This is a genomic window from Psychrobacillus sp. INOP01 (assembly GCF_018140925.1).
Taxonomy (GTDB): domain Bacteria; phylum Bacillota; class Bacilli; order Bacillales_A; family Planococcaceae; genus Psychrobacillus.
This window is the reverse complement of sequence record NZ_CP073315.1, coordinates 2,363,761-2,594,446: the sequence shown is the minus strand read 5'-3', so window position 1 is coordinate 2,594,446 and position 230,686 is coordinate 2,363,761. Positions and strand designations below refer to the sequence as shown.

The following is a 230,686-nucleotide window of genomic DNA, read 5'->3' as shown; positions in this document are numbered from 1 at the left end:
CTTGTTGGTACGTAATAATGTAAATTACTAAAATCCATTATTAAACCTCCATTTGCTACCTATGCTTCGCTAGTCTTTGCTTTCCCACTCTTTAGAATAAATTTTGTTTATCAACCGAAGATAATAAATATAAAATAGAGTCATTTCTCTCGGGGTAAAAGTAGAATAATTATCCTTTGTTTGAATGGCTACTAATGGTTCTATCTCTGACAGTTCAATAGTAGATAAATAAGAATCCGTTGCTTTTAATTCAGTTGAAATTTGCAAAGATGACGCTAATAGATCCAACTTTTCAGGATCTACAACTCTTGCTGGAAATAGAGGAACATTCCATTTTGAATATGGAGAAATTAATTTTTCTAAATCTAAAAGCATTTTTTGGAAAATATCTTTTTCTTCTTTAAACACAGAGAAGTATTCTTCCAACACCTCTTCATATTTTTCACCCCATGCTAAACGGGAGTAAATATAATTATTTAAATGATGAATCCATTTCCAAGGATAATTAGCACTAACTTCATGATTTATTTGTTTTCGATGCAATGGGACGATTAAATTTAATACGCCTTGTATATGCAATTGACTGTAATCATGTAAATCACTTGCTATTCTAGTAAGAAGCGGTGGAAATAGTTCACTTAACATGAAATGGTCACTGTAATATTCTAAGACTGTTAGACAACGACCATTCCTACTTGTTTGCGTATTCCAATCCTCTAAAGTTCGTAATGCTCTTTCCTGGCTAGGTTCATTCGAGTAAATAGGCTTGGAATAATCTCTTCCCCAGTAAGCATATAAAACATCTACTTCAGTTGATATTTCTGTTTGCTTTCTTTCGAGCATATCCCACGAAAGTCCAGCATTATAAACTATATACTCTACTTCCACAGCTAAATTAGAGGCGCTTAAAGAAGATTTTAGCTTTTCTGTAAATCGAATATAATTAATCAAAAATCCATCGGCATTTTTTTCTTTTATCCCTACATCTTCTGGCCAAAGTGAGATTCTCGTAATTACTTCATTCTCTTGACAAATAGTTATAATTTTATCGATTAATTCATCTTGAAGTGCTATATTTTCTCCAAAAAACTGGAGGTTTTCATAGTTTTCTAAACTATTTTTCTTATTTTCTTTTTGAATAAGGGCCAATAGATACCTTAGACTGTGACCACCTAAAGTTACTTGAACACTACGTTTTTTTAACCCGGAGGTTATATATGATTTAATCTCATCCCACAAGAAAAATGTGAAAAAAAACTCATTTTGACCATTTTTTACTCCCCAATCAATCAGGGAATTTATGTATCCAGGTTCATTTATCGTCTCGAAAATATTTCCACGTCTTACAAACATCGGCTCATGAATAAATAAATCTAAGTTTTCACCTTGTTTATGCTCTATTATTTCCTCCCTATCCAGGTGTGTCCATTGATAGCCGAAATACTTTCTACAATACATATATACACCATATAAGATAGATCTTGGTTCATTTCCAATAATCCATAAATCCTTACCCGAAGAGACTAATGCAAAACCATCCAAATTAATATTTACTATTTTTTCTTTCGAAACCATTGCTCGGTATTGAATAGTGGTTATTAATAGAACCCTAAAATCATTTTCATTTGCTTCTGCAAGACCACTTTTATTTTCATAAACAGAACTTTTATAGCCGGCCTTTTCTATTAATCTTCTTAACTCTTCCACAGCAAATAGAATAGTCTCGTGACTATGAAAGTAAATAATTTTATGCACAATTATTTACACCTTTCTAAACAGATGGTTGCCTTTTTATACATCCTTTAATATTACCGCCTTTTTTAACTTACTTGACTCATACGCTGCTAAAGCAACTTCTAATGACTTTAGGCCATCAAATCCCGTTATCGATGGTTCTTTTCCTTCTTTAATGCAATTTACAAAATCCAAAATCAAACCGAAGTCCATATCTTTACCAAAGAAATGGTGTTCCAGTGATTTCTTCCCATTAGAAAAAATTCTAAAATGTTCTTTAAAAGCATCGACCTTCACCGTTTCTTTCGTACCAATCACTTCAATTGTGACGTCTCCCCAAGTTGGATATTCCTCAAAGCGTGACCAGCTTGCATCATGAGAAGCAATTACACCGTTTTCAAACTCTAAGGTAAGCAAACCTGCGTCGTCTATGTCAATATTATGGAAGTAAGAATCGACAATAGATTTGACCTCTACGACTTCCTCGTTTAAAAACCAACGCATAATATCGACCATATGCACAGTATGATCGAGCACTGCTCCCCCACCTGATTGCTGTTTATCAATGAACCAGCCACCGGGATTCTGCCCACGATTTGTTGTTCGAAAAGCTAGTATTTCTCCTAACTCCCCTCGATCAATCATTTCTTTTAACTCTTGAATCGGTGAACTAAATCGAACCGGATAGGCTATCTGTAAGGTAACATTATGCTCTTTACAAACTTCAATCATCTCTATTGCATCTTTCACATTCGTTGCAATCGGCTTTTCACATAAAATATGCTTCTGCGCTTTGGCAGCATTTACTACCATTTCTTTATGGCGACTGTTTTCACTACAAATAATAACTGCATCCATACTTACCTTTAGAAAATCTGATTGGCTAGGATAATGCGGGACATTATATTTTTCAGAAGCTTCTCTGCCCCTTTTGATATCTTCATCAAAAATTGCTGCTATCTCTACATTAGGTATTTTCTTTAGACAATCCGCGTAGCTATATGCATGCATATGCGCAAAGCTCATTATTCCAATTTTCATAACTGTCCCCCCCCGTCCATTAGTTTTTGGAAACGATCTAATCGGGCTATTACTTTTTCATCTATTACTTTTGCGGTGGATACTATAGCATCTACCGTATAGGTTAGCGGTAATAACGTTCTATCATTTGGAAATACAGGTTTCATTTGATCACTGTCAAATTCAATGATATGTTTTATACCACTCCATTCGAGCTCTATTTTCTCTTGATCATCCGCTGTATATTCGATATGTGCCATTGTTCCTCCACCAAAATTAACCATAATAATGGAATGTCTTGGCATCAAGGATAGATTGGAATGTTTAATATGAATATCTTCTGGCTCGCCTAGTAAAGAAGTAATCACATACAAATCTCCAACAATCGTTGATAGAAAACTATCTTCATGAATTGTCCGTCTGTACCTAAATACACCACGAGGATTAACTTCTTTTTTGAATATTTCTGTAAAAGTTCTAAAGAAAGGTAGAACTTCTAACTCAAAATAACCATAAGTTTCATTATTCAGACAATCTAGGTTAAATAAATTGTGGGGTAAATATATATTTCCTTTTTTATTTATAACTGCATTTACATTCTCATAATTTGCAGCTACTACATAGGTAACCCCCTCATTAACATCTTCTTGAATTTCGTTTAACGAATTTGTGATGGATACTTTTTCTAGAGGGAGGCGTATGTCTATTTTATTTAGATCACCTAAAATAATATTAGCGATGATTTTCACCACCTTCATTTAATAACTTTCTTAATCGATTGACAGCTTCTTCATTAGCTAACTTTGCATCTTCCAAGCCTTCATACTCTATCGATAACCATCCATCGTACTTTACTTCTTTTAACCCATTCACAATATATTCAAGATTCACTTTACCATCTCCTGGAATCACTCCGAATAATTCTTTTCCCTCTGTTGAAAGGAATCCCTTCAATTCTTCGCCCTGTTCTTTTTCACGAAAATCTTTGAAGTGAACGTGAACTATTTCATTTTTCAGTTGATCAAAAGCTTCTTCTGGACTTTCATGAACGAGTAAAAAATTCCCAGTATCAAACGTCGATTTGACAAATGGGCTATTAACTTCCTGGATAATATTATTAATCTGAGAGCTTTTTCCAGCTAGTAATCCATGGTTTTCAATAGCTAGATACACTCTTTCTTTTTCTGCCATTTCAGCACATCGTTTTAACCCACTGACTATTAACTCGGCACCATTTTCAAATGTTAAATTTTCATGGAGATCACCACAAAACACACGGACTATGTTAGTACCAAGCTTTTTGGCAACTTGAATACCGTCTAAAACCTTGCGTACTTCCTTATCCTGTTCTTCTTTAGAATCCTTCACAAAATTATTTGAAATATCATAAGCAGATACTTGTAAATTACTTTCCTTCAAAGCTTCTTTTACTAATTCAATCTCTTGTTCCATATTTTCAGCATTTTCCCAGTAAAAACTTAGTAACTCTACACCATCCAGAGTAATTCTCTTCGCATAATCAATAAAATCAAGCACAGACCAATTTTCCTTCTTTATGGTAGATGCTAAACTATACATACTTACACTTATCTTCATCATAATTCCACCTTTATAAAGTATTCACCAAATATTTCATGATAAATGACAATTTGTTTTCTTCGTGAAACGGGTTATTCTCATGTGTGAATTGTGGATATACTTCTATTCTTTTTTCAATTGATGCCAAATGGTTGTACGCAGCAAAAACTGTAGAAGGTGGGGTTACCGCATCCTCTAACCCAATCGTCATTAATGTAGGACAAGTAATCGCATCACAAAAATGAACCGAATCTATATAACCTAAAGTACGCATTACGCTTTCATATGATTTATACTGAGGATCAGAAAATTTAAAGTAGTTAACAATCTCCATATATGGGCCTAGATTTGCCACCTCTAATGCCCGTTCAAAATTCGCGATAAATGGGTAATCCGCAATAACTAGATCAATATCACCAACTAAAGCTGCTAAACTTAGCGATAATCCACCTCCCTGTGACGAACCTGTTAATCCTAACTTCGTCAAGGTTATCGGAGCATTCTCAGATTTTATCCAATTTACTTGCATGATAAGATCTTTATAGACATTTGTATAATAATAGCTTGCTGGATCATGAATACCTTGTAGCATCCAACCAGGAATTCTACTACCGTTTACATATTGAGCAAAATCAGGAGAATTACCTTGACCACGTACATCGAAAGAGTATATGGCAACACCTAAGGATGTCCATTTCAAGAAATCAATCGGCAACCCGCAACTTCCTGTATAACCGTGGTGGTTTATAATAACTGGGCATTTTTCTAGAGATTTTGGCTTTATTAATTGCCCTTTTAAAGGAGTACCATCCCAGCTTTTAAAAGTGATATCAGCTACGTCAACCGTCGGCACTGGATAATCTCTCCATTTAACACTTACCTTCGGGGAAATAGTACTTAAATCAGTCATTTGTTTTTCCCAAAACTCCTTAAAGTCTGCAGGCTTATAAACAAGTTTAGGTTTATATCCTTTCAATTCTTCCAGTGGAAAATCTCCTACCTGTCTTCCCATTACTTATCACACGCCTATCATTTAATATCTAGATTTTTGGATAAAACGATTCTGGCCACTCTAATTCAACCCCGTCGATTCTTAGTCTACTTTGGAATTCAGCTAACAATCGTTTGTTTTCTCTAACTTCTCTCGGAGTTTCATCTTTTTCTAAACAAAATGCTACTAATGCTCCACACGCCTCTCCGATATTCCATTCAGTTGGGTGCAAACGATAGCAGCCATTGGTTACATGCGTAGTACCAATATTTTTACATCCTGCTAAAAGATTGTCTGTACCTTTTGGAATAATAGCTCCCAGTGGTATATGGTAAGGCAATGCTTTTATATCAATATATGATCGTCCGGTCATACTTGGGTGCAAATCGATACTATATGATCCTATTCCAATTCGATCTTCGTATAACTTTCCTGTTCTTCCTTCATTAAATTCCGGAGAAACATCTTGTTCGATAATTGTATATTCAGCTTTTATACGTCTAGATTCTCTAATATAAGGTGCTTTTGCTAAACCATCTTCAGTTTCAAAAACATCTTTACGCAACTTTAATCCCGGATACCCTTTACCTCCATCAGGTCTAGGTGCTTCTGTTTGCAACCAATATAAAAGCGACAGGCTTAATTGTTTAGATTTATATATATTTTTTCTCTTTCTTCTATTGAAACGTCATAAATATTACCTAAAAAGTAATCATTTTGAGGCCAATTCATCAAACTAACATCTTTTGAGTCATCAAGAGTGAAAAAGAGATTTTTATCATAAATTCGTCGATACTCCCAAAGTGGAAATCCATTTTCTTCACGGAAGAGAGTATATTTTCTTTTCTCTTTTGTTATAGGATGTGGTGCAAAGAAACTTAAATATTTGTCTGGCCAAATACTTGGATGATACTCCTTCCAAAATGAATACATTTCTGGTTCCTCGATAACGTGATTTTCTCCATCCCGATTTTCCATTGCAAGCACATATGTAAAAGCTTGAACATCATAAGGATTCGCTTCATCTAAAGCATGCGGTTCATTGAAATCACACTTTCCTTCTGCTCCAGTTACATAGTCAAGATTAGCAAGTGGAAGTAATTCACCTGTTTCTGTTGCATCTATAAAATATGATGCAGTAAACGTATCTTTTTTACCTGTTGTTATGTTCTCAGCAGAGATATCAACTAGTTTTCTACCCTTTCTATTTACAGACTTCACTATCGTATTTAACTCAATTGTCAGCAGATTTGTTAATACATAGGGAAGAAGCATTTCATTTAAAACCTGCACACTCACTCGCGGATCATGACAAAGATTGCTCACTAATCCATTTCCAGGATTGAACTTATCATTTTGCTCTTTCGTATCCATCGTTTGAGTATAAAAATCTCTTATTTTTTTTCGATATGCTTGATATCTTTTTGTTGAGCCAAACTCTTCTATCCATGGGTGTTCATCCGGAGGCACTCCTTGTGAAGAAACTTGCCCCCCAATCCAATCTGTCTCCTCTGTTAAAAGAACACGCAATCCTTTCGCACATGCCGATAAAGCTGCTGCACAGCCTCCTAGGCCTCCGCCTACAATGACAATATCTATCTGATTCATTTTCATTTATAAATATATTTCTTTGCCTGAATTAGCTGATTCATATACTGCATTTAACATTTTCATCACTTGGACGCCATCTTCAACAGGTGCAAGTGTTTCTTTCCCTTCTAAACAACATTCAACGAAGTGATTTATTTCGTTTTTAAATGCACTTAAAAAATCAAAACTTAAACTATCAATTTGAGGAGTAACATTTAATATAGTATTATTTTTCTCCGTCACCATTATTAACTTAGGTTCAATTTCAGCACCACCCTTGTCACCAAACAACTTCACATAGAGCTCATCCTTTTTGGCGTGCAGCGTGAAGCTGACATCTACATATAAGGAAGCTCCGTTTTCAAATCGGATGAGCGCATTTGCTAAATCCTCTACATTATTTAACGTAGAATCATAGTCAGCAGCCTTATAAAAAGATAGATTTTCTATATTGCTTCTGTTGCCCAACTTAGAATATGCATTACCACTTACTGACACTGGTCGTGGTTTCCCCATCAAATACCAGCAGATATCTATCATATGCACGCCTAAATCTAAAAGCGGTCCCCCTCCTGACTTAGTACGATCGCTGAACCAACCTCCCGGATTCCCTAACCTTCTAATACAAGAGGCTTTTGCGTAATATATTTCTCCAAGCTCATTTTGATCGATAAATTGTTTAAGGATCTTTGTATTACTACCATGTCGTCTTACAAATCCAACCTGTAATCGCTTTCCAGATTTCTTTACAGCCACTTCCACAGCCAAAGCCTCTTCTACTGTCAAACTTAGTGGTTTTTCAACGAGCACATGCTTCCCTGCTTCTAATGCCGCGATAGCTATTTCTGCATGAGTGTTGTTCCAAGTACAAATACTCACAGCATCCACATCTTTGTTTCGCAGTAAATCTATATAATTGTTGTACAGATTTGTGACTCCATATTTTTCACCAGCAAGAGCTAGGCGTTGTTCGTTGCTATCACATAATGCCATTAATTCTGCATCCTCATTTGCAATATATGGATTAATATGAAACTCTGATATAGAGCCTCCCCCAATTACCCCAACCTTTAACATATTATTTTCCTCCTTCTCCTATTTGTTATAAGCAATGATGCTCGTTAATATCTGTGATTGTTTATTTATCAAATCCTCATACGCAAGCGGCGCACTATCAAAGTCTACTATTTCTGTAATAAAGGGCTGAACATTTATCCGGTTTTCGTTTACTAAGCGAAGATATTCTGCCACATTCCTCCCCTCCGTCCAGCGCACATACCCATATGGATAATCCATAGCTTGCAACTCATACCTCTGGTCATAACGGCCTGGTCCACCTGCTCGTGAAATAAGAATTTGGGCTTCTTTAGCAAACATTATTTCACGTGGGAAATCTGGCTCTATGTCTCCTACAATCACTACTTTCCCCTGATTTTTAATCCAACTTAAGCTTTGATGAGTAAGCGTTGAACGTTTTCCACCTGCACATAATAAGACAGCATCCGCACCTTGTTTTTGAGTAGATTTTATTATCTCCGCTTCCATTTCACTTATAGAAGTGAAAGAACGGATTCCCTCTTGTTGTAACATACTTACTCGCTCTTCTTGAATATCCAATGCAACTACATTAAAAGCAGCTGCATTGGCGATTTTAGCAATCATTTGTCCTAGTAATCCTAAGCCCACCACAACTACTGTTTCTCCGAATTCAAGTTTTGCCACCCTTAGCGCATGAATCGCAATTGCACCAATACCGGCTAAAGAAGCCTGTTTAGGTTCTACATTCGGTGGTACCTTAGCACATAACGTAGTTGGCACTAAGAGATATTCAGAATGCCCTACGTATGGTGCCCCGTAACAAGCTACTAAATCTCCCACCCGATAGTTTGATACATTTTCTCCACATTCTTCTACAATACCAACAGCGCTATATCCTAAAGTGATGTCCCTATCCTTACTATTTCCCACTAATCCAATTTCAGTTCCTGGAGAGACTGCGGAAAATAAAGTTTTTATTAGTAAAAATGAAGGTTTGATTACGGGACTTTCGCTTTCTAAAATATGAACTGCACCATTACTTGCAACAATTGATTTCATTTTGCTCACTCCCTACTTGGAGAACCCTTTTGTTAGGTTTCCTACTCATTAAAGGATAGGTCTTATAAGTGTCTTTAAATAAGAGAACTTCAAAGCACGCTCTACACTAGTATTTACAATGTTTTTGACAACTTCAGATGAAAAACATAAGATAGATAAAACATTACATTTATAGACACTACTCTCCACAATTAGATTTCGAATAGGAGGAATAGCTGTGCCAAGTAAAAATGTACTAAATGATACTTCCGATATTAAAATCGGGATTATTGGACCAAAAGATTTAGTGAATCAAACAAGAGAAACTTTAAAGTCTTTCCCTAATTTCAAACCAGTTTTTCGTACGGTTGAACAGGATAGCCAAATTCATGAAATTACCAAAGAATTAATAAATGACGCCGAAGTTTTAATGTTCACTGAATATCATGCGTATAATATCGCCAAACAACTTGTAGAATTTAAAATCCCAGTACATCATATGCCCTTAATGGGCACCGGACTTTATAGATCTCTATTTCTTATTAAAATTGCATATCCTTTAACTTGCTTATCTATTGATACTTTTGATAAGAATTATATTGAACAAATTTTGTTAGAACTTGAAGAAGTCAATTATGATCTACTTGTCAATAAAAATAATACTTCTAGCTTTGAAATTTACGAGATTGTTAAATTCCACATAGAAAACTACCGAACACACAACTCTATTGCTTTGACTGGAATACAAGACGTCGCTAAACAGCTAGAGAATCTTCAAATACCGTATCAATGGGTAACTCCCACACAACAGGATATGATTGTATCTTTTGAACGAGCTTTGTTAGCAACAAATACAAGAAGAAATAAAGAGTCCCAAATCGTTTTTGGTTTAATCAATATCGATAACTTTAAAAATGTCACCGTAAAATATTCATCAGAACATGATGTGCAATTATTAAAATTGAGGCTGCAACAAATGCTACTTGACTATATTAAGATGTTGGATGGACATCTCATCATCCTAGGGGGCAATGAGTATTCTTTTATCACTACTCGTGGTATTTTCGAGCGTGAGACAAGAGGATATAAGTTTATCCCCCTTCTACAAGATGTAAAAAATGAGCTTGGTGTTACGATAAGCCTTGGTGTAGGCTTCGGTCGAACCGCTGCTGAGTCAGGAAATCATGCAAGATTGGCACTTCGGCAATCGCTCGATTTAGGTGGAAACGTTTGTTACATCGTACGAGAAGACCAAAGTGTATTGGGACCAGTAGATATAACAACCTATAAACAATATGAACGATATAACTTGGCAATTACCGATCCCCAATTACTCGACAAAGCTGAAAAAGCCGGAATGTCTGCTTCCTATATGACAAAGCTTATGGCTCGTGTTTCTAGGCATAAAAAAATTGAGTATACCGCTCAAGAGTTAGCTACTACACTTAACGTAACTATCAGAAGTGCAAACCGCATTCTCTTAAAGTGGACTGATGCAGAATTAGTCGATATTGTTGGAGAGGAAAAAATAACTCATAAAGGTAGACCCCGCCGAATTTATCGCTTAAGTTTTATTGAAGAAGAACAACGATAAGCCCTCAATTCTCCACCGATGGGGTGTTTCATGACCCCTCATCGGTTTAATATAAATTTTAAATAATAACTTCCTCATAATTATTATTTCTCTAGTTGTTGCACCTCCTTAAGTTCCTACATTCATTAGTTAGGGTTTATTTCAAGCCTGACATTTGAATTCCTTCCGTAAAAAATCTTTGGAAGAACAGGAATATAAGAAATGTTGGTATGAAAGATACCGCCGAACCAGCCATTTCAATACCAAAGTTACCTTCTTTCCCTAGAATTGATGCCAACCCTAGTGTTACAGGAAACATTGTTTCTTGGGTCAAATATATCAATGGCTGGAAGAGATCATTCCAGTTAGAAATAAACGAGAATGTGCCAACTGTTGCAACAACAGGTACGGATAACGGTAAAATTATTTTAAAGAATACTTTAAGATCATTAGCCCCGTCTATATAGGCCGCTTCCTCTAAATCATTTGGAATCCCTTGTAAAAATTGTCTTACTAGAAATACCCCCATAATGCCCCAAATTTCTGGTACAATTAGTGCCCAATATGTATTTATCCAACCAAAATCGGAGAACATAATGTACTTAGGTATGATTAGTAGTTGCTGTGGAATCATAATAACTCCCATGAATATCCAAAATATCACTTCTCTCCCAAAGAACTGCTTCTTAGAGAAAATATATCCCAATATTGCACAGAATAGCATTTGACTAAATACAGGAATAATCGTGATAACTATGGAATTCCATATCCAGCGTAAGAACAGCCCATCACTCAAGATATATTTATAGTTTTTTAATGTTGGTTCATCAGGTATCCAAAATAACGGATCTAATTGCGCATATTCAACTTCTTTTAAAGAACCTAAAACCATAATGATAAAAGGCATTAAAAAACAAAACCCTAAAACAAATAAAGCTATATATGAAATTACTTTTTTCATTATTTTTCATCCTCCTTCCTCAGAAAATCAATAATGATTCGACTCCTTGCCAATATACCTTCTCTGTATGAGTGAAATTATTAAAATAATAAAGAATAAAACATATGACAACACAGCCGCATAGCTTAAGTTAAGACTTGTGAACCCTTGAGAGTATAAATAATACACAATGGTTGTAGTTGCATAATTAGGTCCCCCACCTGTTAACAAGTACGCAGAATCGAATATTTGAAATGAGCCTATTGTAGTAGTAATTGCTACATAAAAATGAATTGGCTTTAATAATGGGAAAGTAACATTCCAAAAGATCTTAAATGGTGATGCTCCATCAATTCTCGCGGCTTCATACAATTGTCGGTCAATGGATTGTAAGCCAGCAAAATAGTAAATCATAGTACTACCTGCTACTTTAAATACACTTAAGCCCGCTAATACAGCAAGGGCCTGGCTTGAATCAGAAAGAAACAATTGTGGTTCAATACCAACAAATCCAATAATGTAGTTAATCATACCTTCTTCTGAACCTCTAAATAACCAACCCCAAATACCTGCAATGATTACAAATGAAGTGACGACCGGAAGGAAAAATACGCCTTTAAAAAATTTAGCACCTCTTACCCCCGAGTTTATAATTAGGGCCAATATTAAGCCTAATGCCATCGTCGGCACTATATAATAGATAGAAAATTTGACTGTGTTCCAAATAGCCTTCCACGCTAAAGTATCACTAAATAAATATTTCCAATGCTTTAATCCTACAAATTCTGCATCCCCGATTACTTTCCAATCCATAAACGTAAGATAGAAGCTCAACAAAAATGGATATACTTGAAAAATAACAAAATGAATTAAAATAGGGATTAACACAATATAAACAATCGCATTTTTCTTCCACTCTTTCTTCATCCTTACGAGAAGCGGCATCTTTTCTTTTTTAGAAGTCAGTGCATTACCCAGTGTAATCACCCTTTCCTATGTAAGTTAATAAGAGAGAGCTCGATCTCTCTTAGACCAAACTCTCTATTAACTGTTATTAATTTACTTTGGCTTTAATTGCCTCCGCAGCAGCATCTGCTGCTTCTTTAGGAGTTTTCTTGCCCTCCATCATTGTTTGCAACTCCGCTTGGATTAAAGGCATGATTGTACGACCTTCTGGATGAATTACTCCTGGTAATGCATATTCTGTATACGTTGCAAGCTGCGCCATATACTCTTGATCTCCAAAAATATCTTTTGCAGACTCTCTCGAAGGAATGTACTGTGTTAAGGTATTAAATTTTCTTTGGTTTTCAGTATTTGTCATAACTTTTATAAATTCAGCAGCTGCTTCTGGATTATCTGTGTTAATAGGAGCTACAAACATCCCAGTAGTTCCATAAGTTACTTGTTCCTTATTTTTCAAAGGTGCTGCAATAACGAATTCAAAAGTATCTTGATCTAACATACGGCTGATCGATATACCTGAACCTTGTACAGAAAGCATTTTGCCGCCATCCCATAATGCATTATGTTCCATAGCTGTAATTGAATCTTTTGGAGTCCATTCCTCTTGGTACATTTTGTTAATAAATTCAAATGCTTCTACTCCAGCTTCGTTGTTAATCAATACTTCATTGTCTGCTGTTAATACTTCTCCACCGGCTTGCCATAAGAAAGGATATAATGTTCCATTCATAGATCCCCCCCCTTGGAAACTTGTAGCATAGTAACCTTTTTCTTTTGCCTTTACTGCCCATGCTTCAAATTCTTCCCAAGTTGTCGGTAAGTTTTCCGGGTCTTCTCCAATTGCTTTTACAACGTCAACATTGTATAAGTAAGTATATGCTTCTTGAAGAATCGGAAGTCCATATACTTTATCTTTCCAAGTCGTTGAAACTAAAGCTGAGTCTACAAAATCATCCATTTCATTATCTTCAAGATATGGGTCTAATTCTAATAGCATTCCAGCATCTGCATACTGTGGCATCTGGTCTGGAATAGCGTAAAATACATCTGGTCCATTATTAGCAGCAAGAGCCGTTAGAACCTTTTGATCTCTATTCGCCCAAGGAATCTGTTCAAAGTTAACCTTAACGCCTGTTTCTTCTTCATAAGAAGAAATTATTTCATCCCACATCACACCTTCTGTTTCTTGATCACCTGTAAAAGGATGTGCCCATACTGTAATTTCTCCAGAAAGTCCTTCCCCATCAGAATCCTCAGACGATGGTTTCCCCTCAGTTCCTTCATCGCTACAACCAGTAATTAAAGCACCAAATAATAATAGTAATGGAACAAAGTTAAATTTCTTCATCTCATTGACCCCTCTCAGATTAGTTAATACAACATCCCCAAAGTTCGTTACACTATCACTATATTATTTTGGCCTCCCTTCAATTTGAAATTGTTTCTAGTAACTTACAATGATTAAAATGAAATAAGAGTATCGGAAAGGCATATAGCGTGATTTCCTTCTTAATCATCTAGTTCACTAAACAAACCATTTGTTTCATGCTTGCATCTTCAATATACTGAAATTACCAAATTATCTGTAAACTTTTGTTAAGCTTATATTATTTTTTATAATGAAACAAGTCTCTTAAGTGTCTTTAATAGACGCATTCATATTTACTTTTTTTGCTTTCTTATTGGCTTTTTGAACATTATTAAATATAGTAAAGTTTAAGAAGGGGTTGATCTAATGAATTGGGAGAATTTTAATACAATAGCATACAAGGTCCTTAGGCTAGCTTACATAAATATTTTATGGCTACTTTTTTGTATTTTAGGGTTGGGAGTTTTCGGTATATTTCCAGCAACTACTGCAATGTTTGCCATTACTAGAAAATTAATTATTGGGGAAAAGAATTTCAAGATATTTCCTGCATTTTGGAAATACTTTAAACAAGATTTCATGAAGGCTAACGGGTTCGGTATCATTATTTTATTAACTATTTATTTACTTTATTTCGACTTTAAATTTGTTCAACAAAACAATAATTTTCAGTTTCTATTACCCATTTTAATATTTATTTTTATATCGTTTATAATCACTTTAATATTCTTCTTTCCTGTTTATTCACACTTTAAGCTACGCTTCTTCCAATATATTAAACAGTCCTTCTTCATCGCAATCACTTCACCCATTGAATTAATTTCAATTGGCGCTTCAGCAGTAGTAATCTATTTTGTAATGACCCTATTCCCTGGGGCTATTCCATTGTTTTCCGGTAGTGTTTTCGCATATATCTCCACCATTCTAAGCTTTAGAGCATTTAATAGAATAGAGAAGAAAAAAAATACACTTTCTGAGGTCCATTAACATAAATTAATCCATACTAAAAAGCACTCAAGTTTACAGCAATACCTCACTCAGGGATTGCTGTAGCCAGGGTGTTTTTTTAGATCGGCTTAATTTTAGAAATTCATAGTTATTTTGTAATGCATTCAACTTTACAACAACTTGTGAGAACCTAAAATTTGTTGTAGGATTAATTGTTTGCTTTTAATAACAGTAATTTAGAAAGTTTGGTGGAAGAAAATGAATACAAAAGCATTAACACTTGCATTATTCACTGTCGCTATTTGGGGTTCCTCTTTTGCAGCAATTAGCGCTAGCTTACAGGGTGGCTATTCTGCGGGACATTTAATATTAGTTCGGTTTTTGATTGCTTCTATTATATTTCTTGTTATCGCACTTTGGCCTGGAGTCAAATTTCAGTTACCACAAAAGGAAGATATAATTAAAATAGTCATTCTCGGTTTTATTGGGATTAATATATACCACCTTTGCGTTACATTTGGACAACTATCGATTTCTGCGGGAACAGCTGGTATGCTGATTGGTTCCGCCCCTATCTTCACGACTATTATTGCCATTATTGTATTGAAGGAACGCCTAGGTAGAATAGGTTGGCTGGGATTAGCATTTGGATTTGTCGGTATCCTTTTGATAGCTTTAGGTACAGGTGGAAGCTCATTGGGTATTTCACCAGGTGTATTTTTAGTTCTTATTGCAGCCTTTTCAACCGCTATCTTTTTTGTTTACCAAAAGCCTTTATTTATAAAGTATAGTGCCATTGAATTGACAGCTTATTTTACTTGGGTAGGTACTATTCCTTTTTTGTTCTTTGCACCTGGACTTTTCGAGGGAATTCAGCACGCGACGTTAGAAGCAAATTTATCTGCCATTTATATAGGAATATTTCCAACTGCAATTGCGTATTTAACATGGGCTATGGCGCTGTCCTATAGTGAAGCTAGCTCTGTGTCGAATACATTGTATTTAGAGCCGGTCGTTGCGATTATCGTGACGTGGATTTGGTTACAGGAGCTTCCTTCAACCCTTTCTATTGTAGGAGGATTGGTAGCTATTTCTAGTGTCATTATTGTCAATTTCTACGGGAAGAAAAATCAGCTAAAGCTTTCACAACAAGCTCCTATTTCTACTTATGATAAAATAGACATACTATAATTGAAGGGAAGTACGATACATGAAATCTCCTTTTACATTTAACTATACAGCACCCAACAACACTGACAAAAAACAACCTGCCTTATTTCTACTACATGGTATGGGGAGTAACGAAGCAGATTTACCGCAGCTAGTGAAGGATTTCGAGAACACGCATCATATTTTTAGCTTACGCGGTCCTATTGTCCAAAAACCTGGCTACTCATTTTTCGAAATTGAGGAAATCGGTAAACCAATTAGAGATATATTCGATAAAATTGTAACGCATATTCAAGCTTTCATTCGAGAAGCAATTGCCGAGTACGACTTAAATGCTGATGACATTACGATACTTGGATTTAGTCAAGGAGCCATTCTTGCACAAACAATTGCGCTGACAATGGGCAGCGAAATTAGCAAAGTAGTAGCACTAAGCGGATACATTCCTGAGTTTGTAAAGACAGAATATAGTAAGCGTTCCGTGGATAATTTATCCATCTTTATCTCTCATGGCGATTATGACTACGTGATTCCTTCGCAATGGGGTATCGAAAGTAAAGATTATTTTGAAAGCATGAAAGCTCGCGTAACTTTTAAAACATACAATGAAGGTCATGGCGTTACGCCCGATAATCATCGAGATTTAATAGCATTTTTAAAAGAGAGCTAACTATTGCAAGGCTGAAAATATGTTAACCATACATTTTTCAACCTTGTTTTTTAATACTCACCTACAAGAGGATTTTCTCTACGTGTTTGCTATTCAACTTAATAGCAAAAGCTGAAAAATTCTGATAAAATTAAACTATCCTTTGCAAAAGATGCTTTGGTTTTTGAAACTTATTACGTCGTTTCCTCGTATATATGGTATGACTAAAATTTGGAGGTACAAGAATGGGCATTAATTTAGTTAAAGGTCAAAAAATTGATTTAACAAAGGGTAGATCTTCCCTATCCAGTGTTATGGTAGGACTAGGCTGGGACCCTGTGGAAAAGAAAAAAAGCGGTGGGTTTTTAGGTGGACTATTAGGCGGAGGAAGTGGTGGCGGAGCGGCTGTTGATTGCGACGCATCTGTACTTCTTTTAGATGAAAAAGGCAAATTAGTGTCTAAGCAACATGTTATTTATTTTGGAAATAAAACAAGTCAAGATGGTAGTGTTGTCCACTCTGGAGATAATTTAACTGGAGACGGCGATGGAGACGACGAAGTGATCAACGTGAATCTAAGTGCTATTTCGCCATCTGTACATAGATTGGTGTTTGTAGTAAACATTTATCAAGCAAAACAAAGAAAACAAGACTTCGGACTAATTCAAAACGCATTTATCCGTCTAGTGGATAATGGCACAAAAGAAGAATTAGTTCATTATAATTTAAGTGAAAGCTATGCCGGTAAAACATCTCTTATTCCTGGAGAGCTATACCGTAACGGATCAGATTGGAAGTTCTCAGCAGTTGGAGAAGGCACATTAGATTTAGATATCGGCTCAATAGCTAACAAATACTTATAAGGAGTGGTTAAAAATGGGCATTAACTTATCAAAAGGACAAAAGGTAGATTTAACAAAAACAAACCCTGGTTTAGTAAACGTAACTGTAGGTCTAGGCTGGGATACAAATAAATACGACGGTGGAAAAGACTTTGACTTAGATTCCTCTGTATTTCTATTAGGTAGTAACAGTAAATGTTCTTCAGAAGCTGACTTCGTATTCTACAACAACACTACTGGGGGGAACGGTTCTGTTGTTCATACAGGTGATAATCGTACGGGTGATGGAGACGGAGACGACGAGGCAGTAAACGTGAATCTATCTACTGTTCCTTCATCTATTGAAAAAATTGCTTTTTGTATCACTATTCATGATGCGGAAGACAGAGGTCAAAACTTTGGTCAAGTAAGCAATTCATATGTACGTATTTTAAATGCAGATACACAAGAGGAATTGATTCGCTATGATCTTGGTGAAGATTTCTCCATTGAAACTGCAGTCGTTGTTGGTGAACTATATCGACATAATAACGAATGGAAATTCAATGCAATCGGAAGTGGATACCAAGGCGGTCTTGGAGCATTAGTTTCAGACTTCGGCTTGAATTAATAACTTCTCTCAAAAAGCAAGGGGATGCTTCCTTGCTTTTTGTTTTAGTATCTGAAGAACGTAGAGGTATTTGGGTATACCTAATAACTCCCTTCTTCATTCTTAGGAGTGGAAAATATGAGACAATTTAGAGGGGTTAGTGAGAAAGAGATACGTGAATTCTTTCATATACCACCTAGCGACTTTTCCAAAAACTTGGAAAGAAAAAAATTAGGGATGGCTATGGGAGCAGCTTTATACTTACCAGGTTCAATGCCCAATTTCTCCGTTAAATTAAATAACAAGAATTTAAAAAATCTAACGAGCACTATTATTTGTTTAGAAGATGCCGTTTCCGATTCAGAACTTTTAGAAGCAGAACTTAACGTTGTAAATGAATTTAAATTAATTGAACGAAATGATCAAAATAGCTTATTAGATACCAATGAAATCCCTCTCCTATTTGTCCGAATTAGAAACGTTCAACAATTAGAAAAGATTGCTAACTTATTAGGAAGCGCTATTCGATATATTACTGGTTTCGTTTTTCCAAAATGCACCTCTAATAATGCAAGAAACTTTTTTTTATGTTTACAAAACCTAAACCTTCAACACTCTATTCACTTGTATGCATTGCCCATTTTGGAAACGAAAGAAATTATTTATACAGAAACTAGAGAGCAAGAACTTTCCAACCTATATACAGTTTTCAAGCAGTTTGAAGACCTTGTACTCACTATACGAGTTGGTGCTACGGATTTCACCAGCCTCTTCAGTCAAAGACGTCCTGGAAATAGAACAATCTACGACTTACTGCTAATCACCAACTGTTTAACTGATATATTAAACAAATTCAATCGTAAAGAGGATAACTTTGTCGTTTCTGGTCCCGTTTACGAGTATTTTGAATCTCAAGATTCTTTTCGTCTATTTACAGATGCAAATAGTATAGAGGCCATTCTGTGGAATGAAGTTCAACTAGACGTTTTAAATGGATTTTACGGGAAAACGTGTATTCACCCTTCTCAAATCGATATTGTAAATAGTGTATACATAGTGCCCAAGGAGTTATTTGAAGATGCTTGTTTAATCGTAGAAAATAACGCTGAAACAAATGGAGTTTTGCGAAGTCCAGCTAGAAACAAAATGAATGAGGTAAAACCTCACTACAGCTGGGCTATGAAGATTATTGCTCAAGCAGAAATATATGGGGTGTTAAAAGACAATGTTACATCATTCGCCTTCCTTCAATACATCAAAAACCTATAATTTACATGGAGATTTAAAGCTAGTAATCGACATTAAAGATAATCCGTATAATTTCTCTCCGGAAGCACTTTTCCAAATGGCCGTGAGAATTAATAAAAAACGCCAATTTTTATTTGTAAGTCGACTTTTAGGCAAGCATTTAGCAGTAGACCCTGCAATTTCACTTGGAACAGGCACTATTTTAGCTTCAATGCTAATGGAGAATGAACACTTAGATAGTCATCCATTAGTAAATGAACTCGTTCAAATGATCAATTCAGGAATTCCCAATCGAAAACTAAGTGTGGACTCTTTAGCCTTTAAGTCCAACTTACCAAACAAGACCGTATTCATTGGATTTGCTGAAACGGCAACTGGTCTTGGCCATGCAGTATTTCATCACTTTCAAAACGCTCATTACATCCATACAACTAGAGAAGAAATCCTACATATGGAACCTTCCTTTTATTTTGAAGAAGAGCATTCCCACGCAACTTCTCACAGAGTCTATGCAGCGGAACAAACATTAACAGACGCTGACACTATTGTATTAATAGATGATGAAATAACGACAGGCCTTACACTCTCCAATTTAATCGTTGCATTAAATAATTCTTTTCCCGGTAAACGATATAAAATACTATCTATATTGGACTGGAGGACCGAGGCACATCAACATGATTTTATCCAACTTATGGATAAACACAATATTTCCGCAGAAATTATTACTATTATGGGTGGACAATTCACACTATTAAACCAAGCTTTAATTGAGGAAAAAGAAACTCCCTTACTAAATAGAATGCAACCTTTTGATGTATTCGCTGACGAACAATTATCCCTAGAAATTACATCGAAGCATCGAAGTGAGCATGCGACATATTGCCACTTCACAGGTAGATTCGGTTTAACAAGTGATCTTCACGAAGAAATGGATGATTGGTTAGAAAGATTTATCAGCAAGCTTCCTAAGCAGCTAAAAAGAGATAAACCCACTTTAATAATAGGCATCGGAGAAAACATCTATTTCCCGCAGAGATTCGCACTTACCTTTGGTAATGACACAAAAGTCCAAACTACCACAAGAAGTCCTATCTTAGCAAAAATAGATGAATCATATCCTATACAGCATAAATGTAAATTTGAGCTACCTGATTCCAATGGGATTAACCAATATTTATATAACCTCTCGGAAATAGAGGCCGAACAAGTCATCGTTATTTCTGAGTCAGTTCAAGATCGTGCTACTTGGTTCCCACTTCTATCTTATTTAGAAACGTTAGCACCAGTTTCATGGGTGTCTCTTACTCTACCAGATAGGGGTGAAAAAAATGGGCATTAATACATCGGGATTGGTTAAATCTAGCTACCCTCCGGAAGATATCACTTTTTTACTAAAGGATTTATCTGATGTTCAGATTGAGTCCTCTGTAGAATCTAGAGAACAGCTATTTCAATCAGGCAGTCACTACTCCGAATCTTTGCCAATTGAAAATCGGCCAACCTCTGAATATACGGAGTTATATAAGCAGGCTATGTATGATTCGGCAGATCATATAGCACAATTAGTTGGGGTATTATGTAGGAGGGTTAGACGATTCGCAGGTACAGATGATGTCGTCCTCGTTTCCCTTGCACGAGCAGGAAGTCCAATCGGGATATTAATGAAACGATACGCAAAAAAATATTTGAAACTTAATTGGCCACACTTTAGTATATCTATACTAAGAGGAAAAGGAATCGACGAGAAGGCTGTTCGCACCATTAGAGAGCTGCATCCAACAAGCCACATTCAATTCGTTGATGGTTGGACAGGAAAAGGTGCTATACAAAACGAGCTTACTAAGTCTATTCAAAAGTTAAATGCAGCTTATGAGCTTAACTTAAATGATGACCTGGCCGTTTTAACCGATCCAGGCGAATGCGCCACATTATTTGCAACGAGAGAAGACTTTCTTATTCCAAACGCTTGCTTGAACTCAACGGTGTCGGGATTAGTTAGTCGAACTGTACTAAATAACGCCTTTCAAGGTGCTGATGATTACCACGGGGCTAAGTATTACGCTGATCTTGAGGAAGTGGATGTATCCAACGAATTTATCGAAAATATATCCAGTCGATTCCAAGAGCAGGAACCAGTTATAAAAGAACTTATAGAAAAGTTTCCAATCACAAACGAACGGACTTGGAGAGGCATGCAGGAAGTGGAATTCATTGCCCGTAAGTTTTATAGAACTGCTGATATAAGTAAAGTTAAGCCAAGTGTTGGAGAAACGACTAGAGTGCTATTGAGAAGAAAGCCTTTTAAAATATTACTTAGTGATGATAAACACCCATCCCTACGTCATATCCTCCTCTTATGTAAAGAAAAAAATATTCCTACTGAAATTGTTCCTGGGCTCTTTTACCTTGCCATTGGACTGATAGAATCGGAGGATCGATTATGACAATCCTATTCGCTAGTGATTTAGATCGAACACTTATATACAGTAAAAATTCAAGAGGCAAGGAAGTTAGTGAACAGGATTTTGCAGAAGTAGAATGGATAGACGAAAAACCAACTGCATTTATGACCAATAAAGGTCTTCAACTGTTTCAACATATCACCTCCTCTATAACCTTTTTGCCCGTAACAACAAGAACAGCTGAACAATACAATCGAATTACAGGGTTATTTCATACAGCAGAAAAACCAAAATATGCAATCGTATCAAACGGCGCAGTGATTTTGGAGGACGGCAAAGCCCTTACAGAATGGTCAGATAAAGTAATCGCACAAATGCAGCAAGATTGCACCTCTATAGAGCATGTCCTACCTCAACTGGATGCATATAAAAAAAACAAATTTGTCCTTAAAGTTATGCAAGCAGAATCATGGTTTGTATACTTAATTATTGATGAACACGCATTTTCAGTAGAGGATTTTGAAAATCTTTCTCAAATCTTTTATCAGCAAGGGTTCACTCTTTCCCACCAGGGAAGAAAAGTGTATATCATGCCTACCTGCATAAACAAATCGACTGCTCTTCAATTTATTAAAGAGCGTATTGCGGCAACTACAGTCATTGCCGCTGGTGATTCCATGCTCGACTTTGAGATGGTTTTAAATGCGGATCACGGCTTTATTCCTTCCCATGGCGAAGCGATTTATAAAGGTGGACGTCTCCCCTCTCACGTTTCTATTACAGATCAAGCAGGAGTATTAGCAGGAGAAGAAATATTAAAAAAGGTGAGCGATTATTTGTTATAATATGTATGAATAGGAGGGAAAGCCCATGGTTAATTTAAATCCCATTAGGATGAGGTCGTGGGATTCATCTAATACAGGTATATGGTTGAAAGATTCTTTAGGAGACCCTTCGCAAGTAACAATTGACGGAGAGAACTTAACGTATCCTCAATTAGTTTGTCAATATATCGGTATGTCCTTAGATGAAGATGAATATTTCTCGATTCTACATACGCAAGTCAATGATTCCTTAGGAAAGCTAAGCATCCTGACTGGTGTACTTAACAAAGAAATCTCTGCTGAGAAATTACGATCCATCAACCAACTCTTTGATTTGCATAGGAAAGAAAAAGGACTTTCTCCAAATCGAATGGTTGCCTTTCTTGATGGATATTCTTTACTGCCAAATATGAAAGATCTTGGTTTAAATAGACGAATTAGAACAGTCCTAATAGATTTACTAAAGAAACTACAAAATAGCTACACAGAAGGCACACTTCACCATGAATTTCGTCGAATTACCACTGATCTTGTTAAGTGGATTTTCAATCATGTAGAACCCGCACTAGAAAAAATAGATTTTGAACAAGGTCTTCCTGCATTTCTTTGGTACGGTAGTGCAACACCCAGCGAAAAATGGTTTCTTACATATCTAGCCGACTTCGGACTCCATGTAGTTATTTTCAATCCAAGTGATGAACCATGGCCAAAAAGCCTACTGGCAATTACGGATGATCTTAGTTACCGTTTCCCAAAGGTATCGCAAGATATAAAACCATTGCCAGACGAGATGCCAAAAATTGCAGGGACTGTTGCTTTTAAAGCAACCCAAGAAATTAACGAGCTTTTACATCATGAGGATTCAGGACTTTACAAGCCATTTCAATTTAAATCTTATTCGATTAACTCTATCCGCTTGAAAACTACAGAGGATGAGGCGTTCTTAATTTCCAAAGAAAGAGCAATGATTCGTCCTCACTTCCAGGTCAGTAACCAACAGGTAACAATCCCTGTTGTGTATGCTAAGCTACTAGGCATTGACCGTAATAGAAAGCGCTTCTGGAATAATGTCCATTCATTAACAGAACGTGATGATACGCATGTAATTCGCCAGTTCCCTTTCACAAAGGAACAAAAAACGAATCAGTTGTTTCATTATAGAGATGCTTTAAAAGCGGACGGAATGCTGGACCCCGAAAAAATGAAAGCTTCCAATTGGTGGACGTATGATAAGCTCCCACTTGGGACGCAAACTGTAATTGGCGAGACAATTGCCAAACACGTAAGTGAACCAATACTCATTCGACAGTCCAATGAAACAATGGAAGATTTACAATTATACGCATTTGCGCAATCCATGGTTTTACCTGATTTTGTTATTCGTCTTTTACAAACATTTGATTATCCTCAATTTGTTCCAACTATATTTATTTATAACGAGGAGAATGGTCCTGAACTATCAAGATCTGACGCCAACGCCTTATGTATGATGCATCATTTAGGTCTAGATATTATTATTGTGAATCCTAAAGGACATCTGGATATAGAAAAATGGGTACTAGAAGGCACCTTTGATATACACTGGATGGACGACCGAAGTTTCAATGATCCTTTTAAAGAACCAAGTGTAGTTCAGAAAATTTTCAAGAAATTTCTTTAGAAATAGGGGGAGAAAACATGGAATTACAAAAATTAGAAATTGAGCAACAAGAACAAATGATGGAAGAAAGTAACGATTTAAAAGCACAGTTGAAACGTGACCCACAAGTATTACAGCTAGTTGCAAAAATTGACCCCAAAAATCAGGTTGGGCTATTAGAATTTGGTCGTGAACCAGCAGATGAAATTTCCAAATTTACTGGACAAATTTTAAGCACGATCAAATCTAGTAGTATGGAAGAATCGAGCGAACTTTTAAAACAGCTCGGCAAGATTATGGATAAATTCGATAAAAAAGACTTTGTTCAAAAGCCCTCTCTCTTCGGTAAAATTTTTAAACAAGGCGAGAAAATAATCGAAAAGCTATTCAATAAGTATCAAACAATGGGTGGCGAAATCGATAAGGTATTTGTTGAGATAACGAAGTATGAGACAGAAATGAAAAAATCTACTGTTACGTTAGAAGATTTGTACGACAAAAATTTCAACTACTTTATGGAATTAGAAAAGTATATTGTAGCTGGTGAGTTAAAGGTCAATCAGTTAAGGCAACTTGTGCCTACCCTACAGCAAAAAGCTGAAAATGGTGATCAATTAGTACTAATGGAACTGAATTCTTTGCAAAATGCGATTGAGCTACTTGATCAACGTATTTATGATCTTGAAATGGCAAAACAGGTATCCTATCAATCAGCACCACAAATTAGAATGCTTCAACGAGGTAATACAAAGTTAATCGGTAAGATAAATTCAGCATTCGTAACAACTATTCCTATTTTTAAAACTGGACTTATCAATGCAATTTCTGCAAAAAGACAAAATCTTGTTGCACAATCGATGAGCGAGCTAGATCGTAGAACGAACGAAATGCTACTTCGTAATGCTAATGATATATCGAAGCAAAGTGTAGATATCGCCAGAATGTCAGGGCAACCTAGCATTAAAATTGAAACAATTGAGCAAACATGGGATACGATAATGCGCGGGATGAACGAAACAAAAGCTATTGAAGAAGAAAATCGTAAAATGAGAGAACAAGGTCGCCTGCGTTTAGAAGAATTACAAAAGAAATATGAGGATGGTCAAAGAAAATAATCTTAAAAATGGATGAGGGGGAAACAAAATGTCAGTTATTAACCTATCAAAAGGGCAAAAAATTGATTTAACGAAAACGAATCCTGGATTAAAGAATGTCTTAGTTGGACTGGGCTGGGATACGAATAGATATAGCGGCGGAGAAGACTTTGATCTAGACGCTTCAGCTTTTATCGTAGATGGGAACGGAAAAGCCTTCAACGAAAAAAGCTTTATCTTTTATAATAACCTACAAAGCGAGGAAGGCTCAGTTATCCACACTGGGGATAACCGTACTGGAGATGGTGATGGTGATGATGAACAACTGCTTGTTAAGTTACCACTTGTTCCAAGCGTTGTTCAAAAAGTTGTTTTTACTGTAACCATTCACGATGCAGACCAAAGAAAACAAAATTTCGGTCAAGTTTCAAACGCTTTTATACGAATAGTGAACGAAGATACAAATGAAGAAATTGTACGATACGACTTAGGGGAAGACTTTTCAATAGAAACAGCACTTGTGGTAGGAGAAATTTACAGACACAATAACGAGTGGAAGTTTAATGCAATCGGTAGTGGATTCCAAGGAGGCTTAGCATCACTAATTACTGAATTCGGGCTGAGCTAACCAGATCTAAACTAAGGGGATATGAAAAATTAATGGAAATAATTAATGGTTTTATCGATACGTACGCAATGTTTTTTGATTGGGACATGTGGGCTCAAGTTTTATCCGACCCTGTAAGTTGGGGGTTAATCGGCACGCTAGTTATCTTAGAAGGGCTTCTTTCAGCTGACAACGCACTTGTTTTAGCAGTTATGGTAAAACATTTACCTGATAAGCAACGTAAAAAGGCTTTATTCTACGGATTACTTGGTGCATACATTTTTAGATTTATTGCAATTGGAATTGGTGTTTTCCTCATCAAACTTTGGTGGGTAAAAGTAATTGGAGCCCTTTATCTTGCATATTTAGCAGTCAAATACTTCATGGATAAACGCGCTGGAACAGAGGAAGAACTCGTTGAAGGTGTGAATAAGACAGGATTACTTATTCGTCTTTTCGGTACTTTCTGGGGTACCGTAGTGGCAGTTGAAATGATGGACATTGCATTCTCCGTTGATAGTGTACTAGCAGCTTTTGGTATTAGTGATCAGGTATGGGTATTATTACTTGGTGGGATGCTTGGTGTTTTGATGATGCGCGGTATTGCGGGGGTATTCATTAAACTAATTGACCGTATTCCTGAATTGGAAACTAGTGCGTACGTGTTAATATTAATCATTGCAGCGAAAATGATGTTAGGTGTATTCGGCGTTCATATTAGCCACTATGTATTCTTTACGATACTGGTTGTTACGTTTGCAGCGACTTTCGTGATCCACTACATGCGTAAAAGCCAAACAGTAAAATAATTTCTTTTAATTAGTTCCCGAGTGTATAGTAACACTCGGGATTTTGTAATTAATTTAAAATCCTCTGTAAAGATTAAATGCCCTCATACTTCGATTGTTGAATTAATCGTACTTGCCTTCCCATTCATCTCTTCATAATTTTTCACCATAATCATATTCAAATGAATTTCCTCTCTTCAACAAAATTGGAGGAGTGACAATCATCTCTTTTAAGATGGTTTTGCCTTTCCATCGGCATTAACAGAAGAACCTAATATATAGTATTCGAACTCTCTATTACAATAATTGCTCATTAGTACTTCTTTAGTTATGCTCATATGTATTCCCCCTGCATAATAAGTTTGGGATGCACCAGATTTCCTTTGGAACACCCCAAACAATATAAACATTATTTACTTAAGACTAATTCAAGCATACGAATGAGCTCCGCTGCGTCATCTTTATCGATATGCTTACCTGCGTGCTGCTCAATTATTCCCATAATTTTCTCAAGCTTTTTGTTCCCATTTTCTTGATGCTTTACTGCTTGCTCTTCTTCCCCTCTATCCATATATTCAGCTGCTTTCTTAAAGTCTCTAGCAGCATTATCTAACTGAGCAAGAATAGCATTTTTGATGCCATTTGGATTTATATCAGCGACTTCTATAGCTTCTCTGACTACATCAAGTGTCACTTCTTCTGCAAAAACTTCCACTACTTTATAGTGGGTTTTATGCCCATCAACATGGACAACTACTTCAATTTCATTTGTGCCCGGCTGTAGTTCAACATTACTTGAAAAATCACCATTTTCATCTAAAACTGCATCTGTCCCATTTACCGTTACTTCTGCTTCTCCAGTACCAACTACTTGAACACTTCCGTTGAAATCAACACTGAGATTATTAAAAGTTTGTCCTTCGTAGTCTAAAAATCCACTTAATAACGCTGCCCTTACTTCGTCACCAATATCATAAGCGAATGCAACGGTTTGTCTTTTCTCTCTAGAACCAGATGGATCTTGCGCCGAAATAACAAAGCCACCTTCAGGAATCAGACTATTATTATCCTCCTGAGAACCCCAGCTCCATTCCATTGCCTGTCGTTTATTAACCATTTTCACGACTTGACCTGACTCGTCCACGACCGCTTCCACCCCCCATTTATTAGTGGCTGTTGATGGTCCAAAAGTATTAGAGTAGATATTAATATTTCCATCGTTTCGGTTTATATTAAGGAAATCGCCTTCAATAAAACTTGAACTATCTTTTGGATTACTAACTCCTAACTGATAATCTTTAAGGTATAACTCATTATTTATTGAGGCTTTAATAACTGGGAAGTTAGCTTGCGAATAATCGAAAAGCATAAGACCATCCGTATTCGCTAACCCAGCTTGGAAGACTTCTCTTTGAACTGCAGGCTCTTGAACATTCACCAATGCCATTCCTGCATATAATGGTAATTTCCCATCCGTCAGAATATTTCCTTGTGTAATATACTTTTTCACTTCATTTGCTGTTGTTTGATATGTTCCAATCATTAGGAAATCCAAATTTTCTGTATAGCCTGTATTAGCATATTCCTCTGTATATAGACTTTCGTGTGGAAATTTCATTCTTTCATTATATTCGAAGGTAGGACTTGCCCAGTTTACTCCGTTTAAATAATATGATTCATACCAGGAACCAACATAAGATGATAGTAATACGTCTCTATCTTCTGTTACATTATACGAATCTACTAATTCCCTTACTTCACTTGTAAAGCTTTTAATCACACTAGATCGATAGGTAAACCATTCATCGATTAACGGACCATCGATACGATCGCTACCGTTATAAGTGAAAACGTCCTCAGGCCAATTTGTTAGCTCTTTACCCTTTCCTTTTAAATATGCCTCAAATTGTACTTTAGACTCATCACTAAAATCCGCAAAATAATTGTCATATCTTCCACGATCTAAAAGCACTCCATCAACATCATAGTTCTTAATAACCTCTTCAAATGTATCTAATTGATATTCTCGCGCTTCTGAGTTTGCAGGGTTGACAAAAGCAACAAGAGCACCGCTTTTTCCATAATCACTTTCACGTAACCTTAAAATTTCCCCGCTATCCTCATAGCGATATACTTCCTCTTCCCAATCCAAATGATCGTTAAGTACCGCATACTCATTATGAGCAATTGAACCTTCAGCAAATACGTTTATAGCTGCATGCACTTCTAATCCCAGGCTATGGGAATGAGTGATGAACTCTTCCAATATATCGAGATTTGGATTTGATCCTGCTCTAGCAGGTGAAGTCATTTCACTAACGTACGGTCTACCAGTTAAGTCGTTTTCCTTGTAAGCTGCAAATCCTTCTACACCTTTAACATCCAATGCAATTGCAGTTACACCAGCATCCTTCGCTTCGACTAGCATATTATAGACATCCTCTGATGATTGAAAACGACGTACATTTGGTCCTTGTTCTATCCATAAAAAAACTTTCTTTTCTTCTGTTTGCGTTTCTTTATAGTAAACAATTAAAGACTGAGTCTCATGCAATCTATCATTTTTATAAATTTCTAAATCTATATAATTTGTACCTATATCAACTATTTGTGTGAAACTAAACGTTCCATCTGCTGCTAAACCTATTTCTTTTCCATTAGCTTTTAACTGATACGTTTGATCAACTTCAAAGTTCTTAATTGATCCAGATATGTCAGTTTGCTGTTCTGTGACGGTATACATCAACTCATTATTTAACTGAATTCCTGCAAGTAAGCCATCACCTTTCATGAATTCCGAAATTGGAACGACTTCTCCATTCTTTCTTAGCTTAATAATGTCATTGGCTTTAAAATTTGTTGCCAAATACTTTCTAAAGTTCTTTGTTCCCCAGGAATCATCATGAGCTAATAGAATATATCCACCCTCAGGAACCGCAAGAAATTGTTCATCTTCCCAGATTGGTGCCGATCCACTATTGGATTGACTTACAACTCTTAACACTTGATTGTTCTGGTCTACTTGGACGGCAACCCAAAACTTTTTTACAAGTATCTCACTAGCAAACTCCTCGGTATAAAGTGCAATAAAATCAGATTTCCCTTCGATACTCTCATCAATGAAATCTATCTCATGCCTAGGTCCTTCTACGCTAATCGTTGGGTCTACTGGTGCAGCTTCCACTTCAATAAAATCATCACCTGAAACCTCTGCTGAGATTGAAATAGGTAGCAAACCAATTATAAGTAACAAAGAAACTAGTAAACTTATTTGCCGATAATACTTCATACAATCATCCATCCCCTCTCCATTATTAATATAGCTAGTTACCTTTTAACTCTTACCCCGCCAGTTTTTTGGCCCTGTTGTAATTTACATAATTAATTAAGGAGGATAATATCGCCTAAATATCATTAACTATTGGATAAATCCTTCACAATTAAAATACACCACCTCCATTCCGGAGTCAATATAATAATGAGAAATTTCTAAAAATTCGGTTACTATATACTAGATTCAAAATTCACTTAGGTTAAAAGTCACGCATCAAATATATGTACAGTTTGTGCTCATAAAAAAAGGCTTCGGTACTAGGCATCGACAAATAGGAGACTTTTTCTCTAAGATAGGCACCCTTCTTATAAAATCACCACAAAAAAAGAGGCAGATCGTGACATCAGTCATGAACTGTCTCTCCAAAAAACAATAATTAATATAACGACATTTTGTCTAAAGCCCTGCGGAAAAAATTTAAACAGACCTTGTTACTTAAAGGGCACAAACGCCTTTCTTAACAGATATTTGCCGGGTTTTTCTTATTTACATATAATATTTTCCAAGATAATCCCACTCTTCGGGATACTCGGCATACTAACCAAGCTATAACTTAAGTCTTGCTCAGGGAGCTTGTAAATAAGGTGATTTACTAAATAATTGAGGGATACTTCCATTATTTCTATGGTCACAAATTCCCCTGCACAGCGGTGACCCATCATATAATCCCCTCCACCCTGTGGAATGAAATCGAACTGACTTTTATTCCATCCAGAAAACCTATATGGGTTAAATAAATCTGGGTTATCCCACAATTCCGCATCATGATTTGTTCCATACAAATCAAGTAGAGTCAACGTTCCTTCCTTAAACGAATAGCCCTCCCAAGTAAAATCTTTTCTTACTTTAGCTGCAGCCATTGGAAAGAATGGATAAAAACGTCGTACTTCTTGAACAAACATTTGAAAATATTTCGCATCTGCAGTCTCGAGCTTTTCTTTCTGCTCAGGGTAATGGTGAATTGCAAGTGCAGTAAAATTAATATATATAGCAATCGCCACAATAGGTCTTATAATATTTACCACTTCTACTGCGGCTATTTTTCCCTCTAACCACTTACCTTCCAAGTCTTTGTGCAAAGAGATTTCACGTAACGCAGTCCCTTCAGGTGGAGTCAGATTCCCTTCTCGAACCTGATTAACCAAACCTCCTATCCAATGCTCTACCTGCTTACGTGCATGTCTCCCTTTCCAATGCTGAGGACCAAGAGCGGTTGGAGATTCAAACAAAGCAGCTAGCTGCTCAGCTCGTTCTTTTACTTCCTCTTCCTTAATCGGAACTCCTCCCCATTCACATGCAATTCTACACATGATTTCTTTTGCCTCATCATACAAAATGATCTGGTCCATCTGCTCCCACTTCTGTGCAGCAAATCGCCATTGCATTTCCGTAATTTCATGTAGAGCTTCTAGGCGATTCTTTGTCATCAATGACATAAACATCGACTTGCGATGGCGATGTGCCTCATCGTCTAATGTTTGGATCCCTTCCTCACCAAACAACGTCTTTTGCAAACGTTTAGGTGCTACCTCATGTCGCATGAATTTTTCTTCATTATAAAACAGTTCTGCCGCTTTTTCTCCACTCATACAAATTGCACTTTGTCCTAATAAACGAGTTTCGAATACGTTGGAGGCAAAGCTTTTCTTTCTATTCGGAATGTACATATAACCTTCTCTTAACAAACTCAGACTATGGTCCAGCCCTTCTTCACGAGGAATACTTTTAGTCATGTTCATACACCCTTTCCCTCTAAAACTCTCCTCATCATCTTTTCCCTATTGCATCTTATTAAAACTTAGTAATATAAATAGTAAAAAAACAAGAAATTCAGGAAGTGCTTATATATATAAAAACCCCATCCACTCGAAATGGATGGGGTTTACTAACTATATATTATATCTATGCAATCATTTGACGACAGGCTTCAGCACATTTACGGCAAGCCTCTGCACACCGCTTACAATGTTCATGGTCATGTTTTGCGCATTCTTCTGCACAATCCTCACAAATTCTAGCACATAAATCACAAATTTCTTTAACGAATGGACTATTGCGAGTCATCGCTTGTACAGCATAACTACAAATATCTGCACATTCTCTGTCTAGCCTAATACAACCTGCCATCATTTTCACGTGTTCTTCATTTAGGCAGGCTTGGAAACAATTATTACATACCTCCAAGCACTCTTGACATGCTTTAATACATTCTTCATAGGACATTTGCAAAATAGATCTCCTCACTTTCCATAAACTCACTTAGTTATGGATTCCCTAAAACTAAGCAACTAAACGAATTTATCAAAAAGAAAAGGAAAAATTATATATAAACATCCCAGCTATAGATGCACTTAATAGTGAAGCAAGTGTTTCAGCTGCTACTGCACGAAGTACTAGACGAGCAATATCTGAACGACGATTTGGTGCCATTACTCCAAGACCACCAAGTAAAATAGCCATAGAACTTAATTGGCAAATCCACATAATGCAAAGCTAAAGGCTATTCAAACTTTTCAAGCTTAAATGATTACTGTAGCTTTTCCCTATTTCACCTAAAATAACATTGTTTTTTTGAACCCTATATAAAGTCCAAATCATCACTTACTCCTAGATTATTAATTATTGATATAATGGAGCCATATTAAGGTTCGAAAGGTGGGATTAATTTGTCTAAAGAATCTATTTTAATCGTAGAAGATGAAGCAAAAATTGTTAGGCTACTCGAAATCGAATTAGAATATGAAGGTTATGAAACCGGCAAGGCATTGGATGGAATTGATGCCTTTGAAATGTTTCTTACACAAAAATGGGATTTGATCTTACTAGATATAATGCTTCCAGGTATGAGTGGAATTGAATTACTTCGACGCATTCGAGGAAAAAATTCTTCAGTTCCAATTATTTTATTGACCGCCAAGGATTCTATTGAAAACAAAGTTTCCGGTCTTGACCTTGGTGCAAGTGACTACATAACAAAGCCCTTTAGAACAGAAGAATTGCTTGCTAGAATTCGTGCAGTGCTTAGGATGAGCCAAGCAACTATCCCTCCAAGTCCCATAGATGACGAATGGCTTCAGTTCAGTGATTTACGAGTGAATGACAAAACAAGAGAAGTTGTTAGAAGTGATTTAGAAGTCAGTTTGACTCCGAAGGAATATGATTTACTTTTATATTTATTGAAAAACAAACGACAAGTTCTAGACCGCGGACAAATTCTTGAAGCCGTTTGGGGCTACGACTACTACGGAGATACTAAAATCGTTGATGTATATATCAGATATTTGCGAAAAAAAATTGACGCAGATTTTGATACTCCACTTATTCATACAGTGAGAGGCGTAGGATATGTCCTGAAGGATGCCACATGAAGCTTCGCAGTAAAATAAATTTATATACGTCTGTATTATTTATCGTGCTTCTCATATGCATGAACGTCTCCATCTATTTTGTATTCAGTCATCTGATGAAAGAAAATGAGTTGGAGCGTGCACAGGCAGAGGCCGAAAAGGTTGCCACAGAAATAGGAAATGCCGTAGATGGTATTGCCCCTAGTGATTTAATACTTGCTTTCGTCCCTGTGGACGGCATGATCCAAATTTTGAAAGAGGATTTGACAAGTGATGGGAAAACCACTTCTACTTCTGCAGAAAAACTACGAGCAAGGAAGAGTAATTTTTATCCGGGTGAGTTTAGTGAATTGATATCGTATGATGGAACTCCTTATGTATTTGTATCCTCTCCTATTGTATGGAGTGATGGAACTGTCGTGAATTTACAGTTGACTACTAGCATTGAATCTACAAACGATATGATCCATTTATTAGCAATCGTCTTAATATTTGTAACGGTGATTGCTATGATACCGACTTTTGTTTCTAGTAGAATTCTAAGTAATTTAATCATCCAACCAATTCGTACAATGATTAATACGATGAAGGATATTCAAAAAAGCGGTCAATTTAAACAATTGAAGTTAGAGGATACTACCGAAGGAGAGCTAGTCGAGATGGGCGAAACGTTCAATCATATGATGGCGTTGCTTAAAACGAACTATGAAAAGCAGGAGCAATTTGTCTCTAATGCATCACACGAGCTTCGAACTCCTTTAACTATTATTGAAAATTATGCAGATTTACTGAAGCGGCGAGGTCTTGAACGACCCGACTTATTTGAGGAATCCATTGATGCAATCCACTCCGAAGCTATACGAATGCGAGAAATGACAGAGCAGTTATTGTCCATTGCAAGGCATGAGCAATGGAATATTCACACGGAGCAGATTAATATTACCCGGCTTGTACAAGAAACAGTAAACGCTTTTCAAACTACTTACCAACGAGATATAAATATCGAAGGTAGCTACCAAATAATTGGCTATACAGACATTCAAAAGCTAAAGCAATTACTTTTTATCTTTTTAGATAATGCGCGTAAGTATAGTGAAGGTCCGATTACCGTTCATGTTGACCAGACAGAAAAAGAATCGATTATCCAAATCGAGGATAAAGGAATTGGCATTCCTAAAGAGGATTTACCAAAAGTATTTGATCGATTTTATCGAGTGGATCAGGCAAGAAGTCGTAAGCAAGGTGGATCAGGTCTCGGTTTAACTATGGCAAAAGATATTGCTGATGCACTCGGTGCACGAATTGAAATAAATAGTAAAGAAAGCCAAGGAACAATTGTGACGCTTTTCATGCCAATAGAAGAATAGTCGCTCTCCCCAAATTCTTACTTTCGAGTTATATACTATAGCCAACAAACTGAACCATGAGGTGACACACGATGAAGAAAAATAAACCCCTTTGGATAACCGGAGGAATTATACTAGTGGTTTTGTTAGTATTAGGTGTGCTATGGCTATCTCCTTTTTCAACAAAGACTCTTACAGAGGAGGAATTGAAGGCAACTGCACTTACAAAATACCCTGGTGAAATTATACGTACAGCTAAATCCGATAACGAGTATGAGATTGAAGTACAAATGGCGAATGGAGTTTACGCTATTAAGATGGATACCAACAACGGAAATATTCTTTCCCTAAAGCAAATAGCGACTGAGGAATTGTCCCCTTCTGTTGACAAACTAACTGAAGCTCAAATAAAAAAAGAAATCGCTACACAAGGAGACCTTCAATCCATTCGTTTTATAAATGCAGACACCTCTTACTATAAAGCAGTTGTTCGTAAAGAAAATGTAGAAATCACTTTAAAAGTAGACCCGTATGATGGTTCCATAATAGACTCGTCTCAAGCTCCAATAGAAGCTCATGTATCAACGGAGAGCATTCTCCTTACAGAAAAAGAGGCACTCACTATTGCAGCAGACCATTTAAAAGGAATTGCTGATGATGATGCAGAACTTCATCAACCTTCTGGCCAAACACCATACTACTTGGTGGAGGTTGAGATTGAAAATGGAGATGAGGATCGTGAAGCGGTTGTCCAAGTTGATGCATATACTGGTACGGTGAAATCGATAAATTGGGAGAACTAAGAAGAAGTCCGAAATAAGGTTGGTCGTGGCTAAAGCCGCTACCAACCTTTCTTTTTTGGTAATTGCTGAAGACGATATTATTGTGACGAGCGTATATGGTATTATTTCGGAGGTTACTTGCGCTTTAGCTTCATTTGCTTGCTCAAAAGTCGCTATTACTTGCGAATTAGAAATTCCCCCCAATCTTTCTATGAGTCTTTTTTTATTTTCTATCCAAATTTTAACCTTTCCCTCCCCGTCTTTTCTTTTTAGCTGTATATAGTAATACATGTAAAGCAAACAAAACTTAGGAGGAGAAAAAATGAAAAAATTAGTAATTGGTTCATTAGCAGCTGCACTTGTGATTAGCGGAGGAATTGGGATTAATGCTTTAGCAGATGACGACAACATAAATTTAAGTAAAACTCAAAGTGAAAAATTAATTGGTATCGAAAAAGCTAAAGAAGTAGCACTGAAGGAAGCAACAGGTACGATTGAAAGTGTAGACCTCGAAAAAAATAATGGAAAAACATTTTATGAGGTAGATATAGACGGAGAAAAGTCAAAGGATTACGAAGTGCGAGTAGATGCCTATAATTCAAAAGTATTGAATGTAAGAGAAGATAACGATGACCGAGATGATGACGATGATCAAGATAAAGTAACTACAAGCACAAAACTTATTACAGAAGCTAAAGCAATTGAAATTGCACAAAAACAAATTCAAGGAACACTATCAGACATCAAATTAGATTCGGATGACGGTCGATATGAATATGAAATAGAGCTTCGCACAGCTAAAGGTAAAGCAGAGTTCACAATCGACGCAAGTACAGGAGAAATTCTTGAGCATGAACTTGATAATGATGACGACGATCGTTATGACGATTAATAAAATAACAGCAACTTACCGCTTGATGGGGAACCATCAAGCGGTTTTCTATTAAACAGATAGATGTTGCACAGAATATCTTAAATTATACTACTTTCTCTTTTAACAGACGTCTTAACACTTTACCGGAACTTGTTTTAGGAAGTTCATCTAGGAACTCAATTTCACGGGGATATTTATAAGCAGACATTTTATCTCTTGCCCATTCAATAATTTCCAATTCTGATACTTTCATACCCTCTTCCAAGACAACAAAAGCCTTTACAGATTCTCCTCTTACTGGATCCGGTACGCCTATTACAGCTACTTGGTTAATTTTTTCATGCTTTGATAGCATTTTTTCTACTTCTTCTGGATAAACACTGTATCCCGAGCATTTAATCATTTCTTTAACCCTACCTAAGAAATATAAAAAACCATCTTCATCAAACATTCCTATATCACCAGTAATGAAATAATCACGATGGAATGATTCCTTTGTCTCTTCTACTCTTCCTTTGTAACCTTTAAATACACTCGGCCCTTTTACAAGAATCATTCCTTGCTCACCAACTGGCATTTCTTCATCATAATTATCAAATTGAACTATTTTGACCTCTGTATCAAAGGTTGGTTTACCAACACTGCCATATTTTATTTCCTTAGGTGGAGTCATAGCGTTTCCTGTATGGGTTTCACTCATCCCATAGGCAAACTCCATTAAAGGCTTCCCAGTTATTCGTTCCCAATCATCTGAAATCTCTTGTGATATTTGAATGCCAAAACTTGTTACAATATTAATCTTCAAATGACTAAAGTCAATTTGATGAATCAACTCTTCTCTCATCATTTGTATATTCATTGGCGTGGTCGTGTATAAAACAGTTGCTTTGTAACGTTCAAATGCTTGGAGCATACCTTTTGACTCAAATCGAGTAAGTAACACTATATCGGCTCCAACAACCATTGCACTAAGTAAACTTACAAGTTTTCCAGCAATATGAAAGATTGGCATGGCTGCAATGTATGTATCATCCTTTGTAAAACCAAAATTCTTTGCAACACAAGTTGCTTGAAACTCAGAGTTTGTAAAAGTGAGCATCGCCCCTTTTGGAGAACCAGTCGTACCAGAAGTATAAATAATTAAGCTTACATCTTCATTCATATTAATATCTACGTTACTTTCATAATCATACTTATCATCTTTTAAAATTGAAGACCATTCCAGCACGTTATCAAATTGTTTTTCTATTATCTTCTCTGGAAAATCTGGATAAGGAGATTCAGGCAAATAATCACGATAACTAGTTGTTATTTTACTTTGTACATTCGTTTCATCTTGGATTTTTTCATAAACTTCAAATAGATCAGGAGTTGTAATAAGGACTTTTGCATTTAAGTCATTTAATTGGTATTTTAGTTCCCATTCTTTGAACATCGGATTACATGGTCCAACAATTGCCCCTATTTTCTGTGTTGCAAAAAAGGCTATCACATATTGAGGACAGTTTTGAAGGAAAAGTGCCACTGTATCACCTTTTTTCACCCCATGATCAACAAGAAAATTAGACATTCGATTTATCGAATCCCATAACTCTCCATACGAAATCTCTTGCCCATAGAAATTAATAGCTGTTTTCTCGGAACTTAATTTTGCATGTTCTTCAATGTAAGAATGGATTGGTTGATTTTGTAATGTTAGTTGCATTCTGAATTCCTCACTTCCCTTTAAAATTAGACTCTCTTTTGTCGATAAAAGCTTGCTTCCCTTCTGCGTAATCCTCTGTATAGAAGGAAGCTAAGGTCGAATACGTCTGTACTTGGAAGGCTTCTTCTATAGCCATACTCTCACTAGTATGCATTGCTTTCTTCATTAAGCCTATGGCGCGGGTAGCACTCATTGATAAATGCCCTGCTAACTTTTCTACTTCCTGATCTAATGCTTCCAGCTCTACTTGTTTATAAAGTAAGCCCCAATTAAACGCCTCTTCTGTTCCGAACATTTCTCCTAAGAACAGGTATCTTACTGCACGGTGATATCCAATTCGTTTTTGTAGAAGATATGTACCTGCAGAAATTCCTCTTAGAACAAACGGGAGACCGAATTTAGTATCTGTTGATGCAATTATGAAATCAGCTGCCAAGGCAATTTCAAAACCTGCTCCTAAAGCATACTTTTGCGCCTTTATAATAATTGGTTTTTCTAAACTTTTCATCGTTAGGACAACTGCAGGATATCCATCTGAATACTCCGTTAACTTATCTGTGGGATTAGGATTATTCTCTGTACCCATGTCAACGAGATCATCACCCGCACAAAATGCCTTTCCATTTCCTTCTATTATGACAACTCGAATTTCGTCGTTTTTCTTACTTTCTATTAGATAGTCTATCAAATCTGCAATCATGTCATTATCTAATGCATTCAAGGCATTCGGACGATTTAACGTAATTCTAGCTATATGATTTTCTACTTGAAAAATTACTTTATTACTCATTTAACCCCTCCTCGTACAAATGTTTTTCTAATTCTTTTCGAATATCATCTGGTATGTTCTCGCTTTTGTTTTCATGCACATTATAGTTAACGTAAATAGTGTTTGCTTGAACAGTCATTCTATCTTGCTGCCAAATCTCCTCATACAGTTCTAAACTAGAGTTTCCAATTCGTTTCACCCAGCATTTAACAACTACATCTGTTCCAAAATATATTTGTTGTTTATATTCAACGGTTGTTTTTAAAATAATCATTTTCCAGTTTTCAAAACTTAAATCCGGATTGAACAAGGAGAAGAGCTTATTTCTACCACCTTCTAACCATATCGGCACCGTTGTGTTATTTATATGTCCTACCCCATCAGTTTCAGAAACACGTGGTTCAATTATTGTTTGATACATCGTATTCTCTCCTTTCCTTTATAATTTACTGTTCAACATAATCTCCCAGATTCCTGCTGCGATCACTTCTTCACCTACAAATAGTTCCATCTTTATATCATATAAAAATCTTTTATTACTAAAGCTTTTATTATCTAGAATTTGGTATGCTACTGAAAGGGACTCTCCAATCTTTACATGCCTGTTAAATCTCCACTTTTGGCCTACAACTGCTACTAAAAACGTATCCAAGTCGAGTGTTCTATTTAGGATTCCAATAGCAACCATTACCACCTGACGATTATCTATCCAATCATTTTTTTGCGGAGTTTCATCATTTAAAAGTTTTTGAAAAAGAAATCTGTCGGTTTCATATAACGTTCTGCTGATTGGTGTATTTGGTTGCTTGATAAAGTTCAAATCTTTAGCACCTCATTGCCATAAGAGAACTGTAAAGAACCATCCATTACAAGCTCACTACCATTTTTATAAACGGAGAAATGTAGATTATTCACATCTGTTCGTGTAATCTTGTATTCAACAAAAATTTCATCTCCAATAGTGACGCTTCTTTTATAGGAAGTCTCAAACTCATATATATACGTATATCTTGATTCCTGCTTCTCTACTAACCCAGTTGCTAAGGAAAACACTGTGTCCCCGTGCATAATGACATCTCCAAAACGAGACTGTTTCATCAATGGGCTGTTAGAGTGGATGTTTAAATCTCCTTCCCAAATAATGGGCAACAGCAAATGGCTTTCTGTAATCAACAAATGATCTGTTTTGATAACCATAGCTAGTTATAATCATAAAAACCTTTGCCAGATTTTCTTCCCAATTTCCCTGCCTCAACCATTCTTTTCAGCAAGGGACAGGGACGGTACTTGGAGTCTCCAAAACCTTCATATAAGCTTTCGAGTGCATAGAGGGTTGTGTCAAGGCCACATTCATCAGCAAGGCGTAGAGGACCGATTGGATGGTTTGCTCCAAGCTTTACTCCTCTGTCTACTTCTTCAGGGTCCGTGCCTTCCATGACTAAAAATGCCGCCTCGTTCATCATTGGAAGCAGAATACGGTTTACGATAAAGCCAGGATAATCCTGTGCAGTAACCGTTTCTTTGTTAATTGCTTTTGCATATTCCTTCACTCGAGAAAGTGTTTCCACAGAGGTCTCAATCGAAGTAATTATTTCCAATAGCTTCATAATTGGTACTGGACTAAAGAAATGCATTCCGATCACCTTATCTGGTCGCTTTGTTACTGAACCAATAGCTGCGATAGATAATGAAGAAGTGTTGCTCGCTAATATAGCATTTGATTGAACGAGTTCATCGAGTTGTTTAAACACCTGTTGCTTTAAGTCTAATCTTTCAGGAACGGCTTCAATGACTAAATCTACATCTTTTCCATCCTGAATGTTTGTCGAATAATGTATAGAACTATGAATTCTCTGTTCATCATCAACTGTATATTTCTCTCTCTTTAACATCGATTGAATACTTTTAGTTATAAAATTTTTTCCTCTTGTTAAATCTTCCTCTGAACGATCTGTTAAAATTACTGGAATTCCTGCTAAAGCAAATACCTGTGCTATTCCACTTCCCATAAGTCCTGCGCCAACTATCATTACTTTCTTTCCCATTTCATAACCTCATTTCTATATACTAATCCTTGATTTAAACTTTTCTTACAATTACAGTAGCTCCCTGTCCCCCACCAATACATAGGGTTGCAAGTCCATATTCTTTATTTCTTCGAATCAATTCATGTACTAAAGAAACAATGATTCTGGAACCAGAACTTCCCACAGGGTGTCCAAGAGCGATAGCTCCCCCATTAACATTAACGATTTCTTCATTTAGATTTAGCTCTTTTATTACTGCTAACGCTTGGGAAGCAAACGCCTCGTTTAGTTCTATCAAATCTATATCCTCTAAGCGTAGATTTGCTTTTTTTAGTGCGAGCTTGGTTGCTGGGACTGGTCCTATTCCCATTACACTTGGATCCACACCAGCAGAGGCAACGGAAATAATTTCGGCTAGAGGGGTTAAATTATATTCTTTGACCATACTTTCGGAAGCAATAAGTAAAACCGAAGCTCCATCATTTAACCCTGAAGCACTTCCTGCTGAAACACTTCCATTCTCTTTAAAGGCAGCAGGTAACTTTTCTAATGCCTCTAATGATGTAGCACGTGGATGTTCATCGGTGAGGAATACTTCTTTTATGGTTTCAATTGGCACAATTTCTTTTTCAAACACACCATTTTGAATAGCTTCAGCGGCTTTTACTTGGCTATTTAAAGCAAATATATCTTGTTCTTTACGAGAAATATTATACTGTTCAGCAACATTCTCAGCTGTTACTCCCATATGATAATTTTCTTTCGAGCATATTAACCCATCATGAAGTATACTATCCTCCAATTGGATGGCGCCTAGCTTTTTCCCCCAGCGACTATCCTTTGAAATATAAGGAACATTACTCATACTTTCTGTTCCACCAGCTACAATTAGGTTTGCTTCTCCTGCCTTTATTTGCTGATAAGCTAATGAAACAGACCGCATACCAGAGGCACATTGTTTATTAATCGTCATAGCCGGTACGGAGTTGGGTATCCCCCCCATTAAGGCAGCTTGCCTCGCTGGGTTGGCTTTCCCTCCTGCTTGATAGACGTTCCCAATAATGACTTCATCTATTTTTTCAAGTGAAACTTTCAAATCTTTGACAGTTGCTTTTATAACTTCTGCACATAATTCAGCGGAGCTGAATTGCTTCAAGCTTCCTCCAAATCTTCCTACTGCTGTCCTTAGAGCAGATACAATATATACTTTTTCCATAATTTCACCTCATCTTGTTGTCTATCAAACTACTAATTATGTGAAAATCGTAAATAAAACTACGGCCAAGGCAGTTGCACACATCGTGAGTACTACGGCCATCAAGGCAACAGCAGGATAAGCCCGCTTAAAGGTTTCATGACTGATGTTGCGAATCGTTGTAACGATGTAGCCATTGTGCGGCAAGGATGCCAAACCATCAGAAGACATTACAGATACACGGTGTAATGCACCAGGATCTACCCCCATGTTCAAATAAATTGGAGACAGGATTGGAAGAGAGATTCCTAATCCACCTGAAGCAGAACCAGTTAAACCTGCAATTAAGTTAATACAAATTGCCATACTTAACAGTGGTGGTCCTGGAATTTCTAAGACTGTTTCAACGATTTGCGTAAAGCCAGTCGTTAAAGCAGCAACTTTACCAAAGGCAATAACAGCACTTGTATTACAAATTGCAACAATTGCATCGTTTGACCCTTTGCCTAATACATCCCAGAATCCATTGATAAACTTAAACATTGTCAGACACGCTATCACAATAGCTCCCAATAGAGCTAAGATTGCTGCCGTATTGGCATTAAATAATTGTGAATACGTAACCATTCCTGCAACCACAACGATTACAGGGAGAAGTGCAAGATAGATGTTTGGTAGTTTTCTTTTGTTTTCTTCATCAGTCTCTATGTCTGAATCATATTTTTCAAATTTTTCTCCTCTTTTTACCGCATTTCTAATAAGTAAATGAAGGAAGAAAGTACCCAGTATAAAGTTGAATAGAGAAGCAATCATACCGATCCAAAACCCTGAATAAGGTGTGGTACCAAAAAACTCTGTCGGCATGATATTTTGTATTTCAGGAGATCCAGGTAAAAACATTGTAAAAGTAACAGATCCAAAAACTAATGCTGCCGGTATAAATCGACGTGGTAGATTTGCATTTCTAAATAAAGATACTGCAAGTGGATAAACAGCAAAACCTACAACGAATAATGAAACTCCACCATAAGTCATAATTGCACACGCTAATACAACCGCCATTACCGCTCCTTTAGGACCAATGATTTTCATAACCCACACTGCAATTGCTTCAGCAGCTCCAGTTTCAGCCATTACCTTACCGAAAATTGCTCCGAGCAAGAATAACAAGAAATACGTGGCAAAGTAACCGGTAAAACCTTGCATATACGTTCCCGTCATTGCTTCAATGATGTCTTGACCAGAAGTTAATGCGACAAACGTACTTGCTACTACAGCACTGATAATAATATTAATACCTTTAACTGTCATATATATTAATATTGCCAACCCAATTAACAACATAATAACACTCATCTTACATCCCCCTAACAAAGTTTATATTTATTCATTCAATTCAATTTCATAATTACTTATGTCTATAAAAAACACGAACGTTAATGTGATTCTACACTCGGTTATTCGCTGATACAAAATGGATTTTGTTGATTGGAGCAAAAATCAATTTTGTTCGAATTTCATTACAAAATACTCATTGTGAAATTGATTTCAATTTATTTATTACCTGTATTAAAATTCGGACTTCTCTTCTCAATAAACGCTTTAATCCCTTCAAATGCGTCTTCATGTTGAAATGTTTTACAGAATAGTTCTGTTTCCTTAGCTATACCTTCATCGAAGGAATGCTCAAATCCATATTCCATTGCTTCTTTTATATTTCTAATTGAGTTCAAAGATTTTTCAGAGAGATTTGTTGCCCACTCTTTAGCTGCATATAATCCTTCTCCTGTTTTTGTCACTTTGTTTACTAATCCAATATTAAGTGCTTCTTTGGCATTGATACTTCCCCCAAAAAACATCAATTCCTTTGCCTTAGGTATGCCAATTAGCTTTGGCAATCTTTGAGTTCCTCCTCCCCCTGGAAAAATGCCAAGATTAATCTCAGGCAAACCAATTTGCGTATGCTCTTCTGCAATCCTTAAATCACAACTAAGGGCAAGCTCACATCCACCACCAAGTGTAAGTCCATTCAACATAGCAATAGTGGGTTTTCTCAATCTCTCAATATAGTTAAAAAGTAGGTGATTTAGCTTCACGTGTTGCACCATATCCTCACGACCAAGCCAAGTGGGGAATTCCTTAATATCTGCACCTGCCATAAACGCCTTCTCTCCGGCGCCAGTTAAAACTACTGCTTTTACAAGTGAATCTGCTTCTACTTTTTTAAACGCCTTCATTAAACCTTGAACAACGTTTCCACTCAGTACATTTACTGGAGGATTATGAATTGTTATAATTGCCACCCTATCCTCAATTTCAACTCGAATCAATTCGTTCATTTTAAACACCTTCTTTTCTAGTTTGAATATCCTTAACCAATTTTTCTAACTGATCAATAAAATGTACTTAATGTTTTTTTAAAAATTCAATAAGTCACTTTATGAATACGTATACATTAATATGATTGCGCTTTCAAAAACTAATATACTTTTACATTAATAGGTTGTCAATGTTTTCCGAATATTTATTTTTCAATATATATTTGGCTTGTATTGATAATATCAAATATATATACTTTAATCGTGTGGAAATACTGGTCAAAGAAATAAAAGTAAATTTTGGAGGTTGCTAAATTTGGTATCATCAAAAGATGTTGCAAAACTTGCAGGGGTTTCACAAGCCACTGTTTCACGTGTATTAAATACTCCTGAACTGGTAAAAAAACTTACTACAGAAAAAGTAATGAATGCAATTAACGATTTAAACTACATACCAAATGCCAATGCCCGCTCCCTTGTCCAAAATAAAACCGGAACAATTGCTCTTTTATCTGGTCCTCTCCACAATCCATTTTTCGTAGATACAACTACTGCTATTGTTAACTATGCAAGTGAAATGGATTACAGAATTCAGGTACAATTTGTAAACGATAAAAAATTGAGCGAAGCTTATACTACTGCATTCGAGCAGAAAGTTGATGGAATTATTTTATCTTGTATTCTAAATGACGATCCCATTTTCGAAAAACTCACCAGAATGAATATCCCATTTATTACATATAATAGAAAACATCAAAATAATAAATACTTTGTTGAAATTGATAACTTTGAAGCTGGTTACCTATCAGCGAAACATATGATTGAACAGGGTCATAAATACATTGCTTGGGTTGGGGGACCTTTAAACGTTAGTACATTTAATAATAGATACCAGGGTTTTATGCAAGCAATTCAAGATTTTCAAATTCATTTGCCAATAGAATATATAAACATCACTGATACAACTAAAGAAGATATTTCTAAATCTTTTGATAAAATTATACATTTAAAACAACGACCAACTGCTATTTGCGCAGGATCTGATTCGCTTGCTTTAAATTTAATTGATGATGCAACACGTAAAAATTTATCAGTACCTAATGATTTAAGCATTATAGGTATCGATAATGTGAATCTTAGTCAACACAGCTCGATAAACTTAACTACTATTGGTAGCATCTCTGGGGAAAATTTAGGCCATCTCGCGATTGAAAAATTAATTGAAATGATAAAAGGAAAAAATAATAGTTGCGTAAAAATTACAGAACCTGTTAGACTATTCGATAGAAGTACGACTCGAAAACTTTAAACCCAAACTAAATTTAGTTTGGGTTTAAATTAAAATCAAAATGAATACGTATACATTAAGGTGAATTCAGTATTTTTTTTATCTTTACTGAACAATTTATCTAGTATGGGTATATATATTATTATTACGAAAGGATGATTCGATGAAAAAAAATTATTACGTGAATGGTGAATGGAAATCTGCAAGCAAATATTCAGAGCTCTTTTCTCCTCATACAAAAGAGGTCATAGCACAAATTCCACAAGCATCTCATGAGGAAGTAGAAGCAACAATTAATGTCGCATATGAGGCTAGAAAACAGATGGAAGCACTAACTGCTTATGAACGAGCTGCTATTTTAGAGCATATTACTCAGCTATTTATTGATAATCGTCAAAAGGCAGCTGAAATTATTTCTTTAGAGGCAGCAAAACCGATTAAATATGCGTTGGGTGAAATAGATAGGACGATTGAAACATATAAATTTGCTGCAGAGGAAGCCAAGCGTTTAACGGGTGAAATGATACCAATGGATGCTGCAAAAAATGGAGCAAATCGTTTTGGATATACAATCGAGCAGCCAATCGGTGTTATTGGTGCCATTACACCTTTTAATTTCCCACAAAACTTAGTAGCACATAAAGTGGGACCTGCAATCGCTGCTGGTAACACAATTGTTTTGAAACCGGCATCACAGACTCCTCTTTCTGCACTATTTTTAGCAGAGTTAATCGACCAAACCGCTTTGCCTAAAGGGGTATTCAATGTCGTTACAGGTAGTGGTAAAACGGTTGGAGATGCACTTGTTGAAAGTGATAAAGTGAAAATGATTACCTTTACTGGAAGTCCAGTTGTCGGAAAAGGTATCCGGGATAAGGCTGGATTGAAAAAAGTAGCACTTGAATTAGGCTCCAATGCCGGATTGATAATCGACAAAAACGTAAATCTTTCTCAAATAATACCTAAATGTGTAATGGGTGCATTCTCCAACCAAGGACAGGTATGTATCTCTTTGCAACGCACTTATGTAATGAATGAAGTATATGATGAATTTCTTGAGCAATTTTCTACTTTAACAAAACAGCTCGTTATTGGTAGTCCAACGGATGAGACAACAGATATCTCCGCTATGATTAATCCTGGCGAACAAGATCGTGCGTTAAATTGGGTTCAGGAAGCAGTAGAACAAGGTTCAGAAATTATTTCTGGTGGAACAATAGAAAATGGCGTTTTCTTGCCTACGATTTTAACAAATGTATCTGCTACTTCGAAAGTTTCATGTCAGGAAGTTTTTGCACCGATTGTTGTAGTCAACCGTATCTCTTCTATTGAAGAAGGTATTGATGCTATCAACAATTCCGATTTCGGTTTACAGGCAGGTATTTTCACGAACGATATACAAACTGCATTTAAAGCTTCCAAGGAATTAGAGGTAGGTGGGGTCATGATTAACGACATCCCTACCTATCGCATTGATCAAATGCCTTACGGCGGAGTAAAAGAGAGCGGTACTGGAAAAGAAGGATTAAAATATGCGATTCATGAAATGACCGAGACTAAGCTTGTCGTTTGGAACCAGCAATAATAAGGAGTGTCACATATGTCTGAAAAAATTACATTACCACCGATTAGCTATACTGGTTGGGGTTCCCTTTCCCACTTATTAGAAGAAGTTGAACGCTTTAACGCGAAAAAAATTCTAGTTATTACGGATCCATTCTTAAAGGATATAGGTATAACCAATAAAGTAGTCGATCCACTGGAAGAAGCAGGTTATTCAACAGAGATTTATACAGATGTTGTTCCAGAACCACCTTTAGCAATCGGCGAAAAATTAGTCGCTTATACCCGTGAAAATGCATTCGATTTGGTTATTGGTGTAGGCGGTGGTAGCGCACTAGACCTATCTAAACTTGCTGGAGTCATCGCTTCTCATGAAGGAAAAGTTGCAGATTACTTAAATTTGACCGGCACAAAGAAAGTTACAAAAAAGGGTATTCCCACCATATTAATCCCGACAACTTCTGGAACTGGTTCGGAAGTGACAAATATCTCGGTTCTTTCACTTGAAACTACTAAAGACGTTATAACACATGATTATTTATTGGCAGACGTCGCAATAGTAGATCCTGCCTTAACCATTTCATTACCACCAAAAGTAACTGCTGCAACTGGAGTAGATGCACTTACTCATGCGGTAGAATCATATATATCTAAAAATGCTAGCCTCGTGTCTGATGCATTGGCGTTACAAGCAATTCGATTAATTAGTAATTCTATCCGTACTGCGGTTACCAATGGAGAAGATAAACAAGCGCGTACAGATATGAGTTATGGTAGCTATTTAGCAGGTTTAGCCTTCTTCAATGCAGGCGTTGCTGGAGTTCATGCGTTAGCTTATCCAATTGGTGGACAATTCCATATTGCGCATGGTGATTCCAATGCTGTTTTACTTCCATATGTAATGGGATATATTCGTCCAAGTTGCGAAAAACGAATGAAAGATATTTACGATGCGATGGGCTTTAGCTCTGCGAATCTTTCACAAGAAGAAGCATCATACAAATGCGTCGCTGAACTGAAACGTTTGGTAGAAGACGTAAATATCCCTTCGACGTTAAAAGGATTCAACATAACTGAGGATGCACTGGATAGCTTAACAATGGATGCTCTTGAGCAGAAACGAATTCTCGCTCGTAGTCCGATGCCATTATTAAAAGAGGATATATATATCATCTACAAAGCCGCATTTGATGGAGTTATTATAGAAAAATAAGTGCGGGAGCCCATTAGAGGCTCCTTTTTCTTTGCACATACATAGTTTGTGACAGTTCATCTTCTGTTGCTGCTTCTGAAGAACAGATAGCATCCGATTTTTTAGTTATGGGCTATTTGCTTTTATGACCTAATGCCTGGTTTAAGGACTCATCAGCTATCTTAATACTGATATTTTACAGTCACAGTAGCACTTACAGAAATTTCCCCTTGCTCAATCGGTGTTGCCATCTGTGAACGAGCCACCGATAACGTTTTATAAAGTTCTGGTCCATTTTGTTGCTCCTCCACGATGGAAATTGGTTGTGAATATAGTGCGAGCTTCATCGTCTGAGCAATTGTTTGTGCTTTCGTTTGGGCATTATGGAGAGCTCGCTGAAGTGCCTGTTGATAAACAAGCTCTGGATTATCTAGCCCAAATCGAATTGACGAGACACTATTGGCCCCACTCGCCACCGCAGTATCAATTACTATGCCGGCTTTTTCAACATCGGGTATTTTTACCGTAAGAGCATTCGTTACCTCATATCCTCTAAATAACTGTTTTCCCTCTATATAATCATATTGAGGAAAAATATTAAAAGCTGCCGTTTGTATATTTTCCCTCGGAATATTCAAAGCCAACAAGGATTGAATAACACGATTCATAATTTCCGCATTTTCCCGTTGAGTTTGTTGTACCTCTTCCCCTTCCGTCCTTACTTCTACTTGGAGTTGAACATAGTTAGGCATGGTCTCTACCACCCCACTACCAGTTACTGTTATGACTCGCACCATAGGAACTGAAAGTGACGGAATACCTGAATACAACATGGACTTACCACCTTTTTTATATGTTTATTTTCTCAACAACCTAATTCATCACAAATAACAATAACGTTCATAAAATAAGGCATAATGACTTTCCGTGTAAAAGGAGTATGGAGAATTGAAAGAATCGAAGGTCCATTTAGTTTCTGCTGCCCTGGCTAAGAATAAAAACCAAGATCATTTCTATACCAATCACCATTTAGAATTTCTAGAAGAACAAACGTCAGTAAATCACCATTTAATGAACTCTATTTCTCAGCTGGACCAATCGTGTAAAACCATTTTAAGTGAAATACGTATCCAAAACCAAGCACTGAACAAATTAAACAATAATCATAAATACGATTATGTGAATTTAAAAAAGATATTGTTCAATCTTGCACAGACCACGAGAGGCTACGGATCACATTTACAGAAACAAGAATATACACTGCAAAACATCAACGAACATCTTGATAAGCAATCTAAAGTTAACGAGTTAAATAGTAAACGAGCAATAAATCACGAAAAAGGGTTAAACCAGTTACAAGGAAGTTTAAATAGACAAAGGAATTTCCTTAATAACTTTGCTTTCAAGCAAGACAGTTCTTTTGACAACATTAAACACCAACTCGGTTATCAAAAAGAGGCAAATGTAGAGCTACAAAATCGATTAGATATACAACAGAACTCCATACAAAATATTTTAGAAGAACAAAAGCAATTTTCTACTATAGTATCGAACTATTCGGAAGAACAGAACCGTTTTCATGAAATTCAGGAAAATAAAGAAATATTTAATAACCTACAATCCCAACTAGTTCACCAGGAAGAAGCATTTAATCTGTTTCAAGAACAATTTTATCGACAGAAAGAAGTAATTAATGATTTATCAGAAAATCAAAACAGTCAATTAAAAGCACAAAACCACTTCCATAAACAATTGAGCGAGAAACAACAACTATCCGAGGTAATGGGAGAATTAATATTAGAGGAAATCAAACTTCAAATAACTCAACAGGATGATATATACAATTATTTACAAGATAGCTTAAATAGACAACAGGGTTTTCTTCTACAGCTCTCCGACAATCAAAATCGACAACTTGAAAAAATAACAAATAATTTAAAAAGTCACCAGGAACTGAATAAAAAATCAATGGTTAAACAAGACTCACTAATTCAATTAAATGAACACGTGCTAGACAATATAGTTAAACAATGTACTCAACAGGAAGAATCACTAAAGGAAATTAAAGAGTTAATAGAAAAAACTTTATATTCAAAAGGAAATATAGGAACATTTCTTTCCAAACTTCCTCCAAACTAACCTATTACAGAAATAACTGTAGATGGATTAGCAATTGTTGTAGAAAAAATAACTCTAGTCAATCAAAAAACAGGAATCGCCTTCTTTTCAAATGGTATACAAACTATATCTGTTGATATAGATAAAATAGAAGCTATTCATTGGGAATAAAAAGCTACTTCATTTTTAAAATTATTATAAATGGTTGGTCGTGACTTCCATCATGATTCGTAGGTTGTAACTTCATTAGTAAAATATTAGGATAGACCTTAGACCTTAATATTTTTCTAATGGAGTTTTTTACATATTAACAAGTGTAAGATTCTCTGGATTATCCCATACACTAATGGAAGGATGCTATCGATAGAATCCGTTATACCTGATTCTTACAAAGTAAGAGAGACCCAGCGAATTTAACTTCGCCGAGTCTCTCTTTATTCACACCGATTAATTTAAAATTTTAACCTTCACTGTTTTGCGTCCCCAATTGATTGCTGCTTGTTTTGTTGGGATGAAAATATCTATTTTATTTCCTTTTATGGCACCGCCAGTATCACCAGCAATCGCTTCTCCATAACCCTCTACCCATACTCGAGATCCTAATGGAATTACATTTGGATCAACAGAAATAACTTTTTGGTTTGGATTCGCCTTTAGATTAATGCCAGTCGCTGTGATTCCAGAGCATCCTTCGCATGACGCTGTATATGCTGTGGAAGTCATTGTTAACTCTTTCGCTGTAGTAGCCGGTTTAGTCTCTGATGGAGCATTAGATGTAACAGAAGTCTTCGTAGCTCCTTTTACCTCGGGTTGTGCAACCTTCGATCCTTTCAACACTAATTTATCACCGGGTATGATTAAATCACTTGTTAGCTGATTGTTCGACATTAATTGTTCTACAGTCATATCATATTTTTCTGCAATATCAGATAATGTATCTCCTGAAACAACTATATACGTTTCTAGAGCTCCCTCCACTCTTAATTGTTGAGATGGGTATATAACGGTTGAATTAAGATCGTTCCATTGTTGTAAGTCTTGCACACTAACATTCTCTGCTTGAGAAATTGACCAAAGTGTATCTCCTTTTTCTACCGTATGAACGCTTGACGCAGACGCTTGTCCTGCCGCCCCTACTGATAGTGTTACAATTGCGGTTAGTGCAATAATGTGTTTTTTCATAAAATGAATTTCCTCCTTTTCACTAACGAGATTCATCATACCACCTACATATGACAGAACCATTGCATTATCATTAGGTGAAAATATCATTTATATGACAAGATTCGACAGAATGCAACATTTGTAATATTACTGCTTCAGTATGTTATGTATGCCATTTCGATAAAATAAGCAATGCGATCACACCACCAACGAACACCCACCTCTTCATCCTTTAATGTTCCAAATAACTTCGTAAAACGTTTCAGCCCCTTAGAAACGGGAAAACGAATGCTAAGGAGGCGTTAAAAATGCCATGGGATAAAAATGATTATCCAGATTCTATGAAAAACTTAGATGCAGATGTACGAGAGAAAGCCATTGAAATTGCCAATGCCCTATTACGAGATAATTACGAGGAGGATAGAGCCATTTCCATTGCTACTTCTCAGGCACGAAAAGCAATACACGGGGATGAAGAGGATCGTGTCACCTACGAAGTTATTTCTCGTGAAACTGACTGGGTGCTCAGGAAGGTAGACGGCAAACGAGCTATTTTTGTAGAGGATACGAAAGCGGAATTACTTCAAAAAGCAAAACCATACGTGAATGAACAAAACGGAATATTAACGATTTATGAGGAAGATGGCTCAATACAGGATACTTTATACGATTAAAAAAAGCATAGATACTTTTCTGTGCTTTTTTTTATGATAAGAAATTATATAGAAATGTACCTTGACATTCGGTTCATGGTACTTTAAAAAAATAAATGATGCCGATGATTTCCGTTTCTGACATACATTTTCCGTTGAAGCACCATAATGTTGCGTTCTTAGACTGATTCCTTATTAAACTAAAGGTAATTGATTAATTATTTTGGTACAATAAACTTATTTAAATAAGGTGGGAATTTTATGAAAGAGTACACTCAGATTTTTCTAGGGACAGCTTTTACGAGTAAATCTCCAACAGAAGTACAAATATTGAAAGATAATCTTTTCTTTGTGAATGCAGATGGAATGATTGATAAAATTATTGCTCCGGAACATTCAGAATATCAAGATTTAGTCAATTCCTATAAAGGAAAAGAAAATTTTCATCAATTAGAGGATCATCAATATTTCTTGCCTGGGTTTGTCGATTTACACGTCCATGCTCCACAATGGGCGCAGGCAGGAACAGCGCTGGATATCCCACTTAATGATTGGTTAAATACATATACATTTCCAATTGAATCTAAGTTCTCCGATTTAGATTTTGCAAAAAAAGTGTATCACGATGTTGTCAGTACCCTTCTAGCAAATGGAACGACGACTGTTCTTTATTTCGCAACAGTGCATAAAGAGGCAAGTATATTACTCGCACAAATATGCGCGGACAAAGGACAACGTGGACTCGTTGGAAAAGTAGTCATGGATAATCCCGAACAAAACCCAGACTTCTATCGTGACGCAGATACAAGTACTGCTTTAGCCGATACAGAAGAATTTATACTAGCCGTCAAAGCATTAGGTGGGAGTTCTAAGCAAGGAGTATATCCAGTTGTAACTCCACGATTTATACCAAGTTGTACTGATGAGGCATTACAAGGATTGGGAGATCTTGCTGCTAAGTATAATACGCATATACAGTCTCACTGTAGTGAGAGTGATTGGGAGCATAAATACGTTCAGGATCGGTTCCAGAAAAACGATGCGTTCGCTTTATATGATTTTGGTCTGTTAAGTGATAAATCCGTAATGGCACACTGTAATTTCCTAAGTGACGAGGATGCTGATTTATTTGTTGAAACAGGAACTGCAATAGCTCATTGCCCTATTTCCAATGCCTACTTTGCCAATAGTGTCATCCCTATCGCACATTTCCATTCAAAGGGTGTAGAAATCGGGTTAGGGACAGATATTTCTGGCGGTTTTTCTCCTAGCCTTTACGACAATATAAAACAATCGGTAATCTCCTCTAGAATGCTAGAGGACGGGGTGAATACAAAACTACCGGCAGATGAACGCGGAGTTCCTAGGTCACGCGTCACGGTCAACGAAGCGTTCTACCTGGCAACTGCAGGTGGAGGTAACAGTCTCAGCCTGCCTATTGGTCGTTTAGCTGAAAATTATATTTGGGATGTACAAGTAATCGACACAACTAACCTCCCTCTTTATGATTCTAATGAAGACTTACAGGATGCCTTTCAAAAAATGATGTATCTTATACGACCTGAAAATATACGAGAAGTTTGGGTTCAAGGCGAAAAAGTCCACTCTCGCGGTTAATAAAATAATAGGAAAGCTTTCGAAGTTTTTGCTTCGAAAGCCTTTTTGTACTGATTTTAAAAAGTTTTACATATGTACCTCGCAAGCCAGTCACTGATACACCGTTGATAGGCAACAGGCTCTAAACAGATGATCAGTATTAAAAGCGTCTACTTCGTACGAAAATATCTTGTTTTTCCCAGATTAGTTGATAACCTACCCGTGAAGTGTAAGCAAATAACATGAAACCCATCTTGAGTAAAGACTCAAGATGGGTTTTTAGAGAGGTCTATTTTAAGTAAAATAGACCTCCATTTATAATTTCTATCTTTATTCTTGCTTCGTATTGTTGCTGTAATGCAGTTTTCTCCATCTCGTAGCATTCTGGCCTTTCTTCTACTCCCTCATAAAAGAATTCTAACACCCGTATATCTCTCTGCCATCTTTTTTTTGCTTGTTCGGCCCATGAATGATCATCCTGCTGAATGACGTTTTCAACCACTCCATCTAAGCGCTCTAAACCCCGAACTGGTTTTATAACGTAAGGCAATAAAAAAGCATTTTTTGGCATTGTAGATGCAATATTCATCTCGCTTAAAGAAGCATGAAAATCCGTTATTATATTGCCATTCATTAGATTAATGCCTAGTGAATGGAGCATTTCTTTCGTTTGGTTACTGTAATAGGAAATTTTATAGTTCACCCCTAGCCAAGGAGTTAGTATTGGACGGTTTATCGTCTCCTCCATTTGCTCAAACATTTGGATAAAAGCACCCATTTCATACGTTGCTTGAAAGAGTTGGCCAAGTCTTGGTGATCCGAAATGTACCAATTCCCCCTTAATATTATCTTTCAGCTTTGTTTGGTCCGTTATTAATGTAAGTTGTGACGGACAAGGTACCGCCCCTACGCTTTCTACGTATTGCCAATAATAAGGTCTATTCATAATTCGTTTATCCATATCAATCGTCAGCTGAACAGTAAGATAGTGATCTGTGTCATTCACGAACTGACAATTATTTTCAGAGAAAAAAGTTCGTAAGTACTGTTGAACTTGTTGCGGATACATTTATATCCTCCTTTACATGTCCCAATTTATATCGTTTTTTGGAAAGCGGACAATATATCATCTAAATCACCTACAACCTTTTCAAATACATCAATTTTTTTGTAGAGTAGTCGCAATATATCTATCTCAATCGTGTTATCAATTGCCAAATTATAAATATGAACGTCATGTTCTTGCCCCAGCCGGTGTACACGTCCTATACGCTGTTCCAACTTCATCGGATTCCATGGCAAATCATAATTGATCACATGATGACAGAATTGAAGGTTAATCCCTTCCCCACCTGATTCAGTGGCTATCAATACTTGAGCATGCTCTTTAAATAAATGCTTCATATAGTCCCGCTTGTTTTTATTGAATTTCCCATTAAAAAGCACACTCGTAATACCTTTTGTGTGTAAATACCACTGTAAGTATGCTTGGCTTGCTTTATATTCTGTAAAAATAATTACTTTATCCTTCGCTTGTGATATTATTTCGTATGCTTTCTCTGCTTTTGAATTTATTTCTAACGCCATTAATCTTTGCATAACATTTTCTACAGAAGCGTTTTCCTCTGGATTTCCACAATTTTGCCGCATTTTATTTAATGTAAGAAATGTAGCCTCCTTGCTACTACACATTTCCTTCTGCAGTGTAATCATCGAAAAGGCACCTGAAAATACAGGTGAGATGTTTTTTAAATCCACTATCATTTCGTACACTTCTTTTTCTTCGTTCGTAAACTGTATTGGAATAATATTTACTTGGCGATTCGTCCACTCTATTCCCGTGTCCTGTCTACGATTTCGAACCATCACCTGGTTTACTAACTCCTTCAAGTAATCATCATGCTCTAAATCATGTTTGCTAGCAGAGAATGCCGATTGAAACGCCTCATAATTTCCAAGATGTCCAGGTTTTAGTAACGAAATAAGGTTAAATAATTCAAATACATCATTTTGAACAGGGGTAGCAGTTAATAGTAAGCAAAACTTCTTCTTTAAACTTTGTACAAACTCGTAGATTTTGGTTTTGTGGTTTTTTAACTTATGCGCTTCATCAATAATAATCATGTCATAATCCTGCGCAAAGATAAGTTCTCTGTGAGGACTTTTTTTCGCTGTATCCATACTCAGAACGACAACATCACAATGCTCTAATGGAGTATTTTTCTTATAAGGCACAGCTGGTATATAAAATTTATAATGCAGCTCCTCCACCCATTGATTGATAAGTGAAGCGGGGGCCAATATTAAAGCCTTCTTTACCAGTCCACGAACAAGATATTCCTTCAATATCAAACCAGCTTCAATTGTTTTACCAAGCCCCACCTCATCAGCCAATATTGCTTTTCCATTCATTCTTTCAATAACTGTTTCCGCAACCTTTAATTGATGTTCAAGTGGCTTTAAATTAGTCAAATACTTAGGAGATTGAAGACCTGTAAACTCTGTGATTAAATTATTTTTTGCAATATCATAGCTCATATTATAAAGAGTCCAATTATCCCATGGCTCAACATTTTCCAATCGTTTAATAAAACCCTCTGCCCATTCCGATGACCTTTCGATAATCATTTACATCACCTCATATTACTTTTCCTTATGATGTCCCAAAAATAGAAGTGTATGTTTAAGGTTGTGAAATAAAGAGATAATGAATTTACATAACTTTAACTTTGCAAGATTTTCGGAAACCAAAACACAAAGAATTTACCAATATCAACCGTTTTAGAAACTAATTTAAATTTTTCTCAAAAAAACATTGCCTTTCTGTTCGATAATGTTATATAATATAAAAGTCGCAAATGATGATTTGGAAAATATCCAATCTATTATTTTCTTTGGAGGAATACCCAAGTTCGGCTGAAGGGATCGGTCTTGAAAACCGACAGGCGGGTCATACCGCGCGGGGGTTCGAATCCCTCTTCCTCCTCCATTTTTATTTTATTGTTAATAGTTGTAAATTTATTATTGTCGCGGGTGGAGCAAATGGCTTCACGAAGAAAGCGATTAACACCGAAGCAGGTGTCTTACTTTCTTTGAGCGTAGTATGATAATATTTGTACGTATTTTATTGTCGCGGGGTGGAGCAGTGGTAGCTCGTCGGGCTCATAACCCGAAGGTCGCAGGTTCAAATCCTGTCCCCGCAACCAAATGGTCCCGTGGTGTAGCGGTTAACATGCCTGCCTGTCACGCAGGAGATCGCCGGTTCGATCCCGGTCGGGACCGCCATTTATTATTTTAATTTGAGATTTAGGATAAGCAAGCAGGTCGAGGAAGCAATCGAGCGAAAGAAGGAGCGTACTCAAGTACGTGACTGATAGAGCAAGTGAAGCTGACGAAGAGATGCTCAGCTTAGCGTAAATCGATGAGGCTCAGTAGCTCAGTCGGTAGAGCAAAGGACTGAAAATCCTTGTGTCGGCGGTTCGATTCCGTCCTGAGCCACCATATTGTGCGGGTGTAGTTTAGTGGTAAAACCTCAGCCTTCCAAGCTGATGATGAGAGTTCGATTCTCTTCACCCGCTTCATAATGTAAGAAAACCTATTGATGCAATGATCAATAGGTTTTCTTTTTTTGTTATTTTTTGCGAGCTTCTGCCTCGTCTAATATTTCTCTTCGAAAACCTTCAATACTTTCTTTTCGACGTTCATTTTTCTCTCGGACGGCTTCTCGATCATTTCCAGTAGTGTGTTCCATCGTTTCTTCCGCAGCTTCCATGTTCTCGGTCGTGTTTTTCACCATTTTTTTCAACTTTTTTACGTTATCTGATCGGTCATCTGGTTTTGGTTTATTGTTATTAGTCATTTCAGTTCCTCCTTGTTTTTTGTCATACGCATTTTATCGTCCCCTATCTCTTTAAAAATATTCGGATTTTCTAAATTTCTTTTATTCGCTGGAATAATAATTTCCAATTGGGACAAGATAGTAGGAGAAAATGATGAGGGGCGGTAATGACTATTACTACGGAATGGTTTGACAGAGTATCAGAGGAGCTACAGGATCATTTGAACTCGATTTGTGAGGAGTACGACCAAGTCGGCCATATGAATATTAATCGCGCTTCTAAACATCCAAGAATTGAATTTTTTGTTAGTACCGAAGAGGAAGAGCGAGACTATTTTTGTACCATTCTGTTTGATCCATATAACGAAGAGTTCTATGTAGAAAGCTTCGATGTCGAACTTCTCCAACCTACTAGAATAATATTGGATGATATTACTGATATTATAGAAGTTGTCCATGAAAGCTTTCACGAGTTTCTTATGGACGATACTGATAGTGAATTGGTTTATATGGAAGATGACGAAGACGACGAAATTACAGTCGAGGAAATTGATGTGGAATGGGAAACTCCTGAAGTCACTGCATTTCTAATAGAAGATGAAATTGAAGTAACTTATCAGTTCGGTGTAGACAGTTCAAATGGCGATGGTGTTCTCCGTAGGGTGAATCGTATTTGGACAGATGACGAGGAGCTCGAAGATGAAAGCACCTTTACCTTCAAAAAAGATGAAGCCAGTACTATTATAGCAATGATCGCTAGTCATATGGATAGAATGGTCGGATACGATGAAATTATAGATCTTTAATTTTAATAACATCTCCAATTGGACAAGTTGCCATTTGGAGGTGTTTTATTATGTTCAAAACTAGTCAACTTAAGGTGATATTCTGATAAAATGAGAGTAATAAGAAATGGAATGGAGTACATACCTTGAAAACCTTTAAAAAAATGTATATTGAAATTACTAGCGTTTGTAATCTTGCTTGTAGCTTCTGTCCACCGACAAGTAGAGCAAAGAATATTCTCAAACTAGATGCATTTAACAAAACATTAGATCAAATTCGACCACATACAAAATATATTTACCTCCATGTAAAAGGTGAGCCACTTTTACATCCACGAGTCGATCAATTATTAGATGCCAGTCATGCCAAGGGTTTTAAAGTTAATATAACGACAAATGGCACCCTTATCAATAAAAATAGACATAAACTTTTAGGAAAACCAGCACTGCGCCAAATTAATTTCTCTTTACATAGCTTCGATGGTCATGAAGGGTCCGAAAATCGCGAGAAATATCTAGGAGATATTCTGGATTTTGTTCGAGAAGCCAAGGAACACAATATTATCATCTCCTATCGATTATGGAACTTACAGAGGGATCAGGTTTCAGAAGTTGCTCAACGTAGAAATCGAGAAACACTGGAAATACTTGAAAAAGAATATAATCTAGATTTTAAAATTGAAGAAAAAGTACAACCGGGTAAAGGGATTAAAATTGCACATAATGTATATTTAAACCAAGATCATGAGTTTCAATGGCCTAGCTTATTTGCACCAGAGGATGATGGAAAAGGATTTTGTCACGCCCTCCGAAACCAAGCGGCTATACTTGTCGATGGAACTGTCGTACCATGTTGTCTAGATGGAGAAGGTGTGATTAACTTAGGTAATATTAATAATAGTTCTTTTTCAGACATTATTGAGAGTGAACGAGCGAATAATTTGTATGATGGATTTACAAGAAGAGAAGCAGTGGAAGAAATGTGCAGAAAATGTGGATATAGACAGAGGTTTGGAGTTTAATGCACTTACTTATAGAAACGAAGTGGTGCAAGTGGTAATATTAGACTTTCGAGAGGAGAGATATATACATGGAATTTCTAACACTTAGTAATGGATTGAAAATCCCTCAAATTGGTTTTGGTGTTTGGCAAGTTGATAACGAAACAGAAGCTCCAGCTGCTGTAGAAGAGGCTCTTCGCGTCGGCTATCGTCATATTGATACTGCAGCTACTTACGGTAACGAAGAAGGAGTGGCAAAAGGAATTGCTGCTTCTGGTGTTGCTCGTGAAGATATCTTCCTAACTTCAAAAATTTGGAACGATGACGTTCGTGCAGGCCGTACAAAAGAAGCATTTCAAGAGTCCCTTAACCGTTTAAACACGGACTATCTAGATTTATGCTTAATCCATTGGCCAGTTGACGGTATTGTAGAAGCTTGGCGTGCACTTGTTGAGCTGTACAATGAAGGAAAAATAAAGTCAATTGGTGTGTCTAACTTCAAAGAACACCACTTGGAGCAATTAGAGGCAGCTGGATTGATGACGCCTATGATCAATCAAATCGAGCTACACCCCCAATTACCACAGCAGAACTATGTGAATTATTTATCCGACAAAGGTATTCATGTAGAAGCTTGGAGTCCCCTTATGCAAGGGAAATTCTTGGATTTTGATTTATTCCACCAGTTGGCTGAAAAATATGGGAAGTCTCCATCACAAATTGTGCTTCGCTGGCACTTACAATTAGGACGAGTTGCTTTACCAAAATCAATTACTCCTAGTCGTATTCAAGAAAACTTTAATGTCTTTGACTTCAAATTATCGTCTGAAGATATGGACGCAATTGCTAAACTAGCTACAAATGTTCGCATGGGTCCTGACCCAGACGAAATTCAATTCTAATAAAAAAAGCCGGAAGAAGTGTCTTAAACTTCTCTCGGCTTTTTTATGTATTATTCTTCTGCTATAACTCCGAAAGAATAAATTGTTGTGGTCTTGTACTCATCCCCTGCTCGTAGAATAGACGAAAGGAAATGAGGATGATGAATTGAATCAGGTGGCCCTTGCGTTTCCAGGCATAAACCTAAATAATCTCTTAGCTCTTCGCCTCTCATAATTTCCGTATTGCCCATGTTATTTCCTGTATAGAAAACGACTGCAGACTCTGTCGTTTCTACTACTAGTTTACGACCACTTTCTGCTTCTGTTAATAACATTGCATTAAGTTCGTTTTCAGTAAATAAAAATGGATGGTCGTAACCGTTTCCGACTAATACATTTTGTGGATGAACAGAGGCCACTCCATCCATTATTTTACGACCTTCTCTAAAATCAAATACAGAGTTCTCAACCGGCACTATATTTCCGGTCGGAAGAAACTCCTCATTTAACTCTAAATACAAAGGACTATCCATCGTTAGTGCATGGCCTAATACATCCCTTTTCAAATTCCCACTAAGATTAAAATATGAGTGATTCGTTACATTTACTAATGTGTCTTTATCAGAAATACCAGTGTATGTAATTAATAGCGTGTCTTCCTCGTGTAAAATGGTGTAATTTACTTTCATTTCTAGATTACCAGGGTATCCTTCTTCCCCATCTGCGCTTAAATAGGTAAACTCAATTGTAGTATCTTGGTCTCCTTCCAACACAGTAGCATTCCATATTGTATGACTAAATCCATTGAGACCTCCATGTATATGATTATTTTTATCATTTTTTTGGAGATTGTAGATATCCTCTCCTATACAAAAAGAGTCTCCACTGATGCGACCAGCAACTCGACCTACAACTGCTCCTAAGTACTTTGGATTATGATCGTATTCCTCTAACGTATCATATCCGAGAACAACATTTTCGTATTGTTGAGCTCGATCAGATGCTAAAATCTCAGTAATTACGCATCCATAATTCATGCAGGATACTTCAAAACCGTTTTTATTTCTTACGGTAAATAATGTAACCGGCAGACCATCTATAAATCCAAATATTTTCTCTTCCACTAACACTAAGCAATTCAATCCTCTCCTATATTACTTCTTTACTTCATCTCTACGAGTTCACCGGTTTGTATAGATTGATAACAAGCTTCTATTACTCGCATATTATTAATAGTAGAATTTCCTGTAATTTCTGGATCACTATTCATTTGTATTACATTAGAAAAATGCTCCACCTCTAGTCGATATAGATCCCCATATACATTTTCTTCACGGACCATGTCTGCGACTTGAGTAATAACTTTCCCTACTCCTCCGTTATTATCTGGTCGGAAGGCAAAAGGTACTTTGATCGTGCCTTTTGTACCTATTACTTCATATTCATTTCTTCCAGTCATATCAAAACTGCAGTCAAACATGGCACGTACTCCACCGCCCATGTTCAAATATCCAAATGTGCTTATATCTACACCAGTTTCAGGATCAAGTTCCGCAAAGCATTGCACAGAAACTGGTTCGGAATCTAACAAGTAGCGAATCGCATGAATGCTATAGCAACCAACATCATAAAGAGAGCCTCCACCCATCGCTTTGTCCATTCTAAATTTATCGACACGGGATTGTAAATGAAAAGAATGACTCGATTTAATAAGCTTTATGTCCCCAATTTCGCCGGATGATAAAATTTCTTTAACGCGCTGATGCTGTGGATGCAGCTGATACATGAAGGCTTCCATGAATTTCACGTTATTTTCGCGACATATTTCCACCATTTCTTCTGCCTCGACAGCTGTTAACGCAACTGGCTTTTCGCATAGTATATGCTTTCCTTGCTTAGCAGCTTTAATTACCCATTCTTTATGCAAATGATTAGGAAGCGGAATGTAGACAGCTTCAATATCTGAATCATTAAGAAGCTCTTCATAGCTTTCATAGGCTTTAGCAATACCTAATTTGGAAGCTACTGGATGCACTTGGCTTCCTCGACTCGCAATAGCTATTAGCTCAGCATTACTTGCTCTATCAATTGCGGGTATTAGTTGTTTCTGTGCGATATTCGCCGTACTTAATACTCCCCACCGAATATTCTCCATCTAATCACCCACCTTTACTTTTAAACTCTTTTTCCAGAACTGTATTCAAATAAGTCCCATTTTTTATCGCAAACAGCACTACTTTAAGATCTAATAGCTGTTATTGCAAAAATGTTTGCCCCTAAAAACTCACCTCTTCAATATTCGCTACATTACTAGCGAAATCCTTCAATCGCTCTTATAGCTCTTAAGCGCTTTGATCAATCCAGTGCTCTGAAAGAAATCCTTAACCACTAAATTTATTCAGCATATTTCTATCTGATTACTTTCCATATATACAAATAGAGACCCTTTACTTCCTAGTACAATCGCAGCCTGAAGTAACTAGTTTTTGTGGTTTATTGTTACTTTTTCATTTTACATTTCAGCAAAAAATAAATTGCATTTTTTCAGTTTTTCAAACCATATTAAGTAAGCATCAAAAATCGTCGAGAGGGGTTTTCTTATGAAAAATGGTACTCATCTAGGAGCTAATAAAAGAGGTTCTATGGCGAAACGACCAAATAGTAAGAAAGAAGAGATTTCTCTAGAGTTAGCCGAGCTTGGTTATTTAACACCTAAGCAAGGGTCAATGTCTCCAAATCGACGTGATATGAGTGAGAGGGATAGATCTTACTAAATCTAAGATGTCAAAAACGGACACAACAAAGCGTTGTGCCCGTTTTTTGTATTTTTTACTTTCCACTTATTCGTTCACTTTTTCATTTTCAAATACCCATTGTTTCAGTTTTTTTTGATAGTGCGATATCATCCAGCCTAAAATTTTCCCTATAAAATAAGCCGCTACTAGTGTTCCGATGCCTATTGATCCAAAGGACTGTATAAAAACTAAACAAAGCGTCGCTGCGACAAAAACATTTAGTAAGTCACCCATAATTTTTGCTTTACTAAACTTTATTTTGAACCGTTCGCTAATAACATAAGTTAATGCATCATAGGGCATTAGTGGTAGTTTTGCAGTGAAATAACCGATTAATCCTGCTGACACGACAAATAAACTAATAATTAGATATACACAGCGTAATACTATAGATTCAGGTGGTGGTAGTAACTGTACGAGGAACAATGTAGCATCCATAAAGAATCCAAATACAAACGAAATAATTAGTTGAAGTATAAAATCTTTTATATCAATACGTTTGTTTAACATGATTTGAACAAGGATAAATAATATATTTGCAAGGACTGTAGTAATACCAATGGATAATCCTGACGTTAAAACAAGTGCATATGCCAAAGAAGAAACGGGCGATACACCAAGTCCCGCTTGAATTGACAAACTAACTCCAAGCGTCAAAAAAAATAAGCCACCCACATACAAGACAAGGCGCTTCATTGTAACATTTTTATGATTCATAAATAACTTCGCTTCCTTTTTTAATCTCCTAATTATCATAACATCGCATTTAACATATGAAAAATATATATATGATAAACTATTCATATGCAAATGCATATGACAGGGGTGCATATATGGATATTCGACAATTACATTACTTTAGAGAAATTGTAAAACATTCTAGTATTTCTAAAGCTGCAGAAGCACTTCATATCGCGCAGCCACCACTCAGTCAGCTCTTAAAGAAACTAGAAACCGAGCTTGGCACAACTTTAATCCATCGTTATCGTAAAAAATGGGAACTGACTGAAACAGGTGAAATATTATATCAATACGCGGAGCAAATGCTTTTGCAAATGCAGGATGTGAAGCAAAAAATTCAAGAAGTAGAACAAGGTATAGCTGGAACTGTACGTATTGGTGTTTCTTCCGCATGCTCGAACATGCTGATCGACTATATTAGCATGTATAGAACACAATTCCCAAACGTCAAAATCAGTATTATTAACGGTAACTCAGAGGAATTATTAAAACGACTCGAACAAAGAGAAATAGATTTGGCCTTCCTTTTACGCTTAAGCAATAGCGAACACTATGAGATTAAAATATTGAAGAAACAACCGTATGTCATAATTGTCCCAACTAGTTGGTTAACATCATTTTCACACCCACATGTGACATTTAAACAAATTGCCAAATTACCTTTTATTATGCTGGGTGCAATGGAAGGACATTCTTTTCATGGGGATATACGTAGAGCGTTTGAAGAACATGACATAGAACCAAATATTATAATTGAATGCAAGGATATATCCATGGTAGCATCACTTGTCAGTAAAGCTTTGGGAGTATCCATTATTCCAAGCATGGATTATGCAGCTACCTTTTTAGAAAATCTAACACTATTTGAATTGGAAGAATATAGTAATAGCGTGGAGCCAGTCATCTTAAGACTAAAAGATGCACCTACCTCAAAAGTAGCCGCACAGTTTTGGGATATAGTAGATTAAATCGACTAATTGAAGGAAAAAGTGAGCCTGGACATGTTTCTCCAAGCTCACTTTTCTATAAAACTAAATATTATCTTCAACATAGCTCAATCTTATAGTACTCTCTTTGCCTGATTTTCCTCGTATGAATTTTTCCATCCGTATAATTCATTCCTTTTAATGTAGTTATAGCAATTTGTAGGTAAAAGGTATTTCGCTTCTCCCCCTACAGCAAATTCATCCCGAATATAGGTAGAACTGATTTCCATGGCAATGCCCTTATCGATTAAGTGAAAAGTACTTCCATCGTCGTTATTGCGCAGCAAAGGCGAACCACTTATCGCTTTCAACATATCAATGCCATCTCTGGCCATGACAATAAATTTATTTTCTCTTACTAATTTGTCTGCGTTACCCCATTTGCCTTCCCCGATATCCACTAATAAGTCTGCTCCCATAATGAAATATAAATCATCCTCTGGATATACTTTCTTTAAATGATCCATTGTCTCATAGGTAGAGATTTTCCAGGCATCTTGCTTCATTTCAAAATCATCTAGGGTGAATTTTTCGTCAGATTTAATCGCCATTTCTAACATGTTCCAGCGATGTTCGTCCTCTGTTTTCATCGCTTTGTCTTTTCTTTTGTTGGAGCAAGGTAAAAAGATGACCTTATCTAACTTGCATCGATTCGCTATTGTGCTCGCCGTAAAAAGATGTACATTGGTTATGGGATCAAAGGATGACCCGTAAATTCCTATCTTAGCCATGAGGTTTCCTCCAGGTAATCAAAATTAGTTTTACCGACTAAACAGTTTAATAGGTACTGAAAAGCTTTCTCTAATGTGATGCCATAATAATGAGCTATTATAAACAAGGGACCACATGTAATTTCATCGTGTTCTCAATTGTTCTACTTTTTCTTTCACCTGCTCAATATTAGCGATTTTGTTATCCCAACATTTCTGACTTAAGTCAACTGGGTATTCTTCGGGATTTAGAAGTCGTTTATATTCATCCCATAGGAACAACAAGTTTTCTTTTACATCCTGTTGAATCCCTAAGATTCCTGGCAATTCGTACACCTGTTTTCCGTCCACAAATATGTCATGATGAAGTTCTTTTGCTTCGTAATTTGTCACGAACTTACTGATATACGTATGAACCGGATGGAACATTTTCAATTTTTCTTCTTGCTCTGGTTTTTCATCATCCATGGCAATGTAATCACCTTCTGACTTATTACTCGTCAGATTAATAATGCGGTAGACTTTTTTAAGTCCAGGTGTGGTAACTTTCTCTGGATTCCCTGAAATCTTAATAGTATCTACCATATTTCCATTATCATCTTCAATGGAGACCAATTTGTAAACTGCTCCGAGTGCCGCTTGGTCATAAGCAGTAATTAGTTTGGTACCAATTCCCCACGCATCAATTTTTGCTCCTTGATGTTTTAATTGAGAGATTGTATATTCATCCAAATCATTGGATGCTACAATTTTCGTATGTTTGAAACCGGCTTTGTCTAACATCTTTCTAGCTTCTTTTGATAAATAAGCCAAGTCACCACTATCAAGTCGAATTGCTTTGAAGTTGATTTTATCTCCTAGTTCTTTTGCTACTTTGATAGCAGTAGGAACCCCAGATTTTAAAGTATCGTAGGTATCAACTAAGAAGGTGCAATCTTTATGTCTTTTTGCATACTTGTGAAATGCTGTATATTCATCTCGATACGCTTGAACCATGGAATGGGCATGCGTACCGGATACAGGAATTCCAAATAATTTTCCAGCTCTCACGTTGCTTGTTGCCTCAAACCCTCCGATAAAGGCAGCTCTTGTTCCCCAAATTGCTGCATCCATCTCTTGAGCACGTCTGGTCCCGAATTCCATAGCGGTCTGATCACCAATCACTTGTTTCATTCGAGAAGCCTTTGTCGCGATTAACGTTTGATAATTGACTATGTTCAGTATAGCCGTTTCTATCAATTGCCCTTCTGCTAAAGGAGCTTCGATACGTAACATAGGTTCGTTATGGAAGACCAATTCTCCTTCTTTCATCGAACGAATCGTGCCAGTGAATCTCAGCTTTTGAAGGTATGCTAAAAAGTCTTCTTTGTAACCTAGTTCATTTTGAAGGTATTCTATATCACTCTTTGTGAACTGGAAGTTAGAGATGTATTCGACAATTCTTTCTAGTCCGGCATACACCGCGTACCCGTTACCGAATGGCAGCTTTCTAAAATACACTTCAAAAACAGCTTTTCTGTTGTGTATATTATCTTCCCAGTACGTTTCTGCCATATTGATTTGGTAAAGGTCGGTGTGTAAGGCAAAACCATCATCTTTATAAATTTTTGTCATATTAAATCCTCCATTTCTTTTAACCTGGTTGCAACTATTTGGGTCTATCTGATCTCTGCACCGATGCTATTTTTGAAATGACCTAAAGCCCATTCGTGACCTAGTTGGTTGAAACTTGCAACAGCATCTTTATAAACGACTACTTTAAAGCCTTTGTTAAAAGCATCCACTGCTGTATGAAGTACACAAATGTCGGTACATACGCCAACGAGGTGAACTTCTGTAATCTGTCTTTCACGAAGTTTTAGTTCTAAGTCTGTTCCGGCGAACGCAGAATACCTTGTTTTGTTCATCCAATAAACCTTTTCATTGGTTCTGTTGTTTTCATATACATCTTTGAGTCTTCCAAACAAATCTCTGCCTTTGGTTCCCTCTATGTTGTGAGGAGGAAATAACTTGGATTCAGGATGGTAAATGTCATCTTCTTGGTGCGTATCAATAGCAAACACCACGAAGTCCCCATTCGCTATAAAATCTTCAGTTAGTTGTACGATAGATCCCTCAATGTCCTGCCCTGGTTTACCACAAGTTAACTTTCCATTATCTGCTACAAAATCCACTGTGTAATCAATGTTTAATAATGCCTTTTTCATCATTTATTCGCCCCTTTATATTAATTTAATTATTAATTGTTTAACTGTTAATAAATAAATTGAATAAAATTAATAGTTTGCATTATAGATGGAAACAAAAGGCTCGAAGTCGGTGAATTTATATAACTGCGCTTTGTTTTTTGACCATCTATTAGATTTTTTCAACTCCCCTTTGACCATTACTTTTTCTATGAATGGTAGGGAAGGTGCTTTTCTGAAAAACTGAGAATCCAGTTTAATCCATGAATCATCCAATACGGTTAGTAGTACGCCTTGTAATTCCGACAACACGAATTCTTTTGGTAAAAAGTTCTTTGCTAATGTAGTGAGTGCCATGTCTTTTTTTATATTCCAAATGGCATCCTCGATTATTTGTTCGTGGTCGAAAGCGAGTTCTAACTGATTGATTTCTTCTAAGGTGAATAATTGAACATCCGATGCATCATCAGCTGCTTTGCGTTTGACTAATTGGTTTTCAGGTACGATTGCATAGTGGGCATTCGAGATAATCCAAGCACGTTTATCACGTCCAGGTTTGTCGTAGGTACCGAAGTGTTTAATCTTGAGATTGGTTACCCCTGTCTCCTCTTCTAACTCTCTCGAGGCTGCTTCAAATGCTGTTTCATCTGGTTGAACAAAACCACCTGGTAATGCCCATTTACTACCTTCTACATTTGGTTCCCCATCTGCATCCTTCTCTGCTCGTTGTATCAACATCAACTTCAACTCTTTTACTGGCGGTTTGTGCTTTTCTACTTCGGTTGAAATGATTGTAAATACGGCAATGTCGCTGGTGTATCCATCTGGCGTATTATATATGTTTGAGTCGTAGTTCTCGAGCATTTCTTCTTCTGACTTGTATTTCCCCATTACTTTACCCACCTCACTACTTTAATTAACAGTTTGTTATTTGTTAATTATATTTTACGCTTGAATTTTTTTAATTGCAAGGCATTTGTCCAATTTATATTTTTTTAAATCGAAAAATAATGGTCAGGGTCTCGTGGACTACCTTCAGGGCCATTCAACCTCATCTACTTAATGTAAGCATTGAAGGGTATCTTAGTCATTAAAAAAACATTTCAACAAAAAAGACCCATACCTAAAAAGGTTAATGGGTCTGATTGTTTAAAAATCACATTTAGAAAGGATTTGTCGCTAATAGACTAGCTGTTTTCACGTAGACTCTTGGATTTAATTTTAATTGGGACACGATGAACTCCGCTATGTCTTCTGGTTGCATAAATTGTTCAATTTTATCTTTATCCACTAAGGATGAATTAGTAGCAAGCTCTGTTACTACTGTACTTGGAGTCAATGCTGTTACGCGTATATTATTTCGACGAACTTCTTGAGCTAATGATTCTGTTAGTCCAATAACCCCAAATTTAGATGCACTATAAGCACTTGAACCAGGTGCTCCATTTAATCCATTCGTAGAAGAAATATTAATAATATCTCCTCCATTTTTTCCGATTAGCTGTGGAAGTACTGTACGTGTCACATAATAAGTACCCATTAAGTTAACATCGATAATCTTCTTCCACTCCACAGGATCCGTATCTACTAGTTTAACAAAGCCACCGATTCCTGCATTGTTGATCAATATATCAGCCGGTCCTAATTCATTCGTTAATTTCTCTATTGCTTGTTCCACTTCTTCTAAAGAAGAAACATCTGCAGGTGCATATGCCACTTTAACATTTAAGCCATCTATTTCCTTGGCTACATCCTTTAACGCTTCCTCTGTTCTTGCAAGTAATCCAACGTTTACTCCTTCTTTTGCCAAAGCAATTGCTATAGCTTCGCCAATACCTCTTCCTGCTCCCGTTACAAACGCCACTTTACCTTTTAATGATTGTCCCATGTTTAGCAACTCCTTTATGTTAGTAATCTATTCCTATCATAGACCTGTAAAATGGAAAATTCCAATCAATCAACTTCTCGTGAAAATCGAAGCACCTTTTGCATTATTTGTCTGCCATATTTTTATTAATAAATGTCGAGGTACCGGTTATCATTAACAATAGAATTTGTTTAGACATTTCCATAGGTGATTCCACACAGCCATTTTCTAACCATCTTATCATCACAGCTGCAACGCCATGTGCCCTATATACATATAACCAGGAGCTATCTAGATGAAGCTGTTCTGGAATTTCAAACTGGTATTCTTTGATAAATAATTCTTCAATTGTTTTTGCTAATTGATGACGAAAATCTACACGAATATGCGTACTCAATAATATCGAATATAACTGTTGTTCCTTTATAAAATAATGAAATACACTTATATCCTCTGGTTTCATCTCCAATAAATTAACATTTAATGTTCGATTGTACGGCTTTCTAATTTCACTTTTTAACTCATCTAAGGTTTCATGTATAATTTCATCTAATAAATATTCTTTTGTCCCAAAGTTATTATAAAATGTTCCTCGATTATAATTTGCCATTTTAACAATTTCCGTAACACTAATATCATTGAAATCCTTATGTTCTAGCAGAGCTATAAATGTTGATTTTAAAATTTCTTTAGACCTTTGAATTCTCTTATCTGCAAATTCGTTCATATGTACCTCCGTGAATAGTTATTTTATTGCACAAAGTGAGGATGTTTGTTTATTAGTGAACATTCAAAGACATTCTGTTTCTTGTAATGTTATTATCCCACACTAGAATAGAAGTGTAGACAAAATAATTTGGAGGTTTTATATCATGACATTTCCGGTCTTAGAAGGTAAAGTAGCAATCGTTACTGGCGCTGCAATGGGTATGGGAAAAGAAACAGCTATATTATTTGCAGAAGCAAAAGCAAAAGTCGTTATTGCTGATTTCAATGAAGAAAAAGGACAAGCTGTAGCAGAAGAAATTAAAGCTGCTGGCGGTGAGGCGTCATTCGTTAAAGTGGACATATCTAATTCAGAGGCTGTTCAAGCAATGGTTAAATTTGCTGTCGATACGTATGGTAAATTGGATGTTGCAGTTAATAACGCTGCACTTACTCCAGATGATAAGCCTGCACATGATTTCGATGAAGACTATTGGAACCGTCTAATCGGTGTTGACTTAACAGGAACTGCATTATGCCTAAAATATGAATTAAAACAAATGCGCGAACAAGGTCATGGCGGATCTATTATTAATATCTCTTCTGTAAGTGGTTTCCGTCCACAATCAGATAACATTGCCTATGTTGCTGCTAAACACGGTGTAGTAGGAATAACAAAAGTCGCAGCCTTAGAAAATGGCCCATTGAACATTCGTGTAAACTCTGTTGCACCAGGTGCAATTGATACACCTATGCTACGCGGAGCATTAGAGCAATTCGGATATACAGAGGAGGAATATGCTCCTCAATTAAGTTTGTTAAATCGTTTTGGTCAACCACGCGAAATTGCACAAGCTTCGTTATGGTTAGCATCTGATGCGTCATCTTACGTGACGGGTACAACTATTCATGCAGATGCAGGATATACTTCACGTTAATATGCTTAAATTCTCTACTTATAAAATGAATAAACTGTTGTCCCAAACAAAGGAGCCAAGAAAAGTGCTTATCACTTTTCTCGGCTCCTTTCCGTTCCAAAAACCCCGTGTTTTAGGTATTTTGAAGAATAGGATCTATCCAATATTACTGCTGATTTCTGTTTCAGTCGAACGCTTTCCGCGGGTGGTCCGTAAGCCTCCTGTGGATTCTCACTTGGACGCACTTTTTCCGTTGAAAAGGGGGCTTGCGCATTTTAATCTTCTACTGGCAACCAGCCTTTTACATTCATCAGCCTGTCCCATAATGGGTCAGGAATAACTAATTCTTCCTGAGCATGTCTAGAAAGGGTTTTACGTATTTGATCTTCCTCACCTGCTTGGACTTTCTCAATCCACTTCGGTTCCATTAGTAATTCGCGACCCAGTGCAATGAGCGGGACACCTGTTCCAAGTGCTTCTACTACTTCATCAGGTGTATGCAATGAACCTACCCCAACTACTGGAACACGATCTCCTATCTTTTCATGTATCTTAATAATTCTCGACTGTGTTTCATCTTTTTCGCGGAAAGAACCATTCCAGAAATGATTAACTGACACATGTAAATAATCTAATCCTTGATCTGCTAGCTTATCTACAAATTGAAGTGTATCTTCCAATTGAATCCCTGGATTACTCCCTTCTTCTGGCGATATTCGATAGCCGACGATAAATGGTGTCTTCGCGTATTTCTTCACTGCTTTTTTGATAGAACCTACGATTGCTAAAGGAAACTTCATTCGATTTTCAAGTGATCGGCCCCAGTTATCTTCTCTTCTATTTGAATGTGGCGAGAAAAATTGTTGCAGTAAATAAGTGTTCGCACCATGGATTTCTACTCCATCAAAACCTGCTTCAATAGCTCTCCTAGTAGCATCACCAAAAGCTTGGATTGTATGATTTATTTCATCCTCCGTCATCTCTCTCGGTACGATTGCCCCTTCACGTTCTGCGGCGATTGCACTAGCCGAAACTGGTTGCTGGTCTGGAAGTAATTCTGGAGGTGACTGTCTGCCCCCATGATAAATTTGGATAATCGCTTTTGTCCCATTCGACTGAATAACTTTTGCTAGTTCTTTCAATCCCGGAAGAAATTTGTCATCATCTATACCGAATTGCCCCGGAAATCCTTTTCCATCTTTACTTACATACGCACAAGCGGTAATGAATGTCCCGACTCCACCAGTACGCTTTTTATAATAAGCTAGCTCTCTTTGAGAAACCTCCCCATTTTCTTCAGAGGAATAGTTAGTCATCGGTGCTACCATAATTCGATTTTTTACTTCTACTCCTGATGGAAACGTAAATTCTTGAAAAATCTTTTCGTATTTTTTCTTCATTGTTTTAACTCCTTTACTCGTCCTTCTTTTGCGGATAATTTATTTTCTATTTAAATACTACAGAAGTTAGTCGTAATCTTCCAACAATCTGCAATCTAAAAATCCCTATGAACAAACTATTCAATGATAGTATGCTGCATAGGGATTTATTTATTGCTCTGATCTAATTTTTTCTATTTCCTTTACCCATGCGTCGATATTTTGATGTATGCGTTCATATTCGTCATCTCCCTCTTTTTCTTTGGTGGACTTTAGTTCTTTATTGATGGCAAGTAATTGGTCAATGACAGTAAGGTCAACTCCCTTTCCTTCTGAGTCTGTTTCCTCTACCGATTGTTTTTCTTCTACCTCTACATCCTCTACCTGCCCTGTGACCTCTGCTTCTTCTCTATCACTACAACCCGAGACAAGCAATGTGAGCAAGGCAACAGGAATATTTTTCTTAAACATCGAATTATAAACCTTTAGTTTCTAACAAGCCTGTATAAAACTCACCGTATAAAGTAAAGAAATAGGAATTTACTTTAAGTAGCATTTGGGCTGCTTCTGATTTCTAAAATCACATTCACTTTTAGTGAAACAAATACTAGGTACATACGTATTACTAAATTATTAGAGAATGATTTTTATAGAGGATGTCTTGATGACGTTTGGATGTCCGTCCCTCTCCTACAATTTTCGAAAAAAGTTTAGAAGCTCCCGAAGATACATTACTTTTATAATGTCTATTTTTCTTGTTGTTATCCCTAATAATCCAAGGTCCTGCTCATAGCAGGCAAATGAGGAATAGCGAGGTGACAGCCCTTGCCCTAGACGTTATTTTGTAGGAAGGCTATATACTTTTTATTCTATAAAAAAACTCCTGACCGCGAATTAAATACGGGTCAAGAGCTCTTTTATAGAATAACTAGTTGTCATTTATGCTTTAACTAGTAATCCGCCTTCTTTTAAATATTTCTGAATACCCTCTGCAGCACGATAAGAAAGTGCACCCAGTGTACCAGTTGGATTAAAGCAACTATTATGTGGGAATGCAGATGCACCTAAAACAAATACGTTTTCAGCTTCCCACATTTGTAGGTAGGTGTTTAGAGCAGATTTCTCAGGGTCTGTTCCCATTATTACTCCACCTGTGTTATGAGTGTTTCCATCTTTGTTTACGTTAAACGGAGCTTGCACTTCATTTGTATCAATAATATCTGCGCCAATTTCTTCAGCAAATTTACGCGTGATAGCAGACATGTATTTACCCATCGCACGGTCATTATCTGTATATTCATATGTCATGCGTAATAGTGGATATCCAAATTCGTCTTTAAATTCTGGGTCAAGATCTAGGTAATTTTCTTTATGTGGTAAAGAAGCACCTTGCGTTTTAACTGGGAAGTTTGAATTCGCATATTTAATAGATTTCTCTTTGAACTCAGCACCCCAGGCTGGTGTTCCTGCAGGTACACGGTTTACTGCAATCGGACGGTCGCCGTATTGTGTTGAACGAATACCAGCACCATGTAAGAAGTCTACTTCAGCATGGTCAAAGTTATCACCCATATATTCAGCGATTTCAATACCTAATGCACCTGCGCCACCGTATAGGTTAAACTCTCTATCCTCGAAGAATAATTGTGAACCACCAGCAGTTACTTGGTAACAATAGTTTTTACCGATTGTCCCTTTACCTGTTTTTGGATCATATGGAGTACCAATACCAGAGTTTAGAAGTAAACGAGAATTGTTGAATACATAACTTGCCACTACAACTACATCTGCAGGTTGTTCAAACTTTTCTCCAGTTAGCATATCTACATAAATAACTCCGTCTGCTTTACCACCACTTTTAGTTAATTCTAAAACATTAGAATGTGTACGAAGGTCTAGCTTACCTGTTTGTTTTGCAACCGGAATAACTGTTACAGCAGGGTCACCTTTCGCTCCATATTCACATCCAAAGTTTTCACAGTATGCACAGTATTGACATGCTCCTCGAGAGATGCCGTCTGGATTTGTATATGATTCAGAAAGGTTAGCTGCAGGAATAACGAAAGGCTTGTATCCAAAGCTTGTAGCTGCTTTTTCGAATTCTTTCATTAATTGTGTTTTGACTAGAGGTGGCGTTGGATATGGATTAGTACGTTTCCCCCAAAGTTCTACTGTTTCACCTGAGATCCCAGCCATTTTTTCGAATGTATCATAGTAAGGTTCCATCTCATCATAAGTTATCCCCCAGTCGTTAAGACCTTCCATCCAAGCAGGAATTTTTTCGATTCCGTAACGCTCAATTGTTTTTGTACGAATTTCAAAGTCATAAGGTAAGAAACGATAAGTTTGTCCATTCCAGTGACTTCCTGCTCCACCAACTCCGTCTCCTACGATGAATGTACCGTAGTGACGCATCGGTAAAGCTTTACCTGATACTGTATTTCTATAAGTAATAGTTTCCTTAGAAAGATCTTGCATTAATTCTTGACGATGTTGATAACGAAGTTCATCATGTCCCATTGCATAATCAGCTGTTGTCCGGTCTTTACCACGTTCTAATCCAACAACACTTATTCCTGCTTTTGTTAGTTCAGCTGAGACGATTCCACCAGCCCAACCCATCCCTACTACTACGACAGGTACTTTAGGTAATTTTGTAACCATTTATATGTCAGTCCTTTCTATTATTAATGTCCCATATGAGAATTTAAACTTTGTGGTTCAAGTTCGATAAACTTTTCATCTTGTATTTCAGCCACGTATTGCATACGAGATCCTGGATACTTACGCATACTCCAGCCAACCATTTCATTATTACCACCATACATTGGGTCTGCATATACACCCTCAATAGTTAAGGTGCGTAATAAACTGAAAAATTGAGAAGAGGAAACTTTTCCGTATAATTCAACTTTATCTTCACTAAAAGCAAGTAGAACTTCATCTTGTTGAGTAGCTTCTAACTCTTTAAAGTCAGCTTTATATTGATCGTTACTATATTTGTTTAAGCTGTCTAAACCAGCTAGGAATAAATCTTTACGAAGAAGTTTAGTTTGTGGACCTTGGTTTTCTTCCGCTTTATAAAATGCACCTAAACGGTAATCTTTTACGTTAGAACCCCATGGACCAGCCAATTGGTGATCTATATAAACAGCAGCATTAAGTTCTTTAGCACCAGGGCCATTTGCATCTTCAGGGAAAATACGTTCCACTGCTGCTTGAGTAATTTGATATTGATTTGGTGTGAAGAACATTAGAGCTATATTTGGATTAGCAATAGGCGTTTTTGCATGATTCTGAGTATCAGTATTGTGTGTTGTTGATTTATCATCTTTTATTAGAAGACTTCCTAAAGCTCCACCTAAAACAACTCCACCTACTGTCAAACCAGAGTTTTTAATGAACGTACGTCTAGACGAACGTTTATCTAAAACGGACTCTTTCTTTTCTTGTTCTGACATTATTAAACCTCCCATAAATTTAGTAATTTTCTATTTAACTAGTTAAATAGAAAATGTGCAAAATTTTTTCTGCTTTTAATGCACAATAGAGCTCCAATTATAAATAATTGTATGAAAAACTGAAAAAACAAGTAATGAAGCTATAAAAATAGCGTGTTTTCTTCCTGTCCAACAAAGAACAATGATGGATAAACCAATTCCAGAACCTAATAGGGCAAACCAAGGGAATGGACTATTATTAAAAAAGAGTAAAAGTGCAAAATCAGCTACGATAAAAAGGGCCAGTAGCACCTGATTGAGCATCCTCAATTCTTCTATATTGTATTGGGTCATACTTATTCTCCTTTTTTTATGCAATTAAAAGATTTTAAATAATTTTTGTATACAAAAAGATGATTTTTGCATACAAAAATAACATCTATTATTCTACTACATTCCTTTGTTGTTTGTACATATTAAAAACTTAGCATATGAGGATATATAATCATTGCCTATTTCCTATCCACCAACTTGATTGTTATAAGAAATGTCTAATATTATTAGCGGAAAAAGATTTAGTTTTTCTTAATGATGGAGAGAGACTATATATTAGTTATTCTATTAAAAGCAGCATTTGCAAAATATGGTTCTGCATTTTTTTTATTGAATTGGCCATTTTCTTGAACAAAACTTTAAAAGGAAATTGGATATTATATTAAGGTTTAAAAGAGGTTGTAAAGGATGCTCGAAAAAACACTTCAGGGGTACTATAAAGAAGAAACACCTCCTAATGGAAAATACATGTATAAGAGATGCAAAAACATTTTATGCCGTTCGCGGAGAGTTAAGCTTTACTGAAAGAAATATTTATTGGAATTATCGTGAAAGTACTGCAAATATTAGTTACAATGATAGATTTTAAGGCATAACTTCTCTTTAAAATCCTAAATTTGCATTTGCTGACCACTCGATTGATTAATTATTAGATGTAAATAATTTCGAAGATTTTGCAAGTAAATATATACAAAAGATAAGTTATTTTAGCACTAATTCAATTGCTTATTGGATGAATTAGTGCTTTATATATGTTAAGGAAATTATAAATTTTCGAATTGCGGATAAATTCGTTTTTGGAAATGTAATTTGATCATCTTGGTGTACCTAACAGAATTTAAAGAATTATTTATAATCTAAAACTGTCCATTCCTGCCGATAATCTCCAGAGTAAAATTCATGTCTTTATATAAATGTTTAGACATTAGTTCGCCGGCAAGTTGTTCATTTTTATTCTTAATGGCTTTGTAAATTTCTTCATGCTCATCTATTATATGTGGACGACTATATATATCGAGCCTTAGGCTAAATAAATAGAAAATTGTCTGAGCTTGTTCTAATCTCTCAATCATTATTGGGTTTTGGCATTCATTTATAATTAATTCATGAAAGCGTTGGTTTGCATTGTATATATTTTTTGACTGTCCTTCCAAAAGCGAATTACGAGATTTCTCTATGGTATTCTCAAGTTCTTTAACCTTTTCTGCTGTCATATTTTTCGCTGCTCTATTTGCTGCAAAACTTTCTAGTACTATGCGTATCTCATATATGTATATCAAATCCTGTGCTGTAGGATTATAAATATGCTTATTCTTAATTAAACCTTCTTGCTCTAGTCTTTTAATCGCTTCACGAATTGGTGTACGACTAACACCAATCTCATCAGCAAGACGTTCTTCTACGAGCTTCATTCCTCCTTTATAAGTTCCATTAAGCATAGATTCTCGAATGTATTCATAAGCCAATTTTTGTGCATTCATTTTGTTTGAAACCATATCTTAACCCCCTGAAGCTATTTTAAAATTAAATACTCACTTATTATACTTTACAAATTATTTTTTTAAAGAATACTACATCCTTTGATGAAAGAAGACAAAATGATATTGCGAAATATTTCATCAAAAATGAAATATTCATTACAAAATTTATTAGACAAAACTCCTTGAAGCGGGAGCTTTGCTTTAAGTAGTAGGAAAGCTTTTTTCTGGGTAATTTAAAACCTTGATATAGTGTAAGAAGAACTTTTTTTAATGAAATGAGGAAGCTCAGACAACGACCTTAGAAATCTCCAACGGTTTCTGCATCGCTACGCTAGCTCCAAACCTGGAAGTACGCTGCAAAGGAGAATTGCGTTCACCGCATGAAACCTTATTACTTTTATATAAAAAAACACCAGCTTCTAATACAAATCGAAATTTGTATAGAAACCGGCGCCCCATAATTATTATTTACTTGCATTATAAGCTTCTAAGAATTCTTTTACTTTCGCTTGATCTGCAACTAACTCATTTCCAGTATCAACAAGTGGACTTACTGTAGAAACTGCTTTATTTTTGTTTCCTTGATAGTAATTCAAAATTTCATCTTGGTTAATCGAATACAGAATAGCTTTTCTTAAATCTTCGCTATCAGCTACTTCACGATTTTGAGTATTGAACAATAGATATGATACAGCGTTACTGTCACTTTCTTGAAGGGTTAATTTACTATCGCCCTCTACTAAGTCATATTTTGTTTCTGGCACTCCGTTGAATATATGGATTTCTCCATTACGTAATGCTGAAAGTGCGCTATCCGGATCTTGTATGAAACGTACAGTTACATTAGAGATTTTAGCTTCATTTTCCGTTCCTGTCATATACGCTGGATTTTTTAAGAATATGGCTTCGTAATCATTTTTATGTGACAAGATGTAAGGTCCGCTTGCATATAACGTATTGTTATATTTGTCACCTTCTGTAACTGTGTTTTGATCTCCATAAGGAATATCTGTATTTACATCGAATGTTTCCACATCGTACGTATTAATGCTCTCTACTTGTTTCTTAGATACTATTCCTGCTGATTGGTGAGCTAAATAATTTAGTACTTGTGGGAATGGATTTACTGTTGTAATTTTAACAACTTGATATTTACCCGCTGCATTATCTGCTACATTTTTGTCTTCTACCAATTCTGTGATTTTAGCATCTAAGCCATCCTCAAGTGCTTCTTTTACAGTAACATCGCTACCAGATTGTTTTACATCAAGCTCAGTTAGGTCCGTTACTACTTCGATTTCTTCCATACTTTCGTGTAAGCTATATGTGCGGTGATCTGGCACAGATTTTTCGTCCTTAGCACGGTTTAATGAGAATACAACATCATCTGCACCCACGCGTTCCCCAGTATCAACTGCCTTTTGATCTTTAACTGCAGCAAAGTTGATATCATCACGAAGAAGGAAGTAATAAGATTGATTTCCTTCGGCAATTGCATGGTTAAGTGATAATGAGCCATCTGAAACCACTTTATCGTCATCTGTTAAATTTACAAGTCTTACATACATATTTGTATTTAACGTATTAATAGAACCGTCATTTCCTTTAATTGGATCTAAAGATGTTAGTGCACCGATTGCTTGTTGCATTATTAATGGTTGTGTCGCTCTTTTTGAAGTGTCTGCAAAGTCAATAGATTCCCATGCAATTGCACGTGACTTTGCAAGTCTAACAGTATCTGCATTTAAAATTTCTTTGTTTACACCTTGTGCTTTAAACGAATTATAAAGAGGTGCAATATAAGCCTTATCAAGAACAAGACGCTGTTCTAATTTTTTATATGTCTCGGTAAAATCTTCTTCCGTTTCTTTACTTGCTTGCTCTATTAACTTATCCACTTCTTCATCAGACATAATACTGTTATCACCATCTGATTTGAATAGTGAACGTACAGCATAATCTGGATTTCCTGTAACTGTTGTCCAGCTAGATAATGCTAAATCATAGTTACCAGCATCTTTTTGAGCTGTAAAGCTACCGTAATCTGGTTGGATATTCAACTTCACATCAAAACCATTTTTAATCAGTTGGTCTCGTACAATATTCATATCCGCTTCCCCAGTACTCATACCCAACAGTTCAATGGTGACTGCACTATCATCTGTTTTTACATCCTTGTTATCATTTCCTTTATCCGCAACATCCGATTTCGTATTTACACATCCAGCTAATATCAAAACAAAAGTAAACAGGATTGCCAACAAACTTTTCTTCATATTCATTTCCTCCTCAATATTTTTACTTAATCCATCCTTGGATCAAAAGCATCTCGTAACCCATCTCCTAAAAAGTTAAAAGATAACACAAGACCTATAATTGCTAGCCCCGGTATAATCGCTAGATAGGAATGCGATTCAAGATAAGTACTCCCTATTTTTAAAATATTTCCCCATTCTGGAATATGTGGTTCTACTCCAAGTCCAAGGAAACTTAAGCTACTCGTTGCAATTACAGCGCCACCAATAGTTAAAGTCGCTTTAACAATCATCGGCGCAAGTGAATTCGGTACAATCTGCTTAAAAATAATAGATGAGTCAGAAGCTCCTAACGCTCGTGCAGAATCGACAAACTCATAGTTCGATACCATGAGTACGTTTGCTCTCATCGTCCGTGCATAGCTTGGAATTGCGCCAACACTAAGTGCTAATATTAGATTCATCGTGTTAGCTCCGAATGCAGCTATAATAGCTATAGCAAGCAAAATTCCTGGGATTGCATACAAAATATCTAGTAATCGCATAATAATATTGTCCGCACGTTTCGTATAATAGCCCGCTATTGCTCCAAGGAACCCTCCTATAATTAAGGGAATGATTGTAGAAGCAAATCCTACCAGAAGAGATATTCTTGCTCCAAAGATAATTCTAGAAAATAGGTCCCTTCCAAAATCATCAGTTCCAAAGGGATGTTCTAAATTCGGTTTTTGTAACAAACTTCCATAGTCATTTTCAACCGCCATATCATAATCGAATGTATACTTGCTACAAACTGATAGAGAAAGCATAAGTATGATGAAGAACATTCCTAATATCGCAGTAGAATTCCGAGTAATTTTATTCCACATCGTGTTCCACTTCATAATTCTAGAACGATCGTGGCTGCGAGCCTTAACAACTAAACTAATACCCAGTAACAGATTAAACAAATTACCAGTTAGTGATGAAATAATTAATAATACTGCAATGATAAGGAACCAAGATGGTGCAGATTCATCCTGTACATATTTCGATACAAGAATTAAAGTTACTATTTGAAAAATCAGGATTCCCACCAGAGTACCCATTGCAGGCAAAAAAGTATCTGTAACATACGGTTTAAATAGGTTGAGAGCCGAGACTGCAATTACGAAAAGCTGTGTAAATAACATATATACTGCAAATGTGTACTCTGGTGTTTTTTTCTTTTTAATCAAGTTAAAAGCAAATGATGCTGTAAAAACATTCGCACTCAATATACTTAAAAGTTGAATATATCCGAGCTTTCTTGTAATAGGTTGTATTGCACCGTATTTCAAAAGATCTTTTTTAATTTTCCAGGTTAGGAATAATTGATATATAGTGAATACGGCATAAACTATACATATAGTAAAAACAAGAGAATTAATCGTTCCTTCTTTATAGTTGAAACTATTGATGAGGAAAACAAGGCTTACTACGAAAGAAAGAACCCATGCAAAGTTTGCTTGTGTATACTCCTGAGACAATTTCAAAGCATGTTTTTTAAATGAATTCACCTCTACACCTACTTTTAAATTACAGTTGCTTCATCTTAGATCGAATGCGAGGGTCAAAAAACGCATACAAAATATCGATGAGCACGTTTACTAACGAAATTGTTATAGCAATATAAATTACCCCACCCATAATGGCAGGAATGTCAGGGATAAATTGCTTATCGACAATATAGCTTCCTATACCACTAATATTGAAAACTTTCTCAGTAACAGCTGCTCCCCCGAGCATATCCCCAAACAACAAGCCAATTACTGTAATAATAGGAATCATTGCGTTACCAATAGCATGTTTCCATAATACTTGACTTTCATTAAGTCCTTTAGCCTTTGCCGTAATAATATAATCTTCATTTATTATTTCTAGCATAGAGGAGCGAGTCATTCTTGCAACAGAAGCCGTAAGCCCCGTCCCTAAAACTATTACAGGCATAATAATCGACAACATATTCTGCGGATTATATGTCGCAGGTAACCATTGCATTTTAATAGAGAAATTCAATATAAATATTAAGCCCTGCCAAAAATTAGGAATAGATAATCCAATTAATGCAATAAACATAAAGGAATAATCTAAAAATGTATTTTGTCTAGTAGCTGAAATGATTCCAACTGGAATTGCAATAACAATTGCCATTAAAAGTGAAAAAATTGCAATTGTTAAAGTTATTGGAAACTTATTAGCAATGCTTGCTGCTACTTCTTCATTTCCAGTAAAGGAAGCACCTAAGTCGAATGTAAAAATCCCTTTTACAGCATTCCATAATTGCGCCAAGTAAGGCAGATCCAAACCATAAGTATGATTAAAAGAGGCTATTTGCTCTTTCGTTGCAGCTTCACCCAAAAGATTCGCAGCAGGATCAAAAGGTGACAAATACAAAATGGTAAATACTAAAACTGAGACACCTACAATAACAAAAACACTCATAACTAGGCGCTCGAAAATAAATTTAATAAAGAAATTACTAAACAAAAACAGCAGTATATACATCAGTACTCCAGGGATAAATGAAACAATCAAAAACACTGGTTTTTTTAGTAAACTTCGAAAATATGAAATATAATTGAGTTTTACTAAGCCCTGCTGTTCATACTCATCCTCAATTTTTTCCACAAGTATTTTCGAGTATCGTTCTTGTGCAAGCCTATCTACTTCAATGTTCATTTGCTTTTCATCCACTTTTTCATGAAAGAAATCAAGTTTACAAACATACTGTTCCTTGTATTCACTTAATAATTTTTCTCTCAGCCCTGCTGTTTTTAAAGAGTCATTTATTTTTTTATGGATAGTAAAATATGTATCATTTTTTCTTTTTAATCGGTAAAAGAAAAAAATAATAAGGTGTAAGGGGAATCCTAATACTAACAGCAAGTATTTGTATGACGTCCTCTTCATCATTTTTTCAAAAACATATGAAAGATGATCAGAAAAACCAAACTTGACCGATGGTTCTTTATGCAATCCCATCGACTATTTACCTCCTTTCTGATATATTATAATTCCTAGTGGTTTAGTAAAGTATAGATAGGAAATTTTAGTTAGTCAATGATATTTGTTTAAATTACACATAAATAATTAGGTAGGTGTTTTACGTTGGAGACGGTTCTAAAGGTAAAAGATTTACATATCTCGTTTCTAACCAGCGACAAGGAATTTGAAGCTGTGCGAGGTGTCAGTTTTGAAGTGAAAAAAGGAGAAACTATTGGGATTGTTGGAGAATCCGGTAGTGGAAAGAGTGTTACTGCTCGTTCCATCATGAGACTTCTCCCTTCCCCTCCTTCATTGTTGAAAAACGGCGAGATTGAATTTCTCGGTGAAAATCTTATAAACAAGTCAGAAAAAGAGATGGAAAGTATCCGAGGTCAAGATATTAGTATGATCTTCCAAGACCCAATGACCTCTCTAAATCCTACTATTCGAATTGGAAAACAAATAGCTGAAAGTTTAATCAAACACCAAAAGTTATCCAAAAAGGAAGCAAAAAAACAAGCGCTTGAACTACTTAAGCTAGTAGGGATTAAAAATAGTAAAGAACGGTTCAATCAGTATCCCCATGAATTTTCTGGAGGAATGCGTCAAAGGGTCATGATAGCGATAGCATTGGCATGTCGCCCTACTCTACTGATTGCGGATGAGCCTACAACTGCACTTGATGTCACGATTCAAGCACAAATATTAAACCTGATGAAAGACATGCAGACCCGTTTTGGAACATCTATTATTTTAATCACACATGATTTAGGTGTAGTTGCAGGGATGTGTGACCGAGTAGCAGTCATGAAAGATGGGGAAATTGTCGAAACTGGGACAACGGAAGAAATCTTTGAAAACCCTCAACATGAATATACAAAAAAGCTACTCAAAGCTCTCCCACGTTTAGATCAGAAAAAAAAACCTAAACGCCCTTCTCTCCGTTCAATTGGAGCAGAAGACGGAAAGCCTCTACTGGATGTACGCTCTCTTAAGCAGCATTTCGATTCAGGAAAAGGAAATGTACTAAAAGCTGTCGATGATATTAGCTTTTTCATAAAACCTGGTGAAACGTTAGGGCTAGTAGGAGAATCCGGTTCAGGTAAGTCTACAACTGGCAGAGCAATATTGCGGCTTCATGAACCAACAGACGGCGACGTATTATATCAAGGTTTAGCGATAAATAGACTTAGTAAAAATGAAATGAAAACAATGCGCCGGCATATGCAAATGATTTTTCAGGATCCCTATTCTTCATTAAATCCACGATTTAAAGTGCTGGATATAATCGGGCAAGCTCTAGATATACATCGTTTAAGTAAAAGCAATGAGGAAAGAAAAAAGCGTGTGGAAGAATTACTCATTATGGTAGGTCTAAAACCTGAACATGCAATGCGTTATCCACATGAATTTTCTGGTGGACAACGTCAAAGAATTGGAATTGCTCGTGCACTTGCTGTAGAACCTGATTTTATCGTTTGCGATGAACCATTGTCTGCTTTAGATGTCTCTATACAATCACAAATCGTCGAGTTGCTAGAGGACCTCCAACATCGTTTGGGACTTACTTATTTATTTATTGCGCATGACTTATCAATGGTCAAGCATATTAGTGATAGAGTAGCAGTTATGTACTCAGGAAAAATTGTAGAGCTTGCAGAAAGTGAGGAGTTATATTCTAATCCTCAGCACCCTTATACAAAGTCATTACTAGCTGCAATTCCAATTCCAGACCCTAAAATTGAAGCAAAGAAAAAACGGTCCCTTATGGAAGAAAATTTAGAAATAGACAAATACCAATTAAGTCAATCCGAGTTAGTGGAGGTATACCCAGAGCATTGGGTAGCTATTCCGAAAAATTAGGGTTGGTAAATAGAGGTAACGCATCTAATACATTTCAGAACTAATTTTGAATCTGCCACCGTATATGATCATAAATAAAAAAGCCAACTATTATAAAATAGTTGGCTTTTTATATTAAATTTTCTTTTTATCGTCTGTTTCTTTATCATCTAATCTAAATTCATCTGCTACTTCGTCAACAATATCTTTTGTTGAGTTTTTAAATTCTTTTAATGTTTGTCCAACTGCTTTACCTAGTTGAGGTAATTTAGATGGTCCGAATACGATTAATGCAATGATTAAAATAATTATTAAACCGGGTACGCCGATATTTGGCATAGTGTTTCCTCCTCATAACTGAGTATATATAATGATCATGTGGCTTTTACTTAATAGTTGTTTCCTTACAAAAAGTATTGGTTGTTTTGTAACAATTACACATTATACTCCTTCGTTCCAATTTGTAAATACATAGTTATATAAAATTATTATAGTTCTTTGCTGGACAGGAACAACAAATATGTACTTTCTCGCTTCTTTAAAAAAATTTGTAAACCCAGTACGCCGATATTTGGCATGCTGTCTCCTCCTCTAAGATAACTTTGTTTGTACCTAGTCCTTTAGCAAGTCTATAGAGAGATGAAATTAGTTTTTTTGTACCACTAACACGCTATATCCTTCCCATTTATTTGTAGAAAAAAGTAATTTAATGTTATTTTCAGAATAAAATTATATTTTATTTTCATTACAAATGTGTAGAAAATGTGAAAAAAAAGGAGTAAACTGGGTAACGGTTGTTTTGTATAGTAACATTTTAAATAGTTTATTAGTAAAAGGAGAACAAAAGTGACTCAATATAATTTAGAAGAATTAAAACTCTTGAATCAAGTTCTTTTTGCATTATTTATAGCAGCTGACTTATCACTAGGTCTTTTTTTCTATAACAATGAATTTCCTTGGTTTGCATTATTAGGTTCAGGTATTGGACTAGCTATCATCGTTCTTTGCTGGACAGGAACAAAACATATATATTTTATTGCTTCTTTATTGGTTTATACCATTTTATTCTCATTAGTTTACAACTGGCATACCATTGTTCATTAATGAGCATATTTTTCGTTTATTATTTACCTAAATAAACAACTACATCCATTTTTTACTAATTTACACTGGAGGTTATATTATGTCAGAACAGGAAAAAAATGCTCCATACTTAGACAAACGTTCATCAAGACGTACCTTTATCAAGAATTCTGGGTTAACAGTAGGTGGGGTTGTCCTAGGTGGAGCTCTTGGTTCTTTACTAGGTAAAGACTCAACAACTCAAACTCATGAAACAGGTGTTCACTCTACAGCAACTGCAGTAAATTTCAACCAAGCACTAATGTATTTCGACAAGGCACAATTCGATACGATTGATGCAGCAGCAGAACAAATTTTCCCCAAATCAGAGGTTGGACCAGGGGCTAAAGAATTACTCGTTACATATTATATCGATCATCAGCTTGCTGGAAGTTGGGGGCTGAATTCAAAAGAATATATGTCTGCACCTTTTTATCCAGCAGAAGCTTCATCACTGTTTGGACATCAAACACATCTAAACAGACAACAAATTTTCAATTTAGGTATTGAAGCGTTAAATTCAGAAGCAGCAAAACAATATAAAGCAAAATTCTCTGAAATTACAGAGGAAGAGCAAGTGTCTATTTTACAAGCGTTTGAAGAAGGCGAAGTCACTTTAAACGGTGCTGTAACTTCTACTTACTTTTTTGCCTTACTAAAAAGTGCAACTATTGAAGGTGCTTATGCAGATCCTTTATACGGCGGAAATAAAGATATGGCAGGATGGAAGATGAAAAACTTCCCAGGTCATCAAATGAGCTACGCAAATATTATTGAAAAAGATGAATTTGTAAAAATTGAACCAACAAGCTTGAATTCACAACATAAACATTAATCGAAGGGAGCTTATGAGACATGGCAAAAAAATTACCAAAAACAGACATAGTATTAGCAGGTGTGGGCTGGACCGGTGGAATCATTGCTGCAGAACTTACTAAAAAAGGATATAAAGTGGTAGGTTTAGAACGCGGCAAAGAAAGAAAGACGGAAGATTACTTAATGGTTCACGATGAACTAAGATATCAACAAAGAAATGAAATGATGCAAGACCTTTCCAAAGAGACGTTGACAGTACGTCATGATCGTTCAAAGAGAGCTCTACCTTATCGTCAACATGGATCATTCTTAATCGGAGATGGTGTTGGTGGTTCGGGAGAACACTGGAACGGCTTAACATACCGATTTTTCCCTTATGATTTTGAAATTTACTCAAAAACTGTAGAACGTTATGGAAAAGATAAAATTCCAGCGGATATGCCCCTTCAGGACTGGGGTATTACTTACAACGAATTAGTACCATATTTTGAAAAGTTTGAGGCAATGGCTGGTATCTCTGGTGAAACTAATCCTCATCCAGAAGTCCCTGAAGTTAAATACCCTACAGTTCCGCTAAAAGAGACACCTTCTATGAAAATGTTTAAGGAAGCCTCAAAAAAATTAGGATATCATCCTTATATTGCACCGGCAGCTACTCTTTCTGAAAGCTACACAAATCCAGATGGAATTTCAAGAGCAGCATGTCAATATTGCGGTTTCTGTGAGCGTTTTGGCTGTGAATATGGAGCAAAAGCGTCTCCAGTCGTAACTGTTTTACCAGTGGCAAAAGAAACGGGTAATTTCGAAGTAAGAACTCACTGCGTTGTCCGTAAAGTTCTCCATACAAACGGAAAAGCTACTGGAGTTTTATATGTTGATACACGCACAGGGGAAGAATATATCCAAGAAGCAGACGTTGTTGTTGTATCAGCATATGCACTTAATAACATTAGAATTCTATTAAACTCTCAACTTGGAAGTCCTTATAATCCAGAGTCGGGAACTGGCGTAATCGGAAAGAACTATGCTTACCAAATGACGTCAGCTGCTTCAACAGGTTTCTTTAAGGAGAAAGAATTTAATTTATATGCAGGTACAGGTTCACTAGCTGGAGTAATAGACGATTTTAATGGAGACAATTTTGATCATACCGATCTGAATTTTATTCACGGTGGTAACATTGCACTTGGCCATTACGGGAAACGCCCTATTTCCAATAATTCTGTTCCTAAAGGTACACCAACTTGGGGTAAAGAGTTTAAAGATGAATCTATTTATTGGACGAACCGCAGCTTATCAGTAGGTTCTCAAGGCTCAGTTATGCCAAACAAAGAAAACTATATTGACCTAGACCCTACGTACAAAGATCAATTCGGCGATCCATTATTACGTATGACATTTAACTATAAAGACAATGAAAGAAATCAACAGAAATATATTAGAGATATCACAACGAAGATTCTTGAAGAAATGGGAGCAGACATCATTAATTCCCCAGGAGATCAAGAGGATTGGGATACAACAAAATATCAAACAACGCATAACACCGGCGGAGTTATCATGGGTGCTGATTCAAAAACAAGCGCATTAAACAACTACCTTCAAATGTGGGATTGTGAAAATGTATTTGTTCCTGGTGCATCAGCTTTCCCGCATAATTCTGGTATGAATCCTACAGGCACAGTTGGAGCTCTTGCGTATCGTGCAGCTGAAGGTATTGAAAAATACTTAAAAAATGGTGGATCTTTAGTTTAAAAACGAGACACTTATGAAAGTAAAGTATGTAATTAATATTTGCTTAACTATTAAAAAATGATTTCTATTTATAGAATTAGCCAACAACTTGAAAAGCTACTAACTTCTTTCGAAAAGAAGTTAGTAGCTTTTTCAATTATATTTACAAGTTCTTCTCTTTGCACTCTTGAGAGCTATCCACTCCTTACTTTTAGCACTAAAACAAAAACAATAGCCTTCCAATCATAATTGATTGGAAGGCTATTGTTATTTTAAATACCCATAAAAAAATCTGGTTTATATTAAATAGTTCCTTTTGCCGCACGCTCTACGAGAACATCTTGCGGTAGTTTCCAAAGTTCCATCCACTTACGTATAGAAGTAACAAGAATAATGAGACCTAGAATTAGCATGATAACGGAAAGCGATCCATTTAAAAGATTGTAACCAGGACTTGCTGAATTCCAGTAAACATTTTTCACCATCCAGTATCCCGCTACATTTACAGTTACATATAGATAAGATAGTGGAATCAGACATGTGAGTATATACCATCGTTTTTCAGCAATCTTCAGTACAATTGTAGCCCCGATAATCAAGCCAATAGAAGCCATTAACTGATTAGATACCCCGAATAATGCCCATACAGAGCTTATATCACCAGAATACAGTAAGTATCCCCACATAAAGCAGGCTAACGAACTCGCAAAAATAGTTGCGCCTAATGAATTTCGTTTTAACGGTTTAAAGAATGTCCCACCGAAGTCTTGTATGAGATACCGAGCAACTCGTGTGCCAGAGTCAATGGCTGTCAGGATAAAGACCGCTTCAAACAGAATAACAAACTGATAGAAATACGAAGCCATTTTTTCGAAAATTGGAATCTCCGTAAAGATATACGTCATTCCTACAGCGAGTGTAACAGCTCCCCCCGTTCTTCCTTCGAGATCCATCCCAATTTCTTCACTAAGCTTATCTAGGTGTACTGTTTCCATTCCTAATGTTGCAAATTTCTCTGGCGTGGAGTTTATAGCAAAATAATCTCCTGGCATTAAAGACACAGCAGCGATTAAAGCCATAATTGCAACTAAACACTCCACAAGCATTGCACCAAAAGCGACTCCTTTAATATCACTCCAACGATTGATCATTTTCGGAGTTGTCCCTGAACCAACGAATGCATGGAACCCTGAGATTGCTCCACACGCAATGGTAATAGAAATAAATGGCCAAACTGGACCAGCGATTACTGGACCACCTCCATTAATGAATTCAGTAAATGCAGGAAATTGAACTGCAGGATTTACATAGAATACCCCAATGATTAAGGCTAAGAATACTCCGATTTTCATAAAAGTACTCAAATAATCGCGAGGTGCGAGCAATAACCAAACTGGTAATGCCGCAGCAAAGAATGCATAAATAGGTAACGCTATAGCAATTGTACTTTTTTCTAATGTTAAGAAATCACCTAATGCCGTACCTTGGATATTTGGCCCCCAAAGGATAGCTGCCATAATAAGTCCAAAACCAACGATTGTAGCACCTTTTAAATTTCCAGTTTTTTTATGATACAAACCAACACCCATTGCAATTGGAATTGTAATTCCTACAGCAAAGGTTCCCCATGGGTTCCTTTCTAAAGCACCTAGTACTACCAATGAAAGACCAGCCATAGTGATTGTAATAATAAATAACATTGCAAGACCAGCACAGAAGCCCGCGACAGGACCGAGCTCTTTTTTTGCTATTTCTGATAGAGATTTACCATCTTGACGCATGGAAGCAAAGAGCACAACCATGTCGTGAACTGCTCCACCAATTACTGCCCCAATTAGAAGCCAAAGCAGTCCTGGTAAATAACCAAATTGTGCTGCTAATATCGGTCCAACTAACGGACCCGCCGCAGCAATCGCCGCAAAATGATGACCAAACGTAACCCATTTGTTCGTGGGTACATAATCTTTACCATCTTCCAGTTCATGAGCCGGAGTGGGTTTTGAATCATCTAACTTCAAGACCTTTGCAGCCATGAACGTACCATATAAACGATAAGCTATTAATAATATACAAATAGAGCCAATAACAATTGTAACCGCATTCATTTCTCTTTACCCCCATCTTCTTTTGTATAGTAATCATACTAAATTTGAGATTGATAAATTCATATTCTAGTTGAATTACAAATTTTCAAGTATGAACTACAAAAATGGGGAAATGAAATACATTTTTTTAAAAATTAACGTACAATTTAAAATCTTTTACATATGTTCGACTAACCGGAACCTTTGAGTGATCTTTCAGTAAAACATTATAGGTAGAATTAAACCAAGGATGAATTTCAACAATGTGATCCATGTTCACAATAAAGCTTCGATGAACTCTCATAAATTGTGTGTTGCTCAATTTTTTCTCTAATATAACGAGTGAATCACTAACAACGTATTCATCATTCATTGTTTTGACCTTACACTTCCCTTCAAATGCTTCCAAATAAATGATGGAATCATTCTCTAGTAAGACTATTCTTTCATCCACAAGGACTGCTGTTTTTCCTGAGTTAACTTTGTTGACCAAAGAAGTGAAAGTACTTTTTTCATTTCCAATTTTACCAACTTGAATAATCTTCTCCAGTGTTTTTCGGATACGCTCCTCGTCAAATGGTTTTAAAATGTAGTCGATTGCATTCAGTTCAAAGGCTTGTAAGGCATATTCATCGTATGCAGTAGCAAATACAATTGCAGGAGTTGGTTTGAGCTGAAGTAATCTTTTAGCTAAGTCTAAACCGTTATCTCCATCTAAATCAATGTCCAAGAAAACAAGATCCGGTCGATTTTTGGATATATCCTTTATAGCATCTTTAAGACAATCCGCTTCACCAACAATATCAACTTGTTTACTTTCTGTGAGAAGATATTTTAATTCCTCCCTTGCCAATGGTTCATCTTCCACTATATATGCTTTCAACATTTTGATGTAAAACTCCTTTACTATCAAGTGGGATAGAGATTGCTATAGATGTCCCTCTATTCAATTCACTCGTTATTTCTAACTTTGCTTGACCATTATAAATTCCAGCTAAACGCTTACTTATATTAAATATTGCAGTACCCGTTCCTTTTTTTGAAACCATGATTTGTTTACCCAATAAATCCATTTTTTTAGTAGGAATCCCTACCCCATTATCTGAGACAACAATACGCAAATTGTTATTCAATGAGTAAATATTAATTTTTATCTTTCCTATACCAGCTAAACTCTTGAACGCATAGTTAATGGCATTCTCGACAAGCGGTTGTAGTGTAAATGGAGGAATGGAAATCTTTTCTAATCCATTTTCAATTTCAAACTCGATGTGATACTTGTCCGGAAATCGTGTTTGTTCTAGCGATAAATATGCCTGCACGTTTTCTATTTCCTTTTCTAATGGAATAAGCATTTGCCTAGCCCCTTGAATATTCCCTCGAAGAAATGAACTTAGCTCCAACAATAATTTTCTAGCTTTTTGTGCATCTGTTCGACATAAGATAGAAATAGAATGAAGACTATTAAATAGAAAATGTGGATGAATTTGCGCATGCAATGCTTTTATCTCTGCATCTTTTAATAACTTTGTTTGTTTTTCTGCCTCCGCTAGCTGAAGCTGTGTAGAAAAAAGGTTTGCAAGTCCTTCCGCTAGTTGCTGCTGAACATTATTTAGTTTACTCGGCTTTATAAAATACATTTTTAAAGTGCCTGCAGTTTTGTTTTGTATCTTCAATGGTAATACGATTGCCGCTTCTAACGTGCAATTACTGTGTGAACAGAAAATTTCTTCCTTAGTTTTCGCTACTGCAATTCTACCCGTTTCTAGTACTTTTTTAGTTAATCCTGTTGTTAGTTCTCCCTCGGGAATATGGTGGTCTGATTCAGCCCCTACGTGTGCTAATACTTTATCTTCATCTGTTATTGCAACTGCATCAGCAGTTGTTAACTTTAACATGATTTCTGCAATTTCTTTACACGAATCAGTATTTAATCCTTGCCGGAAAAAAGGTAGGGTTTGATCAGCAATATAAAAAGCTTGGCTTGTTTGATTTGCTCGTGCACGTTCTTCATCACGAACAATGGATTGAATAATATACATGAATAGGAACATTCCTAATCCATTCACTAAAATCATCGGAATTCCAATGACTTGCACAAGTGCCCAAGCCTCTTCAAATGGTTTTGCAAATGCTAATATAGTTATCATTTGTATAGCCTCTAATGTCATCCCTAACTTGGCAGCGTAAACTGGTGTTATTTTCTTATCACGCTTTAATTGCTTTCTCGAGAAATATCCAGAAAAAATACCAGCTAAAACAACAGCCAGTGAACAGGCTAATGCTGTAAAGCCGCCAAGAGAATACCTATGGATACCAGCAATTAGACCTGCGCCTAACCCAACAACTGGACCTCCTAATATCCCACCAATCACAATTCCCATTACTCGTGTGTTGGCAATCGCATTATCAGGGTCAATCCCTGCAAGCCAACCACTATTTTCAATCGTCCCTCGCTGAATTTCAATTCCTGTATAATTACTAATCAATCCAAAAGCTCCAAAAATCAAAATGAGAATAACTTTCTCGCTCCAATTATGTTCGTTGTGAATAACCTGACGAAATGACTTTATTTGAGAAAGTAAGAATGCAACAATAACGATAATGCCTACTTTTTCTATCATTAGCGTAGCTAAAACAAAAATCATCGTTACACTCACCTTTTCCTTTTTCTAAATTTTCTAATACTCATCATACTTGAAATATCTAAAGAAAAAAACCTCTAAAAGCTTCCCTTTGAATCTGAAAAATAAAAAAATCAACCGTGATATTAATCGGCTGATTTTTTGTATGCGCTCTTAAAAAGTATATCAACATATGTAAGACATTATTATGTTTCGTAAATAGTGCAATTTAAAGACCCTATATTTTAAAAAACTACAGGCTCAACATCACCTGTGATGCTTGAATGTAAATTCATTTAGCCACCACTTATAGATGCTCCTGTTTGTTTAGAAATCTAACAACTCTTGCATTCTCTTTTATTTCTAATAGATGAATCCCCGTATCGCCAGTCGCAAATATATTTTCACTTGTATTTGGTTGCTGTAGAAAAGCCTTGATGAACTGAGAAATAAGTCCTCCATGAGAGACAATCGCCACCCGATTGTAACTTTGATAATCTAGCAAGATTTTATGAAAAACTTTTTCTGCTCGGAAACGAAGCTCTAATTCTGATTCACCTTGTTCAATAGGAATATGAATAGGTCTCCCTTTTGGGGGTAATGGGTATTTTACCAAGGCTTCCTCTTTAGAAAGTCCTGCTAGCACACCATTGTTAAGCTCCATTAGATCATCTTTTAAAAGCAATTCGCAGTCTATGAATTTTTGTAAGGTTTCAGCAGTACTCTTAGCTCTTAATAAAGGACTAGCTAGGATAATATCGGGTGGAAGATGCTCTGATACGTACGCCGCCATATTTCTCGCTTGTTGTTCTCCCAGTTTGGTTAAAGGAAAGTCTGCCCTTCCTTCATGAACACCTAACAAATCTGCTTCTGATTGTCCGTGTCTAACGATAAGTAACTCCACCTGCATACCTCCTCTTACTTCATTACATATTCGGCTAATACACTTTGAACTTTATATATGTTTAAGGATTTGTTGAATTTCTTCTGAATTGGGGCTACACTTCCCGATAACCAAATCTTTAACTCAGCATCCAAGTCGAAAGTGCCTGCTGTTTCAATTGAAAAATGAACGACACTTTTATATGGAATCGAATGATACTCTACTTTTTTTCCAGTCATACCTTGTTTATCGATTAATAATAATCGTTTATCCGTGAAAACTATCAAATCCCGTATAAGTTTATACGCATGCTCCACCTTCTCAGAAGGAGCAAGTAAATCCTTCAATTCACTTTCAACTTTATCATTTTCTATCTCAGATGCATTTCCCATTAACCCATCTAAAATCCCCATCCATATTCCTCCTAAATATACATTTTTATATTAGTTCAAGAACTGTACTCAGATCTCCTGCTAGTATGTGAATAAAGTTTTATAACTATTTTATAATTATCGAATGTATAGTTTATATTATGTATAAATTCAAAGTAGATTACCTATATTGGCAATAGAATAAGAGACTTTAGGAGGAATAGATATGAAAAATCTATTCAGTTTACTGGATCAACTGCCAGAAAAAACGAAGAATTTTTGAAGTTAATATTAATAAATCATATTAGGATAAGGATGATTTTATAAAACGAGATCAATTTGAAGCAATAAGGAAAAGGTATTTTGAATGGATATACTCTACCCTAAGTAAAAAATAGAAATAGCCCATCTAAGGAGTATCTCAAAGATGGGCTGTTTTTATGTTAGAATAGACCAGAAAGAAGAAAGAATCTACCTTTCTTTCCGAATTATATCCAGCTGAAAGGAAGATATATTAATATTTATGAACAAACAGTGGTTTATTTATTTTATTCTTATTCTTTGCGTTATTGCTTGGGGAAGCAATTTCGTATTCGGATCTATTTTAGTCGATGTATTTGATCCAAGCATTATTGCGTTTTTTCGTTTAATATTTATACTTATATTCCTATTTTTTTTGACGTATAGAAATATAAAAAACCAAAAGTTAACTATCCACAATTACATATGGCTAGCTATTGCTGGTTTTGTAGGAATATCGTTGAACCAGTGGAGTTTTTACGCAAGTCTTCAATATACAGAGCCTGTCACAGCGGCATTAATCCTCGCTTTATCACCTATAGTCACCGCTTTACTCTCCTCTTATTACTTTAATGAGAGAAAAAAACTTCAATTTTGGATTGGCTCCTTTGTTGCTTTAATTGGGGTTTGGTTAGTTATTACAAAGGGATCTTTCCTTGTTCCAAGCTTTGGTAAAGGTGAGTTATTAATCAGTTTAACTATGCTTTCTTTTTCAGTGTTTTTAGTCTTTGTACAACATTTATCGAAATCGATTTCTCCTTCTACTATCACTTGGTATAGCAATGTCTTCGGTTTAATAGGTCTCCTTCCTTTCGTGCCTTGGCATAAAACCTATGTTGTATTGTCCGTACCACTTTCCTATTGGTTGTTACTAATAATTACTGCAATTATCATGCATGGTTTATGTACGTATTTATGGAATAATTCTATTCACAAAGTCGGTGCTACCAAAGCTGCACTTTTGTTAAACCTTGAACCATTCGTGGCAATGGTATTTGGTTTCTTCCTGTTAGGTATTAGCATTCAACTCCTACAACTGATTGGCGCTTTTATAATTGTCATAGGTGTTTCCATATCTCTTCAAACTAAAAACAAATAGTAAAAAAATAGATACTCTACATATGTAGAAGTATCTATTTTGTATAGCAAGCCACATAACAATGAAAAAGCAAATTTACTTTAGTGGAATTTCCACAATGGCCGTTGTTTCTGATTCCGCTGTTGATTCAATTGAAATTTTCCCATTATATTTATTTACAACTTCCTTCACTATAAATAATCCTTGTCCTCTTATTTTTCCTTTTTCTTCATTCTTTGTTGAATACCCTTGTTTAAAAATTTGTTCTTTCTCGCGAATCTGTGGACCAGTATTTGTAATCTTAAATAGATAATGAGTATTATTTGCCGTACATTCTATCGTTATTTTTCGTTCTCCCTCTGGTAACGCTATCGATGCATCCATAGCATTATCGATTAAATTCGATAAAATAATGATTAAATCAGTCGTTTTTATTCTCTCGAACGAAACATGAGAGATTGCTATATCCATATCAATGCGATGATTTTGTGCCGCTATCTTCTTTGTTTGCAACAATATCGAAAGACCTGGATGATCTATACTTACTTTAATGGATTCAATCGTTTTTACTTCATTAAAAAGAGAGGTTGCATATTGTAATGCCTTATCAGATTCTCCTATTTTTAGGAGTCCATGTAAAACTAGAATATGATTGCTAAAATCGTGTCGCACTGAAGACACAGAGGTTATTAATGTTTTTATTTCTGTTTGATATGTCTCCTCTGTATGTCCCACTTCCTTTGCGACCTCTCTTTGGTACCATCTCTGCATAAACAAAAAGGAGCCTATCACGATGAAAATGAATACACCGTTGAATACAAGCATTACAGTATTCCTTTCTAACGCTTCTCCTTTAATCTGATTGATTGTATCTGCACTCGTATCGATACCTAAATAACCTAAGATTTTTCCTTCATCGTTCTTTATCGGTGCTCCAACAGATAAGTAATCTCCATAACTTGGATCCTTCAGTACTTTGGTTACATATGTCTTTCCCTCATAGGCTTTTTTTACCTGCTCTTCTGGTACTGTACATGCATCACCTATCCGATAATTATCTAAACTCTCTAACTTGCCAGAGTGCCCTAAAATCATCTGTTTAGATACTTTAGGATTATCGACCTTTAGTGTATAAACATATAGGGAGCCCAACTTTTCGCGCGCATCACTTAAATAGATTTCAATTTCTCGAAAATATTCATTTTTCTCCGGGTTATCCAAAAATTTCTGATACGTTTCTACATCTATAGAGGAAGCTATGGACTTAGCCGCCTCTAAACTTTGGTTTGCAACTGATTCTTCGACTGTATTTTTCATTCTCACGTATGAGGTATACACATTTAAAGCCGAAAAAAAGAGTAGTAATACAGTAGATAAGACAAAAATTATTTTTACTTTATGACTTTTCATATACATATGTACTTCCTTAGCTTATTTCTATTCAAAAGTAGATTATTCGACAAATATCTTGCAAATAATGTAATTATACTATAATACATTACTAATAACCTTGTTTGTCTTGCATATCTTATTTTTGCAGAACAATAAGTAAGAGGAAAAAGGGGATTAGCAGACATCACTCACTGATTACTTTGCATTTTATAGTACTTTTCCCCTTCACTTAAATAGTCCTTTCTTATCATTTTGATATTTACTAAAGATTACAAAGTTATAGTCGATAATAAAATGTAGTTAATAATATATAATTTAGATATTTATTTGATATTAAAATGTTTTAAGAAAAATAACTACATCCAATCAAGTTAATAGCTATAGAGAATCGGAGGATTTAACAGTGAAAATACGTACAAAGCTATTCATTATTTCTATTTGTTTATTACTAATTCCAAGTGTCACAATTGGTGTTAGCAGTTATTTTTCTGCTAAAAACAATTTGGATGAGTTGGGAGAAAAAACACTCAAAAACGGCGTAGAGATGGCACTCCAATTAATTGATTCAATGAATTACGCAGTTGAAAACGGAGATATATCCCTAGAGGATGCACAGGAAAAAGTAAAACAATATTTAATCGGGGATTTACAAAGTGATGGTAAACGTACGATATCGTCTAAGGTAGACTTAGGTGCGAACGGATATTTTGCAGCTTACTTGGAAGATGGATTAGAAGTAGCGCATCCTACTATAGAAGGAACTAGTGGTTGGGACATGCAAGATGTTGATGGTAATTATGTTGTACAGGATATCATAAAGGTGGCGCAGGATGGTGGTGGATTTACGTATTATAAATGGGACTTACCAAATCAGCCAGATACTGCAGCTAGAAAAGTTACTTATAATGCGCTAGATCCAAACTGGGGATGGGTGATAAGTGCTGGAACCTATATGGAAGCCTTTAATGAAGGGACTAACTCAATCCTTAAAACACTTATCATTACGCTAGCAGTGAGTATCTTGTTGGGTACTATTGTTATTGTTCTGTTTTCAAGACATTTAGCAATTCCGATTCAATTAATCGTTGAAAATGTGAAAAAAATTGCTCATCAAGACTTATCCAGTAAAAATATTCAGATAAAAAATAAAGATGAGCTTGGTGATTTGGCTACTGGCATAAACACAATGGCGTCTAATTTAAAAGATGTTATCGATTCTGTTTCTAGCTCAGCACAACAAGTAGCGGCAACGTCTGAGGAACTTACCGCAAGTAGTGAAGAAACTAGTAGAGCTTCAGAGGAAATTACGGATTCCATTCAGCAAATTTCTTCTGGTCAAGAAAAACAGTTATTTGGTATGGAGGAAGCAAAAAACTCTGTTAGTCAAATTTCATCTAGTATTACTGAAATAACGTCGAATATTAAGGAAGTAAATGACCTTTCTATTGAAACATCTAAAGTTTCCCTATCAGGGAATGAAGTTATTACGCAAACGGTAGAACAAATGAAGCAAATCAATAATCAGAGTACGATAACAACAGAATCAATGGTAATCCTTGAACGTAAATCACAAGAAATTGGAGAAATTATTAATGTGATTACAGGTATTGCGGAACAAACAAATTTACTTGCCTTAAACGCTGCAATTGAAGCAGCAAGAGCAGGGGAACACGGCAAAGGATTTGCGGTTGTAGCAGACGAAGTACGCAAACTAGCAGAAGAATCTGGAAATGCTGCTAAAAATATTTCTACTTTAATAGGCGAAATCCAAGTCAATACAAAACATACCGTTCAAACCGTGAACGAAGGAAAAACAGCAATTGAGACTGGTATGAGTTTCGTTTCCAACGCTGGAAGTACCTTTGAAAAAATAGCAACTGATGTTAGTTTAATAAATAATAAACTATCAATAATTTCAGCAGAAATTCAAGAAATAAATAATAATACAGATGTTCTTGTAAATGAAGTAGACAATACGAAAGATGTCACAGAAAAATCAACCGATTATACTCAAAATGTAGTAGCTGCTGCACAAGAGCAGTACGCTTCCATGGTTGAGATGACTGCGGCTTCCCGATCTTTAGCAGAAATGTCCGAGAAACTTCAAGATGTTGTCTCTGATTTTAAATTGGTTTAAGTATTGTATCAGGGGCTCAAATATAATAGAAGTTCCCTTCAAGGAATTGAATAGCAAATAAGATTAACCCATCCGAGCTATCTACTCAAGGATGGGTTATTTTTTATGATTAAATGACAGGATTATTAAAACTTTGAGTATTGCCACCGGTGCAAACTACCATGTTGTTTCTTTACAATGTTCCTCCCCTCTATTAAACTTTTATCGATAACACAATTTGTATATTTTTTTAACGTAACTATCAAGGGGGAATTATTGATGCACAACATCGAAGATATTTTAGAAACTAGAGATTTCATTATGAGTAAGACAGACCACCGTCCTGTGATCGGAATGATTCTAGGCTCAGGCTTAGGTACGCTTGCTGATGAAATTAAGAACCCAGTCAAAATTCCATATAGCGAAATTCCTCACTTTGCAAAATCTGAAGCAATTGGTCATGCGAACGAACTTGTGATTGGAGAATTAAATGGAAAGACAGTGGCGGCGATGAAAGGTCGCTTTCATTATTATGAAGGTTTTACTTTGGATGAAGTAACATTCCCAGTACGTGTAATGAAAGCACTTGGTATAGAAAATGTTATTATTACAAATGCTTGTGGTGCCGTGAATACAAGTTTTAATCCAGGAGATTTAATGTTAATTACGGACCATATTAATCTTGTCGGGACCAATCCGTTAATGGGACCTAATAATGACGAATTAGGTACTCGTTTCCCTGATTTATCAGAAGTATATAACAAGGAGCTACGTAGTATTGCAACCAAAGTAGCGAACGAACAAAACATACAATTGCAACAGGGAGTGTATGCTTGGTGGAGCGGACCTACTTACGAAACTCCAGCAGAAATCCGTATGATTCGTACATTAGGAGCTGACGCAGTAGGTATGTCAACAGTGCCAGAAGCGATTGTAGCTACTCATGGTGGTATGAAAGTACTTGGTATTTCTTGCTTAACGAATATGGCATGTGGGATATTAGATCAACCATTAAACCATGATGAGGTAATTGATGTTGCCGGGAAAGTTAGAGTCAAATTTGTTGAATTAGTCAAAGGGATTTTGAAAGAGATTTGAATTAAATAGTTCCGACCCTGACGGCAAAAAAGTAATGTTTCCTGAATGAAAAAACTAATTGCAAACAAAAAGAGTGATCCCAAGGGACCACTCTTTTTGTGTTGCCATAGCTGCTCGCAGGAACATTGAAAAAAGTTTTTCAGAAACTCTTTTTATTATTTGACTTCTATCTCCACATCTTCTTCTATCCAAGAAGGGTAAAAATCGAGATCCAACCGTATCGGATTTGCAAAAGGAGTAACCGACTTGTCTGGTAGTTCAAATTCGATTTTCACCTCTCCAAGAAAGTTAATCTTTGAACCTTTTACATAGTTAGAATAGAGTGGTGTACGTCCCCCATAGTGTATATAAAATTCTTTTTCATCGGCATCTGTAAATTTTATAAATCCTACCATATTCATATCGTAATCTTTATCGATATTAATAGTAAAACTGACACGATTATCCTTCACTTGCAAATTTGAGAATATTGATTGAGCAGGCTTTTCTATAAACTTTTTGGATCCCGTATCAATTAAAATATAGGCTTCCTCTTTATCCATCGCCGCGATTTTTCCAAATGTTAACGTTAAATTTTTGGGCTCATGAAAGTAAAAACTTTCTTTTAGTGGTACTTCCCAAAAATTACCTTCCTCTAGTGTTTTATATGCATTTCCAGGGATAGCAGACCATTTCCTTCCCTTTTCATCTATCAGTTCTAATTCATCAAATGGTCGAGCAAGAAGTTTCTTTGTGTTATTAGGGTTTTCTTCTATCTTAACAACTGTGCGTATTGGATCGACTATTAACTCCTTTACTTTAAAGTTTTGCCCCTCAATTTGAACATCCTTGTTTACAAGGATATTCTTACTCTCTACATTCATCTTTTTATACGTAAATGGAATTTTGAAATGCTCAATTTTTTCTCCATTTTTTAGTCCTATCTTCCAAGAAAGGTCCTTACTATACGGAACCGTCTGGATATGTTCAGAACCACTGAAAACTTTGGAGTCTGACTTTGGAGTCAAGGGAAAGACATAATTCATTAACTCAAGACCATACCGAGTATTCATACCTGACCATAGTTGGAGATATTTGAGTTCAAGTGAGCTTACGTCTATATCTTCTGTACGGACAGAGTAAAAAATAACCATTCCCTTTTTGTCTGCAATTACCCCATCAAGGGTCACCTTAATACCGTTTTTTTCTTGAGAGAGATTCAATGGCTGATAAAAGTCGTTTTCAACTGCAGCGGTTAAGCCCCTATCTTGCTGTATAAGTGCAACAATACGTTCCATCCCTGGTATAGATGCAATTTTGTTAGCGAACACAGTAGATACAGAGATGGATGTGACAAACGAGATGAGAAGGATCGCCGCAATTACAATCGACCATGAGCTCCGTTTTATTATCTTGGTTCTTTTTAACGTTTGTTCCTTTTTTGCCTTCTCAAATCCACTTCGTACGGCCGAATGTAGCTTGTCCTTTGATATTTCGACCTGACCAATTGATTTCTTTCTCTGCTCCAATTTTCTTTTTTCATCCTCAAACACGTTTAACCTCTCCTTTCTCTTCAAATCTCGCCCTAAGTGCTCGTAAAGCTTTATGTAGCCGTGTTTTAATCGTTCCTTCTGGGGTATTCCACATAACGGCGATGTCCTTTATCTTGACATCTTCAAAGTATTTTAAATGCAGTAACTCTCTATCGTAATCGGATAAACTTAAAAGCGCCTCCTCGACCTCTAAAAAGGTAAAATCTTCGGTTATTCCCTGTAAGTTAAGTATTCTTTCCTCCAGCACTTCTCTCTTACTTTTCTTTATAACATCCTGGCAATAATTCATCATAATCCGAATGAGCCATGTTTTAAAATAGGCAGGCTCCTTAACTGTTTTTAAACTTCGATAAGCCCTATATGTCACTTCTTGGACAGCCTCCAGTGCATCTCCTTCATTTTTCAAATACGAGATAGCTGTTCGATATAATGCTTCTTCATATGAGTGGATTAATGCTAAAAATGCCTCTTCGTCACCTTTAATCGCTTTCTTCACTAATATCTTTTCGCTCAAGATTTCACCCCAATTCATTTGTCCCTATCTATTAGACATACAACTTTGAAAAAAGTTTTTAGAAAGTAGATTAAATGACCCTGTGTAAGACACAAACGTGAAAGTTTAAACATTCATGTTTGTTTCTTACACAGGGTCGATTATAAACAAAAAAGTGACTCCATATATAGTTCTGGAGTCACCTTACCTATTAATATAAGCTTTTCAATAATGTTTCTAGCATTACGGGCATTTCGACGAATGCACTGTCTACATGCAATCTTTCGGTCTTTTGATGCGCGTCTTTACCGAAAGGACCGACATTTAATACTGGACCTTTCAATTGTGCCATGTCTTCGAATGGGATACTGTATGTGTCTCCCCAAATCGGTGTATTATTTTCGAAAGCTGTCCATCCATTGCCAACATTTTCGTAATTTACGTAGCTTAAATCACATATTCCGTTAAAGTAGTGGATTTGGTCGATTTTATTATTGAATGATTGCGCTGATTTCTTCATTAGCTCTACCGCTTCTATAATAATCAGATCATTGGATGTATTGACCGCTGGATAGTAAGGTGGGGCGAATAGAATTATTGTCGCAGGAGCTAATTCTTGGCACTCGATCATCAAATTATCAACGATACGCAATGATTTTTCACGATCGTCCCAATCTTCCTGCACAAGTGCTTCCTGTTTTAATCGTTCTACTTCTTCTGCTCCTAGTTTTTGATTTGCATAGGCAAGCAGTTGTTCATAACGAAGTACTTTGACTTCCCCTACGCCTTTTACTTCCTCACGTTGGCATATCTTCTGATAGTCGGTATTTAAAGCATCCATCGCCTCTGTTGCCACTTGTTCAAAAAGATCCATCACTTCTGATGCAGTACGTTTAAATACAAATACATTATACAATGATACTGCACGATATGGTGTTTGTGTAGAATAAGACAGCTTTAAATCCTTTTGCTGCAAGGAAACTGGAAGCGGAGTACTTTCCCCAAGATTCGTCTCACGGAATAATGAATTCCATTCCATACGTTGTGTCAAATAGGATGCGATATAGTTCGCTGTCATCCCTTTCATCGGTTCTCCAACATGCGTTTCTTTCCCATAAAATAAAGCAGCGGGCATAATTTTACCGATCGTTCCTGAATAAATATACTCCGCGATATCCGTTGGGTTTTGAGAAAACGATGGTTCACTATTCAAAAATAATTTATAAGTCAATCCAAATTCCTCACGAAGACGTACTAACTGAGTTACCGCTGCACGCATTCCTGCAGAATTCACTTCCTCATCCGGAACGGTCGTCAATACAAGATTGATCGGCCACTCCTCGACACTTGCTTTTTCTATCAATTGCATATGGAGCGCAAGCCCCATTTTCATGTCCATCGTGCCTCGACCAAATAAATACTTTCCAGTTTCTAAATCGATACGAGCTGATTCTGGTAAATCACTCGGATCTTCCATTAACTTCTGCGTCAACTCCTCTGGAAAATAAGCGAGTGGCTGCAAAATACCATACTCCTCTGTTTGAACCGTATCAAAATGACTGATCAAAACGACCGTTTCAACAGCATCTGGGTGTTTATACAATGCAGTAACAGCATGTCTGCCCAGTCCAGCATCATGCAACTGCAAATGACTCGGGTGTTCTTGAAAATACTTCAACTCTCTTAATTTATCCAATACTTTCGGAGCAAAAGTAGTTTCACCTTCTGTTAAAGTAATACTATCCCAACTAACTAATTCGCATAACAACGCCCGAAGCGTTTCTGATGTACTCCATAATAATTGACTCATTAAAATTCCCCTTTATTACTAATACCAAATATAACAACGATTACCAATATTCAGAAAAAATATTTTAATTTTCTTGAACAATATTACTATTTGTTACTTCTGCTTTATTATTCTTTTCTAATCTCAATTTATAGAAGAGCATACAAGCGATGAAAAATCCTACTCCATAATAAAGGCCAACCCGCTGTGTCGGATCAAACGCTAAAAATACTAATATCAGTAAACAAAACGCAATACAAATTATCGGAACTAATGGATAGAAGCGAACTTTATAGCCTAAATCATCCAGGTTCCCACCATTCTTCATATACTGACGACGGAACATTAATTGAGATGCCGCAATTCCCATCCATGAAATAGTAACAGAAATCCCTGCGATCGACATCAATAAAACGAATACTGTATCTGCCTGCATTACACTTGTTAATAATGATAGTAAAGAAAAAGCCATTGTGAATATTAAAGCAGTAAGTGGAACTTTTCGTTTAGATAAACGACCGAACACTTTTGGTGCCATACCTTCTTTTGCCATCGACCACAATAGACGGGTGGAAGCATATAAACATGAATTCCCTACTGACAAAATAGCAGTTAAAATAACAAAATTCATAATACTACCAGCATACGGTATTCCCGCTAAATTCATTAAAGTAACAAATGGACTTTCAAGCAGTCCAAGTTCGGATGCTGGGAAAATAGCAGATAATACAATAATAGAAGCAATATAAAACACGACGATTCTAAAAAGAATTGTTCGAATAGCTTTTGGGATATTCTTTTCTGGATTTTCCGTTTCTCCTGCTGCAATACCTACTAACTCAGATCCTTGGTAGGAAAAGATAACATTCATCATTGTCACAAAAACAATAGCAATCCCGGCTGGAAACAATCCTGTAGGAGCTAAATTAGTAGCAAATGGTGTTGCTCTTTCTTCCAATGGAATAAGGCCGAAAATTGCTGCAGCCCCAATGATTATAAACAGAACTACCGCCACGACCTTAATACCTGCAAACCAAAATTCCGCCTCAGCAAAAGCTCTCGTTGTAAGCGCATTCAAAGCAAATAATAAAACCATGAAAATTGCACACCAAATCCAGATTGGAACATCTGGGAACCAATGCTGCATTAGTATTCCAGCAGCCGTAAACTCGACACCAGCTGTAGCAGCCGAACCTACAAAATACATCCATCCAAGTGAAAATCCTGCAGATGGACTAATAAATCGCGTCGCATAAGTTTGAAAAGAACCCGTTACCGGCATATGAACAGCAAGCTCGCCAAGACATACCATCACCATATACAATATTAACCCACCAAATAGGTAACCAAGTATTGCCCCTCCTGGACCTGCCTGATTAATCGTATAACCTGCATTTAAAAATAACCCCGTCCCAATTACCCCGCCAAGTGACAACATAAGTAAATGACGGCTTTTCATCGAGCGATTTAATACATTTTGTTGTGTTGAATCCCCATTATTGGACATATTTTTCCCTCCCCCATGTAATCTATTTAACTTAACCAAATGCGCTTCTTTTTTTGATTATTACAGGATTATAAGGGATGCCTGGCACCCCTTATAATTCGTTAGAATCTCAGTGATAGGCAACTAAGACCGCCGTCTTGCTTGCGAACTTCAGACATATCAAGTTCAATTGTTTCATAGCCAGCTTCGTTGATTTTGCGTTTTGTTTCGCTGTACCCTTCTGGAATAATTACATAATCGTTTACACGAATACAGTTTGCTGAGTATTCATCTTCATTAGTAATAATGATTTTGTCGTATGAATTAAAAACTGGATGATCGACAAATTCACCTGCAACGACCATTTTGTTATTCCCTAAATAAGCGATACCAGTTTTCAAATGGAAGAATTTTTGTAACGGGATGATTGTTGCTTCAAAACCTTCGCCTTCTAGAATTTCTTTTAACTGGCGGGCACCTTCTTCATTGGTACGTTCAGAAATTCCGATGTAGAATTTATTGTCCGCTTGAAGAATATCTCCACCATCAAGTGTTCCAGGTGATTTTATATAATGAAACTTCTTATAAAATTTTTTTAAAGCGCTTTCAATTTCAACGATTTCTCCATTTCTAGATTCCGCTCCCGGATTTGTAACAACAGCAAATTCAGATGTCAACACTGCAGCATCTTCTACAAACGTCGAATCTGGAAATTCTTCACTTGCTGAAAGCAGCGTTACCTCCACTCCACATTTTTTTAATGCTTCCACATAAGCCTCATGCTGTACTAATAGTTTTTCATAATCCGGTTTCCCAAGATCTGAAGTTGTTAATCCTTCTACATAGCTTTTACCTGGCGTTTTAGCGATTACATGTTGAAATTTACTCATTTTGTGTTCCCCCTTAATTTCTAATGACTGGACTTGTTAGACATGTTGGACCACCAGTACCTAATACACTGATTTCTCGTCCTTTGTATTCATAAACTGTTGCTCCTGCATCAAGCAATTGCTGTTTGGTCGATTCATTGCCTTCGACTATTACACAAACACGAGGTGCAAGCGCTAGTACATTACATCCAAGATTATCGTATTCTGCTTTTGGTACTTCCACTAATTGAATACCACGCTTAATTAGTAACTGACGGAAAAATACCGGCATTAATGGTGAATGCACCGCTGCTAAATCTTTATCAACCATGCTAATGAAAGACATCAAATGTAAACATTCTTCTTCTCCTTGATCATGTGGAAGCTGTACAACGATGAACTCATCTACGTATGGAGCTGTTATTTCTTTTAGTTGGCGAATTGCTTCGTCGTTTGTACGATATCCGCGACCCACTGCAAGAGTTTTATCATCTAACCAGACGATATCTCCACCGTCTGATACTGCTTCACCAGTTAACTCTCCAATAATCGGAATCTCTTTTTCTTGTAAAAAATCTTTATAAATGGCTGCTTCAGGCTGTCTTAATTTCTTACCTGACCTTAAAATAATGGCACCAGCTGGCGTAAATTTCACTGGGTCATGCGCGTAAATAGAATCTAAACCTACTTTGTCCGATTTTGGCAAATAGTCGATTTCTGAGACATGCTTTTCTAAAATCTCGATGAATGATTTATACTCACGAACAGCTTCCTCAAAATTTGGTTCTTGGAGATAATTGAATGTTTTCCATTGATCTGATAAGTGTTCTTGACTAATAAAAGCTTCGTTCGGATGTTTTACAATTACTCGCTCTAGCTTTTTATACATAGATGAGTTATAAGACATTTCTTCGCCTCCTTTTCCGCATATCGGAAAACGTTTCTGAATATCGGAAATATTATATTTAAAATATATGCGTTTCATGATATGATGTCAATGTATTTTGAATATTTAAATGCTAATTTTTAGAATAATATAAAATAGGCGGTGATTTACATGCAATCCATTACTCGAGCGATGTCTGTTGCAAAGGTTTTAGCAGCGCATGCAAATGATAAAGGAATAAGTATTTCTGAGCTTTCCAAACAATGTGAGCTCCCACTAAGCACGATGCATAGATTATTACAAGCGATGATTAAACAAAGCATGGTAGAGCAAGATGAACACTCCAAGTTGTACCGTCTTGGCATGGTTTGGTTAGAATATGGTCTACAAGTGTACGATACGATAGACTACGTCAGTAAAGTCAGACCCGAGCTGGAACGCTTGTCTAAAGAAGTAGAAGAGAGTGTCTATTTAAGCAAACCTGTTGGCATAGAAGCAATGATTGTAGAAAGAATTGATAGCGAGAATAATCCGATTCGAATATACGACCAACTAGGATTGCGTATTCCAATGCACATCGGTGCTGCCAACAAATCAATGCTTGCAGCCATGCCTAGTTCCCAATCAGAAAGTATATTGTCGCAGCTTTTACCAGTTGGAGAAATCCCTAACTTTTTACAAACACTCAGTCATATTACGAAGCAGGGATATGCAATAAGCCACTCAGAACGAACGGAAGGCACATCTTCAATCGCAGTTTCTATCAAGGACAGTCTTGGACAAATCATAGGTGCCATAAGCGTTGGTGTCGTCAGCTTCAACCTAACGGAAGAACGTCTCGCATTCTTAACAAGTAAAGTAATCGAAACCGGTAATAATATTTCCGCAAAACTAAAATCAAGTAACTCTGCCCCTTCGTAAGAAACAAACGTGAAAATTTAAATATTCATGTTTGTTTGAACTGACGTGATTGTTTCTTACACGAGGTCGATTTAATTGCAAATAAAAAGAGTGACCCCAAGGGACCACTCTTTTTTGTGCTGTCATAGCTGCTCGGAGGAGAAGAAAGGAAGTTTCAAATCCTTTTAAACCTGCTATCCGAGATTTTATAGATTGTTTATCGCTGAAGATTGAACGTTAGAATGTAAGAGCGTTGATGGTTAACCTTTTAACTTTAAAGGTTGAACTTTAAGCTTTTTAGCTTTCGTAAATGCTATAGTTGGGAGCAGGGATTTACCCAGACCCTGCAAACGGGGAAACTTTCTTCTTTTTCGCTATAACAGCAATAAGTTCTTAAGATACTTATTGCTTAATAGTGATTAATGTACTCGCATTAATTTCACTTAGCGCTACATCTACATCATCTTCAAATGACTCAATATCTAGAGCCATTTTTGTCGCAATTTCTTTTACATGAATAGGATCAATTAGTTTCGTTTCCTCTGATTCCCAAAATAGCTTTTTGTATCCTTCTACCGCAGTTAAGTCTGTTTTACCATCTTTAGAAATCATGTTATTTAACTGAGTATCTAATCTATCTTGGGCAATTTCGTTATTAACCTCTACTTTTTCTTGAGACTGAGCATAATCGGTATTCATTTTACGAAGGAGTGTTTTTTCGATTTCAATAAAGTTTTTACGCTCAATTGCATCAGCCACCGTCATTTTCACACCAGAAACCTCTACTAAAGTTGTTGCGTTAGACTCTACAATCGATTTTTTGATTTGTTTTCTGCGATCCATCAAATCTTTTATAGATTGGAGGTTTTCTTTCGCTTCCTTTTCAAACTCATTAACTGTCTTAAAACCACGAATATTCTCTTTTGGTTTTTTGGAAGCTGCGAAAGTCGTTTCGTTAATCTTCTTTAAAATGCGTGCATCCAATGTCTTTAATTCGCGTAAAGCTTTTGTAATAGAAATTTCCATCGGCAAATCACTCCTCAGTTGTCTCTTTATGGTAATTATTAGTCTACTTTAGATTACTAGGCTATTCAAGTAATTACTAAATACAGTAGTATTAGTACTTCAGCATTATTCCATTAAATCATTATCAAAAATTAAAGGTATCCAGGCGGACTCCTTCCGCTTCTATCAACAAGGTCGAATTTTTAAAAAACGAACAAAAAATTTGATATCACGTAAACATTTAGTTTTTAATTGAAACAGTAATATACAGTTGATTCTTAAAAGTAAATATTTTGAGAAAACCTAACAAATAGCCTTCCAAATCTATTGGAAGGCTAAATTATAATATTACGCTTTATATATAATCATTCAGAAAGAAGACGTTTTTCCTTAACTATCAACACTTGGTTTAAAATAAGTGCTCCAAACATCTGAATAACGGTTTTCACGACAATTTGCCCTACAATAGCAGCTGGTACTGCTTCCCATGGAAGAAAATTCGCTCCAAGCGGACTTAAACCAATCACAACAAAAATGACTGAATCCAAGAATCCTCCAACAATCCCACTATAAAATACACGCCAAGCCATTGGTAGTTTCAATCTTGTGTAAATCTCTGTATCTGCTGTTTCAGCGACAACAAATGAAATTGCTGAAGCGAGTACTATTAATAGAGTATCCCCCAACATAAATGAGGCTAATGCAGAAAATGCTAAAGCTACAAAAATAAATATGTATGTCTTTGCTCTACCGTATTTGTTTTGCACAAGATCTCGGAAAATGAAGGTAGCTCCTATTAATAGTGTTCCCATAGGGACGATAAACATACCAAACTGTAATGGTGCGAAAGCTGCCGTTACGACATTAGCAGTCACAATAGATATTAAATAAAATAAGATTCTCATGATGTTACTCCTTCATTAGATTTAGAGCTTATATACTCATCCAGCCCTTTATTTCTCAGCTTACATGCTGGACACTCCCCACAACCGTCCGCTATTACTCCGTTATAGCAGGTCAACGTTTTTTCTCGGACAAACTCTAGTGCTCCAAGCTGATCTGCAAGCTCCCATGTTTGCTCTTTGTTTAACCACATGAGTGGTGTATCAATCACAAAGGTTGTATCCATAGAAAGATTTAACGTTACGTTTAAGGATTTCACAAAAATATCACGACAATCCGGATAGCCACTAAAATCAGTTTCACACACACCAGTTACGATATGCTTGGCACCTACCTGGCTTGCTAAAACACCAGCAAATGATAGAAAGAGCAGATTTCGACCAGGCACAAAAGTCGAAGGCAACTCACCTTCTTCTCCGTCCTCTACTTTTATGTCATCTCGCGTCAATGCATTCGGTGCGAGCTGATTTAAAAGCGACATATCCAGTATGTGATGCTTTACACCAAGCTCTTTAGCTATCTCCCTAGCACACTCAATTTCAAGACTATGTCTTTGCCCATAGTCAAACGTCACCGCCTCGATTTCTTTAAAACGTTCCTTCGCCCAAAACAGACAGGTCGTGCTATCCTGACCACCACTAAACACAATAATTGCCTTTTCCTGCTTCATCCGTAAAACTCCCTTATAACGAAAAAACAGCATTCTAAGAAAGAATGCTGTAATCTTCTTAGTTTTTTAAAGAGGGTAGCTAAAACCTCTTCCTTCAAAAAGGATTATTCAATTAACGATTATCAATTTTCTCTGGATATAAATCATGGTTCATTAAACGGAAATCCGCCATTTCTACATATTTCGACCCTGGTCTTCCATAGTTACACCAAGGGTCAATAGAAATACCTCCACGTGGAGTGAATTTCCCCCAAACCTCAATATATCTTGGGTCTAGTAATTCAATTAAATCGTTCATGATGATATTCACACAGTCCTCATGGAAATCACCGTGATTTCTAAAGCTGAACAAATACAACTTTAACGATTTACTTTCTACAATTTTTTTATCCGGAATATACGAAATATACATCGTCGCAAAATCCGGCTGATTTGTAATTGGGCATAAGCTTGTAAATTCTGGGCAGTTAAACTTAACAAAATAATCCCGAGTAGAATGAAGATTATCTACCGACTCCAATACCTCAGGTGCATAATCAAATGAATATTTTGTGCCTTGGTTACCTAACAATGTTAAATCCTTCAAACCTTCATCATGACTTCTTCCAGACATAATAAAAAACCTCCTATAAAAAATGTTTCCCAACACTTTCAAAAGAGGCTTCACAAACCAATCTATGCAAACAAAAGGATAAAAACAAAAAAGCCACGTCCAAATTATATGGACATGGCGAAAAGTCATGTATCCATAGTTTTTTATAGAGGGTATAAGCTATGAACCTCTCCCGGTCAAGTACGGGTACTAAATCATAATATAGAATATTGACCAAAACGTCAAATAGGCATTCTAGTCAAAAGAACAACCAAATCTCCTTTTAAAAGATTCAAAAACTTTTTTATAATATCATGCATAAATTCTAACTAGATTGCCTATATTGTTAATAGAATACGAGATTAAAGGAGGAACAGAAATGAAACATCCATTAAGCTTACCAGAACAATTACCAGAAACAACAGAAGAATTATTAAAGTTAATATTACAAACTATTTTAGCCTAGGAGAGATTTAGATTATTAAAGAGATTTGGAAACATAGAAAAGTAGATACCTCTACTTATGTGGAGATATCTACTTTTTGCTATATTCATGCCTTGAATTAGTTGTTAGTCATTCAAGGTCAATCTTAGCATTAATATATTTAGGTAAGTTATAGTACAATATCTTGATAACCTACTTCTTCTACAATTTCATCTTCAATTTTTATTCCTAATCCATTTTCAATATCCCAAGAGACATCACAAAGCAAACCTAGTCTTCTTTTTCCATTCTTTCTTACTCTTCTTACAATTAATTCAGTTGGCTTCACTAGACTTTTTAAATCTGAGGTAGATTCAATTTTTGGAGCAGAATTATCTGCTTCTGATTTATTCCCTAACATCTCTCTATACTCTTCATAATTCTCACTATAGTAGTCATATACTTGCTCTTCTGCCTCATTTATTATATTTTTCATATTTTGAATAAAATTAAAAAATGCTTCTCTTTGTACATTTGAAAAATCAGCACTTTCATGTGCATCAATACTTAAAAATATTTCTTTCTCCAAGTCAAACATTCTAATAGTTGTTTTTCCTCTCCAGAAATTATTTTTATATTCAAGTTTTCCAAATAAATCATCATTAATCATTGTCATTCTTAATTACTCTCCTATCTTAACTTTTATATTATATTCGCCAACTCCACCCAAATGTTTAAAAACACTATTAATTTTACTAGGTACCAATTGTATTGTTTCCAAGTCATTAAGTTCATGCCAAGTATATTTATTATCTTCTCGCCAATCAGCTACATCTTCTGCTGTCCACTTTTTATCTGGTGTACTCCACTTTTTAGCCAATTCTTCATCAGCAGTTGAAAAATTTGATTTTCTATCATTAGTCATGTTTTCTAATTTTATTTCACCTTTGGAAAATGGTGAAAAGTCAGGCATTCCGTTTTTGTAATCAACTCCGTCTACACCGGCTTCATCAAGATATTTTTTAACTTCTCCAGTCTTATCCGAGATAAATAACGACTCTGCTCGTTCGCTACTCCATTCGCCTTTATTAACAGGTGTGGTTTTTACCCTTTGCTCATAAGAGCTATATTTAGGCTCTACGTCAAAACCTCTAGTATAGTATATCTGCCTATCTTTAACCGTACCCTTAACTCCACTTTCAGCCCTCACTATAGAAGTCACCTGATCCCTCAAGCCCGTTGCATTCACTGTGTTATAAGGAACTTCACCTGCGATCGCAAACTGTGGACGGGGTCCGTAAGGTAATAGATTAGCTAATGATGCCGAGGCATTATTTACTGCTCCGGCTACTTTTGGAACAACTGCCTTTGTGACCTTAACCCCTGATTTGGTAAGTGCACCGACACTCTTTGTTCCAACTACTGAAGTGGCAACAGTGCCTAATGCATAGGTTACCCAATGAGCACGGGAATTGGCATCACCATTGACCATATCGCGTTCATAGGAAGTGGTGATGGCCGATTTTATCGTGTTATATGTCTCTACGGGATTAGTAACTGCCTCCACCGTAGCTTCCAGTGTGGCTTTCGGGTCTTGGAATATATCTACAATACCTGTAACCAAATCTTTCCCTACATCAAATAGACCACTTAAAATTCCATCTACTACTTCTAAACCAGTATCTACAACCGACTTTTCTTCCTCTTCTTCACGTAGGCACATTTCTCCTTCAATCGTTGGCGTGGAAATGGTTAATGGGCGACTACATGCAACTAACTCCGCCCAACGATCTGTTTGAAAGTGGATATCCGTGAGATTACTTGCGAACATCTCTTCCATGTTATTGATCCACGTATCCATTGCCTGCATGTCTTGCTCGAAAGGTAGTAAAGCGGCTGTCTGGGTTGCATCAAATTCTTGAAGTCTACTTACTGTATCGTCTCGCTTTCTTTTTGCATCTAGAACGCCTTCCTGTACTCCACTATCGTCTAGATGCGGAAGGGCCACGATATCGCTGACCTGGTCCATAATACTGTTTGACTCATTCGTTAGATTTTCAGTCAGTTGTGCGATTGTAGTAAGTCCCTGCTCTACTTCACCCTCTAGAAATTGCTCCACAATATGACCCGTCGTATCTGGTTCGAGGGTATCTAGAGCGCTTTCCATTTGTTGAAGCACTTGCTTATAACCAGCAGCAGAAACGAGAAATTGTTGGAGTAATGGCAGATGACATTCCGCATAGAAAGCACGAAGGGCACTCCCTCCTTCCCCTTTAAGTTTGTCTTCCATCGCTACTAATCCTTCTACTGCACGATGGATTGCCTCTACTTCACTTCCAAGCCTGTCCAACATTGCTATATTTCGTCTTAAACCATCTTGAAATAAATCTACGTCCAGTATTTTCATAGATACACCTTGGATTCTTTTCTTCTATTGAAAGAATGTAAGGGGCAACTGTTGACTCTAAAAAATGATATCTTCCTTTCCTGAAACATTAAACTCCTCCTCAACCCTATTAGTTATAATATTCCTTTTTTTAGATGGATGGTAAAGGTAGAGTTAGATAATATCGGAAAAATGATTCATAGGGATGGTAAACAACACATTCATAATCCAACTAAGGGTTTAATGAAATTTCCCCAAAGGTTTATAAATACCTATAAAAAAATTTATAGGTTAAAAATCTCAGCGTTATTTTTAATTTGAGTAAAAAGAGTAAATAAAGCGTTAATAAATCGCCAAAAACCACTTAGAACGAACAAAGTGATAAACGGGAGCCCCTAAAACAAGTAGAACTCTTTCCGATTTTTAATAGAGGTGATTTCCATGTAATTCAGGACAACTATTCCAAGGTATTTAATTTCAGCATCCATAACTTGGCCTGCCTTTTTAGCAATTGAAATGTGTTTACAAAGCACATTCTTTCCATGATATGTAATTAGCCTATTTATCGTGCAATAAGTAGACAGAAAAAATAGGAACGAATAGAGCTCTTTATGAAAAAACAAAATAACTTTAGTGGCAGGCACCATGATTTAATTCAATCATTTTCAAATGCATCGGTAAATTCATTAACATATTTACTCATTTCCTTGTATTGAGTCCAGTGCAGATAATGATGTCCTTCTAGAGGAACAATTTTATGTAAAGACACATTACGTAATTCCGATTGATAAAAAGTAATATTCGATTTTCCTTCCTCATTCACTTTTTTATCGTTTGTCGTAAAAATCATAACAGGCATATCTGAAGGAAATGTTAAATTACGCGTTTTTTTAATGTTATTATTTATTTCATTTGCTTCATTTACTACATTTTTGTTATACCCTTTCTGCGCGGAAAGGATTTTGGTCATTTTTAAATTTTTTTCTGAATAAGTTCCTTCGTCTGCTAAAGGAAGGAAGTCTTCTGGACTTAAATTTAATGCCAATCTCGCAATTCCCGTGGGGGCGATGTAACTCATATACTTGGGCATTGTTGGAACAGATTCATCAAAATACTCTAAGGCATTAGGTAAGGTGGGATCGATTCCTATAATAGCTTTAATTTCCTCTGGATATTTATTTGCATAATACATACTATAGACCCCGGAAATAGAATGGGGCATCAATATATATGGCCCTTCGATATTCGATTTTATTAAAGCTGTCCTTAGTTCCTGTACTAAACTCTCCACTGTTCGATCCTTATCTGTTAGGTCGCTCCAACCATAACCAAAAGGCTCTACCACAACAACCTTATTTCTTTTTGACATCTCATCAATTAATGGCTCAAAATCCAACACAGGTGCTACCGTACCTAAACCACTTAACAAAACAATTGTATTTGGCCCCTCTCCTTTTGTATACACGTGCATATTCTTTCCATCCACCTCAACTAATTTATCTAATGCTGGGTAACTCTTTTGTTCATATGCGACCATAACTTGATGGAAAGCAACCCAAATAAGGAATAATGTAGCTATTGCTAATACAATGTTTCTAATAATAATTCGAAATCTAAACCTCTTCTTGGTTTTCACTTTAACCACTGCTTTCTTATATAAATTTGCCACTAGATTCAAGACCAAAATCTTTCTATCATTATATTACGATAAATATTTTTTTTAGTTTCAATCCTCCATTTTTTTGACCAATAAAAAAGCGAGGGGATTTCCCTCGCTTACCTCATTTATACAATTGCTAGCTCGATTAAGAAAGAAGAGTTTTGTATATTTCTCGTCTGCAATTTCTTAGGTTGACTGAATTTGTTTAGCTTTTTGATAAGTTTTAATAATCATTTTTATATTTAATTTATTGTTTCATCGTCACGAGCTTTGACATTCTCGTTAGTTTAGCCACGCTTCCATGCGTACCTAATTCTTAATATCATCCCGCCCATTTCTCATCCTTTTTTATTATCCCTGTATATAATCAAACTCCATGATGGTACTACCTTCATGAGCTATTGATTTCACAAAACATTATTAATGTAATTTCCTTTTCTTAAAATCTCAACAAAAAAGCACTTGTTGCCTATTAAACAATCAAGTGCTTTATAACTAGCTGTATAATGTTATTCATTGTTAATACTTCTTTTTATTCTTCAGTGTCCTCATATAAGTTATCCAAGAATTCATCAAATAATTAAGCTTCGTACAAACTATTGAGGAATAATGTGAAGTTTTCTGAAATTAAATTAACGTAATCATTTTTTAACTCATTATCCTCTTCAAAGTAATCCATATCACAAAAATACACTTTATCCTGCTCACTAATTGTTAAACAAATCAAGCTGTCAGCAGGATCTACACCAATAGGAATTAAATTAGAAGGGACTATCTTGTTTGTACAATATTTCTCATAAAAGCTCTCTAGATTTGAATCTGTTTCTTTCGATAAAGGTAGAAACAACATTACTGAGGACGTAATAGTTCCATCTGCTGTCTTAAATCTTCTTTTTACTGGTTTACCACCGTTATTGAGAAGCAAAAACCTCTTATAATTTTCTGGCAGATTTATACCATATTCATTCTCGAATGCCTCAATATCTTGACTAACTAATGGTTTAAATGAAAATTCGAAATTTAATTCCAATTATATCACTTCCTACTCCATTAAATATTTTCTAACGCATATAATCTCTCTAATAAGTCAGTAAATGAATCACACACTGAAGTTTTTGTTGTTTCTTCACAGTCATAAAAAACAATTTTTGGTGATTTTTCATTGTACCGATAGTCAAAACATAATAAATTACCAAAAGGATCTTTACCGAAAGGAATTAATTTCTGAGATGAGAACTCATAAAACATTTTAATGTTTAAGTCTTTATTAGTAAAACTTATTAGATTATTGAAGACAGCTTCAATCCTACCATCATCACAATCAAAAACATTAGGTTCTGGGAAACCACCATTATTTTCTATTATGCACTGTTTATAGTCATCAGGTAGAATAAACCCAAATGAATTTTCAACTTCACCAATTTTCATTTCATCTAGTGGTTCTTCTGTAAAAACCCATTTAATTAGTCCCATGAAATCATCTCCAAAATCTGCTTTTTAATTTCCCCTTTTCTACCAGCTTCACCTCCACCCCATATTGCTCTTCCACCAGTATGACTAGCTGATTGATGTTCAAAATAATCAACTATTTGCATTTCTCCTGGCTGTTGGTTGTGATGCCATGTTAAAGTTTGAGGTATAATTCCGATTGACAAAAAGTAATATTGATTTTCCTTCCTCATTCACTTTTTTATCGTTTGTCGTAAAAAATACCATTTAAAACCCACGTTCCATTTGTTCCAGTCATATAGCCAGAGTCGTCGCTACTCTCTACATGCCCTCGATTATCGATTGCTAAAACGGCAATTCCCTGTATGACCCATTTCATATAATCTGAAATAGACCCTTTATCCATGCCATAGCCATAGTACATTACTATACAAGGCAGGCTTTCCTTTGTTTCTTTCGGTAAAATATAATACCCTCTAATGGGTGTTCCATCAATTCCTTGGTAGGTAACACGATATACGTCGACCTGTTTAATCGGATATTCCGCTCTTTCCACTGTGCCTTGTAAAGGAAGTTGATCAGACTCATCTAATGTATTTTCCCAAAAGGTGTGCAAGTCCTCAGTCTTTGTTAAAGGGGTTTATATGTTTCATATTCTTTAATTTGATTTTCAAAATATAACAAAATAATCCTCCCAAGTAGTTATCACTTTTAAAAGCTGTCCCCGTGGCCCGCTGACCAAAAGTAGTCTCTATCCAAAAAACTGCTTATATTTGAAAGTTACTTTCTTCTCTTCGTGGAAAGGCTTGTGTTCATGGACGTAATGTGGGTAGGCATGAATGGTTTTGTTTTCACTTGGTCTATGATTAAATACGGCATATGCGGTCGAGGGAGGAGTTACTGGATCGTCTAACCCGATTCCCATCAATATAGGGATATGAGTATTTGTACAAAAATGTAGCGCATCTATATAAGCAAATGTTTATAAAATTGCCGGTTTCATATCATTCTCTGCGTTATGTAACTTTAAGTAATTTGCTTGTAAATATTTAATGAAAAAAAGAGAGTCAGTTGCTATTTCAGTTTATCCTATCCTACTATCCATCAACCTTCGACAAATTTTGAGGCGCCACTGCGGTCCTAGTCAATGTTTATTTGAGTTGTTTTTTACAATTTTGAACCTCAAAAGAGAACCTACTAATGCTTAGAGCTCGTTGTGCCTTAAAAACACAAATGCACTCTCCATACGATTCGCCATTTCCATAAATCCTAAGTCATTCGGATGGATACCATCGACTGTGCATTCATGCCATAATTCTCCTAACAAAGTAGAACCATCTATAAATGAAATATTCTTTTCGCCTTGTTGCTTCAATTTTTCCACAGTTAATTTTGAATATTCTCTCCGGTTTTGATAATCCTCGTACTCGCCTATTGCTTTATCCTGTACAAACGGAATTCTTGATATGATGGTAATAGAGACATGCGGATGATATTCCCGATAGGTTTCGATAAAGGGAATTAGTGTATTTTGATATTCCTTGTATGAAACATTTGCCTCATAATCTAGAACAAAGCAGGCTGGCCGTTCGATTTCTCTGATGGTTAATGCCACTCCATGTTCACCTTTCCCACTTCCGGAGAATCCTAAATTAATAAATTCTAAATTAAATCTTCGGCTGAGGATATTTGTGTACGACATACCTGGCCTACTTGCACAGGCACCCTGCGTTATGGAAGTACCATAGAAGATCACTCGTTTATCTGAAAAATACGGAGTAGGCTGTTCAATGATTGCATCTGTATTTGTTCCTATCTGTACCTCCTCTACCCCCTGATACAGAGGAAAATTCAACGTCACTTCTCTTAGTTGTTCCGTAATGTGTTGACTACTACTTTTAAAATCCCAAATCGTTTTCTCATACGATTGATCAAGAAGAGATGGAAAGACAGTTGCATAATACATTTGCTGTCCAGGTTCCCCCACGTATACATCAAATCCACATTGACCTGAAGCAGCCATATGCCCCAAACTTGCAGCACCAGTTAACTTTACTTTTAATTCTAGCTTGGAAGCATTTGTCCGAAAACTAATTTGTCCACCGGAAGTATTAGTCGCTAATTCATCCACGCGTGCGGGTATGTCATAATCAGATTGAGCCGGAAGTCGCCGATACCGTTCCTCCTTCTCAAACCACGCAAAGCCACTTATACGAAATGGCTTTTCCTTTGGGTCGTACCATCGTATCTCTTCTTTCACTTTTAATACCTCTTTCTGGATCAAGGGGACAGGTTCGCCGACCCACCATATTTTTACAGAGCCAAGAAACCTGTCCCTCCGTCCCACTAAATGCTCCCCGCTGTTACGATCCGATTGTATGTTTCGCCTCTACCCAATGTTACGTTATCAGGGAATTGTTCAGGGCCATCATAACGGAGGCGCTCTTCTTCTAGTTCCTCTAGTTTCGATACATTGCCGTCTATCCAAGCATGTAGTCGGTACTCTGCCGTTTCTATTCTTGTCAATAAGCCACCATATCGAATATCTAGAACTTCCCATCCGAACGCTTTATTAACCGAAAACCAGACATCTCTATGTGCCTTTCGTAAAGAATCAACCTCTACTTTAAGAATTTCAAGCTTTTCAAGACAAACCTTAACTCCTACTTTATTCCGCTTATCATAGGCTGACTTCAAATCAATACCAAGCTCCGCCTTCACGCTTAATACCCTTGCTAGCTGCTCATAAAAACTAAACAACGAATCCACGCCCTGATTACGTACTTTAGCCGCCCCTAACTGCTCCACTAAGCCACTGTAATGCTCAGCAATCGGAAGTCCTTTTATATTTTCATCAAACAGCCCCACTAACACATCCTGCCAAAGTAAAAATTTAGACGGGTTTGAGGAATATAAGTTATCCTCCATGACTCCAGGGATTTCATCAAATTGATTTAATAAAAGAAAATCATCTAGCTTGTAGCCTGTACAGTAGGTAAACCGTTCTTCCAAATGCTCTCTACTCACTTCTTGATGATACGTATGTTCAGCAAATAGTTGTAATCCAGGAAGAGCAGTTTGGATTGGTGTTTCAGCTCCGTTATCCCCCCACATTGTTGCAAAGACCTCTTTAACTCCTGTTTTTCTGCAGGCATTTAAAGCCGCCTCCGAGTTCCTAAATGCCCTCGCGTAATTTGGAGAGATTCCATTCCAGGTCCACAGCCCTCCAGCAAAAAGTGGATCTGATACGATCTGTTTATGAGTATTCAGCATTCCCTCATAAAAGCTTTCATCGGAATGATAGTAATCCCAGTACACCATTTTTACGTTTGGAATGGATTGTTTAACTTGGTCCAACACCGATGAATCAAAATCATAATAGTTTCCATTCTGAGAAGCCAATCTGAAATACATGTCACTCCAAATCATTGGCTGCAACCCGTATTCCTCTGTGATTGATACTACTTCCTGAAGATGCTGATTCATTATTTCAAATCGATTCTGATACCCGTTTTTTTCAATGTACTTTCCACGGCCTAACTGCAAAGCTTCATCCATTCCAATATGAATCCTTTTCGTACGATACGGCCTCGACGCTGCCTCTATCAATCTCTTTAACAATTCATAGGTTTTCGGTTCACCGACGAGTAAAATATCTTCCGTATCCTTTATATCATTCGCATAGCCCCATTTTAAGGCTTCCTTTAAATGAGCCAATGTTTGAATACATGGAATCATTTCAATACCTAATCGGAAGGCATAGTCGTCACATTCTCGAATTTCATCCTCGGTGTATCTTCCACGCATATATCCAAAATAAGGTATCCCTGGAACCTCATACGTTTCCTCCGTATAAACCATTACCATGTTTAAGCCCATCACGGCCATTTTACGCAATAGCATTTTTATACCATCGACCGTTAATACTGCGTTTCTCGAAACATCAATCATCGCACCACTTGTTTCAAATTGAGGTTCTTCAGTTAGATGGAATTCTTCGCTTTTTTCAATGTGTTGAAGCCATAGTCCTAACCCTCTAAAAAAATGAATCTTGTTTTCAAAGACGATCTGCCCTTTACCATCTTTATTTTGTACAACTAAAGGTCCTTGACAATTTATCACTTCAATCGGATATCCGCCCTCAGCACTTTGTATTCCCAAATCATCACTAAGGATCGAAATCCCTTCTATGACCTCTGTTAGATTACCTGTAAAATGTATTTTCATGTTAAACCTCCTTCACGGGTCTTGAGGACAGGTACTATATCCCACCATATTTTACAGGGATAAGGGGCCTGCCCCACTGTCCCCCTACTTATTCACAAAAAATTGCAATGCGGCTGGTAAATCCCTTTCCCAAACCTTCCATAGATGATCGTCCTCAGATTCTACATAATTTACATTTACATTTTTTAAAAGAAAGCTTTTATACAATTGACGATTCCTTGTCAAAATATATAATTTTTCCTTAGATATCGCGGATACAAACTCATCCTCATAGATTCCCACGGTTTGATAGACATTCCATGTAGATAAATCCAAAGCCTCCAACTGTTTAATATCTCCATCAGAAATAGCCGGAGACTGAAGCAATACATGCGTCCATATTTCCGGCTTTTCTAATGCGATATTTAAGCTAATATTACCTGCTAAAGAATCCCCCAGAAGGCCTCTTTTACTAATTTTTGCAACTCCTAGATTACTTTCAATTTCAGGAATAAATTCATCATTTATAAAACGCAGGTAATCGTGAAAGGAAGCTCCTTTTCTACTAAACGATTCCCATCTTTCAATCGAATCGCCAGGATGAATCAGAACGAATACGAGATGGTTAGCCAGTTCAGGATATAGATGCACTACATCCTGAATGGCTTTCTCTAGCCCTCCCAACTCTAAATAGTCCTTGCCATCCTGGATATATAAGAGATAAGCATCCTCAATATTCTCACTAGTCGTTACAACCATGTAATCTAGCGTTTTCTTTAAATGAGAACTATAAAATGTACGATTACATTTATTCAATGTATTTAGCCCCCCTTTTTTAGCTAAATTTATGCAAAGAAATTGCCCCATACAGTCCAGCTTTATTACCAAATTGTGATCTCAAAATTTTCACATCTGAATAGCTATCCATTATGTGTTGTTGAACTTTTTCAGAAACGAGTTTGATAGACATATCTTGTTCCATAATTCCCCCACCTAAAATGACACAAGGAGGGTTGAAGATATGAATTAAACTGGCAATACCAAGTGCCACTTCATTTGTCCAAGTATCAAATACCTCAAACAACCTCTTGTCGCCAGCCTGTATCATTTCAAACAGCTGTCTACCATTTGTGCAGTTTGGATTTACTTTTTTTACTTCTCTAAGCAAGGCTGTTGTGGAACCATATTGCTCATAGCATCCTCGTTTTCCACAACCACAATGGATACCGTTAGGGTAGTGGTTCATATGACCAAATTCTCCCGCACTCCCAGTAACACCTCGGTGCAGCTTTGAGTCGATCATAATAGCGCCGCCGATGCCTGTTCCGAAAGTTAAAAAGAGAAAATCGCGATACTCCTTACCAGCTCCATAAAATTTTTCACCAAGAGCCGCTGCATTCACATCGTTTTCTACCTTAACAGGCACTTTAAATTTTGATTCTAAGAGATCCTTTATTCTTGTACCAGTGTAGTTTGGTAGATTGTCATTTGCATAGATAATATAACCTTCCTCACTGTTTACCTGTCCAGCAGTACTAATACTGATTGCATCTATACCAGGGTACTCGGAGATTATATCCTCCAATTTTTGAATGAGAGAAGGCCCACCCTTTTTACTTTCCGTTTCAACTTCGTTAAAGAACATTATATTTCCATTCTCATCGGTTACGCACATTTTTATCGATGTCCCACCGATATCCGCAGCAAATATTTTCATTTCACTCTCACCTCAATGGAACTTAGTCCTCTATGACTTGTAAAAATCGTTTTGTAATTTCTTGCGGACGTGTAATGGCAGACCCTACTACAGCTGAGTGAACCCCAGTTGCAAAGACTTCCTTTAATTCCTCTGGTGACGAGATTCCGCCCTCGGCAATTACCGGTATCGTTAAATGGTTAATAAATTGCTTAATCAAATCTATGTTAGGTAATTTTACGCCCTTTGTATAATCTGTATAGCCGCATAATGTTGTTCCTGCAGCATCAAATCCCAACTTTTCTGATTGAATGCCTTCTTCTAGTGTCGAGCAGTCCGCCATAAATAGTTGATGTGGATATTTCCTTCTGATTTCTGGAAAAATCTCAGTAATTGTATAACCATCTGGTCGCACTCGAATGGTGGCATCCAATGCAATCATATCTACCCCTTCTCTTACAAGAAGATCAATCTCCCTCATTGTTGGTGTGATAAAAACATCAGAATTGTCATAGTCCTGTTTAATAATCCCGATAATTGGTAAGTCAGTTACTTTTTTAATTTCATGAATATCTTCTACACTGTTAGCCCGTATGCCACTTGCACCCGCCTGGGTTGCAGCCAACGCCATTTTGCTCATGATGTACGAGCTATGAAGGGGCTCATGAGGCAATGCTTGACAAGACACGACTAACTTTTTATAAATTTTGTCAAAAAACGCTTGTTTGTTATCCATTTCATACACTCCAGTTACCTACTACTCCCTAGGATTATTATTTAAAGGTCTAGTTCGTTCCACCAATTGTAACTCTCTAAATACACCGTATCGAAAAGCATTACTCCGTTGGACCGTTCTTTACATAGCTGAACAGCCTTCTTAAATTGTTCAACATTGTTGGTATAATCCTTCAAATATAAACTAGCAATAACCGGAATTTTCCCATTAATAGCTTCCTTGCTCATATCAATCGCACCTTCGACACTATACCAACTAGCAGGTCTCCCGTTGCTCTCTGCTTCTTCAATCGTAACCTCTTTGTAGTAGCAGCCTGTCATGATAAAATCAAATTCCTCTGCATAGCCAGATGTATGATACGTGTCAGAAGCCCATTCTAAAGAAGGGTGATAGGTTTCACTCCCCCAGTTGACCCCTTCGTTATAATATAGCGGATACCATGAACCCACATATATCGTAAAAATTAAATCTGAATTCTTTGTTTTAACCACACTTTTTGCTTTTTGAACAAAATTTTTAATGTTTTTAGCACGGAACTCTGCCCATTTTGGAAAAAGTGGACCAAATACAGGTTTCTTTTCCTCAACAGTCATAATATCCTCTGGCCAGTTTTTCAGTTCTTGGCCGATATAAGCTTCAAATTTCGCTCTACTTAAATTGCTAAAATCTCCATAGATGTTTGGATATCGACATCTATCTAAGACAACACCATCTATTTCATAAGTACGTACAATTTCTTGAATAATATTTAGTTCATATGCTTCAACCTCTGGGTGAATCGGGTTAACAAAAACAGTTGGATCATTGTGATTTTCCGCAGCTGTTGGCATATTAGAAAGTGCCTGGTTATAATGAACAACTTGCCACTCGGGCTTGTCATATACCATTCCTTCTTTCTCTATTCCATTTCCTTCAGCAAATATATCGATATTTGCGATAATCTTCAGACCAGAATCTTTTGCATGATGGATCATTTCTTGAAGAAAATCTCGACCTTTCCAAGCATGATACTGTTCGTCCTTCATTTCACTAACATGATAGGCAAATTCACTTGGAAATGTTGTAAATCCATATGGGATTTTTGCATCAATTACAAGATGCGTAATCTTACTTTTAAGGGCATGTTGAATTAGCTCTTTCATTTTTTCCGGCTCTAACAATCGAGTACCGTTTGCTAAAAAATCCACCCATAATATGTTTGATTGGTCCATTTTTCTCCCCCTTTCTTATAGGTCAATATCTTCTGGCCAATGAAGCTGAACGCCATTATTCACTAAAAGTTTTTGATAATCTTTTAGATGCTCCTCCTCTTGTCTTACCTGATGAGGAATAACTTTGTTTAATAACGAATACGCCACTAAGTAACCTGCAGATTCTCCAATATTCCATTCCGTTGGGTGAAGTCTGTAGCATCCATTTGTGATTTGAGTAGTCCCGATATTTTTACATGCAGGGAGTAGATTCTTTACACGGATTGGTAATAAAGCACCTAGTGGAATTTCATAAGGATAATTTGGGATATAGAAGCTTCGTTTTGAAACCGTTGTATGATGTAAATCCAAATGATAGCTTCCAACACCTACACTATCAAAATACTCACATATCCCTTGGTCTCCTCTTATTTCTTTACTGACATCTTTTTCTGTGATGGTGTATACAGCCTTAATTCTCCTTGATTCACGAATATACGGATATTTGGCAAGGCCATCCTCCGTATCCAATACATCCTTACGGAGCCTTAAGCCAGGGTAGCCTTTTCCACCGTCAAGTCTTGGTGCTTCTGTTTGTAGCCAGTACAAGAGAGATAAGCTTTGTTGTTTCGCATTGAATAAGTTCTTTTCGACTTCCTCTTCTGGTACTCCATAGATTGGACCAAGAAAATAGTCATTCTGCGCCCAATTTATGAGAGAAATATCGCCTTCATATAAATCCCCGTCTATATTCTCTGTATCTAGTATTCTTCGATACGTAAATAAGGAAGGAATTCCTTCATTATTTGGGAATAACGTAAATTGTTTTAACTTTGATGTATCATCGGCATCTGTTGCATACCAGCTAAAAAGAGGAAGATGTGAGAAGCTTGGCATATACTCGCGCCAAAAATCATACTGCTCGGGTTTATCAATGGTAAACTTGCCACCTTCAACAAAATCAACCGCAAACACATACGTAAAAGATTGCATATCGATTAGATTTGCTTCCTCTAGTGCATGTGGTTCCCCAGTTTGGTTTCTGGACTCGGCACCTGACACATATTCAACCCCGGCAATTGGTAGAACATCCCCACATTCAGTGGCATCTAAAAAGTATTGACCGATCAATTCAATTGTTTGAGGTTCTTGGGTGTGAGTCACCGTGACAGATTTTACGACATCATCTTCTGTCTTCGCATCTAAGGGCTTATAGTTGTATAGAACTTTTATTTTCCCGCTGTTTAGGTATGGGGCAAGCATATCTTCAATTACCTTTAAGGCAACCTTTGGTTCATGTGCTAACCGACTTACCCAGCCATTTCCGGGGTTTAGTATTTCATTTTCTCTTGCTTCCTTCGTAAGTGGGTAGTTATCTCGATAATATTGACGTACTCTATTTCTAAATTCTCGATACGTGTCGGTACTACCGTATTTTTCAATCCATTTATGTTCATCTGGAGGTACCGCCTGACTTGTAAGCTGTCCACCCAGCCAATCTGTTTCTTCCGTCATAATGACCTTTAAACCCATTTTGGCAACAGCTAATGCGGCCATACAACCACCTAAACCTCCGCCTATCACCACAACATCTGTAGATTCTTGCTTCCCCATTACCAGCAACTCCTTTGTGGGTCACAGGGACAAGCCCGTCGTCCCACCATATTTTTACAGGGACAAGGAACCTGCCCCATTTTGTTTACCTCTAGGTATATGCTCAACTTCCAGACCAACTTCAAACATACGACTCCAAGGCATGTAACATTCTTTGATCAGTATCTCGTTATCTTCATCGATGAGATTTTCCTTAATAAACACATTCAATTGCTCCTGAACAATTTCAGAAACCCTTCCATTCTTTCCGTCAACTAGGAAATAGTCATAACCTAATTCATGCAAGATGGTATTCGTGACATTTTTTCTGACATAACTGCAATATCCTGCATCTTCTACATAACGCAATGCTAGAAAATTAGTATGGGTTTGCGTGCTACCATATATATTGTGAAGCATTCCTTGTGCAATGCATGTTCCTAATGTATTTGAGCTCGTATTCCAGCCGGCGTAACCAGCTAATTTAAAAAGAAGATTTTTTCTTTTCATTAGTTTCAGCAACGCCAAATCTGAACCATTCGCAAACGCAACATCGCCTACTACACATGGGATGCCTCTTTCATTCATTGTAAAATCAAGCTGTTCCACAAAATCAATTAGATTTCGATTCACCTGATATTTTGTACTAAGATTGTCTTGGTAGGCTGCTTCCATCATCGGCTCTACCGGGGAATTCACGAATAATGCAAAGTCAGCTTCTGCACGATTTGAGGTGATAAGTCCACCTGCGGCTAAAATTTGATATTTAAGCGTTTCCATTAAAGGACGATCCTCATATAACGGTGTGACAGACGGACCTTGTGTACTTGAGAAAACTGGATATACCAACGGCCTCTTACCTTTAAAGCTGTTGATCATTCTCGCCAACAACGTACAGCCGACTTCATCCGCCCCGGGATACATATACACATCTAACTCAAGATTATGGGAGGCAATCGCTCCTCTAACCTCCTGTTGATCAATCGCAGTCCATCCGTAAGGTGCAGAATCATCCTGAGGAATAATCAAGAAATCAATCAACCCGTTATTCACATACTCTAGGACGATCTTATTGACCTCCACATTGATTTTCCGGCGAGATAAATAATCATCTACTATTTCTTGTGGCAGTTGTTGCTTTAGGTTTTCGTACTGCTTATGATCTTCTTCAGATGCTAGATTGGATGAAATCAGATGATGCAATTTCCCGTATTGAAAAATCTCACTTCCCCAATCTGCATAATAATCCGGTTCTTCGTCACTACTTGAATACTTGGGACATCTCATGATTAAGTTGAATGCGTATATTTTTACGTCTGGATTTATTTCCTTAATCCGGGAAAGCCTCGCTAGTGCACTCCTGCAATCATCCAATGTTAGATGGTGCAATCGGGAAGGAATGATTCCTCCATATAACAATGTATCTAAAGACAGAATTAGACCGTCTGAATCAACTGATTCCTCATACAGCCATTCCCATATCTTTTCCGTGTTTCCTTGAACTTTTTTATTCCCCATCAGGCTCAAATCTGGTCTTACGAGATTCACTTCTCCGTGAGACGAGGAACCTGTCCCTTTGTCCCAAAGAAGGTTTGGGAAGGAGTAGTTACATGGGCGTTCGTCTAATGGGATATAAGCAATTTTGTACATTTGAAATCTCCCTTTTTCTTTGCAGTTTTCATTTCAGATGCATTATCCTTTAACTGCTCCTGAAATTCCTTCCATATAGTATTTTTGCGTAAATAAGAATACGAAGATGATTGGCAATACAGAGATTACCGTACCAGCAGCAATCCACCCAAAGTTATATGAAAACTGTCCATTTAAGAAGCTTAATGCAGAAGCTAATGGGTATTTTTCGGTATTTAATACAATAATTGGCCACAGGAAGCTATTCCAGTTCGCCATAAATTCAAATAGTCCAACAACCGCAACTGCTGGTTTAATCATCGGCATCATTAATTGACCCCAAATTCGAAATTCGGATGCGCCATCCATTTTTCCAGAGTCTCTGATATCGGTTGGGATTCCCATGAATGCTTGTCTGAATAGGAAGACATTAAATACAGAAACAAGTGTTGGAAGGACAACCCCAGTAAAGGTATTAATTAATCCCATCGAGTTAATTGTTAAATAGTTAACGACAAGTGCTGCAGCTGCTGGAATAATCATCGTTGAGACGAGCAACAGGAAAATAAAGTTTCTACCTTTAAACTTGAAAATAGCTAACGGATATGCCGTTAAAGCACTGAATAAAAGACTAAGGGTTACACCTAAGAATGTGATAATAACCGTATTCCAAATATATTTAAGAAAGTCCATATACTCCCATACTTCCAAATAGTTTTTGAAATCAATAAAGGTTGGAAGTATTGCAGGTGGAAATGCAAAAATATTTTTTCCAGGCATGAGAGATACACTGATCAACCAAAGGAATGGTCCCATCATAAAGATGGCAAATATGATTAACAACACATAAACAAAAAATTTACTGATAATTCTTTTTAGTTGATTTGTATTTTTCATAGGCTTATCCATATTAATATGGATTTACACCACCCTTCCTGTTAAACACGAAGATGAAAATACTAAAGAACATAATAATGAAACTAACAATTAAGCCTAGTGCGGATGAATATCCAAATTCAAATTGTTCAAATCCTTGCTGGTAGATATACACACTACTTGTTAATGTAGAATTACCAGGTCCACCAGACGTTAAGACGAAGACTTCATCGAATACTCGAATAGCTGCCATTAAGGAAATTAAGGTACAGAAGAATACATATGGCTTTAACAAAGGAAGGATAATCTTTCTAATAATTTGGAAGTTACTTGCACCATCGATTTTTGCAGCCTCGATACAATCCGTTGGAACAGCTTGTAGGCCAGCAAGATAGATCATCATATAATAACCTAAGCCTTTCCATAAGGTGATAAACATTAATGCCCAAAGGGCTGTATCTTTATCAGACAACCAGTTAATCTTTTCATCTAATAAACCAACAGACATTAATAGATAGTTAAGTACTCCATTCGAACTCATTAACCAACCCCAGATAATCGCAACAGCAACCATAGATGTAACAACTGGAATATAATAGGCAGTCCTAAAAAACTTAATACCTGCTATTTTTTGATTCACTAGTATAGCCATTAAAATGGATATAATTTGAATAAAAGGAACAATAATCATATATAGTAGAGAATTTTTAATAGAAGCAATAAAATCAACATCAGAAAATGCACGTTTAAAGTTGTCTAGTCCTACGAATGATGTTTCACCTATTACTGAATAGTTCGTAAATGCCAAAGGTAGACTGAAAATAATCGGCCAAAAGGTAAATAGAGCAAGTAATAGTAACCCTGGCGCCATAAAAAGCCACGCAGTTTGAACCTCGGAAAATCTGCTAAAACCGACAGTTCTTTTCTTTCCCATAGGGTTTTTCCTCCTAATCGAAAATGGGCAGAAATTCATCTGCCCATTCTGTTTTCATATATTAACGAGCTAGGATATCATTAACTTCTTTCTCAGCTGCTTCAAGCTCAGCATCAAGATCTTGATCATTGATGTAGATGTTTTGTAAATGTTTATTTATTGCACTATCCACGTCACCAGCATTTTCAATACCAAGGTAAAAGTCTGTTGCTTTGTCTAAGCTTTCAACAGAGGCAGTTAAAGCTTGACCTTCTAATGTTCCATCATTTTTATAGAAGTGCTCATCCTTCGCAGCTTCTTTAGTAGAAGGAAGTGTATTTGCTGCTTTCGAGAATGCTAATTGATTCGCATCATTTGTTACATAATGTGCAAATGCAGTTGCAGCATCTACATTCTTAGATTGCTTAGGAACAACTAGATTCATAGTGTTTGTATAACGAATGCCTGCTTTTCCAACTGGCGCTGGAACAGCGATTGTATTTTCATATACATCTGGTGAAGCTGTTTTTAATTGGTTAATAAACGAAGAACTTGAGATAATCATACCTACTTGTTCACTACCAAATAATTGAACTTGTTTATCAAATGCTGGAATATCCTTTGGAATAACACCAGCTTCGATTAAATCAATATTGCCTTGGATATATTCTTTTACTTCATCGTTATTGAATATCGCTTTATCGCCTTCTACAATTTTGAAACCCTCTTCAAGGATAGAGCGAGTTTCCATAGTGAATACGTATCCAAAAGAATCTGTTTTGTCTGCAATTTGTTTACCCCAGTTTGCTAGATCTTCTTTTGTTTGTGGAGGATTATTTACATCAATACCAGCTTTTTCTGCTAATGACTTATTGATATAAAGAACCGGGATACCTGTATACCATGGAAGTGCATATGCTCCTTCACCCTGCAAAGTCGAATTATAGATTCCTTCAAAATAAATCCCTTTTTGCTCGTCCGTTAATTCTTGGTTGAAATCAACTAAAGCACCTTTTGAAGCCATTTGGTTTGCCATGACAGTATTTAAGTTAACTACGTCAGGAGCTTTTTTACTTGCAATACTTGTCATTAATTTGTTCTGAACCGCATCATACGGGAAGTCTTTCCAGTCAATTTTTACACCCGGATTCTCTTCTTCGTATTTTGCAATAAGGTCATTGAAATAATCATTAAATGTTGGTTGAAGCGAAATTGTCCAAAATTCAACTGTTGTTTTTTCGTCTTTACCCGTATCCGAGCCTGAATCCTTTGTTCCAGAACCTTCAGAGCTACATGCAGCTAGGACACCTAAAACAAGTAAGAACACCATAGCAAAAGATAGTACTTTTTTGAAACCTTTACTCATTGCAATTCCCCCCACTAATGTTTTTTTGTTTTTGTTTAATCTAGATACTTTTTTACGTTCTTCGAAACAGAAAAAGAAAAAGAAAACGTTTTCATAAAGCGCTTTCATTAGAGAATTAACTCTCTATTAGAAATGTATCATTTATTGGAGATTAAATCCACCTTTTTATTTTATTTTAAAAAAAATCTCCATTTTTCATTCTAGTCTAACTATTATCTAGTTCATGATCCCTAGCGAACATAAGATAATAATAGGTAAATGCAAGAAGACTGAGAGTAATAATAAACGGAACAAACCTAAGATAGACTGAGAGTATGACAATAATTGCATTGATAAAAATGATAAGCAAGGGCTTTAGAGGTTGTCTAATGAATAGAAAAAAACTACGAATAAATAATGTTTTAATACGATGTTCACCCAAAATAAATAGTTTTGTAAGATTGCTAAATACCCCAAAGAATAAAATAGTCGCAATTATATTAAAGGGTAGAAGAAAACTCTGTAATGTATTTGGCAAATAATTAGCAGCCATAATGTCCCCTATTATGACGACTGAAACAAATAGAAGAACCAGCCAAATTTTAATTCCTTTTTTAAGATAATCATAAAAAAGCTTAAAAAATTGTTTCCAAGCTGGTATTGGTTTATCTTCAGACATATCTTTAATAGTTCCTACCAATGCTACAAAGGCAGGGTAAGCAGTTACCAATGGAAGTGAGCATATTATGAATAAAAAGTTTAATAGAACCAAATCCACTATATATTCAAGAACTTCAAATAGTTTATTATTTGAAGAAATCATGATTTTCACCTTTTTTCTATTAGTTTGTTAGTACAATTTATCAAGAACTGATTCTGCTGTACTTTTTATTGCTTTGGACGCTTGTTCTTTATTGCAAAGAGCAGCATTCGTTGCCAGAACATCTAATAGTAAAAGCTGAGCAATCTTGGAAGAAAAAATTCCACCTTCAAATGGCGATTCCTTATTTGCAGCCAGAAGAATTAAATCTGCATACTTTGTAATAGGTGATCTAGCTTGATTTGTTATACAAATAATACAAGCATTGTTTTCCTTCGCAATTTCAATTGCATCCACAACGTCCTTTGTACTCCCTGATGAAGAGATTGCAATAATTAAATCCTCTTCGCCTAATAACGAAGCAGTCATTGACATGATATGTGAATCAGAAACATGTTCTGTATTATAGCCCAGTCTCATTAATCTATGTTTGCCATCCAATGCCGTAATTCCAGATGAGCCCACACCAAAGAAATAGATCTTGTTTGCACTGTTAATCTTGTCTACCGCAGCCTGCAAAGTACTCTCTCGGAGTAATGCCACAGTATCATTTAAAGCACTTACATTTTGAGTAGCTATCTTTTTCGCGACTATATCAACTGAATCTTGTTCATCAATTTTCCCATAAACTTGTTCGTCAACTTCCATTAGATTTTGTGCAATTGCTAATTTAAATTCTTGAAATCCTCTATATCCTAATTTTCTACAAAAACGCAATACGGTTGTTTCACCAACCCCCACCACTTCCGCTAAATCAGTTACAGAGGAATACACAGCTTCCGCATGATTGACCATAATATAATCAGCTACCTTTTGCTCTGTTTTCGTAAGCGAATTATAAACTGATTTAATAATTAAAAGAGGGTTCACTTTCTCAGTCTTCGGCATAAAAATTCTCCTTTATATTGGTTCTGAAATCTATTTGAAGAAATATTCCTCCATTTACATAAAAAGAGGATTTATCCTCCAAGTACAGAATACAAAATCCCTCTCGATTCGTCAATGCTCTGAGCAAGTTTTTGGTGTTCACAAGGAAAGCTTATCGACTCACCATTTCTCTACATTTACAAGTGCCTTTTCCATCACTCACTAAAAAAGAAAATCTATCCCCCTTTTTTTAATAAAAAGGAGGAAAAATTCAATAAGTATAGAATATTACAAATATTGAATTCCCATCTCAACCTCTTAAGAAAATTTGACAGTCATTATTGGGATTTCAATAAAATTGAGAGGAGGAAAAGGAATGAAAATGAAGTCTGCTTTAGTTTTAGGTACTGTTCTATTGGCATTTCTTCTGCCAAACCAGTCATTTGCCAATGAAAATTATGTACCAATAGAAACCCTTAAGCCTGCGGTTCATCTAGAAAAACCAGAATTAAAACAAACAGGAGGAAAACTGATACTAAGTGATTCACCAGAAACATACTCCGACAATGGTGCGTTTTATCGCGACACAGCTACAGGTGAATTCCGTGTATTTTGGCATCATCAAAATGTTAGTGGAGAGAATCGAAACGTCAGCCTAGCCCTAACGAATACTTCGGATGAACCAGTGATGCTGTATTCTAAAGGAGTTGGAGCTTCAGTTAGTATTTATCCTGATGTAGCTGGCAAAGAAGCGTTAGTACAATTCCTAGAAGAAAAGGCTAAAAAAAAATACATTAAAACCTTGCAGCCTGGTGAAAGCTATTACCTGGAAACAAATGCAGACGATGGAGAAACAGTAAGTGGGATTGCCCAATATGTTGTCTATACGAAACACAGTCACCAGCAGGCCACGGTCACCGCAACCACACTTAACTATGTAGAACGGCCAACCGACCCACTTTCTGTTGAAATCTTACCGCCTGACTCACATGTTCGCGGAAGTTTTCCACATTTTGATCGTGAGGGTATACTTACGTATGATACCGCATTAGGAAATGCCTATGTTCGACTTTCATCTGCTGCCTCTGGTCAATGGAGCGATAAATTACCGGGAGAATACGAAGAAGGTATTAGTGTAGTCGATGGAAACAAACCAGTGATCAACAATGGGAACTACGGTGTTTTATATAATTTAGACGTTAAAGTGGAAAATAGTTTACAAAGTCCACAGCAACTCTCCATCTATGATAACCCTGCAGGTGGATTTGGTCATTTTGCTATGCAATGGAACGGTAAACTTAAAACTACCGGGTTCCTAAGCTATGTAAATGCATGGAAGTTTGCGTCTGAAAAAATCGGAGCCAACGGGAATCAATACGATTTTGTCACGAGTCTTCCAGGCGGTGCATCTGGTCCTTCTGTAATATACTTCGTTCCAGAAAATTAAGTTACACCAATAGTAACGTGGATCGCAGGGACAGGTTCTTCCTCGTCCCACAATAATTTTACAGCCCCTAAAAAAGTGGGGTGGAGCTACCCTCCATCCCACACTTTTATGTTTTTTATGCTACTTTATCCCTCCGTTCTACTGGGGTTATTTCCCCTCTCCGGCTTCAGTAAATATTTCAATATACGAGACTAGCTCTTCGGCCACTGCAACCGGGATATGCTTGCCTGCATGTTTTATACCTCTACTAATCTGACAAGTACAGCTTGTTGGATACCCTTATTAGTGAAAGAAGCCTTTTCCCCACCTTTCAACAAATCGTGACCAGTATCTGCAACCTTTAATGGTTTAACAAAGGTAAACGCAGCTGCCCGCTAATCGTTCGTTTACTGTTGATACAGGACTAAGGAATGTTCATCGTCAGTCCTACTCCTATTTGAGAGCTCTTGTATTAATCTCACTCCCTTTCTACCACCTTTATACAAATTTCTGGATGAATCTTCTGAATATTCATTAAAGAAGTATTGTGTATTCCACATTCTTTCGTTACTATTAATTTATATAAATTATTAGAAGAGGTATATATTGGGAATTATCACAATGCATTTTCTATTTAATCTTTCCTTATTAATGATTTTATTTTTTACTTTTTTTCTATTAGATAAGAGAGTCGGTAGTATCCATTTACACAAACGAGCAGGCTTATTTTATTTTGTTTTCTCGATAATACTTTGTTTTCTTTTTTCCTATCCCATACAAGGTGAGTATGTTTTAGATTTGAGGATAATTCCTTTTTTATTGGGCGGCCTCTATTTGAGGTTCAGTCCTATACTAGGATTTTTGGTTATTTTCTTTCGTGCATTTCATGGAATAGACGTTGGATTCTTTATAGCAGTTGCATTTTATACCGTGTTTAGTTATTTAATATGGTATATTTCTCCTTGGTTTTTAAAACTCACTTCTAATATACGAATACTTTTTTCCACCGGTATTACTTTACTGATAAGTGTTGGCATCTTATTCACCATAGCATTAAACACAGTATCTCCTGACCAATTGCTAGACATAATAATAGCCTATGTAATAGTCCCACCACTTGGGGTTGCCATGATTTCTTCCCTTATTGAAATAAGAGAAAAGAATCAACAGTTGCAACAACAGTTAATAGTCGAAGAAAAGTTGGCTGCAGTCGAACAAATGGGGGCTGCAATATCTCATGAAATTAGAAATCCATTAACTACAGCAATTGGATTTATTGAGCTCCTCGCCCAAGTTTCTCTTGATAATAATAAAAGAACAAAATATCTCTCCATTATAAAAGATGAATTAGATTCTGCTGAAGGTATCATACAAGATTACTTAACCTTTTCTAAACCAATTATTGAATCAATAGAAGAACTAGATATTCAGAAAGAATTAACGCATATTTTAAAATTACTACATCCTCTGGCTAATTATCATTCAGTAAAGGTTTCTACTGAGTTTTCTACCTATGGAACGATCCAAGGAGACAAATCGAAATTCCACCAATGCTTTATTAATATTATGAGAAATTCGATCGAATCCATGCCTTATGGCGGTGCATTATTGATCAAGACGATTGCTACTCAGAACAAGATAATTATTTCAATACAAGATACGGGAACAGGATTGAGTAAAGAACAAATTAAACATCTAGGAGAACCACATTATTCTACGAAGGGACCCAAGGGAACTGGTCTCAGTATGATGGTTGCTTACAGTATATTACGTGCTATGAGAGGAACAATTGAAGTTCAAAGTGAGGTTGGCAAAGGAACCATCTCCCAATTTCATTTTAAGCTCCATAAAACTAAGGTAAAGAGAAAATGAATCTTTTTTGCATAAAATAGTATTGGAGGGATAATATCTTGGAACTAACAGTATATTTCTTTTTCAACTTATCCTTGTTAATCGTATTACTATTTTCAGGAGTTTTATGGGCAGAAAAATCGAAAGGGTTTTGGTCTTACCAAGCTATCTTCAACATCTATTTAATAATTAGTTTAATACTCTGTTTTATTTTTACTTATCAAATAGAAGGCATTAATGTCGTTTTTGATTTACGAAAAGTTCCGTTCATTGTCGGCAGTTTGTATATGGGTTTAGGTCCTTTTTTGGCTGCATTCATTACGCTTGTAAGAGGTTTTTTGGCAATTGATTATGGATTTTGGATGACTGGCCTTTATTATGGAGGGCTTGCTATTCTTTTTTGGCGAATCTCTCCATGGTTTTTAAAACGCTCTCCCAAGCAGCGAATTCTTTTTTCCGTAGGCGTAACATTTCTGTTCAGTTTTGCCCAAACTTTTACGATGGGAATTTGGCACTTACCTCACAGTATTACCGAAGTTTGGTTTGCTTATTTAGTCATTCAACCAATTGGAGTCGGAATTATTTCTTATATTATTGAAGAAATTATTATGACTTTTCAATTGCGCAAACGCACTATGAAATCCAAACGGTTAGAGGCTGTTGAACGAATGGGTGCAGCTATTAGTCATGAAATTCGTAACCCGTTGACAGCTGCAATTGGTTTTGTTCAACTTTTGCAAAATGATGCTATTTCAAAAGAAAACCATACTCAATACCTCTCCATTATTAAAAACGAGCTGAAATCTGCTGAAAGAGTCATTCAAGATTATTTGAATTTCTCTAATCCTGAAATTAAATCGATGGAACCCCTACTTCTTCAGGAAGAACTAGAACAAGTAGTTCAATTGCTACAACCATTGGCAAAGCGAAATTCGGTCAAAATAGTTTCTATTTTTTCACCGGGAGAGGGGATTGAAGGAGACAAACAAAAAATTCATCAATGCTTTGTAAATATCATGAAAAATGCAATAGAAGCAATGCCAAAGGGAGGAATATTAACGGTTGAAACGGAGAGCACACCAACAACTGTAAGCATTCTCATTAAAGATACTGGTTCAGGTATGACACTTGAACAAGTGACCCGTTTAGGTGAGCCTTATTATTCAACAAAAGGAAGCAAGGGGACAGGCCTCGGCATTATGGTAGTGTATAGTATCGTACGTGCTATGAATGGCACAATTCATGTAGAAAGTGAAATTGGAGAAGGAACGACATTTAAATTTACATTTCCTTCCTTATCACCTACTTTTCTAGAATCGGTAGAAACAAAGGAAACTGAAAAGGAACTTGTTATGAGTTGATAAGTACTAAGAACTTATACTATGGTTAGTGCTAGTATTTACTAATCAGAACTGTTTAGGTTCCCTATGTACAAAACAAATATTAACGCCGAGCACCATATTCTTTTTTAATCCTTGATATTTTATAAATTTGATTGCTTACTGGCATCGCTTTAAAACGATTATAAAACATCGGGAGAACGAGACCCACATAATCATCTAAAAACTTGTTTTCCATTCTTTCTTCTATGAGCACTCTATACTTCACCAAAGCACTTACGATCAGTTTTTCATTTGGTTCAGACATACTAATCGTCTCTATATGTTGAATCGACCGGGTCTTGGACCGCAAAATCTTTTCTACTTTTTTTTCGTAATCTTTCGTATTTTTTACTTCCACTAACATATTTACTACCGTTATTACTTCAATCATTTGAAATCCTCCATGCGTGAATAGATGATACTCTTTACTAATGTAGCATATTATATCATCAGTAAAACGTATAGAGAAAACTCCACAGCTTTAGCATTACTTAATAATTAATGACTGAAGTTTTCACAAGTAATTAGCTATAGTAACGTCCTTTCGATTTCACAACACCCCTATCTCCCTTATTCACACGAAACTCCATAAAGTATTCCATGCCTATTACTTCTTCTACTAGTGAAAGAATATAACTAGACTAAATCTTTTTCACCCAATCTAATTGAAAGCTGTTTTGGAAAATAATACATATATGTTGTTTTTTTAAATGCACAGCCTTTGTTCCCTTTAGCCATGTCAAAAAAAAGCACCAGTTTCTAATACAACACAGAATTGTTTTAGAAACTGGTGCCCTGCTCATAATTGCGTATTAATAAGCTAAGTTACCTTTATACAAGATTCCATCATCTTGATTTAGTAAAAAGTTCGTCCTATTTCTTCCAAACTTATCTTCCCGTAGTTTATCCCCATCACAAACAACAGCAACATTATCTGGAAATTCTTCGAAATACATCATTTTGTATCCTACAGGTGCTTCTATTTCATACAAGTAATCCCCTGCTAAATTTAACCCTTTGACCTCTCGCTTATCTTCATTGAATAAAACAAGAATAACTTCTTTTTTAGGGAAATATCCTATTTCTATTAAATCTTTAATAACAAGCGTTAGTTTCTCCTTTTCGTAATCCCACTCTATACTGCCAGTAAACAAATCATAGAACATTTTTAGAGTTCCATCGAAATTAAAATAGTAAACTTTATCTTTAATGTAATTTTCACCAACGTTTACATACACATATTCATTTTTTTCATCAACTGAAGCAAAAAATATATTTTCTATATTAATTGCAATTTCTTTTCCATCAAAAATCCAGCTCACAAGTTGAGAATTGTATAATAAATTGTTAACCATTTTTGTTAACACTCCTTTCTATTTAATTGGCCAAACAGAGAGAATATCAAAGTAATCCATTAAGTTAACTTCTCTTCCTAACAATATATTGACTTGATCTGCTCCTCCTGGTAGGTAATTATTAGTTGCAAGATCTACTTGTGGACCAACTGGACCTTTTAAAGTAGGAACTCTTACTCCTTCTTTAACTTCGTACACGACAACTTTATCTATCTCTGGTTTCCAATCTATTTTTACAGCAAGTTCTTCTCTGACATAATTTACATCAGTAATAGTTTCTGTGGTCGTGGCAAATCTGCCCGGGTATATAGGGTCTTGCCCCTTAGATAATGCCATTTCTATTCTGTCTCCAGTTTGAAGAATAGATTTTTGGGGAACTAATCCATCTGGCCATGGAGATTGTTCTTTTACTACTTAAAGTAATCATCGACTGTACCATTTACATTTTGTTTTGCAAAACCTCCCCACGTTTTATTAGAGCCAATCCCCATGGAAATCAGCTCATCACTCAAGCCCGTTGCATTCACTGTGTTATAAGGAACTTCACCTGCGTTCGCAAACTGTGGACGGGGTCCGTAAGGTAATAGATTAGCTAATGATGCCGAGGCATTATTAGCTAATCCGGCTACTTTTGGAACAACTGCCTTTGTGACTGTAACCCCTGATTTGGTAAGTGCACCGACACCCTTTGTTCCAACTACTGAAGTGGCAACAGTGCCTAATGCATAGGTTACCCAGTGAGCACGGGAATTGGCATCTCCATTGACCATATCGTTCTTAGGAAGTGGTGATGGCCGATTTTATCGTGTTATATGTCTCTACGGGATTAGTAACTGCCTCTACTGTAGCTTCCAGTGTGGCTTTCGGGTCTTGGAATATATCTACAATACCTGTAACCAAATCTTTCCCTACATCAAATAGACCACTTAAAATTCCATCTACTACTTCTAAACCAGTAACTAATAAAATATAGAATCTTTTTAGAACCTGGTACACTATATTAACTCATCCTAAAAATAAAACATCTTATTTTAAGTTCGTTTCTAATTTTATATAGCAAGAAGTACTTTAAAGCTTTTTCTTACCATCAAAGCGGAAGGTCTACACTATCACTCACTACCGTCATGAGCTATGAATTTCAGGTAAACATAATCATGTCGTCCAAAACTTAATATCTCATAAAAAAACACCTAATGCCTTAAGTGGCAATCAAGTGCTATATTTGTTATCTATTAAACTATATTCAATCAGAATTTAAATTCTCCGAAATAGCCTGAATTAACCATTTTAGTTTCTCTTCATTCATCTTTCTCATACCATATTTTTTAACGAATCTCTGAACAATATCCCAATCCTCTAGTTGTAAAATTAGTTCTAACTCTGCCTGAAGTTTTTTGCGATATTTAATATTTTCGAATGAATTAAAATCACTAATAATTCCCCCTAATTCATCATAGTTGGCACTTACGTTAAAATAACATTCAAGAAAATATTTAAACGTTTCAAATTTCAATTCTTCATTCAAAATAACCCCACCTATTAACATTATTTAATAACTGGAAAACCAGTTAAAATTCTAAACCCAAGTTCATTGGTCGTATCTCTAATTAAGATCACTCTAGAATTAGTTAGGTCGTAAATAACCTGTTTTTTATCTTCCAGCGCTCCTTTGCCTATTGGATTTTTATGTGAAACGTCAAACATCTTTCTTCCTGTATCAGATTCATTTAACCATTCTGCAATATCATCTGCATTTTTACGCAAATTTTCTTGAATAACTTTAATTGCTGTACTTTTATCAGTAAATGAAGTAGCCGCTTCAACATTCTCTTGTATCGCTCTCTTAATCAGCTCATCGTTGGACTTACCAACATGCCTTTCTAATGTATGTCCTCCAACAGATTCCATCCTATCAAGAATATTGTTGTCTACTTTACGTATTACATCAGGGCTAGCTTTACCAGTACCCTTATCAAGATTCTTAGCCTTTTCTCCACCTTTCAACAAATCGTGACCAGTATCTGCAACCTTTAGTGGTTTAACAAAGGTAAACGCAGCTGCCGCTAATCGTTCGTTTACTGTTGATTCAGAGCTAACCATAGTAGCCAAGTCTTCTGTAAAGAAGTCGTAGGCAAACATACCAACTGGTGCTAGACCGTCTGGTGTTCCTGATCCATTCCCCCCCACCACTTTTCTCATACCTTCGAACGTGTGTAGATAATCCTCTGTTAATGGATCGATTAGGATATCTGAACGGTGATTGCTTAGGTTAGGTTGTTTCGCCAACTCGGCATAAATCATCTTCAGTTCATCATCCATTGAACTTGTATCATTTAATCTATTCTGCCTGTCGCTTTGAACGGTTAAACTGGAAAAAGCTAATGCTTCAGGACCAAAAAGAATACTTGGTCGATTGATTAGTCCACCGTAGCCAAAAAGGATTGGTCTCGCACTAGATATAAATGTATTAAACATCATATTTAACTGATTTTCTTTATTTGGTTTGTTTGAAAATCCAGCAAACGATACTGAATGATATATCAGTTCAGTCTGAAATTTATTCCGTGAAGCCAGCTCCGCCCAACGATCTGTTTGAAAGTGGATATCCGTGAGATTACTTGCGAACATCTCTTCCATGTTATTGATCCACATATCCATTGCCTGCATGTCTTGCTCGAAAGGTAGTAAGGCTGCTGTCTGTGTTGCATCAAATTCTTGAAGCCGATTTACTGTATCGTCTCGTTTTCTTTTTGCATTTAGAACGCCTTCTTGTACTCCACTATCATCCAGATGCGGAAGTGCCACTATATCGCTGACCTGGTCCATAATACTGTTTGACTCATTCGTTAGGTTTTCAGTCAGTTGTGCGATTGTAGTAAGTCCCTGCTCTACTTCACCCTCTAGAAATTGCTCCACAATATGACCGGACGTATCTGGTTCGAGGGAATCTAGAGCGCCTTCCATCTGTTGAAGCACTAGCTTATAACCAGCAGCAGAAACGAGAAATTGTTGAAGTAATGGCAGATGACATTCCGCATAGAAAGCACGAATGGCACTTCCTCCTTCTCCTTTAAGTTCGTCTTCCATCCCTACTAATCCTTCTACTGAACGATGGATTGCTTCTACTTCACTTCCAAGCCTGTCCAACATTGTAATATTTCTCTTTAGCCCACCTTGAAGTAAATCTACATCTAGTATTTTCATAGGCACACCTTTGACTCTTTTGTTCTATTAAAAAAGTATAAATCACACCTGTTTACTTTATTATATGATATCTTCCTTTCTCGAAACATTAAACTCCTCCTCATACCCTATTAGTTATAATATTCCATTTTTTACATGGAAGGTAAAGGTAGATTCCAGTAAATTCGGAAAATGATTCTTAAGGAGTGTAAACACATCACACCAATCACCACTAATGTATTAATTTAGTTTTTCTAAATGGTTTCTAAATACCTGCCATCGCTTTCATATTCTCTGAACCTTTATTATGTCACTTCAATACTATTAATCCTCATCACACAAAAAGCCCCCCAAAAACCAGTTGATACTGCTTTCAAGAGGATTTTAATCTCTGCAATAGATTAAGAGGAATTGTAACAAATCCTTCACCTATTATTTATTCATTTTCGAAAGAAAATCTGCAAGTTAATAACCTAATCTTTCTTTTTACGACATTATCCTCTAAGTTGGCTTCAGAAGCTCCGCACTCTTGTTTAGACCTTTCTAGTCAAAATTCATCAGCCCCTGGTAATCTTTTTTCTATTACTCAACTATCGACAAGAACTGCCTTTTTCTCTCGATTCTTTTTTGGGCTTGAGGAAGATTTCTTCTGATGTGCCTAGTTCCACTATTTCTCCTTTAAAAATGGCTCTATCTGCGACATCTTATGTAAAGTTCATTTCATGTGTAGCTATAATCATCGTCATTCCTTCCCGCGTCAATACTTTTATTACCTGAAGAACTTCTTTCACAAGATCGGGATCTTACACATCGAACAAAAAAACGCCCAATGGGCGTTTTTTTCTAACATTCTTTAAGTAAAAGAGTTGCACAATTCTATGTTAACGATTCTTTTTTGAGTTACCTGTTAAATTCTTTGCAGCGTTCTTAGTTGCATCAACAGTGTTCATTGCAACATTTTCTGTAGCCTCTAAAGCATTATGCGCTGTTTCAAATGCAGAGCCTGCTGTATTTTTGATGCTATTTGCGACACTTTTGTTATTTCTTTGATTTTGATTATTCCCTTGATTAGTCATAAGTTCACCTCCTAAACACAGGAATAGGATGTGTATTATATGGTTAATTATTCGGACTACTTCTCACTTTATATAGGTTTTAATACTTCATCTACAGAATTACCAAACATATTTGGATCTTCACTTTTTATGTCTCTTAATAAGTTTATTATTATCTCTTTTGTCTTGATATCTAGTTTAGATAGTACATTAACGTATATTCTTCTTACTTGTTCATGATTTAAAATTCTGTAATGTAAAACTTCCATCCATTCTCTCGCTCTATCAATAACACTTGGGACAGCTAAAGCTATTAGGTATAAACCTTCTTCAATACTTTCTTTATAGAGATGCTCTATTCCATGTACTAGTCCAAACATTATTTCATATTGCTCAGTATCATCGTCAAATCCCATGCATAATTCAGTAATAACTGACTTATCCCCTAAACTAACGAGATTACTTAACGCTTCTTCAAATTCAGATATTTTTTTTTGAGATTGTAAAAGTCTATTGATGTAGACTTTTTTTAATTCCGATTTCACATCCATACATTCCACCCCACTTACATATTAAATAACTCAGGATATAAATCTCTATTGTTTTTATATCTTAGAATGTTTACTCGCGAAGTGCCGAAGAAAGTGAAGATTAATTTTTTCTGATACAATGGTTATTACCTCATTACGCTTGTTACAAAAATGAGGTGCATACTATGGTACCAACAATAATACATACAATGAGGTGAAATATATGAATTACATTCGTAACCAACTTTTAAAATTTGATATGGATATTACTTTAGCTTGGTATCTTTCCATTATTATCATGCTTCTTTTAATAATGCTTATCTGTATTGTAGCTAATTTTATCACTAAAAAAGTAGTAATTAGGGTAATCTCTAAAATCGTGAAAAACACTAAATTCCGCTGGGATGATATGCTTTTGGAAAGGAAGGTTTTTCATAAGCTATCGCATATTGTTCCAGCGATTATTATTTACTTCTTTGCTTCCACATTACCAGAATCCTTTCGATATTTGATTGAAAAGGTTGCAATAGCATATTTAATAATTATGGGGTTAGTAATTATCAGCAGCGCTTTAAATGCAATGAATGATATTTATCAAAACTATGAAGTATCTAGGACCAAGCCTATTAAAGGGTATATTCAAGTGGTAAAAATTATTATCATAACGCTTGGGGTCATTATGGTGATCGCGAACCTGATAGGGAAGAGCCCCCTGCTTCTTCTAAGTGGAATTGGTGCTCTCTCCGCCGTGTTCATGTTGGTTTTTAAAGATTCATTATTAGGTCTTGTTGCGGGGATTCAGTTGTCGACCAATGATATGGTTCAGGTTGGTGACTGGATTGAAATGCCGAAATACGGTGCAGACGGAGACATTATTGATATCTCCCTAAATACTGTAAAAGTACAAAACTTTGATAAAACGATTACGATGATTCCAAGCTATGCTCTAATATCCGATTCTTTTATAAATTGGCGAGGGATGCAAAACTCTGGAGGACGACGGATCAAGCGTTCATTATTTATTGATACAAACAGTATTTCGTTTTGTACTGAGGAGATGATCAATAACTTTAAAAATATTCACTACCTTTCGGACTATGTAACCCATAGAGAACGCGAAATTGCAGAATATAATACGAGAAATAAAGTTAATCAAAGCAATCCAGTGAATGGAAGGGCTCTTACGAATATTGGTGTATTTAGAGCGTATATTAGCAACTATCTTAAACACCATCCTGGAATTAATCAGGAAATGACCTTAATGGTTAGACAGTTAGCACCAACCGAAAGCGGGCTACCAATAGAAATATATGCATTTACCAATGATATACAATGGGCTTTGTATGAAACAGTTCAAGCCGATATCTTTGACCATCTTTTCGCCGTAGCACCGGAGTTTGGAATTCAATTATTCCAGAATCCAACCGGGAATGATTTTAAAAAAATTGCAGATTTATGAAGCACCGAAGTGCCAAATAAGCCCTTAAATTTAAACAGGTGTAGAAAAATATATCTTTTTCTACACCTGTTTTTGTATACTTTTTTAGTCAACTAAAAAACCCTGTGTAAGAAACAAACATGATAATTTAAACATTCATGATTGTTTTTTACACAGGGTCGATTTCCGACGCTGGGACAACTATGCCTAGTAATTCATATTATAAGAATACTTCATTGCTTTCTAGTTACTAAGAAACGACTCTTCGAAAAATTCCAGAAGATAATCTAGAGTGATTGGATCACTGTAGGTAGATGCTTTGGTATTTATTTCATATACCTGATTATTTTTAACTGCAGGTATGTTTTTCCATAACTCAGTCTCCATAAAGGAATTATCAACCTCAGGGTTTTTACTTAAGATTACGTAATCCCCAGCAAATTCGGGCAGCATTTCCGAAGAAAAAGTATAGATACCTGATTCAAGTGCTAGTTCCTGTACTTTATCTGGCATTTTCAAATTCATTGCTTGATACAATACTTCTGTTCCGCGTGCATAATTATTTCCGAATACATAAAACTCTTTATCTCCACTTTCTATTACAGAAACGGTAGCATCTTCACCGATTTTTGCTTGAATGGCTTCGCCTGCAGATTTAGCACGCTCTTGGAAATCTTTGACCCATTCTTTTGCTTCCGTTTCTTTATTTAAGAGTTTTCCGATTTCAGTTTGCTGTGTTAAATAATCCAGTTTCCCCCACGTGTAAACTACAGTAGGAGCAATCTCATTTAGTTTATCAATATTTTTCATATACGATCCAGCTATGATTAGATCTGGTTCCAGTTCAATGATTTTCTCCAAGTTATCCTCTGATACGACTTCTACTCCCTTAAGCTTTTCTTCAAAAAGTGGATTCGTATTCGTCCATTCATCAATGCCGACGATGTTCGCATCTAAGGCCAATGCATTAGGACCGTTAGTAAGGGCAATTACTCTTTGGGGATCTTTAGGAACTTCAATAGGTCCAGTTTCTGATTGGTAAGTAAATGTCTCTTTCTCCTTCTCGGTTGCAGTATCTTTCTTCGCTGATTCATTATTTCCACAAGCCCCTAGGATGAGTACAAACAAAAATAGGCATGATATGTATAGCTTTTTCAAAGTGTTTTCTCCTTTGTTAGATAGTATTAAGATAATCCCTTAAATAATAATGATAATCATTTTCAATTAATTTTATTAGTATAAATAAAAATTGTCAATAGTATTATTTTTATTTATTCAGTTGGTGGTCTTCTATTTGATTCAAAACTGTTTAGAACGTTAATCTAATATGGTTAAACTCCCTCGTTACAGACAAAACAGTCATGGACTACTATCGTCCATGACTGTTTTACTTTAAATTTATACTATAGGTTAATTCTTTGCGTAATTGTAAGGATTCCTGTTATTAACTAAAAAGATTAATAATATAGCCAATGATAATACCTATTACACCAAAATCAGAGTCTCCAAACGTGGTGCCTTCAAATCCTAGGGAACCTAGAACTGGCAACAGCATCGCAGGGAGAAAACTAATTAAGATCCCTTGTACAAAAGCACCTATTATAGCACCTCTACGTCCACCTACTGCATTACCAAATACTCCAGCGGCTGCTCCACAGAAAAAGTGTGGAACAAGTCCTGGTACGATTACTGCCAATCCTGCGAGTGGAAGTAAAAACATACTTAGTAATCCCGCTACGAAACTTGATAAGAATCCAATAATAACTGCATTTGGTGCAAATGGGAATACAATTGGTACGTCTAGTGCAGGCTTTGCATTTGGAACAATTTTGTCTGCAATCCCTTTAAATGCGGGAACAATTTCAGCGATCAACATGCGAACACCAGCTAAGATGATGAAAACACCGGCAGCAAACGTAATTGCCTGTAGTAATGAGAATACTAAGAAGTTTGTACCATCACTAAGGTTTTCCTCTATGTAAGTAGGACCAACAAATAAAGAAACCACAAGGAACATAATGGTCATTGTTAACGCTAATGCCACAGATGAATCACGTAAGAAACCAAGTGATTTTGGTACTTTGACCTCTTCCGTTGATTTCGTTTTGTCTCCTGTCAATTTCGCAACTTTAGCAGCAACGAAATAACCGAATGAACCGAAGTGACCTACAGCAATGTCATCTGAACCCGTAATTTCTCTTACCGTAGGTTGTAGCATTGCAGGTAGTAGAACCATCAATGCACCTAAAATTAGAGAGCCAAGGATGACAAGAGGAACACTCCCCATCCCTGATGTGGAAAGTACAGCAGCGAGTAAACAAGCCATGAACATAGTGTGATGTCCTGTTAAAAAGATATATTTAAACTTCGTGTATCGTGCTAAGACGATATTCACTATCATACCTATTAACATAATCATAGCTGTCTCAGTACCAAAAGCATTTTGTGATAACGCCACAATTGCTTCATTGTTTGGAATAACGCCTTCAATATTAAATGCTTTTTCAAACATCTCTCCGAAGATAGTTAGTGAACCCGTTAATACTGTCGCACCTGCATTAAGAATAAGGAAGCCCATTATCGTTTTTAATGTTCCAGAAACAACATCAGTAATTGCCTTCTTCTGCAAAAGCAAGCCAAATAAAGCGAACAACCCTACCAAAATAGCAGGAGTCCCTAAAATATCCTTCATGATAAAATCAAACATTCTATTTTTCCTCCAAGATATGAGAAGTTAACGCTTTCTGGATTTCATCTGCACTGACCATATTGATAATACTAATAGTTTTTTTGTTACCATCTTGCAATTGTTCCATAATTTCAGGAGTACCAATATAGTAATCAGCTACTTCTGTCTTTGCACTCGCTAAGTCCATATTCTTGCATTCACCGTCAATATTCAACTCTTTCAACGCCTTATTAACATTTATTGACAAAATAAAACTAGTACCTAAACCATTTCCACATACTGCTAAAATTTTCATTTTTATTTCCTCCTATTAATAGTTAGTTTCAATCGTATGTCCATTCCACACAAACTTATAGTTCAGAGAACTCTACAACTAAATCTAGAATATCCTGTTTTGTCTGTGCCTTCTTTAAAAGTTCTAATTTTATAGGATCACTCAATAATGTAGTCAATTGAGCCAAAGCTTTTAAATGGGTTTGGTTATCAATAGCAGCTAAACAAATGAATATTTCCACTTTGTTTTGCTCCTCACCTAACAAGTAAGTGGGTTCTGATAATTTCAACAAGCTCATTCCTAATTTTTTCACGCCGAATTCTGGGCGTGCATGAGGAATCGCAACCTGTTCGCCAATGATAATATATGGCCCCATTGTTTCTACGTTCTCAATCATGACATCTACATACTGATTTGTAATGGAATCATTTGATAATAAAGGTTCCGCTACCGTCTTGATAGCATTTTTCCAATCACTTATATCATGCATAAACTGAATATTTTCTTCGATTAATAAATCCTTTAACACTGGTTGTTTCCTCCCTATATTCAAGTGATCATTTTTAAACAATGCCTGTTGCAATGCACTTTTTAGCAGCTCAGGCTGTTTAATATCCGCATACTGACGGATAATTCTTATTAATTCATCTGAAGTTGGATTATGGTATGACTGTTGGAGCGTAAGCCCTTCTACTGTTTGTACTAGTTCCTTCTTTTCCATTTCACTCATAATCGGCCTAATTATATATAATGGTTTTCTTGTTTTAACTACAACAGTGGAAAACACAAGATCATACTCTGTATCTTCAAGATGTTGAAAATCGTAGGATGAAAACGATGAAGTCCACTTAAATTGTGGAAAAAGTGATCTTAATTGATTTTCCAACATTAAACTTGAACTAATCCCATTTGGACATACGATTAAAGCTCTAAATACTTTTTCCGAGCTTTCACTATCCAGTTTTAGTAACCCACCAAAATGAAGGGTAAGGAAGCCAATCTCATCTTCCGGTATCTTAATATTTAACATTTCCTCAATCGGTTTGAGTACTTCCTTTACAACAATAAATAAGTCACGATGCTCTTCCTTAATATCATCGAGCAATACATTTGTAATTGGTATTTTAAAGAGCATACGGTAGTAAGCGGGCTTAAAGTGTAAATATAATGTTTCCATTGCTTTGTTTCTATCTAATAATTGAATACATGCATAACGTTCAAAGTTAACAATGATTTGTTCCGTAATAGCAAACAGCGCATCAGTCCTAGCAGGACTAACCTCCCCTTGGCATATGCCAAGTAGTTGAATTGTCAAAAAGGCAACTTCTTCCCGATTAGTTGTATATCCCAAGCGTTGTTGTATCAATGTAGATACCAAAAAAGCTTGTTGATTTTCCAAAAAACTCACTGTATCCGGATAAATCTGTACCCGTTTTTGTTGTTGTTGACGAATATGGATCATTTGAAGCAAGTAGATAAATTCATCCAATCTGTCTTCAGTAAACGAGAAAGAATATTGCTGTTCAAAATCCTTCAAAACTTGTTGGTAGTTATCGTACTGATTCTGCAACTGTTGCTGCTGAAATATAAATGTGAATTTCTCATGAGCATATGATTTAATCTTTAACATGGAAATTGCCTTAAGCATTAAGTTTCGCTTATCTTCTTCCGTCCCTTTTAAATGGTATCCATCTTCTCGCGAATAGCGGACTTCAACACGGAAATCAACACAAAACTTATTGACTCGTTTCACATCTGAACTGACGGTATTTTTACTAACACCAAACAAATGTTGAAAGTGAAAATTTGAAAGAGGTTCATGTCTGATGAAGGTATATAAAAGGAATATGATTACACGCTCTACCTGCTCAAAAGAAAATAGATTTGCTACAAAACCTGATCCATTTTCTTTCCAATAATCGACAACCTCTTGTTCTATAAAGATTCGGTCACCCGAAATTCTAATGGGTGGTACCCCCAAGTCGAATAAGAAACTATTAACTTTTTCTACATCATATTGAAACTGACGTTCAGATAAGTTTATCTTGTCAATAAAAGAAGATTGTTGCGTTGGCTGCAATTTCATCAATTGATAAAAAGTATTCAGGCTTCGTTTCTCCAACATCACTAGCTCCCCCTCTCATAAATTATAACGGAAATCGCTTACACTTCAGATGACATTTGGTCACAAAAGTTGCTTTCATTTTCTTACAACATTGGTATGTACATTTTATATCATTGAACACATATAAAATCTTGCCAAAAGCTTCAGACCGCTTAATATTATATTAAGATCCTGTTAAAGTATAAAATTCCAATGTTAAAAAAGATATAAAGTTGATCCGCCACTACAAGTGATTTCACATAGAAATACCTCCCTATTACCCTGTGTAAGAAACAAACACGAAAATATAAACATTCACGTTTGTTTGAATTAACGTGAACGTTTCTTACACAAGGACAAAATAAAAAACCCCCAGAACAAGTTTTACTCGTTCTGAGGGGTTCCTTTTATATTTAGTTATTCTTTCAAATCTTCAATCGATGTGATGTCCATATATGCTGGAACAACCAATCCAATTTTCACACCTGTCATACTTGTACCAAGGTCTTCAAATTTGCCATCGAATTTTTCAGCATACGTAGCATGTGTTAATGGTAACCAACCAGCTAGAGATGCGTCAGCACTACCGTCGGCAATGGCTGTCCACATTGGACCTGCTTCAACTTGAAACATCGTTACGTCATAGCCAAGGCTTGATAATACGATGCTCATAACGTTCGTGCTGGCAATTTCACTATCCCATGCAACATATGCAAGTTTGATTTTTTCGCCGTCTACTTTTTCAACACCGTCTGTCCATGCTGCAACTTTCTCAGGATTTGCATCAATCCAAGCTTGCGCAGCTACTTCTGGTTTTTCACCATCTTTGATAGCGATCATAACTTCACCCATATCATCCTCTGACCAGTTGAAATTAGAAAGGACTTGATGAGCTTCTGGCATATCTTCTTGTAATCCAGTACGGCCAATTGTGTGAATTTCTTCTTCCCCACCATATGAACCTTTTGGATCTTCAAGATATTTCAAATCATATTCAGCAAATTTCCAGTGAGGAGTCCAACCAGTTACGACAATTGGCTCTTCCGCATCATATGCTTTTTTTAGAGAGGCAGTCATTGCAGCACTTGAACCACTTACAAGGTCCCACTCATCTAATTCATAGTCTGTAATAGCTCGTTCTGTTGCTTCCATAATTCCAGCTCCAGGATCGATGCCAGTAATTTTGTAGTTAAGTGACTCGCCTACTGAACTCGCATTTGAGTCTGTAGATGTTGAATCATTTGTCTCTTCTGTATCTCCACATGCCGCTAACCCAAGTGAAAGTAATGCAACTGCTCCAAGACCTGTTATTTTTTTGGCTAATGTCATAATGTATTTCCCCCTAGTTTATTCTTTCTATTTCCAGCGTACTGCGTGATTCTATCCAAAATAATCGCTACAATTACTATTGATAGTCCAGTTTCTACGCCAACTCCTGTTTTCAATTGTGTTACGGACCGGTAAACCTCTTCCCCAAGTCCTGGTGCACCTACCATCGAAGCAATTACTACCATCGATAGAGATAACATGATACTTTGGTTCACTCCAGCCATAATAGTAGGTTTAGCTAGTGGAATCTGTATTTTAAACAAACGCTGCCACGTAGTTGAACCAAATGCTTCTGTTGCTTCTATTAAATCCTTTGGTACTTGCTGAATTCCTAACATCGTTAAACGAATTGTTGGAGGCATTGCGAAAATTACGGAGGCTACAACTCCCGGTACGACCCCAATGTTGAAAAAGAAAATCGCCGGTATTAAATATACAAATGCAGGCATTGTTTGCATTAAATCCAATATAGGATTTACTACCTTTCGAACACCCGCTTTTTGTGAACTAAGAATCCCTATAGGAATACCAATCACTAGCGCGAAGATGACTGAAGTCAATACTAGCGTTAACATTTGAAGCATCGGGTACCAATACCCTAAATAATCAATGAATAATAGCCCAATCAATGAAAAGAAGGCAATCTTTCTCGTAGAAATTATCCCAGCTATTAAAGCGAAGATGAAAGCAAGTAATATAGAAGGAACTAAATCCAATATATCAACTGAGCCTTCTACTACTCCTTCTAGTACATCAGCAAACCCGTCTAGGCCTGTCCCAAACGTATCTACTAACCAATCAACTCCAGTGTCAATCCAATCGGCAAAAGGAAGGCGAGGTAATAGTTCATCCATCTTAAACCACCTCCGTTATATGCTGTTCTGCGGAATCCATCGTTCCATCTTTATTTATAAACTCATTATCACCAGATAATGCTCCAATAAGGGCACCACGAATAATAATCCCTTGTAGCTTTTGCTCTTCATTTATAACTGCAACAGGAATGCTTGCTGTTGATACTACATCAAATATTTCTGTGAGGACCGTATCTGGTGAGATCATCGGAAGGTCGGAAATAATGACATCATTCAATGACTTTTCTGATTCGATTGCTTCCACAGTATCCTGTGCTGTTACAGCTCCTAATAAGCGATTCGCATTATCTACTACATATATAGAAGAAATACCTAAATGTTTCATCAGTCGAAGTGCTACGCGAGGACCACGATCAACTTTTACCGTATCGGCTTTTTTCATGATATGACCGGCGGTTAGTACTTTGGATAAGTCGACGTCTTCTACGAATCGTTCGACATATTCGTTGGATGGACTCATCAGAATTTCTTCAGGTGATCCAATTTGAACAATTTCTCCGTCTTTCATCAGCGCTATACGGTCACCAATACGAAGAGCTTCATCTAAATCATGTGTGATGAAAATTATTGTTTTTTGCATATCGTGATGAAGCTGAAGCAACTCATTTTGCATATCTTTTCGAATAAGGGGATCTAATGCACTAAACGCTTCATCCATAAGCAATATATCTGGATTATTTGCCAAAGCTCTAGCAAGTCCAACGCGTTGCTGCATACCTCCACTTAGCTGTTTCGGATACTGATCCTCATATCCCGCAAGACCAACAAGTTTTAAAGATTCTATTGCTTTTTCGTTACGTTCTTTTTTAGATACCCCTTGGATTTCTAAGCCATACTCTGTATTTTCAACGATTGTTTTATGTGGGAAGAGGGCAAAATTTTGAAAAACCATACCAATTTTCTTCCGCCTTACATCACGAAGCTGTTCCTTATTCATCTGAACGATATCCTTGCCATCTAGTAATATTTGCCCCATCGTTGGATCTATTAATCTATTAAGCAGTCTAACTAATGTAGATTTACCACTTCCAGATAAACCCATTATGACAAAAATTTCACCTTCATTGACATCAAAGGATACTTGTTTTACACCCACCGTTGCACCAGTTGCTTTCAAAATTTCACTTTTTGATTTGCCATCTTTCAGCATTTGGATAGCACGGCCACTACTTTTACCAAAAATCTTCGTAGTGTCTTTTACTACTATTTTTTTATTTATATTTTCCTCAATCATGTCTTCACTCCTTACCGTCCGAAACACACGAACCCTATTCATTATAGAGGTAACTACACAAAATTTCAACAGTTTAAACTTTATTAATTGTTTATACGGTAAAAACTGTACGAATTTATTTTAAAAAAATTGCTTTTTGGGTAAGGATATAATACATTTAAATTTAGTTAGCTGGATTATGTGAAGAAAGCTAATTTCAGTGGAGGGAACGTAAATGAATGACCAAGAAAAGATAGATAAAGCACGGGAAAGAATTATTGAAACAATTGCCCAAAATATACATTTATACGGCTTAGTACCTTCTGCAGGTAGACAATTCGGAACAATGTTTTTTCAAAATGAACCACTAACATTAGATGATATGACAGAAAAATTAGGCATGAGTAAAACAAGCATGAGCACTTCTGTCCGAGCTCTGTCCGAACTAAAATTAGTTGAACGTGCCTGGAAAAAAGGAGTTCGAAAAGATTTATATAAAGTAACGGATGATTGGCACCAAAGCTTTATCGATTTGTTTTCTATTAAATGGCAGAGATCAGTTACACTGCATTCAGTAGCGATTAAAAAATCACTCACAGAACTTGAAGAACTGTTGCAAGACCCAGCCCTTAGTGAGGAATTACGTGAAGTGGTTCAAATAGATATCGATAAGCTTAAGTATATGAAAGACTATTACAACTGGCTTGAACGTGTCATAGATGCATTTGAAGACCAACGAATATTTGATTTGGTTCCTAAGTTTGAGGATTCTAAAAACTAATATAGTTCATAACAAAACCCCAAGTAGCAGCACTTTTTAAGGTGCCCACTATTTGGGGTTTTTGGTGTCCCTCTGTAAGAAACAAACATGATAACATAAACATTCACAATTGTTTGAATTAACCTGTTATTTTGTAGAAGTAGCTGGGAAATAACGACTTTTTAATTTAGTAGATGTAAATTCTAAGATTATTGCTAGGATCAAGATCATATAAGTAATTAACCCGACCTCTCGCATGTCAAAGTAGAATCCAGAAGCCATGAACAATTCGAATCCGATACCACCTGCACCTGCCGCCGCTCCCATTGCGACAGCTACAGAGAAATTAATTTCAAACCGTAAAAATGTCCAAGATAGTAAATAGGTGAACGTCGTAGGTAAGACAGCATGGGTTACGATATGCCACCAGTTAGCACCAGTTGCATTAAGTGCCTCTAATATCCCCTTATCTACTTCTTCAAAAGCCTCTGAAAATGCTTTTACTAAATAAGCAATAGAGTGAAACAACATTCCAAGAACAGCTGCTTCACTTCCTAGCCCTGCTGCGATTGCAAAGATTAGTACCCATAGTACAGTTGGTACTGCTCGTACAAAGGCTACTAAAATTCGTACTGTTTTCGATATCCATTTGTTCGATAAATTAGTTGCTGCCATCAACGCTAAGAAGAAGGCAATCACTGCTCCAAGAATTGTCGAAAGGAAAGCTAATCCGAGCGTAATGCCGACTTGATAAAAAGCCTCTCCCCATGTGAAGTGGTTCAAAGCAGGTTGGAAGAACATCACTTTCAAATTATATGCTGTATCTGGAATTGCTTTTGTTAAATCCAACCCCGAATAGTTAAACGATATAAACGCTACAATTGTTAGTGCAAACAGAACAAGCACTGTCCCTTTCATCACGCTTTCCACTTTGTTGCCCGATTTAATCGAAATTCGACCGTTCGATTTTTTTCTGACGTGTATCGATGTAGTTGTTGCGTCCATTATAGAATCACCTTCCGTATACTGTTTGAAATTAGTTCTAGCATAATAACGGAAATGACGATACTAAGTGTAACAAGCGCCACTGCATGATAGTTAAGGGTTTTATAATAGAGGTCAAATGAATACCCAATTCCCGTACCTGTTAAAATACCAACAAGTGTGGCACTTCGAATATTTGTCTCGATCATAAACAAAATCCAACTGATCATTTGAGGCAAGCACTGGGGAATAACTGCTTTATAGACAATTTGAAAGTAGGTAGCTCCAGTAGCTCTCAAGGCTTCCACTGCACTTAGGCTGGCTTCATCGATAGATTCAATAAACGCTCTTGTTAAGAAGCCAAGCGAGCCAACAAACAAAGCTAAGTACCCTGTCATCGAATTCTGACCAAAGGAAAGTAACAATATTAATGCCCAAGCAACGACTGGAATATTTCTTGCCACTGATGCGATAAAGCGAGCAATTGCACCGAGCACATTACTAGTTCCAGTTGTTTTTGAACCCATTAATCCTAAAAAGAGAGAAAAGACTGTTGCAGTTGTGGTAGCTGCTATAGACATAAGAATAGTTTCCGCTAATTTTTCAAGTATTTTTGGCAGTCTTTCTAGCGTTTCTTGAGTTATAAATAGATTGGAGACTATCCAAGTTATCGCATTTGGTAACGTAGCAATTCCATGAATGATATTAAAGTTCGTTATGTCCGATGATAAGTATGTCAGGACGATTATAATCGCAGCAAAAATAATCGTCTGCCATTTCCGCTGGTTTCTCATTACTTTTTCATTCACTTTGGTTGCTCCTTACACAGTAACTAACTGTCTTTTTTCTACCGTTTTTGTGCCATAAATTAGATCCGTACTATCTGTAGATAATCTAAAGCTTGGGCCATCAAAGACGACGCCACCTTTACTTAGACCAATAATACGATCAGAATAGCTTCGAGCAATTTCCACTTGATGCAAATTCACGATGCATGTAATGTTCAGCTCCATCGTAATCGACTTTAAATAATCCATGATTACTTTTGAGGCATTAGGGTCAAGAGAGGCAATTGGTTCATCACAAAGAACAATTTTCGGCTCTTGGATTAGTGCGCGAGCAATCCCTACGCGTTGTTGCTGACCACCACTGAGCTGATCACATCGTTTGTAAGCGTGCTCCTCAATTCCTAATTTTTTTAGAAGGTAAAAGGCTTGTTCCTTTTCATCTTCTGTATATTTCCCTAATATTCCTTGAACGGTTGTTTTATATCCGAATCTACCATGTAGCACGTTCTCGATAACAGATAAGCGTGGCACAAGATTATAATGTTGAAAAATCATGCCAATGTTTGTGCGCATCTTACGTAGTTCCTTTTTGTTCAAACTACCTACGTCATTACCATCAAAAATTACTTTGCCTTCGTCGATTTCCACCATTCGATTCATACAGCGTAAAAGTGTTGATTTTCCAGCTCCAGATGGTCCAATAATTGAAACAAATTCTCCTGCTTCTACTCCAAAGCTAACATCGTTAAGAACTTTCGTTTCCCCATTATATGACTTTCCTAATTTCTCCACTTTAAGTAAGGTCATTTATTCAAACTCCTTTAGCTAATTTAATGAATAAGAGCATGCATCTATTCGTATGCATACTCTTATTTTGAACGTCTGCTCTACTATTTGGAAAGTTCACGAATTGGGTTAAACCAAGCATCTTCCACTTCAGCAAATCTTTCATTTCCTGACTTAGAGAATAATCCACCCTCTTCTGAATCCTCTGGAACAAAGATCTTTTCATTGTTTGCAATTTCATCAGAAGTAAATAATTCTATTAATTTGTCAAAATCCTCTTGGCCTAAAGCTTCTAAATTCGCTGCAAATGGTGCGTTTAATACTGGTGTTACAGACATCAACACAAATTCTTTTCCTGTTACTGTGTTAAAAGGCTCTGCTGCATCGTCTTTAACTTTATAAACAGATCCTACTTTGTTCGCATCACCTTCAGCTACATCTACGTAGTTTTCTACACAAGTATCACAGAAAGCTGCAACCTCTGAATTGTTACTTAAGAGGTTTACTGCAGATCCTTGATGGGAGTTACCGAATAATACTTGAGAGAATAGTGGACCGCCTTCCATCAAGTCTTCTGCTACCAAACCTTCAAATCCTGATTTTTCTACATAGTGAGAAATAATGGATGATGTTGGAACCACAAATCCTGAGGTTGAACTATTTGATACGAATGAAATACTTTTTTGTTCTAATGTATCTAATGAAAATTCTCCGTCTACTTTGAAATCTTCTTGTGCATCTACATTTACAGCTAACCAGCTGTGATACAATGCATCATCTAATGTACCTGATTCACCTGTTGGTACAACTAATGGTTGAATAGCATCGTTTCCATTTTTAGCTTCGATATAGCCCTGTGCTCCCATGAAAGCAAGATCAGCGTTGTTATTTATTAATGTTTCAATGGCAATTGCATAATCAGTAGTTAACTGATGTTCCACTGTTTTACCAGTAGCTTCTTCAATTACTCGTCCAATTTCATCACGTGAAGACTTCATATCTGAACCAGATTCATTTGGATACCAAGCGATTTTAATCACGTCATCCACTTCTGCATCCTTCGCTCCAGCAGTTCCTTCTGAACATGCAGATAACAATACAGCAACTACTAAAACCAGACTGATGATAGACCATTTTTTCTTCATTAATAATTCTCCTTTTCGCTAAATAAAATGGTAATGCATGTAAAAACCTGATTGTACATTTATATTGAAACATAAATTATTTTCCAATTGTGTAAATTTACAGTAATTTCGTACATTATTAAACTTCTTTACAACTTTACAATTGGTTCAGTTGTTATTCGTCATTTAAGAGTCTTTCAAACAAGGGACTTACAATATCTCCAACTTCAATAGTGACCCCATATGAGCCGTGAAAATCCGTGCCACCGGTCATGATCAATCCATATTTTTCGGCCAAAAATTCTACCTTTTGATGATCCTCGGCTGTGTGATCTAGATGGTTTCTTTCAATTCCACCTAAGCCAACCTCTATTAGCTCGGGTATCAATTCATAGGTATCCAGCTGACCAGGGTGTGCGATGACCGCTATTCCCCCATCTGCGACAATTGCTTGTACTGCCTTAAATACATCAATGTATTCGATATCGCCTGATGCAACTCCATTACCTTTAAATAAGTTTTTATATAACTCTTTATACAATGGAGATGTGTAGGTAGCATCCGTTAAACTATGCATTATATGTTGTTTATAAATTGTCTCGGATGGTTTGGCAGATTCCTTAATCGCGGAAATATCTAGTTTATATCCCGCTGCTCTTATTTGTTCTATTTGCCAAAGCGAATGTTCTTGTCTTCGTTTTAACAAAGGATTACAAATAGCTTGGATATGATTCGCTTGAGGATGATAGTTATATCCGAGCACATGTACTTTTCGGTTTCTTTTAAAGTCAAAGGCGGATATTTCAATACCAGGTATGACTTTAATTCTGTATTTTTCACCTAGTTCAAGAACTTCAGGAAGTCCCTTGACGGTATCGTGGTCAACAAAACTAATATGTGTGACACCTCGCTGGCTCGCTAGTTTCATCACAGTTTCCGCATGTTCTGAACCGTCTGAGTAGCGGCTATGGACATGTAAATCAGCTTTCATTGCCAATTGTCTCTTTCATAACGGTTAGCTGTCTTGATTGCATATCGTAGACCTTGTCACAAAGCCCTTCCATGAATTCAATATCATGAAATATTCCAACCAAGGTTGTGCCTCTAATTTTTAGCTTCTCAATCATTTCACGGACTTTTACTTTAGATTGTTGGTCTAGACTTGCAGTAGGCTCATCTAGCAATAGTAATCGCGGATTTTTCACAGTTGCCATCGCGATGTTTAATCGCAACTTCTCTCCACCGGAAAATGTATTAGGATAGCTATCCCATAATTTCGGATCCATCTCGAAATGTGTTAATGCCTGCTCTGCCTCCTTAAGAGCCACTTCTTCGGTTTCACCCATTTCTAATAATGCATTAATAACGAGCTGGCGGCAGGTTGTTCTAGGCATAACGTTTAAAAATTGGGATACATAGCCTATCTCGTATTGGCGTAAATATAGCATTTGTCTTTCCGGAATTGTTGCCAAATCAATTTGTCCAAAACGTGCTGAATTATAAAAAATATTGCCGGTATCCGGTAAATACGAGCGGTAAATACTCTTCAATATCGTCGATTTACCACTCCCACTTTTCCCAACAATTCCAATGAACTCTCCTGCATCTAAATAGAAATTGATATTTTCAATTGCTGGCATTGTTTTCCCTAGGTGATGAATCGTGAATCGTTTGCCAAAACCCTTGATTTCTAACATCGCCATTTCACTACCTCCTTGATTTACTATTTAATACGGTAATGCGTCGTCGTTATTAATGCCCCGTTTACCATTGTTGTAGTCAGCATCGGATAGCCATCTTCCATTCGTTCAATTACTAAAATGTCCGCCTTCTTCCCAGCCTTTATCGAGCCTAACTCATCGTCCATTTTTACTGCTTTAGCAGGATTTAACGAGACCATCATGAACATTTTGTGTAAATCATTACCGTGCTTCTCATGCAAATCAAAGATAGCGTGTAGTAATGCCGCTGGATAATAATCACTACAAAGAATATCTACACAGTCATTTGCAATGGCTTCAGCTGCCGAAAGATTCCCGGAGTGCGATCCGCCGAGAAGCACATTAGGAGCACCAGCAATTGTATATAACCCGATTTCCTTTGCTTTCTTTGCCACTTCCAGGGTAATAGGAAACTCACTAATTGTTGTTCCAAAGGATTTTACTAACTCTAATTTTTGGATTTCGTCATCATCATGTGACGCGACCGCAATACCTTTTGAAATAGCTATATCTGCTACTTCTTTTATTTTTTCAATTGTTAAAAACTCTGTACTTTGTCGTTCTGCAATTAACACATTGACATCATCATCTGAAATATCGCGGTATCCTTTTAATGTTTCGCGATAGACTTCTAGATTTCGATATTGACCTTGCCCTGGTGTATGGTCCATAAATGACAACAAATGAACCTTGCCATCTTCTATATTTTTTACAAGTGTGTCTATTTCATCTACATTGTCTATTTCAAAACGAGCATGCATGCGGTGACGGATCAAATGCAATTCATTATGCGTTGCGTCAATTGCATCTACCATACGTTGAATATTATTCGGATTTCGCATCGGTTTATGGGTAAAAACATCTTCTTTGTAAAACGATAGGGAATGGAACATCGTAGTAATTCCATGACTGATCAATATTTTCTCTGCTTCACGTAAACTAATATTGAAATCCATCATACTAGTGGGTCTGGGCGATGCTATTGTCTCAATATAATCCGAATGGATATCTATAAATCCAGGAGATATGTATCCCCCTCTTGCATCGACAAACTGTGCTTCGGTATATGTGGACACCGCATCTTGTGGAATAATCGCTTGAATTATTTCACCTTCAACTACAACCGCATGCCCCTCTAATATTGCTTCCTCTGTTATGATTTTCCCATTATGAATAATATACAAAGTCACCGCTCCTCTATAATAATGAGTAAACTAATTGCTGCGTGTACTCATGCTGTGGGTCTTCTAAAACTTGATCGGTTAAACCTTCTTCAATTACTTTTCCGTTCAACAGCACAATGGTGCGATCTGCAAGCATACGTATTACGCCTAAATCATGCGAGACAACAATCATACTAATTCCTAAATCTCTTTGAATTTTTTTGATTAAATCCAATACGTTTGCTTGTACGGATAGATCCAATCCTGTAGTTACTTCATCTAAAAATAGAATAGGAGGATTATTCGACAATGCCTTTGCTATTTGAACCCTCTGCTGCATCCCACCGGAGAAGTTTCGCGGTTCTTCTTTCATGCGATGTAAAGGAATATGTACACTTTTCAACAGTTTTTTACTCGTAGCTTCCATATCAGCAACATTGCGATTCCCCGCCGCAATTAATTTCTCTGCGATGTTGCCTACAGAAGAGAAATTCATTTTTAAACCATGGACCGGGTTTTGATAAACCATGCCATATACATGATTTCGGATAGAGCGTTTTTGCTGGGAGGATAATTCAAAAACATTTTGCCCCGCTATTAAAGAGTCGTTAATATACGCTTCTCCTGAAGAGACATCTGTATCGAAGTATAAGCATTGCATCATCGTAGATTTGCCACTTCCACTTTCCCCAACGATCCCTAAAATTTCCCCTGGATACAAATCGAATGAAATATCTTGGCACGCATAAACTGTCCCACAACTCTTACAAAAGTTTTTCTCCAGATTTCCATCATTAAGTTCCGAGCATTCTTTGCATCCTGTTCCAAATTGCTTTCGTAGGTTCCTTACTTGTAGTATTGGCTCCTCATGCATAGCTAGTTTGCACCTCAGCTTTCTCTTTCTTATTCAACTGATCCATGCAGAAACTTGTGTCGTTGCATTGATGAATGGTTATTCCTGTTTGTTGATCCATTAATTCATCCAAAAAGATATCTGTTGAACCACATAAGTGACAATGAAGACCCTCAAAGGATTCTACAGTGAATGGATAGTCCTCAAAAGCTAGAGACTCCACATTTGTATAAGGTGGTACTGCATATATTTTCTTTTCTCGCCCTGCTCCAAGTAAGATTAAAGATTCCGATTGATGCATTTTATTGTTGTCAAATCTAGGAATTGGGCTTGGTGCCATCACATATCGTCCATTTACATAAACCGGATGATCCGCAAATGTAGCGGTCTTCCCGTATTTCATGATTTGTTCGAATAACATTAGCCACACACCGCTATAATCATCTTCCGAATGCATTCTTTTCGTCATAAACTCTCTTGCTTCTACTCCGCGAAGTGGTTCTGGCGTCGGTACTTGTAAGACGATAATTTGATCTTTTGTTAAGGGAACCTCTGGTATACGGTGCCTTGATTGAATAATAGTTGCTTCTGAGGTTTGCTCTGTTAGCTCAACATTAGTCGTTTCATGAACTAATTTTTTTATACTGACTGCATTTACAGATTCGTCTGCACCTTGGTCGATTACTTTCAGCACATCCGGCTTACCAATGATGGAGAGGGTGATTTGTAATCCACCTGTACCCCACCCACGTGCAATGGGCATTTCTCTTGAAGCAAATGGCACTTGATATCCCGGAATTGCTACAGCTTTCATGATTGCACGACGAATTTCTTTTTTAGATCCCTCATCAAAAAATGCAAAATGTGTATTAGCTTTCAACTGTTGGCACCCCTTTCTTCACTTGACGGATACTATCCAGCTTTGATTGGAACGTCACATAATGTGGTAGCTTTAAATGGGATATAAATCCCGTTGATTCTACAGAATCTATATGCAATAGCACAAACTCTTCATCATGTGTTGGAAAATCAGATTCTGGGTGCTCCAGACATTGGTCTAAAATGCTCATAGCAATGGCCTTTGTTTCATTTTGCCCATAGCAAATGCCATAGCCAATTTCAAATTCCAGTTCATATTCGTTGTTTTCATTTTTCACGGTTGTTGGAACAAATGATTCTACTTCGGTCACTTTGATTTCACCGATATAAAATTCATCTTCGTCGCTATGCTCCATCTCATTTGGATGCTGCACATAAATAGGAACAGATCCTACTCGCACTTCTCCCACAGTTGGATGAACTTGCCCGTAGCCTCTTAGTGACGCATAGCCTAGAGAAGTAACTGCGCCCGTTTGTCCTCTTGTTAGAACTTGAAGTCTCTCACTACGCGTTGTTGGAAATTGTAGACTTTGCTTTGTAACATCAATAGGAGAAGTGTTGTCTGCCTCATATGTTTCAAAAAGTCCTTCTTCCCGCAAGTAATCTACTACTTTAGGAAAATACTTTACTTCGTCGAAAGCTTCAATTTGTTTTAATTGATCTTGATAGTTTTGCAGCCACTGTAGGTTATCATCTAGATTTTCTTGTATTAATTCAAAATCGAGTAAACGATGTGTGTAATCATACGTTGCTCCTAATAATTGTCCACCTGGGATATCTTTAAAACTTGCTGAAATACGACGCTCTACAAACATTTTTTCAGGTTCAACCGTTTGACTGTAATAAGGACGTGGCAGAGTAGAACGATGAGCTCTCATGAGAAATACCGCTTCTTCCATACTTCCTTCTGCTTGTTTGATCGCAAGTGCTGCCAAGTATGGAGAATACAAGCTACTTTCCGACATAACCTGATCAACCATTCCGCGCATAGTCGACATAATTGTCTCTATATCAACTATTTCTTCACCTCTTAAGCGTTCGTACTTTATTCGTTGAATAGACGCGTCAATTGCCTGCGTCCCTCCTTTTACCGGAACGTACCCCATTAGCTCACCTCCATGATGCTGATCGACGTTGTTCGAGGAATGCATACTACTTGTGCATTCTCGTCAGTGAAGATTAAATCAATGCCCAGTGGATATTCCTTTGTTTTTTCATTTCTTGCCTGCCATATCGATTGATCAAAGCTTGTATGCAATTGGGCTGTGTGCTGAATTCCAGGTCCAGTTAAAGTCAGTTCACCTTCATTAGATAATGGAGCACTTTCTATAATCCATGTTGCAGACAGCTGAGGATCAATGAGCGTACCATTTTTACAACTTTGAATAGCACTTTTTATAGCAGTTTCTGTATCTTCACTCAGAACAATGACAAAGTCTGCTAAGTTTATTGGTGCATATTTTGCAGATGTATATTCTGAAATTTTCTCAATTAAATCCTGTTGATCCTCTGAAAGAATGTGAAATGTAGTTTCTGCATCTAAAAATGTCATGGCACTTAAAATAGTTGCGTCGTAACAAGGAAGATTCATATTTACCCGCTTTGCTATTTCATTTAGTGACGAAATGGTGCCGGGTCTAGACATACTGTGCAATATTTTTCTGTAAACTTGCTGCAAGTCATGTACTTGATCAATCGTCATGCTATCTCTCCTATTTGCTTCCGCTTCACTTTGTTCAGCTCCGCAGAAAAAACATTGCTGAATAAAGTTAAACTTCCATCGTTTCAAAATTAACTTTTGTTTCAAAAAGCTCTGCTTGTTTTTTCGCTCGTTCTTTTGTAATTTGATTTTCTGCTTCTATTAAATAGGTTTTCCATGTGTTAGTTTCAGGTAAATCTGCCTTATACGCAGCATCGATAATCGCTAAATGTTGTGCAAGCTCATCTTTCATGCCGATAACTATTCCTATACCAATACGATTATTAATCTCTACTTTTGCTTCTGTTATAAGGACTTCTCCTATATAAAATAGTGAGTTTTTTGCCGTTTCTCGCATTTTAATCATGGTCATTCCGTATTGAGGGGCCATAATTTCTCTACATTCATAAGTATCCACAATGGATTCCGCAAGCCTTTGCGCCAAGTGGACATCACCTTGAATGAGAATCTCTGTTCTTCTTCTTCTTTTCATATGTATGAATCCTCCTTTGCAAGTTCATCTTAACTTGTCGCCAAGTGCATGTGTTTTAAGGTATCGTAAATGTTTGTAAATGTTCTTAATAATTAATGAACAGAAGCGATTTCTTGTATGGAAGAAAAACCGGGCAAAAGACATGCTCAGTCCTTTAAGTCCAAAACCTGTTTCTATCGTTTTCGAAGGTCTTTGTACATACGTTTTGCTATATTATTGCCGAGTGAATTTTTAGGGATGCTGGTTGGTTGTCTATCCGTCGCCGTCCTATAACTCTCAGAAACAGGTAAGTGCGTTTTTGGATAACTAGAGAAAAGATACCTTCTTATTCATAGAGGAAGCTCTCGAAGATGCAATTTCGTTCGCTAGTTCGCTACTTTATTTAGTAACTACTTACTATTTCTCTTTATGTCCCCTAGATAAAAGAAAATCTACTTTCTTCATCCTTCATTAGAGAATAGTATCCTTGATTCGACAGACGGTTTATCACTATATCTACTTTGACTACTCTTATCATCTGAGCCAGAGCCATACACTATTCTATATTTTATTGTTGAGGACTAATCACTTAATTGATTGGAGTGAAAGGTGGCTACTCCAGCAGGAAAGCGTTAGGCGAAGACCCCGCAGCGAGGACATTGGCAGAACTTTGTTTGGCCAATGTCTTTGCGACGAGTAACCGCAGGAGCATATGTTTTCAAGCGAGGAGGCTGTGGCAACGCTTAGCTAGAAAGCGGCCACCTGAAGGGGAAATCAGTAGTATTATTCAATCCTTAAAGTGTCATGAACCCCTTGTTCACGTGCATTTTTATATACATTCCTACTTCGAACAAAAAACAGGTAGAGGACAATATCGTCCTTTACCTGTTTTCATTCAATCCATTGATATATCATATTTGAACTTATCACTTCGATAGAGTATTTTTGTATGTTCTAATACTTTATTGGAGGCGACATCTATGCAATCATTTTCAACCACAATGAGTGGAACCATACTTTTACAAGATAACAATTGTTGTTCATCTGAAGTTGGAAATGTAATACTTAGCAAGCTTTTTTTACTTGTAAACTTTTTATAGCCTAGTTCTCTAAAATAAGCAAACATGGACTCGATCTTTGGTCCATCTTCCATAATTTTCGGAAACATCTTTTTACTAACAAAGGAATAATGAATTGCGATTGGTTCCCCATTTATATAGCGTATTCTTCCCACTTTATAGACATCTACATCTTCTTCCATATTTAAACTATTATAAATTTGTTCATTATAAGCGATTTTTTCACAAACGATATTCTCTGTTTTTAATTTATACCCTGCTTGCTTCATCTTATCCGTGAAACTTGTTTTTCCGGTTAAGTGTAATTGAATTTGTATTGATTCTTCTTTTAGATATCGTCCTTTTCCTTGCTTGGAATATATGTATCCTCTTTCTTCTAATTTCGTAAGTGCATTTCTTACGGTTATTCTAGGTACTTTATATTTTTTTGCGAGCTCATTTTCAGAAGGAAGTTTCTTCCCATGTTCAATTGACCTCGATACTATTCGATGCATAATGTCATCTATAATTTGCGCTTCCATATCTATTGATATAAGAATCATCTCCCGATTACTTAATTACTTATCATTATACTTAAAATCGTATTTATGTGTCAGAAGGAAGGTTAACTTGAATGTTCTTAACACAAGCGCTACTTTATCCAATTACTGGAATATCCTCATTTTATGAAAGCTTGTATTAATCCTTTAAATTCGCAGTCTAAAAGAATGAACTAGTCTTTTTTTGTTTGTAATTTATACCTAAACACAGCCGAGAATGAAGTTGCTTTTGTTTAATTAAAAAAACGAGTGGGTATCTATTAAAACATGCACGATATTACTAATTAATATTTTAGGAGGAGATTATTAATGGCAGACAAAAAATATATTGGATCTTTTAGAACAGAGCAGGAAGTACTGGACAAGATTAATGAGTTGAAGCTAGAAGGTTATGTAGAAAATGATATCTATGTAGTGACTAATGACAAAGATTCCCTATCGATGGTTCGCGGCCAAACAGACGTGGATCTATCTACAGTGGAGGGAAATTGGTTAGACAAATTCATGGCTTTCATGAGTGGGGATGAACCAGTTCGGGCAGCGTTTCTGAATATGGGCTTCTCAGATGAAGAGTCAGATCGATACTATGGTGAAGTGAAAAGTGGTAGCATCCTCCTCTATGTTGATAAAGAGTATGGAACTATTTACGATGGGAATGATAGAGATCTAGGAGCAAATCAGACACTTACAAATTTCTCTACAACAGATACATTTAATGATGGTCAAACGCAAGAAGAACGCATGCGACTTCATGAGGAACGACTGTCTATCGACAAAGAACAGCAACAAGCTGGTGAAGTGAACGTCGAGAAACATATTGTAGATTCGCAAGAAAGAGTTGAAGTCCCTGTGGAGCGTGAGGAAGTGTATATCGAAAGACGTGCAGTTGATGAGACTGCCGCAGGAGATATAGTAGACGATGGTGAAAAAATTCATATTCCTGTCATGGAAGAACGAGTAGAAGTGACAAAACGACCTGTAGTTAGTGAAGAAATCGTCGTAGGTAAGAAAAAAGTAACGGACACGGAACTTATAAACGAGACAGTTCGTCGTGAAGAAGCAGATATCCAACGTACAGATAATGTTGTAGATTCAGCTGACCCTACTCTAGCTAACTACAATAAGAACAAGGCACTAGATAATGACCCACTTGAAGAAAAACGATTGGACAATACTCCTTTAAATAAACGTGGTAGATTATAATTTCTAAACTCCAATAAACTAATAACCCCAACCATTAATTGATGGTTGGGGTTATTAGTTTCCTTTTGCAAGAAACAAACATGAAAATGGTTCTTTAATAGATTGGAAGTGTTAATACACATACTACAACTACTATTTATTCATCCTTGAAAGAAAATCTCCAAGTAAATCATCTAAACTCTCAGTTTCGACATTCTCCTCTAAATCTTCTGCTGTTGCTGCATGCTCATGTTTTACTTGATCCCAGTCAAAGTTCATCAAATCATCTTCAAGTTCATCGGTTGGAAATTCTGGTTGAAGCGCCTCTGGTTCAGTGGAAATGTTAGTATTAGTAAACTCATCTTCTACTTTTTCAGTGGGCTCAACTTGTAAATGTAGGGCTTGGTCAATATCTAAGGCATTACTGTTAAGAGAGGCAAGAATAGACATTGCACGAACAGGGTCTGATAACAATTGATAGACAATATTCCCTAGCATAGCTTCTGAGTGTGCATGTTTGAGCCAGTTACGCTGTTCCTTGCTTAACTGTTTCGGCATAGGAATAGTTACAGTTTCTCTATCCTTAGATAAGGAGGTACTTACCCCCTCCAAAACAAACTCCGCTATTTTACTTGAAAAGTTTCTTCTCTCAGTCTCTTTTAACTTTTGCATTTGCTTTATAATGTGATCAGGAGTGTCAGAAGGGAGACGAAAAGTAATTGCTTGCCCCCTTTGAATACCAGAATTCCTTGATTTTTCCATGAAATCACCCTATTTTTCTACTTTTTGTTTCGTTGCTTCATTGCTTTTTATATCTTTCTTATTCTTTCTAACAAAATCAGAGATTAACTTGTGATAAGCATTTGCCATCATCCAAATGCTCTCTTTTTCATCTTCAAAGAATTCGATATTATAGCCATTTAAGTTGTTATTTAGTGTTTTAATATATTCTTTTAATACGATTGCTCCACCGCCTACAAAATAGCAGATTTCTGTTTGCGAATTTTTTTGCCAAACATTGCGTAAGTGACGATATTCTTTCTTCGCTAAGTCTAAAAGAATTCGATCAGTAATATCATGAACGCTTGTACGACTACCATTCACCATAATATGATTTCGATCATTTTTTCTAGTGATGATATCTACAACATCTCTACGGCTATCTAATTCTACACCATGCTTTAATCTAATTTCTTCTCTAATGGACTCTAGTGCTTCAGAAACACCTAAATTGAATCCCTGTGCTTTATCGTCGTCTACATTACGATTCTTAATAACCGCAACATCAGTTGAAAGGCCACCAATATCTTGAATCAGGATACTTTTGTCTACTAAATCTCTATTAATAATGTTTAAATCATTATCCATTACTAGGTTAATATATGCTGCAAAACCTTCAGGATATATCTTAACTTCATCGAACTTAATATTTACTTTTAACCCTTGGTATTTAGGGGTTACTAAAAATTCAACTTGGTGAACCGATCCTAATAGCTGCGAACGATAGCCTACATCTTTTCCTTCTTTTACTTCACGAAGCGGCAGACCAGTTCCTAGCGTATAGTTTGCATCAATTACATTATTGTTCTTTTTAAAAACTTCTGCGTTTTCTCCTCTAACTGCATCTAAAGCTAAAGTTGCAAATAACATAACTAATGTTTGATCTTCCTCTGATTTGTTGCTACCAGGGTCTAATTCAGTTGCATTATCACTTTTTGTTGCTAAGCTACCAACACGGTAAATTACATTGTTTTCGTTTAGGGCAGGGGAGTGTACTTTAATATGAATTCCTTCAATTGGATCCTTATCGTTTAATTCCTCTATACCTATAACCGGTCTGTCTTCTGTTGATACCGCAATTACATTGGGAATGTTTAGTTCATAATCTAATTTTCCAAATAAAGCTTTAACTGAGTCATTTCCTACATCGATTGCACAAATTCTTGAAGTGTTCATCAAATCATCCTTTCATCTATATGTTCTACCATTTAAAGGTTATCTTACTGGCAAAGCTCGGTCAATCCACCAAAAGTTGTACTCAAATTGTAAACATTCTATTTAATTTTGTGTACATTTCATGTAATTACGTATACATGTAAACACTTTTGTGTACATCCTTTTATATCAACTTGTACACTAGTTTGTATACAAGTTTACTATAATGCATACATCATGTTTTCTTATTGTGCACTTGTATACATTTTCGAATACATCGTTTTTTATTAGAAAAATAAAGCTTATTTATATTTTTCGAGGTGCTTTTACAACAATATAACTATTCAAAACAACAGTAACTATAACCCATTTAGAGGATATCAAATTGAAATAAGTTACTTATTTCTTACTATAAGCATTTAAAGGGTCTTTCTAGGCGTTGATGCCGACTCTGACCTTCTTGTACTAAGATTTAAAAACAAACAACTTAGAATGGCGTATTTAAAGTGAAATTAATGGGTTCATAGAAACTTATGACTATATTCTTTTCAAAAAAGTTAGCTACTTCATAAATTTACGTATTCTATATTCAAAACTTATATTTCGAACAAATAGAAATGGATTAACAAAAAAAGTCCAAGATAAACGATGTACGCTTAACTTGGACCATTCTTCTATTTCAGCTCACTATTCAATCATCAATATTTCTTTAATATCCTCTTCTGTCATAGTAGACAATGTGTCCTGCCCCGAGTGAATAACTTCATCAATAATGCTTTTCTTTTTATGTTGCAGCTGAGTAATTTTTTCTTCGATGGTGCCCTTTGCTATTAAACGAATAACGTGTACTTCGTTTTCTTGACCCATCCTATGAGCCCGATCAGCAGCTTGCTGCTCCACTGCTGGATTCCACCAAAGGTCGTATAGAATAACTGTATCTGCTCCAGTCAGATTCAACCCAGTCCCCCCTGCTTTTAACGAAATTAGAAATAGATTCCCTTCTCCATTGTTAAAGCGATCACATAATTCTACTCGTTCTTCAGATGAGGTTTGACCGTCAAGATAGAAATAAGGGGTCCCCTCTCGTATAAGTCTCCCTCTAATAATACCTAGCATCTGTGTAAACTGTGAAAAAATGAGCACTCTTCTCCCCGATATTCGACTTTCTTCTATGAGTTCCATCAACTGTTCAAACTTAGCTGAACTTCCTTTATACCCTTCTACGAAAAGGGCTGGATGACAACATAGCTGGCGAAGTCTTGTTAATCCGGCCAATATTCTTATGCGGTTTCTTTGAAGATTACCTTTTTTCAAATGCTTCAGTGCGTCCTGTTTAAGTTCAGCCAAGTAAGCAGCATATAACGTTTTTTGCTCCAGTTGTAATTCTGAATAGAGCATCGTTTCTGTCTTCTCTGGTAATTCTTTAAGCACTTCCTGTTTCATCCGGCGCAATATAAACGGTCTTACCCGTTTCGCAATATTTTCACGGCTTAATTCACTAAATGCTCTTCTACCAGGCAATAGTTCTGGAAACACAACATGGAATATTGACCAAAGCTCGTCTAATGCATTCTCGATTGGCGTCCCCGTTAAGGCAAATCGGTAGTCTGCTTTAATCATCTTTACCGCTTTTGCTGTTTTAGTTCCTGGGTTTTTGAATGCCTGCGCTTCGTCTACGAACAAGGTATGAAAGAGGCGGTTTCGGTATAGCTCTGTATCCATTCGAAGCGTTGGATACGAAGTAATTATTACATCAGCATGTGAAGTCTGTTTCCACAAATCACTTCTTTTTGCTTTATTGCCATCTATCACTTTTGCCTGAGTATGTGGCGTGAATTTTTTTAGCTCATTCCTCCAATTGTATAGGAGAGAGGCAGGGCATACGATCAACACCGGTAAATTTCGTGTACGAACATCTGGAAGTACAGATTCAATGAATGCGATACTTTGAAGCGTTTTACCAAGTCCCATGTCATCGGCTAGGATGCCACCAAATTTATATTTTGCTAGTAGTTGGAACCATCGAAATCCTACTTTTTGATAGTCTCTAAGTACCCCTTCTAGAGGGATTGGACCATCCAATTCTAAGTTCACAGGGTCGTGTAAGTTTTTCATGAGCTTGGCAAATTTTTCACCAGGCTCCACTAGGTCGCTTTGATCCAAAGATTCAATCATTTGCATTCCTTTTATTAACGGAATACGAATTTCATCCTCAATTGTATCAGTCGTAATTCCCATATCGATGATAAAACTAGATAACGCTTGGTATTCAGGTGTTTCAAGTGAAACTAAGTTACCACCCGGAATACGGTAAAATTTTCGTTTTTCTTCAATGGAAGCCATCAATCGCTGGATTTCCTTCTCTGGAATCTCTTTTAGATCAAACTTAAACTCTAACCAATCTGTTCGCTCTTTTACCTCCACTCGTATCCTCGGGCCAATATATCCCCTTTGTACACGCATTTTAACTGCTGTCGAGGCATATATTTGAACCCACTTTTCCATGCTGGATAGCACATGATATAAAAAGTGATACTCTGCCTCTTCGTCGAATAAGTAGAATCCTCCCGGAGTTTGAGTAAATCCACTCTCCAATAGTACATCGATAATCTGCTGTTCCTTATCGAGCTGGCGTCTAATACCTGGATAATGCATAACATCTGACTCTATCTCCTCACAAGGATTTAGAACAAGATGTCCATAATGGAATTCAAGCCCTGCAAGTATTCGGTGCTTGACTCGGTCTAAAAACAACTTAACGCGAAGTGGAGTTTCTCCCATCCTCCTTGAAATAGAATCCGCAATATGTACATAGCCAAGCTTCATAAGACCAGGTATAGTTTTCTCCATAAAATAATCTATTTGACTCTCTGATATGACCAATTCATGTTTTCCAGACTGATCGAGCATCTCTTTTAGTTCTGCTAGTCGAAAGCACTCAGCAGTAGGAAGTTTGTACAGAATACCTTCTGAAAATGCAAAGCCATATCCCTTAAAAACTATAATTCGGTCAAGTCCCTCCACATTCAGTTGGTAATTAGTCCTCTTCGTTTCATCAAAGGCAAAACGTAGTGGCAGGTCTCTTCCAAGCTGCACTCCACTATACATTTTCTCCTCGTGCATGAATCTAACTAATGGTGCTTTTGTTAATAGAGGAAATAGCTGATCCCAATCTGAAGCTGAAATGAGCAAAGTATCTGCTTGTACCGTTTGCTCATGCTGCCCTTTTAACAACAGCTGAAGAACTGCATCTGATTCTTTCGGAAAGCTATAAATTTCCTGCGCATAGTACTGCCCAGGAGCATATTCAAACGGCTCTTTTTTCTCAATATTACGAAGAAAATCCTTCACGTGGAAAATACCATGCAAAGTATTTGGACCTACTTTTAACTGAATACCAATTCCATTGCCCTCACCTTCCATTAACGATAATGGACGGCATATAAATTCGACATGCAGCGTTTGCCTTTTATCAAAATGTAGCTGCTTTGCTGTAGGATGGACAGATCTATTCTCAAACAAATCAAGCATTCTTGACGCCAAACGTCCCTCTGTTTCCTTTTCCTCTACTACAAATAGCACTGCTGCAATATGCTGACAATACGTTTTGACAAATCCTATAGGCGGGCAAGTACAAGTACCTCCGACCTTCCCCTCTGAATCTGCTACTACCATAACTTCAACATTATCACCTGCATCTACAGTGGCTTTTATGACCGAATCATCTGGTTGAAAAGAATACACCTGTACTTTTCCCGCTTGATAATAGGATTTACCTTTTTTAAAAGCTGTAACCCCGCATAATTTCTTTATTTTTGCTTCATTCATCGAAAAATTCATTGCATATCCTTTCTCGACCTGTAAATAAAGAATATCTTTTGATCGTATAGTTTTGTTTTACTTTAGTTTAACATACACCTAAACCTTTCGACCTTCCTTGCAAATAGAACCCCAGACACGCCTATGGTTTCTATCGCTATTATTAATCCAAAGAAAACCCCCTAGTATCTAGTAGCACCTAGGAGGTTTCAATCATATTCGTTTTCATTATATTATAAAGGTGTTTTTATCACTTCTATAAAATGTAATTGATGCCCTTCTTTTTCGTAAACAGAGAAGTTGTATCCATTATACTCAATATGATTATCCATTAACAGATCCATATCTTGTGTATAATACCAACCTCCGAAAGTATCAATATCAGGATTTTCTAACTCAATTCTCAATAGTTTTGCTACATCATCTAGCAAAACCTTTGAATGGACAATATAATGGTCATCCTTCAGTTTACGAATGTCCGCTACCTCATCCTCATCAAATTCATCGCGAATTTCTCCAACAATTTCTTCTAGAATATCTTCTACTGTTACAAGGCCAGACGTACCACCATATTCATCTAAAAGAATAGCCATATGCGTACGTTCTTTCTGCATTTTCAATAGCAGATTATTTATCGGAGTCGTCTCAATTGTTTTTATGACAGGGTTTGTAAACCTTTCTATCGTGAAAGTTTCAGCTGTAACACGGTTGCTCATCCCTTGCGTCAAAAAATCTTTAATATTTATAAACCCGATAATATTATCACGGTCCCCTTCATAAACAGGATAACGTGTATAGCGTTCTTCTGAAATTAGTGTAAGCACATCGTGGAAAGTTGCATTTTTTTCAAATCCTATGATCTCTGTACGTGGGACCATGATCTCACGGGCAATCCGGTCATCAAATTCAAATACATTATTCACATATTTCAGGTCATGTTTATTAATTTCGCCACTTTTATAACTTTCTGCTAGTAAAAGGCGAAGTTCTTCTTCCGTATGAGATAATTCATGCTCAGAAGCAGGCTTCAAACCAAATAAACCAACTAAGACACGAGCAGAACCATTCAAGAACCAAATAAATGGATACAAAATTCTATAGAAAATCATAATTGGCTTAGCAAAAACAAGTGTCACTGCTTCGGCTTTTTGAATCGCAACGGTTTTTGGCGCTAATTCCCCGACCACCACGTGTAAAAATGTTGCAATGGCAAAAGCAGCACCAATTGTAAAGTAGTGAATATAATCTGTGCCAATACCAATACTTTCAAATAAAGGATGTAAAATGAATTCGAATGTCGATTCACCTACCATACCAATACCAAGTGCAGTTACAGTAATCCCTAACTGACAAGCAGATAAATATTCATCTAAATGTGTGGTTACATGTTTTGCTGCAAGTGAGCCTTTACGTCCGTCAGCCACAAGCTGGTCAATTCTTGAATGCCTCACCTTTACAATTGCAAACTCTGTAGCAACGAAAAATCCAGTTAACGCTAGTAATATGATAAATATTGTTAAATTTAATACGGTCAATAAGTTGCCTTACTATAAAAAATAGTAAGACTTCACCTCCTATGTGATAAGTAAAAGTAGAGATTGCATAAGAGCAACGCTTTCTGATGAGATTTTTTGCTTAATATTTTTTTGGATCGTTATTTCTTCTGTATTGATTTGATCAAGCAAATGGGAGACTTCTTTTTCTAAATACTGCATCTGTAAGCGAAGCTCCTGAATATCCACTTCTTCTATTTGTTCCTTTTCTAGCTGTTGTTTTATAGCTTCCAAAGACATACCTGTAGCTTTTTTATCTTCAATTATTCGTAATTTCTCTATCGCTTCTAAAGGATAATAACGATAATTCGATGCAGAACGTTCCGCTTTCAACAAACCGAGCGTCGTATAATAATCTATAGTACGTCTAGTAATACCTGTTTTCTCTGCTAGCTCACCAATTTTTAATTTTTCGATCCCAATTAGATCACTCCAAACCATAACGTTATAGTTTGAGTATAATAATAGTTAAATAGATAAGCAAATATTATGCGCAAATAGCCAATAATCATTTGTAGATATAGTGACAAAGCGGATACGCTTTTTACATTCAATAACTATTTGTTTATAGCGTAATCTAATGGGTAAATTACAAATAATAATAATTAATCAGTGGAGGTATATACAAATGGAAGATAAAAAATTTGTGGGATCTTTTCTAACAGAACAGGAAGTACTAGACAAAATTAAAGAACTAAAACTGGAAGGATATGTTGAAGACGATATTTATGTCGTAACAAATAACAAGGAATCACTTTCGATCGTTCGTGGACAAACAGCTGTGGAACTGGAATCTGTTGAGGGAAACTGGTTAGATAAATTTAAGGCTTTCTTAACAGGTGATGAGCCTGTACGTGCAGCTTTTAGCCAAATGGGATTTACTGATGAGGATTCCCAACGCTATTATAGTGAAGTCAAAAATGGCGGTATACTCCTATATGTGGATAAAAATTACGGCACAATTTACGATGAATATGCGAAAAACCAATCTGACTCCTCCTATGATGGAACAGACATGGGGTATACTGGAGAATCAATCCGTGCAGGGGATGTGGAAAATCGATTAAATCAATATCCATTAAGTGACCGTGGTGAGCGTTGATTTACTTTAAGACATTCGGACTAAAGGAGTGATTCACTATGAAAAAATTATTTACTGCACTTTTAGGAATATCTTTATTAGTAGGTTGTGCTGATGAAGCATCCAAAGAAACAGGAACAGAAAAGTTACCTATAGTAAAGGAAGAAAATGAAGCATTAAATGACCTTCCCGAATATGATTTATTAGCTCAATATATTGATTTGTCTACGTATGAGGCGGATGTGGAAAGCGACAATAATGGAACACGCGTCATTTTCTTTGAGAATGAAGAAGGACAGAAAGATTATAAGAGTGTATTCGTAAAAGAAGCCAACCATTTAAAGCTTGTTAGCTTAGATGATGATGGATTAATTTACGATGATGTAATTCAATAACTAACCCCCCCCAAACATGAGCTATAACCGTTTGGGGATTATTTATTGTTTGTACAATATCTTCTTACTCCATCTTCTCGTGTTTCTACGTACTTAATGGTAAAATTAGTCTTATAACATGTAGGATTACAAAGGGGATGCGTATGAATATTAATGTGAATTTTTCAGGGGAGTTTTCAAAAATTGTAACACCAGAAATAACGAGTAGATTAGAGGCAATTCATCAGGGGATACATGCTAAATCAGCAGCAGGCGCTGAGTTTTTAGGCTGGGTTGATTGGCCAAGCAATCTGAGCACTGAGTTGCTGCAAGATATTCAAAAAACAGCCGAACAGGTTCGCTCTAATTCGGATGTGCTAGTCGTTATTGGAATCGGCGGATCATACTTAGGATCTAAAGCAGTTATAGAGGCACTATCGACACCATTTGAAACAAAAGACGACCTAGAAGTAATTTTTGCTGGTCATATGGTTAGTGGTGAATATTTAAAGCAACTGATGTCTTACTTAGATGGAAAAGAAGTATCACTAAATGTCATTTCCAAGTCTGGTAAAACAACCGAGCCGGCTTTGGCATTCCGCTTTTTACAGCAATACATGGAAAAACGCTATGGAGATCTGGCAACATCTCGTATCATCGTAACTACTGATGAAGAAAAAGGTGCACTTCTATCACTTGCGATAGAAAAAGGATATAAGCGCTATGTTGTACCAAATGACATAGGGGGAAGATATTCTGTATTTACTGCTGTTGGTTTGCTTCCTATCGCTGCTGCAGGATATGATATTGAAAAATTAATTGGTGGTGCCATAAAAGCAGAACAGGAATTCAGCACAGTGGATACAAAAACCAATAGCGCTATTCAATATGCTATTATTCGCAAGCATTTGTATGATGTAGGATACCCGGTTGAGATTATGGCTACCTTTGATGAAAAACTACGCTATATTCAAGAATGGTGGAAGCAATTGTTTGGTGAAAGTGAAGGAAAAGAAGGAAAAGGGATCTTCCCAGCATCCGTCGTCTATTCGACGGACTTGCATTCATTAGGTCAATACATCCAAGACGGAAAACGAATGTTATTCGAAACGTTTTTAACTGTCGAAAATGCGAATGAAGATTTAACTGTTTTTGAAGCAGAAAACGATGGCGATGAATTGAACTATTTAAGTGGATTAACACTTCACGAATTCAATCATGCCTGCCACGAAGCAACTGCTAGCGCTCACTTAGATGGCGGCGTACCACAGGTTTCCTTATCCATCGAGCAAATTGACGAGGAGCATATCGGATATTTGTTGTACTTTTACATGGTTTCATGTGCATATAGCGCATATTTACTAGATATTAATCCATTTGACCAACCCGGCGTGGAAGATTACAAGAATAATATTTTCAAAATCCTTAAAAAACCAGGTTATTAATGGACTGAAGCTCTCTTTGTGAGAGCTTCTTTTTTTTGATAAATGCAGTAATCTGGCTCCACATCTGAAATATTTGTAACGAAACTGTAAACTTCACGCACAACTCTTCTAGTATAGGGAATCGTATCTGTAATATAAGGATGAGGAATATATTCCCACTAAGCCCCCTGACTTTTGCATGCTAAAATCAAGTTGCTCAAAAAAACTAGGAGGTACACGATGAAAAAACAATTTGTTGCAACGACATTAATAGCGATTATCGGTTTAAGTACAATTGGCGGCTTTGCCCCTGTTAATATACAAAACATGCAAGTTTCGGCTGCTACAATAAACCCGCAGAACAATCAAGCAGCTGTGGAAGCGAAGGCGAACCAATTAATACAAACTGCAAAAAGTTTAATCGGTAAGGCTACTTATAGTAATACAGTTTATAAGCCAACATATCCATATAAATTCTCATGTGCAAGTTTCCTTATGTACATATTCGAGAAAAATGGAGTCGACCTTGCCACTTATAACGAAGACTATATGATGAAGCAAGGTACTTATGTTGCTAAAAGTCAGTTACAAAAAGGCGATCTTCTTTTCTTTGATAGCAGAGGCGGAAATGTTCCAAATCACGTAGGTATGTATATAGGAGACAATAAAATAATTCAAATGGCAGACCCTACTCAAAAAATAGTTATTACAGATCTAGATAGCAAACCATATTATACGGATAGTTATATTACTGCCCGAAGAGTCCTACCTACACTACTTCCTTCTAATCCTGCAACCAAAGGAGATAATATTGTAAGTAAAGCTTATAGCTTAAAAGATAAAGTGACTATGGGTACTACTAATAATGCATCCTCATTACGCTTTACTGCGACTGGATTTGTTGACCACGTATATAAAGCAAATGGCGTAACTTTAGGTACTACGAATTTAAAAGAGTTAATGAAAAAAGGTACGACTGTTTCTAAAGCCAACTTAAAGAAAGGTGATTTAGTTTTCTTTAATGGGGTTACAGGATCTAGTACACCAACAATGGTAGGGATTTATGCGGGAGATCACCGTATCATCGTTCCTAATTCAAATGGTGTTTTAACAAGAGTTCTATTTGTAGATTATTATGCACAGCACTATATTACTGCAAAACGTGTTATCTCAGGAGGCACAACTACTAGTGTAGCTGCCCCAGCTCCTAAAGAGACAGTTTCAGCTCCAACAACATCTACTACTCAGTCTGCTGATAAGGTTGTGAATTTCGCAACTAATCTAATGAGTAAAGCTAAATTTGGCTATTCATATAATGAAAGCACGTTAACTTTTACAAGTGCTGGTTTTACGTATTATGTGTTTAAAGAACATGGAATAGACCTAAAGGATAAACTAGCTAGCGGACAAGCGCAAGCAGGAACAGCCGTGTCAAAAGCTAATCTTCAAAAGGGAGATCTCTTGTTCTTCTCTACCAATAATGGTGGAACTAAGATTACACAAACAGGTATCTATGTTGGAAATAACGAATATTTAAGCCTTACTACTAAAGGTAGTGTCATAAAAGATAAATTAGATTCTACTTTTGCGAAGCAAAATTACGTTTCTGCACGCCGAGTTTTAAAATAAGCAAAAATTCAAGCATTCATCGCAACCTGCGATGAATGCTTTTTTATTTAGAATACCCAACGTTTGATCTTTCGCTTTTTTAAAAGAATAAGAATGCCCTGAAATGAACAGTGAAACAGGTGTTTTGAAGAATAAAATCTATACAATGGTACTGCTGATTTCCGTTTCAGGCGGATGCCTCTTCCACGTGTAGGAAAGAATTTCTTCCCTTCTTCCCAAAAAGATTTTGAACCTGTTTCCAAACGTTGTAGGTGAGCGACGAGCAGATATCCGCCATAAAACTACCTCTCTAAAAATCAATCGGTGACTATACAGCAACAAGTCTGTCCAACGCATACCGAAAACTAATAAAAACAGGTTTAACCTTAAAGTGCGCTTTCGCTTTTCTTATTCATCATTCTTTTTTAGTTGATTTGCAAAGTCAATCATGGAACGGCTTGACATAGGTCCCTTTATTAACAAGATCGCTTGGTCATTTAGCTTTGGTTTTATGACTTTCATAACACCTTGTATATCCTTAAATATATGCACATCAGCTTTCGTTCCGTCCGTTAACGCTTTCCGAGCTATTTCTTCTGCCTTGCTTCCAATGGTTATTAGCGTATGAATATTTTTTTGTGCAACAAGACTTCCAATTTCCGCATGGTATTTTTTTTCAAAGTTCCCTAATCTATTAATATCTCCTAGTACTAAAATAACGTTTTTATCTGCTCCGATGGAATCTAATACATTTAATGCTGCTTTTACGGAAGTAGGATTATTCGTCCATGTATCATCAATAATTGTACTTCCACCAATCCCCTTCGAAAATTCAAGATGTCTGGACATATTTTTGAACGTAGCTAGCCGAGGTATTGCCACATCTAAATCCAGACCCATTTCATGTACAGCCGCAATTGCAGCAAGAGCGTTATACACTTGGTGCTCCCCATATCCTGGAATGAAGGCTTTATATGTTTTGTTTAAATAATTAACGGAGAAATTCATGCCATTATTCGCAAATTCTATACTGGATGCTCTAAAATCAGCCTTCTTGCTAACCCCGAAGTAGATTATCTTTCCTTTAAAATTTCGCAAAGAAACCTTTTTCGTGTTAAGATCTTCAGCATTAAGGATTAATGTACCGCCTTTTTCGATTCCGCTAACTATCTCTGACTTAGCTTTGATATATCCTTCGAGACTGCCACAACCATCTAAATGATGTACACCAATATTTGTAATTATCCCAATGGTAGGCTGATATATTAAGCATTGATGTTTGATATTACCCGAATTTCCCAAGCCAAGCTCGAATACTGCAGCATCTGTATGGTCAGAGATGCCAGTTAAGTATGGTAATGATTGTCGCGGCTCATTCTTACTGCTGATAGAAGCCTGGACATTCCTATCTATACTCAAAATATGCTTCATCATTTCCTTTGTAGTTGTTTTACCACAAGTACCTGTTATAGCCACTACCGGTATTTGAAACAGTTTTCGATAATAATCCATGAAGCTCCAGTATGCTTGCACTAGACTACTAACCTTCATAATAGTTGTATTGGACATTGCATCTTTTAGCTCTGCATAGGGTTTATCAGTTATTACAAGCGCTGGACCCTTATTATTTACTTCCTGCCAATTAATAGAATCACCTCTGCTAACAAACAAAAGCGTATTTCGTTTAGTCAGGTCATGCCGTTTATAATAAATAGCATTTCTGACATACCAAGTGTCAGAACCACTAATTAGTTCCCCTTGTAGTAAATTTCGTATGTCTTTTACAAGTATAGGTTTCATACAAATTCCTCCTCTCCTTCGTATTGTATGAAAAATTATTCTTCATTTTGTAGCTTCCTAATTTCAACGATTCTTCTCCATGTGGATTTATTCTCTAGCTTTGCAAATCCACCTATACCAGGAGTATTGTTCACTTCAAATATGATTGGTTTTAGTTCTGCGTTTAGTCCTAAATCTATTCCATATTCCCTCGAAGGAACCTGTGTAGCTATTACTTTTGCTGCTGAAGTAGCAAGTTTCTCTATACTTCTAATTAATTGCTTTTTTTCTGATTCATCCATTTGCCAATGAGACGACAATAATTCATTAACTGTTATTATCGCACTCCCACGATGAGAGTTCAGAATACCATTTTCCAAATTACCCTCTGTTCCAATATTTGCGTTCATTCCACCAACAAGCCATTTCCCTTTTAGAAGCTGAATATGAACTCGAAGACTCACTGGCAGTCCCTGTGGCGTAAAACTCTGGACACCCTCTTGAATAATATAATTACCCATTCGACCCATACGCTCAAATGGATGTAGGGTATGATGGAAATCCGTTAATGCTGTAACACATTTACTAATCGGTTCAGCTTGGATAGAATAGCCATTGTAACAATAGCGTCCATCCGCCAGTTGATATACTTTATATATTGCTCTTCCCTGTCCAGTTGTATCGTGTTTAACATATGCGTAATCAAAACGACTGATGAAATCCTTTAAGTTAGCCATACTGTATAAGGCAGTCCTTGGAATACTTTTAGCTGTTAAGGGGTTTTGACTCAACAATAGATGCTGTTTCCACTTTCCAAGTTGTAGTTTCAAGTAATATACCTCCTTTATTTTCTTCTATTTTTATTTTTCAGCTTTTTAATATTCTTGTATTGTTCTTCATGATCCTTGAACATTTTAAGGTCAGGAACATAATTCCCTTCAATAATCAATATGTTTCCTTGATTTGTAATACCAACATCAAAGCCAATGATTTTCAGTTCTATATTTTTTTCATCGAGTATTTTGGATGCCGAAAGACAAAGTTCATCTATTTTTATGTTTAAGGGTTCACTGCTTTTAGATAATATAGTGGAATCCCGAATAGCATCCTCTAAAGTGAGTAGCTTCTGAGCTGCATTTGTCACGATAAAATTTTTCCCTGCTAGTTTGACTAATTTACCTGTTACCTTCCAAGTAGATTCATCCTTCTGTGTTATTACCCTGACGTCCAAAGGACATTTATCAATTGTAGCCAGTGGCACTCTTTGCTGGATTATAAAATCCTTTTTGGATAGATAGGTGTCTTCAATATATCTATAAGCTTCATCTAAATTAGACTTCATAATAGTTCTTATTCCAGAATGGATTTCATAGAAATGTGACCGTTTTCTTTTGATTTGCACGACCCCAATACCATTTTGGCCATAACAAGGCTTTATAATGGCTTCACTAAATTTGTTTAAATAGTCTCTAAACGTGACACTTGTAAGTAAATCAGTCTTAGGAACAAGGGATTTTCTAAGATATTGATATTGATCCCACTTACTTATTGAAAAATGGAGAGTCGAATCATAAATCCAAATACCTGTCTTATAATCGAAGATGACTTCTACTACAATCGTGTTGCAGCTTGGAAAGGAGTTCCCAATTTTTTTAGCAACTAAAACAGATAGACCTTTGGATTTGTTTAAAAAAAGATTTTGGAATAATTTTAAGAAAAGCGAGGAATCTTTGCTATTCGTTACAGAAACTGGACGCCACTTAGAAGTGGAGTTTTTTCGATGGACAGTAACGAAAAAACGATAAGGGATTTGTGATAGAGGTGTAGTAAATTTTTGAGGCTGAACTACGTAGTATTTTTGTGTTAATTCACATTGATTTAGATAATCAAACATTTCTTCTCTATTATTTACACTTACCACTTTCTGCTGCGATTTTATCTTAAACTTATGATTTTCCAAGGAAATGATTATTTTTCCAGGACCAAAGGAAGGTTTTATCACAACAGTATTGTACAGATCTAAAAGAGAAAATAATGATTGTTTGGATAATAAAACAGTTTCCACTAGATGATTTCGCAACTTTTTTTCTTCATGTAATAGTTTATATTGACTAAGTCTGCCCCTACCAATTACCATTTTGTACACCTCCTTTAAATTCATGCATTTCCATTCTATTCAAACTATAAGATTCTACCAAGTTTCATTGATAGGCCGATTTAACTTAAATTAGTGGGAAATTTCGCAGAAAAGAAAACTCTTATTGGAAAAGTAGCTATCCTTTACTTTTTTCAAACTTCATCCAAACCCAGAAAAGCGTTGGAAAGATTTCGCTTAAAGGCCTCCTTTACCTTTGCTGAAAACTGGGTTTGTACTGAAGTATGACCGCGGCGCCCTACGACAGGATGTGGTCATTCAGTCGTTGCGAATTGTTTTTTTATGTTGCGACGAGCTTTGCGCAGGAGCACCACGATGCCTCGAACTAAGACTGACTTCCCAAAATTAGGTGCCTTCGCATCTCTTTGTTACAGTTCCTGACAGCCTAAAGCTACAATTGAACCTTGGTCAACTGGAGCTGCGCCATTTTGGTCAAAGAAACCAGTTATTTCGAAGCTTTGCACAATATCAACATTCGCTGTTGCAACTTGATCTCTAAAAACAGCTTCAAACGGAAATTCCATTCCATTCACAAGTCCTGTACCAGTTACAGTCACAACACAGTTCTGACCTTCTCTGTTACATACAACTGAAGTAATTTCGTTTGCAGTAAATGTGAAGTTGTTTTCATCTGGTGTTTCTGTATCCTCAAAATCTAATGACAGAGTAGAAGTAGCAAGCGTCGTAACACATACTTCCGCCAGGTACGTTAAGTTTCCTTCAATTGTACCCATCTGACCTTCAAACCGAACATTATTATCATCAGAAAAAGCATCTACAGATACTCCACATGGACAAATATTCCCCATTGTTATCCCTCCTTTCAAGTAGAATACTGTAGCATATTAAGAATCTACTATTTTTGGCAAGGCAGTTTGTCCATACAGAGCATATTAATATTTGTTAGACTTTTAAATTCCAAATCTAATTTGACTTATTTCGTAGTTTAAAAGCCAATTCTTTAATGGATTGGGAATACATATCACCTTTAATAAGAATAATTGTTTCATCATCCACAATCTCCTTTAACAAATCATAGACAAGGGTACCATTATTAAATTTATATACAGGTGATTTAAACCCTAACTCTACTAAATGGTCAGCAATTATTTTGGCATGAAATCCTATCGTTATTAATACATCAACCCCATTTTGATAAACTATATTTCCAGCTTCTTTATGGATAATGTAACCCCAGGATCCTAAATCCGTAATCGTCCCAATAATTGCTATCTTTTTTTTATCTAAACCCACTTCGTTAAGCACCTTTAATGCTGCTTCCAACGATGTCGTCGTCATACTCCAAGTATCATCCAGAACGATTGAACCATTGATACCATTTAAGACCTGAAGCTGTTTTTCATATTTTATAAACGACTTCAAGCGTCTTGCAGCCTCCGTGACACTTACTCCCATTTCATAAACAGTCGCAATTGCATAAAGAGCGTTGTACACTTGATGCTCTCCAAAACCTGGTACAAATACTTGATAGTTTTTATTTTTATGCTGAACACTAAACTGCATACCATCTTTTCTGTAATGAATATTTGTAGCTTTAAAATGACAATTTCTTTTCTTTCCAATTTTGACGATTTTCCCAGGGAAACGTCTTACATTAATTTTCCTTGTATTAAAATCATCTCCATTAATAATTAATACACCTGCAGGATCAATAATTTCGACCATTTCTCCCTTTGCAGCAATATAACCTTCAAGCGTTTTACAATAATTAAGATGATGAGCACCTATATTTGTAATAATTCCTATTGTTGGCTTGAAATATTCTCCTGCCTTTAAAACGTCACCAGGTGCACCTACAGCGGTCTCAAATACCGCTACTTCAGTGTCTTCTTCAATTTTTAACAGATACTGTAAATAGGCTGTCCGTGAATTACTCGTGAGATTTGTGGCAGTGACCTTATGATCAATGGATAGAATATGTCTAATCATTTCTTTTGTTGTTGTTTTACCTGAGGTTCCTGTAATAGCGACTACTGGAATATCAAATAAGCTTCGATAGTAGTGGATAAATTTCCAATATGCTTGTTCCGAATTGATCACATTGATGACCGTTATATTGTCAGGAATCTCGTTTTCTTTATACTTCCACTCTGTTGCTAGCACTAACGGAAAAAATTCCTCAAGACTTTTCCAGTTAACAATTCTTTTACTTGTAAATAGGATTGTATTTTTGTTTTTAATTTGTTTTAAACGGTAGGCACCAAAATAGACTTTCGTTTCATCCGTTCCTTGTACTAATTCACCAGCAATAATTCCTCTAATTTCGCCTACAGTATGGGCTTTCATTGTTCTACACCCCCCCTCTCTTTCATCATATGTTGTTATCAATAAGTGAATTGGATAAATTTCAAATAATTTACGTGATATATAACCATTCAAATAATTGAACTCTGTCATACATATAAGGAGAGTCTGTATAAATAAGGGAGTGAAATGTTTGAAAGCAATTATTTTTATAAGTACAAATAAGTCAGGCTCCAGTAGAGAAGCTATTAAAGCAGCTGAAAAATTGGGGTACTATACAATTCTTTTCACAAATAATGAAAAACAACTTCAGCAAAGAAAAGAGTATATTGAGGTTCATAAAATGATTTCTGTGAACACAAATAACTTAGAGGAGATGAGAGAGGAAATCTCTATATTGTTGCTCAAAGGCATTGATATAAAGACAATTGTGAGTTTTATTGACCCATATGTTCATGTAGCATCCATTCTTTGTGATGAATTTTGTCATAACTATAATTCATCCGTTGCAATTAAAATTATGGAAGACAAAGAGGAAACTAGGAAGTTTCTAAAGGACAAAGCTTACACACCGAAATTTTTATCTATTAATCCAAGTGATGTAGTTTCCACTAAGTCACTTATTGAACAGTTAAATTTACCCATCATCGTAAAATCACCAAAATCCACGGGCTCTAAGGACGTGCTCTTAGCTCGGGGGAAGGCACAGTTAGAAAAATATATACAAATCCTCCGCAGTAAAAACCCTGAAGAAACTATTATGCTTGAAGAGTATATTGAAGGTGAGCAATGCTTAGTAGAAGCAGTTATTTATAATAAACGAGCACATATTGTTGGAATTATTGAGCAAGAAATTACTAAAGGTAAACGATTTATCATTACAGGCTATGGAGTACTTCTAGACGTTCCAGACAATTTTAAAAAGGAATTAGAAGAAGTTCTTCATTCGATTATTACTGCATTTGAGATTGAAAACGGCGCATTACATCTTGAAATTCGATTATCTAAAAATGGCTGGAAGCTTATCGAGATTAACCCACGTATATCCGGTGGAGCAATGAATAAGATGATCCAGGCAGCATATGGATTTAGTTTAGTTGAAGAAACACTTAAGATTTTTGTAGGAGAACAACCGAACCTTACACCGAAACATAAGCAGCATGTATTCACGAAATACATTATTTCCAGCCAAAAAGGCATACTTGAGAAAGTGACTGGAAAAGGAAGAGCAAGTAAATCTCCTGGAGTAGTAGAGGTCTATATAAAGCCTAAAAAAGGAACACTTATAGTACCACCACTATCCATGGGACATCGATATGCGTATGTAATTGCCACTGGAAGTAGCTTAGCAGAGGCCAAAATGAATGCAAATACCGCAGCAGCAGAAATTGAATTCCATCTAAAAGCATACGAAAATTAGAACACCTAAAAGGTGCTCTTTTTTTTGCTTAGTTTAAACACGGTCGATGGGTCAAAACCTGTTTCTATCGTTTCCGAAGTACTTTGGACAGACTTGTAGCTATATTATTACCGGTTAATTTTTGAAAGGCTGGTCGTGACTAACGTCACGACCAGCCTTTCTTTTTTCGGTAATCTTATCGCATTTATCTGTCCGTTGCCCTTCTTCAACTATAAGAAACAGGTAAGTGCGTTTTTACATAACTAAAGAAGACATCCCTTTCTATTCGTAGAGTAAGCTCTCGAAGATACAATTTCGTTCGCTATTTTGCTTCTTTATTTAGTAACTACTTACTATTTCTCTTTATTTCCACTAGTAAAAAAGGAAATCTACTTGCTTCATCCTTCTTTACAGAATAGTATCCCTAATGAGGCAGACCGCTTTTTCACTATATTAACTTTGACTACTCATATCATCTAAGCGATAGACTATGCTATATCTTTTTGTTGAGTACTTTTCACTTAGTTGATTGAATGAAAGGTGGCGAGGAGGCTGAGGCAACGCCCGCGGAAAACGTCCACCTGAAACGGAAATCAGTAGTATTATTCATTCTTTCAAGTTCCATGAACCCAGTGTTCACGTACAATTTTATATAAATTCTTATTCTTTAATAAAAACCGAGCAAAACGCCCGGCACTTTAAAGCCATAACCTGTTTCTGTTATTCCTTAAAGAATTTATCCAAAAAATGAACAGTATCAAACATATTCGTTTTACTTGCTCCTTTTACTAAAATAGTATCATTCTTTCTCACTATCTCTTTTAAAAGCTCATGCATTTTATCCTTATCGGTAAAATGATACGTATTTTGTGTAGGAAAGCCCCTTGCGTTTGCTTGAGCTCCAATTTCTTCTGTCCTATATCCGTAAGTGATTAACACATCAATGCCCTGCTCGTATACATAATCTCCAACTTTACGATATTCCTGCTCTCTTAAATCTCCCAATTCTCGCATTTGTCCGATAATAGCTATGTTTCGATTCTTCCCTACATTTGTAAGTACATCAATGGCAGCCTTTACGCCTTGGGGATGTGAGTGAACCGTGTCATCAATTACGGTTATGTTATCTTTGCAATCATAAACTGTTAATCTTCTTGGTGGTTTTCTAAAAATTAGACCCGCTTTTATTTCCATTGGTGTAAATCCTAAATAATCGGCAACCGCAATTGCGTTCAACGCGTTATAAACATGATGCTCTCCTAAAATAGGTATAAACATTTCAATTTCTTGGCGCCGTAGCTTTATCTTAAAGCTCATGCCGTTGTCTACATATTTAATACCGTATGCTCTATAATTGGCAGGTGATTTTATGCCAACGGTCATAATCTTTCCTTTAAATTGAGTCGTCTCCAAATGCTTCGAATTATCATCATCTTTATTGATAATTAAAATACCTGTTTGATCCATGCCGTGAATTAGCTCAGACTTTGCCTGTGCAACTCCTTTAATATCTCCGTCAAAGTTTCCAACATGCGCAAGACCAATATTCGTTACAACACTAATCGTTGGTTGGATAATACTACAATGCTCTGTAATAACACCTGGGTAGGCCATTCCGTATTCGAGTACAACTGCTTCATGTGTATCATTAATTTCCTCTGCATGTTTTTTTGTATGCTCCGTTGTATTCCAATAATCCTTTGACTCAAAAATGGTCCACTTTTTAGCCAATATAGATGCAAGAAATGCTTTAGATGTTGTTTTCCCAGCACTCCCTGTTATAGCGATTATCGGTAATTCCTTTTTGACCTTTCTATTTCTCTTTTGTGCTGCAACTATATTCTTTTTTATTTTCACTTGATTTTCTGCTACATACTTAGCGTATTTTATCGAATTTATCACTACGTCTAATTCTAAATAGAAAGCTGGCGGACATCCGGGACGCCAGTTCACCTCGTAAATCCAAATTTTCAGGTTTTCATCTAATCCAATATCTATTCCTATTTCGTCAATTATTTCCCCGTATTTTACCATTTGAATTTGATCTAGATGTTCAGCTAATGACAAGGAAAAGTGCTCCAGCAATCGCCTAATATTAAATGCCTCTTCCTTAAATTCTTGCTGTAAAAATGGATCTAAGTAATTCGTAAATCCTCCATTATTTATATTTGCAATAATTGATCCACTAGGTGCAACTCTTGGATAAATAGTAGTGACTACCCATTTACCCTCTCCGTTTTTTTGAACATGTAGCCTGAAGTCAAATACCTGACCAGATTTGGTAGTGGAATTTATATATGGCTGGACTATAAAGGTTCCTTCTGACAACTTTCCTTCCAGAAAGTTATTTAAGTTTTGCTTCGTATATGTTTGATCTTCAGAGTCCTTTCTTACTACATAGCTTTCCCCCACTTTACTGATGAAATAGATTCCTTTCCCCTTTCTTCCATCAATTGGTTTAAATACAACCTTATGAAAAGAGGAGATGAATTTATGGAAACTCTCCACATTCTTTACAATTTCTGCGGGAATTAAGTAGCTAGAAAATTCCTTTGCATCTTTAAGACGTTCATTGATATTCCATTTGTTACCTATCGAATTTGTTGTAAATGGAATTTCACTTTTTAATTTGTTAATAATTTCTCTAGATTTCGCTAATTTTTCAGGACTTCCGGCATTATAAATTACGTCTGGAAAGGGCATAATTCTTTCATGCCAGCTTCCATTTTCATACACTTGACCTCGGATTGTACGGTTCACAAAATTAACTGTACCTGGTGAAAAGTAAAAAAAATTAACTCCCTCCGCCCTAGCAACGGCTGCATAAGCATAAGACTTAATAACTGTTGTGGGATTTCTGCGATGATGTAGCATTCCTATAGTTATCATTGAATTTCTCCTTTAATAATTGAGTCTTTATGGAACGTTCGTTTTATAATTTTTTACATAGCTATATATGTATTAAATTCAACAACAAAGCTTTGTATATGGACAAACGTTCAGTTTATATAAATTATCAACTAAAAATCCCTAAGAATTTTTCCTAGGGATAAGCTTGAGCATTACCATTTTGGCTCAATAATAATTTTTCTTTTGAGCATTTCGGTGTCTAACGGTTGTATAGCACAGATACAGGTTACATCTACGACCTTGCAGATGGACGTTTTCTCTAATCGTACTACGTCACAAGGAGAGGTAGTTAGATTACCTTCAATATCTAATGGACGTAGTAATGAAAGGGTTGCACTGCAATTTTCTAAGTCCACAGATTCAATTCGAAAATAATTTGTTTCAATGCCCTCCATGACACTATGCAAGCTCAAGAGATCTCCCTTTTGTGTAACCAGGAGGAAGGGAATGGTATCGGTTCCTACTATTTTCGCAAGGAGGCTTCCAAAAAATTTGGTTTGTGAATTTTGCAGTAAATCCTGAAGTATTTTTAATTCGAAAAGTGCATCACAAATACAATGAGTACTTTTTCTTTCACTGTTCAATTCCTTACTCACTCCCTCCCTACCTTGTTATTCTTATCATATTAAGAACTTAACAATAGGCACGGGTAAAAGCATCTACTTTTTTATTAAAAGGGCTCGAGATAAAATTTTATTTCCTTAGCAGCACATAAAGCAATTTCTTCCGCTTGGCCTGCTGATTCAGAAACTGCAATGATACAAGCATATCTGTCTCCCATGGAATGAGGTTTCTTGAGGACTGCCCCTGCCACCGGCTTTATATAAACGTATTTGACTCCATCATGCTCTAACGCCCGTTCCTTTCCTTTGACTTTCAGTAGTTTCCCTCTTGATTGAATAGTTAAATATCTTGCATTTACGTATTGGTTCCTTGTTTTTGTGAATTCAGGTTCTTCTCCTAAATAAATATTTAATATTTCTTTCAGAAGATTAATGCCTGTACCTTCTTCTATAATTTGGTTCATGACACCTCCTGACATTCTCGGGTTTATTTCAATTAGCATCCATTCATTTTGAACTAGCTTCATCTCCATATGACATGAACCGTTTGAAAATCCTATTTCCCCCATGATGGTTGAAATATGAGAAATAAGGGTTTTATATAAGTTTTCTTCTAATATTGCCGGGTACTTATAAGCACCGACAATAAACTTCCCATTGTAGATGACGTCTTGCTCCATTACCTCCATAAATTTTAGTTCATCATTTTGGATGACCAATTCAACGAGATACTGCGATCCTTCTAAAAATTCTTCTATTAGTAAGCTACTATTAGGATATTTATCCCTCAAATATTGGATGGCATTCGTCAGCTTGGCTGGTGTTTTAACCATTAACACATCCTTGGAGCCGTTTGAAACAGGTGCTTTTATGATTAAAGGAAGATGGGATATACACTTTAATTTTTGAAGGGAGTCCTCTGGATGGATTATCCAATATGCAGGAGTTATAGGGAGATGCTTTAATGTTTCTCTTAGAGTTATTTTGTTTTCCATTAAGCTTAATGGTTTTAAGGAGACTACCTTTAAACCTAGTAGTTTCGAAAGACGAGCTGCGTAAGAAACATACGGATCAATGAAACTAACACATGCACATATTTGTTTACCTATTTTCTGTAGCACTAAGATTTCATTCATGACATGTTGCTCGTTCAATAAGTTGTCTATTAAAATAACTTGATCTACTTCTAAGAAATCAAGATGACTTTGCTTATCAGTGAATAGAATAACGGCGTATCCCATTTCCTTAGCGATCGTTAACGCCTCTTTACTTGTACCAAATTTATAGGTTCCAATAAATACAAGCGACTTCATAATGCTAACCACCAATTCATACATATTCGTTGTGCATTAGGATATGATGGGAAAGGACTTATGGTTAGGAAAATCTGCCCTACATTATATAAGAAAGCGAAGGAGTTAGGTTCTTTTAAAAAAAGCGTGCATGATCTCATGCACACTTTTAGGTTACTTTGTAGAATCTATTACAAGCATAGCAGCTCCTAGCATACCTGCTTCGTTGCCAAAAGTTGCACGGGTCACTTGAACTGGTTTTAGCTTAAGTGGTTCTACTTTAGCAAGAAGCTCTTCCCACCAATATTCTGCAGAGTCGGATACCCCGCCTCCTATAACGACACAGTCCATATCAAGCACTGCTTGAAGACTGGAGATAACAATCGCGAAGTCAGAAAGGAAACGCTCTCGTACTGCTATTGCTCCAGTATGACCATTTGCAGCTAAACGGAATACATCATGGGGCTTCGCCAATTCATTGGTTTCTGCATTGATGACATTTCCCTCTTGGATAAGTCTTTTGATAGCCGTTCCAGATACGTACTCTTCACTACAGCCGGGTCTGCCACATCCACATACTATACCGTTTGGATACAATATTAAATGACCAACCTCGCCACCGCCACCATTTGTCCCATTCATCACTTTTCCATCTAGCACTATGCCCCCACCAAGTTTTGTTCCAACTGTTAGGCAAACGACTTGTTTGTATCCTGCTGCTGCACCAAGTCTTGCTTCTGCTAGTGCAGCACAATTGGCATCGTTGTTTATCTCTACAGGAAGTCCAGTTGCCGCTTCAAGCAATGCTTTTACAGGCGTTCCTTGCCACCCAGGCATTTCTGTTTCAAATGTGATGACACCCGTTGCTGCATCTACCATTCCCCTTGTTCCAATGCCTATTCCCGCTATGTCTGGAACATCGTTCTTCATAGCAAGTACCTGCTCCTCTAAGTATGGATATAGAGGCAATACAGTAGGTATCGTCTTATCAACTAGAACTTCACCCTGTTCGTTTACGACACCCATCCGTATTTTCGTTCCCCCAATGTCTACTCCCAGTACTTTCTTCAATTCTCTATCCCCTTTTTAAAAGCGACCACAAAGGCTTCATATGGACGGATTTCTACTATTTTTTCATTTTTTTGGACCGTGTCATAGTTTGAAATAATGAGTTTACCTGATTCTGATGGCACGTCACAGGCTTTCCATTCTAGCTGCTCCGATTGATTGGAGAAATTTGTAACTACTAGCCATTCTTCATCAGGCAGCTGGCGTTTATAAACAAATAAGTTTGGATGATCCGCAAGTAATAGCTGGAAGCTACCGTGTATAATAATGTCATGCTGCTTTCTAAGCTGTATTAGCTTTTGATACGTATAAAAAATAGATGATAAATCATTTATAGCTTGTTCGACATTTATCTCATCTGTATTGGGGTTCATTCGAATCCACGGAGTACCTGTCGTAAAGCCACCCTCTGATGTCCATTGCATAGGTGTTCTTGCATTATCCCGACCTTTTGCATAAATACCAGACATAATGTCTTCGTGCGAAATTCCTTGCTCAATTTTTTCCTGATACATATTCAATGTCTCAATATCTCGGTAATCTTCTAACACCTGGAATTCCACATTTGTCATCCCAAGCTCCTCTCCCTGATAAATATAAGGGGTTCCCTGTAACAGATGTAGACAGATAGCTAACATTTTGGCGGAGAGTTCTCTGTATTCCCCATCATCACCAAAACGGGATACTACCCGTGGTTGATCATGGTTGTTCCAATATAAGCTATTCCAGCCCACTTTATGAAGTGCATGCTGCCACTTTTCGAAATTTCTTTTTAAATCGATTAACTTTAACGGCTGCACATTCCATTTTTCGTATGCTCCACTGTCTAAATCCATATGCTCGAATGTGAAAACCATATTCACTTCTTTATTATTAGGATTTGTATAAATGCGAGCATCATCGGTTGTCGCTCCAGGCATTTCTCCGACCGTAACCACATCATATTTACTCAATACTTTTTCATTCATCTCTTGCAGGTAAGGGTGAATTTTCGGTCCATTAATAAAATAAGGGCTTCCATCCCCATATAATTTATTTGGATGCACTATACCATCTGGTAGCTGTTCATCCTTCGAGATAAAGTTGATAACATCCATGCGGAAGCCACCAATCCCTTTTTTCAGCCAATACTCCATTAGTTGGTACACTTCCTCCCGTAGAGGCTGATGCTCCCAATTTAGGTCTGGCTGCTTTTTAGAAAATAAATGTAAATAATACGAATCAGTAAGCTCGTCTTTTTCCCAAGCGGAGCCCGAGAAAACGGAGCCCCAGTTATTAGGTGGGTGACCATCCTTCCCCTCTCTCCAAATATAGTAATCTCGATACTTAGAATCTTTGGAAGCTCTCGACTCTACAAACCACCCGTGCTCATCCGAACTATGATTGACCACTAAATCCATTAAAATTCGTATTCCACGTTTTTTGGCTTCCTCTATCAACTGTTCCATATCTTCCATTGTTCCAAATTCCTGCATAATTGTTCGGTAGTTTCGAATATCATAGCCGTTATCATCATTCGGAGAATCATAAACTGGACTCAACCAAATAACATCTACCCCTAACTTTTGAAGGTAGTTCAACTTGGAAATAATACCTTGAATATCACCAATACCATCACCATTTGAATCCATAAAGCTTCTCGGATAAATTTGATACACGACACTTTTTTTCCACCAAGGATCCAATTGTTGCCCCATTTTTTCACCGCCCTAAATGAACTTAATAGAGTTATTTTAATCTTTCCAAAATAATTATGCAAGCGCTTGCATAATTATTTTATTTTAGTAATTTGTATAATGCACGCCTACTCTAGTTCGGTTTCCTCTATAAAGTGGGTAAATTCGATATGTGTATCTCCGCCCCAGGAAGAACTTCCATTTTCAGTTCCTTCAGGATACATAATTTTATCTGACCTATCAAAAGCCCTCCAACCAAAATAATATGTTGAGACCATTCGAGAATCGATTAATGAATTAATAACTGAAACCCACTCCGTCGAAAGCTTCATACTTCCATAAAGATTCTCTGATAATGTGATTGTTTGCTCTAGTTGCATACCTGGTTCGTAGTGTTCTTCACCATCACTAACTTGATATCCTCTTTTATTGATAAAGTAGAACTTCATATAATCTAACTGATCTTGGGGTGGGTAGTTCCAAACGATATGGTAGGTTGTTGGATCCTTACTATCAATCTTCCATACTCGTATATCCCCATTTGTTGAAACGAGAACCTCATCCCATTTACGATTGTTCCACTCCCATAAACTAAACCCATACATTTCACCCTCTGCTATAAAAGGAACAAACACATGATGGTCATCTAAAAAGACAGTATCTTGAATTTCACTATTAGAAACTACTGAAAAATGATCAGTCATCTCTTCCACTAGCTGTTCATTTGTTGGAAACGATGTTGGACCCGAAGTGTAATACCAGAAACTCGCAGAAAGTAAAATAACCCCGATTAGTATGGAGGCAAGTACGATTGTCTTCTTCACCTATTCCGCCTCCTCTAACAGGGAATTTTCCGTTTGAAAATATAATTGCTTCTCCTGTGTAGTTATTAATATGCCTTTCCCGTTTTTCTCTAGATAAATAGTAGTACTAAGCCCACTACCCCATTTTGGAAGAGTATTCATTAGCATATAAGGAAAGCGTTCAGTTGTTTTATTTGGTCCTATAAGTGTCTCGTTGTACCAACTATCACTGAAGTAATCTTGTTGCTTAGCATCTTGTATAGAGGCTATTAAGTTTCCCTTAATAAGAGAGCTTTTGTTTGCCGTTGGATGCGTATTAATAATATAGGCATCCTCCACATTAGAAATATACGTGCTTAGGTTATTTCCCTGGTAAAGAAGATGATTTAGCGGTATTCCAACCAATAGGAATATCAATAAAATATAATTAGCCACAAAGCCTAACCAAGCAAATGGTCGATACTTTTGCCAGGCTGGTTCATTCTTTCTTAAAGACCAGTATAAAATCCACACGCCAAGAGGAAGGATAGAAATCTGTACTACTTGGCCAAGAAAATCCAAGTTCAAGGAAAATGTAAATAGACCTATGAGAAGAACTACGATTACTTTCCAAATCACAGGCTTCTCCAATTGCATTTTATATAGACGCGAGACAATTATGCCAATTACGATCCATCCAAAAACTATCATTATCTGTTCAACAATTTCACCATTCCACCAAATAATTACTCCCTCTTTTCAACAATTGTATATCCTTTAATTCTACATAGCTTCCAATATTTCCTTCTAAGAGTTTTTCTCGAATACTCCACTTAATCTGTCCAATGTATCCGCTTAATAGCTTAGTGAGATGTTTAAAAACCTGTAAAAAAAGCCCAAACCATTAGATAATAGTTCGGGCGTTATACTTTTTCATTCCTCTATGGAGTACATTAAAATCATTTCCGTTAAAACAATAAAACCAAATATAATAGCCAACTTACCTTTTCCTGCCGTAATTAGTGCAGTGGTAGCAAGGGCAAATACGATTATTTGAAGTAGTATTCGAATAGGAATTGTCACCGGAAAAGTGGCTTTCGGAGCAATGAATGTTCCCCAAAATATTGCAACTAGTAAGGGTGTTCCTATTCCAAATACAGTATTGATGAACCATCCTTTGTTCATGTGAAAGCCCCAGTAAGAAAAAGCACCTAGCGTAAATAGCTCCATAGCAAAAAACATTCCAAATACCGTATATTTGAATATCAACAACCCTAATGACCCCCTAGCTTTCTCTCCATAGTTTTTATGTATTCCTCTAGTTGATCGTAAGGTTGAAACACTGTATTTCCATGACACACTTCTAGCTGCTTTGGTTTTAATTGGCTTATAATATTTGCACTTTCTACGGCTTGCTTCATATCTGCTGTGAAAGCAGGCATAGGTTGCTTGAGCTTTCCCTTTTTAGATGTGAACAGATCTCCAGCTAATAGTACTTGGTCTTGTTCATGGTAATAGACTACATGACCTGGAGAATGACCTGGTGTGAAATAAGGGGTAAGTCCCCCGATTTGCTTTAATTTTTGTGAGTCTTCTTCTAATAGTGATCTCGTTAATGTTTTTGGAAGATTATTCTCCAACTTTTTTCGTTTTGGATAAACGGCTTCGCCCTCCATATAAGGGATTTCAATTTGATGAGCATACACTGGAACTTTATACTTTTTCAAAATTCCCTTTACCGCCCCAACATGATCGGAGTGACCATGTGTCAAGAGTATTCTCTGTAAAGTACCGGCATTTAGTTGTTCCATAAAGTTCATGATTCCTTTTGTCATTATTGGCATTCCTGCATCTACTAATGTAATTCCTTCCTCATCGACTACTATCCATACATGGATTGGAATGATCACCCACATTTTCAAGCTCCATATATGCTCGGAAATCTTTTTCACCTGCATCGTCATTACCCCTTACTTTAATTTTTCTTGAGAACCTAAAAGTAAAATTTCTATTGCTAGGTTAAATGTTGGTTCCAATCTTTCCATTAGAACATCGTGCGGTTCATGCTGATAGGAGTAAGTGCTCAATACCCCATTCAATTGGTAATAATAAATTCGAGAAAATGCTAAAAGTTGTTCATCATTTGAAATGGAGAGATTCTCCCCGATAATCGATTTCAATAGTTCAAAGATTTCAAATCTAAGTTGGTTGACCTCTAATTCCGGCTTTTCATCTACTCTCGAGGATTTAGCGTTGAAAAAAATATCATACATATTGCGGTTTTTTAAACAAAAGGAAATATACTCTAAGCTAATTTCTTTTAGCTTGCTTTCAGATGATAATGAATCCATCTGTGAAGTAGCCTTCAATTTTTGATGTAATTGATTCAAGGATGGCAATGAAAGTTGATAAAGTAATGTTTCCTTATCTTTAAAATATAGATAAATTGCCGTATGTGAACAGCCCGCATCCTTTGCAATCTCTCGAATCGTTACTGCATCATATCCTTTTTTGGCAAATAAATTTGCCGCAGATTCCAATATCAACTTTTTGGTTTCCTCTGAGCGTTGCTCTTGTTTACTTTTCATATTATATGACCTCTTCCCATCAAACTAACCATCGGTTATATTGTAACCAATGGTTAGTTTGATGTCAAAAAAGAGGATATTTCATTAAAATACGCACAACATAAATTAGTTATATTGGACATTCGCTCTACTTTATACAGTTAGAACCTATAATTTTATTTTCATAATATCAGCAGTATAATTAGTTTTCTTAAACCATGATAAAGGAGGGGAATCCACTTGAAACATAAACTTACTGAGTCAGTAATGGATACGCTACTTTTAGCCATTAAACAAGCATTTACCGTGAATAAAAACCCACTTCCTTGGCTAAAAGCTTTTACTGCAGGAGTTTGTGCAGGTTTACCAGTCCTCATTGGATTCTTATTTGGAAACTTGGAATACGGTCTGATAGCAGGAATCGGTGGCTTGACCTATCTATATGTGTTTAATATCCCTTATGCTCTTAGAGCCAAAAAATTATTATTTGCTGTAATCGGACTATCATTTGTTATGGGACTAGGAACTTTACTTGCTCCCTATACCTTTTTGATTGCAATATCGGTCGCTATTATTGGGGCTCTTGTCACTTTCTTATTTGGAGCACTAAGAATCACTGGACCAGCTGCTATTTTCTTTGTCCTAACCTTTTTAATGGCTACTGGTATGCCAGTTGATCCTGAACTTGCTCCTATTCGAGCGGGACTTGTATTCTTAGGTGGAGCATTTTCATGGATTATGGGGATGAGTGGTTGGTTAAATAATCCTCATGGACCCGAAAGGATGGCCGTGAAAAAAGTGTATTTGGAGCTAGCTGACTTCATAGAGCTAGTTGGATCCAATCCATTAAATGAATCCAAACCAAAAATTATTGCTGCTTTAAAAACAGCAGGTGATTTAATACAGTCTGGTTATATTCCATGGCGGGTAACAGAACCCTATAAACGACTATATTTACTAAACGAAAAGGCGAATAACATCTTTCTACACATCATTGAGAAAATGGAATCAAGTGAACAGCGATTACCTATTGAGTTGAGTGAATCAATCCGCTCTATTGGCCAATCACTTGATAACTCAAAATCTAGAATAAAAATTCTAGAGGATGGAATTACAAATGATTTAACTATTTTACATGATTTAGTTAAAGATGCTGCTATTATTGCAAGTGAATCAATGTCTGTCATTCAACGAGAAATAGTTATTCCTAAGCCCTCTTTAAGAGTTGTATTAGATGGGGCATTTGATAAAAATTCTGTAGTATTTTTAAACGCTTTTCGATATGGATTTGTATTGTTTGTAGCCGCTATTATCGCGCAATCATTTGATTTTAACCGTTCTTATTGGGTTACACTATCGTGCGCAGCAGTCCTATCAGGTGCAACTATTATGGCAACCTTTCACCGTGCAATTCAGCGATCTTTAGGGACAATTATTGGAATATTAACTGCGACATTAATTCTATACTTTCAACCCGAAGGTTATATTATTGCAATTGCTATTTTCTTCCTAACATTTCTAACAGAGCTTGCCATAGTACTGAATTACGGAATTGCAGCTTTATTCATCACACCTAATGCTCTTCTGCTAGCTGAGAGTACTACTAAAATTCATGATATCTCCTATTTTGCTTCCGCTCGCGTGATTGATGTTCTAATAGGGAGTGCCATTGGGCTCATAGGGGCTTTTTTGATGAACCGAAAGAGTGCAGCTAGTCTACTTGCTCATACGATGGCTAAAACAATTCGTAGTGAACAGCAATTTTTACTTACTCTGTTCTCACAGGGACCATCATTAGTGGAGCCTGAGCATTCAAAAGAGCGTATAAAAATGCGAACAAACTTAGCTAATTTACAAATTGTATATTCTACAGCATTAGGGGAAATACCACGAAACAATACAAAGCTAGATTTGCTATTTCCAGCAATCCATTCAATTGACCACCTTGGATATTTACTAGATTCCTCTGCTAAATACAAAAGTCGCCCCGTACTATCTGATAGCGATTTATCTAAAATACTTCTCGTGTTTGAAACGTTGGCAAAATCAGCGGAGCAAGAGCGAATATTATCTACAAAAGAGATGCCCAACATCATTGGATTCTCTAAAATACAAGCAGAGGTGCATCATCTCCAGAATGCCCTTCAGGCAAGTGGGAAAAATTAAATTGAAATCCAACCAGTTGACTGGCGACGTCTGAGTCTACAAGGATGTTGAGTAAAGAGGATTCATTCATCAAAACACCTCCAACCATTTTAAAAATAGTTGGAGGTGCTTATTATTTTATATGCATTTTGAATGAATTATGCGCTAGATCCCTATAGCTCTCTTTAGTTTGTCTTTAATAATTGGAATGTCTTGTGCATTGATCGTTAATCGAATGAATTTCTCGTCCATTTCAAATGCCTCTGCTAACAGTCCCCCGAGACCTCTTGCTCTTCGGTCAACCTGCATTAAAATTTCAGCTGATTGAGCGGACTGAGACAGAAATAGGATTTCTAGTTCATCTAGTTTTGCTCTATAGGAACCGCTAACCGGAACGAATTCAAATTCTTGTACAAACGGATATCGACTACCTAATTTATAGGAGGCTTTCTCACATTCAACTTTTCTTATTTTAAATCCAAGTTGTTCAATTGCCTCTAAAATATGTGTCGCTAGTCTCGTTGGTCGTACGTTAATATAATCTTTGTCTGTAGGATCTACACTATTCTTGATATCTAGTCCTGTGCTAACCCATACACGGGTGCTTCCATAAGTAACTGGTGCGTCTTCAGGAAGTGTTAGTGAAAAGGGGATTACTTTCTTTTCATTTGCTCCAATTGTAAAAGGTTCAGTAACTTTATGTTTTTGAATAGCCGCTACATCCGTGTATTTTCGATCATTCGATTCACGAATATAAGTTGTATTTAGCGTTAAGTAGATCGCATCAATCTGTTGTTCTACGTTTCCACCACTTACCTCCACTACACCTTGCATGATTTCTCCAGCAGTAAACTCTGACTTTTCTAATTTAGTGTCTACTTTAGCCCCGCCAACTCCGATACTTGCCAATACTTTATTGAAAAATGACATAAGCACTTCTCCTTTAATTTTTATACCATATTTACGCTTTTACACTGTAATAGGTTTCACTTTGTTATAAAAAAAGAATCTGCTTCCTGTTCATCATCTGTTCAATACAGCCCGAGTCGTTTCAGGCGGATGCTTTCCGCGGGCACGCCTTCAATCTATAAAGGGTGTAGTTCTCAACAATAATATTTTGCATAGCTTATCGCTGTAATAATAGAATTAGATTAAGTTAAAGTAGTGGTAATTTCATCCTGTCACCGCTGTTGAATTAGAGGGCGTCTGCCGCTTTTCTTATTATCGATAAGGAATATGGGAAAGTTTAATAGGTACAGTTGGGTATCCAACATTTTTCAAATAATAATTAATACTTCGTGCTGTGAATTCATTGGTTCCAGAAGGGCCTATAATGATTTGATTGACAGGAAGCCTATTGTCATTTTGAAGTACTTTGTTATGTGTTTCTAACTCGATATATGGAAGAATAATATTATCTCGCGCACGAAATTTGAGCTCATGCTGATACGGCATACTCTTGGAGTTCGTCACAATAATTCGCCATTCCTTTTCCTCTGAAAAAGTAGCATGTTTAAAAAGTGGAAGAAAGTATCCAATCGTTCTTGCCACTTCCTTTGGCGAGAATTGTGGTTTTACTTCGCTTAGCTCTAGGCTAATGAGCGAGACGTTTATAATTCTGCGAATAATTCTCTCTTGCAGCTTATGATCGTATATCACCTTTCGAGGAAAAAAGTTTTCTTCACTTAAATGAAAGGAAACATCGAATAAGGATGAAAAGTCAAAGCCAATTGAGATTCCATGCTGACTTCTGCTATATCCTCTCCACTGACTTAGTAGGTCTCCACTTTCGCAAAATGACACGACAAAAATATCTGTATCCTGCTCCTCTAGAATTGTAAAAACCTCTTCTAAGTATGCTCTTCTAGGATTTTCTACCGGTAATTCATGAATGAGCTTCTGTACGATACTTTCACAGACCTCTAGCCCATGACTATATTCTTTAGAATCATTCATAAACTTTATATGCGAAGCCCAAAAGGTTTTATCGCTAATTATCCCTTGTGCGCCTTCTAAGTTTGTATAGTGATATAACGCTTTAATATTTTTAGTAAAGTATTTTCTAAATTCCTTACTTATTAACGGAATAAGAGCCTTCATATCGATGTTTGTAAGGTTTTGCTCTATCTCATATCTAGACACTTCATAAGCACCTCCTATACTTTTATAGTATTACTTCCCTCTTTTTATGTCCAAAAGCCATTGAATTTTTATGGAAAAATAAAAAACCAGAAATAGAAAGAATTCATCCTTCCACTCTGGCTTCTATATCATAGTTCCTTGATACCACTTAATAAGGTCAAGAGGCTTCATCGGTTTTGCAAAATAATATCCTTGAAAAATAGGGTCTTTACTAGTGTTTGTTAAGAAATTTACTTGCTCCTTCGTTTCTACTCCTTCGATGACCACATTTAAGTCTAATGATTCTCCTAATGTAATAATAGCTTGAACAATTGCTGAATCTTTAGGTGATATCGGTACATCATCTATAAAAGATTTATCTATTTTTAAGGTGGATATCGGCATTTGCTTTAAATAAGAAAGTGATGATACGCCAGTGCCAAAGTCGTCCAATGCGACAGAGAAACCTTCTCGTCTAAACGCTCCTACCGCTCTCATAGCTTCTTCCATATTTTTAACAAAACTATTCTCTGTTATTTCTAATTCTATCTGCGGGGGTTCCAGACCATAATCATTCAGTTTTTGTGTTAATACCTTTAATAATAGCGGTGAAGTTACATAATCCCCTGGAATATTGATAGCAACTTGCTTAAATGAAATATTATCTTGTTTCCAGTTAGCTATTTGTTGACACACTTTGTCGATTATCCAATTTGTCACATTAATCATACGATCATATTCCTCTAAAATAGGAATAAAAACAGCAGGTGAAAGAACACCATACTTCGGATGATCCCATCTTAATAATGTCTCAAGACCTGCAATGTTTTGAAAGGTTATGCGAACTTTCGGTTGGTAAACGAGAAATAATTCATCTTCTCTCATAGCTCTATTGATGTCTTCTGCTATTTCACGTTCAAATGTATACGTATGTATATTGGGGTCAAAGTAAACAATATCATGATTATACGTAATAGATGGGTAGTTTAGTACCGCAAGTACATTTGTATAAATAGTAGAAGTATTATCAGAATGATCTGCTTCAGATATTGCACATACGCCATACGAAAAAACTTCTTGGTCTCTAACGCGTATAGGTTGACGAAGAACATCTGCTATTTCCTTCAAAGCATCTATTAATTGTTTTGCACTATCCACATCCCTAGCTATTAGAGCAATACGATGCCCTTCTATTCGATAAGTCTCTATCTTTGAGGGTGCCTTAGATTTGAAGAGATGTACTAACGCGCGAATCATATCATCACCGAAAGCATAATTGAACTCTCTATTAATATATTCCAAGTCATGTATATGCCAAACAGCTAAAACCTTAGGCGACTGAAGTTTTTTCTCAAACAACCGGCGATTTGGTAATTGTGTTAATGCATCATAATAATTTGCACGGTACTGGATGTAACGGTCTATCAAGCTAGATAGTAATAATATTCCCAAAATCATTGCCATACCCACCGTCACAATAATTGCTAGTCCATACATTTCCGTCATATGGATATGCTCAAAGTCCAATTCATACCCTTTTGGAATATAAAAGTGCATAGCAGCCATGCCTGTATAATGCATACTAGAGATAGCCAATCCCATGATTAAGGATATTAAAAGTTGAATTATATAATTTTCCTTATACGCTTGGACCGTTGAAAAAATGTAGACTGCAATTACAGAAACAATAATTGCAATACAAATAGATGCTACAAACAGTAGGCTGTCATAAGTATAGACAGCATCCATTTCCATCGCATACATCCCTATATAGTGCATGGAGGAAATTCCTGCCCCCATTGCAATCCCAGCGAAAATGTATGACCAAACGTTTCGTCTTGGAAGGTTCGCCAAATAGAAAGCTATAAATGATGCTAGCATAGCAGGAATAATTGAAACTAACGTAATAATATTGTTGTAATCCATGTATACTGGTAACGAAAAAGCACCCATCCCTACAAAATGCATAGACCATATACCAAATCCTAAACAGATAGAGGCAAGCAATAACCAGAAATTCTTATGAAAAAAACTATTTTCTCTTGCTCGGTTATTCAATGACAGGGCCGTATAGGATGCCACTACTGCTATGACGACCGAAAGCACTACTATTAACCCAGAGTATTCGCCACTTATTTCTATATACGAATTATTTACAGGACTTTCGTTATTAATATTGAAAATATTCTCCACCCCTCTCCATCATTTAGACTATAACACATCTATTTCCTAGTCAAAAATTTAGAAAATATTAAATAACTAATATTTTTCATATATTTACGATCACGCTCGTTTTCCCCCACTTATGTTTAAGGTACAATGAATATTGGATTAGCAACATGTACTATTAAATAATTCTGAATACTTAGATCTAACTATATGATCTATATGCGTTGTTTTTATGGTATTTATTATGAAATTTACGTGTTTTTGTATAGGCACTTAGATTCAATCTTTGATTTTTTGAATTTTCTACTTTAGAGAAGGATTATCAGAGGTAATTTGATCTACAATTGAGAGATATTTAGTTTGATTAATTAGTGAAAAAGAAAGAGTGGTCCTTATATATTAGGACCACTCTTTAAGCATTATACAATACGATTTTGAGGTTCTCTGTTTTCTAACACTGCTTCTATATCTTTTGCATTTAATTGCATCATTGCTAAACGTGTTCTTATACTGGCACTACCGATATGGGGTAACACAGTTACGTTAGGTAATGTCAATAAAGGATGATCCATCGGTACAGGCTCCTGTTCAAATACATCAAGTCCTGCAGCCCATATTTTTTTGGATACTAGTGCTTCATAAAGAGCTTGTTCATCAACAATGCCACCTCGTGCGACATTAATAATTGCTGCTGTTTCCTTCATAAGGTTTAGTTCACGTTCACCTATAAGTCCCTTTGTTTCTGGTGTTAGTGGAGTTAACAGAATGACAAAATCAGATTGCTTTAATAAGTCGTCTAATTCAGCATAAGTAAAACCATATGTTTCTTCTGCATCTGGTTTTCTAGTACGATTGTGATATAACACGTTCATGTCAAAGCCTTTCGCACGCCTAGCAACTGCTTCCCCTATGCGACCCATTCCAACAATTCCAAGCGTAGCACCGAATACATCCATTCCTGTATATTGCATCGGTGACCGGGAAGTCCAATTACCTGCACGAATTTCTTGTTCAACCTCTGTAATTCGACGGGCTGTCGCCAATAGCAAAGCAATTGTTAAGTCTGCTGTTGTCTCTGTTAGTACACCAGGTGTGTTAGTAACAATGATTCTATGCTCCTTGGCAGCCTCTACGTCTATATTGTTATAGCCAACACCAAAGTTACTTATTACTTTTACATTTGGAAGACTTTCTATTAGTGCACGATCGATATTATCAGATAGCATCGTCCATAAAGCATGTGCTTCTTTGGCATTTGTTTTTATTTCATCATATGTCATAGCAATGCTTTCGCTATGCCACATTTGTACATCGAATTTTTTTCTTAAGGGCTCTACAATCTCCTCAGGTAGTTTACGTGTAATGTATAATTTGTCCAAAACTTCTTCCCCCTTTAATTTATTTATTCAGGTGTTACTTTTGTACTTTCGGGTGTTTCTCTGCTTCTTTCCGGTGTTCCTCCATTTCGGTCAGTAGTATGAGTCACCCAGCACCCAAATAGTTGTGTTTAATAAAGCATGGACGAAAGTATGAATTTTTGCAAACATATTTACATCTTTAAAAAGCTACGTTATACTTTGGGCACATTAAAAAAACTACATACCGTTTTCTGCACTAGGGGTGCCCACTTTGGCTGTGATGAGAGCTTTTTAGCTCCGATCCCTTATTACTCGATCAGGATAATACCTGCGTGAGGAAGTGCGGTGACTTTCCTAATATTTTTGTATTGGATTAGTGACTGCATCTTCACGGATGTGGTCTTTTTTTATGAAAATATATAGGGAGGTTTTATAAATGGAATGTGGATTAAGCCCAATTATCGGATTTCGTTTTTCGTTACATCCGATGACAAATGATTTTATTAAGGTGATTAAAGATGCTTTGAAGGAGACGGATACTTCGAATGTGTGGATGCATACAGATGACGTGTCAACGGTCATTCGTGGGAAACAATTACATGTATTTAATGTGGCAAAAGCGATTACTTTGAATGCCGCTAAAACAGGTGTGCACGTTGCTTTATCTGGTACTTTTTCCGCAGGTTGTCCTGGTGATTCTGCGGGTGATGTGTATTTGGACAAAGGAGATGAAGTCGCGAATAATGACATAACGAAGCAATATGTATCTTCCCAATTCGCCCTTTATCCAATGAATAACCCTGATTATATGGACGTTATTTACAGAGAGGTAGACCGAGCAAAAGAACGTGGTGTGTTCAATGAGTCGATGCATTATGCAAGTGGAATTCACGGTGATATTCATGATGTATTCGCTTTTTACGAAGAAGCTTTTACAAATGCTCGCTCTGAAGAATATAAGCATTTAGTGATGACGGTTTCAATGAGTATTAATAGTCCTTCGCATGGGGGTCTTTAATATGCTGAAATCTTGGAAGTTAAAAGAGATTGTACTTATGTCTTTATTTGCAGTTGTGTTTGGTATTGTTTACTTGCTATTTTTACATGTCGGCAATATTTGGGCTGGCTTTATAGGACCGATTGCATATGAATGGATTTTTGGCATTTGGTTTATCGTGTCAATTATTTGTATGTATATTATTCGAAAACCCGGTGCTGCAGTTATTTCTGAAACGATTGCTGCTGCTATAGAGGTGTTGTTAGGAAATGCTGTTGGACCTCGATTAATTCTTTCAGGGGTGATTCAAGGTTTAGGTGCAGAGGCAGTATTTGCTGCAACGCGTTACAAACGCTTTGACTTGTGGGTGTTAATGTTAGCTGGTGTCGGTTCTTCACTATTTAGTTTTGCGTATGGATACTTTCTAGGTGGATTTACGGTGTATAGCACCGGCTATGTTGCACTTATGCTCGGAATTCGTGTGCTAAGCGGGGCATTGCTTGCAGGTGTCGGTGGAAAGGCAGTAGCAGACGGATTACTTGCAACCGGTTCTCTTCGCGGATATGCTATTTCCCGTTCGAAAAAGGGTGAGGTTCGTGCATGAGGTTATTCAATTTGAGAAAGTAAGTTTCCGTTATCCAGATGAAGAAAATTGGATACTGGAGGATCTTTCGTTTACCGTGCAGCGAGGGGAACGTATAGTCATCACTGGTCCAAGTGGATGCGGGAAAACGACATTACTTTATTTATGTAATCGATTGTATCCGGATAACTGCGATGGAATTATGGCTGGCTCAGTAAAACTTTTTGAAAAAGATAGCCTTTCCTTTATTCCCGGGGAAATAAACCACCGTATAGCAACTGTCTTTCAAGATCCAGATGCTCAGTTTTGCATGCAAACAGTCGAAGAAGAACTCGCTTTTACGCTTGAAAATTTGCATACTAAACATGAAGAAATGGAAAAAAGAATCTCTGGTGTACTGACTTTAACCGAGTTAACTGAGTTTCGCCACGCAATCATTCAGAAGCTATCTGGTGGACAAAAGCAACGCATTGCTACTGCATGCGCACTTATTATGGACCCGGAAATACTGCTACTAGACGAACCACTCTCTCATTTAGATCCTTATACTGCAAAAAAGTATGTAGAGTGGTTAGATGATTTACAGCAAAAACGAAAGATGACGATTGTGGCCATTGAGCATCGATTGGATTTATGGGGGGACTTTTTTGACAGAAGTATTTCCTTGCATAAAGGCGAAGTAACTCCTAAGTTAGAAAAACGAAAAAGCAGTATACAAGAAAATGCTTCATTAGTAGTTAGTAGAGTACTAGCAGAACCCATTTTGCAAGAAACCACTTTTACGTTAAATCGTGGTGAAATAACAGTACTTGCTGGACCAAATGGTAGCGGAAAGTCTACTTTGTTGAAAGCATTATGTCAGCTAGTTCCTTCTAGTGGGGCTGTACAACCTAAGTATTTAGGATATGTTCCTCAATCTCCCGAGTTTTTATTTCTTACCAAAAATGTGCGAGACGAAGTTGGTTATGGTGGCGGAAATAATGTGGATGAAATGTTGACTAGATTGAAGCTGCTACCTATTGCGGATTCCCACCCATTTTCAGTAAGTCATGGGCAAAAGCGACGAGTGGCTATTGCAGCAATGCTTTGTGATGGGAGAGAGATTATTCTAATGGATGAACCGACTTCTGGTCAGGACTCAGCGGCTTTGTCCGAGTTATTTCAATTAATCGATGAACGTGCACACGAAGGTACCACATTTTTGATCGTCACTCATGATATGGAGTTCGCTCATTGTTTGGCTGACTCGATTTTATTGATGAAAGATGGCCATTTGACTGGAAAGTATACAGCTGACACTGTGTGGGAAGACAGACAATTGTTACTGGATCATCACCTACTTCATCCGAAAGGAATGGTACATCATGAAGAATGCTTTGCATAGGATGAATCCTTCGGTGAAATTTTTAGCGATTACGATTTGTATGTTCACGATGGCATTCTTCTTCGACCCTTGGACTCCACTTGTTTTTTGGGTCGGGGTACTAGTGCTACAAATGTTGTTCAGCCAAATCAGCTGGAAAAAATGGTTATTATTTATGCTTCCATTTTTTGTGACTGCTTTCGGTTATTTTTGGACGACGCTTGTGTTCGCGGAAGATCAATCTGGGCCAGTTATATGGTCTATTTGGAATGTGTACATTACCGAAACACAGTTGAATCACGCCCTATCTTTAAGTTTTCGGGTGTTGGCATTTTCCAGTTTGTCTTTATTATTCGCTTTAACGACGAATCCAGTGAAGTTCATTTTAAGTCTTATGCAGCAATTAAAGCTCTCACCAAAAATCGCATATGGCGTGATGGTCGGATATCAGTTTTTGCCCGTTTTGAAAGATGAATTTGTGCAAATTGGGCAGGCGCATCGATTAAGAGGTGCTACTCAGGAAAAAAATGCGTTTCAACGATTACTTGCCATTCGACGTATTTTGATCCCTATGCTTGCAGGGGCTGTACGAAAAGCAGAGCGAGCTGCTTTCGCAATGGAAGCGAGAGGTTTCACTGGTGATCGGAGAAGTAGTTATTTTCATGTGATTACCATCGGAAAAGTAGATCTTGCATTAGTCGGCTTGTTTTTAGTTGTGTTAGGTTTAAGCTGTACAAATATGTGGTGGCTACATTTATAGATTTTGTTTCACTCCCTCTTTTACGTTAAAATAAAAGCATGTGAAATTTGGGGAGTGATGATGTTGTCATTTGTTGCTTTACTTCGTGGTATTAATCTCGGCGCTAAAAATAAAGTGGATATGAAGTCATTGAAGGTGCTATTTGAAGAGATGGGTTATGAAAATATACGGACGTATATCCAAACTGGGAATGTTATATTTGATAATACAACTTATGACGTGTTGCAGTTGCAGTCTACTCTTCGGGAAACTTACGGCTTTGATATACCAGTTGTTGTCCGTTCGAAGGACGAGTTAGAAGAGATTCAGCTGCATCCCATCTTCTTAAAAGAACAGGTATACGTTATGTTTTTAGAAAAAGAAGTGTCGGATGAACAGCTTGCTGTCCTCGAAAACCTTGTGGATGATGAATTTGTCGTATGGAATCGCCGCACTGTCATTATTAATCTATCGAAAACCTATCATCAAACTAAATTTACAAATACTTTCTTTGAAAAGAAGCTTGGTATGGCGTCTACTGCGCGCAATCAAAATACGGTAAATAAGATATTGCTGAAAATGTGAATGGGTTTCCACCTTGTTGAGAGGTGGAAACTTTTTTTGGTTACTCTTTGCCACTTATTTCAATCAAAACGACAGTTAAATAAGTATTTCTTATACTTCTGTATAATAATTATAAATTTTTCAAATGACCAACCCTCACGTATGATAATAATAGAATAAAACAAGGGGGATTTATGATGTCATTTGTTTTTAAATCAATAGATCATGTACAGTTAGCCGCTCCAAAAGGTTCAGAGGCTATCGCCAAACATTTCTTTGGAGATATTTTAGGATTCCAAGAAGTGGAAAAGCCAGAATCGCTGAAAAAAAGAGGTGGTGCTTGGTTTGAATTTGGCAACTATCAAATTCATATCGGTATTGAAGAACCATTCGCACCAGCTAAAAAAGCCCATCCAGCTTTTCAAGTAGAAAACTTAGAGGCATTGAAAATTCATTTGACCAAAAATGAAGTGAGCTACATCGTGGATACCGATCTGCCGGGAGCAAATAGAATTTATGTAAATGACCCCTTTGGTAACCGCATTGAAATTTTAGAATGGACTTAAATCGATATATTTTGAAGAAAAAAACACCTTGGTTCATTAAACCAAGGTGTTTTCAAGCTCATTTTTCTTTGATTTTTTCGAACGTTTTTTTCTTTGCTTCACCGCACCATTCCATGAAAAGTTTGTACCCATTCTTAATATAATCTCTAATGGACCTCGTCGGAATTTTTTCAAATATAGGGAACTACATATACACTGTAAGACGAAAATGATAAGCCCAAGAATGATACTATTTATCATTCCGAGGTCTCCAAATAGTCCTAAACCGTAGCCATAAAAAATAGTCGTGCATATAACACTTTGCATGATATAGTTCGTAAGGGACAGCTTTCCAACACTTTCAAAACCACGAAATATTTTTGAATTAGAATAGCTTACAAATAAAAGTGCAAATAAAGAAATATAGCCAAGAGAAAGCAGCTGCGCACCTACATTTAATAATATTGCCGACCAATCATTTTCTTGAAGAAGAATACTACATGCCTTTAAAGCTAAGCCGATTGGCAAAAGAATTGCGCCAATTTTATACCGTTTTTGCTCCAAATTCGGTCGTGTAAAAAAGTTCCCTTTGGCTGCTGCCATCCCGAACAAAAATAAGGGAGCCGTCATAAAAGGAGCTAAAATCATGACGAACAAGATGAAGAATTCATCTTCGAACAATAGTGGATTTTCATTATTTCGATGATCCATAATCTCTGCATACGTGCCATTTGTATACACATTATTTGTTTTTACAATATAGGATGATAATTTCTCTATCTCTTCCTTTGTTTCTTCTAATATTCCGTAGCCCATCGCACTTGTTAATAGAAACAGAACAATTCCCCAAATAATAAGAGTCTTTTTCTTTCTGTTTATAAAGATTAATAGGAAGAGTCCCATAAATCCGTAAAAAGATAAAATATCTCCTTCCCACAAATATGTTCCATGCAAAATACCGAAGACAATGAGTAAAATAAACCGTCTAACTAAATACCATCTTACCCTTACTTCTTTTTTTCTCAAAGATTCCACCAATTTGATAAGTGAGTATCCAAATAGGAATGTAAAAATCGGCATAAAACTGCCTTCTACTGCAATTTTTATAAATTTGTATGCTCCTGTGTCAAGATCTGACAAAGAGAAGTAAGAAATTTCATCTTTCCCCCACATTCCATATTGAAATATAAGCATATTCGCCAATAGTATTCCAAACAGACTAAGACCTCTTAGGTTGTCTATTAATTTTACTCGTTCCATTTTCACTAGAAATCCTCCTAGAGTTTTATATCGCTCGTTTGTTAGTATAAAGTAAGAAGCTTATATCAGCGTGAAACGTACCTTAAAGAAATCTTAAATTTTGGAGTGGATATTAGTGTTAAATGCAAAAATTTTAGTTGTGGATGACGAACAAGCAATTGGGGATATGGTAGATATCATTTTAAGAAAAGAGGGCTTTAATCAGATAGATGTGTGCACGAGTTATCACACTGCCGAAACACTTATTGCACAATATAATTATGACCTATTTATTTTCGACATCATGCTACCAGATGGTACCGGTCTTGACTTAGCGGAAAAGGTACGCACCAAATCGGATGCTCCAATCTTTTTCCTATCAGCAAAAGCAAATGATGCCGACAAACTTCGCGGTTTTATGTACGGTGCGGATGATTATATTACAAAACCATTTAACCCAATGGAACTCGCTGCTCGCGTCAAAGTGCAGATGAAACGATATAAATCCCCCACTTCTACCTCCACATGGAAACAGGTATTTGACTTCGGTCGTTTCCAGCTAAATATCGCTGCAGCTGAACTTACTGTTGCTGGGCATAAAACGATTCTAACAGGAAAACTCTTTCACTTACTTCAATTTTTTTGTGAGCACCCAGGACAGGTTCTATCCAAGGAACAAATTTATGCTCACGTTTGGGGAGAAGAGCATTTTATAGATGACAATACGATTATGGTTCATATCAGAAAACTTCGTGAAAAGATTGAGGTGCAACCTGGGAATCCTAAACTGCTGTTAACCATTCGTGGTATAGGATATAAACTTATAAGTGAGGAGCATTAAAATGCGATTATCCACGAAAATGACTACTCGTTTTTTAGCATATTTTGTTGTCTTTTATACTGTACTGCTCATTGTATCGATTGGACTGATTGTATATTTTGTTAATGATGTAATGGGCAGTAATAGCTATACTGATATTCGTGAACTAGATGCGTTTGAGCTTGAGTCAGATTTTACTAAAGATTCAAATGGGACTTATCATTTATCTCAAGATTTAATTGACTCGGCACATGAAAATAAAGGACTTGTTCAATTAGTCAATAAAGACGGCAAGGTACTTGCTAGTTCAGAGAATAGTAGTTATTGTTGCCAAAGTTACACTATTTCTCAATTTGTAGCCATGACAAAAACGAAAGAGGCATTTGTTTGGGAACAGGGTAACGGCTTGTATATTGTATTTATCGAAATACATCCTGCAACACAGTTACTTTCTATGATTGTTCAAGAAAATGATGAAAATTTGTCGGGTGACATACAAAAGAAACTAGCACAAGCAGACGCCATTTTTGAAATTTATACGCAAGAAGGCAAGCGAGAACAAGTTGTTTTTGGTCCATCAAAACAAGCACTTAGTGGTATTGAAATACTTGCTAGTTCCCATAATTATTCCGAAAGAAAAGAAGTAATCGCTTCCGGGTTATTAGCAGATGGAACGATTGCTGTTGTCAGGATCAATAATTCAAACTATAACCCTTTTGAACCAGCATTTGTGGATGGCATGAAAAAGTTTGGGATAGGTCTTCTGTTATTTCACCTTATTCTCTTTTTCTTTACTATATTGTTTTCTTTTTGGATTGGAAGCCGATTTGGTCGCCCAGTCTTGTTCTTTCTTAAGCGTATCGAAAAATTAGCCAAACAGGATTATGAGGTTTTAGACGATCGCAAATTAAGGAATTATAAAACTGGACGGTTAAAGCGAAAATACCGTGTATACGAAGAAATTGATCGATCACTCTCCCATCTAGCTTCTACGCAGGAAGCAAATGAGCGAAAGATTATGCAAACTGAAAAGTTACGAGAAGACTGGATTACTGGTCTATCACATGATTTAAAAACGCCGCTTAGTTCGATTTATGGATATTCAACCATGCTTTCTTCTGATGATTATGTGTGGTCAAATGAAGAGATAAAAGCTTTTGCAAAGACAATGCAAGAAAAGTCGACCTATATGAATGCTTTAATAGAAGATTTAACATACACTTATCAACTAAAAAACAATGCTATTTCAATAGAAAAGATTAATGTAAACCTATTTGAATTCGTAAAATCGTATATGTCCAATTCCGTTTGGAAGGATATCCAAGAGCCTATAGGAGATGAAGATGCACAAGTTTATATTGATCCAAAGTTGTTTGAACGAGTACTCGATAATTTAGTCGGAAATGCGATTAAACATACACCCGAAGGAACAAAAATACTTTTAATAATTGATCAAAAGAAAGATTCTGTAAAATTAACTATTCAAGATGAAGGAGAAGGTATTCCGATAGAGGAACTAGAAAATCTATTTAATCGCTACTATAGAGGAACAAATACAACTACGGAAGTTTCAGGAACCGGGCTTGGGCTGGCCATTGCAAAACAACTTGTGGAAGCACATAACGGAGACATTCAGGTAGAGTCAAGTGAGCTTGGAACAATTGTAACGATAACACTACCTTCTACTACATAAGGGTTTTTAAAGAAGGAATAAGCGTCTATAAGTCAAAGGGACTCATAGACGCTTATTTTACTTATAGATCATCAAATCCATTATCAATAGCGTTTACTTTTACGTATTGGCGTGATTTTTGTTCAAAGAAATCTGTTTTTGTGCCATCAATATTGTCTGCGTATGCACGTATCCATTTCATTGGATTTTCCACATATTCAGGATAGATTTCATTAAGCCCAATAAGACGCAGCATTTTGTTGGCACGATATTTAATATACCCGTGCATTTCCTCTAATTCGATTCCTTCAATATCAGCTAATACATACTCTGACCATTCTATTTCTAATTCTACGGATTCTTTAAATTGCTCGTATACCCACCCAATCAGTTCTTCGTTATTCAATTCTGGGTTTTCAGAAAGAGTTGCTCTAAACAGTTCAGATATAAATCGGCCATGCTCTAGCTCGTCTCGGTTAATATAGCTGATCATTGTAGAAGTCCCTACCATTTTGTTATAGCGAGCAAGATTATAGAAGTAGGCAAAGCCTGAATAGAAAAACAAACCTTCTAGCAATGTCGTATACGTTAAGGTTTTTACTATATTTTCTGTCGTTGGGTTTTCAACGAAGTCATTATAATACTTGGCGATATTTTGATTACGCTTGAGTAAAATTTCGTCTGTTCTCCCAAATTCGAATGCCTTGTTTTGCTGATCCAGTGATACGACTGAAGATAGTACATACGAATAGCTTTCATTATGTACCGCTTCCTGCTGCGCTATGACCGCCATAATCGATTGAACCGATGGATCGGTTGCGTATAGAGACAAGAGCAGAGCTGTGCGTGTTTGAGGTGCATCCAATGTTGCAAGTAAACCAATAATCTTCAAATAAGCATCCTGCTCTGACTGACTCAAGCTAGCGAACTGCTTAATATCATTTGACATATTTATTTCATCTGCCTGCCAGTAGTTACCTAGCAAGCGCTTGTACATCTTATGCCAGTGGGGATAGGCAATATCGTTCCAGTTTAATATCCCACTTGACTGACCGTTGAAAATTCCAGTCGATTTATTTGGATTTCTAGGGTCTAATGTTTTTGCCTTCTGCATGTTCCAAAACTCCTTCTAACCATTTACTTACCAGCTTCTCCTGGCTACCTCTCGGTGATTGCTCAATTTTCAAACCCGGATAATCGCTGTTATAGAAACGAACTAATTTTTCCACAGCATTACAGAACAAATCATCTCCGCCAAACTGTGTGTCACCAGAGCCGAATATATAGACATTATGTGGCTTATCACCAACTTCTCTTGCAAAGTCCTTCATTTCCTCCGGCGTACTCCCCTTATCCCAAGTAAAAGTTCCAAGAAAAATAAGGTCATATTCAAACAAATTCGGTACCGCTCCATAACCAATGCTATACATATCTATATCGATACCGCCAGCTTCCAATTGTACTTTCAATAGCTCCGCTACTTCTTCGGTATTTCCGCTATAGCTTAAATAACAAATGATGGCCTTCATCAGCTTGAACAAGAGTCGCAATCTACTAATTCAACTGAAGTGGAACGCACATAATAAGTTGTTTTCAGCCCACTATTCCAGGCATCTAAGTGTAAATCTAATAATTCTTTTGCTTTGATCGTATTTTGCACATATAGGTTTAGCGAAACACCTTGGTCGATATGACGTTGACGGGCAGCATTTTGTTTAAGTGTCCAATGCTGATCAATGAAATAAGCAGATTTGTAGTACCATGTAGTCTCAGAATTTAAATCCGGTACAGTGACTGGGATTTTATAATCCTTCTTCTCTTCCGAGTAAGACTTTTGGAAGATTGGATCAATACTTGCAGTACTTCCAGCTAAAATGGATGTCGAAGAATTCGGAGCAACCGCCATTAAATAACCGTTTCGTATTCCGCTTTTACTTACTTGTTCACGAAGTTCATTCCACGATTCACTGTCATACCTGCGATTGTCAAAATAGACTCCTGTTTGCCAATCTGACCCTTCGAATAATGGATATGCCCCTTTTTCCATTGCAAGCTCTGCAGAAGCTTTAATCGTTAAGTAAGCAACTTTTTCATATAATGCATCCGCAAGCTCTACCGCTTCATCCGATTCCCAGCGAATATTCTTGAGTGCGAGTAAATGATGCCATCCAAACGTTCCTAGACCGATCCCTCTGTATCTAGAATTCGTACGTTCTGCTTGAGGAACTGGAATCATATTTAGGTCAATCACGTTATCGAGCATTCGAACTTGAATTTTTATGAGCTTTTCTAATACATCTGCCGGAACTGCTCGTCCTAGATTAATAGAAGATAAATTACATACGACAAAGTCCCCTGGCTTACGACGAGTGACAATGATATCATCCTCAATTTGAATCGACTCGAATGTTGTTGCACTTTGGTTTTGGAAAATTTCTGTACAAAGATTACTACTATAAATCATCCCAGCATGTTTGTTCGGGTTGCTACGATTGACCTCATCGCGGTAAAACATAAATGGCACACCAGTCTCTAGCTGAGACCGCATAATTCGCTTCATCAAGTCGATAGCAGGAACTGTTTCTCGAGACAAACGATGATCACTGACGCATTCCTCATATTTTTGGCGGAACGAACCATCTCCACGTTTTTCATCATAGAAATCTTCTAACGAATAGCCTTTTAGCTGGCGAACTTCATGCGGGTCAAATAAATGCCATTCCTCTCTAGCATCTACTTTCTCCATAAATAAATCTGGCAAGCACACACCAGTAAAAATGTCGTGCGCACGGAGACGATCATCCCCATTATTTAAACGTAGATCTAAAAATGTAAAGATATCTTTATGCCACACATCTAGGTAAACAGCTACCGCTCCTTGACGTTGCCCAAGCTGATCCACACTTACTGCCGTATTATTAAGCTGTTTTATCCAAGGGAGTACACCACTAGAGGCTCCTACAAAGCCTCTAATAGAAGACCCACGGCTACGCACTTTACCCATATAAACACCGATACCACCACCAAATTTTGAAAGAGTTGCTACGTCGGTATTGCTATCGTATATTCCTTGAAGACTATCATCTACCGTGTCTATAAAACAGCTAGAAAGTTGCCCATGTGGCTTACCTGCATTAGAAAGTGTTGGTGTTGCTACTGTCATATATAGGTTGCTCATTGCCCAGTATGCTTCTTTTATTTTCTCTATTCGATTTTCTTGCTCATCCTTCATAAGCGTCATCGCAATAACCAGCCATCGTTCCTGTGGCAGTTCCACAATAGACTTATCAAAGTCCTTCGCTACATAGCGATCCAATAGCGTTTTCAGTCCAATATATGTAAACAAGTAGTCTCTCTCTGGTACAAGGATCTCAGCTAATTGCTCTAGTTCCTGTAGGGAATATACTTGTTTAAGACGTTTATCGTAAATACCTTTTTCACTTAAGTGCTGTACATTTTTTGCAAATTTTGTGTACACTGCATCCGCAGTTGTGTTTCTTCTCTCAGCTACTTGCTCGTAAACCTCGGCTAGATGGACTCGTGCAGCTACAAAGGTCCAGTACGTTTCTTGTTCATCTAGAAAGCTTAAGGCTTCTAATGACATTGACTTAGACCAAGCGGCTATTGTACCTTCTGGGTGCTTTTGCATCCATCTTTCATGTGTTTTTATAAGAGGAGCAATTTTTTCTTCCCCAAATTCTTTTGTTAGATTATGTAGTACTTCTTGTTTAGTTGTGTTTGAGCTGATTATCATTTGAATTCCTCCTATATTTTTATCGAGTACAGTTATGTGGCGCTTGTCCTCGGTTATGTGGTGCTTGGATTGTTTTATGTGGTACTTACCGCTCTTTATGTGGTACACACATTTAAACTACAATACAAAAAGCGATGTCACAGCCATCTTCGGCTGAGCCATCGCTCAAAATTAAAAGTGTAGGATACAACAAGACATATCGATCATTAGAGATAGAGGCCTTCGCTCCCACCTCTCAACCCCCGAAGAAAGTGTTGCTTACCGATGAAGAGGCAGGTCTACTGGCTCGTGTTTCACTCTTCTGCTGGCCTTCCCACGATTGCTCGCAGTGGCTATTCAACAGTCGTCCACACTTACAGTTGCGGGGACAGCTTCGGCTTTTACCGAATTCCCTTTTAAACCATAAAGGTACCTTTTTATCGTTAACATACTATATATTGTGTTTAGTTCATTTATATAATCTAACATATTGTGTTTAAGTGAGCAATAGATAATATAATTCTAAATATGAAAACCTCAAGAAAAACCCGTCCCCTGCTATTTCCAAGTGACTAAAATAATATTATCTACTTTATTATCGCAGCCTTCCAGAAGGTAATCAGTTCTTTCTGTGGTTTCAACGACCTCAACTGAAGTACAAGATGTATTACTTATGCTTCCTACTCCAAATTTATCTCTTCTTGTGTCTGTTGTATATTTTATAACTCCACCATCATATTCAAGATCCTTCAGCATTGGATCACCTTCTGTGGTATAACTAACTACTCTAATACTATCCTTTTGGTTTTTTTCAACATTATTTAGAAACTCTTCGAATCTCTCTTTATTTTCAATTTCTCCATGCATATCTACAACATCCTCAGATGAAGGTGTGTAGTCGGGAACATTATTTTGTTCCCCAATTGTATTAGCTGAGTTTTCTTCATTTTGACACCCTGCAAATATAAGAGCAATAAATAAAATACAGAGTGAAATTACCTTTTTCATAGATGTATTCCCCTTTTTGTAATTAGACGTTCCTCTTCAAGGGGTGTTACATATTTATTATCCTAGCCCAAAGCGAGATAATAGTGTTTTACACTCTATTAATAACACATTTACTAAATGAGCTTGGAGACAGTGACCTTATAGTAACATGTTGGCGAACAGCGGACAATTCAACATTTTATATTCCAAAACAACACCTACATATTCAAATATAAGAAAAACCGGGCAAAAAGACTCCCGGTCCTCTAAGAAAAAAAAAAACTAGATATGCCGATGCCGTTGATTTCCGCTTCGGGCGGACGCTTTCCGTGGGCACGGCTTCAGCCGCTTCCTTTGCTCCTGCGCAAGGCTCGTCGCAAAAAAGATTTTCGCTACGCTCCGTCCAGGGTCTTCAGCTCGCGCTGTTCCCACTGGAGTCGCCGCCCTGCGCTCCAATCAACAAAATTCACTTGAAGAAACGGATAATTGAATACAATATCACTTAAATATTCATGTATCATTTGGAAATAAGTAAAGATAAGGATGATTTTATTCCTACATTAACTTTGGGTAATCTTATCATCTAAGCAATATGTTATGCTAAATCTTCCAATGAAGTACTACACTCTATATTGATTGTAGTGCAAGGTGATTACTCCAGCGGGGTGAGGGAGACAGATGAACCATTACATCGACGCGCAAGCGAAGGTGATGGTTCATCGCTCCCCCGCGGAAAGCGTCCACCTGTAACGGAAATCAGCAGGAGTATTCATTCTCGAAAGTCACATGAAACTAGTGTTCACGCTACATTTTTATATACTTTCTTATCTTTTAGAAAAAGTATTATCTCCTTCTAGAGACAACACCTCATTTTAGGTATTTATATTATATAAGAATTCCGTGAATGGCACCTAATATCGTGAAAATAATTAGGTGATCTACAATTGCTATCATAAATGATTTCTTGGATATCAGACCAAAAAAAGAGTTTTTCAGATAAACCATCGTTATTATTAATCCAACGATGAAGCCTATCCCCGCTCCTCCAAGTAAATCATTTACCCCTATATTTTGTACGAGTAAGGCCATTAAAAATGAACTAATAAACGCCATTATTACCGAGTAAATATACTTAAATGGACCTTTACTTTCATGAGTCGTAATATCCTCATGCTTGTTCTTATTTGACAAAACTAATGAATAATAGATTCCTCCATACACCATATAAATAATACCCCCGACCAATACCGGCAAGTAATTGATGTTTCCCCATTCAATCATGAATTCTTATCCCCCTTCATTTCGGTTCTATCTCTAAGTAAACCACTTATACCTTACAGCCAATCGTTTTAGAGTCCTCAACTTGCTTCAACTTTACCAGTTCAATAGGATTTCCAAAATAGTTATTTTGCCCTACCTATTTAAATCAGAAATAATTAAATTTAACGCTAGGAACATTAATACTATTTTAATAAATCATGAAAATGGGTGAGTATGTCAAATAAGCAGCAGTCACTATATCAAACTTCTTTAACAAATCCCTTCTTTTAAAGCACGCTCATGCTTTTATCATTTCAATATGTACTCCATATTACAATCTGATCACTTCGTAAAAAAAAGCACTGCCAGAGGCAATGCTTTTTCCCTATAGTTTTGTACCACTCCATGGAGTACTTAATAATATTTGTTATCTTATTTAAAGAAATACAATAACTGCAAGAACTACCGCTACCACGATTCGATAAATTGCAAATGGAACTAACTTGATCCGTGAAACTAATTTTAAGAAGAACTTAATAGAAATAAGTGCGAATACAAATGCGCTAATAAATCCTACTGCATAAAAGCCCATATCACTCATATTAATCTCATCAAAGTTTTTAACTACAGATACTAAGCTTGCTCCAGCCATGATAGGCACAGCCATAATGAAAGTGAAATCTGCTGCTGTTTTGTGACTCATCCCGAACAATACCCCACCGGAGATTGTTGCACCTGAGCGAGAAAACCCTGGCCATAATGACAAACATTGAACTAGACCCACTTTGAATGCTTGCGCATATGTAATTTGATCTAAGCTTACGATGGACGGTTTTTTTGGCCCAAATTTGTCAGCAATTATCATGAAAATAGCGCCGGCTACTAAACTGAAAATTACATATTCCACTCGAAATAAATGCTCATCAATAAAATCTTCTAATAATACTCCCAATACTCCAGCCGGAATAATACCTACAATAACATGAAGAAGATTAAACTGCTTGCTCGATTCTTCTGTATCTATTTTGTATAATCCTACTAAACTAAATAATCGTTTCCACATAACTACTACTACCGCTAAAATCGAACCTAACTGAATAACAATTTTGAACGTATTAGCAGAGTATTTCCCTAAAAACTCTTCCGTTTTCAACCACATATCATCGACAATAATCATATGTCCCGTGGACGATACTGGTGCAAACTCTGTCATCCCTTCAACAAATCCAAGTATAAGTGCTTTTAATAACTCTAAAATTTCCATATGATCTCCTTAGTCACGTTTTTTAAAGTACCAAATAAGAAATGCAATACCACCAATAGCTATAAGTGCGTATACGATGTTAGAGTATATATCCATATATCCAACAATTTCATCCCAGTTATCTCCTACCGCTGCTCCTACTGAAACTAATACCGTATTCCATATTAATGTTCCAAGCGTGGTAAATAGAAGAAATAACCCAAACTTCATATTCGACATCCCAGCAGGAATCGAAATAAGACTTCTTACAAGTGGTATTAATCTTCCGAAAAACACAGCCCAGACTCCATATTTATCAAACCATGCGTCCGCTTTGTGAATATCCTTAATCGTTAATCGTAGGAACTTGCCGTACTTCCCTATAATTCTCTCCAAACGCTCTACGTCTAGAAGTAACCCGATACCATACAAAATAGTTGCACCAATGACCGAACCCGCCGTGGATGCAATAATAATACCAAGCTTCGTCATGCTCGTAGTCGTCGTCATAAATCCTCCAAGTGTCAAAATCACTTCAGAAGGAATCGGCGGGAAAATATTTTCTGCCAAAATTAATAAAAATACTCCTAGATAGCCAAACTGATTCATCCAGTCTGTAATCCATGCTTCCATTATACTTCCCCATCCTCTAACTTAATGTTTACTGACCATAGCTCTGATTGGCTTCCTAACCTTATAGGTGGCCCCCAAAAGCCAAACCCAGAAGATACAATTGCATGTAAACTTCCTTTTCGTCTATACCCATAATCTAATTCAAATATCCTTCTCGTAAATAGATGATTGGGCCACATTTGCCCAAGATGCGTATGACCAGATACATGAAAATCTACTGCTTCCTTCTCCGGAATCAATAAATTAGAAGGTGTGTGATCCATTACAAACCATGGTAAACCTCTTTCTTCTGGAGCTAACTCGGATAATTGCTTTCTGTTTTTATTCGTCATGTCTTCTCGACCTGTCAAATAGAACGAATCTGCCACCAAAATAGTTTCATCTAATAACATGCGGACGTTCGATGCTTCCATCTCTTCTACTAATAGAGGAATTTTCTTTCCATAGTATTCATGATTTCCAAGCACCCCATATATACCATACGTAGAAGTGAGCTGTTTCATCACTTCGGACATGCCTTTTTGAACAAACCAAATAGGATCGTCATCGACTAAATCCCCTGCTAACAAAACTAAATCTGGCTTCTCAGCATTAGCTTTTTTCACAAAGCGAGTTAAATGTGCCCTATTGGATAATAAACCAAGATGGAAATCAGATGCAACCACTACTTTAATAGATTCTAGCTTGGAACCCTTTTTCGGCATTACAATAGAAAGCTCTCGAACAACTGGTGTGTATGCGTTATACATACCAAATATTATTATAATGATGAAAATCCCGAAAACTATCCATCCTATTAGGTTTAAATGAGCCGGGAAAATCCATGTAAGTATGCTCGCAATCGGAAAAAGTATAAGTCCATACTGCATTACAATCATCCAAAAGGAACCTACTATACTAAATACCCTCAGCTTATGACTGACTCTCCCAATAATAAACCCAAAAGCAATTAGTCCCCAAATAATGCCGAATATCCAATTATTTATAGGGAGGTATAGTTCTACCCAAGTGGCGACGCTCCAGCCAAAGTAAAATACAATTGCAGAATATATAAGGATTGCTATTACTGCTCCAGCGATTCTTTTCATGTGTCATTTCTCCAATGTATGTATTTTTAATTCAACAAAGAATCAGGGACTGAACTGATTCCTGACCACTTTTTCATAAGTATAGCAGAAATTGTCTTAGTACTCCTAAGTCTCTAGACCGATAGGAAAATCGATTCTAAGCCCGTTTGGATTCGTTTCTAGAATTGATAAGCTTGTAATACAAACGAGAGGAGGAACAAATATATGAAAAAATTTGGTTTATTAACACTAGGAATTATCGCTGGGATTGTAGCACTAGCTAACTTAGGTTCGCTTTTAGCTCTTGGAGTTTCCGCGGCAATCGTCTTTGCAGGGGTACACTTTTACTTGAAGAGTGATTCAACCTTCTTGAAAATCTTTTGGGCAAGCGTTGGTATCATTGGTTTAATCACTGCGGTTGTAAACGTACCTGGATTCTTCGCTATCCTAGCAATTCTGGCAGTTTGGTATGTAGTGAAAAAATGGAACAACGAATCATTAAGCTTTTCATCACCAATCGTTAAAACAGATGACCCATTTGTAAACTTTGAAAAACAATGGAACGAGCTTTCAAAATAAGGAGGAAACGAACATGACATCATTATTAAACAGATTAAAATACTCAATAGAAGCAGACTTACACAAGCTATTTGACAAAAAAGAAGAAAAAAACCCGATTGCAATGCTAAACCAATACATTCGTGAAGCAGAAAAACAAACAGAGCAAACTGGAAAATGGTTAGAGCGCCAAGGGAACCTAAAACAAGAACTGGAAAAAGAACTAACTGAAACGATGCAAATGGTTGAAAAACGTAAAAACCAGGTAGAACTTGCAACAGCAAGCAGCGAAGAAGACCTAGCCGCATTTGCTTTAGCAGAAGTAAACGCATACGAGGAACGTGCCACTGTATTACAAAACAGTATTCACCAAACGACGGAAGAGCTTTTCGGATTAGAACGTAAATACGAAGAGATGAAACATAAAATCAAAGACATGAAAGTTCGTCAATTACAATTGATGGGAAAAGAAAACGTAACTCGTGCACACCATCAAATGGATCGCATCCTACAACCAGAACAAAAAGAAAAGAATTTCGGTACATTCCAAGATATGGAACAATACATCGAACGTCTTGGACAAAAGATTGAAAAAGAGCATGAAATTACTTCAATGGAACAACGTTTAGAAATGTTAGAAAAAAATGCACAAACTAAAGCAGAAATTGTGTAAACTAAGATTAGCAGGTACAGGTACCAAATAGAGGAGAAGGCACGCGCCTTCTCCTTACTAATCTTTATGCGAAGAAGGAGGAATACTCATTATGAAAGAAAACCAAACAAACAGATTAGCGTTTATACTCATTTGTTTTGTTTTCCTTATGTTCATAGAGGCTACGATTTTTGGAAACGGCAGTATTGTATTAGTTCTTCTTGGCATCGGGATGATGTATTTTAGCATGCGTAAACGTACTCGATTTTTATTTTGGAGCGGATTTATTCTTTTAATCATAGCGATTTTTTCTATGTGGAGTTTGCGACTTCTACTACTAGCTATTATGGGCTACGTCCTGTATAAGTTATGGAAAAATGAACCTATTCAAAAAATTGTTCGTCCATTTGACACCGTATATAAAGAAACTCCAAATAGTATTATTCAAAATAAGTTATTTTCTTCTCAAACGACACCTTTTAATGCTTATGAGTGGCAGGATGTCCACGTCCAAAGTTTTTATGGAGAACAAGCAATCGATGTAACGCAAACAGTATTGCCAAAGGGTACATCCTTCGTTTCCATTCGCCAGTCTCTTGGGAAAGTGACCATCTATGTACCATACGAAATTCCGGTAAGGCTACATTACGCAACTATTATTGGAGAGGCAGATATCTTTGGTCGGGGGGTACAGCGGTTATGGAACCAATCTGTCCTAGTGAAAGATGGTTATTTAGAGGGTGTTACCTACGCTTCAGAGTTAGTTATTACTGTTTCTACATGGATAGGGGATATTGAGGTGATCCGCAAATGAAGATTGTTTTTGGGCAGGGCCTCTCTATTTTCATCACTTTACTGTCACTGGCAGCACTTTTACTTTACGCACTATGGGGCTGGCCAAACGAAGATGCTTGGTGGTCCTTACTAGAAGTAAAATATGCAGAAGTTCCTTTTGGAGCTTGGATTATTATAACCCTTGCAATTATTAGTTTTAGTTTTTCATTGAACACCCTACAAAAGGTTCGAGATCAGGAAAAGAAGATTGATACTAGTCTGCGCCCGTTACTTGCGGCAGAAACATTTGTACCTGCGAAAAAAAAGTATTCTTACTCAAAGCGATTACATGTTACGACAACTCAACTAGAGCAACTTATTATGACACAGCGTAAGACATTACAACGCATTACAAATGAAAAAGCGGAAGCACAAGATAAGGTTATTCAGGAACGTATCGTGCAGGAAAGACAGCGACTAGCTAGAGAGCTGCATGATTCCGTATCTCAGCAATTGTTTGCCGCATCCATGCTATTATCCACTATGGTAGAAATAGAAGAAGCACAACATGAAAAAGCCCCAAAAACATTGCTACAAACCGAAAAAATTGTGCAGCAGGCTCAATTAGAAATGCGCGCATTATTACTGCACCTCCGTCCTGCAGCCCTTCATGATAAAACGCTAAAGGAAGGTTTAGAAGAGTTGCTAATGGAATTACAGGAAAAAGTATTTTTCACAATTCGTTATCGATTAGAAGACGTTCATTTATCGAAAGGTGCCGAAGATCATTTATTCCGAATCGCTCAGGAAACGTTATCGAATACATTGCGGCATGCAAAAGCAACAGAAGTCGATATATTATTCGTTGAACGAGATAATCTTGCTATTTTCCGCGTTCAGGATAACGGTGTCGGATTTGAACAGGTAGACTCCAAAAACGGCTCTTACGGATTGCAAAGTGTACAGGAACGAGCAGTGGAAATCGGAGCAATATGTAAAATTGTTTCCGTTCCTTCTCAAGGTACAATTGTAGAAGTGAAGCTGCCGATCGAGAAAAAAAGCATTGAAACAATCCAGTTAGAGAAAGGAGAGAGAGAAAATGATTCGAATTTTATTAGCGGATGACCATGAAATGGTGCGTATCGGCGTTTCCGCATACTTGCAAGCGCAGCCTGATATGGAAGTAGTCGCTGAGGCGACTAATGGAAAAGAAGCTGTGGATATGGCCCTTGTGCATAAGCCAGATATTATTTTGATGGATATGGTTATGCCTATCATGAACGGTGCAGAGGCTACACGCGAAATTGTTCAACAATGGCCAGAAGCAAAAGTAATGATTGTCACGAGCTTTATCGATGACGATAAAGTATATCCTGCACTCGAAGCTGGCGCTATCAGTTATTTGTTGAAAACGTCTAAAGCTTCTCATATTGCAGACTCTATCCGCAAAACATTAAATGGAGATGCCGTATTAGAGCCTGAAGTAACAAATAAAATGATGAAACGAATGCGCCAAGGCTCGGACCATGCTCTCCATGAAGATTTAACAGACCGAGAGCATGAAGTACTTCTACTCATGGCAGAAGGCAAAACAAATCAAGATATAGCGAATACTCTTTTTATAGCATTGAAAACAGCCAAAACACATGTCAGCAATATTTTATCGAAGCTTGAGGTAAGTGACCGTACACAAGCGGTGATCTATGCATTTGAACATAAATTGGTTCCCACAAAAAAATAACTTATTTGTTCCCATCAACATATGCTAATAAAAAGATAGCATAAAGGATGTTAGTGCGCATGAACCCACTAGACCCTATTGAGCCGGAGAATGAGCAACCGGCTAACCTAGCAGCAAAGGTTGGATTTCTAGGTACCGTTGTTGTAACGATTGGATATATTATTGAAGCCATCAGTGAAGGCATCGCTCTTTCCGAACTGGCTCAGGAAGAAAAGAATGTAGAAAAAAAAGAGCAGATAAATCAGCAGCAACTCTCAGATATACAAAGTAAATTGGATTATTTAATAAAGGAAATAGAAACTACAAAAAAAAGGGATGACCATTTTAAAAGATGGTGATCCTTTTTTGTACTTCTGCCTAATCTGTTTATAATTCCAACTAAGTCAAGCTTGGATGAAACTTTCCTGCAAGACGTTTCCTAATAATGGGGTCGGTTTACCTACACTGTAAAGATGCAAATAATGCATTGCTCTTGTGCAGGCAGTGTAGAATACCCTACGAAGGCTCTCATCCCCGTATACTTGCTCTGATGCATCATAAATGATGACAGCATCGAATTCTATGCCTTTGGACAAATACGAAGGTATGACAACAACTCCTTGTTCATATTCACTCGAGCCGTTCTTCACGAGCTTAATATCATCGATGTTGGACAAGGATTCGTATGCACTCTTACACTCCTCAGCTGATTTACATATTATAGCAATACCGTTATAACGAAGACCTTGCAAAGTTGCGACTTTGGATACGATGCTGCGATGTAGTTCTGTGTGATTAAGCAATTGTGTCAGCACGGGTTGCTCGCCGTCGCGTTCAAAAGGGATAATCCGTTCGCCGTTTGGTACTAGTTTGCTTGTAAATTCGATAATCGGCTTTGTGGATCGATAGCTGCGTGTCATGTTAATCACTTCCGTTTCAACCTGTCCGTATAAACTCAAAAGTGTATTAAAATCGTCCATTTCGCTCGCGTGAGCGAATATCGCCTGATTAAAGTCACCTAACACAGTCATTCTTGCCGAAGGAAATAAACGTTTTAGAAACTCGAATTGAAACGGTGAATAATCCTGAGCCTCGTCAACAAGTATGTGTTTTATCGAGCTGTTCGTCTGAAAGCCTTGAATTAGCTCTTTCAAAAGTAAGAAAGGAGTAGCATCTTCGTAAGATAGTTTGCCTTCATTTAGCATTTCCAGCGTCGCTTGGCAAACCTGGGCCCACTCCGCGGGTGTTTCCCCCTCTATCCACTGTTTGATTTGCAGAGGATCAGCAAAAAGCTTCTCATATATACCCTTATTGTCGATGAAACCAAATGTTCTGACTCGGTTACGTAACGGCTTCAATTTCTGTTGAACAATCAATCGTGCAAGTGCTTCAGGCTCGATCTCATAATCTGCAATCGATTCTCTTTTATATCCGCGTTTTTTCGCTAAGTAGGTCTGGGCCTTATAGTAATCTTCGTTGCTAAGCAGCTCGATTTTCTCCTGTACCCACGGCTTAGTCAGCTCAGCCTTTTGGGTTTCATTTATTTTCTTAATTAGCCAATCCTTTAACTTTTCAAGCCTATTATGGAAGCGGAGTGATGTGTCGTTACTATAAAACTTCTCTGCTATTTGCCCGGCGGTAACAATCGGTTTTCCTCTGAAGATTATGTCCTTGAATAACATCCCAGATAACTCTAACGACTTCCTATATGATTCGATGGCTTCGAAAAAAAGAGGTGATGCTTTGAATCGAATGCTCGCCACCCTTGACCTGTAGGAAGGGGTATTCGTAGCAGTTAAAACATATTCCAATTGCTCGTAGGGATTTTCAACTTGAAACTCTTCACTTAGCCGATGGTCTAAGTATTCCTGAAATGTGACCTGCTGCATATTCTCTTCTCCAAGTTCTGGCAGCACATTGGACACATAACTGTTAAACATCGAATTAGGTGAAAATAGAATAATTTGATCAGCATTCATACTATCTCGGTATTTGTAGAGTAAAAAAGCAATCCGCTGCAGGGCAGCCGATGTCTTGCCACTTCCAGCAGCACCGTGTACGATGAGCAGTCTTCCACGATCATGACGGATGATTCGATTTTGCTCATGTTGAATGGTAGCTACTATATTATGCATATGTTTGTCTGTGCCTTTTCCCAACACCTGTTGTAAAATCTCATCTCCAATAGTGAGACTCGTATCGAACATGGATTGGAGAACACCGCCACGGATAAGATATTGCCCCTTTTTCACTAATATGCCTTTGATTTCACCCCCAGGCGTTGCATACTTGGCCGGTCCGTTCTGGTATTCATAGTAGACACTTGAGACAGGTGCCCTCCAGTCATAAATAAGAAATTCTTCGCCACTTGCATCCCTAAGTGTGGAGATTCCAATATAAATTTGTTCCTGAGTAGAATCTCCTTCTTCAATGAAATCGATTCGGCCAAAGTAGGGAACCTCCTGCATACGTCGAAGCTTGGATAATTTCTTAGATGCATGTCTATTGGTGCTTTGGATAACTGATAGAGCTTGAGTCTCTTGTCTCAAGCCAATGATGGTCTCAAGATAGTCGTCGAAGGTATCAACATTCACCTTGACCTCATCCCAAAAGTGTTTGCGTATATTAACCAGTTCGTTCCGACTCCGGTAAGTTTCTTCCTCTAATCTGGTGATTTGCTCCGTTATTGTCTCTACTACACTATCCACTCGTTTTTGCTCCTGCTGAAATTCTAACCCCATAGCAACCACTCCTCAAGAAAATTGGAATTGACAAACGAAAAATTATAATGTATAATATAAATTAGGGATATAATACACATTAATATTTTTAGTGTATATCTATATAAATTTATCACAAGTTCTCATTTTTTTCAATGTATTGGACATGTTTTTTTGTCTATGGATTTTAATGGGTATTTGCCACAACATACACCAATTGAATGCAAGAAACACACACCCGCTAGATAATAGGGTGTTTTTTTGACTCCAATTTTACTACGAAATATAACCTAAAATTATTTCTCGTTCTTTTTGTTAGAAAGTTTTATATCTTATTCAACTAACGCGCACTTTATTTTAATGGGCAGTTAAAAATAATACGGAAATAGCCTAGCTCATTATGAGCTAGGCTAATTTGTTTTATATATCTAGTAACATTTCAAAGTTCC

212 protein-coding genes, 5 tRNA genes, 3 pseudogenes and 2 riboswitches (1 of these 222 cut by a window edge) are annotated in these 230,686 nt (G+C 36.6%); of the genes and pseudogenes, 70 read left to right on the top strand and 150 right to left on the bottom strand.

The features are described from left to right. The 9 genes and pseudogenes from KD050_RS13090 to KD050_RS13050 all read right to left on the bottom strand — a co-directional run. Window positions 1–38: the 5' portion of an FAD-dependent oxidoreductase gene (locus KD050_RS13090; protein WP_211892790.1), read on the bottom strand. The gene continues 1,558 nt to the left of window position 1, outside the view; only the first 38 of its 1,596 coding nucleotides appear in the window; it begins with the start codon at window positions 36–38; its stop codon lies off the left edge, out of view. Window positions 39–69: 31 nt separating this feature from the next. Next, entirely contained in the window at window positions 70–1,755 is a 1,686-nt protein-coding gene (locus KD050_RS13085) for an alpha-glucuronidase family glycosyl hydrolase (protein WP_211892789.1), read from the bottom strand. 36 nt (window positions 1,756–1,791) lie between these two features. Next, window positions 1,792–2,775: a Gfo/Idh/MocA family protein gene (locus KD050_RS13080; protein WP_211892788.1), complete on the bottom strand. Its 984-nt coding sequence runs from the start codon at window positions 2,773–2,775 to the stop codon at window positions 1,792–1,794. Next, complete coding sequence (locus tag KD050_RS13075) at window positions 2,772–3,512, bottom strand: hypothetical protein (RefSeq protein WP_211892787.1); 741 nt, start codon at window positions 3,510–3,512, stop codon at window positions 2,772–2,774. The genes KD050_RS13080 and KD050_RS13075 overlap by 4 nt, the downstream gene beginning before the upstream one ends. Next, complete coding sequence (locus KD050_RS13070; protein ID WP_211892786.1) at window positions 3,487–4,350, bottom strand: sugar phosphate isomerase/epimerase family protein; 864 nt, start codon at window positions 4,348–4,350, stop codon at window positions 3,487–3,489. The genes KD050_RS13075 and KD050_RS13070 overlap by 26 nt, the downstream gene beginning before the upstream one ends. A 13-nt stretch (window positions 4,351–4,363) precedes the next feature. After that, on the bottom strand, window positions 4,364–5,344 hold the full coding sequence (locus KD050_RS13065; protein WP_211892785.1) for an acetylxylan esterase: 981 nt from the start codon (window positions 5,342–5,344) through the stop codon (window positions 4,364–4,366). Window positions 5,345–5,372: 28 nt separating this feature from the next. Next, window positions 5,373–6,937 (bottom strand): annotated as a pseudogene (locus KD050_RS13060) (FAD-dependent oxidoreductase). Further along, window positions 6,938–7,990, bottom strand: a complete 1,053-nt coding sequence (locus KD050_RS13055) for a Gfo/Idh/MocA family protein (RefSeq protein WP_211892784.1) — start codon at window positions 7,988–7,990, stop codon at window positions 6,938–6,940. Window positions 7,991–8,008: 18 nt separating this feature from the next. Next, window positions 8,009–9,010, bottom strand: coding sequence for a zinc-dependent alcohol dehydrogenase (locus KD050_RS13050; RefSeq protein ID WP_211892783.1), 1,002 nt, complete (start codon window positions 9,008–9,010; stop codon window positions 8,009–8,011). Window positions 9,011–9,227: 217 nt separating this feature from the next. Between KD050_RS13050 and KD050_RS13045 the strand changes: the two genes are divergently transcribed. After that, window positions 9,228–10,583 carry a helix-turn-helix domain-containing protein gene (locus KD050_RS13045; protein ID WP_211892782.1) on the top strand — a complete coding sequence of 452 codons (1,356 nt, stop codon included), beginning with the start codon at window positions 9,228–9,230 and terminating at the stop codon, window positions 10,581–10,583. Between the two features lie 136 nt (window positions 10,584–10,719). On the opposite strand, the gene KD050_RS13040 is transcribed toward KD050_RS13045, so the two are convergent. The 3 genes from KD050_RS13040 to KD050_RS13030 all read right to left on the bottom strand — a co-directional run bounded on the left by KD050_RS13040 (window position 10,720) and on the right by KD050_RS13030 (window position 13,816). Beyond that, window positions 10,720–11,523 (bottom strand): carbohydrate ABC transporter permease, encoded by an 804-nt coding sequence (locus tag KD050_RS13040; RefSeq protein WP_211892781.1) that lies wholly within the window; start codon window positions 11,521–11,523, stop codon window positions 10,720–10,722. Between the two features lie 27 nt (window positions 11,524–11,550). After that, window positions 11,551–12,447, bottom strand: a complete 897-nt coding sequence (locus KD050_RS13035; RefSeq protein ID WP_211896297.1) for a carbohydrate ABC transporter permease — start codon at window positions 12,445–12,447, stop codon at window positions 11,551–11,553. A 109-nt stretch (window positions 12,448–12,556) separates the two neighbouring features. Next, a complete protein-coding gene (locus KD050_RS13030; RefSeq protein ID WP_211892780.1) occupies window positions 12,557–13,816 on the bottom strand; it encodes a sugar ABC transporter substrate-binding protein in 1,260 nt (419 codons plus the stop codon). A gap of 387 nt (window positions 13,817–14,203) precedes the next feature. On the opposite strand from KD050_RS13030, the gene KD050_RS13025 reads away from it, so the two are divergent. The 13 genes from KD050_RS13025 (at window position 14,204) to KD050_RS12965 (ending at window position 26,661) form a co-directional block, all read left to right on the top strand. Further along, entirely contained in the window at window positions 14,204–14,824 is a 621-nt protein-coding gene (locus KD050_RS13025) for a YesL family protein (RefSeq protein WP_211892779.1), read from the top strand. A 219-nt stretch (window positions 14,825–15,043) separates the two neighbouring features. Beyond that, complete coding sequence (locus KD050_RS13020; protein ID WP_211892778.1) at window positions 15,044–15,976, top strand: DMT family transporter; 933 nt, start codon at window positions 15,044–15,046, stop codon at window positions 15,974–15,976. Window positions 15,977–15,995: 19 nt separating this feature from the next. Then, window positions 15,996–16,625: an alpha/beta hydrolase gene (locus KD050_RS13015; protein ID WP_211892777.1), complete on the top strand. Its 630-nt coding sequence runs from the start codon at window positions 15,996–15,998 to the stop codon at window positions 16,623–16,625. Between the two features lie 224 nt (window positions 16,626–16,849). After that, window positions 16,850–17,467, top strand: coding sequence for a TerD family protein (locus KD050_RS13010; RefSeq protein WP_211892776.1), 618 nt, complete (start codon window positions 16,850–16,852; stop codon window positions 17,465–17,467). A gap of 13 nt (window positions 17,468–17,480) precedes the next feature. Continuing rightward, window positions 17,481–18,056, top strand: a complete 576-nt coding sequence (locus KD050_RS13005) for a TerD family protein (protein ID WP_211892775.1) — start codon at window positions 17,481–17,483, stop codon at window positions 18,054–18,056. Window positions 18,057–18,173: 117 nt separating this feature from the next. Then, window positions 18,174–19,304, top strand: a complete 1,131-nt coding sequence (locus KD050_RS13000) for an HpcH/HpaI aldolase/citrate lyase family protein (protein WP_211892774.1) — start codon at window positions 18,174–18,176, stop codon at window positions 19,302–19,304. Beyond that, a complete protein-coding gene (locus KD050_RS12995; protein WP_235753811.1) occupies window positions 19,261–20,625 on the top strand; it encodes a phosphoribosyltransferase domain-containing protein in 1,365 nt (454 codons plus the stop codon). The genes KD050_RS13000 and KD050_RS12995 overlap by 44 nt, the downstream gene beginning before the upstream one ends. Continuing rightward, a complete protein-coding gene (locus KD050_RS12990) occupies window positions 20,615–21,730 on the top strand; it encodes a cysteine protease StiP family protein (protein ID WP_211892773.1) in 1,116 nt (371 codons plus the stop codon). The genes KD050_RS12995 and KD050_RS12990 overlap by 11 nt, the downstream gene beginning before the upstream one ends. Beyond that, complete coding sequence (locus KD050_RS12985; RefSeq protein ID WP_211892772.1) at window positions 21,727–22,533, top strand: HAD family hydrolase; 807 nt, start codon at window positions 21,727–21,729, stop codon at window positions 22,531–22,533. Before KD050_RS12990 ends, KD050_RS12985 begins: the two co-directional genes overlap by 4 nt. A gap of 25 nt (window positions 22,534–22,558) precedes the next feature. Continuing rightward, window positions 22,559–24,172: a YceG family protein gene (locus tag KD050_RS12980; protein WP_211892771.1), complete on the top strand. Its 1,614-nt coding sequence runs from the start codon at window positions 22,559–22,561 to the stop codon at window positions 24,170–24,172. 17 nt (window positions 24,173–24,189) lie between these two features. After that, window positions 24,190–25,266, top strand: a complete 1,077-nt coding sequence (locus KD050_RS12975) for a toxic anion resistance protein (protein WP_211892770.1) — start codon at window positions 24,190–24,192, stop codon at window positions 25,264–25,266. 28 nt (window positions 25,267–25,294) lie between these two features. After that, entirely contained in the window at window positions 25,295–25,873 is a 579-nt protein-coding gene (locus tag KD050_RS12970; RefSeq protein ID WP_211892769.1) for a TerD family protein, read from the top strand. Window positions 25,874–25,905: 32 nt separating this feature from the next. Next, a complete protein-coding gene (locus KD050_RS12965) occupies window positions 25,906–26,661 on the top strand; it encodes a TerC family protein (protein WP_211892768.1) in 756 nt (251 codons plus the stop codon). A gap of 388 nt (window positions 26,662–27,049) precedes the next feature. On the opposite strand, the gene KD050_RS12960 is transcribed toward KD050_RS12965, so the two are convergent. From KD050_RS12960 to KD050_RS12945, 4 genes and pseudogenes are all read right to left on the bottom strand, one after another. After that, a complete protein-coding gene (locus tag KD050_RS12960) occupies window positions 27,050–29,929 on the bottom strand; it encodes a family 10 glycosylhydrolase (protein ID WP_211892767.1) in 2,880 nt (959 codons plus the stop codon). A 527-nt stretch (window positions 29,930–30,456) separates the two neighbouring features. Further along, entirely contained in the window at window positions 30,457–31,713 is a 1,257-nt protein-coding gene (locus KD050_RS12955) for a CYP152 family fatty-acid peroxygenase CypC (RefSeq protein ID WP_211892766.1), read from the bottom strand. A gap of 163 nt (window positions 31,714–31,876) precedes the next feature. Next, the gene (locus tag KD050_RS12950) at window positions 31,877–32,197 is read right to left on the bottom strand and encodes a four-helix bundle copper-binding protein (protein WP_370627231.1); all 321 of its coding nucleotides are present in this window, start codon (window positions 32,195–32,197) and stop codon (window positions 31,877–31,879) included. Window positions 32,198–32,275: 78 nt separating this feature from the next. Further along, window positions 32,276–32,469 (bottom strand): annotated as a pseudogene (locus KD050_RS12945) (nucleoside transporter C-terminal domain-containing protein); the annotation flags it as partial. Window positions 32,470–32,640: 171 nt separating this feature from the next. Here KD050_RS12945 and KD050_RS12940 point away from each other — a divergent pair. The 4 genes from KD050_RS12940 (at window position 32,641) to KD050_RS12925 (ending at window position 36,341) form a co-directional block, all read left to right on the top strand. Continuing rightward, on the top strand, window positions 32,641–33,342 hold the full coding sequence (locus KD050_RS12940; protein WP_211892764.1) for a response regulator transcription factor: 702 nt from the start codon (window positions 32,641–32,643) through the stop codon (window positions 33,340–33,342). Further along, complete coding sequence (locus KD050_RS12935) at window positions 33,339–34,688, top strand: sensor histidine kinase (RefSeq protein ID WP_211892763.1); 1,350 nt, start codon at window positions 33,339–33,341, stop codon at window positions 34,686–34,688. The genes KD050_RS12940 and KD050_RS12935 overlap by 4 nt, the downstream gene beginning before the upstream one ends. A 71-nt stretch (window positions 34,689–34,759) precedes the next feature. After that, window positions 34,760–35,470: a PepSY domain-containing protein gene (locus KD050_RS12930; RefSeq protein WP_211892762.1), complete on the top strand. Its 711-nt coding sequence runs from the start codon at window positions 34,760–34,762 to the stop codon at window positions 35,468–35,470. Between the two features lie 301 nt (window positions 35,471–35,771). Further along, a complete protein-coding gene (locus tag KD050_RS12925; RefSeq protein WP_211892761.1) occupies window positions 35,772–36,341 on the top strand; it encodes a PepSY domain-containing protein in 570 nt (189 codons plus the stop codon). A gap of 85 nt (window positions 36,342–36,426) precedes the next feature. Here the strand turns inward: KD050_RS12925 and KD050_RS12920 are convergent, their stop codons facing one another. From KD050_RS12920 to KD050_RS12880, 9 genes are all read right to left on the bottom strand, one after another. After that, window positions 36,427–38,028, bottom strand: coding sequence for a class I adenylate-forming enzyme family protein (locus KD050_RS12920; protein WP_211892760.1), 1,602 nt, complete (start codon window positions 38,026–38,028; stop codon window positions 36,427–36,429). Between the two features lie 10 nt (window positions 38,029–38,038). After that, window positions 38,039–38,818, bottom strand: a complete 780-nt coding sequence (locus KD050_RS12915; protein ID WP_211892759.1) for an enoyl-CoA hydratase/isomerase family protein — start codon at window positions 38,816–38,818, stop codon at window positions 38,039–38,041. Next, the gene (locus KD050_RS12910; RefSeq protein ID WP_211892758.1) at window positions 38,811–39,218 is read right to left on the bottom strand and encodes an acyl-CoA thioesterase; all 408 of its coding nucleotides are present in this window, start codon (window positions 39,216–39,218) and stop codon (window positions 38,811–38,813) included. The genes KD050_RS12915 and KD050_RS12910 overlap by 8 nt, the downstream gene beginning before the upstream one ends. 18 nt (window positions 39,219–39,236) lie before the next feature. Beyond that, window positions 39,237–39,617 (bottom strand): hotdog family protein, encoded by a 381-nt coding sequence (locus tag KD050_RS12905; protein WP_211892757.1) that lies wholly within the window; start codon window positions 39,615–39,617, stop codon window positions 39,237–39,239. Beyond that, entirely contained in the window at window positions 39,614–39,994 is a 381-nt protein-coding gene (locus KD050_RS12900) for a MaoC/PaaZ C-terminal domain-containing protein (RefSeq protein ID WP_211892756.1), read from the bottom strand. Before KD050_RS12900 ends, KD050_RS12905 begins: the two co-directional genes overlap by 4 nt. 2 nt (window positions 39,995–39,996) lie before the next feature. Then, the gene (locus tag KD050_RS12895; RefSeq protein WP_211892755.1) at window positions 39,997–40,842 is read right to left on the bottom strand and encodes a 3-hydroxyacyl-CoA dehydrogenase family protein; all 846 of its coding nucleotides are present in this window, start codon (window positions 40,840–40,842) and stop codon (window positions 39,997–39,999) included. A 34-nt stretch (window positions 40,843–40,876) separates the two neighbouring features. Beyond that, window positions 40,877–42,040: a thiolase family protein gene (locus KD050_RS12890; RefSeq protein ID WP_211892754.1), complete on the bottom strand. Its 1,164-nt coding sequence runs from the start codon at window positions 42,038–42,040 to the stop codon at window positions 40,877–40,879. A 36-nt stretch (window positions 42,041–42,076) separates the two neighbouring features. Continuing rightward, complete coding sequence (locus KD050_RS12885) at window positions 42,077–43,375, bottom strand: GntP family permease (protein ID WP_211892753.1); 1,299 nt, start codon at window positions 43,373–43,375, stop codon at window positions 42,077–42,079. A 197-nt stretch (window positions 43,376–43,572) separates the two neighbouring features. Beyond that, window positions 43,573–44,358, bottom strand: a complete 786-nt coding sequence (locus KD050_RS12880; RefSeq protein WP_211892752.1) for an enoyl-CoA hydratase/isomerase family protein — start codon at window positions 44,356–44,358, stop codon at window positions 43,573–43,575. 295 nt (window positions 44,359–44,653) lie between these two features. Between KD050_RS12880 and KD050_RS12875 the strand changes: the two genes are divergently transcribed. The 3 genes from KD050_RS12875 (at window position 44,654) to KD050_RS12865 (ending at window position 48,401) form a co-directional block, all read left to right on the top strand. Then, window positions 44,654–45,646, top strand: coding sequence for a LacI family DNA-binding transcriptional regulator (locus tag KD050_RS12875; RefSeq protein WP_211892751.1), 993 nt, complete (start codon window positions 44,654–44,656; stop codon window positions 45,644–45,646). A gap of 142 nt (window positions 45,647–45,788) precedes the next feature. After that, window positions 45,789–47,210: an aldehyde dehydrogenase family protein gene (locus tag KD050_RS12870; protein ID WP_211892750.1), complete on the top strand. Its 1,422-nt coding sequence runs from the start codon at window positions 45,789–45,791 to the stop codon at window positions 47,208–47,210. Window positions 47,211–47,225: 15 nt separating this feature from the next. After that, window positions 47,226–48,401: an iron-containing alcohol dehydrogenase gene (locus KD050_RS12865; protein WP_211892749.1), complete on the top strand. Its 1,176-nt coding sequence runs from the start codon at window positions 47,226–47,228 to the stop codon at window positions 48,399–48,401. A 161-nt stretch (window positions 48,402–48,562) separates the two neighbouring features. On the opposite strand, the gene KD050_RS12860 is transcribed toward KD050_RS12865, so the two are convergent. Then, window positions 48,563–49,213 (bottom strand): SIMPL domain-containing protein, encoded by a 651-nt coding sequence (locus KD050_RS12860; RefSeq protein ID WP_211892748.1) that lies wholly within the window; start codon window positions 49,211–49,213, stop codon window positions 48,563–48,565. A 115-nt stretch (window positions 49,214–49,328) separates the two neighbouring features. Here KD050_RS12860 and KD050_RS12855 point away from each other — a divergent pair, with 115 nt between their 5' ends. Then, window positions 49,329–50,519 carry a hypothetical protein gene (locus tag KD050_RS12855; RefSeq protein WP_211892747.1) on the top strand — a complete coding sequence of 397 codons (1,191 nt, stop codon included), beginning with the start codon at window positions 49,329–49,331 and terminating at the stop codon, window positions 50,517–50,519. A gap of 426 nt (window positions 50,520–50,945) precedes the next feature. On the opposite strand, the gene KD050_RS12850 is transcribed toward KD050_RS12855, so the two are convergent. Then, on the bottom strand, window positions 50,946–51,680 hold the full coding sequence (locus KD050_RS12850; protein WP_211892746.1) for a LysM peptidoglycan-binding and 3D domain-containing protein: 735 nt from the start codon (window positions 51,678–51,680) through the stop codon (window positions 50,946–50,948). Between the two features lie 290 nt (window positions 51,681–51,970). On the opposite strand from KD050_RS12850, the gene KD050_RS12845 reads away from it, so the two are divergent. Then, window positions 51,971–52,336 (top strand): DUF2188 domain-containing protein, encoded by a 366-nt coding sequence (locus KD050_RS12845; protein WP_211892745.1) that lies wholly within the window; start codon window positions 51,971–51,973, stop codon window positions 52,334–52,336. A 240-nt stretch (window positions 52,337–52,576) separates the two neighbouring features. Continuing rightward, window positions 52,577–53,932 carry a guanine deaminase gene (gene guaD / locus KD050_RS12840; protein ID WP_211892744.1) on the top strand — a complete coding sequence of 452 codons (1,356 nt, stop codon included), beginning with the start codon at window positions 52,577–52,579 and terminating at the stop codon, window positions 53,930–53,932. A gap of 268 nt (window positions 53,933–54,200) precedes the next feature. Here guaD and KD050_RS12835 read toward each other — a convergent pair whose 3' ends face one another. Together KD050_RS12835 and KD050_RS12830 are read right to left on the bottom strand one after the other, a co-directional pair. Continuing rightward, window positions 54,201–54,980: a YqhG family protein gene (locus KD050_RS12835; RefSeq protein WP_211892743.1), complete on the bottom strand. Its 780-nt coding sequence runs from the start codon at window positions 54,978–54,980 to the stop codon at window positions 54,201–54,203. A 26-nt stretch (window positions 54,981–55,006) separates the two neighbouring features. Beyond that, a complete protein-coding gene (locus tag KD050_RS12830) occupies window positions 55,007–56,539 on the bottom strand; it encodes a DEAD/DEAH box helicase (RefSeq protein ID WP_211892742.1) in 1,533 nt (510 codons plus the stop codon). Between the two features lie 268 nt (window positions 56,540–56,807). Between KD050_RS12830 and KD050_RS12825 the strand changes: the two genes are divergently transcribed. The 5 genes from KD050_RS12825 to KD050_RS12805 all read left to right on the top strand — a co-directional run bounded on the left by KD050_RS12825 (window position 56,808) and on the right by KD050_RS12805 (window position 57,489). Beyond that, window positions 56,808–56,900: transfer RNA gene (locus KD050_RS12825), tRNA-Ser, on the top strand. Between the two features lie 142 nt (window positions 56,901–57,042). After that, window positions 57,043–57,117: transfer RNA gene (locus KD050_RS12820), tRNA-Met, on the top strand. Between the two features lie 3 nt (window positions 57,118–57,120). Continuing rightward, window positions 57,121–57,196: transfer RNA gene (locus KD050_RS12815), tRNA-Asp, on the top strand. Between the two features lie 140 nt (window positions 57,197–57,336). Then, window positions 57,337–57,412 (top strand) — tRNA-Phe (locus tag KD050_RS12810). Between the two features lie 6 nt (window positions 57,413–57,418). Beyond that, window positions 57,419–57,489, top strand: a tRNA-Gly gene (locus tag KD050_RS12805). 53 nt (window positions 57,490–57,542) lie between these two features. On the opposite strand, the gene tlp is transcribed toward KD050_RS12805, so the two are convergent. Then, a complete protein-coding gene (tlp, locus tag KD050_RS12800) occupies window positions 57,543–57,770 on the bottom strand; it encodes a small acid-soluble spore protein Tlp (RefSeq protein ID WP_211892741.1) in 228 nt (75 codons plus the stop codon). Between the two features lie 152 nt (window positions 57,771–57,922). Here tlp and KD050_RS12795 point away from each other — a divergent pair, with 152 nt between their 5' ends. The 3 genes from KD050_RS12795 (at window position 57,923) to KD050_RS12785 (ending at window position 60,437) form a co-directional block, all read left to right on the top strand. Continuing rightward, complete coding sequence (locus KD050_RS12795) at window positions 57,923–58,555, top strand: hypothetical protein (RefSeq protein WP_211896295.1); 633 nt, start codon at window positions 57,923–57,925, stop codon at window positions 58,553–58,555. Window positions 58,556–58,680: 125 nt separating this feature from the next. Next, complete coding sequence (locus KD050_RS12790; RefSeq protein ID WP_211892740.1) at window positions 58,681–59,556, top strand: radical SAM/SPASM domain-containing protein; 876 nt, start codon at window positions 58,681–58,683, stop codon at window positions 59,554–59,556. A 68-nt stretch (window positions 59,557–59,624) separates the two neighbouring features. After that, entirely contained in the window at window positions 59,625–60,437 is an 813-nt protein-coding gene (locus KD050_RS12785; RefSeq protein ID WP_211892739.1) for an aldo/keto reductase, read from the top strand. Between the two features lie 50 nt (window positions 60,438–60,487). Here KD050_RS12785 and KD050_RS12780 read toward each other — a convergent pair whose 3' ends face one another. Together KD050_RS12780 and KD050_RS12775 are read right to left on the bottom strand one after the other, a co-directional pair. Next, entirely contained in the window at window positions 60,488–61,558 is a 1,071-nt protein-coding gene (locus tag KD050_RS12780) for an aldose epimerase family protein (RefSeq protein ID WP_370627073.1), read from the bottom strand. 20 nt (window positions 61,559–61,578) lie between these two features. Then, the gene (locus KD050_RS12775) at window positions 61,579–62,571 is read right to left on the bottom strand and encodes a Gfo/Idh/MocA family protein (protein WP_211892738.1); all 993 of its coding nucleotides are present in this window, start codon (window positions 62,569–62,571) and stop codon (window positions 61,579–61,581) included. A 445-nt stretch (window positions 62,572–63,016) separates the two neighbouring features. Between KD050_RS12775 and KD050_RS12770 the strand changes: the two genes are divergently transcribed. Continuing rightward, window positions 63,017–63,190: a hypothetical protein gene (locus KD050_RS12770; RefSeq protein ID WP_211892737.1), complete on the top strand. Its 174-nt coding sequence runs from the start codon at window positions 63,017–63,019 to the stop codon at window positions 63,188–63,190. 66 nt (window positions 63,191–63,256) lie between these two features. Here the strand turns inward: KD050_RS12770 and KD050_RS12765 are convergent, their stop codons facing one another. After that, window positions 63,257–63,928: a YczE/YyaS/YitT family protein gene (locus tag KD050_RS12765; protein WP_211892736.1), complete on the bottom strand. Its 672-nt coding sequence runs from the start codon at window positions 63,926–63,928 to the stop codon at window positions 63,257–63,259. 116 nt (window positions 63,929–64,044) lie between these two features. Here KD050_RS12765 and KD050_RS12760 point away from each other — a divergent pair, with 116 nt between their 5' ends. Next, window positions 64,045–64,920 (top strand): LysR family transcriptional regulator, encoded by an 876-nt coding sequence (locus KD050_RS12760; protein WP_211892735.1) that lies wholly within the window; start codon window positions 64,045–64,047, stop codon window positions 64,918–64,920. Window positions 64,921–65,012: 92 nt separating this feature from the next. On the opposite strand, the gene nadD is transcribed toward KD050_RS12760, so the two are convergent. From nadD to KD050_RS12730, 6 genes are all read right to left on the bottom strand, one after another. Further along, window positions 65,013–65,669: a nicotinate (nicotinamide) nucleotide adenylyltransferase gene (gene nadD, locus KD050_RS12755; RefSeq protein WP_211892734.1), complete on the bottom strand. Its 657-nt coding sequence runs from the start codon at window positions 65,667–65,669 to the stop codon at window positions 65,013–65,015. Between the two features lie 123 nt (window positions 65,670–65,792). Then, entirely contained in the window at window positions 65,793–67,262 is a 1,470-nt protein-coding gene (locus tag KD050_RS12750) for a nicotinate phosphoribosyltransferase (protein ID WP_211892733.1), read from the bottom strand. Between the two features lie 44 nt (window positions 67,263–67,306). After that, on the bottom strand, window positions 67,307–67,855 hold the full coding sequence (locus KD050_RS12745) for a cysteine hydrolase family protein (RefSeq protein WP_211892732.1): 549 nt from the start codon (window positions 67,853–67,855) through the stop codon (window positions 67,307–67,309). 69 nt (window positions 67,856–67,924) lie between these two features. Further along, complete coding sequence (locus KD050_RS12740) at window positions 67,925–68,725, bottom strand: NUDIX domain-containing protein (protein WP_211892731.1); 801 nt, start codon at window positions 68,723–68,725, stop codon at window positions 67,925–67,927. Window positions 68,726–68,996: 271 nt separating this feature from the next. Beyond that, window positions 68,997–69,722, bottom strand: coding sequence for a 3-ketoacyl-ACP reductase (locus tag KD050_RS12735; protein ID WP_211892730.1), 726 nt, complete (start codon window positions 69,720–69,722; stop codon window positions 68,997–68,999). Between the two features lie 103 nt (window positions 69,723–69,825). Beyond that, window positions 69,826–70,428 (bottom strand): TetR/AcrR family transcriptional regulator, encoded by a 603-nt coding sequence (locus KD050_RS12730; protein WP_211892729.1) that lies wholly within the window; start codon window positions 70,426–70,428, stop codon window positions 69,826–69,828. 145 nt (window positions 70,429–70,573) lie between these two features. On the opposite strand from KD050_RS12730, the gene KD050_RS12725 reads away from it, so the two are divergent. After that, window positions 70,574–71,344, top strand: a complete 771-nt coding sequence (locus KD050_RS12725; protein ID WP_211892728.1) for an SDR family NAD(P)-dependent oxidoreductase — start codon at window positions 70,574–70,576, stop codon at window positions 71,342–71,344. A gap of 254 nt (window positions 71,345–71,598) precedes the next feature. On the opposite strand, the gene KD050_RS12720 is transcribed toward KD050_RS12725, so the two are convergent. The 9 genes from KD050_RS12720 to KD050_RS12680 all read right to left on the bottom strand — a co-directional run bounded on the left by KD050_RS12720 (window position 71,599) and on the right by KD050_RS12680 (window position 83,214). Then, window positions 71,599–72,723 carry an NADH-dependent flavin oxidoreductase gene (locus tag KD050_RS12720; protein ID WP_211892727.1) on the bottom strand — a complete coding sequence of 375 codons (1,125 nt, stop codon included), beginning with the start codon at window positions 72,721–72,723 and terminating at the stop codon, window positions 71,599–71,601. A gap of 150 nt (window positions 72,724–72,873) precedes the next feature. Further along, on the bottom strand, window positions 72,874–73,173 hold the full coding sequence (locus KD050_RS12715; protein ID WP_211892726.1) for a hypothetical protein: 300 nt from the start codon (window positions 73,171–73,173) through the stop codon (window positions 72,874–72,876). A 468-nt stretch (window positions 73,174–73,641) separates the two neighbouring features. Then, window positions 73,642–75,366: a GMC family oxidoreductase gene (locus KD050_RS12710; protein ID WP_211892725.1), complete on the bottom strand. Its 1,725-nt coding sequence runs from the start codon at window positions 75,364–75,366 to the stop codon at window positions 73,642–73,644. Between the two features lie 23 nt (window positions 75,367–75,389). After that, the gene (locus KD050_RS12705; protein WP_211892724.1) at window positions 75,390–76,163 is read right to left on the bottom strand and encodes a gluconate 2-dehydrogenase subunit 3 family protein; all 774 of its coding nucleotides are present in this window, start codon (window positions 76,161–76,163) and stop codon (window positions 75,390–75,392) included. A 75-nt stretch (window positions 76,164–76,238) separates the two neighbouring features. After that, on the bottom strand, window positions 76,239–76,496 hold the full coding sequence (locus KD050_RS12700) for a hypothetical protein (RefSeq protein WP_211892723.1): 258 nt from the start codon (window positions 76,494–76,496) through the stop codon (window positions 76,239–76,241). Between the two features lie 836 nt (window positions 76,497–77,332). Continuing rightward, complete coding sequence (locus tag KD050_RS12695) at window positions 77,333–77,971, bottom strand: GntR family transcriptional regulator (protein ID WP_211892722.1); 639 nt, start codon at window positions 77,969–77,971, stop codon at window positions 77,333–77,335. Between the two features lie 449 nt (window positions 77,972–78,420). Then, on the bottom strand, window positions 78,421–80,232 hold the full coding sequence (locus tag KD050_RS12690) for an ABC transporter substrate-binding protein (RefSeq protein ID WP_211892721.1): 1,812 nt from the start codon (window positions 80,230–80,232) through the stop codon (window positions 78,421–78,423). Window positions 80,233–80,258: 26 nt separating this feature from the next. Continuing rightward, entirely contained in the window at window positions 80,259–81,749 is a 1,491-nt protein-coding gene (locus KD050_RS12685) for an ABC transporter permease (protein WP_235753809.1), read from the bottom strand. A 19-nt stretch (window positions 81,750–81,768) separates the two neighbouring features. Next, window positions 81,769–83,214 (bottom strand): ABC transporter permease, encoded by a 1,446-nt coding sequence (locus tag KD050_RS12680; protein ID WP_211892720.1) that lies wholly within the window; start codon window positions 83,212–83,214, stop codon window positions 81,769–81,771. Window positions 83,215–83,340: 126 nt separating this feature from the next. Between KD050_RS12680 and KD050_RS12675 the strand changes: the two genes are divergently transcribed. After that, window positions 83,341–85,080: an ABC transporter ATP-binding protein gene (locus KD050_RS12675; protein ID WP_211892719.1), complete on the top strand. Its 1,740-nt coding sequence runs from the start codon at window positions 83,341–83,343 to the stop codon at window positions 85,078–85,080. 114 nt (window positions 85,081–85,194) lie between these two features. On the opposite strand, the gene tatA is transcribed toward KD050_RS12675, so the two are convergent. Next, window positions 85,195–85,398 carry a twin-arginine translocase TatA/TatE family subunit gene (gene tatA / locus KD050_RS12670; protein WP_211892718.1) on the bottom strand — a complete coding sequence of 68 codons (204 nt, stop codon included), beginning with the start codon at window positions 85,396–85,398 and terminating at the stop codon, window positions 85,195–85,197. A gap of 507 nt (window positions 85,399–85,905) precedes the next feature. On the opposite strand from tatA, the gene KD050_RS12665 reads away from it, so the two are divergent. The 3 genes from KD050_RS12665 (at window position 85,906) to KD050_RS12655 (ending at window position 88,752) form a co-directional block, all read left to right on the top strand. After that, entirely contained in the window at window positions 85,906–86,163 is a 258-nt protein-coding gene (locus tag KD050_RS12665) for a hypothetical protein (RefSeq protein WP_211892717.1), read from the top strand. Window positions 86,164–86,242: 79 nt separating this feature from the next. Further along, a complete protein-coding gene (locus KD050_RS12660; protein WP_211892716.1) occupies window positions 86,243–87,016 on the top strand; it encodes a gluconate 2-dehydrogenase subunit 3 family protein in 774 nt (257 codons plus the stop codon). 20 nt (window positions 87,017–87,036) lie between these two features. After that, on the top strand, window positions 87,037–88,752 hold the full coding sequence (locus KD050_RS12655; RefSeq protein ID WP_211892715.1) for a GMC family oxidoreductase: 1,716 nt from the start codon (window positions 87,037–87,039) through the stop codon (window positions 88,750–88,752). A gap of 281 nt (window positions 88,753–89,033) precedes the next feature. Here KD050_RS12655 and KD050_RS12650 read toward each other — a convergent pair whose 3' ends face one another. The 5 genes from KD050_RS12650 to KD050_RS12630 all read right to left on the bottom strand — a co-directional run bounded on the left by KD050_RS12650 (window position 89,034) and on the right by KD050_RS12630 (window position 94,735). Next, on the bottom strand, window positions 89,034–90,836 hold the full coding sequence (locus tag KD050_RS12650; protein ID WP_211892714.1) for a carbon starvation CstA family protein: 1,803 nt from the start codon (window positions 90,834–90,836) through the stop codon (window positions 89,034–89,036). Window positions 90,837–90,963: 127 nt separating this feature from the next. Continuing rightward, window positions 90,964–91,701: a LytR/AlgR family response regulator transcription factor gene (locus KD050_RS12645; protein ID WP_211892713.1), complete on the bottom strand. Its 738-nt coding sequence runs from the start codon at window positions 91,699–91,701 to the stop codon at window positions 90,964–90,966. Further along, window positions 91,673–93,460: a LytS/YhcK type 5TM receptor domain-containing protein gene (locus KD050_RS12640; protein ID WP_370627230.1), complete on the bottom strand. Its 1,788-nt coding sequence runs from the start codon at window positions 93,458–93,460 to the stop codon at window positions 91,673–91,675. Before KD050_RS12640 ends, KD050_RS12645 begins: the two co-directional genes overlap by 29 nt. A 286-nt stretch (window positions 93,461–93,746) precedes the next feature. Then, window positions 93,747–94,349 carry a histidine phosphatase family protein gene (locus KD050_RS12635; protein WP_370627072.1) on the bottom strand — a complete coding sequence of 201 codons (603 nt, stop codon included), beginning with the start codon at window positions 94,347–94,349 and terminating at the stop codon, window positions 93,747–93,749. 8 nt (window positions 94,350–94,357) lie between these two features. Continuing rightward, window positions 94,358–94,735, bottom strand: coding sequence for a PH domain-containing protein (locus KD050_RS12630; protein WP_211892710.1), 378 nt, complete (start codon window positions 94,733–94,735; stop codon window positions 94,358–94,360). A 481-nt stretch (window positions 94,736–95,216) separates the two neighbouring features. Between KD050_RS12630 and KD050_RS12625 the strand changes: the two genes are divergently transcribed. Then, a complete protein-coding gene (locus KD050_RS12625) occupies window positions 95,217–96,092 on the top strand; it encodes a DMT family transporter (protein ID WP_211892709.1) in 876 nt (291 codons plus the stop codon). 75 nt (window positions 96,093–96,167) lie between these two features. Here KD050_RS12625 and KD050_RS12620 read toward each other — a convergent pair whose 3' ends face one another. Next, a complete protein-coding gene (locus KD050_RS12620) occupies window positions 96,168–97,481 on the bottom strand; it encodes a GHKL domain-containing protein (protein WP_211892708.1) in 1,314 nt (437 codons plus the stop codon). Window positions 97,482–97,866: 385 nt separating this feature from the next. Between KD050_RS12620 and KD050_RS12615 the strand changes: the two genes are divergently transcribed. Together KD050_RS12615 and KD050_RS12610 are read left to right on the top strand one after the other, a co-directional pair. After that, complete coding sequence (locus KD050_RS12615; RefSeq protein ID WP_211892707.1) at window positions 97,867–99,600, top strand: methyl-accepting chemotaxis protein; 1,734 nt, start codon at window positions 97,867–97,869, stop codon at window positions 99,598–99,600. Between the two features lie 258 nt (window positions 99,601–99,858). After that, on the top strand, window positions 99,859–100,677 hold the full coding sequence (locus KD050_RS12610) for a purine-nucleoside phosphorylase (RefSeq protein ID WP_211892706.1): 819 nt from the start codon (window positions 99,859–99,861) through the stop codon (window positions 100,675–100,677). Window positions 100,678–100,832: 155 nt separating this feature from the next. Here KD050_RS12610 and KD050_RS12605 read toward each other — a convergent pair whose 3' ends face one another. The 6 genes from KD050_RS12605 to KD050_RS12580 form a co-directional block, all read right to left on the bottom strand. Next, window positions 100,833–102,209 (bottom strand): DUF4179 domain-containing protein, encoded by a 1,377-nt coding sequence (locus KD050_RS12605; protein WP_211892705.1) that lies wholly within the window; start codon window positions 102,207–102,209, stop codon window positions 100,833–100,835. Next, entirely contained in the window at window positions 102,202–102,723 is a 522-nt protein-coding gene (locus KD050_RS12600; RefSeq protein ID WP_211892704.1) for a sigma-70 family RNA polymerase sigma factor, read from the bottom strand. The genes KD050_RS12605 and KD050_RS12600 overlap by 8 nt, the downstream gene beginning before the upstream one ends. A 190-nt stretch (window positions 102,724–102,913) precedes the next feature. Beyond that, window positions 102,914–104,512 carry a M20/M25/M40 family metallo-hydrolase gene (locus tag KD050_RS12595; RefSeq protein WP_211892703.1) on the bottom strand — a complete coding sequence of 533 codons (1,599 nt, stop codon included), beginning with the start codon at window positions 104,510–104,512 and terminating at the stop codon, window positions 102,914–102,916. 64 nt (window positions 104,513–104,576) lie between these two features. Continuing rightward, complete coding sequence (locus KD050_RS12590) at window positions 104,577–105,998, bottom strand: amino acid permease (RefSeq protein WP_211892702.1); 1,422 nt, start codon at window positions 105,996–105,998, stop codon at window positions 104,577–104,579. 101 nt (window positions 105,999–106,099) lie between these two features. Beyond that, the gene (locus KD050_RS12585) at window positions 106,100–106,867 is read right to left on the bottom strand and encodes a dimethylarginine dimethylaminohydrolase family protein (protein WP_211892701.1); all 768 of its coding nucleotides are present in this window, start codon (window positions 106,865–106,867) and stop codon (window positions 106,100–106,102) included. A gap of 13 nt (window positions 106,868–106,880) precedes the next feature. Next, window positions 106,881–107,753 (bottom strand): dimethylarginine dimethylaminohydrolase family protein, encoded by an 873-nt coding sequence (locus tag KD050_RS12580; protein ID WP_211892700.1) that lies wholly within the window; start codon window positions 107,751–107,753, stop codon window positions 106,881–106,883. Between the two features lie 150 nt (window positions 107,754–107,903). Here KD050_RS12580 and KD050_RS12575 point away from each other — a divergent pair, with 150 nt between their 5' ends. Further along, a complete protein-coding gene (locus KD050_RS12575) occupies window positions 107,904–108,653 on the top strand; it encodes an IclR family transcriptional regulator (protein ID WP_211892699.1) in 750 nt (249 codons plus the stop codon). Window positions 108,654–109,034: 381 nt separating this feature from the next. Here KD050_RS12575 and KD050_RS12570 read toward each other — a convergent pair whose 3' ends face one another. The 4 genes from KD050_RS12570 to queF form a co-directional block, all read right to left on the bottom strand. Then, window positions 109,035–109,658 (bottom strand): hypothetical protein, encoded by a 624-nt coding sequence (locus KD050_RS12570; protein WP_211892698.1) that lies wholly within the window; start codon window positions 109,656–109,658, stop codon window positions 109,035–109,037. A gap of 344 nt (window positions 109,659–110,002) precedes the next feature. After that, window positions 110,003–110,542: a VUT family protein gene (locus KD050_RS12565; protein WP_211892697.1), complete on the bottom strand. Its 540-nt coding sequence runs from the start codon at window positions 110,540–110,542 to the stop codon at window positions 110,003–110,005. Beyond that, window positions 110,539–111,210, bottom strand: coding sequence for a 7-cyano-7-deazaguanine synthase QueC (gene queC / locus KD050_RS12560; protein WP_211892696.1), 672 nt, complete (start codon window positions 111,208–111,210; stop codon window positions 110,539–110,541). Before queC ends, KD050_RS12565 begins: the two co-directional genes overlap by 4 nt. Before the next feature lie 112 nt (window positions 111,211–111,322). Further along, on the bottom strand, window positions 111,323–111,823 hold the full coding sequence (queF, locus tag KD050_RS12555) for a preQ(1) synthase (protein WP_211892695.1): 501 nt from the start codon (window positions 111,821–111,823) through the stop codon (window positions 111,323–111,325). A gap of 322 nt (window positions 111,824–112,145) precedes the next feature. Here queF and KD050_RS21395 point away from each other — a divergent pair, with 322 nt between their 5' ends. Next, complete coding sequence (locus KD050_RS21395) at window positions 112,146–112,268, top strand: hypothetical protein (protein WP_255553287.1); 123 nt, start codon at window positions 112,146–112,148, stop codon at window positions 112,266–112,268. A 148-nt stretch (window positions 112,269–112,416) separates the two neighbouring features. Here the strand turns inward: KD050_RS21395 and KD050_RS12550 are convergent, their stop codons facing one another. The 21 genes from KD050_RS12550 to KD050_RS12450 form a co-directional block, all read right to left on the bottom strand. Next, window positions 112,417–112,902, bottom strand: coding sequence for a DUF6985 domain-containing protein (locus KD050_RS12550; RefSeq protein ID WP_211892694.1), 486 nt, complete (start codon window positions 112,900–112,902; stop codon window positions 112,417–112,419). A 6-nt stretch (window positions 112,903–112,908) separates the two neighbouring features. After that, window positions 112,909–114,633, bottom strand: coding sequence for a T7SS effector LXG polymorphic toxin (locus KD050_RS12545; RefSeq protein ID WP_211892693.1), 1,725 nt, complete (start codon window positions 114,631–114,633; stop codon window positions 112,909–112,911). Window positions 114,634–115,267: 634 nt separating this feature from the next. Then, the gene (locus KD050_RS12540; protein ID WP_235753808.1) at window positions 115,268–116,248 is read right to left on the bottom strand and encodes an alpha/beta fold hydrolase; all 981 of its coding nucleotides are present in this window, start codon (window positions 116,246–116,248) and stop codon (window positions 115,268–115,270) included. 604 nt (window positions 116,249–116,852) lie between these two features. Continuing rightward, window positions 116,853–117,302, bottom strand: a complete 450-nt coding sequence (locus tag KD050_RS12535) for an SMI1/KNR4 family protein (RefSeq protein WP_211892692.1) — start codon at window positions 117,300–117,302, stop codon at window positions 116,853–116,855. A gap of 20 nt (window positions 117,303–117,322) precedes the next feature. After that, window positions 117,323–117,745, bottom strand: coding sequence for an SMI1/KNR4 family protein (locus tag KD050_RS12530; protein WP_211892691.1), 423 nt, complete (start codon window positions 117,743–117,745; stop codon window positions 117,323–117,325). Then, a complete protein-coding gene (locus KD050_RS12525; RefSeq protein ID WP_211892690.1) occupies window positions 117,736–117,954 on the bottom strand; it encodes an HNH endonuclease in 219 nt (72 codons plus the stop codon). The genes KD050_RS12530 and KD050_RS12525 overlap by 10 nt, the downstream gene beginning before the upstream one ends. An 8-nt stretch (window positions 117,955–117,962) precedes the next feature. Beyond that, on the bottom strand, window positions 117,963–118,337 hold the full coding sequence (locus tag KD050_RS12520; protein ID WP_211892689.1) for an acetylxylan esterase: 375 nt from the start codon (window positions 118,335–118,337) through the stop codon (window positions 117,963–117,965). A gap of 135 nt (window positions 118,338–118,472) precedes the next feature. Next, window positions 118,473–118,691 carry an acetylxylan esterase gene (locus KD050_RS21530; protein ID WP_211896291.1) on the bottom strand — a complete coding sequence of 73 codons (219 nt, stop codon included), beginning with the start codon at window positions 118,689–118,691 and terminating at the stop codon, window positions 118,473–118,475. Window positions 118,692–118,925: 234 nt separating this feature from the next. Continuing rightward, window positions 118,926–119,981, bottom strand: coding sequence for an SGNH/GDSL hydrolase family protein (locus KD050_RS12510; protein ID WP_235753807.1), 1,056 nt, complete (start codon window positions 119,979–119,981; stop codon window positions 118,926–118,928). 86 nt (window positions 119,982–120,067) lie between these two features. After that, complete coding sequence (locus KD050_RS12505) at window positions 120,068–121,948, bottom strand: beta-N-acetylhexosaminidase (RefSeq protein WP_211892688.1); 1,881 nt, start codon at window positions 121,946–121,948, stop codon at window positions 120,068–120,070. A gap of 84 nt (window positions 121,949–122,032) precedes the next feature. Beyond that, window positions 122,033–122,743 carry an alpha/beta hydrolase gene (locus KD050_RS12500; protein ID WP_211892687.1) on the bottom strand — a complete coding sequence of 237 codons (711 nt, stop codon included), beginning with the start codon at window positions 122,741–122,743 and terminating at the stop codon, window positions 122,033–122,035. A gap of 19 nt (window positions 122,744–122,762) precedes the next feature. Continuing rightward, window positions 122,763–123,644 (bottom strand): ROK family protein, encoded by an 882-nt coding sequence (locus KD050_RS12495; RefSeq protein ID WP_211892686.1) that lies wholly within the window; start codon window positions 123,642–123,644, stop codon window positions 122,763–122,765. 22 nt (window positions 123,645–123,666) lie between these two features. Continuing rightward, window positions 123,667–124,359 carry an N-acetylmannosamine-6-phosphate 2-epimerase gene (locus KD050_RS12490; RefSeq protein WP_211892685.1) on the bottom strand — a complete coding sequence of 231 codons (693 nt, stop codon included), beginning with the start codon at window positions 124,357–124,359 and terminating at the stop codon, window positions 123,667–123,669. Window positions 124,360–124,400: 41 nt separating this feature from the next. Next, window positions 124,401–125,570, bottom strand: a complete 1,170-nt coding sequence (locus KD050_RS12485; protein WP_211892684.1) for an alpha amylase family protein — start codon at window positions 125,568–125,570, stop codon at window positions 124,401–124,403. A 15-nt stretch (window positions 125,571–125,585) separates the two neighbouring features. Further along, complete coding sequence (locus KD050_RS12480; RefSeq protein ID WP_211892683.1) at window positions 125,586–127,163, bottom strand: FAD-dependent oxidoreductase; 1,578 nt, start codon at window positions 127,161–127,163, stop codon at window positions 125,586–125,588. A 54-nt stretch (window positions 127,164–127,217) separates the two neighbouring features. Next, entirely contained in the window at window positions 127,218–128,792 is a 1,575-nt protein-coding gene (locus KD050_RS12475; RefSeq protein ID WP_211892682.1) for a DUF4127 family protein, read from the bottom strand. Window positions 128,793–128,834: 42 nt separating this feature from the next. Further along, the gene (locus KD050_RS12470; protein WP_235753806.1) at window positions 128,835–129,668 is read right to left on the bottom strand and encodes a carbohydrate ABC transporter permease; all 834 of its coding nucleotides are present in this window, start codon (window positions 129,666–129,668) and stop codon (window positions 128,835–128,837) included. A gap of 13 nt (window positions 129,669–129,681) precedes the next feature. Continuing rightward, window positions 129,682–130,581: a carbohydrate ABC transporter permease gene (locus KD050_RS12465; RefSeq protein WP_211892680.1), complete on the bottom strand. Its 900-nt coding sequence runs from the start codon at window positions 130,579–130,581 to the stop codon at window positions 129,682–129,684. 61 nt (window positions 130,582–130,642) lie between these two features. Next, the gene (locus KD050_RS12460; protein ID WP_211892679.1) at window positions 130,643–131,926 is read right to left on the bottom strand and encodes an ABC transporter substrate-binding protein; all 1,284 of its coding nucleotides are present in this window, start codon (window positions 131,924–131,926) and stop codon (window positions 130,643–130,645) included. Window positions 131,927–132,131: 205 nt separating this feature from the next. Continuing rightward, window positions 132,132–132,728 (bottom strand): DUF624 domain-containing protein, encoded by a 597-nt coding sequence (locus tag KD050_RS12455; protein ID WP_211892678.1) that lies wholly within the window; start codon window positions 132,726–132,728, stop codon window positions 132,132–132,134. A 27-nt stretch (window positions 132,729–132,755) separates the two neighbouring features. Further along, window positions 132,756–133,613 (bottom strand): MurR/RpiR family transcriptional regulator, encoded by an 858-nt coding sequence (locus KD050_RS12450; protein WP_211892677.1) that lies wholly within the window; start codon window positions 133,611–133,613, stop codon window positions 132,756–132,758. A gap of 355 nt (window positions 133,614–133,968) precedes the next feature. On the opposite strand from KD050_RS12450, the gene KD050_RS12445 reads away from it, so the two are divergent. The 3 genes from KD050_RS12445 to KD050_RS12435 all read left to right on the top strand — a co-directional run bounded on the left by KD050_RS12445 (window position 133,969) and on the right by KD050_RS12435 (window position 138,230). Next, the gene (locus tag KD050_RS12445) at window positions 133,969–135,039 is read left to right on the top strand and encodes a hypothetical protein (RefSeq protein WP_211892676.1); all 1,071 of its coding nucleotides are present in this window, start codon (window positions 133,969–133,971) and stop codon (window positions 135,037–135,039) included. An 813-nt stretch (window positions 135,040–135,852) separates the two neighbouring features. Next, entirely contained in the window at window positions 135,853–136,890 is a 1,038-nt protein-coding gene (locus tag KD050_RS12440; protein ID WP_235753805.1) for a sensor histidine kinase, read from the top strand. Between the two features lie 38 nt (window positions 136,891–136,928). Further along, window positions 136,929–138,230, top strand: a complete 1,302-nt coding sequence (locus tag KD050_RS12435; protein WP_211892675.1) for an ATP-binding protein — start codon at window positions 136,929–136,931, stop codon at window positions 138,228–138,230. 82 nt (window positions 138,231–138,312) lie between these two features. On the opposite strand, the gene KD050_RS12430 is transcribed toward KD050_RS12435, so the two are convergent. The 10 genes and pseudogenes from KD050_RS12430 to KD050_RS12385 form a co-directional block, all read right to left on the bottom strand. Continuing rightward, window positions 138,313–138,642 (bottom strand): hypothetical protein, encoded by a 330-nt coding sequence (locus KD050_RS12430; protein WP_211892674.1) that lies wholly within the window; start codon window positions 138,640–138,642, stop codon window positions 138,313–138,315. A gap of 421 nt (window positions 138,643–139,063) precedes the next feature. Next, the gene (locus KD050_RS12425; protein WP_211892673.1) at window positions 139,064–139,606 is read right to left on the bottom strand and encodes a hypothetical protein; all 543 of its coding nucleotides are present in this window, start codon (window positions 139,604–139,606) and stop codon (window positions 139,064–139,066) included. Window positions 139,607–139,624: 18 nt separating this feature from the next. Further along, on the bottom strand, window positions 139,625–139,942 hold the full coding sequence (locus KD050_RS12420) for a hypothetical protein (RefSeq protein ID WP_211892672.1): 318 nt from the start codon (window positions 139,940–139,942) through the stop codon (window positions 139,625–139,627). Between the two features lie 74 nt (window positions 139,943–140,016). Then, window positions 140,017–140,376 (bottom strand): hypothetical protein, encoded by a 360-nt coding sequence (locus KD050_RS12415; RefSeq protein WP_211892671.1) that lies wholly within the window; start codon window positions 140,374–140,376, stop codon window positions 140,017–140,019. Between the two features lie 7 nt (window positions 140,377–140,383). Then, a complete protein-coding gene (locus KD050_RS12410; RefSeq protein ID WP_211892670.1) occupies window positions 140,384–140,602 on the bottom strand; it encodes a hypothetical protein in 219 nt (72 codons plus the stop codon). A gap of 247 nt (window positions 140,603–140,849) precedes the next feature. Beyond that, window positions 140,850–141,131 carry a hypothetical protein gene (locus KD050_RS12405; RefSeq protein WP_211892669.1) on the bottom strand — a complete coding sequence of 94 codons (282 nt, stop codon included), beginning with the start codon at window positions 141,129–141,131 and terminating at the stop codon, window positions 140,850–140,852. A 20-nt stretch (window positions 141,132–141,151) separates the two neighbouring features. Continuing rightward, the gene (locus KD050_RS12400; protein WP_235753994.1) at window positions 141,152–142,810 is read right to left on the bottom strand and encodes a ribonuclease YeeF family protein; all 1,659 of its coding nucleotides are present in this window, start codon (window positions 142,808–142,810) and stop codon (window positions 141,152–141,154) included. Between the two features lie 569 nt (window positions 142,811–143,379). After that, window positions 143,380–143,592, bottom strand: a pseudogene (locus KD050_RS21525) (ectoine/hydroxyectoine ABC transporter ATP-binding protein EhuA); the annotation flags it as partial. Window positions 143,593–143,670: 78 nt separating this feature from the next. Continuing rightward, a complete protein-coding gene (locus KD050_RS12390) occupies window positions 143,671–143,865 on the bottom strand; it encodes a hypothetical protein (RefSeq protein ID WP_211892668.1) in 195 nt (64 codons plus the stop codon). Between the two features lie 68 nt (window positions 143,866–143,933). After that, window positions 143,934–144,395 (bottom strand): Imm30 family immunity protein, encoded by a 462-nt coding sequence (locus KD050_RS12385; protein WP_211892667.1) that lies wholly within the window; start codon window positions 144,393–144,395, stop codon window positions 143,934–143,936. Window positions 144,396–144,597: 202 nt separating this feature from the next. Between KD050_RS12385 and KD050_RS12380 the strand changes: the two genes are divergently transcribed. After that, window positions 144,598–145,833 (top strand): mechanosensitive ion channel family protein, encoded by a 1,236-nt coding sequence (locus tag KD050_RS12380; protein ID WP_211892666.1) that lies wholly within the window; start codon window positions 144,598–144,600, stop codon window positions 145,831–145,833. A gap of 222 nt (window positions 145,834–146,055) precedes the next feature. Here the strand turns inward: KD050_RS12380 and KD050_RS12375 are convergent, their stop codons facing one another. From KD050_RS12375 to KD050_RS12345, 7 genes are all read right to left on the bottom strand, one after another. After that, window positions 146,056–146,970, bottom strand: a complete 915-nt coding sequence (locus KD050_RS12375; protein ID WP_211892665.1) for an iron-hydroxamate ABC transporter substrate-binding protein — start codon at window positions 146,968–146,970, stop codon at window positions 146,056–146,058. Between the two features lie 286 nt (window positions 146,971–147,256). Beyond that, entirely contained in the window at window positions 147,257–148,519 is a 1,263-nt protein-coding gene (locus KD050_RS12370; protein WP_211892664.1) for a PTS ascorbate transporter subunit IIC, read from the bottom strand. A 1-nt stretch (window position 148,520) separates the two neighbouring features. Next, window positions 148,521–148,796 (bottom strand): PTS sugar transporter subunit IIB, encoded by a 276-nt coding sequence (locus KD050_RS12365; RefSeq protein ID WP_211892663.1) that lies wholly within the window; start codon window positions 148,794–148,796, stop codon window positions 148,521–148,523. A gap of 55 nt (window positions 148,797–148,851) precedes the next feature. Then, window positions 148,852–150,900: a BglG family transcription antiterminator gene (locus tag KD050_RS12360; RefSeq protein ID WP_211892662.1), complete on the bottom strand. Its 2,049-nt coding sequence runs from the start codon at window positions 150,898–150,900 to the stop codon at window positions 148,852–148,854. Window positions 150,901–151,296: 396 nt separating this feature from the next. After that, a complete protein-coding gene (locus KD050_RS12355; RefSeq protein WP_211892661.1) occupies window positions 151,297–152,208 on the bottom strand; it encodes a glycine betaine ABC transporter substrate-binding protein in 912 nt (303 codons plus the stop codon). Beyond that, the gene (locus KD050_RS12350; RefSeq protein WP_211892660.1) at window positions 152,205–153,062 is read right to left on the bottom strand and encodes an ABC transporter permease; all 858 of its coding nucleotides are present in this window, start codon (window positions 153,060–153,062) and stop codon (window positions 152,205–152,207) included. Before KD050_RS12350 ends, KD050_RS12355 begins: the two co-directional genes overlap by 4 nt. A gap of 1 nt (window position 153,063) precedes the next feature. Continuing rightward, window positions 153,064–154,317, bottom strand: a complete 1,254-nt coding sequence (locus KD050_RS12345; RefSeq protein ID WP_211892659.1) for a quaternary amine ABC transporter ATP-binding protein — start codon at window positions 154,315–154,317, stop codon at window positions 153,064–153,066. Window positions 154,318–154,531: 214 nt separating this feature from the next. Between KD050_RS12345 and KD050_RS12340 the strand changes: the two genes are divergently transcribed. Further along, window positions 154,532–155,077, top strand: coding sequence for a GbsR/MarR family transcriptional regulator (locus KD050_RS12340; protein WP_211892658.1), 546 nt, complete (start codon window positions 154,532–154,534; stop codon window positions 155,075–155,077). 126 nt (window positions 155,078–155,203) lie between these two features. Here the strand turns inward: KD050_RS12340 and KD050_RS12335 are convergent, their stop codons facing one another. The 13 genes from KD050_RS12335 to KD050_RS12275 form a co-directional block, all read right to left on the bottom strand. Then, window positions 155,204–156,061: an ABC transporter permease subunit gene (locus KD050_RS12335; protein WP_211892657.1), complete on the bottom strand. Its 858-nt coding sequence runs from the start codon at window positions 156,059–156,061 to the stop codon at window positions 155,204–155,206. After that, window positions 156,061–156,849, bottom strand: coding sequence for a phosphonate ABC transporter, permease protein PhnE (phnE, locus tag KD050_RS12330; RefSeq protein ID WP_211892656.1), 789 nt, complete (start codon window positions 156,847–156,849; stop codon window positions 156,061–156,063). Before phnE ends, KD050_RS12335 begins: the two co-directional genes overlap by 1 nt. Window positions 156,850–156,861: 12 nt before the next feature. Further along, the gene (gene phnC, locus KD050_RS12325; protein WP_211892655.1) at window positions 156,862–157,635 is read right to left on the bottom strand and encodes a phosphonate ABC transporter ATP-binding protein; all 774 of its coding nucleotides are present in this window, start codon (window positions 157,633–157,635) and stop codon (window positions 156,862–156,864) included. Between the two features lie 83 nt (window positions 157,636–157,718). Further along, window positions 157,719–158,759: a PhnD/SsuA/transferrin family substrate-binding protein gene (locus KD050_RS12320; RefSeq protein ID WP_211892654.1), complete on the bottom strand. Its 1,041-nt coding sequence runs from the start codon at window positions 158,757–158,759 to the stop codon at window positions 157,719–157,721. Between the two features lie 154 nt (window positions 158,760–158,913). Then, a complete protein-coding gene (locus tag KD050_RS12315) occupies window positions 158,914–159,729 on the bottom strand; it encodes a PHP domain-containing protein (RefSeq protein WP_211892653.1) in 816 nt (271 codons plus the stop codon). Next, entirely contained in the window at window positions 159,719–160,441 is a 723-nt protein-coding gene (locus KD050_RS12310) for a phosphonate C-P lyase system protein PhnL (RefSeq protein ID WP_211892652.1), read from the bottom strand. Before KD050_RS12310 ends, KD050_RS12315 begins: the two co-directional genes overlap by 11 nt. 20 nt (window positions 160,442–160,461) lie before the next feature. Beyond that, entirely contained in the window at window positions 160,462–161,643 is a 1,182-nt protein-coding gene (phnM, locus tag KD050_RS12305) for a phosphonate metabolism protein PhnM (protein ID WP_211892651.1), read from the bottom strand. A gap of 13 nt (window positions 161,644–161,656) precedes the next feature. Next, window positions 161,657–162,496, bottom strand: a complete 840-nt coding sequence (locus KD050_RS12300) for an ATP-binding cassette domain-containing protein (protein ID WP_211892650.1) — start codon at window positions 162,494–162,496, stop codon at window positions 161,657–161,659. Further along, window positions 162,489–163,355 (bottom strand): alpha-D-ribose 1-methylphosphonate 5-phosphate C-P-lyase PhnJ, encoded by an 867-nt coding sequence (locus KD050_RS12295; protein WP_211892649.1) that lies wholly within the window; start codon window positions 163,353–163,355, stop codon window positions 162,489–162,491. Before KD050_RS12295 ends, KD050_RS12300 begins: the two co-directional genes overlap by 8 nt. After that, window positions 163,345–164,460: a carbon-phosphorus lyase complex subunit PhnI gene (locus KD050_RS12290; RefSeq protein WP_211892648.1), complete on the bottom strand. Its 1,116-nt coding sequence runs from the start codon at window positions 164,458–164,460 to the stop codon at window positions 163,345–163,347. The genes KD050_RS12295 and KD050_RS12290 overlap by 11 nt, the downstream gene beginning before the upstream one ends. Next, a complete protein-coding gene (gene phnH, locus KD050_RS12285) occupies window positions 164,460–165,056 on the bottom strand; it encodes a phosphonate C-P lyase system protein PhnH (RefSeq protein WP_211892647.1) in 597 nt (198 codons plus the stop codon). Before phnH ends, KD050_RS12290 begins: the two co-directional genes overlap by 1 nt. 67 nt (window positions 165,057–165,123) lie before the next feature. Next, window positions 165,124–165,546, bottom strand: a complete 423-nt coding sequence (gene phnG / locus KD050_RS12280; RefSeq protein WP_211892646.1) for a phosphonate C-P lyase system protein PhnG — start codon at window positions 165,544–165,546, stop codon at window positions 165,124–165,126. Window positions 165,547–166,420: 874 nt separating this feature from the next. Continuing rightward, complete coding sequence (locus KD050_RS12275) at window positions 166,421–167,146, bottom strand: GntR family transcriptional regulator (protein ID WP_211892645.1); 726 nt, start codon at window positions 167,144–167,146, stop codon at window positions 166,421–166,423. Between the two features lie 306 nt (window positions 167,147–167,452). Between KD050_RS12275 and KD050_RS12270 the strand changes: the two genes are divergently transcribed. Next, window positions 167,453–168,346 carry a YsnF/AvaK domain-containing protein gene (locus KD050_RS12270; protein ID WP_211892644.1) on the top strand — a complete coding sequence of 298 codons (894 nt, stop codon included), beginning with the start codon at window positions 167,453–167,455 and terminating at the stop codon, window positions 168,344–168,346. A gap of 132 nt (window positions 168,347–168,478) precedes the next feature. On the opposite strand, the gene KD050_RS12265 is transcribed toward KD050_RS12270, so the two are convergent. The 5 genes from KD050_RS12265 to KD050_RS12245 form a co-directional block, all read right to left on the bottom strand. Then, window positions 168,479–169,087 (bottom strand): hypothetical protein, encoded by a 609-nt coding sequence (locus tag KD050_RS12265; protein ID WP_211892643.1) that lies wholly within the window; start codon window positions 169,085–169,087, stop codon window positions 168,479–168,481. Window positions 169,088–169,096: 9 nt separating this feature from the next. Then, complete coding sequence (locus KD050_RS12260; RefSeq protein WP_211892642.1) at window positions 169,097–170,281, bottom strand: ParM/StbA family protein; 1,185 nt, start codon at window positions 170,279–170,281, stop codon at window positions 169,097–169,099. 666 nt (window positions 170,282–170,947) lie between these two features. Further along, window positions 170,948–174,100: a DEAD/DEAH box helicase gene (locus KD050_RS12255; RefSeq protein WP_211892641.1), complete on the bottom strand. Its 3,153-nt coding sequence runs from the start codon at window positions 174,098–174,100 to the stop codon at window positions 170,948–170,950. Window positions 174,101–174,312: 212 nt separating this feature from the next. Further along, the gene (locus KD050_RS12250) at window positions 174,313–175,614 is read right to left on the bottom strand and encodes a hemolysin family protein (RefSeq protein ID WP_211892640.1); all 1,302 of its coding nucleotides are present in this window, start codon (window positions 175,612–175,614) and stop codon (window positions 174,313–174,315) included. 39 nt (window positions 175,615–175,653) lie between these two features. Continuing rightward, the gene (locus KD050_RS12245) at window positions 175,654–176,073 is read right to left on the bottom strand and encodes a MerR family transcriptional regulator (RefSeq protein ID WP_211892639.1); all 420 of its coding nucleotides are present in this window, start codon (window positions 176,071–176,073) and stop codon (window positions 175,654–175,656) included. A 187-nt stretch (window positions 176,074–176,260) separates the two neighbouring features. Between KD050_RS12245 and KD050_RS12240 the strand changes: the two genes are divergently transcribed. From KD050_RS12240 to KD050_RS12225, 4 genes are all read left to right on the top strand, one after another. After that, window positions 176,261–176,734, top strand: a complete 474-nt coding sequence (locus tag KD050_RS12240) for a YflT domain-containing protein (RefSeq protein ID WP_211892638.1) — start codon at window positions 176,261–176,263, stop codon at window positions 176,732–176,734. Window positions 176,735–176,772: 38 nt separating this feature from the next. Beyond that, window positions 176,773–177,108 carry a hypothetical protein gene (locus KD050_RS12235; protein ID WP_211892637.1) on the top strand — a complete coding sequence of 112 codons (336 nt, stop codon included), beginning with the start codon at window positions 176,773–176,775 and terminating at the stop codon, window positions 177,106–177,108. Window positions 177,109–177,251: 143 nt separating this feature from the next. Beyond that, the gene (locus KD050_RS12230; RefSeq protein WP_211892636.1) at window positions 177,252–178,532 is read left to right on the top strand and encodes a glucose-6-phosphate isomerase; all 1,281 of its coding nucleotides are present in this window, start codon (window positions 177,252–177,254) and stop codon (window positions 178,530–178,532) included. Between the two features lie 219 nt (window positions 178,533–178,751). Then, window positions 178,752–180,140, top strand: coding sequence for a C40 family peptidase (locus tag KD050_RS12225; RefSeq protein ID WP_211892635.1), 1,389 nt, complete (start codon window positions 178,752–178,754; stop codon window positions 180,138–180,140). 387 nt (window positions 180,141–180,527) lie between these two features. Here the strand turns inward: KD050_RS12225 and murF are convergent, their stop codons facing one another. The 5 genes from murF to KD050_RS12200 all read right to left on the bottom strand — a co-directional run bounded on the left by murF (window position 180,528) and on the right by KD050_RS12200 (window position 186,360). Then, window positions 180,528–181,919, bottom strand: a complete 1,392-nt coding sequence (murF, locus tag KD050_RS12220) for a UDP-N-acetylmuramoyl-tripeptide--D-alanyl-D-alanine ligase (protein ID WP_211892634.1) — start codon at window positions 181,917–181,919, stop codon at window positions 180,528–180,530. Window positions 181,920–181,954: 35 nt separating this feature from the next. Then, window positions 181,955–182,728 (bottom strand): YheC/YheD family protein, encoded by a 774-nt coding sequence (locus KD050_RS12215; RefSeq protein WP_211892633.1) that lies wholly within the window; start codon window positions 182,726–182,728, stop codon window positions 181,955–181,957. 14 nt (window positions 182,729–182,742) lie between these two features. Further along, complete coding sequence (locus KD050_RS12210) at window positions 182,743–184,035, bottom strand: YheC/YheD family protein (protein ID WP_211892632.1); 1,293 nt, start codon at window positions 184,033–184,035, stop codon at window positions 182,743–182,745. A 386-nt stretch (window positions 184,036–184,421) separates the two neighbouring features. Beyond that, the gene (locus KD050_RS12205) at window positions 184,422–184,862 is read right to left on the bottom strand and encodes a hypothetical protein (protein WP_211892631.1); all 441 of its coding nucleotides are present in this window, start codon (window positions 184,860–184,862) and stop codon (window positions 184,422–184,424) included. Between the two features lie 115 nt (window positions 184,863–184,977). Beyond that, window positions 184,978–186,360 carry a Mur ligase family protein gene (locus KD050_RS12200; RefSeq protein WP_211892630.1) on the bottom strand — a complete coding sequence of 461 codons (1,383 nt, stop codon included), beginning with the start codon at window positions 186,358–186,360 and terminating at the stop codon, window positions 184,978–184,980. 151 nt (window positions 186,361–186,511) lie between these two features. Here KD050_RS12200 and KD050_RS12195 point away from each other — a divergent pair, with 151 nt between their 5' ends. Continuing rightward, on the top strand, window positions 186,512–187,738 hold the full coding sequence (locus KD050_RS12195) for an ATP-grasp domain-containing protein (protein WP_370627068.1): 1,227 nt from the start codon (window positions 186,512–186,514) through the stop codon (window positions 187,736–187,738). Between the two features lie 699 nt (window positions 187,739–188,437). On the opposite strand, the gene KD050_RS12190 is transcribed toward KD050_RS12195, so the two are convergent. The 10 genes from KD050_RS12190 to KD050_RS12145 form a co-directional block, all read right to left on the bottom strand. Beyond that, window positions 188,438–190,606 (bottom strand): YheC/YheD family protein, encoded by a 2,169-nt coding sequence (locus KD050_RS12190; RefSeq protein ID WP_211892628.1) that lies wholly within the window; start codon window positions 190,604–190,606, stop codon window positions 188,438–188,440. Between the two features lie 173 nt (window positions 190,607–190,779). Continuing rightward, the gene (locus KD050_RS12185) at window positions 190,780–191,223 is read right to left on the bottom strand and encodes a CotY/CotZ family spore coat protein (RefSeq protein ID WP_235753804.1); all 444 of its coding nucleotides are present in this window, start codon (window positions 191,221–191,223) and stop codon (window positions 190,780–190,782) included. A 74-nt stretch (window positions 191,224–191,297) separates the two neighbouring features. Continuing rightward, window positions 191,298–192,503 carry an ATP-grasp domain-containing protein gene (locus tag KD050_RS12180; RefSeq protein WP_211892627.1) on the bottom strand — a complete coding sequence of 402 codons (1,206 nt, stop codon included), beginning with the start codon at window positions 192,501–192,503 and terminating at the stop codon, window positions 191,298–191,300. Window positions 192,504–192,656: 153 nt separating this feature from the next. Continuing rightward, on the bottom strand, window positions 192,657–193,553 hold the full coding sequence (locus KD050_RS12175) for an ROK family protein (protein ID WP_211892626.1): 897 nt from the start codon (window positions 193,551–193,553) through the stop codon (window positions 192,657–192,659). After that, on the bottom strand, window positions 193,550–195,247 hold the full coding sequence (locus tag KD050_RS12170) for a glycoside hydrolase family 13 protein (protein ID WP_211892625.1): 1,698 nt from the start codon (window positions 195,245–195,247) through the stop codon (window positions 193,550–193,552). Before KD050_RS12170 ends, KD050_RS12175 begins: the two co-directional genes overlap by 4 nt. Window positions 195,248–195,354: 107 nt before the next feature. Further along, window positions 195,355–196,050: a hypothetical protein gene (locus KD050_RS12165; RefSeq protein ID WP_211892624.1), complete on the bottom strand. Its 696-nt coding sequence runs from the start codon at window positions 196,048–196,050 to the stop codon at window positions 195,355–195,357. Continuing rightward, a complete protein-coding gene (locus KD050_RS12160) occupies window positions 196,051–196,647 on the bottom strand; it encodes a hypothetical protein (protein WP_211892623.1) in 597 nt (198 codons plus the stop codon). It lies immediately after the preceding gene. Window positions 196,648–196,941: 294 nt separating this feature from the next. Next, window positions 196,942–197,280: a YrdB family protein gene (locus KD050_RS12155; RefSeq protein WP_211892622.1), complete on the bottom strand. Its 339-nt coding sequence runs from the start codon at window positions 197,278–197,280 to the stop codon at window positions 196,942–196,944. A gap of 2 nt (window positions 197,281–197,282) precedes the next feature. Beyond that, window positions 197,283–197,966 (bottom strand): MBL fold metallo-hydrolase, encoded by a 684-nt coding sequence (locus KD050_RS12150; protein ID WP_211892621.1) that lies wholly within the window; start codon window positions 197,964–197,966, stop codon window positions 197,283–197,285. A gap of 12 nt (window positions 197,967–197,978) precedes the next feature. Next, a complete protein-coding gene (locus KD050_RS12145) occupies window positions 197,979–198,596 on the bottom strand; it encodes a TetR/AcrR family transcriptional regulator (RefSeq protein ID WP_211892620.1) in 618 nt (205 codons plus the stop codon). Between the two features lie 219 nt (window positions 198,597–198,815). Here KD050_RS12145 and KD050_RS12140 point away from each other — a divergent pair, with 219 nt between their 5' ends. Then, window positions 198,816–200,741 (top strand): FUSC family protein, encoded by a 1,926-nt coding sequence (locus tag KD050_RS12140; protein ID WP_235753803.1) that lies wholly within the window; start codon window positions 198,816–198,818, stop codon window positions 200,739–200,741. Window positions 200,742–200,885: 144 nt separating this feature from the next. On the opposite strand, the gene KD050_RS12135 is transcribed toward KD050_RS12140, so the two are convergent. From KD050_RS12135 to KD050_RS12120, 4 genes are all read right to left on the bottom strand, one after another. Then, a complete protein-coding gene (locus KD050_RS12135) occupies window positions 200,886–201,650 on the bottom strand; it encodes a sporulation protein (protein WP_211892619.1) in 765 nt (254 codons plus the stop codon). A gap of 291 nt (window positions 201,651–201,941) precedes the next feature. Then, window positions 201,942–202,862, bottom strand: a complete 921-nt coding sequence (locus KD050_RS12130) for a DUF2971 domain-containing protein (RefSeq protein ID WP_211892618.1) — start codon at window positions 202,860–202,862, stop codon at window positions 201,942–201,944. Between the two features lie 123 nt (window positions 202,863–202,985). After that, the gene (locus KD050_RS12125) at window positions 202,986–205,034 is read right to left on the bottom strand and encodes a bifunctional diguanylate cyclase/phosphodiesterase (RefSeq protein ID WP_211892617.1); all 2,049 of its coding nucleotides are present in this window, start codon (window positions 205,032–205,034) and stop codon (window positions 202,986–202,988) included. Between the two features lie 395 nt (window positions 205,035–205,429). After that, window positions 205,430–206,389 carry a 2-hydroxyacid dehydrogenase gene (locus tag KD050_RS12120; protein WP_211892616.1) on the bottom strand — a complete coding sequence of 320 codons (960 nt, stop codon included), beginning with the start codon at window positions 206,387–206,389 and terminating at the stop codon, window positions 205,430–205,432. Window positions 206,390–206,616: 227 nt separating this feature from the next. Continuing rightward, a riboswitch (TPP riboswitch) is annotated at window positions 206,617–206,724 on the top strand. An 80-nt stretch (window positions 206,725–206,804) separates the two neighbouring features. On the opposite strand from KD050_RS12120, the gene KD050_RS12115 reads away from it, so the two are divergent. The 6 genes from KD050_RS12115 to KD050_RS12090 all read left to right on the top strand — a co-directional run bounded on the left by KD050_RS12115 (window position 206,805) and on the right by KD050_RS12090 (window position 211,180). Beyond that, a complete protein-coding gene (locus KD050_RS12115; protein ID WP_211892615.1) occupies window positions 206,805–207,386 on the top strand; it encodes a YkoF family thiamine/hydroxymethylpyrimidine-binding protein in 582 nt (193 codons plus the stop codon). Window position 207,387: 1 nt separating this feature from the next. Then, window positions 207,388–207,969, top strand: coding sequence for an ECF transporter S component (locus tag KD050_RS12110; protein ID WP_211892614.1), 582 nt, complete (start codon window positions 207,388–207,390; stop codon window positions 207,967–207,969). Beyond that, the gene (locus KD050_RS12105) at window positions 207,962–209,332 is read left to right on the top strand and encodes an ABC transporter ATP-binding protein (protein ID WP_235753802.1); all 1,371 of its coding nucleotides are present in this window, start codon (window positions 207,962–207,964) and stop codon (window positions 209,330–209,332) included. The genes KD050_RS12110 and KD050_RS12105 overlap by 8 nt, the downstream gene beginning before the upstream one ends. Window positions 209,333–209,345: 13 nt before the next feature. After that, entirely contained in the window at window positions 209,346–210,071 is a 726-nt protein-coding gene (locus KD050_RS12100; protein ID WP_370627067.1) for an energy-coupling factor transporter transmembrane component T family protein, read from the top strand. A gap of 63 nt (window positions 210,072–210,134) precedes the next feature. Beyond that, window positions 210,135–210,635, top strand: a complete 501-nt coding sequence (locus KD050_RS12095; RefSeq protein WP_211892612.1) for a DUF1697 domain-containing protein — start codon at window positions 210,135–210,137, stop codon at window positions 210,633–210,635. 176 nt (window positions 210,636–210,811) lie between these two features. Further along, complete coding sequence (locus tag KD050_RS12090) at window positions 210,812–211,180, top strand: VOC family protein (protein WP_211892611.1); 369 nt, start codon at window positions 210,812–210,814, stop codon at window positions 211,178–211,180. A gap of 36 nt (window positions 211,181–211,216) precedes the next feature. On the opposite strand, the gene KD050_RS12085 is transcribed toward KD050_RS12090, so the two are convergent. Continuing rightward, window positions 211,217–212,419: a DUF418 domain-containing protein gene (locus KD050_RS12085; protein ID WP_370627229.1), complete on the bottom strand. Its 1,203-nt coding sequence runs from the start codon at window positions 212,417–212,419 to the stop codon at window positions 211,217–211,219. A 115-nt stretch (window positions 212,420–212,534) separates the two neighbouring features. On the opposite strand from KD050_RS12085, the gene KD050_RS12080 reads away from it, so the two are divergent. Continuing rightward, window positions 212,535–213,239 (top strand): response regulator transcription factor, encoded by a 705-nt coding sequence (locus KD050_RS12080; protein ID WP_211892609.1) that lies wholly within the window; start codon window positions 212,535–212,537, stop codon window positions 213,237–213,239. Between the two features lies 1 nt (window position 213,240). Then, window positions 213,241–214,911, top strand: coding sequence for a sensor histidine kinase (locus tag KD050_RS12075; protein ID WP_211892608.1), 1,671 nt, complete (start codon window positions 213,241–213,243; stop codon window positions 214,909–214,911). A gap of 61 nt (window positions 214,912–214,972) precedes the next feature. Here KD050_RS12075 and KD050_RS12070 read toward each other — a convergent pair whose 3' ends face one another. From KD050_RS12070 to KD050_RS12035, 8 genes are all read right to left on the bottom strand, one after another. Beyond that, window positions 214,973–216,004: a ribonucleotide-diphosphate reductase subunit beta gene (locus KD050_RS12070; RefSeq protein ID WP_211892607.1), complete on the bottom strand. Its 1,032-nt coding sequence runs from the start codon at window positions 216,002–216,004 to the stop codon at window positions 214,973–214,975. Further along, window positions 215,976–216,431, bottom strand: coding sequence for a flavodoxin (locus tag KD050_RS12065; RefSeq protein ID WP_235753801.1), 456 nt, complete (start codon window positions 216,429–216,431; stop codon window positions 215,976–215,978). The genes KD050_RS12070 and KD050_RS12065 overlap by 29 nt, the downstream gene beginning before the upstream one ends. Beyond that, the gene (locus KD050_RS12060; RefSeq protein WP_211892606.1) at window positions 216,419–218,644 is read right to left on the bottom strand and encodes a ribonucleoside-diphosphate reductase subunit alpha; all 2,226 of its coding nucleotides are present in this window, start codon (window positions 218,642–218,644) and stop codon (window positions 216,419–216,421) included. The genes KD050_RS12065 and KD050_RS12060 overlap by 13 nt, the downstream gene beginning before the upstream one ends. A gap of 253 nt (window positions 218,645–218,897) precedes the next feature. Further along, window positions 218,898–219,075, bottom strand: a riboswitch (cobalamin riboswitch). A gap of 106 nt (window positions 219,076–219,181) precedes the next feature. Further along, window positions 219,182–219,631 carry a DUF4362 domain-containing protein gene (locus KD050_RS12055; RefSeq protein WP_211892605.1) on the bottom strand — a complete coding sequence of 150 codons (450 nt, stop codon included), beginning with the start codon at window positions 219,629–219,631 and terminating at the stop codon, window positions 219,182–219,184. Between the two features lie 864 nt (window positions 219,632–220,495). Then, complete coding sequence (locus KD050_RS12050; protein WP_211892604.1) at window positions 220,496–220,891, bottom strand: DUF1761 domain-containing protein; 396 nt, start codon at window positions 220,889–220,891, stop codon at window positions 220,496–220,498. A gap of 415 nt (window positions 220,892–221,306) precedes the next feature. Then, the gene (locus KD050_RS12045; protein ID WP_211892603.1) at window positions 221,307–222,134 is read right to left on the bottom strand and encodes an undecaprenyl-diphosphate phosphatase; all 828 of its coding nucleotides are present in this window, start codon (window positions 222,132–222,134) and stop codon (window positions 221,307–221,309) included. 9 nt (window positions 222,135–222,143) lie between these two features. Next, window positions 222,144–222,746, bottom strand: a complete 603-nt coding sequence (locus KD050_RS12040) for a DedA family protein (RefSeq protein WP_211892601.1) — start codon at window positions 222,744–222,746, stop codon at window positions 222,144–222,146. Next, the gene (locus KD050_RS12035) at window positions 222,746–223,834 is read right to left on the bottom strand and encodes a metallophosphoesterase (protein ID WP_211892600.1); all 1,089 of its coding nucleotides are present in this window, start codon (window positions 223,832–223,834) and stop codon (window positions 222,746–222,748) included. Before KD050_RS12035 ends, KD050_RS12040 begins: the two co-directional genes overlap by 1 nt. Window positions 223,835–224,038: 204 nt before the next feature. On the opposite strand from KD050_RS12035, the gene KD050_RS12030 reads away from it, so the two are divergent. The 6 genes from KD050_RS12030 to KD050_RS12005 all read left to right on the top strand — a co-directional run bounded on the left by KD050_RS12030 (window position 224,039) and on the right by KD050_RS12005 (window position 227,876). Next, window positions 224,039–224,392, top strand: a complete 354-nt coding sequence (locus tag KD050_RS12030) for a lmo0954 family membrane protein (RefSeq protein WP_211892599.1) — start codon at window positions 224,039–224,041, stop codon at window positions 224,390–224,392. A gap of 13 nt (window positions 224,393–224,405) precedes the next feature. Beyond that, window positions 224,406–225,044: a PspA/IM30 family protein gene (locus tag KD050_RS12025; RefSeq protein ID WP_211892597.1), complete on the top strand. Its 639-nt coding sequence runs from the start codon at window positions 224,406–224,408 to the stop codon at window positions 225,042–225,044. A 91-nt stretch (window positions 225,045–225,135) separates the two neighbouring features. Continuing rightward, window positions 225,136–225,837, top strand: a complete 702-nt coding sequence (gene liaF, locus KD050_RS12020; RefSeq protein WP_211892596.1) for a cell wall-active antibiotics response protein LiaF — start codon at window positions 225,136–225,138, stop codon at window positions 225,835–225,837. Continuing rightward, a complete protein-coding gene (locus tag KD050_RS12015; protein ID WP_211892595.1) occupies window positions 225,834–226,922 on the top strand; it encodes a sensor histidine kinase in 1,089 nt (362 codons plus the stop codon). Before liaF ends, KD050_RS12015 begins: the two co-directional genes overlap by 4 nt. Next, entirely contained in the window at window positions 226,897–227,538 is a 642-nt protein-coding gene (locus tag KD050_RS12010) for a response regulator transcription factor (RefSeq protein WP_211892594.1), read from the top strand. The genes KD050_RS12015 and KD050_RS12010 overlap by 26 nt, the downstream gene beginning before the upstream one ends. A gap of 59 nt (window positions 227,539–227,597) precedes the next feature. After that, entirely contained in the window at window positions 227,598–227,876 is a 279-nt protein-coding gene (locus tag KD050_RS12005; protein ID WP_211892593.1) for a hypothetical protein, read from the top strand. A 45-nt stretch (window positions 227,877–227,921) separates the two neighbouring features. On the opposite strand, the gene helD is transcribed toward KD050_RS12005, so the two are convergent. Continuing rightward, window positions 227,922–230,258, bottom strand: a complete 2,337-nt coding sequence (gene helD / locus KD050_RS12000; RefSeq protein ID WP_211892592.1) for an RNA polymerase recycling motor HelD — start codon at window positions 230,256–230,258, stop codon at window positions 227,922–227,924. Window positions 230,259–230,686: the final 428 nt, after the last annotated feature.

Excerpts from the sequence above, each read along its gene's own strand:
- KD050_RS12975 (WP_211892770.1), top strand. The coding sequence starts at position 24,190 with ATGGAATTACAAAAATTAGAAATTGAGCAACAAGAACAAATGATGGAA.
- KD050_RS12525 (WP_211892690.1), bottom strand. The coding sequence starts at position 117,954 with ATGAGGAAGGAAAATCAATATTACTTTTTGTCAATCGGAATTATACCT.
- KD050_RS12835 (WP_211892743.1), bottom strand. The coding sequence starts at position 54,980 with ATGTATCCGCAACAAGTTCAACAGTACTTACGAACTTTTTTCTCTGAA.
- KD050_RS12135 (WP_211892619.1), bottom strand. The coding sequence starts at position 201,650 with ATGTCATTTTTCAATAAAGTATTGGCAAGTATCGGAGTTGGCGGGGCT.
- KD050_RS12370 (WP_211892664.1), bottom strand. The coding sequence starts at position 148,519 with ATGTTTGATTTTATCATGAAGGATATTTTAGGGACTCCTGCTATTTTG.
- KD050_RS12690 (WP_211892721.1), bottom strand. The coding sequence starts at position 80,232 with ATGAAGAAAAGTTTGTTGGCAATCCTGTTTACTTTTGTTTTGATATTA.
- KD050_RS12725 (WP_211892728.1), top strand. The coding sequence starts at position 70,574 with ATGACATTTCCGGTCTTAGAAGGTAAAGTAGCAATCGTTACTGGCGCT.
- KD050_RS12030 (WP_211892599.1), top strand. The coding sequence starts at position 224,039 with ATGAAAAAATTTGGTTTATTAACACTAGGAATTATCGCTGGGATTGTA.
- KD050_RS12070 (WP_211892607.1), bottom strand. The coding sequence starts at position 216,004 with ATGCAGAAGGCAAAAACATTAGACCCTAGAAATCCAAATAAATCGACT.
- KD050_RS13050 (WP_211892783.1), bottom strand. The coding sequence starts at position 9,010 with ATGAAATCAATTGTTGCAAGTAATGGTGCAGTTCATATTTTAGAAAGC.
- KD050_RS12335 (WP_211892657.1), bottom strand. The coding sequence starts at position 156,061 with ATGGACGCAACAACTACATCGATACACGTCAGAAAAAAATCGAACGGT.
- KD050_RS13005 (WP_211892775.1), top strand. The coding sequence starts at position 17,481 with ATGGGCATTAACTTATCAAAAGGACAAAAGGTAGATTTAACAAAAACA.
- KD050_RS12390 (WP_211892668.1), bottom strand. The coding sequence starts at position 143,865 with ATGACTAATCAAGGGAATAATCAAAATCAAAGAAATAACAAAAGTGTC.
- KD050_RS12865 (WP_211892749.1), top strand. The coding sequence starts at position 47,226 with ATGTCTGAAAAAATTACATTACCACCGATTAGCTATACTGGTTGGGGT.
- KD050_RS12645 (WP_211892713.1), bottom strand. The coding sequence starts at position 91,701 with ATGTTGAAAGCATATATAGTGGAAGATGAACCATTGGCAAGGGAGGAA.
- KD050_RS12075 (WP_211892608.1), top strand. The coding sequence starts at position 213,241 with ATGCGATTATCCACGAAAATGACTACTCGTTTTTTAGCATATTTTGTT.
- KD050_RS12245 (WP_211892639.1), bottom strand. The coding sequence starts at position 176,073 with ATGGTTTGGAGTGATCTAATTGGGATCGAAAAATTAAAAATTGGTGAG.
- KD050_RS12035 (WP_211892600.1), bottom strand. The coding sequence starts at position 223,834 with ATGAAAAGAATCGCTGGAGCAGTAATAGCAATCCTTATATATTCTGCA.
- KD050_RS13075 (WP_211892787.1), bottom strand. The coding sequence starts at position 3,512 with ATGAAGGTGGTGAAAATCATCGCTAATATTATTTTAGGTGATCTAAAT.
- KD050_RS12715 (WP_211892726.1), bottom strand. The coding sequence starts at position 73,173 with ATGTTTAAGAAAAATATTCCTGTTGCCTTGCTCACATTGCTTGTCTCG.
- KD050_RS12010 (WP_211892594.1), top strand. The coding sequence starts at position 226,897 with ATGATTCGAATTTTATTAGCGGATGACCATGAAATGGTGCGTATCGGC.
- KD050_RS12910 (WP_211892758.1), bottom strand. The coding sequence starts at position 39,218 with ATGTATCAAACAATAATTGAACCACGTGTTTCTGAAACTGATGGGGTA.
- KD050_RS12115 (WP_211892615.1), top strand. The coding sequence starts at position 206,805 with ATGGAATGTGGATTAAGCCCAATTATCGGATTTCGTTTTTCGTTACAT.
- KD050_RS13000 (WP_211892774.1), top strand. The coding sequence starts at position 18,174 with ATGAGACAATTTAGAGGGGTTAGTGAGAAAGAGATACGTGAATTCTTT.
- KD050_RS12425 (WP_211892673.1), bottom strand. The coding sequence starts at position 139,606 with ATGGTTAACAATTTATTATACAATTCTCAACTTGTGAGCTGGATTTTT.
- KD050_RS12575 (WP_211892699.1), top strand. The coding sequence starts at position 107,904 with ATGCAATCCATTACTCGAGCGATGTCTGTTGCAAAGGTTTTAGCAGCG.
- KD050_RS12455 (WP_211892678.1), bottom strand. The coding sequence starts at position 132,728 with ATGATTTCTTCAAATAATAAACTATTTGAAGTTCTTGAATATATAGTG.
- KD050_RS12760 (WP_211892735.1), top strand. The coding sequence starts at position 64,045 with ATGGATATTCGACAATTACATTACTTTAGAGAAATTGTAAAACATTCT.
- KD050_RS12350 (WP_211892660.1), bottom strand. The coding sequence starts at position 153,062 with ATGGATGAACTATTACCTCGCCTTCCTTTTGCCGATTGGATTGACACT.
- KD050_RS12445 (WP_211892676.1), top strand. The coding sequence starts at position 133,969 with ATGAAAATGAAGTCTGCTTTAGTTTTAGGTACTGTTCTATTGGCATTT.
- KD050_RS12965 (WP_211892768.1), top strand. The coding sequence starts at position 25,906 with ATGGAAATAATTAATGGTTTTATCGATACGTACGCAATGTTTTTTGAT.
- KD050_RS12545 (WP_211892693.1), bottom strand. The coding sequence starts at position 114,633 with ATGAAAATACTGGACGTAGATTTATTTCAAGATGGTTTAAGACGAAAT.
- KD050_RS12580 (WP_211892700.1), bottom strand. The coding sequence starts at position 107,753 with ATGTCTTATAACTCATCTATGTATAAAAAGCTAGAGCGAGTAATTGTA.
- KD050_RS12150 (WP_211892621.1), bottom strand. The coding sequence starts at position 197,966 with ATGCAGGTGAAAAAGATTTCCGAGCATATATGGAGCTTGAAAATGTGG.
- queC (WP_211892696.1), bottom strand. The coding sequence starts at position 111,210 with ATGAAGCAGGAAAAGGCAATTATTGTGTTTAGTGGTGGTCAGGATAGC.
- KD050_RS12255 (WP_211892641.1), bottom strand. The coding sequence starts at position 174,100 with ATGAATTTTTCGATGAATGAAGCAAAAATAAAGAAATTATGCGGGGTT.
- KD050_RS12450 (WP_211892677.1), bottom strand. The coding sequence starts at position 133,613 with ATGCCGAAGACTGAGAAAGTGAACCCTCTTTTAATTATTAAATCAGTT.
- KD050_RS12310 (WP_211892652.1), bottom strand. The coding sequence starts at position 160,441 with ATGGCGATGTTAGAAATCAAGGGTTTTGGCAAACGATTCACGATTCAT.
- KD050_RS12180 (WP_211892627.1), bottom strand. The coding sequence starts at position 192,503 with ATGAAGTCGCTTGTATTTATTGGAACCTATAAATTTGGTACAAGTAAA.
- KD050_RS13055 (WP_211892784.1), bottom strand. The coding sequence starts at position 7,990 with ATGTTAAAGGTTGGGGTAATTGGGGGAGGCTCTATATCAGAGTTTCAT.
- KD050_RS12090 (WP_211892611.1), top strand. The coding sequence starts at position 210,812 with ATGTCATTTGTTTTTAAATCAATAGATCATGTACAGTTAGCCGCTCCA.
- KD050_RS13020 (WP_211892778.1), top strand. The coding sequence starts at position 15,044 with ATGAATACAAAAGCATTAACACTTGCATTATTCACTGTCGCTATTTGG.
- KD050_RS12025 (WP_211892597.1), top strand. The coding sequence starts at position 224,406 with ATGACATCATTATTAAACAGATTAAAATACTCAATAGAAGCAGACTTA.
- KD050_RS12270 (WP_211892644.1), top strand. The coding sequence starts at position 167,453 with ATGGCAGACAAAAAATATATTGGATCTTTTAGAACAGAGCAGGAAGTA.
- KD050_RS12190 (WP_211892628.1), bottom strand. The coding sequence starts at position 190,606 with ATGATAACTATAGGAATGCTACATCATCGCAGAAATCCCACAACAGTT.
- KD050_RS12505 (WP_211892688.1), bottom strand. The coding sequence starts at position 121,948 with ATGAAAATACATTTTACAGGTAATCTAACAGAGGTCATAGAAGGGATT.
- KD050_RS12045 (WP_211892603.1), bottom strand. The coding sequence starts at position 222,134 with ATGGAAATTTTAGAGTTATTAAAAGCACTTATACTTGGATTTGTTGAA.
- KD050_RS12705 (WP_211892724.1), bottom strand. The coding sequence starts at position 76,163 with ATGTCAGAACAAGAAAAGAAAGAGTCCGTTTTAGATAAACGTTCGTCT.
- KD050_RS12700 (WP_211892723.1), bottom strand. The coding sequence starts at position 76,496 with ATGACCCAATACAATATAGAAGAATTGAGGATGCTCAATCAGGTGCTA.
- murF (WP_211892634.1), bottom strand. The coding sequence starts at position 181,919 with ATGAAACCTATACTTGTAAAAGACATACGAAATTTACTACAAGGGGAA.
- KD050_RS13080 (WP_211892788.1), bottom strand. The coding sequence starts at position 2,775 with ATGAAAATTGGAATAATGAGCTTTGCGCATATGCATGCATATAGCTAC.
- KD050_RS12315 (WP_211892653.1), bottom strand. The coding sequence starts at position 159,729 with ATGAAAGCTGATTTACATGTCCATAGCCGCTACTCAGACGGTTCAGAA.
- KD050_RS12635 (WP_370627072.1), bottom strand. The coding sequence starts at position 94,349 with ATGCAGGTGGAGTTACTTATCGTTAGACACGGACAATCAGAAGCAGAT.
- KD050_RS12385 (WP_211892667.1), bottom strand. The coding sequence starts at position 144,395 with ATGGATGTGAAATCGGAATTAAAAAAAGTCTACATCAATAGACTTTTA.
- KD050_RS12900 (WP_211892756.1), bottom strand. The coding sequence starts at position 39,994 with ATGGTTATCAAAACAGATCATTTGTTGATTACAGAAAGCCATTTGCTG.
- KD050_RS12060 (WP_211892606.1), bottom strand. The coding sequence starts at position 218,644 with ATGATAATCAGCTCAAACACAACTAAACAAGAAGTACTACATAATCTA.
- KD050_RS12745 (WP_211892732.1), bottom strand. The coding sequence starts at position 67,855 with ATGAAAAAGGCATTATTAAACATTGATTACACAGTGGATTTTGTAGCA.
- KD050_RS12240 (WP_211892638.1), top strand. The coding sequence starts at position 176,261 with ATGGAAGATAAAAAATTTGTGGGATCTTTTCTAACAGAACAGGAAGTA.
- KD050_RS12015 (WP_211892595.1), top strand. The coding sequence starts at position 225,834 with ATGAAGATTGTTTTTGGGCAGGGCCTCTCTATTTTCATCACTTTACTG.
- guaD (WP_211892744.1), top strand. The coding sequence starts at position 52,577 with ATGAAAGAGTACACTCAGATTTTTCTAGGGACAGCTTTTACGAGTAAA.
- KD050_RS12200 (WP_211892630.1), bottom strand. The coding sequence starts at position 186,360 with ATGAAAGCCCATACTGTAGGCGAAATTAGAGGAATTATTGCTGGTGAA.
- KD050_RS12345 (WP_211892659.1), bottom strand. The coding sequence starts at position 154,317 with ATGATTGAGGAAAATATAAATAAAAAAATAGTAGTAAAAGACACTACG.
- KD050_RS12610 (WP_211892706.1), top strand. The coding sequence starts at position 99,859 with ATGCACAACATCGAAGATATTTTAGAAACTAGAGATTTCATTATGAGT.
- KD050_RS12655 (WP_211892715.1), top strand. The coding sequence starts at position 87,037 with ATGGCAAAAAAATTACCAAAAACAGACATAGTATTAGCAGGTGTGGGC.
- KD050_RS12530 (WP_211892691.1), bottom strand. The coding sequence starts at position 117,745 with ATGGGACTAATTAAATGGGTTTTTACAGAAGAACCACTAGATGAAATG.
- KD050_RS12845 (WP_211892745.1), top strand. The coding sequence starts at position 51,971 with ATGCCATGGGATAAAAATGATTATCCAGATTCTATGAAAAACTTAGAT.
- KD050_RS12565 (WP_211892697.1), bottom strand. The coding sequence starts at position 110,542 with ATGAGAATCTTATTTTATTTAATATCTATTGTGACTGCTAATGTCGTA.
- KD050_RS12985 (WP_211892772.1), top strand. The coding sequence starts at position 21,727 with ATGACAATCCTATTCGCTAGTGATTTAGATCGAACACTTATATACAGT.
- KD050_RS12770 (WP_211892737.1), top strand. The coding sequence starts at position 63,017 with ATGAAAAATGGTACTCATCTAGGAGCTAATAAAAGAGGTTCTATGGCG.
- KD050_RS12960 (WP_211892767.1), bottom strand. The coding sequence starts at position 29,929 with ATGAAGTATTATCGGCAAATAAGTTTACTAGTTTCTTTGTTACTTATA.
- KD050_RS12360 (WP_211892662.1), bottom strand. The coding sequence starts at position 150,900 with ATGTTGGAGAAACGAAGCCTGAATACTTTTTATCAATTGATGAAATTG.
- KD050_RS12785 (WP_211892739.1), top strand. The coding sequence starts at position 59,625 with ATGGAATTTCTAACACTTAGTAATGGATTGAAAATCCCTCAAATTGGT.
- KD050_RS12950 (WP_370627231.1), bottom strand. The coding sequence starts at position 32,197 with ATGTCCTATGAAGAATGTATTAAAGCATGTCAAGAGTGCTTGGAGGTA.
- KD050_RS12920 (WP_211892760.1), bottom strand. The coding sequence starts at position 38,028 with ATGCAACTAACATTACAAAATCAACCAATCCATTCTTACATTGAAGAA.
- KD050_RS12850 (WP_211892746.1), bottom strand. The coding sequence starts at position 51,680 with ATGAAAAAACACATTATTGCACTAACCGCAATTGTAACACTATCAGTA.
- KD050_RS12680 (WP_211892720.1), bottom strand. The coding sequence starts at position 83,214 with ATGGGATTGCATAAAGAACCATCGGTCAAGTTTGGTTTTTCTGATCAT.
- KD050_RS12475 (WP_211892682.1), bottom strand. The coding sequence starts at position 128,792 with ATGTACAAAATTGCTTATATCCCATTAGACGAACGCCCATGTAACTAC.
- KD050_RS12230 (WP_211892636.1), top strand. The coding sequence starts at position 177,252 with ATGAATATTAATGTGAATTTTTCAGGGGAGTTTTCAAAAATTGTAACA.
- KD050_RS12775 (WP_211892738.1), bottom strand. The coding sequence starts at position 62,571 with ATGGAGAATATTCGGTGGGGAGTATTAAGTACGGCGAATATCGCACAG.
- KD050_RS12430 (WP_211892674.1), bottom strand. The coding sequence starts at position 138,642 with ATGATTGAAGTAATAACGGTAGTAAATATGTTAGTGGAAGTAAAAAAT.
- liaF (WP_211892596.1), top strand. The coding sequence starts at position 225,136 with ATGAAAGAAAACCAAACAAACAGATTAGCGTTTATACTCATTTGTTTT.
- phnC (WP_211892655.1), bottom strand. The coding sequence starts at position 157,635 with ATGACCTTACTTAAAGTGGAGAAATTAGGAAAGTCATATAATGGGGAA.
- KD050_RS12085 (WP_370627229.1), bottom strand. The coding sequence starts at position 212,419 with ATGGAACGAGTAAAATTAATAGACAACCTAAGAGGTCTTAGTCTGTTT.
- phnH (WP_211892647.1), bottom strand. The coding sequence starts at position 165,056 with ATGACGATTGATCAAGTACATGACTTGCAGCAAGTTTACAGAAAAATA.
- KD050_RS12290 (WP_211892648.1), bottom strand. The coding sequence starts at position 164,460 with ATGGGGTACGTTCCGGTAAAAGGAGGGACGCAGGCAATTGACGCGTCT.
- KD050_RS12355 (WP_211892661.1), bottom strand. The coding sequence starts at position 152,208 with ATGACATTAGCCAAAAAAATAACAGGTCTTGGAGCAGTTGCATTACTT.
- KD050_RS12660 (WP_211892716.1), top strand. The coding sequence starts at position 86,243 with ATGTCAGAACAGGAAAAAAATGCTCCATACTTAGACAAACGTTCATCA.
- KD050_RS12930 (WP_211892762.1), top strand. The coding sequence starts at position 34,760 with ATGAAGAAAAATAAACCCCTTTGGATAACCGGAGGAATTATACTAGTG.
- KD050_RS12585 (WP_211892701.1), bottom strand. The coding sequence starts at position 106,867 with ATGAGTAAATTTCAACATGTAATCGCTAAAACGCCAGGTAAAAGCTAT.
- tatA (WP_211892718.1), bottom strand. The coding sequence starts at position 85,398 with ATGCCAAATATCGGCGTACCCGGTTTAATAATTATTTTAATCATTGCA.
- KD050_RS12830 (WP_211892742.1), bottom strand. The coding sequence starts at position 56,539 with ATGATTATCGAAAGGTCATCGGAATGGGCAGAGGGTTTTATTAAACGA.
- KD050_RS13015 (WP_211892777.1), top strand. The coding sequence starts at position 15,996 with ATGAAATCTCCTTTTACATTTAACTATACAGCACCCAACAACACTGAC.
- queF (WP_211892695.1), bottom strand. The coding sequence starts at position 111,823 with ATGTCTGGAAGAAGTCATGATGAAGGTTTGAAGGATTTAACATTGTTA.
- KD050_RS12935 (WP_211892763.1), top strand. The coding sequence starts at position 33,339 with ATGAAGCTTCGCAGTAAAATAAATTTATATACGTCTGTATTATTTATC.
- KD050_RS12480 (WP_211892683.1), bottom strand. The coding sequence starts at position 127,163 with ATGGGGAAGCAAGAATCTACAGATGTTGTGGTGATAGGCGGAGGTTTA.
- KD050_RS12235 (WP_211892637.1), top strand. The coding sequence starts at position 176,773 with ATGAAAAAATTATTTACTGCACTTTTAGGAATATCTTTATTAGTAGGT.
- KD050_RS12750 (WP_211892733.1), bottom strand. The coding sequence starts at position 67,262 with ATGACAAAAATTTATAAAGATGATGGTTTTGCCTTACACACCGACCTT.
- KD050_RS12925 (WP_211892761.1), top strand. The coding sequence starts at position 35,772 with ATGAAAAAATTAGTAATTGGTTCATTAGCAGCTGCACTTGTGATTAGC.
- KD050_RS12590 (WP_211892702.1), bottom strand. The coding sequence starts at position 105,998 with ATGTCCAATAATGGGGATTCAACACAACAAAATGTATTAAATCGCTCG.
- KD050_RS13010 (WP_211892776.1), top strand. The coding sequence starts at position 16,850 with ATGGGCATTAATTTAGTTAAAGGTCAAAAAATTGATTTAACAAAGGGT.
- KD050_RS12110 (WP_211892614.1), top strand. The coding sequence starts at position 207,388 with ATGCTGAAATCTTGGAAGTTAAAAGAGATTGTACTTATGTCTTTATTT.
- KD050_RS12995 (WP_235753811.1), top strand. The coding sequence starts at position 19,261 with ATGTTACATCATTCGCCTTCCTTCAATACATCAAAAACCTATAATTTA.
- KD050_RS13030 (WP_211892780.1), bottom strand. The coding sequence starts at position 13,816 with ATGAAGAAATTTAACTTTGTTCCATTACTATTATTATTTGGTGCTTTA.
- nadD (WP_211892734.1), bottom strand. The coding sequence starts at position 65,669 with ATGGCTAAGATAGGAATTTACGGGTCATCCTTTGATCCCATAACCAAT.
- KD050_RS13040 (WP_211892781.1), bottom strand. The coding sequence starts at position 11,523 with ATGAAAAAAGTAATTTCATATATAGCTTTATTTGTTTTAGGGTTTTGT.
- KD050_RS12880 (WP_211892752.1), bottom strand. The coding sequence starts at position 44,358 with ATGAACGAATTGATTCGAGTTGAAATTGAGGATAGGGTGGCAATTATA.
- KD050_RS12735 (WP_211892730.1), bottom strand. The coding sequence starts at position 69,722 with ATGGGACAATCATTAAAAGGTAAAGTGGCGTTTGTAACGGGAGCAGGA.
- KD050_RS13025 (WP_211892779.1), top strand. The coding sequence starts at position 14,204 with ATGAATTGGGAGAATTTTAATACAATAGCATACAAGGTCCTTAGGCTA.
- KD050_RS12470 (WP_235753806.1), bottom strand. The coding sequence starts at position 129,668 with ATGAAAAATACAAATCAACTAAAAAGAATTATCAGTAAATTTTTTGTT.
- KD050_RS12730 (WP_211892729.1), bottom strand. The coding sequence starts at position 70,428 with ATGAACGAATTTGCAGATAAGAGAATTCAAAGGTCTAAAGAAATTTTA.
- KD050_RS12300 (WP_211892650.1), bottom strand. The coding sequence starts at position 162,496 with ATGCATGAGGAGCCAATACTACAAGTAAGGAACCTACGAAAGCAATTT.
- KD050_RS12145 (WP_211892620.1), bottom strand. The coding sequence starts at position 198,596 with ATGAAAAGTAAACAAGAGCAACGCTCAGAGGAAACCAAAAAGTTGATA.
- KD050_RS13070 (WP_211892786.1), bottom strand. The coding sequence starts at position 4,350 with ATGAAGATAAGTGTAAGTATGTATAGTTTAGCATCTACCATAAAGAAG.
- KD050_RS12620 (WP_211892708.1), bottom strand. The coding sequence starts at position 97,481 with ATGAAAAGTCATAAAGTAAAAATAATTTTTGTCTTATCTACTGTATTA.
- tlp (WP_211892741.1), bottom strand. The coding sequence starts at position 57,770 with ATGACTAATAACAATAAACCAAAACCAGATGACCGATCAGATAACGTA.
- KD050_RS12265 (WP_211892643.1), bottom strand. The coding sequence starts at position 169,087 with ATGGAAAAATCAAGGAATTCTGGTATTCAAAGGGGGCAAGCAATTACT.
- KD050_RS12630 (WP_211892710.1), bottom strand. The coding sequence starts at position 94,735 with ATGGGGATTTTAGATGGGTTAATGGGAAATGCATCTGAGATAGAAAAT.
- KD050_RS12890 (WP_211892754.1), bottom strand. The coding sequence starts at position 42,040 with ATGGAAAAAGTATATATTGTATCTGCTCTAAGGACAGCAGTAGGAAGA.
- KD050_RS12570 (WP_211892698.1), bottom strand. The coding sequence starts at position 109,658 with ATGGAAATTTCTATTACAAAAGCTTTACGCGAATTAAAGACATTGGAT.
- KD050_RS12260 (WP_211892642.1), bottom strand. The coding sequence starts at position 170,281 with ATGAACACTTCAAGAATTTGTGCAATCGATGTAGGAAATGACTCAGTT.
- KD050_RS12050 (WP_211892604.1), bottom strand. The coding sequence starts at position 220,891 with ATGATTGAATGGGGAAACATCAATTACTTGCCGGTATTGGTCGGGGGT.
- KD050_RS12320 (WP_211892654.1), bottom strand. The coding sequence starts at position 158,759 with ATGAAGAAAAAATGGTCTATCATCAGTCTGGTTTTAGTAGTTGCTGTA.
- KD050_RS12980 (WP_211892771.1), top strand. The coding sequence starts at position 22,559 with ATGGTTAATTTAAATCCCATTAGGATGAGGTCGTGGGATTCATCTAAT.
- KD050_RS12740 (WP_211892731.1), bottom strand. The coding sequence starts at position 68,725 with ATGGGGAAATACAAGTCAGAAGAAGAAATGCTCGAGAACTACGACTCA.
- KD050_RS12460 (WP_211892679.1), bottom strand. The coding sequence starts at position 131,926 with ATGAGTAAAGGTTTCAAAAAAGTACTATCTTTTGCTATGGTGTTCTTA.
- KD050_RS12650 (WP_211892714.1), bottom strand. The coding sequence starts at position 90,836 with ATGAATGCGGTTACAATTGTTATTGGCTCTATTTGTATATTATTAATA.
- KD050_RS12465 (WP_211892680.1), bottom strand. The coding sequence starts at position 130,581 with ATGGGAAAGAAAAGAACTGTCGGTTTTAGCAGATTTTCCGAGGTTCAA.
- KD050_RS12550 (WP_211892694.1), bottom strand. The coding sequence starts at position 112,902 with ATGACAATGATTAATGATGATTTATTTGGAAAACTTGAATATAAAAAT.
- KD050_RS12415 (WP_211892671.1), bottom strand. The coding sequence starts at position 140,376 with ATGGTCAATGGAGATGCCAATTCCCGTGCTCACTGGGTAACCTATGCA.
- KD050_RS13035 (WP_211896297.1), bottom strand. The coding sequence starts at position 12,447 with ATGCCGCTTCTCGTAAGGATGAAGAAAGAGTGGAAGAAAAATGCGATT.
- KD050_RS12870 (WP_211892750.1), top strand. The coding sequence starts at position 45,789 with ATGAAAAAAAATTATTACGTGAATGGTGAATGGAAATCTGCAAGCAAA.
- KD050_RS12055 (WP_211892605.1), bottom strand. The coding sequence starts at position 219,631 with ATGAAAAAGGTAATTTCACTCTGTATTTTATTTATTGCTCTTATATTT.
- KD050_RS12210 (WP_211892632.1), bottom strand. The coding sequence starts at position 184,035 with ATGGTAATTGGTAGGGGCAGACTTAGTCAATATAAACTATTACATGAA.
- KD050_RS12955 (WP_211892766.1), bottom strand. The coding sequence starts at position 31,713 with ATGAACATGACTAAAAGTATTCCTCGTGAAGAAGGGCTGGACCATAGT.
- KD050_RS12860 (WP_211892748.1), bottom strand. The coding sequence starts at position 49,213 with ATGTTGTATTCAGGTATTCCGTCACTTTCAGTTCCTATGGTGCGAGTC.
- helD (WP_211892592.1), bottom strand. The coding sequence starts at position 230,258 with ATGGGGTTAGAATTTCAGCAGGAGCAAAAACGAGTGGATAGTGTAGTA.
- KD050_RS12495 (WP_211892686.1), bottom strand. The coding sequence starts at position 123,644 with ATGAAAATATTTGCTGCGGATATCGGTGGGACATCGATAAAAATGTGC.
- KD050_RS12205 (WP_211892631.1), bottom strand. The coding sequence starts at position 184,862 with ATGGGGAATATTTGTCCATGTGGAGTATCTGTAGATGCTTTTTCTGAT.
- KD050_RS12625 (WP_211892709.1), top strand. The coding sequence starts at position 95,217 with ATGAACAAACAGTGGTTTATTTATTTTATTCTTATTCTTTGCGTTATT.
- KD050_RS12595 (WP_211892703.1), bottom strand. The coding sequence starts at position 104,512 with ATGAGTCAATTATTATGGAGTACATCAGAAACGCTTCGGGCGTTGTTA.
- KD050_RS12485 (WP_211892684.1), bottom strand. The coding sequence starts at position 125,570 with ATGGACCAATCAAACATATTATGGGTGGATTTTTTAGCAAACGGTACT.
- KD050_RS12915 (WP_211892759.1), bottom strand. The coding sequence starts at position 38,818 with ATGAGTAATAAAGTAATTTTTCAAGTAGAAAATCATATAGCTAGAATT.
- KD050_RS12275 (WP_211892645.1), bottom strand. The coding sequence starts at position 167,146 with ATGATTCTTATATCAATAGATATGGAAGCGCAAATTATAGATGACATT.
- KD050_RS12380 (WP_211892666.1), top strand. The coding sequence starts at position 144,598 with ATGAATTACATTCGTAACCAACTTTTAAAATTTGATATGGATATTACT.
- phnG (WP_211892646.1), bottom strand. The coding sequence starts at position 165,546 with ATGAAAAGAAGAAGAAGAACAGAGATTCTCATTCAAGGTGATGTCCAC.
- KD050_RS12490 (WP_211892685.1), bottom strand. The coding sequence starts at position 124,359 with ATGGATAACAAACAAGCGTTTTTTGACAAAATTTATAAAAAGTTAGTC.
- KD050_RS12365 (WP_211892663.1), bottom strand. The coding sequence starts at position 148,796 with ATGAAAATTTTAGCAGTATGTGGAAATGGTTTAGGTACTAGTTTTATT.
- KD050_RS13065 (WP_211892785.1), bottom strand. The coding sequence starts at position 5,344 with ATGGGAAGACAGGTAGGAGATTTTCCACTGGAAGAATTGAAAGGATAT.
- KD050_RS12895 (WP_211892755.1), bottom strand. The coding sequence starts at position 40,842 with ATGGGAAAGAAAGTAATGATAGTTGGCGCAGGACTTATGGGAAGTGGA.
- KD050_RS12970 (WP_211892769.1), top strand. The coding sequence starts at position 25,295 with ATGTCAGTTATTAACCTATCAAAAGGGCAAAAAATTGATTTAACGAAA.
- KD050_RS12695 (WP_211892722.1), bottom strand. The coding sequence starts at position 77,971 with ATGGTTTCAAACAAAATGAATGCACAAAAATTGGCTTATGAATACATT.
- KD050_RS12765 (WP_211892736.1), bottom strand. The coding sequence starts at position 63,928 with ATGAATCATAAAAATGTTACAATGAAGCGCCTTGTCTTGTATGTGGGT.
- KD050_RS12225 (WP_211892635.1), top strand. The coding sequence starts at position 178,752 with ATGAAAAAACAATTTGTTGCAACGACATTAATAGCGATTATCGGTTTA.
- KD050_RS12420 (WP_211892672.1), bottom strand. The coding sequence starts at position 139,942 with ATGGCATTATCTAAGGGGCAAGACCCTATATACCCGGGCAGATTTGCC.
- KD050_RS12005 (WP_211892593.1), top strand. The coding sequence starts at position 227,598 with ATGAACCCACTAGACCCTATTGAGCCGGAGAATGAGCAACCGGCTAAC.
- KD050_RS12885 (WP_211892753.1), bottom strand. The coding sequence starts at position 43,375 with ATGAGTGTTATTATGTTGTTAATTGGGTTGGCAATATTAATATATATG.
- KD050_RS12990 (WP_211892773.1), top strand. The coding sequence starts at position 20,615 with ATGGGCATTAATACATCGGGATTGGTTAAATCTAGCTACCCTCCGGAA.
- KD050_RS12400 (WP_235753994.1), bottom strand. The coding sequence starts at position 142,810 with ATGAAAATACTAGATGTAGATTTACTTCAAGGTGGGCTAAAGAGAAAT.
- KD050_RS12710 (WP_211892725.1), bottom strand. The coding sequence starts at position 75,366 with ATGGTTACAAAATTACCTAAAGTACCTGTCGTAGTAGTAGGGATGGGT.
- KD050_RS12720 (WP_211892727.1), bottom strand. The coding sequence starts at position 72,723 with ATGAAGAAAAAATACGAAAAGATTTTTCAAGAATTTACGTTTCCATCA.
- KD050_RS12040 (WP_211892601.1), bottom strand. The coding sequence starts at position 222,746 with ATGGAAGCATGGATTACAGACTGGATGAATCAGTTTGGCTATCTAGGA.
- KD050_RS12340 (WP_211892658.1), top strand. The coding sequence starts at position 154,532 with ATGAATGACCAAGAAAAGATAGATAAAGCACGGGAAAGAATTATTGAA.
- KD050_RS12170 (WP_211892625.1), bottom strand. The coding sequence starts at position 195,247 with ATGGGGCAACAATTGGATCCTTGGTGGAAAAAAAGTGTCGTGTATCAA.